Source organism: Chelatococcus sp. YT9 (assembly GCF_018398315.1).
In the GTDB taxonomy this organism is placed as follows: Bacteria; Pseudomonadota; Alphaproteobacteria; order Rhizobiales; family Beijerinckiaceae; genus Chelatococcus.
Genome location: NZ_JAHBRW010000001.1, coordinates 824,498 through 1,055,183 on the forward strand (window position 1 = coordinate 824,498; position 230,686 = coordinate 1,055,183).

General features: G+C 61.8%; 198 protein-coding genes and 1 tRNA gene (1 of these 199 only partly in view). 85 read left to right on the plus strand and 114 right to left on the minus strand.

The features are described 5' to 3' along the window. Positions 1-192: the start of an endonuclease III gene (nth, locus tag KIO76_RS03815; protein ID WP_249729474.1), read on the minus strand. Its footprint begins 672 nt before the window's first position; the window shows 192 of its 864 coding nt (coding positions 1-192); its start codon is at positions 190-192; its stop codon lies off the left edge, out of view. Between the two features lie 155 nt (positions 193-347). Here nth and KIO76_RS03820 point away from each other — a divergent pair, with 155 nt between their 5' ends. After that, positions 348-914 carry a DUF2244 domain-containing protein gene (locus tag KIO76_RS03820; protein WP_213321542.1) on the plus strand — a complete coding sequence of 189 codons (567 nt, stop codon included), beginning with the start codon at positions 348-350 and terminating at the stop codon, positions 912-914. A 6-nt stretch (positions 915-920) separates the two neighbouring features. On the opposite strand, the gene KIO76_RS03825 is transcribed toward KIO76_RS03820, so the two are convergent. Then, entirely contained in the window at positions 921-1,502 is a 582-nt protein-coding gene (locus KIO76_RS03825; protein WP_213321543.1) for a hypothetical protein, read from the minus strand. A 649-nt stretch (positions 1,503-2,151) separates the two neighbouring features. Here KIO76_RS03825 and dnaK point away from each other — a divergent pair. The 12 genes from dnaK (at position 2,152) to grpE (ending at position 15,054) form a co-directional block, all read left to right on the plus strand. Continuing rightward, positions 2,152-4,068 (plus strand): molecular chaperone DnaK, encoded by a 1,917-nt coding sequence (gene dnaK, locus KIO76_RS03830; RefSeq protein ID WP_213321544.1) that lies wholly within the window; start codon positions 2,152-2,154, stop codon positions 4,066-4,068. Between the two features lie 77 nt (positions 4,069-4,145). Beyond that, positions 4,146-4,733, plus strand: coding sequence for a hypothetical protein (locus KIO76_RS03835; protein WP_213321545.1), 588 nt, complete (start codon positions 4,146-4,148; stop codon positions 4,731-4,733). 18 nt (positions 4,734-4,751) lie between these two features. Next, positions 4,752-5,903: a molecular chaperone DnaJ gene (dnaJ, locus tag KIO76_RS03840; RefSeq protein WP_213321546.1), complete on the plus strand. Its 1,152-nt coding sequence runs from the start codon at positions 4,752-4,754 to the stop codon at positions 5,901-5,903. A 98-nt stretch (positions 5,904-6,001) separates the two neighbouring features. Next, positions 6,002-6,610: a class I SAM-dependent methyltransferase gene (locus KIO76_RS03845; RefSeq protein ID WP_291976191.1), complete on the plus strand. Its 609-nt coding sequence runs from the start codon at positions 6,002-6,004 to the stop codon at positions 6,608-6,610. Positions 6,611-7,089: 479 nt separating this feature from the next. Beyond that, a complete protein-coding gene (locus KIO76_RS03850) occupies positions 7,090-7,872 on the plus strand; it encodes a hypothetical protein (protein WP_213321548.1) in 783 nt (260 codons plus the stop codon). Positions 7,873-8,171: 299 nt separating this feature from the next. Next, positions 8,172-8,900, plus strand: coding sequence for an orotidine-5'-phosphate decarboxylase (pyrF, locus tag KIO76_RS03855; RefSeq protein ID WP_213321549.1), 729 nt, complete (start codon positions 8,172-8,174; stop codon positions 8,898-8,900). Between the two features lie 10 nt (positions 8,901-8,910). Then, positions 8,911-9,198: a DUF1330 domain-containing protein gene (locus KIO76_RS03860; RefSeq protein ID WP_213321550.1), complete on the plus strand. Its 288-nt coding sequence runs from the start codon at positions 8,911-8,913 to the stop codon at positions 9,196-9,198. A gap of 57 nt (positions 9,199-9,255) precedes the next feature. Next, complete coding sequence (gene dapB / locus KIO76_RS03865) at positions 9,256-10,071, plus strand: 4-hydroxy-tetrahydrodipicolinate reductase (protein ID WP_213321551.1); 816 nt, start codon at positions 9,256-9,258, stop codon at positions 10,069-10,071. Between the two features lie 126 nt (positions 10,072-10,197). After that, a complete protein-coding gene (locus KIO76_RS03870; RefSeq protein ID WP_213321552.1) occupies positions 10,198-10,818 on the plus strand; it encodes a 2,3-bisphosphoglycerate-dependent phosphoglycerate mutase in 621 nt (206 codons plus the stop codon). 5 nt (positions 10,819-10,823) lie between these two features. Next, positions 10,824-11,471, plus strand: a complete 648-nt coding sequence (locus KIO76_RS03875) for an alpha-ketoglutarate-dependent dioxygenase AlkB family protein (RefSeq protein WP_502761833.1) — start codon at positions 10,824-10,826, stop codon at positions 11,469-11,471. Positions 11,472-11,473: 2 nt separating this feature from the next. Further along, positions 11,474-14,311, plus strand: coding sequence for a [protein-PII] uridylyltransferase (locus KIO76_RS03880; RefSeq protein WP_213321553.1), 2,838 nt, complete (start codon positions 11,474-11,476; stop codon positions 14,309-14,311). 83 nt (positions 14,312-14,394) lie between these two features. Beyond that, positions 14,395-15,054, plus strand: a complete 660-nt coding sequence (gene grpE, locus KIO76_RS03885) for a nucleotide exchange factor GrpE (RefSeq protein WP_502761872.1) — start codon at positions 14,395-14,397, stop codon at positions 15,052-15,054. Positions 15,055-15,194: 140 nt separating this feature from the next. Here grpE and KIO76_RS03890 read toward each other — a convergent pair whose 3' ends face one another. Continuing rightward, positions 15,195-16,163 carry a hypothetical protein gene (locus KIO76_RS03890; protein WP_213321555.1) on the minus strand — a complete coding sequence of 323 codons (969 nt, stop codon included), beginning with the start codon at positions 16,161-16,163 and terminating at the stop codon, positions 15,195-15,197. Between the two features lie 159 nt (positions 16,164-16,322). Beyond that, the gene (locus KIO76_RS03895; RefSeq protein WP_213321556.1) at positions 16,323-17,126 is read right to left on the minus strand and encodes an undecaprenyl-diphosphate phosphatase; all 804 of its coding nucleotides are present in this window, start codon (positions 17,124-17,126) and stop codon (positions 16,323-16,325) included. 464 nt (positions 17,127-17,590) lie between these two features. Between KIO76_RS03895 and KIO76_RS03900 the strand changes: the two genes are divergently transcribed. From KIO76_RS03900 to KIO76_RS03910, 3 genes are read left to right on the plus strand one after another with little or no spacing between them, the layout of a single operon-like run. After that, positions 17,591-18,283 (plus strand): glutathione S-transferase family protein, encoded by a 693-nt coding sequence (locus KIO76_RS03900; protein ID WP_213321557.1) that lies wholly within the window; start codon positions 17,591-17,593, stop codon positions 18,281-18,283. A gap of 56 nt (positions 18,284-18,339) precedes the next feature. Continuing rightward, positions 18,340-19,527: a tRNA epoxyqueuosine(34) reductase QueG gene (queG, locus tag KIO76_RS03905; RefSeq protein WP_249729475.1), complete on the plus strand. Its 1,188-nt coding sequence runs from the start codon at positions 18,340-18,342 to the stop codon at positions 19,525-19,527. After that, entirely contained in the window at positions 19,524-20,453 is a 930-nt protein-coding gene (locus KIO76_RS03910; RefSeq protein ID WP_213321559.1) for a Rossmann-fold NAD(P)-binding domain-containing protein, read from the plus strand. The genes queG and KIO76_RS03910 overlap by 4 nt, the downstream gene beginning before the upstream one ends. On the opposite strand, the gene olsB is transcribed toward KIO76_RS03910, so the two are convergent. From olsB to KIO76_RS03925, 3 genes are all read right to left on the minus strand, one after another. Beyond that, complete coding sequence (gene olsB, locus KIO76_RS03915; RefSeq protein ID WP_502761873.1) at positions 20,445-21,383, minus strand: l-ornithine N(alpha)-acyltransferase; 939 nt, start codon at positions 21,381-21,383, stop codon at positions 20,445-20,447. The genes KIO76_RS03910 and olsB overlap by 9 nt on opposite strands. Before the next feature lie 352 nt (positions 21,384-21,735). Then, positions 21,736-23,832 carry an ATP-binding protein gene (locus KIO76_RS03920; protein ID WP_213321561.1) on the minus strand — a complete coding sequence of 699 codons (2,097 nt, stop codon included), beginning with the start codon at positions 23,830-23,832 and terminating at the stop codon, positions 21,736-21,738. Between the two features lie 106 nt (positions 23,833-23,938). After that, positions 23,939-25,477, minus strand: a complete 1,539-nt coding sequence (locus KIO76_RS03925) for a YifB family Mg chelatase-like AAA ATPase (RefSeq protein ID WP_213321562.1) — start codon at positions 25,475-25,477, stop codon at positions 23,939-23,941. Positions 25,478-25,674: 197 nt separating this feature from the next. Between KIO76_RS03925 and KIO76_RS03930 the strand changes: the two genes are divergently transcribed. Beyond that, complete coding sequence (locus tag KIO76_RS03930; protein ID WP_213321563.1) at positions 25,675-26,244, plus strand: NUDIX hydrolase; 570 nt, start codon at positions 25,675-25,677, stop codon at positions 26,242-26,244. 39 nt (positions 26,245-26,283) lie between these two features. Here KIO76_RS03930 and mutS read toward each other — a convergent pair whose 3' ends face one another. Then, the gene (mutS, locus tag KIO76_RS03935; protein WP_213321564.1) at positions 26,284-29,055 is read right to left on the minus strand and encodes a DNA mismatch repair protein MutS; all 2,772 of its coding nucleotides are present in this window, start codon (positions 29,053-29,055) and stop codon (positions 26,284-26,286) included. 157 nt (positions 29,056-29,212) lie between these two features. On the opposite strand from mutS, the gene KIO76_RS03940 reads away from it, so the two are divergent. After that, positions 29,213-31,495 (plus strand): NADP-dependent malic enzyme, encoded by a 2,283-nt coding sequence (locus KIO76_RS03940; RefSeq protein WP_213321565.1) that lies wholly within the window; start codon positions 29,213-29,215, stop codon positions 31,493-31,495. 81 nt (positions 31,496-31,576) lie between these two features. Here the strand turns inward: KIO76_RS03940 and KIO76_RS03945 are convergent, their stop codons facing one another. Further along, positions 31,577-32,050: a DoxX family protein gene (locus tag KIO76_RS03945; protein WP_249729476.1), complete on the minus strand. Its 474-nt coding sequence runs from the start codon at positions 32,048-32,050 to the stop codon at positions 31,577-31,579. A 238-nt stretch (positions 32,051-32,288) separates the two neighbouring features. Beyond that, a complete protein-coding gene (locus KIO76_RS03950; RefSeq protein ID WP_213321566.1) occupies positions 32,289-33,380 on the minus strand; it encodes an ATP-dependent DNA helicase in 1,092 nt (363 codons plus the stop codon). A 280-nt stretch (positions 33,381-33,660) separates the two neighbouring features. On the opposite strand from KIO76_RS03950, the gene mepA reads away from it, so the two are divergent. Then, on the plus strand, positions 33,661-34,641 hold the full coding sequence (gene mepA, locus KIO76_RS03955) for a penicillin-insensitive murein endopeptidase (protein ID WP_502761874.1): 981 nt from the start codon (positions 33,661-33,663) through the stop codon (positions 34,639-34,641). A gap of 90 nt (positions 34,642-34,731) precedes the next feature. On the opposite strand, the gene KIO76_RS03960 is transcribed toward mepA, so the two are convergent. From KIO76_RS03960 to KIO76_RS03980, 5 genes are all read right to left on the minus strand, one after another. Next, positions 34,732-35,232 carry a TIGR00645 family protein gene (locus KIO76_RS03960; protein ID WP_213321567.1) on the minus strand — a complete coding sequence of 167 codons (501 nt, stop codon included), beginning with the start codon at positions 35,230-35,232 and terminating at the stop codon, positions 34,732-34,734. A gap of 106 nt (positions 35,233-35,338) precedes the next feature. Next, on the minus strand, positions 35,339-35,989 hold the full coding sequence (msrA, locus tag KIO76_RS03965) for a peptide-methionine (S)-S-oxide reductase MsrA (protein ID WP_213321568.1): 651 nt from the start codon (positions 35,987-35,989) through the stop codon (positions 35,339-35,341). Between the two features lie 61 nt (positions 35,990-36,050). Beyond that, positions 36,051-36,371 (minus strand): hypothetical protein, encoded by a 321-nt coding sequence (locus KIO76_RS03970; protein WP_213321569.1) that lies wholly within the window; start codon positions 36,369-36,371, stop codon positions 36,051-36,053. Positions 36,372-36,552: 181 nt separating this feature from the next. After that, on the minus strand, positions 36,553-37,584 hold the full coding sequence (locus tag KIO76_RS03975) for an LLM class flavin-dependent oxidoreductase (protein ID WP_213321570.1): 1,032 nt from the start codon (positions 37,582-37,584) through the stop codon (positions 36,553-36,555). A gap of 141 nt (positions 37,585-37,725) precedes the next feature. Beyond that, positions 37,726-37,953, minus strand: coding sequence for a hypothetical protein (locus tag KIO76_RS03980; protein WP_213321571.1), 228 nt, complete (start codon positions 37,951-37,953; stop codon positions 37,726-37,728). A gap of 407 nt (positions 37,954-38,360) precedes the next feature. Between KIO76_RS03980 and KIO76_RS03985 the strand changes: the two genes are divergently transcribed. Beyond that, complete coding sequence (locus KIO76_RS03985) at positions 38,361-39,740, plus strand: MFS transporter (RefSeq protein ID WP_213321572.1); 1,380 nt, start codon at positions 38,361-38,363, stop codon at positions 39,738-39,740. Between the two features lie 66 nt (positions 39,741-39,806). On the opposite strand, the gene KIO76_RS03990 is transcribed toward KIO76_RS03985, so the two are convergent. The 16 genes from KIO76_RS03990 to KIO76_RS04065 form a co-directional block, all read right to left on the minus strand. Next, the gene (locus tag KIO76_RS03990) at positions 39,807-41,546 is read right to left on the minus strand and encodes an ABC transporter ATP-binding protein/permease (protein ID WP_213321573.1); all 1,740 of its coding nucleotides are present in this window, start codon (positions 41,544-41,546) and stop codon (positions 39,807-39,809) included. After that, on the minus strand, positions 41,543-42,457 hold the full coding sequence (locus tag KIO76_RS03995; protein ID WP_213321574.1) for a ChaN family lipoprotein: 915 nt from the start codon (positions 42,455-42,457) through the stop codon (positions 41,543-41,545). Before KIO76_RS03995 ends, KIO76_RS03990 begins: the two co-directional genes overlap by 4 nt. Positions 42,458-42,474: 17 nt before the next feature. Continuing rightward, entirely contained in the window at positions 42,475-43,194 is a 720-nt protein-coding gene (locus KIO76_RS04000) for a ChuX/HutX family heme-like substrate-binding protein (RefSeq protein ID WP_213321575.1), read from the minus strand. A 19-nt stretch (positions 43,195-43,213) separates the two neighbouring features. After that, a complete protein-coding gene (locus KIO76_RS04005; RefSeq protein WP_213321576.1) occupies positions 43,214-45,544 on the minus strand; it encodes a TonB-dependent hemoglobin/transferrin/lactoferrin family receptor in 2,331 nt (776 codons plus the stop codon). 423 nt (positions 45,545-45,967) lie between these two features. Continuing rightward, the gene (locus KIO76_RS04010; protein ID WP_249729478.1) at positions 45,968-46,759 is read right to left on the minus strand and encodes an SDR family NAD(P)-dependent oxidoreductase; all 792 of its coding nucleotides are present in this window, start codon (positions 46,757-46,759) and stop codon (positions 45,968-45,970) included. Beyond that, positions 46,729-47,511: a hydroxypyruvate isomerase family protein gene (locus tag KIO76_RS04015; protein WP_213321577.1), complete on the minus strand. Its 783-nt coding sequence runs from the start codon at positions 47,509-47,511 to the stop codon at positions 46,729-46,731. Before KIO76_RS04015 ends, KIO76_RS04010 begins: the two co-directional genes overlap by 31 nt. A gap of 2 nt (positions 47,512-47,513) precedes the next feature. Beyond that, positions 47,514-48,161 (minus strand): 3-oxo-tetronate 4-phosphate decarboxylase, encoded by a 648-nt coding sequence (gene otnC / locus KIO76_RS04020; protein WP_213321578.1) that lies wholly within the window; start codon positions 48,159-48,161, stop codon positions 47,514-47,516. Then, the gene (otnK, locus tag KIO76_RS04025) at positions 48,158-49,414 is read right to left on the minus strand and encodes a 3-oxo-tetronate kinase (protein ID WP_213325002.1); all 1,257 of its coding nucleotides are present in this window, start codon (positions 49,412-49,414) and stop codon (positions 48,158-48,160) included. Before otnK ends, otnC begins: the two co-directional genes overlap by 4 nt. Before the next feature lie 2 nt (positions 49,415-49,416). Further along, entirely contained in the window at positions 49,417-50,421 is a 1,005-nt protein-coding gene (gene denD / locus KIO76_RS04030; protein ID WP_213321579.1) for a D-erythronate dehydrogenase, read from the minus strand. Positions 50,422-50,468: 47 nt separating this feature from the next. Further along, positions 50,469-52,418 carry a D-apionate lactonase family protein gene (locus KIO76_RS04035; RefSeq protein ID WP_213321580.1) on the minus strand — a complete coding sequence of 650 codons (1,950 nt, stop codon included), beginning with the start codon at positions 52,416-52,418 and terminating at the stop codon, positions 50,469-50,471. 11 nt (positions 52,419-52,429) lie between these two features. After that, a complete protein-coding gene (locus KIO76_RS04040; protein ID WP_213321581.1) occupies positions 52,430-53,407 on the minus strand; it encodes an ABC transporter permease in 978 nt (325 codons plus the stop codon). Between the two features lie 20 nt (positions 53,408-53,427). Continuing rightward, positions 53,428-55,326 (minus strand): sugar ABC transporter ATP-binding protein, encoded by a 1,899-nt coding sequence (locus KIO76_RS04045; RefSeq protein ID WP_213321582.1) that lies wholly within the window; start codon positions 55,324-55,326, stop codon positions 53,428-53,430. Between the two features lie 159 nt (positions 55,327-55,485). Then, on the minus strand, positions 55,486-56,469 hold the full coding sequence (locus KIO76_RS04050; protein ID WP_213321583.1) for a substrate-binding domain-containing protein: 984 nt from the start codon (positions 56,467-56,469) through the stop codon (positions 55,486-55,488). Between the two features lie 64 nt (positions 56,470-56,533). Continuing rightward, positions 56,534-57,298: a FadR/GntR family transcriptional regulator gene (locus KIO76_RS04055; protein WP_213321584.1), complete on the minus strand. Its 765-nt coding sequence runs from the start codon at positions 57,296-57,298 to the stop codon at positions 56,534-56,536. A gap of 179 nt (positions 57,299-57,477) precedes the next feature. After that, positions 57,478-58,773: a 4-aminobutyrate--2-oxoglutarate transaminase gene (gene gabT / locus KIO76_RS04060; RefSeq protein WP_213321585.1), complete on the minus strand. Its 1,296-nt coding sequence runs from the start codon at positions 58,771-58,773 to the stop codon at positions 57,478-57,480. A 23-nt stretch (positions 58,774-58,796) separates the two neighbouring features. Then, positions 58,797-59,144, minus strand: a complete 348-nt coding sequence (locus tag KIO76_RS04065; RefSeq protein WP_213321586.1) for a tRNA-binding protein — start codon at positions 59,142-59,144, stop codon at positions 58,797-58,799. 175 nt (positions 59,145-59,319) lie between these two features. Between KIO76_RS04065 and KIO76_RS04070 the strand changes: the two genes are divergently transcribed. Continuing rightward, positions 59,320-60,792 carry an NAD-dependent succinate-semialdehyde dehydrogenase gene (locus tag KIO76_RS04070; protein ID WP_213321587.1) on the plus strand — a complete coding sequence of 491 codons (1,473 nt, stop codon included), beginning with the start codon at positions 59,320-59,322 and terminating at the stop codon, positions 60,790-60,792. A 91-nt stretch (positions 60,793-60,883) separates the two neighbouring features. On the opposite strand, the gene KIO76_RS04075 is transcribed toward KIO76_RS04070, so the two are convergent. From KIO76_RS04075 to KIO76_RS04165, 19 genes are all read right to left on the minus strand, one after another. Beyond that, a complete protein-coding gene (locus KIO76_RS04075) occupies positions 60,884-61,378 on the minus strand; it encodes an Lrp/AsnC family transcriptional regulator (protein ID WP_213321588.1) in 495 nt (164 codons plus the stop codon). Between the two features lie 28 nt (positions 61,379-61,406). After that, complete coding sequence (locus tag KIO76_RS04080) at positions 61,407-62,129, minus strand: haloacid dehalogenase type II (protein ID WP_213321589.1); 723 nt, start codon at positions 62,127-62,129, stop codon at positions 61,407-61,409. Between the two features lie 167 nt (positions 62,130-62,296). Continuing rightward, positions 62,297-63,010 carry an ABC transporter ATP-binding protein gene (locus KIO76_RS04085; RefSeq protein ID WP_213321590.1) on the minus strand — a complete coding sequence of 238 codons (714 nt, stop codon included), beginning with the start codon at positions 63,008-63,010 and terminating at the stop codon, positions 62,297-62,299. Beyond that, positions 63,007-63,765: an ABC transporter ATP-binding protein gene (locus tag KIO76_RS04090; protein WP_213321591.1), complete on the minus strand. Its 759-nt coding sequence runs from the start codon at positions 63,763-63,765 to the stop codon at positions 63,007-63,009. The genes KIO76_RS04085 and KIO76_RS04090 overlap by 4 nt, the downstream gene beginning before the upstream one ends. Continuing rightward, the gene (locus KIO76_RS04095; protein ID WP_213321592.1) at positions 63,762-64,649 is read right to left on the minus strand and encodes a branched-chain amino acid ABC transporter permease; all 888 of its coding nucleotides are present in this window, start codon (positions 64,647-64,649) and stop codon (positions 63,762-63,764) included. Before KIO76_RS04095 ends, KIO76_RS04090 begins: the two co-directional genes overlap by 4 nt. Further along, positions 64,649-65,575 carry a branched-chain amino acid ABC transporter permease gene (locus tag KIO76_RS04100; RefSeq protein ID WP_213321593.1) on the minus strand — a complete coding sequence of 309 codons (927 nt, stop codon included), beginning with the start codon at positions 65,573-65,575 and terminating at the stop codon, positions 64,649-64,651. Before KIO76_RS04100 ends, KIO76_RS04095 begins: the two co-directional genes overlap by 1 nt. A 2-nt stretch (positions 65,576-65,577) precedes the next feature. Then, entirely contained in the window at positions 65,578-66,795 is a 1,218-nt protein-coding gene (locus KIO76_RS04105) for an ABC transporter substrate-binding protein (protein ID WP_213321594.1), read from the minus strand. A 32-nt stretch (positions 66,796-66,827) separates the two neighbouring features. After that, positions 66,828-68,066 (minus strand): metal-dependent hydrolase family protein, encoded by a 1,239-nt coding sequence (locus KIO76_RS04110; protein ID WP_213321595.1) that lies wholly within the window; start codon positions 68,064-68,066, stop codon positions 66,828-66,830. 32 nt (positions 68,067-68,098) lie between these two features. Next, entirely contained in the window at positions 68,099-68,593 is a 495-nt protein-coding gene (locus KIO76_RS04115) for a GAF domain-containing protein (RefSeq protein WP_213321596.1), read from the minus strand. Beyond that, positions 68,590-69,489 carry a branched-chain amino acid ABC transporter permease gene (locus KIO76_RS04120; protein ID WP_213321597.1) on the minus strand — a complete coding sequence of 300 codons (900 nt, stop codon included), beginning with the start codon at positions 69,487-69,489 and terminating at the stop codon, positions 68,590-68,592. Before KIO76_RS04120 ends, KIO76_RS04115 begins: the two co-directional genes overlap by 4 nt. Before the next feature lie 4 nt (positions 69,490-69,493). Beyond that, positions 69,494-70,357, minus strand: coding sequence for a branched-chain amino acid ABC transporter permease (locus KIO76_RS04125; RefSeq protein WP_213321598.1), 864 nt, complete (start codon positions 70,355-70,357; stop codon positions 69,494-69,496). A 2-nt stretch (positions 70,358-70,359) separates the two neighbouring features. Then, the gene (locus KIO76_RS04130) at positions 70,360-71,559 is read right to left on the minus strand and encodes an ABC transporter substrate-binding protein (RefSeq protein ID WP_213321599.1); all 1,200 of its coding nucleotides are present in this window, start codon (positions 71,557-71,559) and stop codon (positions 70,360-70,362) included. 19 nt (positions 71,560-71,578) lie between these two features. Next, entirely contained in the window at positions 71,579-72,358 is a 780-nt protein-coding gene (locus KIO76_RS04135) for an ABC transporter ATP-binding protein (protein WP_249729479.1), read from the minus strand. Then, positions 72,355-73,152 carry an ABC transporter ATP-binding protein gene (locus tag KIO76_RS04140; RefSeq protein ID WP_213321600.1) on the minus strand — a complete coding sequence of 266 codons (798 nt, stop codon included), beginning with the start codon at positions 73,150-73,152 and terminating at the stop codon, positions 72,355-72,357. Before KIO76_RS04140 ends, KIO76_RS04135 begins: the two co-directional genes overlap by 4 nt. 84 nt (positions 73,153-73,236) lie before the next feature. After that, positions 73,237-73,908 (minus strand): TetR/AcrR family transcriptional regulator, encoded by a 672-nt coding sequence (locus tag KIO76_RS04145; protein ID WP_213321601.1) that lies wholly within the window; start codon positions 73,906-73,908, stop codon positions 73,237-73,239. A gap of 497 nt (positions 73,909-74,405) precedes the next feature. Further along, positions 74,406-75,578, minus strand: a complete 1,173-nt coding sequence (gene dgoD, locus KIO76_RS04150; RefSeq protein ID WP_213321602.1) for a galactonate dehydratase — start codon at positions 75,576-75,578, stop codon at positions 74,406-74,408. Between the two features lie 62 nt (positions 75,579-75,640). Continuing rightward, a complete protein-coding gene (locus KIO76_RS04155) occupies positions 75,641-76,714 on the minus strand; it encodes a DctP family TRAP transporter solute-binding subunit (RefSeq protein WP_213321603.1) in 1,074 nt (357 codons plus the stop codon). Beyond that, positions 76,696-77,982, minus strand: coding sequence for a TRAP transporter large permease (locus tag KIO76_RS04160; RefSeq protein WP_213321604.1), 1,287 nt, complete (start codon positions 77,980-77,982; stop codon positions 76,696-76,698). The genes KIO76_RS04155 and KIO76_RS04160 overlap by 19 nt, the downstream gene beginning before the upstream one ends. Further along, positions 77,979-78,521, minus strand: coding sequence for a TRAP transporter small permease (locus tag KIO76_RS04165; protein WP_213321605.1), 543 nt, complete (start codon positions 78,519-78,521; stop codon positions 77,979-77,981). Before KIO76_RS04165 ends, KIO76_RS04160 begins: the two co-directional genes overlap by 4 nt. 152 nt (positions 78,522-78,673) lie before the next feature. On the opposite strand from KIO76_RS04165, the gene KIO76_RS04170 reads away from it, so the two are divergent. The 4 genes from KIO76_RS04170 (at position 78,674) to KIO76_RS04185 (ending at position 81,665) form a co-directional block, all read left to right on the plus strand. After that, positions 78,674-79,375 carry a FadR/GntR family transcriptional regulator gene (locus tag KIO76_RS04170; RefSeq protein WP_213321606.1) on the plus strand — a complete coding sequence of 234 codons (702 nt, stop codon included), beginning with the start codon at positions 78,674-78,676 and terminating at the stop codon, positions 79,373-79,375. A gap of 221 nt (positions 79,376-79,596) precedes the next feature. After that, complete coding sequence (locus tag KIO76_RS04175; RefSeq protein ID WP_213321607.1) at positions 79,597-80,745, plus strand: RNA ligase RtcB family protein; 1,149 nt, start codon at positions 79,597-79,599, stop codon at positions 80,743-80,745. Further along, a complete protein-coding gene (gene prfH, locus KIO76_RS04180; RefSeq protein WP_213321608.1) occupies positions 80,745-81,365 on the plus strand; it encodes a peptide chain release factor H in 621 nt (206 codons plus the stop codon). The genes KIO76_RS04175 and prfH overlap by 1 nt, the downstream gene beginning before the upstream one ends. 117 nt (positions 81,366-81,482) lie before the next feature. Next, positions 81,483-81,665: an SEC-C metal-binding domain-containing protein gene (locus KIO76_RS04185; protein ID WP_213321609.1), complete on the plus strand. Its 183-nt coding sequence runs from the start codon at positions 81,483-81,485 to the stop codon at positions 81,663-81,665. Positions 81,666-81,833: 168 nt separating this feature from the next. On the opposite strand, the gene galU is transcribed toward KIO76_RS04185, so the two are convergent. Continuing rightward, complete coding sequence (galU, locus tag KIO76_RS04190) at positions 81,834-82,751, minus strand: UTP--glucose-1-phosphate uridylyltransferase GalU (protein ID WP_213325006.1); 918 nt, start codon at positions 82,749-82,751, stop codon at positions 81,834-81,836. Positions 82,752-83,095: 344 nt separating this feature from the next. Between galU and galE the strand changes: the two genes are divergently transcribed. The 5 genes from galE to KIO76_RS04215 all read left to right on the plus strand — a co-directional run bounded on the left by galE (position 83,096) and on the right by KIO76_RS04215 (position 91,189). Continuing rightward, positions 83,096-84,085 (plus strand): UDP-glucose 4-epimerase GalE, encoded by a 990-nt coding sequence (gene galE, locus KIO76_RS04195; RefSeq protein ID WP_213321610.1) that lies wholly within the window; start codon positions 83,096-83,098, stop codon positions 84,083-84,085. Between the two features lie 601 nt (positions 84,086-84,686). Next, entirely contained in the window at positions 84,687-86,240 is a 1,554-nt protein-coding gene (locus KIO76_RS04200; protein ID WP_213321611.1) for a polysaccharide pyruvyl transferase family protein, read from the plus strand. A 249-nt stretch (positions 86,241-86,489) separates the two neighbouring features. Further along, on the plus strand, positions 86,490-88,952 hold the full coding sequence (locus tag KIO76_RS04205) for a hypothetical protein (protein WP_213321612.1): 2,463 nt from the start codon (positions 86,490-86,492) through the stop codon (positions 88,950-88,952). A gap of 7 nt (positions 88,953-88,959) precedes the next feature. Further along, positions 88,960-90,228 carry a glycosyltransferase family 4 protein gene (locus tag KIO76_RS04210; protein ID WP_213321613.1) on the plus strand — a complete coding sequence of 423 codons (1,269 nt, stop codon included), beginning with the start codon at positions 88,960-88,962 and terminating at the stop codon, positions 90,226-90,228. Positions 90,229-90,313: 85 nt separating this feature from the next. Continuing rightward, the gene (locus tag KIO76_RS04215; RefSeq protein ID WP_213321614.1) at positions 90,314-91,189 is read left to right on the plus strand and encodes a hypothetical protein; all 876 of its coding nucleotides are present in this window, start codon (positions 90,314-90,316) and stop codon (positions 91,187-91,189) included. A 72-nt stretch (positions 91,190-91,261) separates the two neighbouring features. On the opposite strand, the gene rfbA is transcribed toward KIO76_RS04215, so the two are convergent. From rfbA to KIO76_RS04255, 8 genes are all read right to left on the minus strand, one after another. Continuing rightward, positions 91,262-92,134 (minus strand): glucose-1-phosphate thymidylyltransferase RfbA, encoded by an 873-nt coding sequence (gene rfbA, locus KIO76_RS04220; RefSeq protein ID WP_213321615.1) that lies wholly within the window; start codon positions 92,132-92,134, stop codon positions 91,262-91,264. Further along, entirely contained in the window at positions 92,131-93,030 is a 900-nt protein-coding gene (gene rfbD, locus KIO76_RS04225; protein WP_213321616.1) for a dTDP-4-dehydrorhamnose reductase, read from the minus strand. The genes rfbA and rfbD overlap by 4 nt, the downstream gene beginning before the upstream one ends. Beyond that, positions 93,030-94,118, minus strand: a complete 1,089-nt coding sequence (rfbB, locus tag KIO76_RS04230) for a dTDP-glucose 4,6-dehydratase (RefSeq protein WP_213321617.1) — start codon at positions 94,116-94,118, stop codon at positions 93,030-93,032. Before rfbB ends, rfbD begins: the two co-directional genes overlap by 1 nt. 7 nt (positions 94,119-94,125) lie before the next feature. Continuing rightward, complete coding sequence (gene rfbC / locus KIO76_RS04235; RefSeq protein ID WP_291975553.1) at positions 94,126-94,719, minus strand: dTDP-4-dehydrorhamnose 3,5-epimerase; 594 nt, start codon at positions 94,717-94,719, stop codon at positions 94,126-94,128. Between the two features lie 107 nt (positions 94,720-94,826). Next, a complete protein-coding gene (locus KIO76_RS04240) occupies positions 94,827-96,209 on the minus strand; it encodes an HlyD family type I secretion periplasmic adaptor subunit (protein ID WP_213321619.1) in 1,383 nt (460 codons plus the stop codon). Positions 96,210-96,347: 138 nt separating this feature from the next. Further along, positions 96,348-98,108 carry a type I secretion system permease/ATPase gene (locus KIO76_RS04245; RefSeq protein ID WP_213321620.1) on the minus strand — a complete coding sequence of 587 codons (1,761 nt, stop codon included), beginning with the start codon at positions 98,106-98,108 and terminating at the stop codon, positions 96,348-96,350. Between the two features lie 95 nt (positions 98,109-98,203). Next, positions 98,204-99,031, minus strand: a complete 828-nt coding sequence (locus tag KIO76_RS04250) for a SapC family protein (RefSeq protein ID WP_213321621.1) — start codon at positions 99,029-99,031, stop codon at positions 98,204-98,206. A gap of 59 nt (positions 99,032-99,090) precedes the next feature. Further along, on the minus strand, positions 99,091-99,807 hold the full coding sequence (locus KIO76_RS04255; RefSeq protein WP_213321622.1) for a SapC family protein: 717 nt from the start codon (positions 99,805-99,807) through the stop codon (positions 99,091-99,093). A gap of 342 nt (positions 99,808-100,149) precedes the next feature. On the opposite strand from KIO76_RS04255, the gene KIO76_RS04260 reads away from it, so the two are divergent. The 7 genes from KIO76_RS04260 to KIO76_RS04290 all read left to right on the plus strand — a co-directional run bounded on the left by KIO76_RS04260 (position 100,150) and on the right by KIO76_RS04290 (position 110,915). Continuing rightward, positions 100,150-100,950: a hypothetical protein gene (locus KIO76_RS04260; protein WP_213321623.1), complete on the plus strand. Its 801-nt coding sequence runs from the start codon at positions 100,150-100,152 to the stop codon at positions 100,948-100,950. Positions 100,951-100,970: 20 nt separating this feature from the next. Beyond that, positions 100,971-101,960, plus strand: coding sequence for a DUF4214 domain-containing protein (locus KIO76_RS04265; RefSeq protein ID WP_213321624.1), 990 nt, complete (start codon positions 100,971-100,973; stop codon positions 101,958-101,960). A 242-nt stretch (positions 101,961-102,202) separates the two neighbouring features. Next, positions 102,203-104,806, plus strand: a complete 2,604-nt coding sequence (locus KIO76_RS04270) for a glycosyltransferase (protein WP_213321625.1) — start codon at positions 102,203-102,205, stop codon at positions 104,804-104,806. 335 nt (positions 104,807-105,141) lie between these two features. Further along, on the plus strand, positions 105,142-107,478 hold the full coding sequence (locus KIO76_RS04275; RefSeq protein WP_213321626.1) for a glycosyltransferase family 2 protein: 2,337 nt from the start codon (positions 105,142-105,144) through the stop codon (positions 107,476-107,478). A 36-nt stretch (positions 107,479-107,514) separates the two neighbouring features. Continuing rightward, positions 107,515-108,225 carry a class I SAM-dependent methyltransferase gene (locus KIO76_RS04280; protein ID WP_213321627.1) on the plus strand — a complete coding sequence of 237 codons (711 nt, stop codon included), beginning with the start codon at positions 107,515-107,517 and terminating at the stop codon, positions 108,223-108,225. Between the two features lie 2 nt (positions 108,226-108,227). Continuing rightward, entirely contained in the window at positions 108,228-109,427 is a 1,200-nt protein-coding gene (locus KIO76_RS04285; RefSeq protein ID WP_291975778.1) for a glycosyltransferase, read from the plus strand. 129 nt (positions 109,428-109,556) lie between these two features. Then, positions 109,557-110,915 carry a hypothetical protein gene (locus KIO76_RS04290; protein ID WP_213321629.1) on the plus strand — a complete coding sequence of 453 codons (1,359 nt, stop codon included), beginning with the start codon at positions 109,557-109,559 and terminating at the stop codon, positions 110,913-110,915. 76 nt (positions 110,916-110,991) lie between these two features. Here KIO76_RS04290 and KIO76_RS04295 read toward each other — a convergent pair whose 3' ends face one another. The 6 genes from KIO76_RS04295 to KIO76_RS04320 form a co-directional block, all read right to left on the minus strand. After that, complete coding sequence (locus KIO76_RS04295) at positions 110,992-111,312, minus strand: EthD domain-containing protein (protein WP_213321630.1); 321 nt, start codon at positions 111,310-111,312, stop codon at positions 110,992-110,994. A gap of 76 nt (positions 111,313-111,388) precedes the next feature. Continuing rightward, positions 111,389-112,681: a TRAP transporter large permease gene (locus KIO76_RS04300; protein WP_213321631.1), complete on the minus strand. Its 1,293-nt coding sequence runs from the start codon at positions 112,679-112,681 to the stop codon at positions 111,389-111,391. Positions 112,682-112,685: 4 nt separating this feature from the next. Next, the gene (locus tag KIO76_RS04305; protein WP_213321632.1) at positions 112,686-113,216 is read right to left on the minus strand and encodes a TRAP transporter small permease; all 531 of its coding nucleotides are present in this window, start codon (positions 113,214-113,216) and stop codon (positions 112,686-112,688) included. Positions 113,217-113,255: 39 nt separating this feature from the next. Continuing rightward, positions 113,256-114,245 carry a DctP family TRAP transporter solute-binding subunit gene (locus KIO76_RS04310; RefSeq protein ID WP_213321633.1) on the minus strand — a complete coding sequence of 330 codons (990 nt, stop codon included), beginning with the start codon at positions 114,243-114,245 and terminating at the stop codon, positions 113,256-113,258. Positions 114,246-114,309: 64 nt separating this feature from the next. After that, the gene (locus tag KIO76_RS04315; RefSeq protein WP_213321634.1) at positions 114,310-115,029 is read right to left on the minus strand and encodes an SDR family NAD(P)-dependent oxidoreductase; all 720 of its coding nucleotides are present in this window, start codon (positions 115,027-115,029) and stop codon (positions 114,310-114,312) included. A gap of 1 nt (position 115,030) precedes the next feature. Next, positions 115,031-115,927, minus strand: coding sequence for a fumarylacetoacetate hydrolase family protein (locus tag KIO76_RS04320; protein WP_249729480.1), 897 nt, complete (start codon positions 115,925-115,927; stop codon positions 115,031-115,033). Positions 115,928-116,048: 121 nt separating this feature from the next. Between KIO76_RS04320 and KIO76_RS04325 the strand changes: the two genes are divergently transcribed. Then, positions 116,049-116,786 carry a GntR family transcriptional regulator gene (locus KIO76_RS04325; RefSeq protein WP_213321635.1) on the plus strand — a complete coding sequence of 246 codons (738 nt, stop codon included), beginning with the start codon at positions 116,049-116,051 and terminating at the stop codon, positions 116,784-116,786. Here the strand turns inward: KIO76_RS04325 and KIO76_RS04330 are convergent. Further along, positions 116,781-118,388, minus strand: a complete 1,608-nt coding sequence (locus KIO76_RS04330) for an FAD-dependent monooxygenase (protein WP_213321636.1) — start codon at positions 118,386-118,388, stop codon at positions 116,781-116,783. The two genes, KIO76_RS04325 and KIO76_RS04330, sit on opposite strands and share 6 nt — an antisense overlap. 152 nt (positions 118,389-118,540) lie before the next feature. Here KIO76_RS04330 and KIO76_RS04335 point away from each other — a divergent pair, with 152 nt between their 5' ends. Further along, positions 118,541-118,975 carry a YqaA family protein gene (locus tag KIO76_RS04335; RefSeq protein ID WP_213321637.1) on the plus strand — a complete coding sequence of 145 codons (435 nt, stop codon included), beginning with the start codon at positions 118,541-118,543 and terminating at the stop codon, positions 118,973-118,975. Positions 118,976-119,027: 52 nt separating this feature from the next. On the opposite strand, the gene KIO76_RS04340 is transcribed toward KIO76_RS04335, so the two are convergent. From KIO76_RS04340 to KIO76_RS04350, 3 genes are all read right to left on the minus strand, one after another. Beyond that, the gene (locus KIO76_RS04340; protein WP_213321638.1) at positions 119,028-120,083 is read right to left on the minus strand and encodes an NAD(P)-dependent alcohol dehydrogenase; all 1,056 of its coding nucleotides are present in this window, start codon (positions 120,081-120,083) and stop codon (positions 119,028-119,030) included. A 262-nt stretch (positions 120,084-120,345) separates the two neighbouring features. Then, entirely contained in the window at positions 120,346-121,776 is a 1,431-nt protein-coding gene (locus KIO76_RS04345; RefSeq protein WP_213321639.1) for an aldehyde dehydrogenase family protein, read from the minus strand. 148 nt (positions 121,777-121,924) lie between these two features. Continuing rightward, positions 121,925-128,149 carry an autotransporter outer membrane beta-barrel domain-containing protein gene (locus tag KIO76_RS04350; RefSeq protein WP_213321640.1) on the minus strand — a complete coding sequence of 2,075 codons (6,225 nt, stop codon included), beginning with the start codon at positions 128,147-128,149 and terminating at the stop codon, positions 121,925-121,927. Between the two features lie 857 nt (positions 128,150-129,006). Between KIO76_RS04350 and efeU the strand changes: the two genes are divergently transcribed. From efeU to efeO (KIO76_RS04370), 4 genes are read left to right on the plus strand one after another with little or no spacing between them, the layout of a single operon-like run. After that, positions 129,007-129,879 (plus strand): iron uptake transporter permease EfeU, encoded by an 873-nt coding sequence (efeU, locus tag KIO76_RS04355; protein WP_283771409.1) that lies wholly within the window; start codon positions 129,007-129,009, stop codon positions 129,877-129,879. After that, positions 129,876-131,060, plus strand: a complete 1,185-nt coding sequence (gene efeO, locus KIO76_RS04360; RefSeq protein WP_213321642.1) for an iron uptake system protein EfeO — start codon at positions 129,876-129,878, stop codon at positions 131,058-131,060. Before efeU ends, efeO (KIO76_RS04360) begins: the two co-directional genes overlap by 4 nt. A 4-nt stretch (positions 131,061-131,064) precedes the next feature. Next, positions 131,065-132,387 (plus strand): iron uptake transporter deferrochelatase/peroxidase subunit, encoded by a 1,323-nt coding sequence (gene efeB, locus KIO76_RS04365; RefSeq protein WP_213321643.1) that lies wholly within the window; start codon positions 131,065-131,067, stop codon positions 132,385-132,387. Positions 132,388-132,404: 17 nt separating this feature from the next. Then, complete coding sequence (efeO, locus tag KIO76_RS04370; RefSeq protein ID WP_213325010.1) at positions 132,405-133,226, plus strand: iron uptake system protein EfeO; 822 nt, start codon at positions 132,405-132,407, stop codon at positions 133,224-133,226. A gap of 178 nt (positions 133,227-133,404) precedes the next feature. On the opposite strand, the gene KIO76_RS04375 is transcribed toward efeO (KIO76_RS04370), so the two are convergent. After that, on the minus strand, positions 133,405-134,268 hold the full coding sequence (locus tag KIO76_RS04375) for an aldo/keto reductase family oxidoreductase (protein WP_213321644.1): 864 nt from the start codon (positions 134,266-134,268) through the stop codon (positions 133,405-133,407). A 92-nt stretch (positions 134,269-134,360) separates the two neighbouring features. On the opposite strand from KIO76_RS04375, the gene KIO76_RS04380 reads away from it, so the two are divergent. From KIO76_RS04380 to KIO76_RS04400, 5 genes are all read left to right on the plus strand, one after another. Continuing rightward, the gene (locus tag KIO76_RS04380; protein ID WP_213321645.1) at positions 134,361-135,332 is read left to right on the plus strand and encodes a LysR family transcriptional regulator; all 972 of its coding nucleotides are present in this window, start codon (positions 134,361-134,363) and stop codon (positions 135,330-135,332) included. Positions 135,333-136,003: 671 nt separating this feature from the next. Next, entirely contained in the window at positions 136,004-136,330 is a 327-nt protein-coding gene (locus KIO76_RS04385) for a hypothetical protein (RefSeq protein WP_213321646.1), read from the plus strand. Positions 136,331-136,467: 137 nt separating this feature from the next. Further along, entirely contained in the window at positions 136,468-136,647 is a 180-nt protein-coding gene (locus KIO76_RS31720) for a cysteine rich repeat-containing protein (protein WP_363316808.1), read from the plus strand. 144 nt (positions 136,648-136,791) lie between these two features. Continuing rightward, positions 136,792-137,397, plus strand: a complete 606-nt coding sequence (locus KIO76_RS04395) for a hypothetical protein (RefSeq protein ID WP_213321648.1) — start codon at positions 136,792-136,794, stop codon at positions 137,395-137,397. A 377-nt stretch (positions 137,398-137,774) separates the two neighbouring features. After that, complete coding sequence (locus tag KIO76_RS04400) at positions 137,775-138,812, plus strand: AraC family transcriptional regulator (protein ID WP_291975580.1); 1,038 nt, start codon at positions 137,775-137,777, stop codon at positions 138,810-138,812. 63 nt (positions 138,813-138,875) lie between these two features. Here KIO76_RS04400 and KIO76_RS04405 read toward each other — a convergent pair whose 3' ends face one another. Together KIO76_RS04405 and ppk2 are read right to left on the minus strand one after the other, a co-directional pair. Further along, positions 138,876-140,564: a SulP family inorganic anion transporter gene (locus KIO76_RS04405; RefSeq protein ID WP_249729731.1), complete on the minus strand. Its 1,689-nt coding sequence runs from the start codon at positions 140,562-140,564 to the stop codon at positions 138,876-138,878. Positions 140,565-140,795: 231 nt separating this feature from the next. Next, the gene (gene ppk2, locus KIO76_RS04410) at positions 140,796-141,638 is read right to left on the minus strand and encodes a polyphosphate kinase 2 (RefSeq protein ID WP_213321651.1); all 843 of its coding nucleotides are present in this window, start codon (positions 141,636-141,638) and stop codon (positions 140,796-140,798) included. A gap of 565 nt (positions 141,639-142,203) precedes the next feature. On the opposite strand from ppk2, the gene KIO76_RS04415 reads away from it, so the two are divergent. Then, a complete protein-coding gene (locus tag KIO76_RS04415) occupies positions 142,204-142,716 on the plus strand; it encodes a hypothetical protein (RefSeq protein ID WP_213321652.1) in 513 nt (170 codons plus the stop codon). 133 nt (positions 142,717-142,849) lie between these two features. On the opposite strand, the gene cax is transcribed toward KIO76_RS04415, so the two are convergent. The 7 genes from cax to KIO76_RS04450 all read right to left on the minus strand — a co-directional run bounded on the left by cax (position 142,850) and on the right by KIO76_RS04450 (position 151,669). Continuing rightward, positions 142,850-143,980: a calcium/proton exchanger gene (cax, locus tag KIO76_RS04420; RefSeq protein ID WP_213321653.1), complete on the minus strand. Its 1,131-nt coding sequence runs from the start codon at positions 143,978-143,980 to the stop codon at positions 142,850-142,852. A gap of 121 nt (positions 143,981-144,101) precedes the next feature. Next, positions 144,102-145,334 carry an HlyD family secretion protein gene (locus KIO76_RS04425; protein ID WP_213321654.1) on the minus strand — a complete coding sequence of 411 codons (1,233 nt, stop codon included), beginning with the start codon at positions 145,332-145,334 and terminating at the stop codon, positions 144,102-144,104. After that, the gene (locus KIO76_RS04430) at positions 145,327-145,779 is read right to left on the minus strand and encodes a hypothetical protein (protein ID WP_213321655.1); all 453 of its coding nucleotides are present in this window, start codon (positions 145,777-145,779) and stop codon (positions 145,327-145,329) included. The genes KIO76_RS04425 and KIO76_RS04430 overlap by 8 nt, the downstream gene beginning before the upstream one ends. Positions 145,780-146,214: 435 nt before the next feature. Continuing rightward, the gene (locus KIO76_RS04435) at positions 146,215-146,982 is read right to left on the minus strand and encodes an SDR family NAD(P)-dependent oxidoreductase (RefSeq protein ID WP_213321656.1); all 768 of its coding nucleotides are present in this window, start codon (positions 146,980-146,982) and stop codon (positions 146,215-146,217) included. A gap of 2 nt (positions 146,983-146,984) precedes the next feature. Continuing rightward, complete coding sequence (locus KIO76_RS04440; RefSeq protein ID WP_213321657.1) at positions 146,985-148,280, minus strand: ABC transporter substrate-binding protein; 1,296 nt, start codon at positions 148,278-148,280, stop codon at positions 146,985-146,987. A 175-nt stretch (positions 148,281-148,455) separates the two neighbouring features. Continuing rightward, positions 148,456-150,183 carry a ubiquinone-dependent pyruvate dehydrogenase gene (poxB, locus tag KIO76_RS04445; protein WP_213321658.1) on the minus strand — a complete coding sequence of 576 codons (1,728 nt, stop codon included), beginning with the start codon at positions 150,181-150,183 and terminating at the stop codon, positions 148,456-148,458. A gap of 496 nt (positions 150,184-150,679) precedes the next feature. Further along, positions 150,680-151,669, minus strand: coding sequence for a LacI family DNA-binding transcriptional regulator (locus tag KIO76_RS04450; RefSeq protein WP_213321659.1), 990 nt, complete (start codon positions 151,667-151,669; stop codon positions 150,680-150,682). Positions 151,670-151,866: 197 nt separating this feature from the next. Here KIO76_RS04450 and KIO76_RS04455 point away from each other — a divergent pair, with 197 nt between their 5' ends. The 6 genes from KIO76_RS04455 (at position 151,867) to KIO76_RS04480 (ending at position 157,248) form a co-directional block, all read left to right on the plus strand. Further along, on the plus strand, positions 151,867-152,745 hold the full coding sequence (locus tag KIO76_RS04455; protein ID WP_213321660.1) for an ABC transporter substrate-binding protein: 879 nt from the start codon (positions 151,867-151,869) through the stop codon (positions 152,743-152,745). 63 nt (positions 152,746-152,808) lie between these two features. Beyond that, entirely contained in the window at positions 152,809-153,525 is a 717-nt protein-coding gene (locus tag KIO76_RS04460) for an alpha/beta hydrolase (RefSeq protein ID WP_213321661.1), read from the plus strand. Between the two features lie 75 nt (positions 153,526-153,600). Continuing rightward, positions 153,601-154,521: an amino acid ABC transporter permease gene (locus tag KIO76_RS04465; protein ID WP_213321662.1), complete on the plus strand. Its 921-nt coding sequence runs from the start codon at positions 153,601-153,603 to the stop codon at positions 154,519-154,521. 7 nt (positions 154,522-154,528) lie between these two features. After that, positions 154,529-155,314: an amino acid ABC transporter ATP-binding protein gene (locus KIO76_RS04470; protein WP_213321663.1), complete on the plus strand. Its 786-nt coding sequence runs from the start codon at positions 154,529-154,531 to the stop codon at positions 155,312-155,314. A gap of 31 nt (positions 155,315-155,345) precedes the next feature. Next, a complete protein-coding gene (locus KIO76_RS04475) occupies positions 155,346-156,311 on the plus strand; it encodes a dipeptidase (protein WP_213321664.1) in 966 nt (321 codons plus the stop codon). Positions 156,312-156,435: 124 nt separating this feature from the next. Then, positions 156,436-157,248, plus strand: a complete 813-nt coding sequence (locus KIO76_RS04480; protein ID WP_213321665.1) for an LLM class F420-dependent oxidoreductase — start codon at positions 156,436-156,438, stop codon at positions 157,246-157,248. A 230-nt stretch (positions 157,249-157,478) separates the two neighbouring features. On the opposite strand, the gene aroA is transcribed toward KIO76_RS04480, so the two are convergent. From aroA to KIO76_RS04495, 3 genes are all read right to left on the minus strand, one after another. Beyond that, positions 157,479-158,732, minus strand: coding sequence for a 3-phosphoshikimate 1-carboxyvinyltransferase (gene aroA / locus KIO76_RS04485; protein WP_213321666.1), 1,254 nt, complete (start codon positions 158,730-158,732; stop codon positions 157,479-157,481). Positions 158,733-159,006: 274 nt separating this feature from the next. Further along, complete coding sequence (locus tag KIO76_RS04490) at positions 159,007-159,402, minus strand: DUF2934 domain-containing protein (protein WP_213321667.1); 396 nt, start codon at positions 159,400-159,402, stop codon at positions 159,007-159,009. Between the two features lie 679 nt (positions 159,403-160,081). Then, positions 160,082-160,471, minus strand: coding sequence for a hypothetical protein (locus KIO76_RS04495; protein ID WP_213321668.1), 390 nt, complete (start codon positions 160,469-160,471; stop codon positions 160,082-160,084). A gap of 600 nt (positions 160,472-161,071) precedes the next feature. Between KIO76_RS04495 and KIO76_RS04500 the strand changes: the two genes are divergently transcribed. Genes KIO76_RS04500 through treY form a run of 7 tightly spaced genes read left to right on the plus strand, consistent with a single transcriptional unit; the run spans position 161,072 to position 177,175 of the window. After that, on the plus strand, positions 161,072-163,006 hold the full coding sequence (locus KIO76_RS04500) for an alpha-1,4-glucan--maltose-1-phosphate maltosyltransferase (protein ID WP_213321669.1): 1,935 nt from the start codon (positions 161,072-161,074) through the stop codon (positions 163,004-163,006). A gap of 1 nt (position 163,007) precedes the next feature. Beyond that, the gene (gene treS, locus KIO76_RS04505; protein WP_213321670.1) at positions 163,008-166,310 is read left to right on the plus strand and encodes a maltose alpha-D-glucosyltransferase; all 3,303 of its coding nucleotides are present in this window, start codon (positions 163,008-163,010) and stop codon (positions 166,308-166,310) included. Beyond that, positions 166,307-168,541 carry a 1,4-alpha-glucan branching protein GlgB gene (glgB, locus tag KIO76_RS04510; RefSeq protein ID WP_249729484.1) on the plus strand — a complete coding sequence of 745 codons (2,235 nt, stop codon included), beginning with the start codon at positions 166,307-166,309 and terminating at the stop codon, positions 168,539-168,541. Before treS ends, glgB begins: the two co-directional genes overlap by 4 nt. A gap of 3 nt (positions 168,542-168,544) precedes the next feature. Continuing rightward, positions 168,545-170,668 carry a glycogen debranching protein GlgX gene (glgX, locus tag KIO76_RS04515; RefSeq protein ID WP_213321671.1) on the plus strand — a complete coding sequence of 708 codons (2,124 nt, stop codon included), beginning with the start codon at positions 168,545-168,547 and terminating at the stop codon, positions 170,666-170,668. Further along, positions 170,665-172,446, plus strand: a complete 1,782-nt coding sequence (gene treZ, locus KIO76_RS04520) for a malto-oligosyltrehalose trehalohydrolase (protein WP_213321672.1) — start codon at positions 170,665-170,667, stop codon at positions 172,444-172,446. Before glgX ends, treZ begins: the two co-directional genes overlap by 4 nt. Further along, complete coding sequence (malQ, locus tag KIO76_RS04525) at positions 172,443-174,548, plus strand: 4-alpha-glucanotransferase (protein ID WP_213321673.1); 2,106 nt, start codon at positions 172,443-172,445, stop codon at positions 174,546-174,548. Before treZ ends, malQ begins: the two co-directional genes overlap by 4 nt. Then, complete coding sequence (treY, locus tag KIO76_RS04530; RefSeq protein WP_213321674.1) at positions 174,545-177,175, plus strand: malto-oligosyltrehalose synthase; 2,631 nt, start codon at positions 174,545-174,547, stop codon at positions 177,173-177,175. Before malQ ends, treY begins: the two co-directional genes overlap by 4 nt. A 580-nt stretch (positions 177,176-177,755) precedes the next feature. Here treY and KIO76_RS04535 read toward each other — a convergent pair. Next, positions 177,756-178,358, minus strand: coding sequence for a general stress protein (locus tag KIO76_RS04535; RefSeq protein WP_213321675.1), 603 nt, complete (start codon positions 178,356-178,358; stop codon positions 177,756-177,758). A gap of 29 nt (positions 178,359-178,387) precedes the next feature. After that, positions 178,388-178,699: a PepSY domain-containing protein gene (locus tag KIO76_RS04540; RefSeq protein ID WP_213321676.1), complete on the minus strand. Its 312-nt coding sequence runs from the start codon at positions 178,697-178,699 to the stop codon at positions 178,388-178,390. A gap of 361 nt (positions 178,700-179,060) precedes the next feature. Here KIO76_RS04540 and KIO76_RS04545 point away from each other — a divergent pair, with 361 nt between their 5' ends. The 3 genes from KIO76_RS04545 (at position 179,061) to KIO76_RS04555 (ending at position 180,849) form a co-directional block, all read left to right on the plus strand. Then, positions 179,061-179,369, plus strand: a complete 309-nt coding sequence (locus KIO76_RS04545) for a hypothetical protein (protein ID WP_213321677.1) — start codon at positions 179,061-179,063, stop codon at positions 179,367-179,369. Positions 179,370-179,429: 60 nt separating this feature from the next. Next, positions 179,430-179,921, plus strand: coding sequence for a YciE/YciF ferroxidase family protein (locus tag KIO76_RS04550; protein ID WP_213321678.1), 492 nt, complete (start codon positions 179,430-179,432; stop codon positions 179,919-179,921). Positions 179,922-180,213: 292 nt separating this feature from the next. Beyond that, entirely contained in the window at positions 180,214-180,849 is a 636-nt protein-coding gene (locus tag KIO76_RS04555) for a DUF6766 family protein (protein ID WP_213321679.1), read from the plus strand. Positions 180,850-180,948: 99 nt separating this feature from the next. On the opposite strand, the gene nhaA is transcribed toward KIO76_RS04555, so the two are convergent. Continuing rightward, entirely contained in the window at positions 180,949-182,283 is a 1,335-nt protein-coding gene (gene nhaA / locus KIO76_RS04560) for a Na+/H+ antiporter NhaA (protein ID WP_213321680.1), read from the minus strand. Positions 182,284-182,521: 238 nt separating this feature from the next. Between nhaA and KIO76_RS04565 the strand changes: the two genes are divergently transcribed. The 3 genes from KIO76_RS04565 to KIO76_RS04575 all read left to right on the plus strand — a co-directional run bounded on the left by KIO76_RS04565 (position 182,522) and on the right by KIO76_RS04575 (position 186,261). Continuing rightward, a complete protein-coding gene (locus tag KIO76_RS04565) occupies positions 182,522-183,472 on the plus strand; it encodes a TAXI family TRAP transporter solute-binding subunit (protein WP_213321681.1) in 951 nt (316 codons plus the stop codon). Between the two features lie 135 nt (positions 183,473-183,607). After that, complete coding sequence (locus KIO76_RS04570; protein ID WP_249729485.1) at positions 183,608-185,884, plus strand: TRAP transporter permease; 2,277 nt, start codon at positions 183,608-183,610, stop codon at positions 185,882-185,884. Beyond that, entirely contained in the window at positions 185,881-186,261 is a 381-nt protein-coding gene (locus tag KIO76_RS04575) for a DUF1850 domain-containing protein (RefSeq protein WP_213321682.1), read from the plus strand. The genes KIO76_RS04570 and KIO76_RS04575 overlap by 4 nt, the downstream gene beginning before the upstream one ends. 133 nt (positions 186,262-186,394) lie before the next feature. Here the strand turns inward: KIO76_RS04575 and KIO76_RS04580 are convergent, their stop codons facing one another. Further along, positions 186,395-186,607, minus strand: coding sequence for a hypothetical protein (locus tag KIO76_RS04580; RefSeq protein WP_213321683.1), 213 nt, complete (start codon positions 186,605-186,607; stop codon positions 186,395-186,397). Positions 186,608-187,249: 642 nt separating this feature from the next. After that, positions 187,250-187,339, minus strand: a tRNA-Ser gene (locus KIO76_RS04585). A gap of 134 nt (positions 187,340-187,473) precedes the next feature. Here KIO76_RS04585 and KIO76_RS04590 point away from each other — a divergent pair. Both KIO76_RS04590 and KIO76_RS04595 read left to right on the plus strand, forming a co-directional pair. Further along, complete coding sequence (locus KIO76_RS04590; protein WP_213321684.1) at positions 187,474-187,725, plus strand: hypothetical protein; 252 nt, start codon at positions 187,474-187,476, stop codon at positions 187,723-187,725. A gap of 48 nt (positions 187,726-187,773) precedes the next feature. Beyond that, positions 187,774-188,199 carry an OsmC family protein gene (locus tag KIO76_RS04595; protein WP_213321685.1) on the plus strand — a complete coding sequence of 142 codons (426 nt, stop codon included), beginning with the start codon at positions 187,774-187,776 and terminating at the stop codon, positions 188,197-188,199. 84 nt (positions 188,200-188,283) lie between these two features. On the opposite strand, the gene KIO76_RS04600 is transcribed toward KIO76_RS04595, so the two are convergent. The 3 genes from KIO76_RS04600 to KIO76_RS04610 all read right to left on the minus strand — a co-directional run bounded on the left by KIO76_RS04600 (position 188,284) and on the right by KIO76_RS04610 (position 189,925). Beyond that, entirely contained in the window at positions 188,284-188,844 is a 561-nt protein-coding gene (locus KIO76_RS04600; RefSeq protein WP_213321686.1) for an AAA family ATPase, read from the minus strand. Next, complete coding sequence (cueR, locus tag KIO76_RS04605; RefSeq protein WP_213321687.1) at positions 188,837-189,244, minus strand: Cu(I)-responsive transcriptional regulator; 408 nt, start codon at positions 189,242-189,244, stop codon at positions 188,837-188,839. The genes KIO76_RS04600 and cueR overlap by 8 nt, the downstream gene beginning before the upstream one ends. 222 nt (positions 189,245-189,466) lie before the next feature. Next, the gene (locus tag KIO76_RS04610; RefSeq protein ID WP_213321688.1) at positions 189,467-189,925 is read right to left on the minus strand and encodes a MerR family transcriptional regulator; all 459 of its coding nucleotides are present in this window, start codon (positions 189,923-189,925) and stop codon (positions 189,467-189,469) included. 99 nt (positions 189,926-190,024) lie between these two features. Here KIO76_RS04610 and KIO76_RS30865 point away from each other — a divergent pair, with 99 nt between their 5' ends. The 3 genes from KIO76_RS30865 (at position 190,025) to KIO76_RS04620 (ending at position 192,889) form a co-directional block, all read left to right on the plus strand. Next, a complete protein-coding gene (locus KIO76_RS30865; protein WP_249729486.1) occupies positions 190,025-190,273 on the plus strand; it encodes a hypothetical protein in 249 nt (82 codons plus the stop codon). Between the two features lie 41 nt (positions 190,274-190,314). Then, positions 190,315-192,438: a heavy metal translocating P-type ATPase gene (locus KIO76_RS04615; RefSeq protein WP_249729487.1), complete on the plus strand. Its 2,124-nt coding sequence runs from the start codon at positions 190,315-190,317 to the stop codon at positions 192,436-192,438. A gap of 79 nt (positions 192,439-192,517) precedes the next feature. Further along, on the plus strand, positions 192,518-192,889 hold the full coding sequence (locus tag KIO76_RS04620; protein WP_213321689.1) for a DUF805 domain-containing protein: 372 nt from the start codon (positions 192,518-192,520) through the stop codon (positions 192,887-192,889). Positions 192,890-192,957: 68 nt separating this feature from the next. Here KIO76_RS04620 and KIO76_RS04625 read toward each other — a convergent pair whose 3' ends face one another. After that, positions 192,958-194,262: an extracellular solute-binding protein gene (locus KIO76_RS04625; protein WP_249729488.1), complete on the minus strand. Its 1,305-nt coding sequence runs from the start codon at positions 194,260-194,262 to the stop codon at positions 192,958-192,960. A gap of 120 nt (positions 194,263-194,382) precedes the next feature. Here KIO76_RS04625 and KIO76_RS04630 point away from each other — a divergent pair, with 120 nt between their 5' ends. Further along, entirely contained in the window at positions 194,383-195,246 is an 864-nt protein-coding gene (locus KIO76_RS04630; protein WP_213321690.1) for an MBL fold metallo-hydrolase, read from the plus strand. Between the two features lie 35 nt (positions 195,247-195,281). On the opposite strand, the gene KIO76_RS04635 is transcribed toward KIO76_RS04630, so the two are convergent. Further along, a complete protein-coding gene (locus KIO76_RS04635) occupies positions 195,282-196,535 on the minus strand; it encodes an ROK family transcriptional regulator (protein ID WP_213321691.1) in 1,254 nt (417 codons plus the stop codon). Between the two features lie 193 nt (positions 196,536-196,728). Between KIO76_RS04635 and KIO76_RS04640 the strand changes: the two genes are divergently transcribed. Genes KIO76_RS04640 through KIO76_RS04655 form a run of 4 tightly spaced genes read left to right on the plus strand, consistent with a single transcriptional unit; the run spans position 196,729 to position 201,151 of the window. Then, positions 196,729-197,625 (plus strand): carbohydrate ABC transporter permease, encoded by an 897-nt coding sequence (locus KIO76_RS04640; protein ID WP_213325021.1) that lies wholly within the window; start codon positions 196,729-196,731, stop codon positions 197,623-197,625. Continuing rightward, the gene (locus tag KIO76_RS04645) at positions 197,622-198,485 is read left to right on the plus strand and encodes a carbohydrate ABC transporter permease (protein WP_213321692.1); all 864 of its coding nucleotides are present in this window, start codon (positions 197,622-197,624) and stop codon (positions 198,483-198,485) included. Before KIO76_RS04640 ends, KIO76_RS04645 begins: the two co-directional genes overlap by 4 nt. Positions 198,486-198,489: 4 nt before the next feature. Then, on the plus strand, positions 198,490-200,043 hold the full coding sequence (argH, locus tag KIO76_RS04650; protein WP_213321693.1) for an argininosuccinate lyase: 1,554 nt from the start codon (positions 198,490-198,492) through the stop codon (positions 200,041-200,043). Positions 200,044-200,047: 4 nt separating this feature from the next. Continuing rightward, entirely contained in the window at positions 200,048-201,151 is a 1,104-nt protein-coding gene (locus KIO76_RS04655) for an ABC transporter ATP-binding protein (RefSeq protein WP_213321694.1), read from the plus strand. Between the two features lie 42 nt (positions 201,152-201,193). On the opposite strand, the gene KIO76_RS04660 is transcribed toward KIO76_RS04655, so the two are convergent. Both KIO76_RS04660 and mnmA read right to left on the minus strand, forming a co-directional pair. Continuing rightward, a complete protein-coding gene (locus KIO76_RS04660) occupies positions 201,194-201,847 on the minus strand; it encodes a class I SAM-dependent methyltransferase (RefSeq protein ID WP_213321695.1) in 654 nt (217 codons plus the stop codon). A 21-nt stretch (positions 201,848-201,868) separates the two neighbouring features. After that, positions 201,869-203,071 carry a tRNA 2-thiouridine(34) synthase MnmA gene (mnmA, locus tag KIO76_RS04665; RefSeq protein ID WP_213321696.1) on the minus strand — a complete coding sequence of 401 codons (1,203 nt, stop codon included), beginning with the start codon at positions 203,069-203,071 and terminating at the stop codon, positions 201,869-201,871. 468 nt (positions 203,072-203,539) lie between these two features. Between mnmA and sciP the strand changes: the two genes are divergently transcribed. Together sciP and KIO76_RS04675 are read left to right on the plus strand one after the other, a co-directional pair. Next, entirely contained in the window at positions 203,540-203,815 is a 276-nt protein-coding gene (gene sciP / locus KIO76_RS04670; RefSeq protein WP_110374685.1) for a CtrA inhibitor SciP, read from the plus strand. Positions 203,816-204,083: 268 nt separating this feature from the next. After that, the gene (locus KIO76_RS04675) at positions 204,084-204,446 is read left to right on the plus strand and encodes a helix-turn-helix domain-containing protein (RefSeq protein ID WP_213321697.1); all 363 of its coding nucleotides are present in this window, start codon (positions 204,084-204,086) and stop codon (positions 204,444-204,446) included. On the opposite strand, the gene KIO76_RS04680 is transcribed toward KIO76_RS04675, so the two are convergent. The 3 genes from KIO76_RS04680 to KIO76_RS04690 form a co-directional block, all read right to left on the minus strand. Beyond that, positions 204,426-205,256 (minus strand): class I SAM-dependent methyltransferase, encoded by an 831-nt coding sequence (locus tag KIO76_RS04680; protein ID WP_291975641.1) that lies wholly within the window; start codon positions 205,254-205,256, stop codon positions 204,426-204,428. The genes KIO76_RS04675 and KIO76_RS04680 overlap by 21 nt on opposite strands. A gap of 8 nt (positions 205,257-205,264) precedes the next feature. Next, the gene (locus KIO76_RS04685; RefSeq protein WP_213321698.1) at positions 205,265-206,230 is read right to left on the minus strand and encodes a lysylphosphatidylglycerol synthase domain-containing protein; all 966 of its coding nucleotides are present in this window, start codon (positions 206,228-206,230) and stop codon (positions 205,265-205,267) included. A 305-nt stretch (positions 206,231-206,535) separates the two neighbouring features. Further along, complete coding sequence (locus KIO76_RS04690) at positions 206,536-206,952, minus strand: flagellar export protein FliJ (RefSeq protein WP_213321699.1); 417 nt, start codon at positions 206,950-206,952, stop codon at positions 206,536-206,538. Between the two features lie 701 nt (positions 206,953-207,653). On the opposite strand from KIO76_RS04690, the gene ctrA reads away from it, so the two are divergent. After that, positions 207,654-208,355, plus strand: coding sequence for a response regulator transcription factor CtrA (gene ctrA, locus KIO76_RS04695; RefSeq protein ID WP_110374681.1), 702 nt, complete (start codon positions 207,654-207,656; stop codon positions 208,353-208,355). A 191-nt stretch (positions 208,356-208,546) separates the two neighbouring features. Here the strand turns inward: ctrA and KIO76_RS04700 are convergent, their stop codons facing one another. From KIO76_RS04700 to chpT, 6 genes are all read right to left on the minus strand, one after another. Next, positions 208,547-209,371: a CheR family methyltransferase gene (locus KIO76_RS04700; RefSeq protein ID WP_213321700.1), complete on the minus strand. Its 825-nt coding sequence runs from the start codon at positions 209,369-209,371 to the stop codon at positions 208,547-208,549. After that, a complete protein-coding gene (locus tag KIO76_RS04705; RefSeq protein WP_213321701.1) occupies positions 209,364-210,449 on the minus strand; it encodes a chemotaxis protein CheB in 1,086 nt (361 codons plus the stop codon). Before KIO76_RS04705 ends, KIO76_RS04700 begins: the two co-directional genes overlap by 8 nt. A gap of 106 nt (positions 210,450-210,555) precedes the next feature. After that, entirely contained in the window at positions 210,556-210,921 is a 366-nt protein-coding gene (locus tag KIO76_RS04710; protein ID WP_213321702.1) for a response regulator, read from the minus strand. A 30-nt stretch (positions 210,922-210,951) separates the two neighbouring features. Continuing rightward, complete coding sequence (locus tag KIO76_RS04715) at positions 210,952-211,458, minus strand: chemotaxis protein CheW (RefSeq protein WP_213321703.1); 507 nt, start codon at positions 211,456-211,458, stop codon at positions 210,952-210,954. Then, positions 211,458-213,968 carry a hybrid sensor histidine kinase/response regulator gene (locus tag KIO76_RS04720; RefSeq protein ID WP_213321704.1) on the minus strand — a complete coding sequence of 837 codons (2,511 nt, stop codon included), beginning with the start codon at positions 213,966-213,968 and terminating at the stop codon, positions 211,458-211,460. The genes KIO76_RS04715 and KIO76_RS04720 overlap by 1 nt, the downstream gene beginning before the upstream one ends. A gap of 99 nt (positions 213,969-214,067) precedes the next feature. Beyond that, complete coding sequence (gene chpT, locus KIO76_RS04725) at positions 214,068-214,712, minus strand: histidine phosphotransferase ChpT (protein WP_213321705.1); 645 nt, start codon at positions 214,710-214,712, stop codon at positions 214,068-214,070. A 247-nt stretch (positions 214,713-214,959) separates the two neighbouring features. Here chpT and KIO76_RS04730 point away from each other — a divergent pair, with 247 nt between their 5' ends. From KIO76_RS04730 to KIO76_RS04745, 4 genes are all read left to right on the plus strand, one after another. After that, complete coding sequence (locus KIO76_RS04730) at positions 214,960-215,793, plus strand: 3'(2'),5'-bisphosphate nucleotidase CysQ family protein (protein WP_213321706.1); 834 nt, start codon at positions 214,960-214,962, stop codon at positions 215,791-215,793. A 113-nt stretch (positions 215,794-215,906) separates the two neighbouring features. Beyond that, the gene (locus KIO76_RS04735; RefSeq protein ID WP_213321707.1) at positions 215,907-216,512 is read left to right on the plus strand and encodes a DUF1134 domain-containing protein; all 606 of its coding nucleotides are present in this window, start codon (positions 215,907-215,909) and stop codon (positions 216,510-216,512) included. Between the two features lie 349 nt (positions 216,513-216,861). Then, on the plus strand, positions 216,862-218,001 hold the full coding sequence (locus KIO76_RS04740; RefSeq protein WP_213321708.1) for a coiled-coil domain-containing protein: 1,140 nt from the start codon (positions 216,862-216,864) through the stop codon (positions 217,999-218,001). 92 nt (positions 218,002-218,093) lie between these two features. Further along, on the plus strand, positions 218,094-218,582 hold the full coding sequence (locus KIO76_RS04745; RefSeq protein ID WP_213321709.1) for a low affinity iron permease family protein: 489 nt from the start codon (positions 218,094-218,096) through the stop codon (positions 218,580-218,582). Positions 218,583-218,595: 13 nt separating this feature from the next. On the opposite strand, the gene cysN is transcribed toward KIO76_RS04745, so the two are convergent. The 11 genes from cysN to KIO76_RS04800 all read right to left on the minus strand — a co-directional run bounded on the left by cysN (position 218,596) and on the right by KIO76_RS04800 (position 230,486). Then, positions 218,596-220,524, minus strand: coding sequence for a sulfate adenylyltransferase subunit CysN (gene cysN, locus KIO76_RS04750; RefSeq protein ID WP_213321710.1), 1,929 nt, complete (start codon positions 220,522-220,524; stop codon positions 218,596-218,598). Next, entirely contained in the window at positions 220,524-221,498 is a 975-nt protein-coding gene (gene cysD, locus KIO76_RS04755; protein WP_213321711.1) for a sulfate adenylyltransferase subunit CysD, read from the minus strand. Before cysD ends, cysN begins: the two co-directional genes overlap by 1 nt. A gap of 60 nt (positions 221,499-221,558) precedes the next feature. Next, positions 221,559-222,080: a DUF934 domain-containing protein gene (locus KIO76_RS04760; protein ID WP_213321712.1), complete on the minus strand. Its 522-nt coding sequence runs from the start codon at positions 222,078-222,080 to the stop codon at positions 221,559-221,561. Further along, on the minus strand, positions 222,080-222,982 hold the full coding sequence (locus tag KIO76_RS04765) for a phosphoadenylyl-sulfate reductase (RefSeq protein WP_249729489.1): 903 nt from the start codon (positions 222,980-222,982) through the stop codon (positions 222,080-222,082). The genes KIO76_RS04760 and KIO76_RS04765 overlap by 1 nt, the downstream gene beginning before the upstream one ends. Beyond that, entirely contained in the window at positions 222,966-224,630 is a 1,665-nt protein-coding gene (locus KIO76_RS04770; RefSeq protein ID WP_213321713.1) for a nitrite/sulfite reductase, read from the minus strand. The genes KIO76_RS04765 and KIO76_RS04770 overlap by 17 nt, the downstream gene beginning before the upstream one ends. Positions 224,631-224,662: 32 nt before the next feature. Continuing rightward, the gene (locus KIO76_RS04775; RefSeq protein ID WP_213321714.1) at positions 224,663-224,989 is read right to left on the minus strand and encodes a DUF2849 domain-containing protein; all 327 of its coding nucleotides are present in this window, start codon (positions 224,987-224,989) and stop codon (positions 224,663-224,665) included. 4 nt (positions 224,990-224,993) lie between these two features. Further along, a complete protein-coding gene (gene cysG / locus KIO76_RS04780; protein ID WP_213321715.1) occupies positions 224,994-226,451 on the minus strand; it encodes a siroheme synthase CysG in 1,458 nt (485 codons plus the stop codon). 114 nt (positions 226,452-226,565) lie between these two features. Further along, the gene (locus KIO76_RS04785; RefSeq protein WP_213321716.1) at positions 226,566-227,654 is read right to left on the minus strand and encodes a sulfate/molybdate ABC transporter ATP-binding protein; all 1,089 of its coding nucleotides are present in this window, start codon (positions 227,652-227,654) and stop codon (positions 226,566-226,568) included. Then, a complete protein-coding gene (gene cysW / locus KIO76_RS04790; protein WP_213321717.1) occupies positions 227,626-228,510 on the minus strand; it encodes a sulfate ABC transporter permease subunit CysW in 885 nt (294 codons plus the stop codon). The genes KIO76_RS04785 and cysW overlap by 29 nt, the downstream gene beginning before the upstream one ends. 78 nt (positions 228,511-228,588) lie before the next feature. Continuing rightward, positions 228,589-229,452: a sulfate ABC transporter permease subunit CysT gene (gene cysT, locus KIO76_RS04795; protein WP_213321718.1), complete on the minus strand. Its 864-nt coding sequence runs from the start codon at positions 229,450-229,452 to the stop codon at positions 228,589-228,591. Continuing rightward, entirely contained in the window at positions 229,449-230,486 is a 1,038-nt protein-coding gene (locus KIO76_RS04800; protein ID WP_213321719.1) for a sulfate ABC transporter substrate-binding protein, read from the minus strand. Before KIO76_RS04800 ends, cysT begins: the two co-directional genes overlap by 4 nt. Positions 230,487-230,686 lie beyond the last annotated feature (200 nt).

Below are 230,686 nucleotides of genomic sequence, written 5' to 3' on the forward strand. Positions count from 1 at the left end.
AACTGACGCGGTGGGCGTCACGGTTCCTGGGCCGGTCTTCGCCCTGGCCTTCGCGAGACCTTCACCCTTCGCCCGCCCGCGCTCCTCCGGTGAGACGGACTGCGTCGAGCGAGTCGCGCGACCTTTTGAAACAGTGGGTCCAGCGCCCGTCGAAGGCGCCCTCCCCGATTTTTGTTTATCGCCCGCAGCCATCCGACGCTTATACTGTTGTGCAGTAAAAACGGACAAGGCCCTAGAACGAACGTGGCTCCAGCAAGGGACGAGGCCTCAAGTGCGGACACAGTCCGGCCTGAGATCCGAGTCTTTGGGGCATGGGCCAAAACCCACCGGGAGCCCGTATCCCTCCGATGACCACAGATGATCCGCAGTCCGCCTCCGCTGGAGCCGCTCAGACTTCTGTTCCCCTCATTCCGGCCGCCGGACTCCATGATGGCACGAGCGCCGACCGTGAAAGACCAGTCTTCACGGCTGTCATCACGCCCCATCGCTCGCTTGGTCGCCACGGCTTCAGGCTGCTCATCGCACTCCTTTGCATCGCGAGCGTGGTCTCCAGCCTACCCTTCGTGATCATGGGTGCTTGGCCCGTCGCCGGCTTCTTCGGCCTGGACCTGCTTGCACTCTACATTGCCTTTCGTGTCAGCTTCGCCCGGGCCTCCGCTTTCGAGGAGATCATCCTCAGTCCCTTAGAACTGTTGCTGCGCAAGGTCTCCCACCGAGGCCAACGAAAAGAATGGCGCTTCAACCCGCTCTGGACCCGCCTGGAGCGCGATGTTCATGCGGAATTCGGCGTCCAGCAGCTTGCCCTGGTGTCACGGGGGCAAAGGATAACCGTCGCGCACGAACTCGCCCCAGAGGAAAAAGCCAAATTTGGTGATGCCCTCGGCCGTGCCCTTGCCGACATAAAGCGCGGCTGATTCTTTTCAGGGTCGCGCGGTCTTCTTTTTCTCAGGCGTCACGGCAAGTCGGGCGTCGACGGCCGTCACGCGGGCCGAAGTCACGCGCTCGGCGCAGAAGCCATGGCTCACCTCGTCCGCATAGTCGCGGCACAGCATTTCGCGTTCGGAGGAAAAACCGGCCTGTTCCGCCGCGGCCTCGCGCTGCTCGTTACCTGATAGCCGTTTGAGCAGACTACGGAACTTCTCGCGCAGGTTGCGCTCCTCCCGGCTGCGGCGGCGTTCGATGTCCTTGGCCTGAGCGACAAGCCCCTGAGGCTGAGGGCCCCACAGCCCGCCGATGCGCCCTTGACAGTCCGCGGCGGTGAACGTGCAAGTCTCCTCATGGTTGGCGACCAGCACCGCACCTTCCAGCACGTCGAACACCATTGGACAGATCGGCGCTGCCAATTGATAGCGCGGCATACCCAGCGGGGTCCCGAGATAGGTGAGCCCGACCGGCTCGCTCATGCCGAGTTCAACGGCGCAAGCGCTTCCGGGATCGGAAATCTGCGTACCCTCCACCCGCAAGCGGCCGGAGAAGCTGGTCTCGTCGACCCGTTCGATCACGAACCGCCCGCTACGGCCGCTGTGGAAGAGAGGCGCCCCGATAACGGTGCGAGCGACCGCGGAACGCGTGCTCGACTGGGCCGCGGCACGCGCGCCCTGTGGTCGTGCCGTAGGGGATGAGCGCCCATCGCGAAGGGGCTGCTGCCTGACCCCGGCTGGAGTGGGAGGCTGAGCGCCGGGCAATATGAGAGCCTGCCCATGCGCTTGCCGCGGCGCCAATCCGGTTAAGCCGATTAGAAAAACTGTGGATGCCACCCAGAGCATGGGAAAAGAGATATGCGGCCACGCCGTCGGCCGTGCGGCAAGCCTCGCCACTTCTGGCGGACGCCAAAGCTGTCCATCAGCCAACTTGCTGCACAAGGCCACCACCCAAACCCAAGCTTATTGTTAGGCTACCACGCGAATCAGCCCTTGCGAACACGGCAACGAGAGCCCACTTTCCAATCAATTCAAATATCGGGCGCCTGCCACCTCTCCAGCCCGCTTGCGAGCTGTGGAGCTGGTCCTTATATACGCGGCCGATGTGCGATTAGCTAAAACCAGGCTGAAGGCGCATGTGTGTTGTCAGCCGAATGTGAGCTGTGTTGAGCCATGGGCCAGGTCGCTTCGGGATCTGGCGCCGGTCTGCTTGAAAGTGAGGGATCACTCCATGGGTAAAGTCATTGGTATCGACCTTGGTACGACCAATTCCTGCGTCGCGGTCATGGAAGGCTCGACGCCAAAGGTCATCGAAAATGCCGAGGGCGCGCGCACCACGCCTTCGATCGTCGCCTTCACCGATGAAGGCGAGCGGCTTGTAGGCCAGCCGGCTAAGCGCCAGGCGGTCACCAATCCGGAACGTACGTTTTTCGCCATCAAGCGCCTCATCGGGCGCACCTTTGATGATCCGATGACCAAGAAGGACATCGGGCTTGTTCCCTATAAGATCGTCAAGGGATCAAACGGCGACGCCTGGGTCGAGGCTGATGGCAAGACCTATTCGCCCTCGCAGATCTCCGCCTTCACCCTTCAGAAAATGAAGGAGACGGCGGAAGCTTATCTCGGGCAGAAGGTTGAGCAGGCCGTCATCACCGTCCCGGCCTATTTCAACGATGCCCAGCGTCAGGCCACGAAGGACGCCGGCAAGATCGCCGGCCTCGAGGTGCTGCGCATCATCAACGAGCCGACCGCCGCCGCGCTTGCCTACGGCCTTGAGAAGAAGGGCAATGGCACGATTGCGGTCTACGACCTTGGTGGCGGCACGTTCGACGTGTCGATCCTCGAGATCGGTGACGGCGTATTCGAGGTGAAGTCCACCAACGGCGACACCTTCCTCGGCGGTGAAGACTTCGACATGCGTCTCGTTGAGTATCTCGCGGACGAGTTCAAGCGCGAGAACGGCATTGACCTGAAAAAGGACAAGCTGGCGCTGCAGCGGCTCAAGGAGGCGGCTGAGAAGGCCAAGATCGAACTGTCGTCCGCGAGCCAGACCGAGATCAACCTGCCCTACATCACCGCGGACGCGACGGGCCCGAAGCATCTGGCCCTGAAGCTGACGCGCGCCAAGTTCGAGGCGCTGGTGGATGATCTCATCCAGCGCACCGTCGAGCCTTGCAAGAAGGCACTGAAGGATGCCGGGCTGTCGGCCGGCCAGATCGACGAAGTCGTTCTCGTCGGGGGCATGACGCGCATGCCGAAGGTGCAGGAGGTCGTCAAGCAGTTCTTCGGCAAGGAGCCCCACAAGGGCGTCAACCCGGATGAGGTCGTCGCCATCGGCGCCGCCATCCAGGCCGGCGTGCTCCAGGGCGACGTGAAGGACGTGCTGTTGCTCGACGTGACGCCGCTGTCGCTCGGCATCGAGACCCTTGGCGGCGTGTTCACCCGTCTGATCGACCGCAACACGACGATCCCGACCAAGAAGAGCCAGGTGTTCTCCACGGCCGACGACAACCAGACGGCCGTGACCATCCGGGTCTTCCAGGGTGAGCGCGAAATGGCTGCGGACAATAAGATCCTTGGCCAGTTCGATCTCGTCGGCCTGCCGCCGGCGCCCCGCGGTGTGCCCCAGATCGAGGTTACCTTCGACATCGACGCCAACGGCATCGTCAATGTCTCGGCAAAGGACAAGGCGACCGGCAAGGAGCAGCAGATCCGCATCCAGGCCTCCGGTGGTCTCTCCGACGCCGACATCGACAAGATGGTGAAGGACGCCGAGGCGCATGCCGCCGAGGACAAGGTGCGCCGCGAGTTGGTGGAAGCCAGGAATCAGGGTGAAGCCCTCGTCCACTCCACGGAGAAGTCTCTCACCGAACATGGCGACAAGGTCAGCGAAGGCGAGAAGACCGCGATCACCGATGCCATCCAAGCGGTGAAGACCGCGATTGCCGGTGACGACCTCGAAGCCATCAAGGCCAAGACAGCCGAGCTGATCCAGGCCTCCATGAAGCTGGGCGAAGCGGTCTACAAGGCATCCCAGGGCGGCGGCGATGAGGACGGCGGGGAAGCCTCCGCCAGCGCCGAGACGAAGGATGACGTCATCGATGCCGACTTCCAGGAAGTCGACGACGACAAGAAGAAGCGCGCCTGATCAATTGACGGCGGTACAGATGGCCGGTAAAGCCGGCCATCATCTTCAAACTATCGTGGTCTGGAACATCGTGCGCTATGGACAAGCAGGTGGCCGGCGGCGCGCGTTCTGTCGCGCAGAAGGCGCCGTGGGCGACATTCGCCAATCTGGTTGCCCTCGGCGCCTTTTTTTGCGTGCCGCTGATCCTCTTATCGCTTGTCTTTTTTCTGCAGTACACCCGGCGGCAGATCGCCGAGGTGGTGTCCCTTACCGATATTTGCTACGTCGCGTTCCGGTTGCAGAAGCAGCAGGCACTCAGCCACAAGTTCGCGCCATGCGACGAGGTTACGGCGATCCGCGAAGCGATGGGCAATCGCTATGCTTATACGGAAGACGCAGGCGAGGCCGTCATCCGTTTCAATGTCAGAGGCCAGTTGGTGGAGCGCAGAGTCTTTCTGCGGGACAAGGCTTTGGCCAAGGCAAGATCGGATTATGTGATCTGGATCGCCAAGATGGACAGTCCAGCACAGTCCATAACAGTTATCGAAGGGCCGAGCCACGCCTTGCGCCCAGTCGCCTACGCGTGGTGGCTGCTTGTTGGCACATCAAGCACCGCGCTCGGCATCGTTCTTGTTCGCCTGTTAACCACACTTGCATCGTGGCTCAAAAAGAGATTATTCGAGTGAACGGCGAGGATCATAGACGTGGCTAAGCTCGACTACTATGAGGTTCTGGCTGTCGAGCGCGGCTCATCTGATGGGCAGATCAAGGCAGCTTTTCGCAAGCTCGCCATGCAATATCATCCGGATCGCAACCCGGGCGACCACACGGCCGAGGCCAAGTTCAAAGAAATCAACGAAGCCTACGACGTCCTGAAAGACCCGCAGAAGCGGGCCGCCTACGATCGCTTTGGTCATGCGGCCTTCGAGCAGGCGGGGGCTGGAGCCGGACCGGGCTTCGGCAATGATTTTTCCGACTTCATGACCGACATCTTCGATACCTTTTTCGGGGATGCGCGCGGTGGCGGTGGCGGACGAGGCGCACGCTCAGCCAATGGGCGCGAGCGCGGGGCGGATCTCCGCTACAATCTCGAGATCACGCTCGAGGACGCGTTTGCGGGTAAAACCGAAACCATCCGCATACCGACGGCCGCCGCATGCACCACGTGCAGCGGCAGTGGCGCCAAGCCGGGCTCCAAACCGCGGCAATGCTCCACCTGTGGTGGCGCCGGCCGTGTCCGCGCGGCGCAGGGCTTCTTTTCCATCGAGCGCACCTGCCCGGCCTGTCAGGGGCGTGGCGAAGTCATCGACGATCCTTGCCCGGACTGCAACGGCGCCGGCCGAATTACACGGGAGCGCAGCCTCTCGGTCAATATTCCGGCCGGCGTTGAAGACGGCACGCGTATTCGCCTGACTGGCGAGGGCGAGGCCGGCCTGAGGGGCGGACCCGCCGGTGATCTTTATATTTTCTTGTCCATCAAGCCCCATCCGCTATTCCAGCGCGACGGCGCGGACCTCTTTTGCCGGGTGCCGATCTCTATGGTAACCGCGGCCCTCGGCGGGTCGTTCGAGGTGCCGACAGTGGACGGCAAGCAGCACAAAGTAGAGGTGCCCGAGGGCACACAGACGGGCAAGCAGTTCCGCCTGCGGGGTAGGGGCATGCCCATTCTGCGTTCACGCGATACCGGCGACCTGTACATTCAGGTGGTCGTCGAAACGCCACAGAAGCTCACTAAACGTCAGCGTGAGCTCTTGGCGGAGTTCGATCAGGAATCGTCACGTGATACCCATCCCGAAAGCGCGGGATTCTTCTCGCGTGTGAAGGACTTCTTCGAGGGATTGGGCGGGTCCGCGTGAGATCGGGTAAGGCATTCTCTGGACCATCGCACCGAGGTTCCCTAAGAATGTTCAAGTGCTTTAGCGGCATTGGCGCAGCCAGCGAGGATGGTAACCAAGTGTTTCAGCACAGTCTCCGCAACGGCAGCCGCCCGGTCCGCATCGAGGATGAGGCACGCTTCCTGAAATCCTGGGTCGAAAACCCGCTGCGCACCGGGGCCGTGAGCCCATCGGGCCGCCATCTGGCCCGGACCATGGCCTCCTACATCGACTGTGATGTGCCAGGTCCGGTGATCGAGCTGGGTCCCGGGACTGGGCCTGTCACCGAAGCGATCCTCAAGCATGGCCTTCCCGAGGAACGCCTTGTGCTGGTCGAGTTTAATGCCGATTTCTGCAAGCTTCTACGTTTGCGATTTCCGAAGGCGACTGTTGTCCAAGGCGATGCCTATAACCTCGGGCGCACCTTGCAGCCCGTGGTGAAGGAGCCCGCAGCCGCCGTTGTTTCTGGCCTGCCGCTTTTCACCAAGCCCCTATCGATGCGGCGCGCTCTGCTCGACCAAACTTTCGCACTGATGCATAGCGGGGCGCCCTTCATCCAGTTCACCTACGCGACCGTGCCTCCCATTCCCCGCCGCGGCCTCGGCTACACGGCACGGGGGTCGGCGCGTATCTGGTGGAACCTCCCACCGGCGCGTGTGTGGGTTTACCGCTCAGACATCGAGCGGTAGCTAGGCCCCAGCGCATCACGCGCAGCTATCCGGGAATGGTCCTTCACGCGCGAGGGCCGATCTGGCCTGGATGAGCTCAAACTGGCTGCCCAAACCCGTTGATTGATGCGGCTATCTCACGCAATTCAATGCCAAGATGGGGTTTCGTCCAGGCACAGCCGCCACCGTACTATCATGGGTGCTCGATCGCCAACCTTGATGGCGCCTGCCTAGGACAAGCTGATACCATCATTGCGGGCGCCGGCTGAAGATAAAGAGAACTTTCAAAAAAGCACACCCAGCCAAGGACAGATTATCCTCGCTCATAAGTTTTATTCAGCAATACGCGCTTATTGCAGAGACAACATAAATTACACCTCCATAATTGTGAAAGACCTCGCCTTTTACCCCCGTTGAACCATTTTATGCTAGACAGGCGACACGGAGAGGTTAAAATACAACTAATAATTGCTTCATCCAATTTATTGCCGAGCAAAAATATGAAAACTTATATTTGTGCAGCTCATGCGGGTGGGCAGGGAAAGACGACTGTTGCCCAACTCCTTTTCCGGAATATTCTACGTAAGAATTCCAAGTATAATCTGGTCTCGGCTGATTTCGTCGACGATACAGGACGCTCAAAAATCGGAAAGTTCTATCCTGACCAGGTCGATGAGTTGGGGACAGGTGCGCGCCTGATAGCCGCGAAGCTGGAGAACGATCCCAACGCGGCCCTGCGCTATTGGGACAAGTTCGGCACCATTCTGATGCGTGGGAGCGCGGTTATCGACGTTGGCGCCAATGTGGTGTCGCTTCTGAAGCAGTGGGCTCATCACCGCAGCGCTTTCCGCGTGCTGCAAATGTCGAATGCGCCCCCAAGCGAGATCCTTCTCGTCTGTAAGGCGGAGAAACATGCCATAGAAGACGTGGCGGAACTGGTGGGCACGATCGCTGACAACAAGTTCATCCCCTACGAGCATGTCACCGTCGTGCTGAACGAAGTAGGTGGGTCCTTCGGGCGAATCGATGTCAAGAACGTCATCAAGGAGGCCGCGCCCGACGCTTCCGTTCGCTTCGTCTCCCTGCCGCGGTGCACCTCTGAACTTTGGGCGCAGCTGGAACAAACGAATACGCCGATCGATCGCGTGCTCGAGATGTCCGATCGCGAAATCTCGGAAACGTTCAACACAGATATCTGGAGTGCGACAGCCGGGCTCGCTGACCTCAAGTCCTGGGTGGCGAGCGTCGATAAGGAGTGGAAAAACGCCGGCCTCTTTAAATAGGCCAGTTCGCGGAGCGGCTCTGTTTGAAAACAAGGCGATTTCCGTTTGGCCGATGCCGTTGGCGTCGTTCGTTCCGCGGGTCCGATTCGCTTTCCCGGCATGTGCCATTCGCTAGGGGGCGACTCGTGGTCGCTTCCAACGATCTGCCGGATCTCGCCGTGTAGAGCCCAACCCACCCGCCACCAATGAATTCATAAGTCCGCAAACATCCCCGGACGGGTAACTTTATTTTACTTCGACAGACGAACGACCGACGTGTAAACAGCTGGCGCATCCACGCGAACAGGGGAGCGCCAGCCTTGACCACCGCGCCTCAGTCACCGCCCTCTCCGAGGGATCGCCTTATCGTCGCCCTTGATCTGCCGAGCGTCGCGGAAGCGCAGCGTATGGTCGATCAGCTCGGGGACGCGGTTGCCTTCTACAAGGTCGGGCTCGAGCTGGCGTTTGCCGGCGGCCTGGAATTCGCCGCCGCCTTGGCTCGCTCCGGTCGGCAGGTATTTCTGGACCTCAAGCTCCACGATATCCCGACCACGGTCGAACGCGCCACACGCCAGGTCGCCGATCTCGGCGCCACCTTCCTCACCGTCCATGCCTACCCGCAGACACTGGCGGCGGCTGTGCGCGGCCGCGCTGGGCAGTCAGGCGCTGGCGGCCTGAAGATCCTCGGCGTCACGGTGATGACCTCCTATGGCGACGCGGATCTCCTGGAAGCCGGCTATGCGGAAGACGTCGCGGCGACTGTCGAGCGGCGCGCGCGCCAGGCAGAGGCTGCGGGCGCGGATGGTCTGATCATATCGGCCGAGGAGGCCGCGCGCGTCCGGGGGCTCATCGGCCCGCGCCTCCAACTCGTGACCCCAGGCATTCGCCCGGCAGGTTCTCCCGCTCAGGACCAGAAGCGTGTGATGACACCCCGCGACGCGATCCGCGCCGGTGCCGACTATCTGGTCGTCGGGCGCCCGGTGACGGCGGCAGCCGATCCAGCAGCGGCGGCTCGCGCCATCATCGCCGAAATTCAATCAGCCATTTGAGGACAGAACAATGCCCAAGGGTTATGTGATCGCACGCGTTACCGTCACCAATCCCGATGCTTACGCCAATTACGTGGCGCTCGCTTCGGAAGCCATCAAGCTCTATGGCGGTAAGCCCCTGATGCGTGGCGGCCGCTCGGAGGTACTTGAGGGCGAAGGCCGGCCGCGCAACGTCGTCATCGAGTTCGAGTCCTATGATAAGGCTGTCGCCTACTACAACTCACCCGAATACCAGAAGGCCAAGGCGGCCCGCGAGAACGCAGGCATCGCCGACATGATCGCGGTCGAGGGCGTATAAGCCGGCGCGCGACCTCGGGCAGGCCGGCGGCGGTTATCAGGACAAGGAGAACCGGGGATGAGCGAACTTCGCCTCGTCGTTGTTGGGGCAGCCGGCCGCATGGGACGGATGCTTATCAAAACCGTCAGCGAGACCGCAGGCATGCGCCTCTCCGGGGCTATCGAGCGGAGTGGCAGCGAAGCGCTTGGGCAGGATGCGGGTGTGCTTGCCGGTGTCGGCACGCTCGGCATCCCGGTTACCGATGATGCGCTCGCAGCCTTTGCGGCGGCGGACGGCGTGCTGGATTTCACAGTGCCCGCGGCGACCGTGGCCTTCGCCGGGCTCGCGGCACAAGCACGCATCGTTCATGTCGTAGGGACCACCGGTCTCGACGAGGCCGATATCGCCAAGCTCGAGGCGGCGGCGCGCCATGCCGTCATCATTCGTTCGGGGAATATGAGCCTCGGCGTCAATCTCCTGGCGGCCCTGGTCGAGCGCGTTGCCAGGACGCTCGGCGCGGAGTTCGACATCGAAGTGGTGGAAATGCACCACCGCATGAAGGTGGATGCACCGTCAGGCACGGCGCTGATGCTGGGCGAAGCGGCTGCCAAGGGGCGTGGCATCTTGCTGAAGGATCACGCCGACCGTGGCCGCGACGGCATCACCGGCGCCCGGCATGAAGGCGACATCGGCTTCGCCTCGCTGCGCGGCGGCTCCGTGATCGGGGAACACAGCGTGATCTTTGCAGGCGCCGGCGAGCGCATCGAGCTGTCGCACAAGGCTGAGGATCGCAGTCTCTTCGCGCATGGCGCGGTTCGCGCCGCTCTCTGGGGGCATGGCAAGAAGCCCGGCCTCTATTCCATGGCGGACGTTCTCGACATCGCGGCGATCTAGAGAATGCCCGTCGAGGTCCGGTGCACCGGATATTCTCGGCCGCCTCGTTTTATCGCAATTCCGGACGCAAAAGCGCTGCACGCGTCGGCTGGAATTGCTCTCGCGTATCATTGAAGGAGACTTCGCATGGAGCGACTGCTCGTCCTCGTTCGGCATGGCCAGAGCGACTGGAACCTCAAGAACCTGTTCACCGGCTGGAAAGACCCCGACCTGACGGAGCAGGGCGTGCGCGAGGCGGCGGGCGCTGGCCAGCGCCTGAAGGCCCTCGGGCTGAAATTCGATGTCGCCTTCACTTCGGTGCTGACACGCGCGCAACACACCAACAGCCTGATCCTGAAGGAAATTGGCCAGCCCGACCTGCCGACGATCCGCGACCAGGCGCTGAACGAACGCGACTATGGTGACCTCTCCGGTCTCAACAAGGATGACGCCCGCGCCCGTTGGGGTGAGAAGCAAGTTCATATCTGGCGTCGATCCTATGATATCGCACCGCCCGGCGGCGAAAGCCTTAAGGACACGGCCGCCCGCGTTCTGCCTTATTACATCACCGAGATCCTGCCGCGCGTGCTGCGCGGCGAGCGTGTGCTGGTGGCGGCCCACGGCAACAGCCTCCGCGCGCTCGTCATGGTCCTCGATCGGCTGACCCCCGAGACCATCCCGAGTATGGAACTCGCGACGGGCGTGCCCCTGGTCTATCGTCTCAAGGCCGACTCGACCGTCGAGAGCAAAAGGGTGCTGGAGGGGTGACAGGCGTGGGGGGGACAGGCGCTCTTGCCATCCGGGAGGGGGTGACCTACCACCCTGGCTATCTCAACGCGCAGGAACAGGGCGATCTTGTCGCCGCACTACGCGTGATTCTGCAGGAAGCCCCCTTCTTCACCCCCCGTATGCCGCGCACGGGCAAACCCTTTTCCGTACGCATGAGCAATTGCGGCGCGCTTGGCTGGGTCTCCGACGCACGCGGATATCGCTATCAACCCGCCCATCCGGAGACAGCCCGGCCTTGGCCTGCCATGCCGGAGCAGCTGCTTGAAGCGTGGCGGGACCTTGCCCCGGCCTCACCACGACCCGAGGCCTGCCTCATCAACTTCTATGGCACGGGCGCACGGATGGGGCTGCACCAGGATCGGGATGAGGACGATCTTGTGACGCCGGTCGTCTCGCTCTCCCTCGGGGATACCGCCGTGTTTCGCATCGGCGGGACCAACCGGCGCGATCCGACAACCTCCCTGAAACTTGCATCCGGCGACGCGCTCGTCTTCGGCGGTCCCGCGAGGCTCGCCTTCCATGGCATCGATCGGATCCTGGTCGGGTCTTCGACACTGCTCCAGGAACCGCCGTTCGCCGGCGGCCGCATCAATCTCACCCTGCGTCGCGTCCGTGCGACAGCGGAGCCTTAGTCATGGCGCGTGCGCCGGCTGATCCCGTCCAGGCGGCGATTGCCGCTCTCCAGGCCAGTTTTGGCGATGATACCATCGCCTTGCGCAATGGCCTCGTCACTTACCTTAAGGACATTCACGAACGTGGGCTTGTCCATGCCGAAGAGCGTCTCCTTGCCGAGCGGGATGGCTTGGCTTGCGCGCACCGCCTGTCCGCGACCATGGACAGGATCATCGCCATCGCCTTCGGGGTCGTGACGCAGGTTCTGCATCCGCAACCGCAGGCGGCAAACACCTCTAGACCCGCCTCGATACCTTTGTCGACCCTCGCGATCGTCGCGGTGGGGGGATACGGCCGCGGGACGCTGGCGCCCGGGTCTGACGTCGACATCCTCTTCATGATGAGCGCTCCTGCCAAACCGAAGGGCGCGGCGCGATCGCGCGGTGCCCAGACTTCGACTGCGCAGGCAGCCTGGGGAGAGCGGGTGGTCGAAGCCGTGCTCTACGTGCTGTGGGACCTCAAGCTGAAAGTCGGACACGCCACACGTACCGTTGACGAATCCATTCAGGAAGCGACCAACGACCTTACCATCCGCACAGCCATCCTAGAGGCACGCTACCTCGTCGGAGACAAGGGGCTGTTCGACGAGCTGGTTACCCGCTTTGACAAGGAAATCGTCAGCGGCACAGCGCCGGCCTTTGTCGAGGCCAAACTCGCCGAGCGCGACGCTCGGCTGCACCGCGCCGGCACCTCGCGTTACGTGGTGGAGCCCAACGTCAAAGACGGCAAGGGCGGCCTTCGCGACCTCAACACATTGTTCTGGATCGCCAAATACGCCTACCGCGTGCGCGACGCGAAGGAACTCGTCACCGCCGGATTGTTCACCCAGGATGAGTTCGCGCTGTTCCAGCGCTGCGAATCCTTTCTCTGGCGGGTGCGTTGCCACATGCATTTCGTGACTGGGCGCGCGGAAGAGCGCCTGTCGTTCGACCTGCAACCGCCTATTGCGCTTCGCAACGGCTATATCGCCCATGGCGGCCTCTCGGCCGTCGAACGCTTCATGAAGCGCTATTTCCTCACGGCCAAAGATGTCGGCGATCTCACGGCAATCGTCTGCGCAGCCCTGGAGGCTCGCCACGCAAAACCCCGCCCGGTACTCGACCGCTTCGTCAGCCGGCTGCGCAGCCGCCGTAACTACCGCACGCTGGAATCGCGGGACTTCATCCTCGACAATAATCGGATCACCATCGCCAACAACGAGGTGTTCAAGCGCGACCCGATCAACCTCATCAGGCTTTATTGGCTCGCCGACCGACATAGCTATGCCATCCATCCGGATGCCAGCCGCCTGGCGACGCGCTCACTGACGTTGATCGATCGTTCGGTGCGCAATGACCCGGAAGCCAATCGCCTGTTCCTGGACGTGCTAACGTCACACAACGCGCCCGAAGTTGTTCTGCGGCGTATGAACGAATCCGGCGTGCTCGGGCGCTTTATTCCGGAATTCGGACGCATCGTCGCTCTGATGCAGTTCAACATGTACCATCACTACACGGTCGACGAGCATCTCTTGCGGTCCGTCGGCGTGCTCGCCGATATCGATGCCGGGCGGGTCGACGCGGAGCATCCGCTGTCCGGCGAGGTCATCGGCACCATTCAGAACCGGAAGGCGCTTTACGTCGCGGTCTTCCTGCACGACGTGGCCAAGGGCCGCCAGAGCGATCACTCTACCGGTGGCGCCCGCGTCACCCGCAAGCTGGGACCGCGATTCGGCTTGACCCCGGCAGAGACAGAGACGGCAGCCTGGCTCGTCGACAATCACCTCCTCATGTCGATGGTCGCCCAAAGCCGTGACATCAACGATCCGTCGACGATCCGCAGCTTCGCGGGCACCGTTCAAACGATGGAACGGCTCAAGTTGCTCCTGATCCTGACGGTTTGTGACATCAAGGCCGTTGGTCCAGGCGTCTGGAACGGCTGGAAGGGCGAGTTGCTGCGGAGTCTCTACTATGAGACGCAGATCGCCCTGACCGGGGGTCACATCTCGGCAAGTCGCAACGAGCGTGTCAGCGCCGCCCAAGCGGAACTGCGCGAGGCGCTTCCGGACTGGTCCGGCGCGGAATTCGCGGCCTATGCCGCAAGGCATTATGCGCCTTACTGGCTGAAGGTGGATCTTGCCCGCAAGATCCAGCATGCGAAGCTTATCCGACGCGCGGAGGAAACCGGCGAGACGACGGTGACCGCCGTGGAAACCGACGGTTTCCGTGGCGTCACCGAGCTTGTTGCCGCGGCGCCCGATCATCCGCGCCTCCTCGCCATCCTCACCGGCGCCTGCGCGGCGGCCGGTGGCAATATCGTCGACGCCCAGATCTTCACCACGACAGACGGACTCGCGCTCGACACCCTGGTCATCTCGCGCGCCTTCGATCGCGACGATGATGAACTCCGGCGCGGCGAGCGGATCGCGCAGGCCATCAAACGCGCCTTGACAGGGGAAGTCCGCATTGCGGATCTGGTCGCATCGCGCCGCCCGAAGAAGGATCGCAGCCGCACGTTCCACGTTCCGACCGAGGTCATTGTGGACAACAGCCTCTCGGACCGGCACACGGTGCTCGAAATCTCCGGGCTCGACCGCCCGGGGCTGCTCTATGACCTCACGACGGTGCTCAGCCAGCTCAACCTGAACATCGCATCCGCCCATATCGCCACCTACGGCGAGAAGGTGGTGGACGTCTTTTATGTCACCGACCTCACCGGCGCGAAGGTCGACAACACCAATCGGCAGGCTGCCATCCGGCGCGCCATTGAGCGCATCTTTCTGGATGAGGACGCCAACGCCGCTGACAGCAAGGCCGGATAGAGGCCTTGGGCGTTCGACGAACAAAAGCCGGAAGGACGATGCAGACCAGACAAATGCTTGATTTTTGGTCTGTCTGACCTGATATCACGGATGACAAACAATCAACAGCTACGAGAGCCATGACCCAGACGCCGCCCCGCCCCGAGCAGGCTGACGCCGAGAACAACGCCATCGAGAGAGATGACTCGCTCGCGGGCAATGTCCAAGACGAGATCACCGCCGAAGCGGCGGCGATCGCCGAGCTCGAAGCGGAAAAGCACGAGCTGAAGGATAAGCTCCTGCGGACGCTCGCCGAAATGGAAAACCTCCGCCGGCGCACGGAGCGTGAAATTGCTGATGCGCGGGCCTACGGTGTTACAAGCTTCGCGCGCGACATGCTGACGGCCGTCGACAATATCCGTCGCGCGATCGAGATGATTCCCGCGGAAATCCGCGAGCAGAGCGACAACCCAGTCAAACCTTTCCTCGAAGGTATCGAACTGACCGAGCGTGACCTGATCAAGACCCTCGAACGCCACGGCGTGCGTAAGATCGACCCTGTAGACCAGAAATTCGATCCCAATGTGCATCAGGCAATGTTCGAGGTCGAGGATGCGAGCAAGCCCCACGGCACGGTGGTGCAGGTCATCCAGTCGGGCTTCGTAATCGGCGAGCGCGTGCTGCGGCCAGCCATGGTCGGGGTATCGAAAGGTGGCCCGAAGACTGCAGCGGGCAATTCCTCTGAGTCCGGCACCGTCCAATAAGTGGAGGTGCTGCCTGCCCTCTCGCCGGCAGTACTGAGGATCGAACAGATCCTGGTCATCTCCCAGAGAAGGCCGTCGCGGCTGGCCCGCGATGGCCTTTCATTTACGCCGCACCGATTACCCGGCTCCGGTGTCGGCGATCATTCCTTGGCCTTTTCGGGCTTCGGCGCGATGCTATCGCGGATCGTCTCGAAACGCGCCAGCATCTTCTTCTGGTCACGCTCGCGCGCCATGGCGATCAGGCGGATATAGCGCGTCGTGTCGAAACGGATCGCCTGCATCACGAAGACCTTGTCCTTGGTCTCGGAATCCTGGGCCACAGCGGTAATTTCGTGCCACGGCACATTCTTCAGCGTCAGATTGCGCGCGCTCTTGATTTCCGGAGCAACAATGCTCGCCAGACCGTTGAAAGCTTGGCGCGCGAAACGGTCCTGATCGAGCGTACCAGGAATGGCGCCATCCCCAGATGCGACAATGACGATTGGCTGCTCTGCGCCCTTGATGCTGTCCTTGGGCCCCTCGGTCATCAACAAACCAGTGCCGGCCAGGACGCGCGAAACTCGGAAACCAGCCTGTTTACCAAGTGAGAAGGGAAGCGCGGCGATCTGCTCTTCCATCGGCGGCGGCTTGCGGAAGACGAGGCTCTTCAAGGCTGTGCGGACGGTCTCGTCGCTGTAAGCGCTGGAGGTGGCTTCGGGAACCTGAACCGTAACCACTGCCGTGCTGAGCGGCGACGATGCCACGAGAACCCATTTGTTGATGACGTGGGAGCGAGCTTGCTGCCGCGCACTGACGAAGACGGCCTTTGCATCCGCGAGCGTCCAATCCTCCCGCTTGATGCCGGCAAGGCCCTGCTTCTCCATCTCGCCGACCTTCAGACCCTCGACGACACGGGTGAACGCATCCGCCGGAAGCTCGGTCATCAGGATCGCAGACCCGGACGCTTCATCCTCAAATCCCAGGAAATTCTTGGCCTCCCGCATCTCACCGGGCGGCACAAGACCGATATTCAGCCCCGATGGAAATACGGGATCCGCCGCACGGACGGTCGACGCGAAGGCAGCAAGGACAAAGGCAAGAAGCACGGTAACAACCGATTGTCGCATCATTCAGGGTACCCCCTTTTCGTCCTTCCCGCCCGTCGTCTTCCCGCGAAGCGATGGTGTGATGCACGCTCAATATGGCGACAACGCGATTGACGGCGCTCGTCCCGCGCCAACTTTGAGGCGGATCGCGCCGTGGCGCAATGCTCGGCTTTGGTTCACGTTTCAGCCGAAGACGATCAGACCGGCAAGTCCTGCGGCACCGACGATGATGCGCCACCATGCGAACAGCCCGAAGCCGTGGCGGCTGACGTAGTCAAGCAAGGTCCGCACGACGAACAGGCCCGAGAGAAAAGCCATGATGAAGCCGATGGCGACGAGGCCGATGTCATGGGCATCGAGCAGCTTGTAGTTCTTGTAGAGATCGTAGGCGAAGGCCCCCGCCATGGTCGGCATCGCCAGAAAGAAGGAGAATTCCGTCGCCGCGCGCTTGTTGGAGCCCAGCAGCATCGCGCCGACGATCGTGGCGCCGGAGCGCGAGACGCCGGGGATCATCGCAAGGCACTGAAAGAAGCCGATCTTCAACGTCATGCTGAGGGGAAATTCAGAAATGTCGCGATAACGCCCACCGAGCCCGCGCTGGTCCACAACCATCAGGATGAAGCCGCCTACAATAAGGCTGACGCACACGATCCATGGGTTGAAGAGCACCTCCTTGATGAAACTATGGGCGAACGCGCCAATCACCATCGCCGGCAGGAAGGCGACCAGCACGCCGAGCACGAAACGCTGCACGCCCGGATCATAGGGCAGCTTCTTCGCGATGGTGACAAGGCGGTGGAAATACACAGAAACGATGGCGAGGATTGCCCCGAGCTGCACCAGAACCTCGAAGGTTCGCCCCTTCGATTCGAACCCGAGAAAATGGCCGAGAAGCAGAAGATGCCCCGTGGAGGAAACGGGCAGAAACTCTGTCAGACCCTCGACGAGGCCGAGTATGGCCGCCGACACGACATCGTATGTATTCATCGCTGATCCCACGATCCGAGACTGCGCGCTGCCCGCCCCGGAAGCGGGCGAACCGGGCGCTCCAAAGCCTCAAGGACCTGCTGGATCAATTCCCCGCAAGACGTCATTTCACCGCACTGTCAAGGCTAACGCACTCGTGCGATGCCATAATTTCGCTTCATGGGGCGGCTTCATGGCAGGTGGATGACGGAAGCGGTTCGGAATCACGACAGGACCTTGGTCCACGCTCGGATGCGTTGTGGGCCTGCTGTCGTTAGAGAAGCCTTAATGACAACGCTGGAAAGCCCGGCACAGCCGGCAAAACGAGTTGTTTGCCATTTTTCAGGGTTTTATACGGGACATGTTGTGAATGCGAATGCCCTCCACGCCAATTTGCGCAACGGTTTCTCGCGCGATGCGCTATCACGCTGTCGACCTCACTCATCGTTATTGCCGCCCCACCTGCTGATCGCGTGACACACTCAATGGCGACGTTCCACCATTATCCCTTCTGTCCTCAGTCGCGCTTCATCCGTCTCGTTCTCGGCGAGATGGGCATCGCGCCTGCCACGGTTGAGGAAAAGCCCTGGGAGCACAGCCATAGCCTGCTGATGATCAATCCAGCGGGGAACCTTCCCATTTTTGTCGAGGAGCAGGGCCTGGCGGTTCCCGGCGCCGCCGTCATCGCCGAGTATCTCGACGAAACGCGTGGTCTTGGTCTCGATGGCCGGCGCCTCCTGCCGGATCATCCGGCCGACCGCGTCGAGGTACGTCGCCTGATGGACTGGTTCCTCGTGAAGTTTTACGAGGAAGTCTCGGCCTATCTCGTCACCGAGAAGATCTACAAGCGCTTCATGAAGGCGGAACTCGGCGGCGGCCCGCCGGATATGGGTGCGATTCGCGCAGGCCGTAGCAATGTGCGCTACCACCTGCAATATATTGGCTTCCTGATCGGCAAGAGGAATTGGCTCGCCGGACCGGATCTGACCTATGCGGATCTCGCGGCCGCGGCTCACCTGTCCTGTGTCGACTATCTCGGCGATGTGCCGTGGGAAGAGGATGAAACCGCAAAGGCATGGTACGCGCGCGTCAAATCGAGGCCATCGTTCCGCGCTCTATTGACGGACCGGGTGCCGGGCATGGCGCCGGCAGCCCACTACGAGGATCTCGACTTCTAGAGGCTCCCGCTCGCTTCGAGCCGAGCGCCCCACCGCAGCAAGCTGCCACCCGCGCGATGGCAGGCCTGCGACGCGCGCTAATCGACCGTGCCCGCCAGATGGGCTTCGACGACGTGCGTATCACGCATCCCGACGCCATCCCGGATGCGCCTGAACGCCTCGCGGCCTGGCTTGAAGCAGGCTACGCTGGCAGCATGACCTGGATGGGTGAGACGCCAGATCGCCGAGCCGATCCGCGCGCGCTGTGGTCTGAAGTGCGCTCGGTCATAATGCTCGGCATGAACTATGGCCCTTCTGGCGATCCTCTCGCTTCGTTGGCTCTGCAGAACCGGGCGACGATCTCGGTCTATGCCCGCAACCGTGACTATCACGACGTTATCAAGGGCAAGCTCAAGCAAGTGGCCGGCTTCTTGGCGTCCTCCGGGGGCGCGGATGTCAAGGTCTTCGTCGATACCGCCCCGGTCATGGAAAAGCCGCTCGCGGAAGCCGCCGGCTTGGGATGGCAGGGAAAGCACAGTGTGCTCGTTTCGCGGTCGTTCGGCAGCTGGCTCTTCCTCGGGGCAATTTTCACGACCGCGGAACTTCCCGTCGACGAGCCTGGCTCGCCGCTTTGCGGCAGCTGCCGGCGCTGTCTCACGATTTGCCCAACGGAGGCGTTCCCCGCCCCCTATCAGCTGGATGCGCGACGCTGCATCTCGTATCTGACGATCGAGCACAAGGGGCCGATCGATCGAGACCTTCGTCCTCTGATGGGCAACCGCGTGTTCGGCTGTGACGACTGCCTCGCGGTCTGTCCCTGGAACAAATTCGCCGAGGCCGGGCGCGAGGCTAAGATCGTCGCCGGCGCCGAGTATGAGGCCCCCGCCCTGGCCGATCTTGCGGAGCTCGATGATAAAGCCTTCCGCCTGCGCTTTGCCGGCTCGCCCGTGAAACGCACCGGCCGTGATCGCTTCTTGCGCAATGTGCTGATCGCCATCGGCAATTCAGGGGACCCGAACATGGCGCCAGTGGCCCAGGCCAAGCTCGAGGAAGACAACCCGCTGGTTCGCGGCGCCGCGGTATGGGCCTTGTCCCGCCTCCTGCCCGCCGAGGGTTTCGCTGCGCTCCTTCCCCGCTACGCAGCGGGCGAGGCGGACGAAAGTGTCATTGCCGAATGGCATGCTGGCTTGGAGATTGAGAGCTCGCATGGAATTGGATCCGCGTCCTGCGGCCTCTCCACCGCGACGCCCGGGGAAGGACAATGAAGCTCTTCGTATTTGGGCTGGGGTTTTCCGCGCGGGCTTTCATCAGGCTTTTTGGTTCTGAGTTCACGGCGCTCGCTGGTACCTATCGCAGCCAAAACCATGCAGCAGCGCCTGAGCCACTCGCCATCGACCTCTTCAGCTTCACTGGAACGGAAACGGCCGACCCGGCGATTTCAGCCTGGCTTGCCAAAGCCGATGGCGTCCTGGTCAGCGTGCCGCCCGGGGCAGATGGTTGCCCGGCGCTCCGCGCCTTCGGTCCTCAGATCGCATCTTGCCGCAACATCCGCTGGATCGGCTATCTCTCGACGGTCGGTGTCTACGGGGATCACGGCGGCGCTTGGGTGAACGAGACAACGGCGCTCGTTACGCACAATGCCCGCTCGCTCCTCCGCATAGGGGCGGAGAAATCCTGGACGAGTCTCGCGGAATCTGCGAACCGCGCGCTCGACATCCTGCGCCTGCCGGGTATCTATGGCCCTGGACGCAACGCTCTCGCCGATCTCGCCGCCGGCCGTGCGCGGCGCATTGCAAGACAGGGGCAGGTCTTCAACCGGATCCATGCGGATGATATCGCGGCTACGCTCGCAGCGCTCACCGCTCGCGCAGCCGTAGAACGGTATCAATCTCGCGTCAGCATCTACAATGTCAGCGACGACGAGCCCGCTCCTCAGGCTGACGTGATCACCTATGCCGCTGGCCTGCTAGGGGTGCCGCCGCCTCCCGAAACCACGCTGGAGGAAGCCGGCCTCTCCCCGATGGGCCTAAGCTTCTGGACCGAGAACAAGCGCGTCAATAACACCAAGCTCAAGACCGAGCTTGGTGTTCGCCTCGCCTACCCCAATTATCGAACGGGTTTGGACGCACTATTCGCCGCAGGAGAGGGACGACCGGCGGCACATAGAACGACCGCCGTATCCTCAGGCTGATTGGCGATTGGCCGTCGCGCCGAAATGCTCGATGTAGCGCGGATTGATAGTGGGCACCGGCAACATGACCAGGACATCCGTGGTCCCGAACTGGCGGTCGATGACCGCTCCTTCACCGAACGTCGCGCCGAGCCGTAAATAGCCTTTCACCAGGGGCGGCAGGCTGTGCAGCGCCGCCTTGGTATCCAGGCTCGCAGCCGGCATCCTGTCCATGGCGACGAAGCGCTCCGGCAGCGCACGGACGCGCCAGGGCTCCGGCGACAGCGCATGGTGATGCAGGAAACTCAAGGGCGTCGCGAGCCGCTCCGGGTCCGTGCCCTCAAGGCTGGCACATCCGAACATGACGTCGACACGGTGACGGCGGACGTAAGCCCAGATGCCATACCACAACAATTCCACTGTGCGCTTGTTGCGATAGGGCTTCATGACACAGGAACGGCCGAGCTCCAGGAAGCGCAACTGAGGGTTGCTGTCTGTGAGCTTCGTGATCTCGAATTCGCCCGCCGTATAGAAGCCGAAATTGCGGTCCGCGACCTCCTGGCGCAGGAGGCGATACGTGCCGACGACCTGGGGCGTAGCCGCACGGAAGGGGCGGCGCGGTGCGTCATGGTCCAGCACGAGCAGATGGTCGCAGATGGCGTCGTAGTCGTCCACATCACGCCGCGCGATCATAGAGGCAGCATTGGGGACCGCTGACATCTCGTCGTAGAAAACGCGGTAACGCAGACGCTGCGCCTGCTTCAATTCCTTCTTGGTCGTGGCCAGTCTCACCTCGAGTGATCCCATGCGGCCCAGAACAGGCTCGGTGTGGTCAGACAGTGACGCGGATGCCAAGCGTCCTACACTCCAATTACCCGGCGCCCAGTTGGACGGTGTCCAGGTTGACGGCAAGAATTTGCCGGCTATGGCACCCAAAGCGCCCGCGGGCACTTTGTCCACCCATGCCTTCTTCGACTGAAGGGGACCCTGGACCATCCAATAATCCTCGGTTGCATCCGATATCGCCAACGATTCGCGGGCGATCGAAGTCCCACCAAACCGACGCATGCTATGCTTTCTACAGTGTTGTGACAATGACGTGTCGACCGCGGGCACCCCACGGATTAAGGCCTTTAAACAGCTGCCTTTCCGTCTGCTGTACACGGGGTTGCCGATTTTGGGGCCAATGGAGAGTTTCCCATTCCGGAGTAGGCATGCCAGGAAGCCGGCACATCATTCCGTTGGCCGGCTATGGTCACGCACCAGCGGGAAAATCGAGGTCCAGACCTAAAGGCGGGCTAACTCACATTACCTCGCGCTGTTGCTGCACTGGCAGCCAAGCCTTGAGCTTGGCGCGATCCAGAGGTTTGGCGAGAAAGCCATCCGCCCCCGCCCTGAGCGCAGCCTGGCGATCTTCCGCGAATGCGTTCGCAGTGAGCATAACGATGGGCAGACGCTTCTTGTCGTCCCCCTCCAAGGCTCGGATCTGCCTGACCACCTCAAGACCATCGAGTTCCGGCATGCGAACGTCGAGCAGGGCGAGATCATAAGCTGGCATGCGACCTGCGAGCATACCCTTGGCAAACCCTAGCGCACGGCGACCATCGCGCGCCCAGTCGACCTTTGCGCCGAAATGCTCGAGCGCCTTCAGAGTCAGCAGCGCGTTGATCTCATTGTCTTCGGCCAGGAGGACACGTGCAGTCTGTCCTGTCGTCTGCAGCCCCGCCGACATTCGCTCTGCCGCAAGAGCGCTTTGATGCTGGACGAGTTCTCCGCCGACCCATCCGTCAATTTGCTGGAAGAGCGAGCGTGTGCGAACCGGCTTGATCAGGAAAACGTCGAACCCTGCCGCCGACGGCAGCCCGAAATCACGCCTCTCGAACGGTGAGAGCAGAATTATGGTCCGCCAGGCACCAGCCCTCCGCGCCGCGGCAGCCAGCCGGCGAGCCCGCTCGTCGCCAAGCGCACAATCAATGATCGCGATGTCGAGCCCCTCAGCCATCGCCGTTATCGCCTGCTCCTCTGTCGCGACGACCGTCAGCGTTCCGCCAGCAGCTTTGAGCTGGCTGGCGAGGAAGGGTGCCTCAAAGGGGGAGTCCGCAGCTATCAGAATGCGTTGCCCAGTCAGCTCGGGCCGCACGATCACGTCAGCGGGATCACTTGTGCGAGCCACCTCGAGCGGGATGTCGAGAGTGAAGGTCGAGCCCTTGCCAAGCACGCTTTCGACAGTAATGGCGCCGTCCATACCCTCGGCGATCCGGCGGCTGATGGCAAGTCCCAGACCCGTACCACCCTGTCGTCGTCCCGTCGGCTCGTCCACCTGCTCGAACTCGCCAAAAATGTCCTGCAGTCGCGAGGCGGGAATGCCCGTACCGGTATCGAGGATGCTGAGACGAAGCCGGCCCTCCCCGGCCAGTTCCGCGCGAATCCCCACGCCCCCCTTGTCCGTGAACTTGACCGCATTGCCAGCGAGATTCATGAGTACCTGGCGCAGGCGATCAGCATCTCCCATGATGCGGGCGGGCACGTCCTCGGCAATATAGGTCGCGATCTCGACATTCTTGCCCTGGGCTCGCGGCGCGAGCAGCTCGACCACGCTCTCGATCAGCGCGCGCAAATTAAAGGGCGCCCGAGTCAAATCAAGCTTTCCGGCCTCGATCTTCGAGAAGTCCAGGATTTCGTCGATGAGCGACAGCAGGACGTCACCAGACGTTCGGATAGCACGGACATATGTCGCCTGCTCCGGATCGAGATGGGTTTCGCCCAAGAGATCGGCCATGCCGAGAATCCCGTTCAACGGCGTCCTGACTTCGTGACTGACGGTGGCCAGGAAGCGGGATTTGGCCACATTCGCGGCCTCTGCCTTGCGCCTTCCCTCCTCCAGCGCCTGCTCCGAAGTCACCCGGTCGGTGACGTCTCTACCGATGCGTTGCCATTCGGGCCCGCGAGAGGTCTCAATGACCGTCTCTTCCCAGGCGATCCAGCGCATTCCTTGCGCCGTATGGAGCTCTTCATCGATCCGCTGACTGCGAACCGCGCCGTCAGTGGACGGTGTTATATCCTTCACGACCGAAGTGAGAGGCGCGCCCTTCAGATCCTCCCGCTCCTGCCCCATGAGCTTCGCGAAAGCTTCGTTGGCATAGGTGATCCGACGGTCGCTATCATAGCGAAGGATGAACTCGCTCCTCACCTCGGCCAGGCTGCGATAACGCATCTCCGAGGCAAGCAACATCTGGTTTCGACCTACGAGATCCACCAGCTCGGCCTCCACAGCCGCAAGGCGTCGTGCCATGACGCGGCGCGAATGGTAGGCCAACCCGATCAAAGTAGCTGCAACAACGAGAATAGCCCCGACAAGCCACGGGTCCTGCCAGATCGTGTTGAACGCGTCGTTGCTCATGCCGCAGCCGTATTCCGAGGGGAATTCGGCGGAGTATTGCCGCGGGACATTGATAATGCATTGTCATAATTGCTGAATGCGCAATTAAGCTTATCAATCGAATGTGTCATGCTGCGGCCGGAACGCGATCGAGGACTGAGCGGTATGATAGTGCCTCTGCAAGATGAACATGCCTCAAATGAGCAGCGCCGTCGAGATCAGCAAGAGTTAAAGCGAGTTTCAAAACGCGGTGATAACCGCGTGCCGTCAACTTCATGGAATCGGCAGCCTGCCGCAGCAGGGCCAGACCAGCCGCGTCGGGCCGCGCGATGTCATCGAGAACAGCCGCTGGGCAAGCCGCATTCGTCAAAATTCCGTCGAGTTTGAGCGAGCGATAACGTTCCTCTTGGATCCGGCGTGCGGCCGCGACACGGCTGGCCACCTCGGCCGAGCCCTCCGCCGGAGGTGGCTGGATGAGATCGGCCGCCGTCACCGCAGGCATCTCGATGACGAGATCGATACGATCGAGAAATGGGCCGGACAATCGCGCCTGATATTGCGCCATGCAGCGCTCGTTGGGCTGGCGCCGGCACGCGTAGCCCGGCTCGGTCGCCCGGCCACAGCGGCAAGGATTCATCGCCGCGATCAGCTGAAAACGAGCTGGATAGACGACACGATGATTGGCCCGCGCGATCAGGACCTCGCCGGACTCCAGTGGCTGGCGCAAGCTGTCCAGCACCTGCGGCTGGAACTCCGGCAACTCGTCCAGAAAGAGCACGCCCTGATGCGCGAGCGAAACCTCGCCGGGTCGGGCGTGCAATCCACCCCCGACGAGCGCGGCCATGGAAGCCGAGTGGTGCGGAGCTCGAAAAGGACGCCGGTCGGTCAGGCTGCCTCCCGCGAGAAGGCCCGCGACCGAGTGGATCATGGAAACGTCGAGCAATTCGCGCGGACCAAGCGGCGGCAGAATGGATGGCAGGCGCTGCGCCAGCATTGACTTGCCGGCCCCGGGCGGTCCGCTCATCAGCATGTTGTGCCCCCCGGCCGCCGCGATCTCCAGCGCGCGCTTTGCGGTCTCCTGACCCTTGATGTCGCGCAAATCCGGCAGCGCCCCTGAAGGCTTCGCCACGGCGGGCAGCGGGCGCGACAAAACCTGCGTGCCCTTGAAATGATTGGCAAGCTGTATGAGCGAGACCGGGGCGACGATCTCACCGTCGCGGCTGGCCCAGGCTGCCTCCGCCCCACAAGCGGCCGGGCAGATCAGCCCCTGTCCACGGCCGTAGGCGCCGATGGCAGCTGGTAACACTCCAGACACAGCCGCAATGCTTCCGTCCAGGGCAAGCTCCCCCAGAACGGTGAAACCTGACAGCGCATCGTCCGGGATCGCGCCGATCGCCGCCATGATGCCGAGCGCGATCGGCAGGTCATAATGCGAGCCTTCCTTGGGGAGATCGGCTGGAGCCAGATTAACGGTGATGCGCTTGGCCGGCAAAGCCAGGCCTGACGCGATCAGGGCCGAGCGCACGCGCTCACGCGATTCCGCGACAGCCTTGTCCGGCAAACCGACGATCGTGAAGCCCACGGTTCCGGGCGCGATCTGCACCTGCACATCGACCGCGCGCGACTCGATACCCTCGAGCGCGACAGTCGCGACCCGCGTCACCATTCCACGCTCCCCCGTGGCCGTACGGACGTCCCCCGACGTCCTTCAGGCAATCCTAAGCAGGACTGGCGGCGGTATCAAGGATGGTAACAACCCAGCTTAAGAGATCGAATCCGGTTCACCTTTTGCACTTGGGAAAGGGCCGCCAGCCGCCTACAACGGGCCGCAGCCCGTACCCTTGGCGACAGATGGCCGACCTCATGCAAGAGTTGCCGTTCCTTGACCGTCTCGCAACCCTCGTCGCCCGTTATCGGACGGAGATGGCGGAGCCTCGCGAGCATCTGGCGCTGTTGCGTTGGCAGATTGCGGAACGACATGCCCTTGATGACCGCACGACCATGCCCGGACACGTGACGACGAGCGCGATTATCGTGTCGCCTGATCATGCCAATATCCTGCTGATCGACCACAAGACGATCGGCCGCTGGTTGCAACCCGGGGGACATTACGAGCCCGCTGCCTCTTTTAGTCTCTCCGCAGCGCGTGAAGCCGTTGAGGAGACCGCCGTTCGGGGCCTTGTACTGCATCCATGGCATCGCGGAGGGGACATTCCCTTCGCCATCGACAGTCACGACGTGCCCGGAAAGCCAGCGCGCGCAGAACCCGATCACATCCATCACGACCTGCAGTACCTCTTCCTCGCCGACCCGTCCCTGCCCTTGATCGCTCAGGAGGATGAGGTGCATGCGGCGCTTTGGAAGCCCATCGCCGAGCTTGCGGCGATCGCGCCAAGGGCGGCGCGCCGACTTAGCGCCTTGCCGTCCGCCTGAGCACGCATGACCCACCTGATGCCCAGGTGCATGGCCTCGTCATACGCCGGCTGAAAGCCCCTTCAGTCGATAGAGCGCCTCCAGGGCCTCACGCGGCGTCATGTCGTCCGGATCTATCCCCGCAAGCGCCTCGCGCAGGAGATCCGGCCCAGCAACAGCCGGCGGTGGGGCCGCCGGTTTCAGCGTCGCCGCGAACAGGGGCAAATCGTCGATCAGGGCGGAGACAGGCTTTTCCCGCTCAGTCCTCTCCAACTGGTCCAGGACCTCGCGCGCTCTTGCAATCACCGGGGCCGGCAGGCCCGCGAGCTTCGCCACCTGGATGCCATAGCTGCGATCGGCCGCTCCCGGCACCACCTCATGCAGGAAGACCACGTCACCATGCCAGTCCGTGACGCGCATGGTGGCGTTGCTGACATTGTCGAGCCGGTCGGCAAGCGCCGTCAGCTCGTGATAATGGGTCGCGAACAGCGCACGGCTGCGGTTGACCGCCTCCAGATGCTCCACTGCCGCCCAGGCAATTGACAGGCCATCGAACGTGGCGGTGCCGCGGCCGATCTCGTCGAGGATGACCAGCGAGCGCGGCCCGGCTTGGTTGAGGATGGCGGCCGTCTCAATCATCTCCACCATGAAGGTGGAGCGGCCGCGTGCCAGATCGTCCGCGGCGCCAACCCGGGAGAACAGGCGGTCGACGATGCCGATGCGCGCCGCCCGCGCGGGCACAAAAGCGCCCATCTGCGCCAGCACCACGATCAGCGCGTTCTGGCGCAGATAGGTCGATTTACCGGCCATGTTGGGGCCGGTAATCAGGGTGACGGCGCCGCTCTTGCCGCCGGGCGCGGTGAGATCGCAATCGTTGGCGACGAAGGTGCCGCCGCTCGCCTTGAGCGCGGCCTCGACCACCGGATGGCGACCGCCCTCGATGCGGAACGTGAGGCTCTCTTCGATCTCCGGCCGGCTCCAGCCGAGGTCGGCGGCGAGATCCGCGAGCCCGGCCGTCACGTCGACGAGGCCGAGCGCATCCGCTGCCCGTTTGATCGGCTCCGCATTGGCCGCAACTGCTGCGACCAGTTCGTCGAATATCGCCAGTTCCAGCCGTACGGCGCGATCCGCCGCTGAGGCGATCTTGGCCTCGAGCTCGCCGAGTTCGACCGTGGAGAAACGCATCGTGCCGGCCATGGTCTGCCGGTGCACGAACAGGTCATTCAAGGGCGGCTTGAGAAAATCCTCACCCGCCGCCTGCGGCACCTCGACGAAATAGCCGAGCACGTTGTTGTGCTTGACCTTGAGCGTCCGACACCCTGTTTCGCTGACGTAGCGAGCTTGCAGCGCCGCGATGAAACGGCGCGAATCGGCCTGGAGCAGCCGCGCCTCGTCGAGCGCCGCAAGATGGCCTGCCCGCACGAAGCCGCCGTCGCGCTTCAGAAGCGGCAGTTCATCGGCGAGCGCGGCTTGAAGCTGGCTTGCAAGCTCAGGCGCGAGATCAGCAAGCGCGGCGGCAGCGCTGCTGAGCTCCGCCGGGCGGCCGGCCGCGTTCGGCAAATCGCCGGCTTTTTCGCCGTGCCCCTCGGACAAGAGGCCGGCCACAACATCGGCGACGCCCAAGCCGTCACGCAGGGCAGCAAGGTCTCGTGGCCCGCCGCGGCCGAGCGCAAGTCGCGAGAGCGCGCGCGCCATGTCGGGCGCCGCGCGAAGGCGAGCGCGGAGCCCCTCGCGGAGAAAGGCGCGATCAACGAGATAAGCCACGGCATCGTGGCGCGCGCGGATCACCGCGAGGTCCGTCGAAGGGCCTGCCAGGCGCTCCGCGAGCAAGCGCCCGCCAGCCGAAGTCAAAGTGCGGTCGACGGCAGCCAGGAGGCTGCCGCCGCGCTCTCCGGACAAAGTCCGTGTGAGTTCGAGATTGGCGCGGGTCGCGGCGTCGATGAGGAGCGTGCCGCCCGCCGCTTCACGCGCGGGTGGCGAGAGCGGCGGCCGGGAGCCGAGCTGGGTCCGGTCGACGTAGCCGAGGACGAGCGCCGCCGCCGCCACCTCGGTCCGTGTGAAGGCACCGAAGGCATCGAGACTGGCCACGCCAAAATAGTCTTTCAGGCGCCGGTCGGCCGAAGCCGCATCAAGGCCATCGCGAGCCATCGGCGTGATGGAGGTTCGGAGCTCACGCCAAAGCGGCGCGAGTTCAGGATCATCGATCAGGACATCCGGCACCAGAAGTTCGCGCGGGTCGAGACGCGCGAGATCGGAGGCAAGCTGGCCGGCTTCGACCTCGGCCACGGTAAAGCGCCCCGTCGAGATGTCGATTGCTGCGAGGCCGTAGACGAAAGCCTGGTCGCCAGCGCGCCGACGGGTGACCGCGACGAGGAGGTTCGCGCGGGCCGGGTCAAGCAGGCTCTCCTCGGTGATGGTGCCGGGTGTGACAAGGCGGACCACCCCACGCGCGACGACAGACTTGCCGCCGCGCTTCCTGGCCTCCGCGGGATCCTCGGTCTGCTCGCAGACGGCGACCCGGTGCCCCGCGGCGATGAGACGCTGGAGGTAGTCCTCCGCCTTCTCCACTGGGACGCCGCACATCGGGATGTCTTCGCCGAGGTGCTTGCCGCGCTTGGTCAGCACGATGCCGAGCGTTCGCGAGGCTATCTCAGCATCCTCGAAGAACAGTTCGTAGAAATCGCCCATCCTGTAGAACAGAAGGCAATTGGGATGCGCGAGCTTGATCTCGGTATATTGAGCCATCATCGGCGTCACGCGGCCGTCTGCCGCAGCTGAGCCCGGCTTGTTCACTTCACGCGGCGTTGCTTTGTATTCGAATGGCCCGTTCATGGCCGGACCGTAGCAAAGCCGCGGCCGGCTTTCATCGTTCTGGCAGGACACTTTTGAAGGAAACAGTGGAGAACGCGCCTTGAGCGCGCACCCTCACCTGCGTAAGGTCGCGCTCCGGCCGGGATAAAGTAACGCAACGGGAGGTCTGTATAAGCCCATGAATGATAAGAAACGCGTGTCGCGCCCCACATTCACTGATCAGGAAGCATTGCAGTTCCACTCCCAGGGGCGTCCCGGCAAGCTCGAAGTGGTCGCCACGAAGCCAATGGCGACCCAGCGTGACCTTTCGCTCGCCTATTCGCCGGGTGTCGCGGTTCCCGTGCGAGCTATTGCCGAGAACCCCAGCCTTGCCTTCGACTACACGACGCGCGGCAATCTCGTGGCTGTCATCTCCAACGGCACCGCGATCCTCGGCCTTGGCAATCTCGGCGCGCTCGCCTCGAAGCCGGTTATGGAAGGCAAGGCTGTCCTGTTCAAGCGCTTCGCGGATGTCGATTCCATCGACCTCGAGGTCGACACGGAGGATGCAGAGACCTTCATCAACTGCGTCCGCTATCTCGGGCCCTCCTTCGGCGGCATCAATCTTGAAGATATCAAAGCCCCGGAATGCTTCATCATCGAAGAAAAGCTCCGGGAACTCATGGACATCCCCGTTTTCCATGACGACCAACACGGCACCGCGATCATCGCGGCCGCAGGCCTCGTCAATGCGCTGCATCTGACCAATCGCGACGTCAAGAATACCAAGCTCGTGGTAAACGGCGCCGGCTCTGCAGGCATTGCCTGTATCGAGCTTCTGAAAGCCATGGGTTTCGCGCCGAACAACGTCATCCTGTGCGACACCAAGGGCGTCATCTATCGCGGTCGCACCGAGGGGATGAACCAATGGAAATCCGCCCACGCAGCCGAAACCTCCGACCGCACGCTGGCCGATGCCATGCGTGGGGCCGATGCGGTGTTCGGCCTCTCGGCCAAAGGCGCGCTCACCGCCGAAATGGTGGCCAGCATGGCGCCGAACCCGATCATCTTCGCGATGGCCAATCCGGACCCCGAGATCACGCCCGAGGAAGTCGCCGCTATCCGTGACGACGCCATTATGGCCACTGGTCGTTCGGACTACGTCAATCAGGTCAATAACGTCCTCGGCTTCCCCTATATCTTCCGCGGCGCGCTCGATGTGCATGCGACGACCATCAACATGGAGATGAAGATCGCGGCGGCCGAGGCTTTGGCCGCCCTGGCGCGCGAGGACGTGCCGGACGAGGTGGCTGCGGCCTATCAGGGCGCGCGCCCCCGTTTCGGCCGGGACTACATCATACCCGTGCCGTTTGATCCGCGCCTCATCCACGTCATTCCGCCGGCGGTAGCGAAGGCGGCGATGGAGACCGGCGTCGCCCGTCGGCCGATCACCGACATGCGCGTCTACAAGGCGCAATTGTCGGCGCGGCGCGATCCTGTCGCCGGCACGCTCAACCGCGTGTTTGAGCGGGTGCGCCGCGCGCCGAAGCGGGTTGTCTTCGCCGAGGGTGAGGAGGAGCAAGTCATCCGCGCCGCGGCGTCCTTCGTCAACCAGGGCCTCGGCACCGCGATCCTCGTCGGGCGCGAGGACCGTGTGAGGGAGACCGCCTCGCTCGCCGGCATCGACCTCAGCGGCCGCAACGGCATCGAGATCCACAACGCGCGCCTGTCCCATCGCAACGCGGTCTATGCGCAGTTCCTCTACGAGCGGCTGCAGCGCGAGGGTTATCTGTTCCGCGACTGTCAGCGGCTGGTGAACCAGGACCGCAATCACTTCGGCGCCGCCATGGTCGCGATGGGGGATGCCGATGCGATGGTGACGGGTGTCACCCGCAACTACTCGATCGCCTTGGAGGATGTGCGTCGCGTCATTGACGTCAAGCCAGGCCACAGGGTGATCGGCGTTTCGATCGCGCTGGCGCGCGGTCGCACCGTGCTGGTGGCCGATACCGCCATCACCGAGATGCCGAATGCGCAGGAGCTTGCCGATATCGCCGTCGAAGCGGCCGGCGTTGCCAAGCGACTGGGCTATGAACCTCGGGTCGCGCTGCTTGCCTTCTCTACCTTCGGGCATCCGAAGGGAGAGCGCTCCGAGCGCGTGCAGGAGGCCGTACGCATTCTCGACAAGCGGCGCTGCGACTTCGAATATGACGGCGAGATGGCGGCCGATGTCGCGCTCAACCGCGATCTCATGTCCGTCTACCCGTTCTGCCGGCTGACCGGGCCTGCGAATGTGCTGGTCATGCCGGCTTTCCACTCCGCCTCGATCTCGACCAAGATGCTGCAGGAGCTCGGCGGATCAACCGTGCTCGGCCCGCTGATTGTCGGCCTCGACAAGGCAGTCCAGATCGTGCCGCTCGGAGCCAAAGACAGCGATATCGTCAATATGGCGGCCCTCGCGGCGTACAATATCGGCGGATAAGGGCTGCCGTCTCCTCATTCTCGATAAAAAAAATGGCCGGGCAGTGCCCGGCCATCATCTTTTTGAGGAGAGCGAGTGCCCTCACACCTCGCGGCCGATAGCGCGATCGACCGACATCGCACCTCCGCCGCGGGCGATGATGGCGAGCAGCATCGCCGACCACAGGATGGACTTTTCCGAGCCCATGTAGCCCTGCCCCATGACGATCCAGTGGAAGTAGATCGTGACCAGCAGGATGATGAGCGCCACGATGGCGGCCGGACGCGTCAGGAAGCCAAGAATCAGCAGCACGCCCGTTCCGAACTCGCTGAACGACAGCAGAGGCGACCATAGCACTCCTGGGACAAAGCCGATGCGCTCGACCATGTCGACCGCGCCGAACGGATTGATCACCTTGCCCCAGCCGTGGGCCACCAGTGCGATCCCCGTGACGATCCGCAGAATGACGTCCGCTGGCACTGCGAGAGCGGCCCAGAGGCCGCCAAGCGCCGGAATGACAAGCTCGCCACCACCGGCCCGTGATGGATTCGTTCGCGACATGCGGTCAACAGCCATGAAAGCGCCTCCTTGCGCGCTTGCCCTCGAAATATGGACAAGCATCACTGCGGGGAGAGGCTGAATTTGCAAGCCATGATCACATGGCTTTCAACACTATGCCATCACCTTGGTGTGAAGACATCGTCGATTCACACCAATATTGCCGAATAGATTTAAATGAAACCAACTTGAGCTACCATGAAGAGCGAAGGGCTTCTCACCGCTGACGCTTCATCTGGGCTATTGTTGAACAATTCTAGGATACAATAGTAATGCGCTCCGCAGCACGTGTCAGGCCGGTATAAAGCCACCGGCTGGCATGCTCTCTAAAGGCAAAGGCCTCGTCGAAGAGCACCACCTCGTCCCACTGGGAGCCCTGGGCCTTGTGCACGGTGAGTGCATAGCCATAGGTAAATTCGTCGGCATTGCGCCGGATGGCGAAGGGGACGCTCTCCTCTTCGCCTTCGAAGAATTCCCGTGGCACGCTGACCTCCGTCGTCCGCCGCGTGGTTTCATCATCCGGCGTCACATCCATCTTCACCAAGCCTTTCTGCTCGCCCTTGAGCTGCTTGATGAGCCAGGTGCCGCCGTTGAATAGCCCTTTGGTCTTGTTGTTCTTCAGGCAGACAAGCTTCTCGCCGGCAGCGGGCATGGCATCACGGAATCCCAGGAGCGAGCGCATGCGGGCGTTGTACATCCGGCGTGTCTTGTTCATGCCGAGCAAGACCTGATCGGCACGCATCACGGCCGGCGCATCGATGTCGCGGCGTGAGATCACCCGGCTTTCGCCAAATTGGCCGTGGGTGAGGTTCCCTCCCTCGCGCACCACCATCGACATGTGGATGATCGGATTGTCGCGAGCCTGCCGGTGCACCTCCGTCAGCATAAGGTCAGGCTCGGCCTCCGTGAAATAGCCGCCGCCCTTAACGGGCGGCAGCTGCGCGGGATCGCCCAAGACCAGCACCGGAACACCGAACGACAGAAGGTCACGCCCCAGTTCCTCGTCCACCATCGAGCATTCGTCGATGATGATGAGCTCAGCGTCAGCGGCCGCGCTCTGACGGTTGATGACGAAGGAAGGCCCCTCCTCCTTGGACCCCCGTGAGCGGTAGATCAGGCTGTGGATGGTTGTCGCCCCCTCGCAACCCTTCGAGCGCAGCACCGAGGCAGCCTTGCCGGTAAAAGCGCCGAAGGCGACATCCCCGTCGATGCCCTCCGCGATATGCCGCGCAAGCGTCGTCTTGCCCGTCCCCGCATAGCCGAACAGGCGGAAGACCTGGGCGTCACGACGCTTCAACCATGCGGCAACCGCTTTCAGGGCATCATCTTGTTGAGGCGACCAGCTCATAATGTGCTCACAACGAATGGCTCAGGACGAATAATGACTGGTGAAAGCCGGGCAAACACGTACATCGCCCGGGCCGGTTGGAAAGATCGTGGCTGATCGTCATAGAATGCAGGGGGCCAGCAGAAAAGCCCACGGCTGACTAACGAATAAAAGACATATTTATCAACAATTGCCGAGGGACGTCCACCGGTGGCGGCAGCTGATGCAAATGGCTGATTCGGACCGGCCACTATCATTCCGGCCTGGTAACGACTTGCAGAGGGAGTGCTTGCGAATGACGATGACGCCTTTTCGGTCCGTGCAGAGCCCAGGGGCAGGTCGCGTGTTCAGGCGGTTGGCGCTCGCCGGACTTCTCATGGCGCTCACCACGGTCGTCGGCCATCAGGCCGCTCTTGCCCAGGAGAATGCAGCCGAAGAGGCGGCGCGCCGGAAGGCCGCCCTTTCCAAACTGCCAGCGGATGCAGCCCAACGACGCTTCGGCACCACCCCTCTGCCTTCGGCCGGCAAGGCTGCCGTCTTCGGCTTCTATTCCCTCGGCTGCCTCTCCGGCGGGGTCATGCTGCCACCGGACGGGCCGACGTGGCAGGTCATGCGGCTGTCGCGCAATCGCAACTGGGGCCACCCGGCGCTCGTTGAATTTCTGCAGAACTTCGCGGCCAAGGTACCATCGACCACCGGCTGGCCGGGCATCCTTGTCGGCGACATGGGCCAACCGCGCGGCGGTCCGATGCTGACCGGCCACGCCTCCCACCAGATCGGCCTCGACGCCGACATCTGGCTGACAGGCATGCCGGCAAGCCGCCTCAGCGCTGGCGCCCGGGAAGAAGTCTCAGCCATTAATGTCGTGAGAAGCGACTGGAACGATATCGATCCGTCACGCTGGACGCCGAGCCATATGGCGCTCCTGAAAACCGCCGCGTCTTACAGGCAGGTCGAGCGGGTTCTCGTCAACCCCGCTATCAAGCGCGCGCTGTGCCGCGACGCGGGCTCCGACCGCCGCTGGCTCTCGAAGATACGGCCGACGCCTGGGCACAACTACCATTTCCACATTCGCCTCGCCTGCCCGGCCGGCGAGACGGCGTGCCGCAAACAGGCTCCACCGCCAACGAGCGACGGTTGCGGGGCGGAGCTCGACTGGTGGTTCAGCGCGGAAGCGCGCCGGCCGAAGCCCTACAGGCCAGCGCCGCCGCTAATGGTGGCGGACTTACCGGCCCAGTGCCGCGCGGTGATCGATAGCCCAGCGGCGGCGGCTCGGAACTAGGCCGCGCGTCCGGAACGCCCGTTCCCCTGCCCTTGTCGGAGGATAAGAACGAGAACCGCAAACCAGGTCCCATCGGGACCTGAACGCCACTCATTTCGCCTTTTCACCGGCGATGCGATCCGTCAGCGCCAGGAAGACACCGGAGCCGACGAAGACGACGTGGATGCCGACGAGCCACATCAACTCGCGGTCGCTCACGTTGGCGACATTCATGAAGGCCTTGAGAAGCTGTATGGCGGAGATTGCGACGATCGACGACATCAGCTTGAGCTTCAAGCCGGAAAAGTCGATCTTGCCCATCCATTCCGGCCAGTCCTTATGATCATTCGCGTCGATCTTCGACACGAAGTTCTCGTAGCCAGAGAAGATCACGATCACCACGAGCGAGCCGGTGAAGGTCAGGTCGACCAGCGTCAGGATGCCGAGGATGATGTCTGATTCTTTGCCGGAGAACACAATCGGCAGAAAATGCACGAGCTCCAGCATCGTCTTGATGAGGAGCCCCGCCAGCCCAAGGACCAGCGCGACATAAAAAGGCGCAAGCAGCCACCGGCTGGCGAACAGGAAGCGCTCAAGCACTCTCTCGATCATAAAGTCTCCATCACAAAAGGGGCGCCACCTTTGTGTGGTGCCCCTTGCACATCAACCCCCCGGCGCGATCCTCGTCTTGAGCCGGCTCTATGTCATCCGCGTGACCTCAGGCCGCGATACCCGTGCCTATGGCGCAGCTCACGCCGGTGCCACCGAGGCCGCAGTAGCCAGCGGGATTCTTCGCCAGATATTGCTGGTGATAGGCTTCCGCGAAATAGAAAGGTGGGCGTTCCGCGATCTCTGTCGTGATCGGGGGATACCCCGCCACCCTGAGCGCTTCGCCATAGGTTCGCCGTGTCGCCTCGACGAGCGCGAGCTCGGCCTCCCCTGTCACATAGACCGCCGAACGATACTGGGTACCAATGTCGTTGCCCTGCCGCATGCCTTGAGTCGGATCGTGATTCTCCCAGAAAACACGCAGCAGGTCTGCGAGATCGACCCCCTTTTCATAGACGATCTGCACCACCTCCGTGTGCCCGGTGAGGCCGCTGCAGACCTCCTCATAGGTCGGATTGGGCGTCACGCCGCCCGCATAGCCGACGGCCGTGACATAGACGCCGGGCAGGCTCCAGAACTTTCGCTCTGCCCCCCAGAAGCAGCCCATGCCGAACAGCACCCGCTTGCTGCCTTCGGGATAGGGACCCGCCAGAAAATGTCCATTCACGAAATGAGTCTGCGCGGTCGCGATCGGCTCCGCCCGACCTGGAAGAGCCTCGTTGGCACCAGGCAGGACCGATGATTTACGGAACAATCCCATGATGCTTCTCCTCATGCCAGACATGTGGGAGGGCATACGACGCGGCGCGAGATCCTGCCCCTCATCGCAAGGGCTTGAACAGAAACGGATCCGCTGGTCGCCGGCCGAGCCACAACAGCAGAATGCCCAGAATGGCGCCAACAGCCGAGGTCGGCAAGGTCAGCACGCTGTTTGTGATAAGCCGCTGCACCGCCTCCGGCAGATGCGTGCTCATCCATGGCAGGAAATGCGGGAAGAGGGACGGTAGCGCCGCCTCGAGCGTGGTGGCTAGGGAGGTGGAGACAAACTCGCTATTGGCAATGCCCCGCGCTCCGTCGATGACAAAAGCGACGAATCCACCAGTCAGGAGGATAAAGCCGATGAAGCGAAGCAGTGCACGCATTCGCGCGAAATCATCCTCCAGACGGCCCGGCGCAATCTGCCGGCTTCCCGCCACCCATCCAAACAGCTCCATTCGGTCGCACCGGAGCAAGGGCTCATCGGCGCGACCGAATGCTCAGCGACCAGATCTAACGATGCACGGCGGGGGTCGCAAGGGGGTCACATGAGGCTCGCGGCTCCCATCACGCCAGCATGTCACGCACCAGAGGCACGACCTTGCTGCCATAGAGTTCTATGCTCCGCATCATCTTATCGTGCGGCAAGGGACCGGCACTGTATTTCATATCGAAGCGCGTGATGTTGAGAGCCTTTGCGGTCGCCGCGATCTTCCGCGCCACCGTTTCCGGGGAGCCCACATAAAGCGATCCCCGCGCCACCTCCTGCTTGAACTCCCCCTCACCCATGGGAGGCCAGCCGCGCTCCGCGCCGATCTGGTCACGCATACGCTTATAATCCGGAAACAGTTCCTCCTGCGCCTTAGCGTCCGTATCCGCCACATAGCCAGGCGAATGCACGCCGATCGGCGGAAGTGGCCGCTCCAGCTGCTCGCAGGCACGCCCGTAGAGGTCCACATAGGAGCGGAACCGCGAGGGGTCTCCACCAATGATGGCGAGCATTAGCGGCAGCCCATAGCGAGCCGCACGAACGACAGATTCGGGGCTCCCGCCCACGCCGATCCAGGTTTTCAGCGTGCCGTGCTCAACCTGGGGATAAACCCTCTGGTCCTTTAGCGGAGGACGCGTCGTTCCCTGCCACGTCACGGCCTCCTGCTTCAGGAGAGCCGCAAAGAGATCGAGCTTTTCCTCGAACAGCCGCTCATAGTCGCGGAGCTCGTAACCGAACAGTGGGAAGGATTCGGTGAACGAGCCTCGGCCGAGGATCACCTCCGCGCGCCCTTTCGAGAGGGCGTCGACTGTCGCGAAGCGTTGGAAAACGCGGATCGGATCATCCGAACTCAGGACAGTGACCGCAGACCCCAACCGGATCTGGCTGGTGCGCGCGGCAATCGCCGCGAGCACCACCTCCGGCGCGGAGACTGCGAAATCGGCGCGATGGTGCTCGCCCACACCGATGAAGTCGATGCCGAGCTGGTCAGCGAGAACGGCCTCATCGACGAGATTGCGGATAACCTCGGCCTGGGGCAGCAGAGAGCCGTCTTCCCGACGCGTCACGTCGCCGAAAGTGTCAAGTCCGAGTTCAAGATGCTTTGCCATGTCGTGCCTGCCGATCGTTCCGCTTCACCGGATCCTGTCTAGGAAGGGAAGCCATTCGGTTGCCCACCCGTCGAGCAAAGCACGTAATGTCGATCAGCTTGAAGTAAAGCCCCGAACAGCATCAGGACTTTGCAACCATGCTTAAATGAGTTTGCGTCCACGCAATGCAACGAGGGACTTTAGATCATAGTAGTCGCCATACATCGTCGCCTCATCAATACCGAGGCCATGCCGCAGATCGGCGGTGGAATGCAGCAGGAGCCCGCCCTCGTCGCCGCCGTTGCGGCACGCCGCGGAAAGAGCCTGGAGAAGACGCGCCGCGGCCGCGCGGTGCTTCGGCTTTCCCGTGCTGTCACGGAGCTCTGGCAACCGTCGCTCATTAAAAGATGTAAATCGCGGGTATATCATCAAATCTGCCCCCCTGGCGCGTACGCACGTGACGACGGATGCGCTCAAACGACAAGATACAGGGCAATTCCGCAGTTAGGACTTTCTCGGCACCCATCTCTACATCTGCCTTTACATATTTTCTCTGTACATTCGACAATTGCTGCACGGCGAACGGCACAGAATGCAACGCGCCATAGCGGCGCGGCGCGTACTGCATCGCGCCAACAGGGCGCCCGCAGTGGACAAGTATGCGCGCGAACCTCGCAATAATGCAGCGCAATAGACCCGCAGGAGGCGCGCCCGCCGCTCATGACTCGTGTGCGGCTTGAGGACACCTGCCCTCTTGCTTGATCTGGAACGCGCATCAACCGATGAAAGAGGGATATATGGCTGTAGCGCTTGCGCCTCAATCCAGGCCGACCCATGTCGTTCTGGCCAGCCTCGTCGGCACCGCGATCGAGTGGTACGATTTCTACATCTACGGAATAGCGGCGGCCTTGGTCCTAGGCCCGCAATTCTTCCCCGGCATGTCCGATACATCAGCAATGCTTGCCGCTTTCGCCACATTCGGCGTGGGGTTCATTGCACGGCCGATCGGCGCCGCGCTCTTCGGACACTATGGCGACCGGGTGGGTCGAAAGAATGCACTGGTCATTTCATTGATGCTGATGGCCATCGGCACCTTCGCTGTTGGTCTGCTCCCCAACTACGACAGCATTGGCGTTGCCGCGCCGCTCGCCCTCGTGGCGCTACGCTTCATACAGGGCCTCGGCATCGGTGGGGAATGGGGCGGCGCCGCACTCATGACCGCCGAATATGCGCCACACAAGCGGCGCGGCCTTTACGTCAGCTGGGCCCAATTCGGCAGCCCCGCCGGGCTGCTCCTGGCAAACGGCGTATTCCTTGGGGTCCGCGGCATGATGAGCGCGGACCAATTTGCCGACTGGGGCTGGCGCATTCCCTTCCTGCTCAGTCTTGTGCTCGTCGCCGTCGGATGGGTTATCCGCCACACCCTGCACGAGACGCCGGCCTTCGAGAAAGCGCAGAGCGAAGGGCGCATCGAGCAGCTGCCTCTTGTGACCGTCATGCTGCGCTACAAGCGTCCGCTGTTCCTGGTCGCTGGCGCCTATGTCCTGAACAACACTGTCTTCTTCATCGTGACGACCTACACGCTCGCGCACGCGCAAGCACTGCCTTCCCTCGGCGACACGACGCAGATCGCCCTCATCGCGCAGATTGTCGGTGGTCTGACCCTTGCGGTCGGCGTCGTAGCCTTTTCCTGGCTCTCCGACACCATCGGCCGCAAGCGTGTCATCCTGCCTTTCTATTTCGGCTGGATGCTCTGGATCTGGCCGATGTTTTGGCTCATCGACCTGGGCACGCCTGTTGCCTTCATCACGGCGATCGCCATCGGCACATTCATGACCTCTGCCTATGGGCCGCTCGGGGCTTTCATGCTCGAGCAGTTCGACACCCGGGTTCGTTACACGGGCGCCGGAGTGGGCCAGCAACTCGGGTCTATTCTTGGCGGGGGCATGGCGCCCATGATCGCCGTTCAGCTCAACGCGGTCGGCGGCATCACCGCCGTGCAGAGCTATGTCGTCGCCGTCGCGGTTGTCAGCGCCGGCTGCGTCATGCTGCTGCGCGAAAGTGCGTCCCTAACCACAGATCAGCTCGACGATCATATCGCGCCCCTCGGCTCTCAAGTGGGTAAGGGCGAGATGGCGAGCATACCCCTCGCGTTGCAAGCCGAGGGAGCGGGCTGAGCTGCAAGGCTGTTTGCCTCCTCCACATCATTCAGCCTGACGCGAGAGGCTAGGTATCGAAAGGGATCAGGCCGTCTTCAGGGCCATGGCCGGCGAAGGAGCGCCGGCCTCCCGACTGCCAGGCGCGATATTCACACGCCGCAGCGGCCCGAGCCCGGCAGGTTCGCGATGCGCCACAACAACAAAGGTCGTTAGCGGCAACATCTCGCGAAGCAAAGTGAAGAGATCGCGCTCGGCCTGTGCGTCCAGCGCACTGGTGGGCTCGTCCAAGAACGCCCAGTTCGGCCGGATTGCGAGCAGCCGGGCAATCATCAAGCGTTGCATCTCCCCGCCGGACAGGCCCTGCGGCTTGTCCCCTACCCCTCCTTCCGCGGCGTTGCGTAGGGCGGCGAGCCGGTGGGTCAGGCCGACTTTGGCGAGCACGTTCTCGATCCATCCCGGTGGGAAATCACGCGGATCGTGGGGATAGACTGCTGCCGCGGCGAGATCGTCGAGCGGCAGATAGGGCTTCTGCGGCAAGAAAAAGGGCGGGTCGATGGGCGTCGCTATCTGCCCCGCCCCGTGAGGCCAGAGCCCCGCTATGGTCTTGAGAAGCGTGCTTTTGCCAGCGCCCGAGGCGCCGCTCAACCAGATGCATTCTCCCCGCGCAATGCGGATATCCGGCAGCTGGACCAATGCCCGCCCTTCCGGATCGCGCACGATAACCTCGCGCAGGCTTACAGTGTCCCCCGCGTCGCGCACATGCTCGAAGCCGGAGCGTCGCGCGGCGTGCTCCTCTGCGATTTGCAGGAAATTGCTGAGACGTGAGCTCGTCGCGGCGAGCTCCGCTAGATCTTTATAGGAAAAAATGAACCACGACAGTGTCGTCACCACATTGGAGAACGCATTGGCGATTTGCATCAAGCCGCCGAGCGTCAGCTTTCCCGCCAGAAAAGCCGGCAGAGCGAGGAAAAGCGGAATGCGCAGCACCGTCGACATATAGGGACGAACGAAAAAGCCGAGGATCAGCTCTCGCCCGATGAGACGCCGCCAGTTATCGATGATCCGGCCAAAACGGCCGTCGAAATGGCGCCTCTCAGCGGCCTCTCCACCGGCGAGCGCCACTTCATCATAGGCTTCACGCATGCGCGCCAGAGAGAAGCGGAAGTCGGCCTCACGCTTCTGTTGCTCAAAACTCAGCCTCTTGAGCGGGCGGCCCAGAAGATGGGTAATTAAACTACCGACAGCGACGTAGATGGGGGCAGCCCACACCATATAGCGGGGAATTTCGATGGATAGCCCCGCTATTATGAAAGCGAGAGGAAACGTGCTTAGCGCCCAGAGCAAGCTGACATACGAGAACAGCGCAATGATATTGCCGGCGACATCAAGACCTTCCTGGGTAAACCTCTCAACAAAGATCCGGCAGTCATCAGCGATACGCTGGTCGGGGTTGTCGATTCTTCGATCCCCGGCAAGGTGCCAGTAGCTCTTATGCGACAGCCAGCGGTCTAGTGACGCTGAGGTCAAAGCACGACGCCAGCGTATCTGAACGATCTTGCGGAGGTAGCTTGCAGCCAAAAATACGGTTGCGCTCGAGCCGATGATCAAGAAGAAGACGCCAACTTGACGAACCGCTTCGCCGCTATCGAGCTTCTGTAAGGCGTCATAAAAGACCGCATTCCAAGCGATCAACTTCAGATTGATCTGAATCGAAACGATGTTCAGCAAGAAAACGCAGACAAAAAAGAAAAGGCCGACCTTGCCGCCAGGGCCCTTGACGGCAAGGCCGACCAGCCATGCCATCTGGCGGAAAAGGCGGATCACGATCGAGCGCCCTCTGCGGGAGACTGCGGGCCCGCCGGGCGCTTGGCGCGCCATGAACTAGGCGGCTCGGGCCGATCCAAGCGGAAGATGGCGTCCGCTATCCCGACAATGGTGCCGGCATCCTGGGTGTCCGCTTCACTCGGCAATAGCACTGACACGTCGGTGATGCCGAGGTCACGCAGTTGATAGGGCGTGCCATGTCCATATTCGAGATGGCCTCGCCCGATGATTCCAACCACGAGCGAAATCGGCCGCTCGTCAAGAGCTCGCGCAATGTTGCAAGCAAAGGCGCGGTCCCATGTCTGCTGAGCGCGGACGAAACGGTCGAAAGCGGGATCGTCGGCGCTCTGCGCCAAGCCACCCGGACCGCTCGCGCGCCCGCGTCCCACGAGATTGAAGAGATACTGCCGATAAGCGGAGGTCGCGGGGGCCGAAGGCGTCAACCCGTCGCGCTCACTCTCGGAGATAGCGTCCCAGCCTTCCTTGCCGACCCGCGTCACGAGCGGGCGATAACAGTTCAAGGCGAGCATGGGGACTTTCTGCTGGCGGCAGAAATGGAAGATCGGCAGGTACAACGCGGCATCGAAACCCCAGACATCGTTCCATTCCGACCGGACCAGAAAGGTCTCTGTGTCCATTTCACCATCCACCCAGGCGTCAAGCACCGGCTGGAGACGACGTGGAAACATCTCGAACCCGACCGCCATGGCCGGATTGAGTACATGCAGAAAGGCGATGACGTGGAGCTGCCAGCGATGAATCTCTGCGACATCATGTGTCTCGCCGAGCAGCACCGCACGCCGGAAGGCGGCCTTCTGCAGAACCGGCCGCTGATCCACTAGGCTCCCCGTCGCCGGATCGAGCCATGTCCCCCGCGGGTGGGAAACAACCTTTGCCTCGGAGGTCGTCATCGCCGTCAACCCCATGCTCAGAACTTGGAAAAGACGGCTGCCGGACCACGCACGCTGAGACCGATCAGCTCGCCCCCGGCATTCTCCGCCTCCAACACGATCGCGTCGCTTTCGTTACGACGGCGCCATCCTGCGACCGAACCGCCGCGCAGATGCAGATGGAAATCAGGCTGCATCACATTGATGAAGCCCATGCCGGGCTTCACCGCTGCCACAACGCCTTGCCAACTCTGCACGATGCCGGGACGCGCGAGCGTGATGGAGATCGGCTCCCCACCCTCACGAGCAGCCTCGAAGGCGAGCATGCCGGGATCGCCCTCCTCGAAGGTTGCCGGCTCGCGGGCTGGCTTCTCCACTTCCGGAAGGGGCGTACCGCCGCCGAGCGGCGCAAGACCCGTGTCGAAGGGATCAAGGCCCGCCATGCCGATGATGCTGAAAAGCACCTCGCCATCAGCATTCTGGAAGTCGAGCCGTGGCAGGACCATGTCCTTCATGCGTCCCGTCCGGTCGACCACCACGGACGCGACCGCGGCGACATCGATGCGAGAGTCATGCGCCGCACCGCGGCAACGGACAATGCCATCCTCTGCCCCGACCGATTCGACAGGGCCAATACGTTCGTGCGTTGCCCCGCCGTGGCGTGCGGTCAGCATCACGCTGCCCATCTGCGGGAGGCAATGGAGCACGGCCGCCGCATCTCGGCTGAGTTCGGCGCGGACGGGAGTTTCAGTCGTCATGTCAAAAAGCCTATCTCTCTTAGAAATCGACCTGGGCGCTGAGCTTGAAGGTGCGGCCCGGCGCGGTTTGCAGCTCCAGGGGGTTGGTGACCTTCACGCTGTCCGCTGGATTGCGCGAGAAAGTATAACCAAACGGTCCCTTGAAATAACGCTGGTCGAAGATATTGAGGACGCCAGCGCGCAGCGTGACCATTTCCGTCGGCTTCCAGTTTACATAGCTGTCAAACACCATATAGCTGGACGGACGATAGAGATCATTGGAGCTCGCACGGTTCACGCCCTGGCCGAACGTGCTGATGACTTCAGCCTGCAACCCCCAGTCAGGTCGCATCCACTTCAGGCCCACTGTTCCATTGAACGGCGTGGCCCCATCATAGGGCACCATCGGATCGCCCGCCTGGTAGCGCTGGTCGCCGTATTGATAGGACGCGGAGGCGTTCACCGCCCAGTTGTCATGGAACTGCCACTCGCCAAAAGCCTCGATACCCCAGATCTTGACCGCAGACAGATTGCGATAGGTGTAGTCGTTCGTGCCCGGGGGATTGTAGAAATTCTGGATGAAGTCCTTGTAGTCAGCATAGAAGCCACCGATCGAGAACCACGCGCGATCGAATTGGCCACGGAAGCCGGCCTCATAGGACTTGACGCTTTCCGGTTGCAGGTTGGGGTTCGGAATAAGGTTGAAGGAGACGCCTGGCGAGGACGTATAAAGCTGCTGCGCCGTAGGCATCTTGAAGCCTTCCGCGTACCGCGCGTAGACGGAGTAGACATCCGTGAGCTTGAAGATGGCCCCGATCTGCGGAATGAGCTTGCTGGAGTCCGCCTTCTTCGGCGTTATTCCATCCGCCGGGACATAAAAGGCATTCGCCTGCGGGTCGATTGAATAGTTGGCCCAGCGGACACCGGGCGTGATCATCAGCCGGTCGCCGAAGAGCCTGATTTCATCCTGCATATAGAAGTCAGCGCGTGTCGTATCAGCATTCGTGAAGGCGGCGCTTCGCGTATACGTCGTCCGCCCCGTCGTGAGATTTCTGACGAGGCTATCGCGATAGTAATCAGCGCGGGTGTAATCCCCCTGGAAACCATACGTCAGCGTATGGCTGCTCGCGCCGATGTTGAACTTCGATGTGAGCTGAAGATCAGCCTGCCAGAATTCCTCTGAATACCCAAGGTTATCAACAGAGATCTGATTCTGCCTTGTTGCCAGCGTCTGGAGGCGCTCGCTGTGAACATCGCGGCTCTGCGGCGAATAGGACAACTGCCAATGCAGGTTGTCTAGGAAGTTTACCCCAACGTTCCAGTCATGCGATAACGAAACGCGCTTGCGGGTTTGGTCCTGTAGGCGGGGATAAAGCCCGTTGAAGGCTCCGTTAGACTGCAGCCCGTAGTCGTACATCTGACGGATATTATTCGAGCTCTCGTAGAGCTCACCAGTCAATTTGAACTCATGGTCGGACGAGGGACGAAACACCAGTTTCGTCAACATGTTCCATGTGGTTCCGTCAAGCGGGTTGAGAGTGTCGCAGCGGATGGCCATGGGGACGCGCGGGCAGCCCCAGATGCCGCCATCCGCGCGGGCCTTGCTCAGCTTACCCTCGTTAAAGGTGTTCTGGTTGACGAGGATGAGACCCTGCAGTGTGGGAGTCAGCTGGAAGGCCGCCATCGCGGTCTTCGAGAAGGACTTGTTGAAGCTGTCGTAAGTGGCCTGAATACGACCGGCGTAAGGCTTGTCCTTGCCCTTGAGAAGATCATCCGGGTCGAGCGTGCGATAGGCGACGATACCGCCCAGGGCGTCCGCGCCCCAGAGCACGGAGCCCGGGCCGCGCACGATCTCGACGGCCTTCAGGCCCGGGAAATCGACGAAGTTGCGGTTGCCATCAGTGATACGCTCCTGAATACGGGTGCCGTCGACTTGCATCTGCACGCGGTTTCCACCAACGCCGCGGATCGTGAAGCCGCCGAGATTACCGAACGGATCCGTTCCTGAAGTCTGGCGATCGACAGTAATACCGGGTTGGTAACGTGCCAGATCCATGTTGTCGCGCGTCATGGTCTGGTCCAGCTGCTGCCTGGTCGTCACGGTCACCGTGCCTGGCACGTCGAGGACATTGGTTGGCTGGCGCGTGGCTGTGATGGAAATGGCGTCGAGTTCGATCGTGCCGGGCGCGGCGATGAAATCACCATTTGCGCTCACCTCATCAGCGGCCTCCTGCACCGGCGCCGCCGCGCCGGCCTGCGCACTGCGCGCATCCCTCGACGTAGGTTGTGCCTGCTGCGCATTCGCGCTCGTTGCCGCAAGAACAATCACCAGCGCGCTAACGCTGGTGAGAAGACGAGACGTTGTGCCCATGATGCCCAGCCAATTCGAATCTTATCTGGCGAGCATTAATCAAGCATTCATCGATTCTTCAAGAAAAATATCCGTTATATGCCAACTATTTACTTTTGAATCGTTCTTCTTTTTAATTATTTTACTTTTCCTCTTAATTTAGAAAATTCAAAAATTTTACCTTGAACGCTCGATATCAAATGGTTTCCAGCGGAGGCCCGCGGGAAAAACAGCCTCGGCTTTAAGGTTACGAACGACAAACTCCTGAACTTGGCGTCTGGTGGCGAATGCGATGTACGATCGCCCGCACCCAGCGGCGGCAAAGCAGAATTCCAGATGACCAACAAAATGTGGGATCTATACCTGTATCGCGGAACTACGTTCTAAATATTCTAATGCAATTGTACAGAAACGTTGTCCGCTCAGGACAATGCGGGCTGCGCCTTACTGGGCGAGGAAGCCGCCATCGACGGGAAGCGTATGGCCGGTGATCATCGCCGCGCCCGGTCCCGCAAGGAAAACGATTGCTGCGGCGACGTCCTCAGGCTCCGCCAGACGTTTGAGCGGGGTCATGGCCTCGATACGCGCCACGAGCTCGGGCTGCGCGACGAGCGGCGCGATGAAGGGTGTGTTCACATAGGTGGGTGCGACCGCGTTCACGCGGATACCGTGAGGCGCCCATTCCACCGCCAGCGCACGCGTCATGTTGACGATGGCACCCTTGGTGGTCTGGTAGGAGATATTGGGATAGAGCCCGCCGCCGGAAAATCCCATGATCGACGAGACATTGATGACGGCGCCGGCGATGCCCGCCCCGATCATGTGACGCGCCGCCGCCCGCGCGCACAGGAAGGTGCCCGTCATGTTGACGGCCACCACCTTGTCCCAATCGGCAACCGTGTGCTCGACGGCGGGCTGGCGGATCGCAAGACCGGCGCTGTTGACCAGGATGTCGATGCGTCCGGCCTGTGCGACTACCTCCGCGAAGGCCCGGTCGACCTGCCCTTCATCAGCGATGTCAGCCTCGACCGCGCAATGCGCACCGGTGCCGAGGCTCGCGAGCAGGTCGGCACTGACAGTGGCGCGATCAAGCACAGCGACTCTCGCACCGGCTTCCGCCAATGCTTTGGCCGTCGCGAAACCGATGCCGCTTGCGCCGCCGGTCACAACGGCGACGCGGCCAACCAGCGGTTTCATGACATCGGTCACAGGCTTACACCCAGTGCTTTCACCCATCCCATGCCCTCGTCCGTGTCGGCGCGGGGCTTGTATTCCAGCCCCACCCAGCCGTCATAGCCGATGCTGGCGAGGTGATCGAGAACCGCGCGATAGTTGATCTCGCCCTCGTCGGGCTCGGCGCGGCTCGGCACGGCGGCGATCTGCACATGGCCGATCACGGGCAGGTAGCGGGTGAGCTTGCGCAGCACGTCTCCCTCGGCCGCGCCGACGTGGTAGACGTCGAACATCAGCTTGATGTTCGGCCGGCCGGCCTCTTCCCGGATACACGCGGCCTCGGCCTGCGTCGCATAGAAATAGCCAGGCGCGTCATAGGGGTTCAGCGCCTCGAGAAGCAGCGTCAGGCCATGCGGAGCGGCCTTGTCGGAGGCCTCGCGCAGGTTCTTCACGAAGACGGCGGCCGCCGCCGCCCGCATTTCCGGCGCGACGAAGCCCGCCATGCAATGGATGGCCGTGCCACCCGCCTCCAGGCAATAGGCAATGGACTGGTCGACGGCGGCCTGGAACTCGGCCTCGCGGCCCGCGAGGGCGCCGAGGCCGTTTTCTCCGATTGCCAGGTTACCACGCACAGTGTTGATGCCGAGCAGCTTTAATCCATGACGTTCGCAGCGCGCCCTCACCTCCGCAGCGGGCGTGTCATACGGCCAGTGCAGCTCGATCGCCTTGAAGCCGGCCCGCGCCGCGGCGTCAATGCGCTCCAGGAGCGGACGGTCGGGCCAGAGAAAGCCGAGGTTGGCGGAATAACGCAGCATCGTCATTTCAGGGCGAACCTCGCGTTCAACTGATCGATCTGGCTCTGATCAAGGCTCCGCACCGCGAGCCCGCGGGTGACGATGAGGAGCCTCGCCGTCTCCTCCAGCTCCTCCGCGGCGAAGACGGCGCTGTCCAGCGACGCGCCCGCCACCACCGGCCCGTGGTTGGCGAGAAGCACCGCTGCGTGCTCCGCGGCGCGCGCGGCGACCAGCGGCGCCACATCGGGCGAGCCCGGCGGGGTATAGGGCAGCACCGGCACGCGCCCCACGCGCATCACCACATAGGGCGTGATCGGCGTGACCGCGTCCTCTGGGTCGATATCAGCGAGGCAGGAGAGTGCCGTGGCATAGGTCGAATGCAGATGCACCACCGCGCCTGCCGCCGGCCGCGCCTCGTAGAAGGCCCGATGCAGCGGCAGTTCCTTGGTCGGTGCGTCGCCCCCAACGTGCCGCCAGCCGGTATCGAGCCTGGAAATGCGCTCCGCATCGAGAAAGCCGAAGCAGGAATTGGTCGGCGTAACAAGGAAGCCGTCTTCGAGCTTGACCGAGATATTGCCGGAGGACCCCACGGTGAAGCCGCGCTCGAACAGCGAGCGCCCCCACAGGACGATCCGCTTCCGGAGATCAGCTTCCGCCTCAAGCCCGCTCATCGCGACACTCCCATGACAGCGAGTGCCTTGGCATAGAAATCGATGGCGCCGAAGTTGCCGCTCTTCAAGGCAAGGCGGATGGGCTTCTCCCCTGCCTCGCCGGCGAGCGCCGGCACGCCGGGGTCGATCTCCGGCCCGATGGCGAGTTGCTGGAGGCCGAGCGCCGCGACGACGGCGCCCGAGGTCTCTCCGCCGCCGACGGCAATCCGCGTGACGCCGGCCGCGACGAGCTCCGCGGCGAGGCTTCCGAAGAAATTCTCGATCGCCCCCGCCACCGCCTCGCGCCCGAACCGCTCCTGCGCAGCCTGCACGGCCTCCGGCTCGGCGCTGGAATAGACGATCGGCGCTGCATCGGCATGAGTCAGCACGAAATCCCGCGCGGCTGCCACGGTGACCTCCCCCGCCATAACAGCGTCCGGCGGGAGCGCGAAGCCGGGATGGCCTTCCAGATGCCGCGCAAGCTGCGCCAGCGAGGCTCTCGAGCAAGAGCCTGAAAGCGCCACACCCGGGCTCGCGATGCCGCTGAACGCCGTGCCGGCTGTCCCAAGCTTGCCGGCCTTGCGGAAGTTGTCAGGCAGGCCGATGGCGATGCCGGAGCCGCCCGTGATCAGTCTGGCATCGGCGATCGCGGCGCCGATCGCTTTGAGGTCATCGTCCGTGACGGCATCGACGACGGCGAGCTTGGCTGTCTTGTCGATCTCCGCCAGCGCCGCGCGAATGGCTCCCGCGCCTTGCCGCACGATCGCATAGGGCACGAGCCCGACCTCGCCCCGGGTCTGGCGCCTGAGCCAGCGCCGGATATCCGGATCGGTCATCGGCGTGAGCGGGTGCTTCTCCATGCCGGATTCGCTGAGCAGGCGGTCGCCAACGAAGAGATGTCCCTGGTAGAGCGTGCGCCCCGTTGCGGGAAAGACGGGGCAGACCACGGCGACGCCAGCGCCGAGCGCCGCGCTCAGGGCCTCCGCCACCGGCCCGATGTTGCCCTCCGGCGTCGAATCGAAGGTCGAGCAATATTTAAAGAGGATCTGCCCGGCGCCCTGGGACTGGAGCCAAGTCAACGCACCAAGCGACTGGCGGACAGCTTCCGGGGGCGCGATGGAGCGTGTCTTCAGGGCGACGACACCGGCTTCCGCGGCTGCGACATCACCATCCGGCACGCCGACGAACAGCGTCGTCGCCATGCCGTTGCGGGCCAGCGTATTGGCAAGGTCGCTCGCGCCGGTGAAATCGTCCGCGATTGCGCCGAGCAGCATCATCAACCCCCGATCCGTCCGCCGAGTTCGTCCTCGACATGGGTGCGGATGATATCATCGAAAGTGGCATCCGCCTTGAAGCCGAGCTCGAGCGCGCGCCTCGCCTCGAAATCCTGCGCCCAGCCGTCGACGATGCGGATGATCGTCTCATCGGGCTCGCTGCGGATCAGCTTCACCGCCTTCTCGCCGGCAACGCGGCGCAGGGCCTCGATCTCCTCGCCGACGGTCGCCGAGAGCCCGGGCATATTGAGGTTGCGACGCCAGCCGAGGCGGGCGAGATCGAGCGTTGCGGCATGGGTGAGGAAGCCCACCGCCGCTCGGGGGCTGGCGAACCAGTGGCGGACATCCGGCGACACCGGCAGCACGGCATCCTGCCCCACCAGGGGCTCGCGCAGGATGTTGGAGAAGAAGCCGGAGGCCGCCTTGTTCGGCTTGCCGGGGCGGATGCAGATGGTCGGCAGCCGGATGCCGATGCCGTCGAAGAACCCACGCCGCGAATAATCCGACAGCAGCAGTTCGCCGATGGCTTTCTGCGTGCCGTAGCTCGTCAGCGGCGCCGTGAAGAACTCGTCGCCGATCTTGTCCGGGAAGGGCGCGCCGAAGACGGCGATCGAGGAGGTGAAGACGACACGCGGCTTGTAGGGCTGGCTTAGGCCTTCCTTGCGCAGGCCTTCCTGGCGGATCGCCTCGAACAAGTGGCGTGTGCCGTCGAGATTGATGCGGTAGCCCTTGTCGAAATCCGCCTCGGCCTCGCCGGAGACGATCGCCGCGAGATGGTAGATCACGTCGGGGCGGGCTGCGGCAAGCCGGACGGCCGTTTCCGGCGCGGAGAGGTCGACCGTCAGCGTCTCGGCCTTACCCTGAAAGCCTTCCGGGGCGGCAGGCGCGACGACATCGGCCAGCGTAAGCTGTGTAACTGCTTTCCCACCCAACTGCCCCTCGGCGACGAGCTTGTCCGTGAGCTTGCGGCCAACCATGCCGGCGGCACCGATAATCAGAATATGCATGAGACAATCCTTGCGAATACGCCTGAGATTTGACGTGGAAGGGCGGATCAGTTCAATCGCAAGCGTGCGACCGCATAGGGGGCAAGCGTACAGGTGGAACCGCCGTCGGCCGCCATCATGACGAGGGCGTCGGGATTCCGCGCTGCCGCGACGAAAGACCCGGCGTCGAGCACCGCCTTCTCAGCGATGGTTCCCGCCAGTTGCACGGCCTGATCGGCACCGGTGAGATTGGCGAGCCACAGCTCAATGCCGCCTTGACGCTCCACCGCGATTCCCTGCACGGCCGAGGGATCGGACAGGACAACGCGGCGCATCGCGGCACCGCCAAGGCCGGCGAGCCCCTTGAGAACGTGGAAGACGGGAAAAAGCCCGCCATGCTCGTCGAACCACGGCTGCGGCCAGGGATGACGCCGGTGGAGCACACCGAAGGCTCCCGTGGTGTCACCCAACGTGATCGCGGAGGCTCCGCCGGCCGCGAAGCGGGCGAAGAAGCCGAGCGTCCAGGCGGCGCCGAGAAGGCCGCGCTGGCGGGGATCGTTGAAATTCATGGCCTGCCGGATATTGCCGGGATTGACCATCGGCGCCTCGCCATAGGGGTTCATGCGCATGCCGATGGCGCTCGGCCCCACGGCCCAGGGTTTGCCTGCGGCGATGGCTTCAGCCGACAGCGCCATGGCAGGCAGGGATTCCAGCCCTTCGGTGATGGAGTGATCATCGCCGGCATGAAGCATCGCCGTCGTCGTGAAGCTCACGAGATCCAACAGGTCGCTCGGCGGGCGCTTGCGGTTCAACTCGGTGAAATAACTGAACATGCCACCGCCGAGCCTGACGCCGGGAAAGGCCTTGCGGGCCGCGGCGAAGAAATCTCGCGGCGGCGGCGCTGGCGGCCAGGGGCTGCCGGGCAAGGTGCATTTGAGATCCGGCGCGGGCGAAACGAGCACCACGGGGAAAGGCGAGCCGAGCGCCGCCACCTCGCGGCCCAGCACGGCGATCTCTTCTTCATAGTCGTCAACGCTGGCGATGACCGCCTCAAGCCAGGGCTCGGCGCCAATCGCCTTGGCCGCTGCCGCCAGACCCTGCAATGTCTCGCGATCATGGCCCCGCCGGGAATCGTGGAAGCCGACGAGATGCCGGACGCCGATCCGCCCCAGGGTTTCTGCCTCTTCCCGTGTCGCCTCGAGCTCGTCGGGATCAAGCCCCAGCCCGAGCGGCGGAACGACGCCTGCAGCCTCGCCGATAGCAATGGTGATGCCAGTATCGGCCGGCGCAGCCTGCGCCGGCTGTCCGGAGACCTTCAGCCGGACCGCCTGTTCCAGCACCTCGCCTGCCGCGAGCGTATAGGGCCATGGCAAGGCCAATGGACGCACATAGGTCTTGTAGGAGGCATCCGTCCAGTTGCGTTGGTCCTCCATTTCATAGACGTCGCCCTCCATGCGGCAGCTGACGCGGAGGCCCGGCACGGCCTCGTGGGTCAGCGCACGCAGGTTCATCATCGGCTGGACGGGGTCGATGATCTCGGGAAAGCGCCCTTCCTCGACGACACCATCGGCATGCTCGATGGTGACGGGCAGGCCGGAAGCCGCGCTCGGATGCAGCACCACGAAGCCCGTACGATTGGTGAGGAAGGCAGTATCGGCCTCCCCCCTCGCCGCAAAGGCAAGCGTGCCGTCCTCATCGAGCGTTATCTTGGCGGCATAGCTGAAGCTCTGGCGTTCATCCCGGGTCACGGCCTTGTAGGTGACCGTGAGGCCCGCGTCGGTGCCGTTTATGGCGAGATCGGTGATGACCGGGTTGTAGGTGCCCCAGTTGTGATCCCGCACGATGAAAGAGATGGCGCGGACGATCTCGACATCGCCGAAACGGATGTGGCGGAGATTGCCGGCGTCGAGTTCCGCTGTGAGCTTGCCTGCCCTGAGGATGCGCTTCGGAGGCACCGGCTCCTCGGTTCCGAAGAGAATGACGGCAGACGAAGGTGCGGATGTCACCTCGGATGTCATGGCTTGCCCTCTTACCGGCTGGCGCGGCTGCTGACGAGGCGCTCCACGAGGAGCGCCACGATGATGATGGTGCCGATGGCCGAGCCCTGCCAGAAGGGCGATACGCCCATGAGGTTGAGGCCGTTGCGGATCATCACCATGATGAACACGCCGATGAGCGTGCCGATCATCGAGCCGCGTCCGCCGTAGAGGCTGGCGCCGCCGATGACGACGGCGGCGATGGCATCGAGCTCCATGGAATTGCCCATCAGCGGGTCGGCGGACAGGAGTTGGCTGATGGAGAATGTCACCGCTACCGCCGAGAGCGCGCCCGACAGCACGTAGGGCAGCACGGAATAGAACAGCGTGTTGAGGCCCGCCGCCCGCGCCGCCTCCTTGTTCGACCCCACCGCATAGATCGTACGGCCACCCTTGGTATAGGTGAGATAGGCCCAGGCGACGAGATAAAGAACGATCAGAAAAAGGACGTTCGAGGGAATTCCGAGAATATTCGTGTAAACGATATTCTGCATTGCATCGGGAATATTGGAGATCGCCGTCTGGCCCGAGAGGATATAGGCAAGACTTCGGCCGATCGCCATGACGCCGAGCGTTACTACGAAGGCCGCGAGGCCGAAGACGTTGATGAGCAGCCCGGAGACGAGCCCAATGCCGCCCCCGGCGAGAACGGCCACCGCGATCGCCGGCACGATCGGCATCTGCTGGAGCGACAGCCCCAGGATGATGCCCGTAAGTCCCGCGACCGACCCGACCGAGAGATCGATGCCGCCGGTCAGGATCACGAAGGTCATGCCGACCGCGACGATGCCGATCACCACCGACTGGTCGAGCATGTTGAAGATGTTCGATTGTGTAAGGAAGTAAGGCGACAGCAGCGACAGGCAGAGGCCGATGACGAGCGCCAGCCCCAGCATGCGCACTTCAAGCCGCTGCGCCAGGCTTTTGAGGCGGAAACCGCGCGCCGGCCCCGAAGCGGTGATCGATGCCATGGAAGAGGGCTCCTTGCTGGTCACAGTGTGGCCGCCATCGTGTCGATGCGGGCCTTGATCGCCTCGGGCGACGGCAGCGCTATGCGGGGCGACAGCGAGAGACCGACCCAGCCGAGATCATGGCCACGGGAACTTTGCATGGGAACGAGCAGAGTAGTGCGGCTCTTGTCAGCCTCGGCCACGAAGATGGGTTCGCGCTGGCTCAATGCCCGGGGGATCAGCGTATCGGCGAGGCCGCGGGCTTCGCCCGCCCTGAAGCCGGGGTCGAGCGCGGCATCGGTGACGACCATATTCAGGCAGATAAGGTTGTCTTTCTCGATAAGCGCCCAGAAGCCAGCCCCGCCGTGCTCTTGGGCGAGCTGGTTGAGAAGGGCCGTGTTGCGCGCCATCGAGGTGCGCGGCGCGGCGAGCAGCGTCAGCTTCTCCTCGTCGAGCATCGCGCTCGGCAGATCCGCGATGCTGCGGCCGTCGCTCATCACGACGATGCGGTCGCTGATGCCAAGCAGTTCCTCGAAGTCCGACGAGACCACGACCACCGCGACGCCCTCGGTGACGATGTCGCGCAGCATCGCGTAGATGTTGGCGCGCGTGCCGATGTCGACGCCCTTGGTTGGCTCGTCGAGAATCAGCACCTTCGGTTCCAGCAGGAGCCAACGCGCCATGATGATCTTTTGCTGCATGCCGCCGGAGAAATTCAGCATGGAGGCGTCCATCAGCCGGTCTTCCGGCAGGCCGAGGCGCTGCAGCAGCTCCTTGACCTTGCGCTCACGCCCCTGGTAGCCGCAGAGAAAACCGCGGTGCGCGCCGAGATGGGCGAGCAGGAGGTTCTCCTTCACGCTGAGATCGGGCACGATGTTCTGCGTCCGCCTGTCTTCGGCGACGAAGCCGAGCCCCGCGCGGATGGCCCCTTGCGGATCGTCGCCCTTGAGCGGCTTGCCCGCGAGCCGCACGTCACCGCCGGTGCGGGGCCGCAGGCCGAAGATCGCCTCGACCGCCTCCGAGCGGCCGGCGCCGACGAGCCCGCCGAGGCCGAGGATCTCCCCCGCCCGCACCGAGAAGGACACGTCCTTCACGACGGGCGCGGCCGCGAGATGGCTGACCTCGAGCAGAACCGGCCCGCCCTGCCCCTCGCCCAAGGCATGCGGCTCGGTGTAAATGGCGCCGAGTTCGGCCCCGACCATGGCGCGGATGAGTTCCGCCTGGGTCAGGTCGGCGGTCGGACGGGCATTCATGACTGTCCGGCCTTCGCGCATCACGGAGACGCGGTCGGTGATGGAAAACACCTCCTCGAGCCGATGCGAGACGAACACGAGGCCATGGCGGGTATCGCGCAGGCGGGACATGACATCGAACAGCCTGTCCACCTCGCCCGGGCTGAGCGATGCCGTCGGTTCGTCGAAAATGATGAGCTTGGCACCGACGCCGAGCGCTTTGGCGATCTCGACGAGTTGCTTCTGCGCCGACGAGAGCCGCCTGACTTCCCAATCGAAGGGCAGGCCGTCAGCCTGGCCAAGACTTTCGAGAATGGCCCTCCCCCGCTCCTTCAGGGCACCATAGTCAAGCCATCCGGGGCGCCCGAGCTCCGGCAGGAAGATGTTCTCGAGCACGGTGAGATCGGGAACGAGGCTGGTCTCCTGCATCACGATGGCGATGCCGACACGCAGGGCGTCACGGGTGTTGCGAAGCTGAATGTCGTGCCCGCGATATCGGATGGAACCGGAGTCCGCGATGTAGTGGCCGGAGATGACTTTGGACAGTGTCGACTTTCCCGCGCCGTTCGCACCCAAGAGCCCGTGGATCTCGCCCTCGCGCAGCTCGAAATCCGCGCCGGCGAGGGCCCGTGTCTTGTCGAAGGTCTTCGTGATCTTGCTGGCCGCCAGCAAAACCGGCAGCGGATCAGCGGATGGCCCTGGTTTCATCCTGTATTCTCATGGTTTTCAGCCGCGATAGACGCGCCACGCCTGAAAACTTCCCCGTTTGACTGCGGAACGTTTTCGCACGGCGCGAACATTGAATAATGCCGCGCCACGCGTTCAGCTATAAAGTCCTAGACGACAGGACACCTCACAACGGAGACATCAGACTTCGTCGGCGAAGACCGTCTTGCGCACCGTGGGCAGTTCCTTCTCGATGTTTTCACTGGTGATAACCAGGATCGGCACGGTGATTTCCTTCTCGGGCGTCTTGCCATCGAGGGTCGCGAGCAGGGCCTCGCCGGAGCGGACGCCCATCAGGTAAGGCTGCTGCATGCCGGACACGACGATTTGGCCGGATTTCAGGAGGTCGACGAATTCCGGAATGCCATCGAAGGCCGCCACCAGGACCTGGCCATCCCGGCGGGCAGCCTTGATGGCCCGGAGCGCACCGAGCGCGGGCTGGTCCGTTTGGATGAACAACCCACGCATGCCCGGATTGGCGGTAAGCATGTCCTGCGTGAACTTGAAGGTTTCATCGGCCGTATAGGACTGCATCTGCTGGAGACCAGCCTCCTTCCCGGTGAAACCGCCTTCCTTGAGACCGTCCAGGAAGCCCTTGGTGCGCGCCTGGCCGTTCTTGCGCGCCTGGGAAATGGCGATGATGCCGACAGACCCGTCCTGCCAGCCCTTCTTCTTCAACGCCGCCGCCAGCGCCATGCCGACGCCATGCGCGCCCTTGTAGTTGTCGGAGATGATGAAGGAAGAATAGTCGCCGCTGTTCGTCCCGATATCCCCGATTACGACGGGAATATTGGCGCGCTTGGCGAGATCAAGCACGCTTGGCGCTGTGGATGAATCCGTCGGCGAGATCACGATGCCAGCGACGCCGCGCGCGATGACATCCTGCGCGTTTTGCAGCTGGGTCTGCGCGCTGTTTCGCGAGTCGAGCGCCTGGTAGCCGAAGCCCTTCTGCTTCACCGTCGCCTCGACGCCTTTCGACAGATAGCGCCAGAAAGGCAGATCAAGGCCCGGCGTAAGATATGCGATGTCCTTGCCGGCAGCCATCGCGGCGCGCAATCCGCCCAGGCCGGTGCTCGCCGCAAGGGTGCCACCAAGAGCGAGCTTCAACACTGTCCTGCGTTCCATAGCATTGTCCTCCGAATATTATGTTGGTTCTGTTTGTTTATTTATAACAACGAGAACTATTTATCTATTTCTGTTTATTTTCCATACCCATCACTGTTTGCGTTGTCTGATAGATGCGGTCCGTATGGACGGCAAAAGCCGCGACCGCGGCATCGGGATCATGGGCGCGCAACGCCGCGACAACCGCGGCATGGTCCGCATAGCTCGTCGCAATGGCCTCCGGGCGCGCCACCGCGATGCGACGATATTCCATCATGTAGCTGTAGAGATCCGCCGCGAAATCCGCGAGCAGGGCATTGCCCGACGCCCGGTAGATCGTGACGTGGAATTCCCTGTCGCAGATCAGGAAGCCGACAGGATCGTCAAAGGCCTCCTTCTGCACCGCGAGCAGCCCGTCCAGCGTCGCCAGCGTCGCATCGTCGATGCGCCGCGCGGCGTCCGCCACCACCTCGCGCTCAACAAGAAGGCGGGCGGCATGGACGGAATCGATGTCATAGGCATTGATGGCTCGCGCCGGACCCACACCGATGGTCACGGGCCCCACGTCGACGCGCACGACCCGCGTGCGGGCGCCGTGCGAAATCTCGAGGATGCCGCGGGCCGCCAGGATCTGGATGGCACCGCGCGTCGTCTCGCGGCTGACATTGAGGGACGATGCAAGCTCCCGCTCGCTCGGCAGCGCGTCTCCCACCTGGACGATGCCGGACGCGATCAGCCCGGCGATCTTGTCGGCGATCACGTCCTTCAGCGAGCGTTTCACGATCGCGTCACGGAACGACGGCACCTCAGCCAGGACAATGGCCTCCGAACTCTTCGCTGAAACCGCCATGGCCTCCCCGTGAGCCTCCTCCCGCGTGATTTTTCTCTGTGGCCTTCTTTCTGATCTACTGGTCCAACCAGAAGACCAGATGAGAAAGCCGCCTTTTCGCGTCGCTGTCAAGCGCGACAAAAAAGGCGGAGCGCTTGGCGCTCCGCCTTTCCTTCGTCAGTAACGTACGATTGCGACGTTTAGCCGGCTGCCGACGCGAAAGCCTTCCCGAAAGCCGCCACCGCTTCATCGATCTGCGCGTCCGTGGTGACGAGCGGGGCGAGGAAGCGGATGACGTTGCGGTGGACGCCGCATTTGATGACCAGCAGCCCTTCCTCGCGCGCCTTGTCGATGACGACCTGCGCGAAGTCCGCGTCGTGGCGCTTGCTCGCGGCATCGGCGACGATCTCGACGGCCAGCATGCTGCCCCGCCCGCGCACTTCGCCGATGCGGTCGCTGTGCTGCCGCTGCAAGGCCTCCAGCCCCGCCCGGAGGCGGGCGCCGCCTGCCGCGCCGCGTTCCAGAAGGTCTTCCCGGTCGAAGGCATCGAGCACGCCGAGCGCCGCCGCACAGGCCAGCGCGTTGCCGCCATAGGTGCCGCCAAGGCCGCCGGGCGTCGGTGCATCCATGATCTCGGCGCGGCCGACGACGCCGGAAAGCGGCAGGCCGCCCGCGAGGCTTTTCGCCACGGTCACGAGATCGGGCTTGATGCCCGAACGCTGGAAGCCGAACAGGTCACCCGTGCGGCCAAAGCCGGTCTGGATCTCATCGCAGATGAGCACGATGCCATGGCGCTTGGTGATCTCGCGCAGCGCGACGAGGAAATCGTCCGGGGCCGGCAGGAAGCCGCCGTCGCCCTGCACCGGCTCGATGATGATGGCGGCCACGCGGTCCGGTGCGATCTCTGTCGCGAACACCTCTTCCAGGGAATGAAGCGCCTTGTCCGTGGTGATGCCGCGATAGAGATCCGGATAGGCGGCGTGGTAGATGTCGGTCGGGAAGGGACCGAAATTCTGCTTGTAGGGCTGGCTGAAGCCGGTCAGCGTCACGCCCAGCAAGGTGCGGCCGTGGAAAGCGCCGCGGAAGGCGATGACGCCGGGGCGGTTGGTGTAGCCGCGCGCGATCTTGATGGCATTCTCGACCGCTTCCGCTCCGGTGGTCAGGAAGATGCTCTTGTAGGCCTCGTCCGTGCCGATCAGCGTGTTCAGGCGCGCGGCCAGATCGATATAGGGCTCGTAGGCCGCGACCTGGAAGGCGGCATGCGAGATGTTCTGCAATTGCCGCGAAACGGCCTCGACGACGCGCGGATGGTTGTGGCCAACATTGAGCACGCCGATGCCGCCCACGAAATCGAGGTAGCGTCGGCCTTCCACATCCCAGATCTCGGCGCCGAGCGCACGTTCAATGACGACAGGATGGGCGGTGGCGACGCCGCGTGGCACGTGCCGCGCCCGCTCCGCCAGCAAAAGCTCGGTCTTACGCGCAGAGGCGTTCATGGCAGTCTCCAGAAAGAAGGGGATTAGAACACGGTCTCGCCACGTGCCACCTCGGAGCGCGGCGTCAGCAGGATGACGTGGCCGAGGGCGTTGCGCGCGCCGAGGATCAGGATTTCAGATTGAAAGCCGGCTATGTTACGTGGTGCGAAATTGACGACGCAGGCGACATCCGTCCCCGTCAGTTGGTCGGGCGTGTAGCTCGTGATCTGCGCGCTGGACCAGCGGATGCCGAGCTCGCCGAGATCAACCGCGACCTTGTAGGAGGGGTTTCTGGCGCGCGGGAACGGCTCGACATGCACGATGCGGCCGATGCGAATATCAAGTTTCGCGAAATCATCGTAGGCGGCTTCAGGCTTTACGGGGGTGGACACGCTTCTCTCCGTCTGGCTAGGCCCGTATTCAAGCCCTTCAGGGACAACAAGCGATGCTGTTCCGCGCGCCAGGGACGGCAGGCTGATCTGTTCTGGCGCGATTTACGGCAGCAAATCCTTGAGCCGGAGGGCACGCTGCGGAAACGCAACTCCGCACCTTTCGCAAAGGCATTCCATGTCTCTCAAGCAGCGTCTTCGCGACCCTTCCCTCCTCGCCGACAAGGCCTTCATCGGCGGTAACTGGGCGGGCGCGCGCAATGGCGAAACACTCCCCGTCCGCAACCCCGCCACCGGCGAGATCATCACCACGGTGCCCGCGCTCGGGGCCGATGAAACACGCGCCGCCATCGCAGCCGCCAACGAGGCTTGGCCGCGCTGGCGGGCGCTTCCCTCCGCCGAGCGGGGCCGGCTCCTGGAAGTCTGGCATCGCCTCATGCTGGAGAATGCCGAAGATCTCGCGGCCATCATGACCGCCGAACAGGGCAAGCCGCTCGCGGAAGCTCGCGGCGAGGTGACCTACGGTGCCGGCTTCGTGAAATGGTTCGCCGAGGAAGCGCGCCGCATCTATGGCGACACCATCCCGGCGCCCTCCACGGACCGGCGCATCATCACGCTGCGCGAGCCTGTCGGCGTTTCCGCCGCAATCACACCGTGGAACTTCCCCAATGCCATGATCACCCGCAAATGCGCTCCCGCCCTTGCGGCGGGGTGCCCGGTAATCGTGAAACCATCCGATCTAACCCCCCTTTCGGCGCTCGCTCTCGCCGTTCTGGCAGAGCGGGCGGGTTTCCCGAAGGGCATCTTCAGCGTGCTCACCGGCATGCCGGACGGCATCGGCGGAGAACTCACAAGCAACGAGACCGTGCGGAAGCTCTCCTTTACCGGCTCCACTCGCGTCGGGCGCCTTCTCATGCGCCAGAGCGCCGACAGCGTGAAGCGCCTGAGTTTCGAACTCGGCGGCAACGCGCCTTTCATCGTGTTCGATGATGCCGATCTCGATCTCGCCATTGCGGGAGTCATGGCGAGCAAATTCCGCAATGCCGGCCAGACCTGCGTCTGCGCGAACCGCATCCTCGTGCAGGACGGCATCTATGATCGCTTCGCGGAACGTCTGGCAGGGGAAGTGGCGAAGCTCAAGGTGGGCAATGGCTTCGATGAGGGCGTCACCATCGGGCCGCTGATCAACCAGGCGGCGGTCGAAAAAGTGGCGCATCATGTCGACGACGCCCGCGCCAAAGGGGCCAGCATTCTCATCGGCGGCGAGGCACGGCCCGGCACGCTGTTTTCAACACCCACCGTGCTCACCGGCGCGACTACCGAGATGGTGCTCGCCAGCGAGGAGACCTTCGGGCCGCTCGCGCCGCTCTTCCGCTTCCGGGAAGAGAGCGAGGCCATCACCATCGCCAATGCGACGCCCTTCGGCCTCGCGTCCTACTTCTTCACTCAGGACATCCGCCGTTCGTGGCGCGTGACCGAGCGGCTGGAATTCGGCATGGTCGGCCTCAACACGGGCTCGGTCTCGCTGGAAGTCGCGCCCTTCGGCGGCATCAAGCAGTCAGGCCTTGGCCGCGAGGGCTCGAAATATGGCCTCGACGAATATCTCGAAACCAAGACGCTGCATGTCGGCGGCCTCGATCCGGCGGCTTGAGCCCATCACGGAGCGACGCATTTTCTTCACGCGAATCCGGCGGCCACTTCGCGCGAAAATGCCCTGGAAAGGCCGGACAATGTTCGGCCTTTTACTTCGTTTCGCTGAGCAGCGCCTGTATAGGCAACTCGGTCTTCACCAGCGGCGTCTTGAGAACGATGTAACTAAAGTATTTCTCGATCCCGATGTTGCGGTCGACAAGCGCTTCGATGACTTCCTGGTAATGCGCGATGCTGCGCACCATGAAGCGCAGGAGATAATCGTAGCCGCCGCTGAGCAGATGGCATTCCAGCAGCTCTTCAACACTGCGGATGCTCGCCTCGAACTTCACGAAATCCTCGCGGCGATGGTCAGCGAGCGTCACTTCCGTGAAGACGGTCACGCATTCGGCGAGCTTGCGCATGTTGATATGCGCGCTGTAGCCCGTGATGTAGCCGGCGGCCTCCAGCCGCTTGACGCGCTGGAGGCAGGGCGATGGCGACAAGCCGACGAGTTCCGAGAGGCTGACGTTGGTGAGTTGCCCATCCCTTTGCAGGTGAGTCAGGATCTTGATGTCGATCCGATCCAGCTTGGGCAACCCCGCCATCGCACCACCCTGTTATTCCGCCCCGCGGTCAGGCGCGCAGTTGATCCTGATGCGCGGCTGCCAATTCACCCATGCTCGTAAAGCGGAAATCGTATTTGGGCAAATCGCCGGGGTTCATAGTTGCGCCGAAGCCTTCGTCCTGGTGGCGGCGATGAATCCAGCATGAGGCAAGCCCAATGGCATTTGCCGGCTTGTGATCATGGAACAGGCTCTCGGCTGTATGCAGGATGTCGCCCTTGCCAAGGCCCATATTGCCGAGCGTCTCGATCATATACTCGAAGTTCTTGAGATCGGGCTTGTAGGATCCAATATCTTCCGCCGTGATGATGGCGTCGAAATCCACCTGCAGCTTCTTGTTGCTGTAGGTGAAGGTCTCGTTGTCCACGTTCGACAGGATGACGAGCTTGTAGAACTTCTTGAGATACTGGAGCGCGCCGGGCGAATCCTGGAAAGCCGGCCAGTTGCGGACGGACAGGCCATAGGTCACGCAGTCCTCGTGGCTCACGGTCACGCCCCACTCCTCGGCCAAGCGCTTGTAGACGATGGCGAGCAGATCACGGTAGCGCATGGCAGGGGTGTGACGCTGCTGCGTCGATTCATGTCGGGCGTGAGCTTGCAGGATCTCGTTGCGCGTCAGCGGGCGCTGAACCTTGCTCGTCAGAGGCTTCAACCCCTCGACCATGCCGCTTTCCCAGTCGATCAGCGTGCCGTAGCAGTCGAAGGTCAGAACCTTGAAGTCGGTCAGGCGCATCGTGAACTCCTTGAACGTCGTTGATTGAGCGCAAAAGACGGCGCGAGGCAGTCGTCGCAGGATCGTTTTTGTCTAAACCAAGCCGGCGCCATCGTCTGCTGTTTCAACCTGCCCGGGCCGAAGCGGATGCCTTGCAGCCGGCCGCGGACAGCAGAATGCTGCGCCGTTTATCCCTGGCCGAGATAGAGCTCCGCCGCGCGCGGATCCGCCAGAAGCGCGTCGGCCGCCCCCTCCAGCGCCACCTTGCCGCCATCGAGGATGCAGCCCCGGTCGGAGATGGCGAGCGACTGGCGCGCGCGCTGCTCGACAATCAGCGTGGACACGCCGAGCGAGGGCAAGCGGGCAATCAGGGCGAAGGCCTCGGCGACCTTGGCAGGGGCGAGCGCCGCCGTCGGCTCGTCCAGAACCATGAGGGAGGGTCGGGACATCAGGGCGCGGGCGAAGGCAAGCTGCTGACGCTCGCCGCCGGAGAGGCTTCCCGCGCGGGCCCGCCTGCGCTCGCCGAGCAACGGGAACAGCGTGAACATCTCCTCGATGCGCTGCTTGCGATCCGCCACGCCGGCGACAACCTGCAGGTTCTCGGTGATCGACAAGGCCGCGAACACGTTGGAAACCTGAGGCACGTAGCCGATGCCATGGGCCATGCGCCGATAGGCGGGAACGGCGAGGATGTCCTGCCCGTCGACGCTGATCTCGCCGTTGACCCTAGGCAGAAGTCCGACGACGGCCTTGGCGAGGGTGGACTTGCCGGCACCATTCGTGCCGGCGACGGTGAGGATTTCCTTCTCGCGCAGCACGAGATCGATGCCGTTGAGGATATCAACCTCGCCGTAGCCGCCACGCAGGTTGCGGATTTCGAGAACTGCCTTTGCGTCGGTCACGCCGCGCCTCCGAGATAGGCTTCACGGACCTTGCCATCCTCGAGCACCTCTCCCGGCGTGCCGGAGGCGAGGATCCGGCCGCGATCCATGACGTGGAGAGTCGGCACGAGCCGCGTGAGGGCCTGCAGGTCATGTTCGATAATGAGGAAGCCGATGCCCCTGGCGTTGAGTTCGCGGATACGCTCCACCAATTCCTCGATCAACACCGGGTTGACACCGGCAAACGGCTCGTCGAGCAGGATCAGCGATGGTTCCACCATCAGCACACGTCCAAGCTCGAGCAATTTCTTCTGTCCGCCGGACAGCCGCCCTGACGGGAGATCAGCGACATGGCCGAGCCGCAGGAAGGCGATGACCTCATCGACCTTCGCCGCGATGGCGGCCTCCTCGCGGGCCACCTCGCCCGGCCGCAGAAACAGGCCGATCAGCCCCTCCCCGGTCTGCCCGGGCGCGGCCGCCTTGAGATTGTCGCGGACGGTCAGGTGGCTGAACTCGCGCGGCACCTGGAAGGTGCGCAGGAGGCCTTTGCGGGCGCGGGCGGCCGGCGATTGCCGCCCGAGGTCGGCCCCCTTGAAACGAACCTCGCCGCCATCGGCCTCGATAAAGCCGGACACGACCGAAAAGAGGGTGGATTTGCCGGCTCCGTTCGGGCCAATGAGCCCGACCAGTTGCCCCTCGCCCACCGAGAGAGTGACGCCATCGAGGGCCTGGAAGCCGCCGAACGCCTTGCGGATATCCGTGATTTGCAAGCTCATCGCCGGGTAAAATCTCCCATGAGACCTTGCGGGCGGTAGATGGTGAAGAGGATCAGCAGGAGGCCGATGACACCAAGGCGCACCGAGGCCATCTCCACGTCCGAGATGAAGGGCATGACATCGCGGATGAAGCGCGATCCCTCGAGCAGGACCATCAGCAGCACAGTGCCGACAACCGCTCCAGAAACACGCCCGATCCCCCCGATGATGATCGCCATCCACACGTAGAAGGTGACGAGGGGAATGAACTGGTCCGGCACGATATAGGTGATGTAATGGGCGTAGAAGGCCCCGGCGAGACCGGCAAGGCCCGATCCCAGGATCAGCACCTGCACCTTGAAGCGGGCCGGATCCTTGCCGAGCGCCTTCACCGCATCCTCATTGTCGCGGATGGCCTCGATGATGCGGCCGAAGGGACTCTTTACGATACGGCCCATCCCCAAGACCGCGATGATGGTGACCACCAGCAGCACCGCCAGCACCGCGAAGGAGGCGAGCGAGCCGACCGAGATGCTCGCAAACATGCGCGGAATGGCTGGGATGCCCTGCACGCCGTTGGTCAGCCACTTCTCGCTGGTGATGACGAGACGTACGGTTTCGGAAAAGCCGAGTGTCACGATGGCGAAATAGTCATCGCGAAGCCTGAGCGCGATCAGGCCGATCGGCCAGGCGGCAAGGCCAGCGACGATCGTTCCCGCGGCGAAGCTGAGGATGAGCGGCACGCCGTTCATCGCCAGGATGGCCGAGGTATAGGCCCCGATCGCGAAAAAGCCGACATGGCCGAAATTGATCAGGCCCGTGAAGCCGTATTGCAGCGTCAGCCCCAGTGCGAGCAGCACGTAAATAAGGGCCACGATGGCGATTGCAACGAGATAGGCCTCCATCAGCGCACTCCCTCAAGCCGGCCGAACAAGCCACGCGGACGCACCAGAAGCACCAGGAGCAGGACGACGAAGGAAATCGAGAGCTTGTAGGTGAAGCCGACGAAAGGTGTCGAAAGCTCCTGCGCCACACCCAAGAGGAGGCCGGCAAGGACGGCTCCCGCCGGACTGCCGATGCCGCCGAGGATGGCAGCCGCGAAGGCCGGCAGCAGCATCTCCCAGCCAAGTTCCGGTGAGACGACCGTCTTCATGCCGAGCATCATGCCGGCGACGCCGGTGACCGCGCCCACGAGCAGCCAAAGGGCGATCATGACACGCTCGGGCCGGATGCCGGAGACAAGCGCCAGCTCCCGGTTGTCGGCCACCGCGCGCATGCGCCGGCCGATCGGGGTGGCATAGAGGATGAGAAACACGCCGACGAGCGCCACCGCCGCCACCGCAGCGAGTTGCAGGTCGAAGGGATTGATGACGAGCCCGTTGAAGCGGATGGGGCGAACCAGCGGCACGGTGAAAAGCTGCTGATTGTGGCCGAAGACGATGCCGAGCACGGCGCGCATAAGGAAGCCGACGCCGATCGACGTGACGAGCAACGCTACAACCGAGCGCCCTGCCAGCTTACGGAACACCAGCGCGTAGGCCGTAAGCGACAGGAGCGCGGTGGCTCCCACCGCAGCCCCGCCGGCAACGACGAGCGAGCCCGTCGCCTTGTGGCCGATGAGGGCCGCGTAGGCCCCGAAAGTCATGGTGTCGCCCGTTGCCGCATTGGCAAAGCGCGCCACGCCGAAGACGAGCGTCACCGCGAGCGCGGCAAGCCCGACGATCAGCCCTTGGACGAGCCCGTTGACGATAAGCTGAGCGTAGAACAACGCTGATGCCTCACGGAAATAAAAGCATATCCGGCGCCGGAACCACAGCGCCGGATAGGGCATGATCAGATCTTGACGACGTAGCGGCGTTCCAGCTTGCCAGCCGTGATGAAGTAGGCGCCGAAGTCCGGCGTAACGTCGCCATACTGGTCGAAATCGAGGACCGACGAGGCGCCGTCATAGTTGATCTTGCCGTTCTTCAAGGCAGCCTTGCCCTCAGCAAAGGACGACACAACCGTCCCCGGAGGGTTGCCGACTTCGCGCAACTTGGGCACGACCGCGGACATGTCGGACGATCCGGCGGCCTCGATGGCGAGCGCCAGCACATTGAGCATGTCCCAGGTCATGGCGGCGTAGACGTTCGCCGTCCCCGGCTGCTTCATCGCCTTCTGGTAGGCTGCATCATACTGGGCAAATGCCTGGGATCCCTCGTTCGAGACGGAGTCGACGGAGATCACACCTTCCGTCACGTCAGGTCCGAGAGCCTGGATGAGCTCCGGATTGGCCGCCCAGCCCGGAATGATCCAGCGAACGGGCTGGCCGCTCTGGAACCACTCGCGCAGGATGATGGTGGTATCGGCGAGGTAGGACCCGGTGACGATGACGTCCGGTTGGGCCGCGAGAACCTTCATCAACTCCGAACGATAGGATGCCTGGTTCGGCTCGTAGACGACGCTCTCGACGACCTTGCCACCCTTGGCTTCCCACGCTTGGCGGAAGCCCTCAGTGTTGCCGATGCCCGATGCGTTGTTGAAGGCCATCGTGGCCGGCCGCTTGAAGCCTTCCTTCTCGCAGATGGCGGCGAAAGCCTGGCCGAAGCGGCCGTTCGTCGCCTGGAACCGGAAGCCGAGGCCCTTGGCATTGGCGGGCGGAACCGACAAAGCCGGCGCGCCCGAGCAGTGGAAAAGCGGGATGCCTGCATCGTTGCAGAGCGGTAGCACCGCCAGCGACACGCCCGAGGAGAAGGTGCCGAGAATGGCCTGCACCTTGTTGGCCTCGATGAGCTTCTTGGCGGCCAGCACGCCGGCCTGCGGATTCGTCTGGCTGTCTTCCGCGAACACCTCGATGGGACGGCCCGCGGCGCCACCGGCCGCATTCACGGCCTCTGCAACAGCCAGGATCATTTTCTGCATGCCCGAGCCATAAGGGCTGCCGGATCCGGTGATCGGATTAAGGGCGCCGATGCGGATCGGACCCGTCCCTTGCGCGCGCAGGATGGAAGGGGCCGCGACTAAGGCCCCCGCGCCGGCAACGCCAGCCAATAGTGTACGACGATTGATCATGACACCCCTCCTCTTGAACCGGCAGTTCGCAATCAAACGCCGAGTTCGTTCTTCACAAAATGTCCGGCCTTCATGATGGCCGGCATATGCTTGCCCTGGCCCGTTAGAAGAGCCATGTCCTTCAGCGGATTGCCGTCGACCACGATGAGGTCGGCGTGGGCTCCGGCGGCAACGACGCCAAGCTTGCCTTCCTGGCGCACGACCTTTGCCGCATTGACCGTGGCCGAGCGGATGACCTCGATCGCCGGCAACACGTCGCGGCGCAGCAGGAATTCATCCGACTGGTGGTGGTGCATCTCGCCGAGCAGGTCGGAACCATAGGCCATCATGACATCGGCATTGTGCAGGATCTCGAGCGCCGCAAGGCCTTGGGCACGCACGTCTTCGATCTTGGCGACCGAGGCAGGCGGCAAGCCGAAGGAAGCACCTTCCTTGGCAAGATAGTCGAAGGTGACGTTGGTGGGCACGACATAGGCGCCCTTCTCCTTCACCAGCCGCGCCGTCTCCGCAGTGATGAGGTTGCCGTGCTCCACGGATTCGACACCGAGCTCGACAGCGCGGCGGATGCCTTCGTCTGTGTAGAGATGCGCGGCCACATAGGTCTGGGCATGACGGGCCTCTTCGACCGCCGCGCGCAGCTCGTCATCCGAGAAGCCGAGGAAGGCGATTGGATCGGTCGGCGACGACACGCCGCCATTCGCCATGATCTTGATGAACTGGGCGCCGCCCTTGATCTCCTCGCGCGCGGCACGGCGCAGCGCGTCGACGCCATCAACGACGCGGCCGAGCGTGCCCGCCCGGTCGGCGTAATAGTCCACATTGCGTGCATGATAGCGGCCGCGATAATCGGTGTGGCCGCCAGTCTGCGACAGCGCCTTGCCGCAGATCACGAGGCGCGGCGCCTCGATCAGCCCTTCGTCGATCGCCTGCACGAGGCCGTATTCCGCGCCGCCGAGGTCGCGCACGGTGGTGAAGCCGCGCATCAGCATGTCGCGCATGATCTTGGCCGAACGCAGCGCGACCAGCGTGTTCGGGAGCTCGGCATTGAGGCCGAGGTTGGTCGTGGTGGCGATGACATGCACGTGGCAGTCGATGAGCCCCGGCATCAGCGTCTTGCCGGCGAGGTCGATGACCACGGCCGACGACGATTGGATCGGCTTGTCCGACACTTCACGAATCTCGCCGTTCTCGACCAGCACATGATGCCCGGCGAGGGCCTCGTCAGAACGCCCATCGAGAATATCAGCGTTCTGGAACAGGATCGTGCTCATAACAAACTCCGAACGTCGTTAAGGATGCGGCGTCAGACGCGCGCCTTGGTCAATGCGGGAATGAGGAAGGCGGTGAAGGAGCGAACCAGCGCGACCTGATCTTCGCTGGTATAGGCGCCCTCACGGTCGAGGACATTGAGCGTCCCAAGAATCTCGCCGCCTTGCTGGACGGAAACGTTGATGACCGAGCCGAGACCAAGGCTCTCGATCAGTTCGTGATCCGGGAAAGCCCAGCGGATAGCGGCGACATCGGGCCCGAGGAAAGTCTGCTTGCGCTTCAAGACGAGGTCGCCCCACGGGGTTGGTCCCATGCGCTTGCGGCCCTGGACTGGATAGGCGACGGGCTGCGAGGAATAGACGCGTTCAACCTCCTCGCCATTCTCGCACCGGACGAGAATGGTGAAGAGCTGGTGGCCGAGAAGATCCGCCACGGCCTTGTCGACGGCGCGGTAAGCGGCCTCGGGGCTCGCATCGGCGGCGATGGCATCTGTGACGGATAGATAGGCCTTGATGAGGGTATCGGTCATTGCACGGGTGCTTTCTGTGAACGTTCGGGAAGGAGGCCGTCCGGTCGGAAGCTGAGGATGAGCACCAGGCCGAGCCCGACCACGATTTCCCGGAGGGAGGCCGCCTGAACGGCCGACACGCCGGGCGCCAGTTCTGCGATGAAGCGTGTGGCCTCGAGGAAGGCGACCAGCAGATAGGCGCCAATGACGGCGCCCGCTGGGCGTGCATTGCCGCCGGCTGTCACGGCCAGGAAGATGTAAATCGTGATGAGCGGCTGGAAGAGATCCGGCGCGACGTAGCTCGTGTAGTGCCCATAGAAGGCGCCCGCTAGGCCGGCAATGGCCGCGGCCAGCGAGAAGGCCTGCGCCTTGAACCGCACGATGCTCTTGCCGGCGACGGAAGCCACCGTCTGGTCCTCGCGAATAGCCCTGAGGCTGCGCCCCCAAGGCGAGCGCAAGAGACGGCGCAGGAGAAGATAGACCACGGCCACCGCTGCCGCGATGATGGCCAGCGAGCCAGCATGGAACCAGATGCCTGCATCGCGCGGTACCAGAACGGGAATGCCGGAGATGCCATCTGTGCCGCCGGTCAGCCACACCTCGTTGGATGCAACGAGCCGCACGATCTCGGCAAAGCCGAGCGTGACGATCGCAAGGTAGTCATCACGCAGCCTGAGCGTCGAGAAGCAGACGATGAGCCCGACAAAACCTCCGGCCAGCATGGCAACCGCCACCCCCACCGGGATCGGCGCGTGGCCCCAGGTCGTGAGCATGGCCGAGGCATAGGCGCCGACCGCGAAGAAACCAGCGAGACCCAGGTTGACCAGCCCCGCAAGCCCCCATGACAGCATCAGGCTCTGCGCGAGCAGCGCATAGACCGAGCCGATGACGAGCGCAAAAAGGATGTAGGTGAGCATGTCGTCAGTTCGCCTTGCTGCCGAGAAGCCCGGACGGCCGCACGGTGAGAACGACCAGGATCACGATGAAGCCGACCGCCAGTCGGTAGGCGGGCGAAAGGGCGAGAACCGTGAACTCCTCAACGATGCCGATGAGGAAAGCGCCGGCCACCGCGCCGGGAATGCTGCCGAGGCCACCGAGGACCGCAGCTGCAAAGACGGACAGGAGCACACGCCCGCCGACCAGCGGATCGATCGCGGTATCAAGGCCGATGAGCGTTCCGCCGATGCCGCAAAGGCCGCTGCCGATGGCAACCGTCACCAGCGCGATGAAGCGAGGATTGACACCCTTGAGACGCGCGAGATCAGGATTGTCGGCAACCGCTCGCATCGACCGACCGAGGCTGGTGAGCGAGAGAAAGGCCCAGACCGCAGCCATGATCACAAGCGCGAGGACGAGATTATTGAGCTGCTGCGGGCCCACGCGAATTGGCCCGAAAACGATGTCGCGCGCGAGCGGGAGGTCGAAAGCCTGAAGATCATTGCCGAAGATGAAGCGCACAATGTTCTCGATGACCATGCCCATCGCCAGCGAGCCGATGGCCTTCATCAGCGCGCCGCCGCGGCCGAGCCGCTCCAGCGCGCCATATTCCAGCAAGGCGCCGGCGAGCCCGGCCCCCACAAAGGCGGCAAAAATCGCCACCGGAATCGGGAGGCCGAGGCTGACGTTTACCACCCAGGCACAATAGGCACCCGCCGTCGCCAATGCGCCAATGGCGAAATTGGGGAAGCGGAGCACAGCGAAGATCGCGCTGAAGCCTAGCGCCGGGACGGCAAGAAGCGTCCCGGAGATGATGCCGTTGATCAGCGCCTGGAGGACCGCATCCATGGTTACGCGATCTTCAGGAGGACGATCTTGCCGCCCTTGATCTGCTCGTAACGGAACTGGGCATCCTGGATGTCACCGATATCGGTGAAATCGCACGGCCCAGAGGCGCCATCATAGTCGATCTTAGTGCCGGCAGCGACGAGCTTCAGGCCATCGACCGCGTTATCGACCTTCTCGCCGCCGCCTTGCGCGATCTTGCGAACGTTGTCCTTGATGACCGCGCCGGTTGTGCCCTTGCCCGCGGCCATGGCCAGCGAGACAAGATTGACGTGATCATAGATCTGGCAGCTATAGGTGTCCGGCGAATCGATCCCCAGCAACTTGACCACATGCTTGTAGCCATTGGTGCCCTCAGCGGCCGACGGCGACAGGGTGACGATGCCCTCGCTCACATCCGGCGGTAGAGCATCGACCAGCTGCTTGTTCACCGCATAGCCGAACCCAAGCAGCTTGCCCTTGTAGTTCGCTCTGTACAGATCGCGCACCAAGACCGCGGTGTCGGTGGTGTAACCGCCCATCACGATCGCGTCGGGCTTGCCCCGCAGCGCCTGGTCCACTTCGGTGCGCAGTGTTGTCTTCTTGTCGTCGTAGATGAGGATCGACGTCTTGCCACCCGCGGCTTCGACCGCCCTCTTCAGTTCCGCATACTGGGAATCGGTGAAGGGGGTCTGCGGCGACACGAATGCGACGTTCTTCGCACCGAGTTCGAGCGCGAACTCGCCGAACTTGCGACCTTGCAAGGTCGTATTCGGCTGAGTCCGGATGATGAACCCCTGGTGCGGCAGCTTGGTGATGGAGTCGGCGCCCGACGCCGTCGTGAGGAACACGCCGCTCTGCCAGCAGACCGGCGCTACCGCCGTCGTCACCGACGAAGCCCAGGTGCCCATGATCGCCGAGACCTTGTCGACGTCGATGAGCTTGCGCGCAGCGCGCAGCCCGGCTTCCGGATTGGTCTGGTCGTCCTCGGAGATGATGACGAGTTCGCGGCCGAGCACGCCGCCCGCCTTGTTGATCTCGGCCGCGGCCTTCTTCACGGTCTCGGCCATCACCGGCCCATAGGCGCCGCCCGAGCCGGTCAGCGGCGTCAACGTGCCAAGCTTGATCGGGCCCTCCTGCGCACGCAGGATTCCCGGCATCGCCACCGTGCCGGTGGCGAGCATGCTCGTTCCAAGGAAACTACGACGCGTGAAATCAATCTTCATGGTTCACCCTCCACCACAATTACGTCTGCGGATCCGTACCCGCCGGCTTGTCGTTACCGGATTGCGTTCCGTTCGTGCTGCGTCCGCCAAGGAAGAGCCGGCGAATATCTGGATCGTTCGCGACGGCATCCGCCGTGCCTTCCAGATGGTTGCGGCCATCCACGAGCACATAGGCCCGATCGGACACCGACAACGATTCCAGCGCGTTCTGCTCCACCATCAGAATGGCGATGCCCTCGGCCGCGATACGCCTGATATAGTCGAATAGTTCGTGGGCAGCCTTCGGGCTCAGGCCGGCAGTCGGCTCATCGAGCAGCAACCCCCTGGGCTTCGCCATCAGCGCCATGGCCATCGCGAGGATCTGCCGCTGCCCGCCGGACATGCTCTTCGCCGCCGTGCGGCGCTTGTCTGCCAGCATCGGGAAGCGCGCATAGGCCTCGGCCGCCCGTTCCTTGAACGCGCTCCGTTCGAAGCGGCAGCCCATCTCCAAATTCTCGGCAACCGAAAGCGAGCCGAAAATATTGCGCTCCTGGGGCACGAAGCCGAGACCGGCGCGCGCGATCGCCTGCGGAGACTGGCCGGCCACGTCTTGGCCATTGATATAGACATGGCCTTCGGCAGGACGCAGCAGACCCGAGATCAGCTTCAGCGCAGTTGATTTCCCCGCGCCGTTGGGACCGATAATAGTGACGAGCTCGCCCGCATCCGCGCCCATCGCAACGCCCTTGACGATCTGCTCGGCGGACGCGTAGCCGCCAACAAGGCCGGTGACCTCGATCAGCCTCTTGTGGGCGTTCATCGCCGGCCTCCGAGATAGGCGTCCTGCACCTCCGCATTGCTGCGGACGTCCTCGAAACTGCCCTCCGCCAAAGTGCGACCTTGCGCCATGACGATGACGCGGCGACAGATGCGCTCGATCAGGGCCATGTCGTGCTCGATGAGCAGCACGGTCAGGCCCTCTTCAGCCAGCAGCAGAAGCTGGTCGCCGATCTCCTCCGCCAATGTCGGATTGACGCCTGCGGCCGGCTCGTCGAACAGGATCATTCGCGGTTCGGCCATCAGCGCCCGGCCGATTTCAAGCAGCTTTTTCTGCCCGCCCGAGAGATCGGTAACCTTATTGTCGATGACATGGGACAGACGCAGGCGCGCGGCGACCGCAAGCGCTTTTTCGGACAACTCGGCCTCGCGCCGGCGCGCCTCCGCCGAGCCTAACACGGCCGTCAACAGCCGCTCACCGGGCTGGCGGGCCCCATAGACCATGAGATGCTCGAACACCGTGAGCTTCGGAAAGCCGCGCGCGATCTGAAACGTGCGGACAAGGCCAAGGCGGGATATCTGATGCGGGCTCTTAGTCTCGATAGCCTCGCCCATGAACGAGATCGACCCGGCGTCGGCGCGGTAAAGCCCGGATATGACATTGAACATCGTTGTCTTGCCGGCACCGTTGGGCCCGATAAGCCCGGTCACGATGCCCGGGGCGACGTGGAAGGACGCGCCATCCAATGCCTTCAGGCCGGCGAAGGACAACCGGACATTCTCCACGGCAAGTGGATATGCCGGCGTGCACGGCCCGCGTAGCTCCTGTGTTTGCATGGTCCCCCAACGTGTTCTTACCGCGTGCGACACGCGCTATGACTTCGACACTTGTGAAGTGCGCAGCTTGGCTATGCGCGGCTTCTAGTTTCGGGCGGCTCGCCGCATGGCCGGCGACGAGGCCACGACTGCATTGAATTCCCGCCTGACCTGCCCCTTCCAGAATTGAAGCAACTCCTGGAAATAGGCGGGATCATCCTTGACCGTCGTCTGCGAGATCATGCCGCGGAACATGCACATGGTGGCGTTCATCAAGACAAGGACCTGATCAACGCTGACGCCAGCCTGCGCTGCGAGTTCTGCCCAGACAGCGTTGAGCCCCTCGTGGAACTCCTTGACGACCGGGACGATCTTCTCGCGAAATTCCGGGTTGTGCCGCGCCTCGGGAAGATACTCCATCGTAACGTAAAAAAGGCGATCATTCATCATTCGCCAGAGATATTCGACAATTTCATCCGTAGAACTACCAGAAAACCGAATCCCTTCGGCCATTTCATGCAATCCGGCGGTGACCTTTCGAAGCATATAGCCAACAGCTTCGACAATTATCTCCTCTTTTGAACTAAAATGATGCGTCAACGCACCCCGGGATAGACCTGCGATCTCGGCAATTTCAGACGTAGACATGCGATAAAGACCACGATCATGCAATAGATCGATGGTCGCATTCAGCAGCCGCTCCGATGTATCGGCGCTACGCTCCTGCTGGGTCCGACGCTGCCTGCGAACTGCCATTGGTGCTCCCTTTGGCACCATCAGGCATCGCAATTTACAAACAGTCAAGTATGTTTGTACATACACGCCTGTTTATTTTTGCGGCGCTTCCGAGGATTCTGCGCAATTAATATGCAATTTGGACGCTGACCCATAAAATTCGAACCCCCTCTTCTTCTCGCCGGGCGTTGTTGGATGGTGCATTTGCCGGCCCCCGAGCATCGACGGGGTTGAGCAATTTTTAGTTCCAATTTCGCCCGCAAATTTCGTATTTTCTGCTTCGTGAAGGCACTGAAAACAGCATTGATAGCCACGGCCTGCACATCCCTGCGCCAAAGCATTCAGGGTTGCCGCGAGCGCGATCGCAGGGAGAGTGCACCGATCCGCCTTCTTTTAAGGCAGCACGCGCAGCCGATGCTGTTAACAACTTTCGGTTGGCCCCTTTTGAAACGCAAGGAGCCGGCCTCATGGCCGGCTCCCGCTAAAACGTATCACGCAAACCAGTGCAGTTTCCTCAGCCCCTTCATAGGGGCCGTGCACTACCAATCCGCGATCGTGCCATCCGCAAGGACGGCATTCTGCGCGTGGTACACCTCCTTCTTGAAGGGGTACTTCGCCGCCACCGTTTCATTGACTTCCAGGCCCAGCCCAGGTTGCTCGGGGACCATCCAGGCGCTGTCCACACGCTGGATCGGGCTTTCCACGACCTCGCCATACCAAGGCACCGAACCCGTCATTTCCTCCTGGATAACGAAGTTCGGCGTTGCGATATCGAAGTGCAGCGCCGTGACGCCCGCGATTGGGCCAAGCGGATTGTGCGGCGCGATGCCCACACCGGCCGTTTCAGCTGCTGCCGCGATCTTCCGCGCCTCCCACAGCCCACCTGTGTGGGCAATGTCTGGCTGCGCGATATGTAGGGCGCGCATGTGAAACAGCGGCTCGAACTCGGCGCGCCCGATCAGCCGCTCACCGGTTGCAACCGGCACTGTAGACTGCCGTGCAATTTCTCGCATGAGCTGCGGATCAAACGGGGGAACCGGCTCCTCCACGAAAAGTGGACGCCCCGGCGCCAGCACCCTAATATAATCCAATGCCGCCGCGACGCTCGCGGGACGACCGTGGAAATCGATCATGATCTCCACCTCGTCACCGACGGCCTCGCGCAGGCCCATCATCAGCTTCTCAACATGATCCACGTTGCGGATCGTCGTGGTGTAGTGCGTGTAGGGAATAAAGACGACCTTCAGGGCGCGATAGCCTTTCTCCATGACAGCAAGCGCGCTCTCCACGAGGCTCGCCACCTCCATCGTCTCATAGACAGACTTCATGTCCCCGAGGCCGAGATGCGTGTACACCGGCACCTTGTCGCGTGTCTTGCCACCCAATAGGCGCCAGACCGGAACACCAAGATCCTTGCCAAGGATATCCCAGAGGGCGACCTCGATGCCGGAAATGGCCGACGCGCCGATCGACCCCATTTTCCAGAAGCCATGCTTGTGCATGATGCGCACGGCTTGCTCGATGTCGCGCGGATCCTTGCCCACCAAGAGCGGCTCGATATCCTCCACCGCACCGACCACAGCGCGGGTCTTCCATTCGAGCGTCGCCTCGCCCCAACCATAGAGGCCGGGGGTATCCGTCTCGACCTTCACGAAGACCCAGTTGCGCATCTCGGCATTGACGACCGTAGTCTTGATGGCGGTAATCTTCACGTGACTTTCCTCTGCATTGAGGAAATGCCCCGCCGGGCATTTCCCCGTGGCCCCTGGGCCGATTACTTCTTACGGATTTCTGCGACTTGCGCATTCAAGGCATCGATCATGTCCTTGCCGATCGAAGCCGCATATTTCTCATAGAGTGGCGCGAGGCGCTTACGCATATCCTCCAAGGCAGCCGGATCGACATCGTTGATCGCCATGCCGTCCTTCTGCAATTTCGCGTAAGCCTGATCAGCGCGCTTGCCCATTTCCTCGCGCTGTACCGCCTTCGCCTCATTCGCACAGGCCTGGATTATTTTTTGCTCATCCGCCGACAGCTTGTCCCACAGAGACTTGGAATAGATGACCATCAGGGCGCTATAAACATGGTTCGTGCGCGACAGATACTTCTGAACATCGGAGAGCTGCGCATCACTGATCGTGAGCACGGGGTTCTCCTGGCCGTCGATCGCGCCCGTTTCCAGCGCCGGGAAAACCTCACCCCAGCTCATCGGGATAGGGTTGGCGCCGAGCGTTGAGAAGGCATCGATAAAGATGTTGTTCTGGATCACGCGCAGCCTTATACCACGCAGATCATCAACCGACTTGATAGGCCGCTTGGAATTGGTGATTTGCCGGAAGCCATAGTCCCAGAACGACAGGTTGATGAGCCCCCGCGCCGGCATCAGATCTGATACAGTCTTGCCAAACGGTCCATCCAATACAGCCAGAGCCTCGTCCCGGTTATTGAAGAGGAACGGCAGATCGAAGACCCCGAGTTTTGGCTCCAGCCCGACCAACGGTGATGTTGTCGTGGTGAACATGTCGAGGGTGCCGGCGCGCGCCGCCTGGCTCATCTCTTGATCGCCGCCAAGCGCGGCATTGTAGATACCCTGGATCTTGATCTTACCATCGCTCTGCTTGGCAGCACAGGCCGCCATGGCCTTGATCGCAATTCCATTGGGATGCTCGGGGGACAATGTGCTGCCCACCCGGATAGAGCGATCTTGCACCTCCGCCGACGCGCCGCCTCCTAGCGGAATCGCAACGGCAAGAACACCTGCCAGTAGCGCGAACATATTTTTCTTGGGCATTACAGTATTCCTCCACTCTTTCGTGTTCTGAGCAATATTCAACGCCCACGCAGCCATCTGAGCGGCTCCAGGACGAGTTCGGGGAACAACACCAGCAGCACCACGACGAGGCACTGCGCAAGCAGGAACGGCCATATTCCAACCATCACCCGCTTCATCGATACGTTTCCGACCCCGCATACCACGTTCAGCACAATGCCCACGGGCGGCGTGATCAGGCCGATCGCGTTGACCATGATGAACAGCACGCCGAAGTAGACGGGATTGATCCCCACCTCCTTGACGAGCGGCATAAGGATAGGCGTCAGAATGAGAACAGTTGGATTGAAATCGAGCGCCGTCCCGATCAGGAAGACGAGCAACATCACGACCAGCAGGAACAGTGTCTGGTTGTCCTTAAATGGTCCCAGGAACTCGCTGAATTGCCCTGGAATATCCGCCTGCGCTATCAGCCACGCAGAAATTGTCGCCGACGCAACGAGGAACATGACAATTGCCGTCATCTTCGCCGCGGCGAGGAATATGGGATAGAGCTGAGGTATCGTGATCTCCCGATACACGAACAATCCGACGAGCATCGCGTAGACTGCGGCCGTCACCGCCGCCTCCGTGGGCGTTACGATGCCGAAGCGGATGACGCCAAGCACGATGACCGGCATCATGAGGGCAAAAATGCCGTCGATGCCCGCCCGCGCACGTTCCCTCCAGCTCGCCTTTGGCAGCAGCTTGAGATTGGTCTCGCCCCGCACGACGAATGCCCATGCGACGACCAGCGAAAGCGCCATTAGGAGGCCCGGCACAACGCCGCCGAGGAAGAGCTGTGTGATCGACACATTGGCCGCGACGCCAAAAACGATGAAGCCGACCGACGGCGGAATGACCGGCGCGATGATCCCCCCAGCCGCGATGAGACCCGCAGACCGGCCCGCATCATAGCCTGACGAACGCATCATAGGCAGCAGGAACGCGGCGAGCGCCGCCGTATCGGCCGCCGCGGACCCTGATAGCGACGCCAGGATGATCGCCGCGAAAATTACGACATAGCCCAGGCCGCCATGGTAGTGGCCCACGAACGACATCGCGAAATGCACGATGCGGCGGGACAAGCCGCCAGCATTCATAAGCTCTCCCGCGAGCAGGAAGAATGGAATGGCCAAAAGCTGAAAATTATCAGCACCCGTCACGAGATTTTGCGCGATGATCTGCGCGTTGAACAAGCCAAGCTGAAGCATCAGGGCGACGCTGCAAATGATGAGCGCGAAGGAAACCGGCACGCCAACCGCCAGGGCGGCGCAGAGCGCAACGATGAAGACTGTGACTGTCAATCGAGCCGCCCCTTTGTTTCCGCAATAACCTGGTCTTCTTCCGTCTCCGCGAAAAGCGCGAGTTCATGCTCCGTCATTTCGCCCCGCGCGAGACGCACGAGCCGCCAGGTCGAGGACATCGCCATCAGCACGGCCGCGAAGACTGCGACGCCGTGCACATAGACGAGCGACACGCCCAGTATCGGCGAGGTCACCGATGCATTGACCTGCCACGTCAACACCCCGCCCCAGACGAGGAGCAGACAGCAGCCGAGGATCAGCACTTCGGAGAGCGCCATCAGCACCGGCCACGCCGTCTTCGGAAAGGACGTGATGACAAACTTCATGCCGAGGTGCAGGGATTGCCGGTGCGCCGCCGCAGCTCCGATGAACGTGAGCCATACGAACAGGAAGCGCGGCAACTCGTCCGCAACGTGAATGCTGTAGTCGAAGACATAACGGGCGACGGCATTCGCAAAAACAAGCGCGACCATCCCCGCCAGAAGGACCACCAGCAGGACGTCGAGCGCCCGGTAGAGAACATCGAGGAATTTCTGCATAGCTCCGGCCTGGCGTCAGACGTCGGCTGGCGCCGTAGCCAATCCTCCCTTGTTGGTGATGCGCGGTCTGGCTTTTTTTGTTCGCTCACACTTGTCATACACCTTACGACATGGCAACTAGGCAACATGAAGTTTTTTTCGGGATGCACGGTGTGAAACTCGAAGCTGTCGCGCCCCGGATGGGGTTGGTCGGCGATGCGGTCCAAAGGCTGGAGGCCTCTATCCGCAAAGGCATGCCGGCCGGCTCGCGCCTCCCATCAGAAGCGGAGATCGCGCGACAATTGCAGGTGAGCAGACCTGTGGTGCGGGAGGCACTGGCCTTTCTGCGCGCGGACGGGCTCGTGGAAAGCCGACAGGGTCAGGGGCTATTCGTCGCCGACCAAAAGGTGCTGCGCATCCGCATCGGAGATCTCAACGCATCGCAGGAAGGATTGCTGGACCTGCTCGAGGTTCGCCGCGGGGTCGAGAGCGAAACCGCGAGACTGGCCGCGGAGCGCAGAACGCCTGAGGATATCGAGGTTCTGCGCACCGCGCTCGGCGCGATGGCCAAAGCCGAGGCCGAGGGACGTGACGGCGTGGATGAAGATCTCGCCTTTCACCTCGCCATCGCGCGCATCAGCCGCAACCAGATCCTCATAAAGATCATTCATTTCTGGTCGGAGACGCTGCGCGACGCCATCGCCTTCCTCCGCGACGACGATGCGAAGACAGAGGCCATTGTGATGACACGCCAAGAGCGGCACGCCGAAATTTTTCGCCTCATCGCCGCTGGCGACGCTGAGGGCGCGCATCGCGCCATGATGGACCACATGAAAGAGACGCTGCATCGGTTTCGTTCGCACAATGCGGACTAGAAGCGCTGGCGTTGCAGAATTGCACTAGCCGGCAACAACGAGACGTCGTAAGAGACGCGCCGAATTTTCGGACACTCACGTCCATTGCGAGAGAGGGCAAGGCCATGTCTGCGACCTTCCGCCCGGTCAGGGCTTCTCACTGATCATCATCCGGTCCTCGCTGACCGTTGCCTGACCACGCGTGCCTCTCGAGGCTGCGCGGCTTTTCGCTTGAGCCAATCATGGGCACTTCATTCTACGCGGCCGCCGACGCGCGCGTCCGCATCTTTGCCTCGTCCACATCGTGGATCGAGGGAGCTGCCGTGCGGCAGCTCGAACAAACGGCAGAACGCAACGGCGTGATAGCCGTGGCCGGCATGCCGGACCTGCATCCCGGCCATCACGGCCCGGTCGGCTGCGCGGTTCTCGCAGAAGGCATCGTCTATCCGGATATCATCGGCACTGATATCGGTTGCGGCATGCAGCTCTGGAGCCTCGATCTCACCGAGCGCCGGCTCAAGATCGACAAAGCGGCGGAACGATTCGCCGCTATCGAGGGCCCCTGGCCCGGCGACGCGCGGGACCTTGTCGCCAAAGAAGGCATTGACGATGGCGGCTTTGCGGACAGCCTCGGCACTGTCGGCGGTGGCAACCACTTCTGCGAGCTCCAAGCGGTCGCCGAGATCGTTGACCCAGAACGCGCCCGCGGCGCCGGTATAGAGGCGGGCGCGCTCGCCCTGCTCATCCATTCGGGCTCGCGCGGGCTCGGAGCAGCCGTCCTGGCGGACCACCATGCCGGCGGCACCGAAGGCTTACCCCTGTCCGCAGGCGGCGAGGCTTATCTTGCCGCCCACGACAATGCGGTCGCTTTCGCCAGGCTGAACCGGCGCGTCATCGCCACGCGCGCGATGGCCGCGCTGCGCTGTGATGGAGCACTGACGGTCGACAGCCCCCATAATCTGGCTGAGCAGGTGGACCACAAGGTGCTTCATCGCAAAGGGGCCGCTCCGGCTGACCGGGGGCTCGTGCCGGTGCCGGGGTCGCGGGGTGCTCTCACCTATCTCGTCGCGCCCTTGCCGCCTCCCGCCGGAGCCATAACGTCGATTGCCCACGGCGCTGGCCGCCGCCATGATCGCGCCTCGATGGAGGGGCGTGTGAGAAAGCAGCAGGGGGATCTCGCTCGTCTCACCCGCAATGCGTTCGGCGGGCGCATTCTCTGTTCCGATCGGCGCCTGCTGGTGGAGGAGGCTCCCGAGGCCTACAAGAATATTGAGCACGTGATCGACGATATGGTTCGCCACGCAATGGTTAGCGTGGTGGCTGTCCTACGTCCGGTCATCACCTTCAAGACCTTGCGCGAGGCTCGCCCCCGAAACGGGAGGGCTTCGTGATGAGCGGGCTTGTCCTGTGTGTCTCGGCGGGACGGGGACCGTCGGAATGCCGGCAGGGCGTGGTGGCCGTCGCTGCTTGCATGCGCGAGGAAGCGCTAAGCCACGGGCTCGCCTTCAGTTGCGAGAGCGATGAAGCCTTGCCCGCTTCCCTTCTCCTATCCGTGGACGGCATCGGCGCGGAAACCTTCGCAAGGTCGTGGGAGGGTAGCGTGCGATGGATAGCAAAGAGTACCCTTAGACCGGGGCATCGGCGCAAGAACTGGTTCATTGCCGTTCGACGAGTATCAGCTCCCGTGGAACTGCCGCTCGTAGCGGACGCGGATCTGCGGTTCGAGGCGCTGCGAGCCGGTGGACCGGGCGGGCAACACCAGAACCGGACAGAGAGCGCGGTCCGTGCTGTGCACCTGCCGACCGGCATCGCGGTAGTTGCGCGCGACGAACGCTCGCAGCACCGCAACAAGTCGTTGGCCGTCGCAAGGCTTCGCGCACTCCTCGCCGCCATGCATGAGCGTGATCGCGACACGGCCCGGTTCAGCGACTGGCTCGCCCGCGTATCGGTTGAGCGCGGCAATGCCGTTCGCACCCTTCGCGACACTCCGGAAGGGCCACGATCCGAGTAAGCCGAGGCCATAGCCCTACGGCGACCGACCAATCGAGATGAAGGAGAAGACAAATGAAGACTAACCGCCCCAGCGACGATCTTAACGCCCTCGAGGACCTGAGCTCCTTTTGAGATCATGAGCAAGCGTCGTCGCTCCTATCCCTCGGAGACCCACGTGAAGCGAGGCGATCGGATCGTCCACGGCCATGTTGAACTCGTCGAGAAACTCGGCCGCAATGATCTCTGCGTCTGCGGTTCCGGTCGCAGATTTCAAGCGGTGCTGCATGTCGAGCGGACATTTGGATGGATCGGAGCGTGATTACTATACGCGAACCTGAATCATCTGATGCATTCGGCTGAATGTCTGACTAAGACATGTCCCGGCCAGGAACTCCCTGGCCGGGATAACTTCAATGTGCCCGATACTTCACGAGCCATATGCTCCATATCGAGGCGCGAAGCCGGCAGCCTCTTTGTCGAGAGCTCGCTAACCCTTCAAGATCGCGTTGATATCCTGCCTGAGGATGGGAGCGATGTCGGGTCTGTCCATGGCATAGGCGACATTGGCGGCGAGGAAGCCTGTCTTGGAGCCGCAGTCATAGATGGCGCCGTCGAAGCGGGTGGCGTAGAAGGGCCGGGTCTTGGCGAGCGTGAGCATGGCATCGGTGAGCTGGATCTCGCCGCCGGCGCCGCGCTCCTGGGTGGCGATCAGGTCGAAGATCGCCGGCTCCAGGATATAGCGGCCGGTGATGTGCAGGTTCGAAGGCGCGGTGCCCTTCGGCGGCTTCTCGACCATGCTGGTGATCTTCGACACCTTGGCCTTGGCATCCTCGACGCCTACGATGCCATACTGGTGGGTCTGGTCCTCGGGCACCGGCGCCACCGCGATATGGTTGCCGCCATGGGCCTCGTAGGCGGCGATCATGTCGGCGAGGCACGGCGTCGCGCCGTGGTGGAGCATGTCCGGCAGAAGCAGCGCGAAGGGCTCGTCACCGACGATCTCGCGGGCGCACCACACCGCGTGGCCGAGACCGAGGGGCGCCTGCTGGCGGGTGAAGCTGGTCTGGCCGGGGCCGGGCAGGTCCTCGAGCAGCGCCTTCAATTCCTTGGTCTTGCCGCGGGCCTCGAGGGTGCGCTCCAGTTCGAACTGGCTGTCGAAATGGTCCTCGATGACGCTCTTGTTGCGGCCGGTGACGAAGACGAAATGCTCGATGCCGGCGGCGCGCGCCTCATCCACCACATGCTGGATCACCGGCCGGTCGACCACGGTGAGCATCTCCTTCGGCATCGCCTTCGTGGCCGGCAGAAACCGCGTGCCAAGTCCCGCGACCGGAAACACGGCCTTCCGGATGCGGCGGGGGGGCGATTCTGATGAACGTTTTGTAATCACATTGTTTTCTGTCATATGCGCTTCGTTAAACTCCATAGGAAACGGCCGATCAACACTGAAGCCGAAGCGCGCCCCCCACATGGCGCAATCTTCCACGCCCTGCCACGCCTTATGATCTGCCATTGAGCTCACCAGAACTTAACGATCCCTCCGCGAACGGCGGCCGGTATGATCGATAAGCGCTCGTGAAACGATCGAACGATCGATATACAAAAATATATTTCGCAATTGCACAAGAGCATGACAGACGTGTTAGCTATGATGCGCAACTTGGGGAGGGCGGGATGGCCATTCCGCCTTCTTTCCCGGACCATTTATTGCTAGAGAACGGCCCCGGGCTGTTCAAGAGGAACATCGGCATGAGCGTTCTCGTCACCGGCGGGGCAGGCTACATCGGAAGCCATATGGTCTTGGCTCTTCGCGATCAGGGGGACGAGGTCGTCGTCCTGGACAACTTGTCGACGGGGTTTCGTTGGGCGCTCCCTGAAGATGTGCCCCTCGTGGTTGGCGACGTCGCGGACGATGCTCTTCTCGACAAAACGATCAAGGACTATGGCGTCACAGCCATCGCCCATTTCGCGGCCAGGATCGTTGTGCCCGAATCGGTTGCAGATCCTCTGGGCTATTATTTGGGCAACACCGCCAAGACCCGCAGCCTTCTCGCCTCGGCCGTGCGCAACGGCGTGGAAAGCTTCATTTTTTCATCCACGGCGGCGGTCTACGGCAACCCTCCGGTCATGCCAGTCCCAGAGGACGTGCCCCTCGAGCCGGTCTCGCCCTACGGACGGTCCAAGCTGATGAGCGAGTGGATGCTGCAGGACACAGCGTTCGCCCATGGGCTCAAATATGTCGTGCTGCGCTATTTCAACGTGGCAGGTGCTGATCCAGGAGGCCGTACCGGCCAATCGACGCCCGCAGCGACTCACCTGATCAAGGTCGCGTGCCAGGCGGCGCTTGGGCTGCGTCCGCAGCTTGAGGTCTTTGGAACAGACTATGACACGCCGGACGGCTCGTGCCTGCGCGACTATATCCAAGTGAGCGATCTGGCGCAGGCGCATGTCGCCGCATTGGATCATCTGCGTGCCGGCGGGGATAATCTCACGTTGAACTGCGGATACGGGCGCGGATATTCCGTCCTGGAGGTCGTGGAAGCGGTCAAACGCGTGAGCGGCGTGGATATCCCGGTGGTTCTCAGCCCGCGCCGCGCCGGCGATCCTGCCGCGATCGTCGCTGAGGTCGCGAAGATAAAGTCGACGCTCGACTGGAACCCTCAATTCCAGAACCTCGACATGATTGTCTCGCAGGCACTCGCATGGGAAAAAGGCTTGGCAGACCGCGCGGAAAACTGACCTGCGCGTGCCGCGGAAGCCGGGACCTTTCCGCTGGCTCCGCCCGCAGGCCCGCCAACGGTCGGTGAAGACCGCCTGATCAGCGGCCGCTGGAGGCGGTGCTTGACATGAATGGCGCAAATTGTTGCTGCAGCGCAACAATGGCGCATTCCCCAACCCGGGAAATGGTAGCTAAATACTACCTCGCCGTTGGGTTTTATCAAAATAATCAACGGGTTGGACTTCCCGACGCTGCAGAATGCGGCTATGACTCAAACGAATCTATAATCGGTTCGTATTGTCTGAGCATGAGCCGGATTTCCGGGATATGGTCCGGCGAAGTTTCGCACGCTGTCATACGCATGTTTCATCTTTAGGCCCCAATGACCAGTCAATGATCGCTGATCGCAAGACGTGAGATTGGAGCGAAGCTTGGCTTTTGTTTCTGCTGGCACGCTTTTTGTGCAGGGACAGGCTCCACTTGTGGTCAATAGCCTCGGCGGAGGCTGTGCCCGCGGCGTGTGTGCTTGGGGAATGTATCGTGCGGCCGTGATGAGGGCTGGTAGGGTTCCATGACGGATATCAGGGCCGCGCAATGGTGTTTGGCGACGAAGGAATCCGAATGAGCAGTCTGATGGAAGGTCAATCGCAAGCCGTGTCAACCGCCGAAGCGGGCGATACGACAACATCACCGAACCGTTCGGACACTGTTTCCAGTAATCAGCACCCGTCCCTCTCGGGCCTCGCCCACGTCGAAAGCGTAACCGATGAGCGTTTGCGCGGCTGGGTGCACAACGATGCAGCAGATCTCCTGAACGAGGGTCTGCGCGTTTCCATCGACGGCACGCCATTCGCCAATATCGCCCCGCAGGGACTGAAGACAGCACCCGGCGTTGCTCGCTACGCCAACAAGAAAATTTTTGAGCTCAGGCTGCCACGCGTGCCGGAATCAGCGCCACGCCGCCTGATCGATGTCGCGTTTGCCAAGAATGGCCAGGCGCTTCCCAATAGCTCACGCCATCCGCTGCCGTTGCGCCGCCCGGCCAAGGCGCTGGTCATGATTCCCGCCGGTGCGCGCTACGAACATGACAAGATCAAGCTGCATCGCTGGCCGATCGAACGGGTGATCGACACCTATTCGAACATCGGCGATCTGATGGTCTATGATTCCACTCTTAAACTCCTCGCCTTCGAGGACGTGGAAGTCGCCAATATCATCGACTTCTCCGACAAGGACGTCGATCGCTACAATGCCGAGTTCGATTTCGTGTTCCTGCGCGGCTCGAATTTCATCCACGAGTTCATGCAATGGGAACGTGCCGGCGAACTGATCTCGCGCTTGCGTATTCCTGTCTATGCGATCGGCGTTGGGGCCCAGGCGGAATCAAATCGCCGCATCGACTTGCCGCCTGAGGCTCTGCGCGTCTGGTCCGGGATCGCCGACCACTGTGCCCAGATCGGGGTTCGCGGCGCCTTCTCGGCTCAGGTGCTCGCCGACAACGGCATTAAGAATGTCGAGGTGGTTGGCTGCCCGTCCATGTTCCGCGCGCGCGACGAGAAGCTGAAGCTCCGGGTCAAGGAGGCCTATGATATCCGCAAGATCGCGTTCAGTCTGCGCCGCGAGACGGGCAAGGGCTATGCGCGCAACATCGAGGAATATCTGCGCATCCAGCGGGACTTCATGCTGCGGCTCGACAAGGAGAGCAACCTCACGGTGACTCTGCATGGTGAGCGGGAGGAAAAAGCCTTCTTCTTCCGTCATCCCGAACGCATCGAGACCGCGGTGAACACCCTGCGCGGCAACGGATGGCTGACCGGCCCGAACGAGGCACAGATTCTCAAGATCTACGAGAACCAGCTGTTCTTCAACCGCTCAGTAGAGCAATACGATGAGTTCATTCGGACGATGGACCTTGCGATCGGCTATCGCGTTCACGGTATCCTGCCTGCGATGGCAAGCGGTGTGCCCGGCGTGCTGGTCGACTATGACGAACGCAGCAAGGAACTCGCCGAGACGCATTGTATCCCGCTGATCTCGGAGGAAGAGGTCGCAACGGCTTCATGGCGCGACATCTACAAGCCGGAACTGTTCGACAAGTTCCAGAAGGCATTCCCGCAGAGATACCGGACAATGCGTGAATTCCTCAACCGCAACAGCGTGCCACATCGTCTTTAGACATGCGACACGAGAGGGGCAGTCGGTCCGAACGAGGTTGCAGCCACGATGTCGCACCGCCTTCTCCGCGTAAAAGCGTGCAGCCGAGCTGGTTGGCAGCTCAATTGCTTGGTTGCCGCATGGCATTTCCTGTGAGTGGACACCGAAAGCCGTGAATGGCTTGAAATGTCCGAGCTGTGTTCCGAAAATCCGGCCCTTCATCGGGCCTGATGGCCGGTACGCCAAGTCTAGAAGAGTAAGGCAGGCTTCATGACGCGCGCCACCACCGATGAGAAGCTGTCCAAGCGATCGCTTCCCGAGAATGGAGACGATGCGGCGACGACTACAGTTCCACCGGCCAACGCTGTCATATCCATGAAGGAGCGGCGGCCCACGGCCAGCCGCTCGTCACGGCGCAAGACATCCGCTCCCGCACAAGCGGCCTCTGATGGCGACGCGCTTGCCGGAAATTCTTCAGCGCCCGATGAGGAGAGGGTGGCCGCGTCCGCAGCGACGCCGCCGCAGCTGGAGGCGGCAAGCGGGGAGGAGGCCGCTTCGGTGGAGGCCCTGCCGGCGACGGCTGCTGCTTCACCGGACGTAGAGGTCCGGGATCCCGAGCCGCCGGACGGGCAGCTGGTTACAGAATCGCCCAGCGGTCCGAGTGGCGGCCGGGCAGCGGAAGCACCAGGGGACGCCGTACAGCGAGCGCCGGGCTCTTCCATCCGTGGGCGCATTGACCTTGTCAGTGCTGATCAGGGTATCATCGGATGGGTTTTCAACCTTGAGCAGCCAGCGCTCCGCCTGAAGGTCCAGCTGATTGCCGGCAACACGGTTCTCGCGGAGACGGAGGTGAACCAGTTTCGCTCCGATCTCGGCTATTCGCATGATCCCGAGTTCATGCCTGGCTTCCGATTTGGCCCGGAGACCTTCTACAACTGTTTCCGTGTCCCTCCGAGCAATCGTGGGCAGCGGCTGATGATCCGCGTGACCGGCACGGCGTTCGGCCTCGGCGGCGCCGAGATGCCGACGGTGACCGAAGCGCTCGAGCTCGCCGAGGAGGTCGCGCGGCACGCCGAAGCCACCACGCAGACCGGCCAGTTTTCTGATCTCGCGTCCGATCTGATGCGATTGCGCGGCGAAGCCGAGCCGTTATGCCGCATTCCTTTCCGGCCCCTCCCTGGCGCTGAGCGCGGTTTCGTCGAGGCGATTTGCCCCCTGTCCGATGATCTCGTCATCGTCAGCGGCTGGGCCATGGAAGGCGAACCGCTCAACTTCTGCGGCGTGATCGTGGACGGCCAAAAATATCCCGCCGGCCTTTTCGTCGCGACCTATCCGCGGGATGACCTGCCGGACGGGGCTCTGGCCTTCTTCGGCATTGCATCCACGCGCTGGCGTCCAAGCGCGCCGATGGCGGACTTCTTTCTCTACCGCGGCTTCGAGAACCCGGTCTTCCTGCGCAGCGTGAAGCCGCTTCACGCGCTCTCCGAAAAGGATGCGCTCGCACGGCTCCATGAGCTCAGAGCGCATTCAGACGATCGCCGCCTGCGGCAGATCGAGCGCCTCATCGAGCTGTCCGGCAACTGGGTTCCATCCGGCAAATCCGTCGCCCAGGGCGGAGTAGCCCTGTCCATCGACCGCGCTATCGTTCTCGAGGACTTCGGCGTCTTTGTCGAGGGCTGGCTCCTCAGCCCTTACAAGCGCATCGAGGATGTCATCATGAAGCTGGGAGACAATCTCCTGCATCTCGATGGCTCCTCACGCTACAGCAAGCCGCGACCTGACCTGCAGGCAGCCTTTCCCCGGATGGACGACCTCTTCGACCAAGCCGGCTTCGTCGGCATCTTTCGAGGTCAGGTCAGCGACGGAGACCTCTTCAACCCAATGTTGAAAATCGTCTTCGCGGACGGAAGTTCTGTGGTTCAGGTTCTTGATGCGAGCATTTTCCGCTCCTGTCTCGACAGCCGCCCGCTGGCACAGGTAGCGATGCTCTATCCGAGCCTGCCGGTTGAACCCTTCTTCGACCAGTTCGTCGCAGCCTTTCGCCGCCAAGTGCTCACGCTCTCGCGGCGGACCGACAATCTCATCGTCCAGAAGGCTCGGCGCCTGGTAGTCGTCGTCTTGCCGAAAGAAGCGAGCGACGTCCTGCTGGTGCTGGAGGAGCTTGCCGACGAAATGAGCAACGTGGCGAGCGATGTTGGCGTCGCTTTGATCACGGGACCGGCACATGACCGGCCACGCGTGCTGGGGCTCGCCAATGACCTTCGCCTCAAGCTGCGCAGGCCGGTGTCTCTGTTCCGCGTGGCCAATACCAATTTTGCGCTCTATTCACTCACAGGGATCCTGCAGCAGCTGGAATGCGACTGGTTCACCTTTGTGGGTCCAGACATGCTGCCGACCTCCTGGGGTTGGAGCTGCGTCGAATCCGCCCATGCCGAGGACGATCGGACGCTGCAGTTTTTCGCAAGCGAGGATGCGCTCGAAGGTCACCCGCTCGAGGGCGCGAGCGTGGATTGTTTCGCCTGGTCGACCCAGGCGTTCCGGGAATGGATGCTGGGAGCGCCCGCCTTCCTCAACGGGACGTACGAGGACAATGGACTCGCCGAATTGGAAGATCACGTCCTGCACAAGGGGGCTGTGCGACGCCTGAGAAGCCAGCCTTCATCCATGGTCATCGAGACCTTCAACGAAGCCGTGCGGCGCCGCTATGTCGTCAGCCGGCCAAGATATGCGTGAGACGGCGATGGGCCCTCAAAAGAATCGCATCGCGATCATCTCCCATACCCACCCTTCCGTCAGCAAGGGCGGTGCAGAGATCAGCGCCTATACCCTATTTCTGGGATTGCAGAAGCTTGGTCTCGACCCCTATTTCATCGCGGCCTGCCCGCGCGACCAGAAGTCGAGGCTCGAGTTCAACTCGCCCATGGAGCGGGTCATCTTCTATGACCCTGCCTATTACGATCATTTCTACCACATCGCGCCAAAGCACGTTGCCGACGAGCTGGCCTTCACGTTGGACGAGTTGGGTGTCGGCATAGCCAATTTCCACCATTTCATGAACTTCGGCTTGAACGGGATCCGCACGGTTTCGGGGAAAACCCCTCGCACCGTGGTGACGCTCCACGAATTTCTCGCGATCTGTCACCACCATGGCCAGATGGTCACGCGGCCGCACCGGCGGCTGTGCGACAGCTCAAGCGCTTCCAAATGTGTTCGCTGCTTTCCAGAGCACGAGCGCGGACAGTTCCAGTACCGGCAGGACTTCTTCATGAAGGCCTTCTCACGCGTCTCGAGCTTCATCTCGCCGAGCAACTTCCTTGCCGACCGGTTCGTGGCCTGGGGATTGCCCGCGGAGAGGATACGCGTCATCGAGAACGGGCTGGCCGACAAGCCGCACCGCATTCCCAGCCGGCCGAAGGATCCGTCGGAGCCTTGGGTTTTTGGCTATTTCGGGCAGATCAATCCCTTCAAGGGCGTCGACGTCATTCTGGACGCCGCGGAGTTTATCCGCGCTAAGCCGCAGCTTGCGCGCCGCGTTATCATCCGCATCCATGGCAATATCATCGGCCAGGCGCAGGAATTCATCGACAAGTTCGAGGCGGACGTTAAGCGCAATATAGCGCTTGAATATGCCGGGCCCTATGACAATACCCAAGTCATATCCTTGATGCGTGCGTGTGATTACGTCGTGATGGCGAGTCGGTGGTGGGAGAACTCTCCGGTTGTCATTCAGGAGGCCTATGCAGCCGGCCGGCCGGTGATTGCCTGCAACATCGGCGGCATGGCGGAGAAGGTAAAGCCTGGCGTTTCCGGCCTTCACTTCCAGGTCGGCAATCCGGCCAGTCTTGCGGAAGCCATCGAAACGGCCTGTGACCCACGTATCGCAGAACGTCTCCAGGTATCGGTGCCAGATCCATTCGACGCCCGACAGATGGCTGAGCACTATTTGCGCGTGTTCCGGGAGGTGCCGGTAAAGACCGCTCCGGCACTCGCAGCCATCGGAGCGTCATGACGGCATGAAATATGCTTTTTGCCTGGCCGGGGGCCAAGGTGAAATGGGGGATCGAAAACCTTAACTCAAGCTAAGGACGCCTTTTATGATCCGCGGATCGATCGAGTTTGTTACCATAGATAAGGTGGGTGGGTGGCTTTACACCGAACCGCTGAGTGCCAGGGACCGTACGGTATTGGCCTTTCTTGACGACCGATGCATTGGCGCTGGCAAGGTTGAAATTTTTCGGCAGGATCTCGCTGACGCGGGCCTCGGTGACGGCCATCTCGGCTTTCATTTCCCCATCACCGTCGACGACCCCGAGAGGCTTGCTGGCGTGGTTGTGCGCCTTGAAGGCAGCGATGCGTCTCTGATTCAGGCCAAGTCTCGCATTCAGGCCGTTGATCAAAAACCGGCCGTGGATGCAGAGGATATCGCGACCCGGCTTTCGTCGCTCAAATGGATGCTGACACGTGGCTGGCTGACGCAAGCTGAATATGATTTTCTCAAGGCCACACTACAGTTCGGCGTCTACGAGCGCACCCTGGCCGTGCGCAAGAGCGAAGGCATAGCCAAGGAAGATCCCGCCGCCGTCGCCGCCGACCTGCTGTCCGTCTGGCATTTCAATGATACCGGCATGGAGAAGCAGCACGTCACCAGCGCCCAAGCTTTCGAGAGGCTTCTCCGCGCCCATCGCGCCCAGGGCAACAAGAGTGCAATGGTCGGGCTTTGGACAGAGCAGAAAGCCAACGTGCTCGTTGTTGAGGGATCCCACATTGGCGCGGTCCCGACCGAGCCGGGCCAGCCGGATGACGTCACCGGTGCGGTTAGCTATAGCATCCGTCCTGAACAGTTGCTGATGCTCGACGTTCGCTGCCAGTTCGCGTTTTCCGGGATGTTTCCGAAGAAGGGCGTGACTGTCCTCGGTGCGCCGAGCGCAGCGTGGAGCGAATGGGGTGACGAGGAGGAAGAGGCAGCCTGAGGCCACTTACTCCATTGATCTGGCTTGAGTTTGAAATTGTCGGGCACAGTCTTCAGACTGGCCCGACTTTTTTTATGGTTCAGCCCCCGTTAGGCCGTCGAGATAGGCGCCATAGCCGCTCTTTCGCAGTGGTCCCGCAAGCGCGCGCAGCTGCGCGGCATCAATGAAGCCTTGCTCATAGGCGATTTCCTCAGGCGCCGCGATCTTCTGCCCGGTGCGCTTTTCGATCGCCCGCACGAACTCACCCGCCTCCAGCATGCTGTCGTGGGTGCCGGTATCGAGCCAGGCATAGCCGCGGCCGAGGCGCTGTACATGCAGCAGCCCCTCTCGCAAGTAGAACTGGTTCAGATCGGTAATTTCCAGTTCTCCACGGTTGGACGGCTTCAGTCCACGTGCAATGGAGGGAGCCCGGCCATCATAGAAATACAAGCCCGTGACAGCCCATTCCGACTTTGGCTTGGCAGGCTTTTCTTCAATCGATAGCGCCCGCCCCTCTGAGTCGAACTCCACAACACCATAACGTTCGGGATCAGCGACGTGGTAGGCAAAGACCGAAGCTCCAGTGCTCTTCTTGCGTGCATCGGCCATTTGTTGTGGGAGGTCATGACCATAGAAGATATTGTCGCCGAGGATCAGCGCCACATCTCCACCGCCGATGAAGCTCTCGGCAAGGATCAGGGCATGGGCGATACCGCGTGGTTCATCCTGCTCGACAAAGCTGAGCGAAATCCCCCATTGCGAGCCGTCTCCCAGCAGGCGCTGGAAGAGTGGCAGGTCCTGCGGCGTCGAAATCAGGAGGATATCACGGATTCCGGCGAGCATCAGGACCGACAGCGGATAGTACACCATCGGCTTGTCGTAGATGGGCATGAGCTGCTTCGAGACGGCGAGTGTCGCCGGATAGAGCCGCGTGCCGCTTCCCCCAGCCAGAACAATTCCCTTCATCGCCCATCGTCTCCGTCAGCCAGCAGTTCGTCGAGGCAACGCTCGAGAGACAGGCGCCAATCAGCGGCTTCGATGCCATGAACAGCCAAAATCCGTGCGCAATCGAGGCGTGAATCTGCCGGACGAACTGCGCGGGTGGGATAGTTGGCTGTCCCGATCGGCCTGAGGGCCGGCGTCTTCCGGCCACGCCGGGCTGTCTCGGCAAAGATGGCCTCGGCAAAGCCATGCCACGTCGTGTGAGGAGCGCCCGTCAGGTGGAAGGTGCCGAAAAGAGGGTCGCCGCTTTGGGCTGCAACAAGGCGCGGCGCCATGCGAATGATGGCGTCCGTGAGGTCATCGGCGAAGGTCGGAGCCCCGCGCTGATCGTCGACGACGCTGACGCTCTCGCGTTCCGTCCCCAACCGCAGCATGGTCTTGAGAAAATTATGCCCGCTGGCCGACACGACCCAGGCGGTCCGTAGGACAAGGGCTCGCGAATGGCATGCCCGCACCGCCTCTTCGCCCGCAAGTTTGGAGGCTCCGTAGACCCCGGCGGGGCTCGGCGCGTCCTCTTCCGTATAGGGCTCTCCTTTTCGACCATCGAAAACATAGTCAGTCGAGACATGCACGAGCGCGGCATCGCAGGCCGCAGCCTCGCGCGCCAGAGCGCCCGCTCCTTCGGCATTCACCGCCCAGGCCGCGTCCGCGTCGTCCTCCGCGTTGTCAACACGTGTATAGGCAGCCGCGTTGACAACGAGCTCAGGCCGTGAGGCCGCGATACGATTGCCCCAGGTGGAGGGTGAGGATAGGTCAAGATCGGCGCGGGTCATCGCGATGACATCCGCACCGACCGCGCAAAAGCCTGCAACGAGCGCGGTGCCGAGCTGCCCGCCGGCCCCGGTCACAAGCACCCGCATCACCCCTCTCCTTCTATGGTGTGAGACGATGCGTGTTGGGAAAGCAGGCCAAGCCTCTCCCCGCCATAAACGCCTTGCCGCAGGGGACGCCACCACCACTCATTATCGAGATACCACCGCACGGTTTGCGCAATGCCATCCTCGAAGCTCTCGCGAGGACGCCAGCCGAGCTCTCGCTCTATTTTCGAGGCGTCGATGGCATAGCGGCGGTCATGGCCCGGCCGGTCCGTCACGAACTTGATCAGCCGGCGGCGCGAGCCCGCCGCATCCGGGGCCAGCCGGTCAAGAATGTCACAGACGGCCTCCACAACCGCGAGGTTGCGCCGCTCACTGCGGCCGCCAATCGCATAGGTCTCACCCGGCCGCCCATGCTCGAGCACCGCGACAAGGGCGCGTACGTGATCTTCCACATAAAGCCAGTCGCGGACATGCCCCCCGTCGCCATAGACGGGCAGCGGTCTGCTTTCCAAGGCATTCAGAATGATCAGCGGGATGAGCTTCTCAGGGAAATGATAAGGTCCATAGTTGTTGGAGCAATTGGTGACGATTGTCGGCAGACCGTAGGTTTCATGCCAGGCGCGCGCCAGATGATCCGAGGCCGCCTTGCTCGCCGAATACGGCGAGCGCGGATCGTAAGGCGTCGTTTCGGAAAAGGCGCCGCTATCCCCCAGTGAACCGAAAACCTCGTCGGTTGAGACATGGAGGAAGCGGAAGGTCTCCCGCGCCTCACCCGACAACGTTTCGCGATAGACGCGTGCGGCCTCGAGCAATGTGAAGGTGCCAACAATATTGGTCTCGATGAACGGCGCCGCTCCCGCGATCGAGCGGTCGACATGGCTCTCCGCGGCAAGATGCATGACCGCGTCGGGCGAGAATTCTTCGAAAGCCACGCGCATGCGAGGAGCATCGGCCACGTCGGCCTGAAGGAAAGCGAAACCCGCCTTGCCTTCGCACAGCTTCAGGGACGCGCGATTGCCGGCATAGGTCAGCTTGTCGATGACGAGGACGTTCGCTCCACGTTCCAGAACGAGATGGCGCACCAAGGCCGATCCGATGAAGCCGGCGCCGCCGGTCACGATAATGCGCATGAGACCCTCAGAAGACGAGCTCGGCCTCGGACAGGAGCGGCTGATGCCGATCCTTGTCGGAGAGGCTCGCGTCGGCAGCGTCAACGGGCCAATCTATACCGAGAGCCGGATCATTCCACGCTATCCCCCGATCGCATTGAGGGGCGTATACGTCCGTGACCTTGTAAAACACCTCCGTATCGGGAGTGAGCGTGCAGAATCCATGCGCGAAGCCCTCCGGCACGAAGAGCTGCTGGCCTTCCGCATGATCCAGCTCGACGGCGAGGTGCTGCCCAAACGTGGGCGACTGCCGCCGGATATCAAGGACGACATCAAGGATCGCTCCACGCAGCACGCGCACGAGCTTGGCCTGCGCGTGAGGTGGTGTCTGGAAATGAAGGCCGCGAATGGTCCCACGCGGCGCCGAGAAGGATTGGTTGTCCTGGACGAACACGCTGTCGATGCCGACGGCGGCAAAGTCCGTGCGGCTGTACGCCTCGGTGAAGAAGCCGCGAGTATCACCGAAGCGCCGGGTCTTGACGAGCAATACACCGTCTAGCGCAAGCGGCACCGCCTCGACGTTGCCGTGACTGCGGATTGCCCCGCCTTCGATACGTGCCACAGATGCCTCTTTGCGATCAGCGATAGGTGCTGCTTTCGTAGCAGCTTCCGACGCCCAGCGCATCGGCCCCGCCGCCTGGCCAACCACCAAATCCCGATTGCTCGCAATCAGTGGCCATCGACCATCGTCTTGCGCAGGCGATTGAACAGGGGCGCGGTGAGATATTCGAATGGCGTGCGCTCGCCCGTCGCTATCATCACCTGCGCCGGCATGCCCGGCCGCAACTTGTCCTTGATCAGATCGGGGATCGTTTTCGGGTCAACGACGATTTCAGCAGCGAAATAGGAGTTCTGGTTCTTCTGGTCGATGAGCCGATCGTAAGACAGCGTCTTCACCGTCCCCATGATGAACGGCACCTGGCCAAGGTGGAACGAAGGGAAACGTACCTCCGCCTCGAGTCCAGTCTGCACCACGTCCATGTCCGTCGGTTGAATCTGGGCCAGGATGACAAGCGCCTCGTTGAGCGGCGCTATATCAAGCAGCGCGTCGCCAGGGCGGATCACCGCACCGCGGGTGAAGAACTTAAGCCCTTGTACCACGCCCGTCTGCGGTGCAAGCACGGTCAACCGATTCATGACGTCTTCGGCGACCTTCAATTTTTCCTCGAGATCTGAGAGTTGCTTGCGCACATCGATGATTCGCTGCGCAACCTCCTGCTGCATGCCCTTGCCGACCTGGGCCATGTCGAACTTCGCCTGATCGATGGCCTGCCGGCTCTCCGCCATGGCTGCGGCGGTTTGACCGATCGTGCCCTCCATCTGCGCGCGCTGGCGCTCCAGGGCCGTGATACGCGGCCACTGAACGAGGCCTTTGTCATAGAGTGTGCGAAGCGCAGGAAGCTCCTTGTCGATCCACTCGAGCTGTTTGATGGCCGACTTGTTGGCCTCTTCCGAGCCGGCGAGCTTCTCCTGGGCCTGGCCCACCTTGGCCTGCAGCGAATCGACTTGATTCTTGATATAGGCGCGCCTGTCCTGAAACGCACGCTGCTGATCCTCGATCGTGCGGCGGACGGCGGTATCGTTCTGGCGGTCCAGCGACTCCTGCGGGAACGTGATGCTATCCTTGCCGTCACGCTCCGCGACGAGGCGTGCTTCCTCGGCAAGCGCCGCGGCCCGCTGGTTCCGCACTGCATCGAGATTGGCGCGCGCCTGGGTGTCATCCAGCACGAAGAGCACCTGCCCTTCTTCAACATGGTCGCCGTCGCGAACCCGGATCTCGCGGATGATGCCGCCCTCATAGTGCTGCACGGTCTTCCTGTTGGACTCGGCGCTCACCACGCCATCGGCGATGGCAGCGCTGTCGAGCCCTGCCACAAACCCCCAGGCCGCGCTCCCCCCAAAGGCGATGCCGATGACCGCAAGGCCAAGCCGCGCCGAACGACGCCAGTCCATGTTCAGCGGCGGCAGTCCACGGTCAGTCTGCGGCAAAGCCCGGTTCGGCCTGTCCAGCACCGTGGTGTCGAAGCTTTGATCCATGTCGTCGTCAGACATACCGTGCCTTTCACCAACTTGATCGCGAACGACTTAAGCATTCTCACGACGCAGGGTGAAGATAGCCATGCTATCAGCCCTCAGCCGCTTCTGAACGCGATTGACCGTCACCAGCCCGCTGTCAAAATCCCGCCCATGCTAGCGCTTGGCCAGCAGCTCCGGCTGCCCCTTGATGGGCACGATCTTGGGCGTGGACAGCCTCTTCAATACATCATCGCGCAGGCCGAAGTGCATCAAGGTGCCGTTACCCAGCACAGCGATTTTGTCGACGCAACTCAGGATCTGCGCTTTGTGCGTCACAAGGACGACGGTGGTGCCGGCCTCCTTCAGCGCCAGGATAGCGCGTGTCAGAGCCGCCTCGCCTGCCGCATCGAGATTGGAATTCGGCTCGTCGAGAACGACGTAGGACGGACGGCCGTAGGCCGCGCGGGCAAGCGCAATACGCTGCCGCTGGCCGCCGGACAGGCCAACGCCATCTTCTCCGAGCTTCGTATTGTAGCCCGCCGGAAGCGACTGAATGAGGTCATGGACCCCAACCAGCTTCGCGGCCTCGATGACGCCCTCGTCATCGCGCGGCCGGAAGCGCCGGATGTTCTCCGCGACCGTGCCGGCGAGCAATTCGACATTCTGGGGCAGATAGCCGATATACTGGCCGAGTTCATCCGGGGCCCAGTGTTCAAGGTCTGCCCCGTCGATGCGAATGGTGCCAAGTGTCGGCCTGATGAGCCCGACCAGCGCGCGCGACAGCGTGGATTTGCCGGCGCCGCTGGGGCCGATGATGCCCAACACGTCACCCGGGTCGACCGCAAAATCGACATTGCGCAGCACGATCTGCTTGCTATCGAAAATCGAAAGCGTGGCATTCTCGACGGACAACGCGCCCTCGGGACGGGGCAGAACAACCCGATCGCCCTGCATGCCTGCCTCGCGGAACAGCGTTTGCAGGCGCCCATACGCCAGACGCGAGCCCAGGAACCCTTTCCATTGCGCGATCAGCGAGCGAAGGGGACCAGTCGCCTGACGGAAAATGAGATTCGCCGCGAAAATGGCACCTGCCGAAATCTGTCCTTCCAGGGCCAGGAAAGCCGCCAATCCGAGCACAGCGATCATCATCCCGGCGCTGATGAAATTGGAAGCTGTCGTATAAGGCGCTGCGCGCTCGGCCGCATGAGCATTCCAGGCCAATGCCGCCCGGTGATCCTCATGCCATGCGTCCGCCATGGCGTTGCGCATGCCCATGGCGTGGACGGACTCGACGTTTCTCATCGCCATTCGCGCATTTGCGGCGGCGCGTATATTGGCCTCGGACGCCTTCTTCAGGCTTGGCCACATCGCCTTTTCGATCATCACAGCTAGGAACGCTATGATCGCCACCGCAACGAGCGCGAGGAGGCCGAGATAGGGGCTGAGAATGAACAACGCGACGAGGAAGATCGGCGTGTACATCGCCGAGAAGACGGTCACCAGCCCATGGTTGACCCAGAAATCACGAAAGGTGTCGAGGTCCCGTAGGGCCTGAACCTCGCCACGGTTGGGAGAGGTTAGCGCTGCGGTCTGGACGGCCGAGAACAGCTGTGGGGCTACTTCCTCATCACACCAGGCACCGAGCCGCTTCAGCATCGCCGTTCGAATGAAGCGAATCACCGCGGCAATCATGAGAAGAAAAGCCGCGATAAGACTGAGCGCGAGTAGTGTATCGACGCTTCGGCTCGACAATACGCGGTCGTACACGTTCATCATATATATAGGCGTGACGAAGCCTAGGATGCTCGTGACGCTCGTGAACAACGCGACATAGCCTATCGCTGGACGAGCCTTGCGAATGGCCCCCTCCAGCGGGGTCGGCGTGGAAGCCGTCGTACCCAACAGGTGATGCGGTAGCCAGGACGAAAGAAGCAATGTGCAAATCTCTCTCGGGCCGCGGAAAATGAAACATTTTCCGATACTTCACGGAAACGCCGTGTCGTAATCTTCGATATCTGAATGCCAGATTGCTATTCTATATCAAAGGTGAGGTTGTCCCCATAGTCGAGAAAGTCAACTTCTTTGCGACGGAACGACAAAACAGGAGCTGCCTCATCCTCCTCCTCGACCAGCGCGGGCGCCACCTCAGCTGTTTTACTCGACTGTACACGCCGCATTTTTGTGACAGTGCGGTGGGAAAACACGATAATCTCTGCGAGCTCCATGGCTGCGGCCGATGCCGAGAAGAGCCCGGCAAGGGCATCTCGGGGGGCGGCCTGCAACGCTCGGAGCTTAGCGGCTTGAACGCCGAAGCATCGCTGCCTGCGGAGCCACTGCCCCATCTTGTCCGCCGGCACCTCCGCGAGCACATCGAGCGCTTCGAGCTGAACAAGTGCGGTGGCGAGCTGCCTTGTGCTCGCCTCTGCCTCGGATAAGGCCTTATGGACAGCGCGCGTCGCCTCCGACACGGACTTATCACGCTCAAAGAATGCGAACTCACCGTTGGTATTCACGGTTGCCCCATCACGAGCGACCGCCAGCACCAGCGAGGAACCTGTCCCCGAGGCGACGAGCCGGAAAGGGTGAGTGCGGAATACAAAGGGTATATAGGGCGATATCCAGCGCCCCTCATCGTCGATATGCTGATTTCTCCCGTCCTGGTCCGCCAGCACGGCAACGAGGCTTAAGCCAGCGGTCGTCCGGCGCACGCAGAGCGGAAAATGATGCGCCGCCCTGTGGACTTCGCGGAATGTGAGCGGCGCAAGTTTGATATCGCTTGTGAAGCCGAACTGGACAGGCCGTGACCACCGCTGGTCCCGATGCCTACTGATATTGAGTGGCTCGAACAGGAACTGCATCAGGCGTTACTCAACGAAAACACACCGAGTGTGTCTGAAATGCCGCACATATGAGCAACTCAGGCGGCCTGCGCCGCGGTACGCGCTTCAAGAAGGTTCTGCATACGGAACAACGACAGCTCATGCATTGTGGCGAGATGGATAGCATCCCATCCCACTTGCTCGATTACTCCGGCAAGTTTAAGGCGCCGGATATCCACATCTCTATCAAGCACTTCAAGCCCGCGAAGGCCGACAAAGCGCTCACCGATTTTGAGCGAGACGTCCCAGGGCTTCAGCAATCCGGCCTCGTCGAGCAGCTGGGACAGAGCCTGAGTGCGGCCATAGCTTTCCGCAAAGACACGCAGTGCCGACAACCGATGGTCCGCCTCCTCACTGAGCTCCCCCGCCGCATTCCTTAATGCCGCAGGCTCGTCCTCGCCTTGCCCCATGACCTCATCGACAAGGATCTGCCAATGCCCCTCCTTGTCAGTCCTCCCCAACGCGAAGGGATATGCCTCCAAAATAAGCAGGTTGCACCGCACAAAGTTAGGGTGCTGAGATAATGCGTAATTATGATCCGGCTCCAACCCGACAAGCGCGACGAGCTCGACACCATCCTTATTTCGCTGCCACACGACAGGATAAGAATGAGCTACATTATTTACCTCAACAAGTGATAATGGAAATGTGATAGTTTTATTAAGGTGTTTATACTGTACAGTACTAAATAATTCCAATCTCTTTCGCTCATATGAGAACGGCGCCAAATTTTTATACATGCTGAGCCCTGCCATTTTGCCTCGATAGACGCGACCAAGGTCGCATTCTCCGCAAAAGTTCTATTGACTTATGCATGCTACGGGAATAAAAAATACCCACGAAATTAACTTCATTTTTCTGTGTTATTGCGCTGGAGCGGTCGGATGGCGCCTGAGGGCTATATGGTTGGCGTGAAGGGCAACGAGGATCTGAACAGGGTCTTTGCCCGAGCCATGCCGGTGCCCCGGGGCCTGTTCGCTCTTCGCTATCTCGGTGCCGACGACGAACGAAATCCGCCGCGCATCAGCGTCCATGTGGGCCCGGATGTTACGGGTGACGTCCAGCTGTTGTTTGCGCCGGGATCGGAAGATGGCGTTATGCGCCGTCCAGGCGACGCTGTCGTCGTTTCGTCGTCAGGCGATGCAATAATCGTGGTTACGATTTTCGTTGGCGAGTTTGCGCTCTCCGATGGTGTCAAGCTGAAGATCGATCAGCTTGATAAGGTTTCCGGTCGTGATGGCGAGCTTGTTCGCGCGTCTTCGGGCCAAAAGAAGAAGTCTCAGGAAAGCAGCGAGGAAATGCCGATCTACCTTTCGGGGCATATACAGCGCCGAGGGGATGTATCTTTGCCTGCTGGTGAATGGCTTGGGGGCCGTTCGTCCCGGCAGCATATCGAGGGCTTCGCCGTTCATTGGCCGAGACGGCCTATGGGCGTCGACATCGAGTATGACTGTTCAGTGTCCGGGCAAGGTCGTATGCCCGAGGCATTGACGGGTGGTTTTGTCGGCACGCGCGCACGCGCGCTGTCGATCGATGGAGTGTCTCTTCGTTTGATCGGAGAGAATGCGGCTTCCTACAAGCTGCAGGCAGAAGCGATTTTTTCCGACGGGTCCGCTGTTCGGTCTTCGGCTTCGGAGCTGGTTGCGGCTCCCCGGGATCCCGGCGCATCGCTCGTTGGCCTCACGGTGCATGTCCAAAAGGCTGCAATTGAGGGCGTTAAGGCTTCTGCAACTCAAGTAAGTGAGACGTCCGTTGGGGGAAGTGTCGATCATCAGCTGGCCGATTCGGTGCCCGAGATGAAGGATGCTGGGGCGAGGAATGGTGTGGGACTGCGCTCTGAAAGGGTCCGTGTTTTCCGCGGCGCCCGCAGTTTCGCCAATCGACACGCAGCTGAATGAATCTGGGACTGGAGGTCTAGATGGCAACCCCGTACGATACGTCCGTAGGCGATGCTGAAGCCGCCATTGGCGGCTCAGATCTGCCGCAGGGCGTAAAGGATGCAATCCTTAATGTACTGAACGATATCCCCGATGGGGAATTGGTGAATTTCGTCGATAACTGGCAACCTGGCGACAACATCCCTGACGGCGTGGACGTGTTGTTCGTCAAGGGCGAAGCGACTGAGATCGCGATCCCCGATGGTGTGCCGGTCGTGATCTTCGAAACCGACCAGAACACGCAAGTCACGTTGGAAGGCACCGTTCCGACGGTTGTCCAGCTTGGCGCGGGTGATGACACGCTCATCGTCGATCCTTCGTCGGAGAGCGATCTTACGATCCACGGCGGCGCCGGAAACGATTCCATCGTGTCCGCGGCCGGCGACGACACGATCTACTTCGGTGATGGTTCCGACACCGTCGATGGTGGCGCCGGCTTCGATCTCGGCGTTGTCGAGACCTCGTTCGAAACCGCTGGTATTTCCTGGGAAGGCAACCAGCTCTCGATCACGAATCTCGCCGGCGAGACTTCGGTCGTCTCGAACGTCGAATACGTGCAGTTCGACGATGGCGCGATCATTGCCGCGGAAACGGCTGATCTCGGCGTCGTTGCCCGCATGTATGAGACGCTTCTGGACCGTTACGGCGACTTCGAAGGCGTCAAGTTCTGGTTCGACGTCTACGAGTCCGGCGACGCCTCGCTGCACGACATCGCTCAGGCGTTCCTCGACAGCGAAGAGTTCTCCAGCGCCCATGGCTCGACCACGAATGCCGAGTTCGTGGATACGCTCTATGAGCAGCTCTTCGGTCGTGAGCCCGACGCTGCTGGTGCGGCTTACTGGACCAACCTGCTTGACGAAGGCACTGCCGATCGCGCCGATATCACGGTCGCCTTCGCTCAGTCGGCTGAAGGCGAGCAGTCCACGGAGCGCACCATCCACGTGCTCGACGAGGACGACAACCTGGCTTGATGCCTATGGTTGGTTACCTGAATTGACAACGTATGGGCCGTCTTTGACGGCTCATACTCTTTTTGATGCCCTTATCGTTTGAGCCTTTTGCTGTATGCCCGGCGCCCTTTTGCCAGCAGGTTGCGGTGGAGTGTCATCGCGGTAAGCGTCCAGTGGGAATGCGTGAGAAGGTCTCATTAGATCAAATGGTGATACCGAAGCGCTCGTCCGCCCATTGGGCCGCTCATTGAGTTTCGGCACACGTGCGATCCCCCCTGCTGTCCTCCCGCAACTCCCTGCTTCTCGGTTCTGGCAGCCGCAGTGATTTCGCGCTCCATGCGCTTGATGCCTATCAACGCGGTGACCACATCCGGGCGCTTGCCCTGATCGATCGCTGTTGCCGTGCCTTCGTTCCCGATGCTGAACATTACAGGTTGCGCGCGGCCATCAATGAGGCGCTCGGCGCCACCGGTGCGGCTGAGCGGGATCTCGCGAGCGCCATCAAGCTCACTCCGGATGATCTTGCGCTGCGTGCCCACTTGCTTCGGGTGCTGATCGACAAGGGAGGTGACCGAGAATTAGCCGCGCTCACGAATGGCATCTTCCGCGAAGACCGCACCGATGCCCATGCGGATGTCACGGCACGCGCCTTCGCCCTCCAGGATATTCCTCACGCAGGTCGGTATTGGCTCGACAATGATTCGGTCGTTCTTCACTGCCTGTGGCGGGGAATGAAAGCGATCGCATTAACCGTTCGCTACCACGTCGGCGGGGACGCCGGCGGTCCCCCCCTCGATCACAGTCTGGTCGATGACAGCCGGGCGGATGGCCCACGCGACGTCAAGGACCACATGATCAATGTCACGGGGCGTTCCGCTGCGCGCTATGCGGCAGCCTTCGACTACAGCATACGTGTGAGTCTGCCTTGGCCAGACGAGGCTGACCGCTGCCAGCTCTTCTGGCCTTCCGGTGAGGCCGTAGTACCGCCCATTCTGCGACCGGTTGCGGAGAATAGGCGTGAAAGCGCAACAGAACTCGCGCCCGCGACATCGGCGACGACAAAGCGCCCCCCGACACGCCGTAATAAGCGCGAGGCGCCCGTTACGGTCCTCATTCCCGCCTATCGCAATCTGCCAGCGACGCGGGATTGCATCGAGGCCGTTCTGCGGGAACCGGGACAGGGCAAGCGCTACGATCTCATCGTCATCGATGATGCCAGCCCAGAGCCCGAATTGTCTGCCTATCTCCGTGATCAGGCGGTTGCAGGCAGGATCAAGCTTCTCGTGCATTCCCGGAACAGAGGGTTCATCCATGCCGTCGAGACGGGGCTTGCAGAGACGGCCACGAGCGACGTCATCCTCCTCAACGCGGATACCGTCGTGCCAACGGGATGGCTGGAGCGGCTGCGTGCAGCCGCCTATGCCGCTGACAACATCGGCACGGTCACGCCTCTGTCCAATAATGGCGATCTGACGAGCTATCCCGTGCCGTTTGGCGAGGCACCGATGCCGGAGCCCGCCCATCTTGCGCTGATCGATGCCACGGCGGCACGTGTGAACGCGGGCGAGATTATCGATCTGCCGAGCGGCATCGGCTTCTGTTTCTATATTCGACGGACCTGCCTCAGCGCGCTCGGCTTCTTCGGCAGTGATTTCCTTACCCATGGCTATTTCGAGGACGTGGATTTCTGCCTGCGTGCCGAGGAGAAGGGCTTTCGTAACGTCTGTGCCACCGACGTGGTGGTGGGACATCTCGGATCAGCATCCTATCTCGATGCAAAGCGAGGCCTGGTCTTGCGCAACCAGGCCGAAACACTGCGCCGCTTCCCGGACCTCCGGCGCCACACCTCCTGGTTCATGGAGACGGACCCGCTCGCACCGGCCCGCTATCGCATCACTGAAGGCCTATGGCCCGCGGTCGTGCGAGCGCATACGGCCGTTGTGTCGACATGCGCTGATGCGTCAGAGGGTGAGGCATTGCTTCGCGGTGTCGCGGGGCTGGAAGAGCCTTGGGTCCATATCGCCCCTGAAACACTTGGTGCCGTGAGGACGCTCGCGGTCAAGGTGATGGGTCTGGTGGGTGGCCTCCCGATGGAACTGCCGCTTCCAGCAGACGACAGCGCCCGCCTCGAGTCCCTGCTGCGTGCCGCCGCCATCGAGCGCATCATATTTCTGGCCGGTGAGCCGCCATCCCCGGCGCTGTTGGACCTCGCAGAACGATTGAAGGTGGCCGTCGATGTATTCCTCGTCGAGGCGCCACGGGCGTCGGAGGACATGGAGGCTGCTTTCACGGCCTGGTCCAGCCTTTTGGCGCGCGCCACGCATGTCGTGCCGGGCTGTGCCGCCTTGGCAAAGCCTCTCGCCGCCTCAGGACAATACGCCCTTCGCCAGCCTTTGCTGACGCTGGCGCGGGCTTCCGCGCCAAAGCTCCAAACGCCACATAGCAATGATCCCTTGGCGATTGTACCGCTGGATGACGGCCCAGCCACCTTTTCCCTTGTCCGCGCAGTGGCACTGAGGCTGAACCAGGCAGATTCCAATACGCCGTTGCTCGTCGTGGGCGAGACGATGGACGACGAGGGGTTGATGCGCCTCGGCAATGTCTTCGTGCTCGGCAAGGTCGATCCGCAAGAATGGCCTGCTGTTGTCGCCACCTACCGGTGCCCCGGCGTTGTCGTGCCGTGCAGAAGGCTTCTTTTCGCGGATACGCGCTTTCCGATCCTGGCGGGGATTGCGGTGCCGGTTGCGACGTTCCGGCAGGGCCTTTGTGCCGAGCTGACCACGGGCCCACACGATTTATCGCTCCTCCCCGAGGCCGACGATCGCGACGTCGCCGCGATGATCGAAACCTGGCTGGCGCGGTTATGAGCGCACCGTCTTCAATGCGCCGCAATGGCTCGGCGTCTTACCCGATCGACTTCCTATTTCTGGATCTGCAAAAGCGTACGATCTCGTTTTCACTCAAGTCCGAACAGAAAACTGCTATCCCTTTCTCGGAAGCTGCTCCAAGACGAGTTGCCGGTGTTGAGAGGTATGTGTAACAGCGCATGGAACAGTCCAGTCGCGACGAGACTCGTGAACCGGTGAGTGAACCTGAAACTGCCAATGGGCGACCCTTGCGCCGCGTCAAACGGGTTACCCAGGGGCCCCCAGCACTTCAGGCAGAGGTGCCCGAGGCTGTTACCCCTCCCACCAGAGATCCGATGTACCAGGGTGACTTCTGGCAGCTCGGAGATGGCTTGTTCGGTGGGTGGGTTTTCGATCCGCAACACCCGGACCGCAAACTGGCCGTGGAGTTATGGCTTGATGGCGCCGTGACGTCGCTCGTGAGGGCTGATCTGTTCGTGCCCGAGTTGCGCGAGGCAGAAGGAACTGATGGCTGTCATGGATTTGCGACGAGCCTGAAGCTCTCGTCGCTCGCCCACACGCGTCAAGTTTCGGCTTACGTGGCCAACACCGATCATCACCTCGGCACCGTACATCTCAACAGTACGGGCTCTTCCAGGCCCGCAAAGCCGGAGGATATCGCCGGGGCGGTCCGTTGGGCCGGCGGCATCCGGGTCATTGGCTGGGCCCGTGATCGAGTCCACATCGAACGGAAGCTGACCGTCTCCCTGTTTGAAGGCTCGCGCCTCCTGGCGGAGGTACCGGCGGACATGTGGTATGAGCCTGGGCCCGACGAACCGCTCGCTCCAGGCCGTCACGGTTTTGATGTTACCTTGCCGATGGAATTGGCCGACGGGCGCGTGCACGAAATCCGGGTTCTCACCGAGCGCGGAACGGAACTCGCGGGCAGCCCGATCGCGCTCTTGACCCTCGGCAGCGGAATTGAACAGTTCGGCCTTGCGGACATCACGCCGTCCTCCAAGGACGAGAAGGCCCGCCTCGCGTATCTCGAACGGTTGATGCCAAGCTCGTTGCCGCTCACGAGCTATGCAGATTGGCGCATAGCCTATGCGCCGCAAGCGCCTCAATTGGCCGAGACGCCGCGCATCGCGGCCGTGATTTTTGGCCCTTCCGATCAAACCGAGGCAACCCTGCAAAGCCTCGACAGCGAAGGAGCGCCGTTATGGACAGCCGTCGCTCTGGAAAGCCTCGTCCCTGGCAGCGCGGCTGTGTGGGGTGAAGCGCGGGCCCATCTTGTCGAGGAAGGGAGCGAGATCATCGTTGTGCTCAAGGCCGGCAGCCGCGTGCATCCGGCGGCACTCGCCTCCCTCGCCACCGCGATGGCCGGAGCGGACAAGCCGGCCGTTGTCTACAGCGACAGTGAGATTCTCCTGGACGACGGCACTCTCCTGCCACGGTTCAAGCCGGCTTTCGACAAGGAACGGTTTCTCTCGCAGGGCTACCTTTGTGATCTTGTCGCCTTCGACGCAAGCCTGCTGCCGGAGCTGCACGAGGATGAATGCGTCAGCGACTACGGTCTAGTGGCTCATGTCCTCGCCGATGCGCTGACCGCCGGACGGCCGATTGCCCATCTGCCGGAAGTGCTCGCTACTGTGCCCGCCGCTTCGGCCGAAGTCGAGGCCGAGGCCCTTGTCGCGGCCTTACCGCCTTTGCTTGATCCCGAACGCGAGACCCATGTCGTGGTGAGCGAAGGCCGGCTGTTCCCGGCAATCCGCGTCCGGCCAGAGGTCGATCAACAAGCGCTCGTCAGCATCATTATTCCGACGCGTGACCGCCTCGATCTTCTCCGTCCCTGTGTGGAGAGCCTCTTCGCCAAAACGGCTCATCCCTCTTTCGAAATCCTCATCGCAGACAACGATTCGCGGGAGGAGGAAACCCTCGCCTATTTCCGGGAGCTCGCCTATCGCGGCGTCCGCATCCTGCCGGCGCCGGGGCCATTCAACTACGCGCGGATCAACAATGCCGTCGCCCGGGAAGCACATGGCGATTACCTGCTTCTGCTCAACAACGACACAGAGGTTGAGGATCGCGACTGGCTGACCGCTCTGCTCGAGGCCGGCGTCGCCCCCGATGTCGGCGCTGTCGGGGCCAAGCTTCTCTGGCCGAGCGGACTTGTTCAGCACGGCGGCGTGGTCCTTGGTTCGCATTTCGGTGCCGCCCACGCCTTCAACGAGCGCCAGGGCGACGAGGAGGGCTATGACGGGCTCCTGGAAGTGATGCATGAGACAAGCGCGGTCACAGCCGCCTGTCTTCTGGTCAAGCGTGACGACTATTTCGCGGTCGGCGGACTCGACGAGCGCCTGTTTCCCGTGAATTTCAACGACGTGGACTTTTGCCTCAAATTGCGCGCAATCGGCCGGCGCAATATCTGGACGCCGCATGCCGCCCTGCGACACAAGGAATCCGCCAGCCGCGGGCAGGATGCCAATGCCGAGCGGCAATCCCGCACACGGCGCGAGTTGAATGCGCTTCGGCTCAAATGGGGGGAGACGCTGGTTTCAGATCCGCTCTACTCACCCTGTCTCAATCGCGATGCCTATCCCTATACCGGCATCGCCTGGCCACCGCGCGACAGGGCTCTGCGCCTGAACAAGCCCCCACAACCCAATACGATGTTCAAATGGCTCAGTTGACGATAACTCGCGGCAATCAAGCGGTGGGGGCGAGCCATGAGTGACGACAAGGTCATGCTCCTGACGGGTGGGCCGACACCGCGCACGAAGACGGTGCTGCACGTAGGGTGCGGCGTGTTCAACCCACGCAAGCTTCATTCGCATTTCCGGCGCCCCGGATGGCGCGAGATCCGGGTCGATATCGACCCCAACGTCGCTCCGGACGTCGAGGCGGATATCTGCGATCTCTCGGCCTTCTCAGATGCTAGCGTCGATGCCGTTTGGAGTTCGCACAATCTCGAACATCTCTACGATCATGACGTGCCTGTGGCACTGCGGGAGTTTCGCCGTGTGCTGCGCCAGACCGGCTTTGCGCTGATGACGATGCCCGACATCGAGGCCATCGCCCAGCTCGTGGTGGACGGCAAGCTTGATCAAGTCGCTTACCAGTCGCCTGCCGGTCCCATTACCGCCCTCGACATGATGTTCGGCCACCGCCGCTCGGTGGCTGCCGGCAATCATTTCATGAGCCACAAGACCGCCTTCAGCCGGGACCGTCTTGGCAATCTGCTCGTCGATGCAGGCTTCGCACGCGTCGTGGTTGCCTATGGCAACAGCTTCGACCTTTGGGCGATCGCTATGCAGAAGGACGCCCCATCATACCTCGACCATGTTTTCGAGGAGCCAGCGAAAAGGGCCCCTGCTGCAGCCGCGGGTGCTCAGCAAAAGGCGACCGAAACCGAGGGTCAAGAAGGTTCTCTCTCTTGAAAGTGCTGTTCGTCCACCAGAACTTCCCAGGTCAGTTCGCCGGACTGGTCGATCGGCTTCTCACCGAGAATGTGGAAGTCGCAGGCATCGGCGCGCGCGAGTTCCAGCACAGCCGGATCCGTTACCATCGCTACGGCGCACCGATGGTGCAGCAATCAAACGACCTGTCGATCGATGAGGCCAGCGGCCGACTGCGCCGCGCATCGGCTGTCGCTGCTCAGGCAAGGCTGTTGCAGCACGCGGGCTTCCAGCCGGACGTCATGGTTGTCCACAGTGGCTGGGGAGAAGCGCTTTATCTGAGGGACATCTTTCCACGCGCCAGGCTGGTCTGCTACTGCGAGTTCTTCTATCACCGTGCTGGCGCCGACATCGGCTTCGACCCGGAATTTCCCATCGAATCCCTCGACATCCTGCACCGGCTTCGTGTTCGGAATGCCTTCGAGCTTGCCTCGATGGACGACGCGGTCGCCTGTATCTCGCCGACGATCTGGCAACGCTCGACCTATCCGGCGGAGATGCATTCCAAGATCGCCGTCCTGCATGAGGGAATCGACGTCCGCGGCCTCGTCGCCGACGAGGTTGGGGAGGCGCAATGGCGCCGAAAACTCGGCATACGCCGCTCAGCCCCGATCATCACCTACGTGGCCCGTTATCTGGAGCCGCATCGCGGTTTCCATACGTTCATGCGCGCAGTGCCCATCCTCCAGTCTCTGGCTCCCGATGCCCATATTCTCGTCGTTGGATCGGAGAAGGGCGGTTATGGCGCCACGCCTGCAAACGGCCAGACCTGGAAAGAGTTGCTGCTGCAGCAGAAGGGCTGGGAAATAGACCACACGCGCCTGCATTTCCTGGGCAACCTCCCCTTTCGCGACTATGTCGCGGTCACACGGATGGCCAAGGTCCATCTCTACCTCACCTATCCCTTCGTGCTGTCCTGGTCAGCGTTGGAGGCCATGGCGATGGGCCACGCCATCGTTGCCTCGGACACCCCGCCGGTAGCCGAGTTCATGAGCGATGGGAAAACGGCGCGGCTTGTGAATTTCTTCGATAGCGAATCACTGGCCAAAACGACCGCCGATCTCCTCCGGGACAGCGAGCAGCGTGAGAAGCTGGGCCAAGCGGCCCAAGACCTTGTTAGGCAACGCGGACTTGATCGGGCGGAGGCGAGCCAAAAGCTCGCCAATTTCATCCGCCAGCTCTGAGCGACCATTTGCGCCTAGGTTCATCGTTAACCAATTGCTACGATGCCGTACTCTTCCGAGCGATTCGCATAACTGCTGGATGTCTGGCACCGATCACGCTACACCGGCCCCATGTCCATAGACGCCGAGATGATGTCAGAAAGCTTCAACGGTTGGGAGCGCTGGTGCAAGCGCCTAACGGCCGATACGCCGCCCACGATTGATGAGGCGATGGAGTTTTGCCTTTTCGCGAGGCAATGGCTGCCGACGCTTCTCATGCGCGCGGCCATTCGTCCGAGCCTTGTGCCGACATCACCGCAGCGGCACGGCTCGAGCGAACCGATGAAAGCCGCTCCCGGGCTCCAGGACATCGCCGAATTGTTGCGCGACCGTGCCGAGGCGCTTTCAGCGGAGCGCCCGGATATGGCGCGCCTGATGTGGCAGGGAGCCAAGACACTCGACGCTCTCATCCATGCCATCGTGCAGAAAGCCCCGGCGGGAGAAGATCAGCCTCTGCTCCACACGCTGGCGCGCTCGCTGCCCGTCGTGGCAGAGAGCTTCGCGCGCGACGACGGGCGGGCTTCCCTGCGCGTGCAGGAGGGACCCGACGAGGAAAAGGTCTACCTCCGCCAGAAGGTCGATAGCCTCGTCAGCACGCTTACGGAACAAGCCGCACTCCATGGCGGGCTGGCCGAGAAGGCAAAGCTTGCGGAAACACGTGCCAAGGCTGCCGAAGCCGAGGTTAAGCGATTGCACAAGACGCTGGCCTCGCTACAGCTCAGCCCTACCGCGGAGCCGTCCGGGGAGATCGTCGCCTCGCTGCGCGATGCCTTGGGCCTGCTTAAGGACGAGCGCAAGAAGCGCGATAAAGGCGAAGAGCGCGAGCGGGCGTTGCGCGACGCGCTCGAAGAAGCACGGATCGCGCAGGCGGCCCGTGCGACGCCGGCTCTGCACCTCGAGGCCCTGGCCCAGCTGCCACGAAGCGCGGTCGCGCACTTGCCCGCCCCGGCACCAGCGCAGCCTGCACCCACACTCCGCTCATCCGCGCCGATTTCCTACCCCGAAACGGAAACGCGCCCGGTCGTGTTTTCTGCACCCCGGCAGCCCACCCCTGCTGAACCGCGGCCCGCGAGCCCCCCTCTCCCGGCAATAACCCCGCGCTCAGCCGCCTCGATCGAACCCTCGAACGAGCCGTCCGCGCCGGCCCGCCGCATCGTGCGGGAAGCTCCAGAACCCGCAGCGCCCGGCCAACGCGCCATGCGTAGCTCGGACCAGTTGGTCGCCGCCTATCGCGCCCAGCGGGCCGCCAACCGTCCTGCGCCTCCCTCCGCCACTAGCGTAGACGCGCCGAACGGCAAGAAGGTCCCAGCGGCACCCACGCCACACGCATCCGCAGCACCATTGCAGCGCTCGCCTATGCCGGCACCGGCGCCTGCCCCGTCCGAGGCTCGGCCGCCGATCAATGACAATGGAACCCGGATCCAGTTCATCACCTCGGACGACTTCTGAGAGAGAGCTTCAGCTCAAGGTCTCGCTGGCCCACGGCGTCAGCTGGCCTTGACGAGGGATGCAGGCGCTCAGGCATCTATACGTCCTCATCGAAAACAAGATGATAAACACGGCCCCTGAACGACGCCATGTTATCGGAAATCGTCTTGCGAACAACTTGCCTTGTCTCGCTCGCCAGTGCGGCATCCATATCCGCCAGACTGTCGAAATAAAGATCGAAGGTCATGTAAACATCAGGCGCTCCGGCTTCAGGCACGGCAAGTTTCCGTAACTTGACCTCTCGCAACCGCGGATAGCTGCGGATCGCCGGCAGCACATGCTGCCGCATGCTGCGGTCGAAGGTCTCTTGATCTTCGAGAGCTACGTGCCCCTCGAGTACAGCAGATCGTATAATCATGGAATGTCTCCGTTGGAGAGCGGTCGTGCAGCGGTGGCGGAGCTACGCATCTCACCGCTGCTGGCAGATTCAAGCCTTACTGAAAGCCGAACATGCGCGGAAGAAATAAAACGAGCTGAGGAAATAGGACGAGGATAAACATAACCGCCGTCAGTGGGACGCAGAACGTCCAGATTTCGCGATTGATTTCGCGCATCGGTACTTTCGTCAACGTCGACAAAACGAACAGGATAAGTCCATAGGGTGGCGTAATAATTGCGATCATGAAATTGATGATCGAAATCACGCCGAAATGTACGGGGTCAATGCCGAGCGCATGGACGGATGGAAGAAGGACCGGCACGAAGACCATCAGCATCACCGCACCGTCGAGCACTGTACCCAGGACGAGGAACAGCACATTGACCAGCAGCATGAACTGGAGAGGCGACAGATCCATGGCCTTGATCCAAGCCGCCATGTTGTCCGCAAGACCTTCGTTGGTTATGGCGTAATTGATAATGAACGAGCTGATGATCAACATCATCACGACGGCAGATTGCCTGGACGATTCCAGGAAGACGGCGAGCAAGGACTTTATATTGAGATTGCGATAGACGATGAAGCCAAGAAGCATGGCCCATAGCGCGGCGACCGAGGCAGCCTCCGTCGGCGTGAAGACGCCACTCCAGATGCCGCCCAACAACACGGCGGGTAGCGTCAGTGGCACCAGAGCCCCGGCGATAACCTTGAGCCTATCTCCTCGTGCAACCTCGCCGGCGCGCGGCAGGTGGCGACGGTGCGCCATGATGGAGATCAGGATGCTAAGCGACAGCGCCATCAAGAAGGCCGGAATGATGCCAGCGAGAAATAGCGCGCCCACCGAAGCGCCGGAAATGACTGCGTATAGCACGAGCGGGATGGAGGGGGGCATGATGGGGCCGAGCAACGACGCTCCCGATGCCACCGCCACGGCAAGGCCACCGGGATAATGACCCTGGTTCCGCATCATGCGGATGGCCACCATGCCGGCACCTGACGCCTCCGATACCGCGCTGCCGGTCATCGACGACATCGCCACATTCATCAGAACGGTGACATGGCCGTGGCCACCCCGCAGCCGTCCCACCAGAAGATTTGCTGCCGACCAGAGTCGCTCCGATATGGTCGCGGCATTCATGATATTGGCGGCAAGGATGAACATGGGCACAGCGAGCATCGCATTCATGCCCATCATATTGTTCAATGTCTGATCAACGAGCAGACCGACGTCCTGGCCGCTCGCCCAGAGATAGACAATGCCGCTCCCGAACATCGTCAGAACGACCGGGATGCGAAGAACCGCTCCCACGACGAAGGCTACGCATAGCACGATCAGGCTGGTGCTCATCGCTTCAACCAATCACATTGGACGTACTGGATGCGTCGGACGCAGCGACATGTTGTCGCCAGTGAGGCCCGCAAAACTCAATGAGTTGCGCGATGAGCCGCACAACAACCATGACCATGTATATCACGAAGCAGGAAAAGACGATGTCCAGCCGGATCTCCAGCACATCGGTGCGCTCGCGCCAGAGAAACAAAACATAGTCGATTACGGTTGGCAGCGCCGCTGCGAATACCAATGCAAACAGAAGTCGTCCAATAATTCCGATCGCCCGGCGGGTTCTTGAGGACACGACATCCCAGACGACATCGAAGGCAACATGGTCGCTGGAGCGAACAACAAACGCATCCGTCAAAAATGTGCACCATAGTAGAAGTAATATCGTCACTTCATCGGTCCACATGAGCGGCTTGTGGAAGAGATAGCGCATCGCGATGCCAACGATGAAGACAACGAATATGCCGGCGAACATTAGACTGGATACGATCTCGGCGAAGCGGCCGAATTTTGCGGCCACCTGCGCGACACGACCCCTCATGGCCCGCTCCTGTTACGAGGACTCAGAACGCGAACTGTGTCACTGTATGGCGTCGATCTTGCTCTTCAGGCCGGGCTGCCACTTCGTTTCATAGCCCTCTTCCTTATAGAGTTTCGCCGCATTGGCACGAAAGAGTTCCAGATCTGGCTCGGAGACGACGATCCCCGCTTTCTTGAAGCCCTCGACTGCTGACTTCTCGTCCTCGATGGTCTTTTGGACTTCAATCGCCGTAGCTTCCTTGGCAGCCGCACGCAACGCCTTCTGCTGGTCAGGCGTCAGCTTGTCGTAGGCGGTCTTCGAGATCGCAATGAACACAGGCTGCACGATATGCTGCGTCAGCACCACTTCCTTCGAAACTTCGTTGAATTTCCAATCACGCGTCATGTTGGCAGGATTATCCTGGCCGTCGATCGAGCCTGTTTGCAGCGCAAGGTAAACCTCCGTTATCGGCATGGCGAGCGGGGTCACGCCCATCGCGCGTGCCAGGGTCTGGAAACCCGCTCCCGGCGGCATCCTCAGCTTCACACCGGAGAAGTCCTTCGGCGTCTTGATGTTTTTGACGTCACGCAGGCCAACTTGCCGCGTGCCGAGATAGGCCGTGTCGAGAATGACGAGCCCCATCTTGTCGGCAACCTTGGCGTAGAATTCCTCGCCGATCGGACCGTTGAACACCTTCAGCATATGGGCCGGATCGCGGAATACGTAGCCTGACGAGAACACGCCATACTCCGGAAGCTGCGCTTCGATCTCAAAGGTAACCGGGGAAGCCATTTCGAGGTTACCGCGCTGCATCGCCGGTAACTCCGTGCCTTGGCGGAAGAGACTCGAGGCCGGATGAACGGATACTGTCACCTCGCCCGGAAACGCTTCTTCCATTTTTTTCTTGATGTGGCGGAATGCATCAGTCAACGGGGATTGATCGGGAGCCGCTGTGGAGATCCGCAGCTGTGTTGCTGCCTCGGCACCGGCGGTCAATCCGCCGAAGGTGACTGCGCAGGCAAGCGCGATCGCTTTGCTGTACTTGAACATCAAAGATCCCCTCTTCTTGTAATTGCTGTTGATCACCAATTGGCAGATTCGTTACGTGCTGTGACTACATGCTAAGGCCACCCAGCGATTTCCCACCATCCACAAACAACGTCTGGCCGGTGATGAAGCGTGTGGCTGGATTAGCAAGAAAGGCGATCGCGCCGGCGATATCGTCAGGATCGGCGGCTGCCCCGCTCGGCTCCAGCGACTGGGCCGCAGCATATTGGTCCGCGGGCATGCTGCGTGTCATCGGTGTGTCCGTGAAGCCGGGAGCGACCGAGTTCACCGCAATCTGACGAGACCGCAATTCCATCGCGATCGCGCGGGTCAGCCCGACCACCGCGGCCTTTGAAGCCACATAGTGCGCGAAGTTGGTGCCACCGATCGCCGCGCGTGAAGAAACCGTGACGATACGCCCACCCTCTGACATACACTGCAAAACTTCCTGCGCTGCAATGAAAACGCCGAGAAGGTTGACGTCCAGCATCAGTCGGAAGTCATCGATCGTGATGTCTTCGAAGCGTCGCGGCTGATACATGCCCGCGACGCAGACGAGCGCGTGAATTTTTGGATAGACGGCCATCGCTGCGGAGATTTGCGACCGCTCCCGCACGTCGACCAAATGGGTCGTTACGTGCTCCTCGCTTTCGCCCAGCTCGTCCAACAGCGCTCCATTGAGATCGGCCGCCGCCACATGGAAGCCGTCCGCCACAAGGCGAAGCACCGTGGCTCGGCCTATTCCCGACGCTCCTCCGGTGACGAAGGCGACAGGGCGCGATCCCATCTCAGGCCTCACCCGCGATAGTGACCGAAAGCTTCCCGATGCCGTCAATCTCCGCATCCACCCTGTCCCCGACCTTGAGGAAGGTTTGCTTGGGCACGCCGACCCCCGCGGGAGTACCAGTCAGCAGGAGATCACCAGGGTCCAGCGTCATGATTTCCGACGCACGCGCAACCTGCTCTGCTATCGAGAAGATCATCTGCTCAGCGCTACCGTTCTGCTTGAGCTCGCCATTGACCGAAAGGCGAAGCCTGGCTGCTTGCGGATTCGGAAAGAGCGACGCGGGCGTTATGCACGGGCCAATCGGGCAGCAGGTATCGTTGGCCTTCCCCGCAACCCAGTCAAGCTTGTAGAATTGTTCCGGCGCCTTGTTGAAGTCGCGCGCTGAAAAATCGATCGCCACAGTATATCCGGCAATATAGGAAAGCGCCTCGTCTACGGACACATGCCGTGCCGTCCTGCCGACGACGGCGGCGAGCTCGATTTCCCAGTCGAAGGCCTGCGTTCCGCGCGGCATCAGAACCGTCGCGCCCGGGCCGACAATCGCATTGCGCGGCGGCTTCATGAAGAAGAAGAGCCGCTGGCTGTCCTTGGTGACGCCGGGAAAACCCATCTCGGCCATGTGATCATAGTAATTCGCGCCGGCGCACAAGATTTTCCCGGGATATTGCAGCGGCGCGAGAAGCTGGATCTCCGCCACCCTCCGGCCTCCGGTTGCGTCATGGGCGAGATCCGCCAGCAGAGGCTCGCAACGGGCCCAGTCGGCGAAGACACCCGCAACCGTTTCCGGAAGAGCGACATCATGGGCCGCAGCAAGCTCATTGAGCGGATAGAGCGTGTCGCCCACCATGAGACATGCAGTCGGCTCGTTCCCAAACTCGGCCGTTGTCAACGCCCACATCAAAATCTCCCTGGTCGACTTTCAAGGATCATGACACCATTTCCATAATCGTCAATAGTTTGGAAAATTCTTTTCATGATGGAATCTGGCGTCCGATTTCCGACTCTGGTAGAAGGGGGGCATGAGTGATGCGCTCTCTGCCCAGCCATCGGCACAAACCGTCGCCGAGAACGTCTATCGATCCATCAAGTCGGACCTTCTCTCCGGAGAGCTTCCGCCTGGCTCGGCGCTGCTGACGCGCGATTTGCTTGCGCGGTATGAATGCGGCATCAGTCCGTTGCGAGAGGCCCTGGCGCGCCTGGTCGGCGAGCAGTTCCTGGAAGCGGCCAGCCACCGCGGCGTTCGCGTGCCACGTCCGTCGATCAGTGATGTCGAGGATGTCTACCGCATTCGGATCGCGTTGGAGCGCGAGGCTCTAGGGCTGGCGCTGCAGTTCGGGGACGATGACTGGGAGGCGGATATCATCGCGACCTGCCACCGCATGGAAAAGGCACCACTCCCCTACCATGTCGCTGATCAGCCAAGCGCGGTGATGGAATGGGAGGCACGTCACCGTGCATTCCACTTCAGCCTCATCAAGGCCGCGCCGTCGCCCCGCCTGTTGCGGCTTATCGACCAGATGGTCGACCAAACGGAGCGCTACCGTGCGCTCCGTTTGTCGGGCATGGATCGCGCCAAGATAGGGCAGGATCTCGTCGCGGAACATCGCAGTCTGATGGAGCTGGTTCTCGCACGCGATCCCGCCAGCCTCGACTTCCTCGCGACACATCTGGACCGCACCCGGTTGGCGGTCTCGGCTATTCTCGGTGAAGCCGGCTCTCCCGGTAAAGCCAATGCCCCAAGGAAAGCCAAATCATAGTGCAACCGGGGGGGCGACCGCCACCAGGTCGAGCGCGGAGGAAAACTCCGCAACATCCCCCGCGTGCCCGACCCAGGCCAGGTGACCATCTGGCCGCACAAGCCAGGTCATGCCCGGAACTGCGTTGTAGGACGTGCGGAAGCTGTCGGCCGCGTCATATAGAAGCGGGATTGTCTCTTCATCGTTCGGGGAAGCCCCCTTGGCAACGATACCCAGACTACCGGAGTAACCGGGCAACCGGGCGGCGAGCTGCTCGACGAGCGCCGAGAAAGGTGTAACGCCTTCTCCCCCCGCATAGCACAGGAGAAGATGCTTCCCCTTTGCGAACCGCTCATGGAGTCGAGCCGGATGGGCGACGAATGGCCGGCTGAGCCCATAAGCATCCGGCGCCCGGTCTCCCGCCTGCAGTCCGGTCTCCTCACCGGCTTTGGTTCTGACCGTAATCGGGCTATCAGGATAACTGACGAGCAGCTGGGTTTCCTTAACGCCCGGCATGGTGGCCTGCTGGGCTAGAACCGCGTTCAGAGCCCGGCTCGTTCCCTCGACCACATCGAGGCCAACCGGACGCCGCTCGGCGTCGTAGCTTTGCAGAAGTCCCTCGGCAGCCAGACCGCGCGCTGCAAGCACCAGCTTCCAGGCCAGATTGTTAGCGTCCTGCAGCCCGGTGTTCATGCCCTGCCCGCCCACTGGCGGGTGGATATGCGCCGCGTCGCCCGCAAGAAACACGCGCCCCTTGCTATAGCTCGACACGATGCGGTGGCTCACGCGATAGAGCGATGACCATCGCAAATTCGACAAACGCGTGCCTTGCGGCAGGCAGCCTTGCACGATGACCGTCAGGCGCTCCAGGTCCGGCGGCGTTGCTTCGCTGCCCTCTGGCAAGTCGAGCTCCGGCCCATCATGCAGCATGGTTGAAAGGCGGTAGCGCCGGACGGAGCCATGGACGGGCACCGCCGCCAGCGAGTTGGCGGGCTGTCCCTCCCGATGCGTGTTGAAGCGATAGAAGTAGCCGCGCGGCAGCGCCCAGTCGACATCGAGGTCCCCGAGTACAAAGGTCTGGGGGAACTTGCCTCCATCGAAACTCAAGCCCAGCGCCGCGCGAACATGGCTGTGAGCGCCATCGCAACCGACAAGCCATTGGCATCTCAGCATGCGTGTCACCGAGTCGTCGCCCTCGCGCACCAGTTCGGCTTCAATACCGCCCGCTTCTTCTACGAACCTGCCCAGCCGCCACCCGCGCTCGACATCGCCGCCATGGCGGCGGAGGCTCGCCTCCAGCAATTCCTCTGTCTCATACTGCGCCAGTGACAGGGCGCCGAACGGAAGATCTCTCTCAGGAAGATCAAAGGCAGCGACTTGCTCGCCGTTGTCGAAGGTCCTCAGGCCACGCAGCCAGACGCCCCGGTCGATCGCCTCGTCAGCTATGCCGAGATCATCGAATATCTCGAGCGTGCGGGCCGTGACGCCCAGCGCCTTACAAAAAAAGCTGTGCTCCAACTGCCGGTCGATGAGGACATACGCGACGCCCTGACGCTGTAGCTGATTGGCCAGCAAGAGACCCACCGGCCCGGCACCGACAATAAGAACCGCGGTCGTCTCCATACATCCCCTCCCGCCCATGGCAATTCGGAGGCGAGCCGTGCATTGGCGCCGCCAGAGCGACCTTAAGCCGCGAACCAAAGCGGCGCTACACGTTCCCAGTCGATAAATTGCGGTGTACCGCAATGAAGTCCCAACTCACGTGATCGTCGTCCATGAGCCTTGTCGCCGTCTATCTCGGGCTATTCACAACGGCATTAGCCGCTGCGACCATTCTTCCCATGCAGTCCGAAGCAGTACTCGTCACCATGCTGCTGGCCGACTACACGCCTTGGCTGGTGATCGGCATTGCCGGCCTTGGAAACGTCCTGGGGTCCGTCGTCAATTGGATGCTCGGACGGGGGATCGAGCGCTTCAAGGACCGCCGCTGGTTTCCCGTTAAAGCGAGCGCGCTCCACCGCGCGCAAAGTTGGTATCAGCGCTATGGCAGATGGTCTCTGCTTCTTAGCTGGATGCCAATTGTAGGTGATCCGTTGACGGTGATGGCAGGGGTCCTGCGCGAGCCGCTGCCGGTCTTTCTGGCCTTGGTGACCGTTGCCAAGGTCGGGCGTTATGCAGTGCTGGCCGCGGCGACCCTGCATTGGGTATGAAAAGCCGCCGGGCCCAGCGTGAATGGGCGCAGACCGTCGCCCCCGCCCGTATTCAGGCAGCCTTCGGCAGAGTCGCCATGTCGATGACGAAGCGGTATTTCACGTCGCTCTTCAGCATCCGGGCGTAAGCATCCTCGATCTTGTCGATCGAGATCATTTCGATATCGGCGGTAATGCCATGCTCGCCGCAGAAGTCGAGCATCTCCTGCGTCTCCGCGATCCCGCCGATCAGTGAGCCGGCAAAATTCCGGCGGCGCCAGATCACGCTGAAGACCGAAACGGGCAACGGCTTCTCAGGCGCACCGACTTGTACAAGCGTGCCGTCGCGCTTGATGAGCCCAAGATAGGCGTTGATGTCATGCGGCGCTGCCACGGCATCGACAATCAGGTCGAAGCTTTCCGCCTGCGCGGCCATGGCGGCAGGGTCCGTGGACAAAACGACTGCATCAGCGCCAAGCCGGAGCCCATCCCCGACTTTGTTCGCAGAAGTGGTGAACAGCACGACTTCCGCCCCCATCGCATGGGCCAGCTTCACGCCCATGTGTCCCAAGCCGCCCAGGCCGACAATGCCCACCTTCTTGCCAGGGCCGGCCTTCCAATGTCGGAGCGGCGAATAGGTCGTGATACCCGCGCACAGCAATGGCGCCGCAGCGGCCAAATCGAGATTCGCGGGCACCTTCAACACGAACGCGTCGTCCACCACGATGTGGCTGGAATAGCCCCCGAAGGTGGGGCCTCCCAATACCTTGTCCGGGCTGTTGTATGTCTGCGTGAAGCCCGGCACGCAATATTGCTCCAATCCCTCGCGACAGCTTGGGCAGGTTCGACAGGAATCTACCATGCACCCGACTGCCGCGATATCACCCGCCTTGAAGCGGGTGACATCCGTGCCGACCGCTTGAACGCGGCCCACGATCTCGTGGCCGGGCAGGCTTGGGAAAAGGGTATTCTGCCATTCGTTGCGAACCGTATGAAGATCGGAGTGGCAGACACCGCAGTAGAGAATCTCGATGACAACGTCGTTCGGGCCTGGATCCCGACGCTGGAACGTGAAAGGCGCAAGTTTTTGATCGGCAGCCTCGGCGGCATAGCCAGTACATGTGAACATCGCTCGGCCTCGCATTGATCTGTCGGGTCGCGCGTCCGGGCAAATCCTGTCTTTCCAGGCTGGCTCCCGACGTGCGTCCACGCTCATCAATGCATTGGGCGGTCGACATTCAAGAGCGTGCCTAAATTCTCCGCATCCCACGACCGAGGCACCGTTGTCGCACACCGGACCAATCGGCGGCCGCATCCAGCGCAAACAAAAAAGCCGGGACAAGCCAGGCTTTAAGAAAGTTCGAGGCCCGAGCAGGCCTGCTCGCGGAAGCTCAGGCTGCGCCGTAGCCAACGGTACCCTTGATCTCCAGGAACTCGTGGATGCCGAAATCGGCATACTCGCGCCCGTTGCCAGATTGCTTGTAGCCGCCAAACGGCGCGCCGGCGTCCCATGCCGGATAGTTGATATAGACATTGCCTGCCCGCATCTGCGCGGCGATCCGGCGTGCCCGCTCAAGCGAGCCGGACTGCACATAGGCGGCCAGCCCGTAGGGCGTGTCATTGGCCCGCGCCACGGCCTCAGCTTCCGTCTCATACGGCAGGATCGAGATCACCGGCCCGAAGATCTCCTCGCGCGCGATCGTCATGTCGTCGGTCACGTTGGCAAAAACAGTCGGGCGCACGTAATAGCCACGGTTCAATCCCTCAGGCCGTCCGAGCCCGCCGGCAACGAGATCGGCCCCCTCCTTGATGCCAGCCTCGATGAGGCGTTGAATCTTGTTGAACTGCACCTCGCTGACGACAGGCCCGAGGCGCGTGCCTTCCGCAGAAGCGGGTCCGACCCGCAGGGGCTCCACGGCAGCCTTCGCCACGGCCACCGCACGATCATGCATCGCGGCCGGCACGAAAAGGCGGGTGGGTGCGTTGCAGGACTGGCCGGAATTGCCCATGCAATCCTCAACGCCAGTCCTCACGGCGTGGTCGAGGTCGGCATCATCCAGGATGATGTTCGCCGACTTGCCGCCGAGTTCCTGATGCACGCGCTTCACAGTGTCGGCCGCGGCCTTCGCCACGAGAATGCCCGCGCGTGTCGAGCCCGTGAACGACACCATGTCGACACCAGGGTGGCGAGCGATGGCCTCGCCCACCGTGGGGCCGTCACCGTTCACGAGGTTGAAGACGCCTTTTGGCACGCCTGCGTCGTGCATGGCCTCGGCGAAGATGATCGCGTTCAGCGGCGCGATCTCGCTCGGCTTCAGCACCATAGTGCAACCTGTGGCGAGCGCCGGCGCGACCTTGCACATGATTTGGTTGATCGGCCAGTTCCAAGGCGTGATCATGCCCACGACACCAATCGGCTCTCGTGCGATCAGCGTCGTGCCGCGAAGCTCCTCGAAGGTGAAATTCTCCAGGGCTTCGATCGTCTTGGACAAGTGGGCTGTGCCCATCGCTGCCTGCGAGCGGTGGGCGAAGGCCAGCGGCGCACCCATCTCCTGCGACAGGACCTTCGCAACATCATCATAGCGCGCCTTGTAAGCCTCCAGCAGCCGCCGCATGAGCGCCAGCCGCTCTTCCCGTGAGGTTGCCGCAAATGCGGGAAAAGCGGCGCGCGCCGCGGCAACAGCCGCGTCAACGTCTGCTTCCGTGCCCAGAGCGATCGTCGCGAAGGCTTCTTCGGTCGACGGATCGATCACGTCGAGCGTAGCTTTGCCGCTGGGCGCGACCCATTCACCATTGATGTAGAATTGTAGCGCGTGCGCCATCGTTTGCCTCCAGGAGAACCGCCTGTTCAGGCCGGCTGATCGCCGGCCATCGTCGCAGATGCGCCTGAACTAGCTGGTTCTCTTGCCAGAGGAAAGCGCGTTCGCGCACATGTCACCGGGTCAGTTGCACCGATCCGCAAACGGCTGCTCAGAAGGGTATCGACAAGCGGGCGCTGACCTCCTGGGAAAGATACTTGTCGCCGATACCCGCCTTATATTCAGCGCGCAGGTCGTACCCCTCACCACTGAAGAGCTGGGCGCCGGCCGTGAGATTCACGAGACGCCCTGGCATTGCCACTTCCGTCACGAAGTCCTGCACCGGAACCAGAGAATCCGTAAAGCCGACGCCAACGCGCATGCTGTCCTTGGCCAGGAAGCTGACCCCAACCGACGCATAGGGGCGCAACCACATGGTCGGGCTCAAATCAACGCGACCTCCGATTTCGACAGCCGGTGTGAAAGCGACGTTCCACTGTTCAGCTGAGGCGAAACGCAAGTGCGTCAGCCCGGTACCGGTCTCGCTGTAGCCCGGCATCGATGTGTACATGAGGTCCAGATCTGCATAGGGCTTGAGATACCAGTTCCCCCCGGTAATCTCGTAGCTGGCCCGCAACCGCCCCGCCGCCGTCCAAACGGTTGATGTACCACCTGATGCCGCGAGCGAAGGACCGATATTCAGGACGCGGTCCGTGTCATAGCGCCCCCATCCGAGATGCCCGGATGCCGCAAGAAGCCATGGGCCAATCTGATGCTTGAGAGCAAGCGAGACATCAAGCGCATCGCCCGATGTGCGTGAGAAGCCGTGGCTGTCAGAAAGGTTGGAATGGGTATAGCCGATCGTGCCACCGAGGAACCAATCTTTCAGGAACTCGTGCTGCGCGCCGAGCCTGTAGGTCGCCGCGCGCTGGTTGAAGCCGGTGACATCGTGGGATGAGGATTGCCGCGTCCACGTCCCCGTCACCCGCGCCCAGGCACAGCTCGTTTCCTGGAGAAGGGTGCCCGTGCCGGCAAACACGGGACAGCTCATCGCCATGTTCATGGATACGCCGGCGCCCAGCGTCTGCGTCGCGGCGACGCTCGCGGACTCGTCCGGGGAGACACTGTCGATTGCTTCATGATAATCGGCTACGGAGGTGACATTGGCGAGATTGCCAAACGTGATGGCGTTGCCATCCGAAATCGCGCCGCCATCCCAGATCCGCTGGAGATAGGACAGAGCCGAATTCTCGGTTGGCGTCAACTCAACCCCATCTGGTGCCTTGAAGACGCCCTCCGGCGTTATATCGACCGCCTTGCCCGCAGAATTCGGCTCCCACCGAATAGGGCTGGCCGGATTTGCCTCAACTTTGAGGTCCGGCAAAACTGCCAGCGAGCCGGTCGATGTCGCGACCCGGAAAGTCTCCGGCTGCAGCCCGCCGACAACATACGGCTCGATCGTCCCGCCGAGCGTGACGGCGCCATCGACGCGCAGAATATCACTGCGCGATTGCCCGGCGGGCCGATTGCTGCTCACATCGACTTGCAAGCGGCCGGTGTTCGTTTGCGAGAAGTCGCCTTTGAATGTGGCGACACCTATAGAATTGCGGCCACCAACGTCGAAACTGCCGTAGTTGTTGAAGGTGCCTGACGCGCCGAGGTCGATAATCCCACGTCCGGCGCTGCGATAAATGCCGTCAGCATAGTTGTTGAAGGTATTGATCTCGCGCGTACCCTGCGTCAGCACCACGTCGCCAATGACGGTACCGCTGTTTTCTATGATTTCCTGGCCGTGCGTCGAGACGATCGCCTGGTCAGAACGGGCAGTGATTACTGCGCCCTTTGTGAAGGTAAGTGTATTGGCCTGCCCGCCGTCCAATTTGATGGCTGCACCGGAGCCCGAACCGCCGTTGATCGTGCCGTCGAACGTGATGGCGATCTGTCCCGTTGAGCTGCCGTCGTACACAGCCCCGGAGGGCGACTGCATTCCGCTTTGGGCAAAAATGCCGACCGAGCCAACGCCTGCCGTGTCGATGCTGCCACGCAGATCAATCGTAACCGCGCCGCCCGTCTGCTCACCCTTGGCCCTCACATCGCCGCTCGGAGCCAACGACGGCAAGACAATGCCTTGCGTACTCGCGAGCAATCCCCCGCCGCCGCCAAGGCTCTGGGTGACAATTCCGTGCGCGTTAGCGCCCGTTGTGGTAATCTGCGTTCTGCTGGCAGCCCCTGCCATTTCGACGCGAACTGTTCCACCACGGCCCAAAGCGCCACTCTGGCTGTTGATAAAGTTCGTGTAGCTGACTGTGCCTGTGGAGAGGGCACCGCTATAGCCGCCACCCCCACCGATAGATTGCGCCACGATCGCGGTAGCACCCGTCCCGGTTGTCGCAATCCGGCTCGCCGCACCGAGTTCAACCGAAACCTGATCGCCGCTGCCCTGCGCGCCGGCGACGCCGCCAAGCCTGCCCGTCGTGCTGACCGTGCTTGTGGTGGCATAACCTCCACTGACGAGGCCGCCCCCGCCGCCGATCGACTGGGCGAGGATGCCAAACGCATTCTCGCCAGATGTGACAATTGCTCCAGAGGACTTGACCGTTACGGCTCCGCCATTGCCTTTGACGTCGCTGCCTCCAAGCTCGAGCTTGTAGGCCTGCGCCTGAGTGGGGGTCTGGCGCCGTGCGGCCTCGGCATCGGCAATGGCCGCGTCGACGTCGATATTGTACCGCTTGAGGAACGCTTTCTCGCCGCTGTTGAAAACGCCTTTCAGATCGGCCGCGGCGTTGACGTCGCGACGATTGAGAAGGATCAGCCCGCCGCCGCCGCCGATCGATTGGGCGACGACACCATGGGCCTCGGCTTTTGCGGTCGTGATCGAGCCGGTGTTGTCGACGATCACACGCTGGCCGGCGCCATGGGCGCCACCCGTCCCTCCGGCCGTCAGCGTGATGGGATCGAAAGGCGAACCACCCTCGTCGATACCCGCCACGCCCAGACCACCACCGCCACCGACACTTTGCGCAAGAACCCCGAAACCAGAGACGCCGCCAGTCTGGATTTCTCCGGAATTGGTGACGGTTGTGGAGCCGCCATCCCCGCCAGCCCCGCCACTCCCGCCGAGGCTGACCTTTACGTTGACCAGTTTGGCGCCGGGCGTCGTTGAGGCGCCGCCATTGCCGCCGCCCCCGCCGATCGATTGGGCAAACAGTCCCGCCGCTCCGGTTCCCGTGGTTGTTATGTTTCCGGCGTTGTTCAGCGTGACTGTGGAGCCATTGCCGCCCGCGCCGCCCTTGCCACCGACGCTTTGCCCATAGGAAACGCTGATTGGCACGCTGTGTGAGATTTTCCAGCGTTTGGCAAAATTGGGGAGCAACGTCAGCAATGTGGTTCTGAAGCCTGCTGCCTTTGCCTCCTTGATCAGAGTCGCGGTGAAATCATCTTCCGGTCCGGCCGAACCTGTCCCCCCGCTGCCACCACCACCACCGATCGACTGTGCCTGGACACCGAACGCGCCATCACCATGCGTCTTGATCTCCGCGCCGGACCTGTTGGTGATGGTGACGAGTCCGCCGTTGTTGCCGCTTCCCCCATTCCCCCCAATGGCGAATGATCCTTGAATCTTGGTGTGCGTACTGGCATGGCCGGAGGCTGCCAAACCACCGCCTCCACCGATGGATTGGGCCAGGATCCCGCGCGCATCGGCTCCGAAGGTCTCGATCGTACCGCTATTCGTCAAGTCGACCGCACCGCCAACACCGCCGGTTCCGCCCTTGCCGCCGACGGCGACGGTTGCCGCGAGGCTCGTGCCGTAGGAAGCTGGAATACTGCCGGCATTCCCAGGCAGACGCGTCGATGATTTCGAGACGCCCGCACCACCGACGCCGCCACCACCCCCGATGCTGAAAGCATGCATGCCATTGGCCGCAAAGCCCCCAGTCTCGATGGTTCGGCTGTTGGTGAGATTAACTGTGCCGCCGGTGTTGCCGGTGCCGCCGCTCCCACCGAGCGCCACATCGACCGCGGCAGCCTTGCCGGTACCAAGGGGATAGCCGGCGATGTCGGCCCCGCCGCCAGCGCCGCCGCCACCGCCGATGCTTCCGGCCAGTATCGCTGTCGCCTGATCGCCCGTCGTCTTCAACGTCGCATTGTTGGTCACCCTGACGGTTCCCCCAGAACCGCCCGCTCCACCGCTGCCGCCTATTCCGACGGCTATATTCACACTCGCGATGCTGGGTCCGCCCAGCGTCGATGCCGCGGCGTCAGCGAAGCCGCCCTGGCCCCCGCCGCCTCCGATGCTCAGAGCAGAGATGGCAAAGGAATCACTGCCGCTGGTAAGGATCTGCCCAGCATTGTTGACAGTGACATCGCGGCCGTTCCCGCCTTTGCCCCCGGTCGCACCGAGAGCAACGGCGACGGCAACGCTGGGCAGTTGCTTGATGACGCCCAGCGAGACCGCTTCCGCCAGGGAGGCGCCGGCAATACCGCCGCCACCACCGATACTCATCGCCTGGATGCCATGCGCGTTGTTGCGTTTCGTTTCGATGGAGGTCCCGTTCGTGATTTGGACCGTGTCCCCCGAGCCACCGGCGCCGCCGCTCGCGCCCAGGGCAATAGCAACAGCCGCTTGTGCGCCGATTGAACGCGCTTCCGCCGAACCGCCTTTGCCGCCGCCCCCGCCGATCGATTGAGCGACGATGCCTGAAGACCCCTCACCGTGAGTGAGAATGCCCCGTCCCAACTCGGAACCCGCGTTCGAGGCACTTGCGATGTTATTGACGGTGACAGCTCGCCCGTCTCCGCCGCCCCCGGCCGAGCCGCCCAATGCCTTGGTGAAAAGCAGGCCGAAGGCTGAGGCGTCGCCACCGCCGCCCCCGCCGCCACCCACGCTCTGGGCGAATATACCGAGCGCGTCCTTGCCTTGGGTTTCGATGCGATTGGAGTTCGTGACCGTAACGGTATCGCCGTTGCCACCGGTGCCGCCGGTTCCCCCCGAAGAGAAGACCAGGAACATCGAGCCGCCACCCGCACCGCCGCCGCCTCCAGGAGGCTTGACGAGGTTGGACTGAAAGGCCTGGACCGCGTTGCCACCGCCCACACTCTGAGCGACCATGCCGGCGCTGCCCTCACCTTTGGTGAGAATGGTGCCAGAATTTGTGAGCGTCACGCGACCCGCGTTGCCCGCGTTGCCACCGGTGCCGCCATAGACGACCCCGCTCCCACCGGCTCCGCCCGTTCCACCGACGGACTGCGCGACAAGACCATACGCGTACTTGCCGGCCGTCTCGATGGACCCCGAGGTCGTGGCCTCGATGTCGCCGCCGGCGCCACCTGCGCCACCTTCAGTGCCGCGCCCGCCGACAGCAGTGATGCCCCCCTTGCCGCCTTCCCCACCGACACTCTGCAAGAGGAAAGCCGGTGCGTAGTCGCCGAACGTCTTGACGCTACCCGCGCTCGACAAAACGATGGACGGTTTTTTGTCGACACGTGTCACATTGCCGGCATGGCCTCCGGCCGTATCGCTTCCCCGGTCGGCACTGGACCCGTTACCCGCGATCGATTCAACCACAACAGCAGCGGCGCCGGTGCCATGCGTCGTCACCGAGGCAGCCTTGTCGATCGTCAGCTGCGCGCGACCACTTGCGCCACCCTGGCCGGCATCGGGGGACTGTGCGCCGCCTTCAGCCACAATGCCGTTTTCGCCCCCCGCGCCGCCTTTCGATGAAACGGTGATCCCGCCGAGATAGCGCGAGAACGTCTCGATGCTCGAGAGATGCGTGACGGTCACATCACCACCAGCGCCCCCGGCGCCCGCGGAGGCGAACAATTCGTAGTGACCTTCAAAGATGGCAAGATTGCCCGCGCCCCCGCGTCCACCTTGCGAATAAACCCCAAGGAGAGACGACAAGCTTAACGGCGTAGGATCCTTGTCGAGATCACCGGTCTGTTTTGCCGAGGCAGCCTGGACGAAGGTCACCGAACCACCTGCGCCGCCCGCCGCGGCCTCCATGTCCCGTTTCAGGCCCGCACCGCCTTGTCCTCCGACAGAGCCGATCTCGATGCTGCGCTGCTTCTCCGTGGTGTTGACGATGACGTTATTCCGATAGTCCAGGGTAAGCCCAACCGCTCCCGCAGTCGCCGGATGGGTTTCTTCCCACCACCACATTCCTGTTGTGTGGGCGTCACTGCCCTTCTTGCCAGTCTCTACACGCTTGATGGGCACAGACGAACTATCGATCGTAACAGTTTGCGACAGAGCCGGGCCGGCAGCGAGTATGATTGCCGATGCGCTGATGCCCGCCAGGTAGTTCAGGCGACGACCACCCCTTCCGGCTATCGAATATTTGGTTGTTTGACCCGCGCACACGTGCACGCCGCCGACCCGCATGGTCACGCTCATCTCAATCCCCCCCAAAGCGCACCTTCGCGAGACCTTACGCGAATCGCAACTGCCCAGAATTTGGTACCAACAGGAGTGTTATATGTAAATATAGCAGTAGCTTCCGGCGCATCGAACAACTACGATTCAACTGATGGCATTCCATTTCACAGCGGCTTGACGCACTAAACGCGGCGATCAGGCGCATCATCGCCGCAAATCGGCCACAGGGACGAGTTCATCCCGCGAGTGCGTGAGATCGGCTTGAGCCGCGTCGATTAAAGGCGCGCTCGGAAAGCGTCGCGCATCCACCACCGGAACGAGCGCGGTCACAACCAAGGGCACCTTGAAGTCGTCCGACTCACCCATGCCGCGTGGCTAGACCCGCCAAGCGCAGCTACACGACGCATCGGCAGGCCTAAGATACTCGAATAGCGCGAATTCCATGAAATAATTAGAAGTATTTAACCACCATAATTATATAAATTATATCACGCGCACACGAGAAAAATTGTCAGATGTCTTATTGTATTAATCTAACGAACAACGGCGCGCATCGCTTCATTATAATACAAGCACGGCTATATGATGAGCCGCACGTCATGGCCGCATGTCCGCCCCGATGATCTAACCCGGATGTAGCATGCCCGGATGTCCGTTATGGATCACCGGCACCTCAGCAATATCGTTTCTCGCTCGGTTGCGTTGCAGCGCCAAGCACGGCCGCGTGCGTGTAGTCAAACACCGCAATCGGCTCGCTATACTTTTCGATCTATGTTTTTATTAGACGAATTAAAAAATTAGGACTTCCGTAAGCGTTTGCCTTTATGTGCGCGACAGCGCTATACGTAGATCGTTTTCAAAGATCTGCGCCCGTCTTGCGGGTAAGGGGGTCCAAAACGCTTGCTCCGTTTCTCGTCATGCTGCGCGAGGGCATCGAGGCAGCTCTGATCGTAGGCATCATCGCGAGTTATCTCCGGCAAACCGGCCGTTCCGCGTGGATGCCGGCTGTCTGGATCGGCATTTTGCTGGCCATCGCAGCTTCATTTCTCGCTGGCGCAGTGCTCCAGTTCGCCAGTGCGGAGTTTCCGCAGAAAGCTCAAGAGCTCTTCGAAGCCCTTGTCGGGCTCCTTGCCGTGGGCGTGCTCGTTTCGATGGTCTTCTGGATGCGCAAGGCGGCGCGTTCCATGAAGTCCGAACTCCAGCGTGCGGTCGACGGCGCTCTCCAGTCGGGCCCGGGCACCGGATGGCCTCTGGTCGGCATGGTCTTCTTTGCTGTGATGCGCGAGGGCCTCGAATCCGTATTCTTCCTGCTCGCGATCTTCCAGCAGAGCCCGACACCCCTTGCTCCGCTCGGCGCCCTCGCCGGCCTCCTATGCGCGGCCGCCATCGGCTATCTGGTTTATATCGGTGGCATGCAGATCAATATGCGTCGGTTCTTTACCTGGACGGGGATTTTCATCCTCGTCGTCGCGGCCGGCATCCTGTCGAGCGCTTTGCGCAATCTGCATGAAGCTGGGCTGTGGAATCTCTTGCAAGCCCGCGCCTATGACCTTAGCGAGATCCTGCCCGTCTCCAGCGTGACCGGGACCGTGCTATCCGGGTTGTTCAGCTATCAGGAAGCGCCCGCCGTGGGTGAAGTCTTCGTCTATGTCGCCTTTCTCGTCGTGAGCCTTTTCTTCTTCCTGCGGGAGAGCCGTGCGTCGCTGCCAAGCACCCTTGCGCGGCCGGCTGAGGAGCCTGGGCCATGAGCGTGGAACCCAAACCAAGCCTCGTTTCGTCGCGCCTTACGTCTCTGGCGATTGCCGGGGCGGCCTTGCTCGCTCTCGGGAGCGGCGGCATCTTTTTCTACGCAACTGGAAAACGGCAAGGCGGCAGCGCCTCCGACCTCGTCAAGGTGGAGGTTGGAGCGAGAGCCTGCAGTCCGAATGAGCTTACACTCCCCGCCGGCCGCCACACCTTCGAAATCCACAATGCCTCGGACCGTCCGGTCGAATGGGAGATCCTGGAAGGCATCATGGTTCTCGAGGAGCGGGAAAACATCGTCCCCGGCTTGAGGCAGACTTTGGCTGCCAATCTGAAGCCAGGCCAATACGAGATCACGTGCGGACTTCTCTCAAACCCACGTGGCAAACTCACCGTCACACCCAACGCCGCGTCGCAGGCAGCGGCCAAGATAGGGCCGGAGCTGAAGGCCTTCATCGGCCCGTTGTCCGAGTACAAGGTGTTTCTCGCCTTGCAGGGGGCAAGTCTCGTAAAGGCTACGGAAAAGCTCGTTACGGCCATTAAGGCGGGCGATCTTGACGGGGCCCGCGCGCTTTACGCATCAGCGCGGGCGCCATACCGCCAAGCGGAGGCGACCGCGATGCGGTGGGCTGACCTGCAGGCCGCTATCGACCCCGTTGCCGATTACTTGGCAGACCGCGAAGGGGACAGCAATTTCACCGGATATCACCGGCTCGAGTACGGATTGTTCGTCGAAAACGAGACGGCCCCGCTCATTCCCGTCGCCGAGAAGCTGCTGACCGATGTGAACGAGCTGAAAGCCCGGCTGCGCTCCGTGAAACTGCTGCCGGACGATGTGCCGGGCGGTGCCGCTCGCCTCTCACGACGCCTTGCCGATGGAAAGATCGAGAGCGGCGAGAACGCCTATGCGCATAACGACCTCGCCGACCTCGACGCAAGCCTGACCGGCATCACAAAGATGGCGGGGTTGGTGCGCCCGCTCATTCCTGATAGCTCCGTCGAGCTCGCGCACGAACTCGACGCGCAACTCGAGGCGGCGCGCCTGAGCCTCGATGCCCACAGAATAGACAACCACTATCTCGCCTACGACAAGGTGAATGGGCCGAGCCGCAAGACAATCGCCGATGCCTTCCGCGCCCTTGCCGACACACTCGACAAGGTCTCCAACCGCCTGACACCAGGATAGCGTCATGGCCGGACAAGACGACAGCTTTTCCCCGCAGAACGGTGAACGCCGGCGCTTCCTACTTGGCATGGGAGCCACGGCAGGCGGCGCGCTGACGACGCAGACTGTCTATGCCGATAACAAGACTACCCCGGCCCAGCGTCACGTCACGGACGCGCCCGTGGGCGATACGTCAACGGATGGCCGCTGGCCGTTCTATGGGGAGGTTCAGCAAGGCATCGTCACGCCGCGGCCGGCGGCCGGTATGATCGCCTCCTTCGACGTGATCGCGAAGACTGTGGACGACTTGGAAAGTCTCTTCCGGACATTGACCGAGCGCCTCGCTTTCCTCACCCAGGGCGGCCGGCCGCCGGATGTCGACCCAAAGTTTCCGCCCCCGGACTCGGGTATTCTGGGACCGATCGTTCGACCGGACAACCTGACGGCGACAGTCTCAGTCGGCGCGTCGTTTTTCGCCATTCTTGAGGGGCTGAAAGTCCTGAAACCGCGGCATCTCCAGCGCATGACAAAGTTCCCCAATGACGCGCTGGACGCTTCGATCTGCCACGGCGATCTTGCCCTGCAATTCTGCGCTAACCGGCCGGACACCACTATTCATGCGCTGCGCGACATCATGAAAACCATGTCGGACAAGCTCGTGTTGCGCTGGAAGCAGGAAGGGAGCGTCCCCGTCATCCCGCCCCGCGCCGATGGCCGTGTCGAGAGCGCACGCAATTTCCTCGGCTTTCGCGATGGTTCTGCCAACCCCGACGCCAATGATGACGCATTGATGCGACGCATCCTGTGGGTGGATGGATATAGGGGCGAGCCCGCGTGGGCGGAGGGCGGCACCTACCAGGCCATCCGCATCATCCGCAACTTTGTCGAGCGATGGGACCGGACCCCTCTCGGTGAGCAAGAGCGTATCATGGGCCGCCGCAAGGCCAGCGGAGCACCATTCAACGGGGCCACGGAATTCGACGTGCCGGACTACGAGGGTGATGCGGACGGTACGGTGACAGCACTCGACGCTCACATCCGCCTCGCCAATCCGCGAACCCCTGGGTCGGAAGACAATCTGATCTTGCGGCGCCCTTTCAACTATTCGAACGGCGTGACGAAATCGGGGCAGCTGGAACAGGGTCTTCTGTTCATCTGCTATCAGGCCGACCTCGAGGCAGGCTTCATCGCTGTGCAGCGCCGCCTGAACGGCGAGCCCCTCGAGGAGTATCTCAAGCCTATCGGTGGTGGCTATTTCTATGTCCTACCCGGCGCGAGAGCGCCGGGAGACTACCTGGGCCGGACGCTTATCGAAGCCGCGCGTGCAGGCCAATCATCCCCGACGTGAAGACAAGGGAAAGCAAGATGAGATTGAATACTCTCCTCGCTGCCGCAGTATTGACGGCATCGCTCGGCGGAACTGCCTTTGCACAGCAAAATGTGTCGCTCGAGCTTGTGGAGCCGATTGCCGAATACAAGATCTACATATCCGAGAAGCTACAAAAGCTTGTTGCGGATACAAGGATATTCACCGACGCGATCAAGGCGGGCAACGTCGACAAGGCCAAAAGCCTATTCGCGCCGACCCGGATGAGCTATGAGGCGATAGAGCCCATCGCGGAACTGTTTAGCGACCTTGATGCCGCCATCGATTCGCGCGCCGACGACTATGAGAACGGTGAGAAAAACCCGGAATTTCCGGGCTTTCACCGCCTCGAATACGGCCTTTGGGAACAAAATTCCGCGGAAGGCCTTGCCCCCATCGCCGACAAGCTGATGGCGGACGTTACGGCGCTGAGCCAGCGGATCACGGACATGACACTCCCCCCCGAGAAGGTGGTAGGAGGAGCCGCCGCCCTCATGGAAGAGGTGGCGGCCACCAAGATTTCCGGTGAGGAAGATCGTTACAGTCATACCGATCTCTGGGACTTCAAAGGGAACTTTGATGGATCTGAAAAGATCTTCGTCCTTGTGCGTCCGCTGATCGAAAAGAACGATCCGGATTTTGTCAGGAAAGTCGCTGATAACTTCGGTGTCGTTGGCACGACACTCGCCAACTACAAAAGTGGCGAGGGCTATCAGTCTTATGACAAGCTCACCGAGGATGATCGCAAGGTGTTAGCCGGCGCCGTCAACACACTCGCTGAGGACCTTTCCACCTTGCGCGGGAAACTTGGGCTGAACTGAACGCGCCAAACGGAGGGTAGACCTGCGAAACCTTCCGTATCATTTCGGCCCAATTTTCAATCGTACCGAGCGCTGGCTTAGAGCATTCTCGTGACCACGGGTCCCGCAAATGCTCTCGACATGGATGCTCGGAATTTACTTCCACGACCGCCTTCCCTGGCAACCCACGGCGGCTCCTTCAAGCAACGCGATCGAGATCCGCAAGCGCGTCATGAGGCAGATCAAGCGCGGCTGCGGCAAGGTTGTCCCGCAGATGTGCAATGGAGGACGTTCCCGGGATCAGAAGAACATTGGGCGCGCGTTGGAGCAGCCAGGCGAGCGCGGCCTGCATGGGCGTGATACCGAGACGCTGCGCGACATCGGACAACTTGGACGACTGCAGTGGTGTGAAGCCGCCGAGCGGAAAGAACGGCACATAGGCGATGCCATCCTGGGCCAGAGCATCGATCAGCATGTCGTCGGCCCGATGGACCAGGTTGTAATGGTTTTGAACACAGACGATCTCGCAGATCTTGCGGCCCTCAGCAATCTGCGTGGCTGTGACATTGCTCAACCCGATGTGGCGAACCAGACCCTGCCGTTGAAGCTCGGCCAGAGCGGCAAGCGGCGCCTCAATCGACCCTTCGGCTGGGCCATGCGTGTCGAACATGATCCGAAGATTGACGACCTCCAGCACGTCGAGCCCAAGATTGCGCAGGTTGTCATGGACAGCGTTCGTCAGCTCCTGGGGAGAGAATGCAGGCAGCCAGGATGCGTCCTCACCCCGCCTCGCCCCGATCTTTGTGACGATCACGAGATCATCAGGATAAGGATGAAGCGCTTCGCGGATAAGCTGGTTGGTAACATGCGGACCGTAGAAGTCGCTCGTGTCGATATGATTGACGCCGCTCGCTATAGCTTCGCGCAACACGGCCAATGCGGCGTCACGATCCTTCGGCGGACCGAATACGCCGGGCCCGGCGAGTTGCATGGCCCCGTAACCGAGTCGTTTCACCCGGCGATGACCAAGGGTAAAGGTATCGGATTGAGTGCTGATCGTCATGGTCTTCTCCCTATCTCCATGCGGCAAATAGGACCTGCTCGCGGGGCCGATAACCCGGTACAATCCGCACAGGCTGTGCGGATTGGCGGACAATGATTGATCTCGGAGACCTGAATGCTTTCGTCGTCGTGGCACGCACGAAGGGCTTTCGCGATGGCGCGCGCCAGAGTGGTGCCAGCGCCTCAGCCTTGAGCGAAGCTGTCAGACGCCTCGAAGCCCAGCTCGGCGTACGGCTGTTTCACCGCACCACGCGCAGCGTTGTGCCCACCGAGGCTGGCAGGCGCCTTTTGGAACGGCTCGGCCCTGCGCTGCAAGAGGTGGATATCGCGCTTGGCGTGGTGAATGATTTCCGCGACAGACCGGCAGGAACGCTCAAGCTCAATGTGCCGGTCAGTGCAGCGCGGCTGGTATTGCCGCGCATCGTACCTGCCTTCATCGCCGCTTATCCCGAGATCCGGCTGGAGGTGATCACCGAAGAGAGCTTCATCGATACGTTGGCGGCGGGCTGCGACGCCGGGATACGGTATGAGGAGCGGCTGGAGCAGGATATGGTCGCGGTCCCGATCGGGCCACGCATCCAGCGCTACGCCACGGCGGCATCCCCCGCCTATCTTGATCGTCACGGTCGGCCTGAGCATCCACGCGACCTGCTCGCCCATGCCTGCCTGCGCCATCGCTTCCCCAGTGGGGCAATGCCCGCTTGGGAGTTCGAGCGCGACGGCGAAATCGTCCGTGTCGATCCCTCCGGGCCGCTAATCGTGCAGGCCGGCGGCGGATCGGATCTCGCTGTCCATTCAGCATTGGCCGGGGCCGGTATTGTCGGGCTGTTCGAGGACTGGCTGCGCCCCCACCTCGAAAGCGGTGCCCTTGAGCCTGTCCTCGAACCTTGGTGGCAAAGTTTCCCCGGGCCATTTCTCTACTACCCAGGCCGACGTCTCGTACCCGCGCCGCTGCGGGCCTTTGTGGATTTCGTCAAGACGGCCGCCGCGCGAGCGGAGCGCCCGACACCGCATGGTGGCGAAGCAACAAGCCGTAGCCAGCCGCACGGCTGGACGTCGGACTGAAAATGGTTGAGCGCCCTCATGCCAATGCGCGAATTCATCCTTTATCGTGCGGGTGCGCAGACGTGCTCTCGTCCGCGTTGGCAGATCCGACATCACGCCAAGCATGTCGCCGAGATCGGCCCCGCCAGATCATTCAGGTGCCGCGCCGATACACACGATCCCCATCGACGGCTTCCCGATCACCAAATCAATGCTCGTCGGCGAGCCGCTGATGCGCGAGAATGTCGAGCAGCATGCCTGCGCGATCGGAGCCTCAGCGCCATGATCATCTCAGCGGGCACCCGCGCTGGCTGACAAACTAGGCCGGCAATGATCGGCTCAGTTGCGACACAGATCCTGTCTTAAAATGTCAAGAAATTGGCCAGACTGATCAAGCAGGTAAATGGGACAAACCATACTCTTCGCCTCGAAGAGAAGTGCGTGGAAAGGGCTGCTGGCATCACGATGCGCCCTCGTGCGAATACACCCGATTACGCCGGGCAAGCACCGAAAGGCCGTGGTATGTGCCGGGAATCTCGAAGAGCTGTCGGAGAGACGCAGCTTACCCAGGAGCTGGGCCTGAACAGGAGCTGGTTTTGAAAATTGGTCACTTCTTCGGGCTGGCTGGGCTTGCGCTGATCGCGGCAATCTGGACCTCAGCGGGGGACGCAGCGGCACAGGAGTTCAAGTCCTTGCAAGGAGCGTGGCTGGCGAAGGGCGCGGACTGCGCGGATGTGTACCAAAAATCGGGAAAGGGAACTTCATTCAGAAAGCCCGTCGATCTTTTTGCTCCCGCCTTCATGATCGTCGGCAATCGTCTCACCACCCCAGGCGCCACTTGCCGCATCAAATCCGCCAAGCCGTCCGGCAACCTTCAGCAGCTCGTTCTTGATTGCGTTAACGCCATCGGCAGCAATGACGTGCGTGTGCTGGTGTCGAGCCAATCGGATGGCTCGCTTAACAGGTACCTCAATTCGCAGGATACCACCGGCACTCCCCATCAGAATTGCGCACGGTGACCGTCCTAACTAACACCGCGGTGCCATCCACAGCTTCGACACGGAACAGCGATCACATGATCAGAGCGGAATTGATCTCATTGCTGGGGTGAAAGGGCATGGCGAAAGTATTTCTGACGCTCGCGATCTTTTCCTACATGACTTTATTGAGCCACGCCCAAAATCAAAGTGATCTGACTAAGGCCTGCAAGACTGATTTGCAGAAATTCTGCAAGGGGGTGCGCGCCGGCGACAGCCGACTGCTCCAATGCTTGAGAACAAACGTCAAGCTGATCTCGACGGAATGCTCCCAGATGCTTGGAAGAATGAAACAGTAACCAAAGTCCGGCGAACGCCCCGATGATCGCCGCGGGCCACGCTAGTTGCCATTCTCGTCATCGCATTTTTCTCGACAATCCTCCTGCCTGCGTGGTCTATCTCACAAGCCGACTATCGCGTTCGTCAGCAAAGGATGGCTAGCAATGTCTGTAACGCGTCGCCACTTGACCGCCACACTCATCTCGGGTGCAATATTCATCTCGACGGCGGGAGTGATTACTTCACCTGCCATCGCGCAACAATCAGTCAACGTCCGCGGACTTGGGGCCGTGGCTATCGACACCATTGATGTGCGCGTTGTCTCGGTCGATCTTCCATCTCGCAACGTGGTTGTGGAACGACGTGGACGCCAGTGGCGCATCACCGTTCCCGAGGATTTCGGCAGTTTGGCAGCCTTGAGGCGCCGTGATCGTCTATCCATCGCGCGGGTCGAGAGTGCCTTGATCGCCGTCACGCCGGCGCGTCGAGGGACGAGGCCTGATGTTGTTTTCACAACGGGGCGCGACGAAGGGCTCTTTGGCAATCTTCCCGCTCGCTGGGTTGTGCGCAACGTAACGGTCACTGCCCAATTCACCAGCTTCGATGCGGCGAGCGGAACTGTTCGCTACGTTGGTCCAGAAGGACCGAGAACGCTGCGGGTGATTGATCCCGCCGTCATCAGCATGGTGCAGTCGCTGCGCCGGGGTGACATGGTCAATCTCGTCTTCACTGAAGCGACGCAGATTGTTCTCACACCGCGCAGGCTTTGAGGGCGAGCGGATGTCGGGGGATGCGCCGGATCATGGCGGCAATCCCCGGCTGCGCCTCGCTCAACACCTTGAGGCATGGAGGCAAAAGTGTTCCGCGGCTCATCTGCAAACCTCGTGCCAGCGTTAAAAGCACGTAAGTAATGTTCTTGCTATCGCTCTTAACTATTCAGGCGCTTCCCGGCGCCTGAATTCATACGCTCATACCCCCACTAAGAATACCATTGCCAACGCCATGGGCCATGATACGGTCCAGATGCACATATCGAGCGATATGCGGCCTGACGACTTTGATGCCGGTCCGGTAAGTAGTCGGGGCTCCGATGCGGGACATTGGGTATCGTGTAGACAGTAAAGGCGGGCTTCGAAAGCCAAGCCCGGTGCTCGCGCAGACCAAACTTGGCCGCTCCCTTGCCCCTGGCTATATCCACCTTGGCGTCGCTAAGGAGATTGTTCCCGTATTGCAAGATTTCGGCTTGGATTCCGGTCCTCTCATCCGGGAAGCTGGGCTCGATCCGTCTTCGTTCGATGACGTGACCAGCGTTATCCCACACGCATCCCTGGGACGCCTGCTAACCATCTGCGTAGCAAGGACAAACTGCCCTCACTTCGGACTCCTCGTCGGCCAGCGAGCGACGATTTTGTCGCTCGGCCTGGTAGGCCGGCTCATGCAACACTCCGAGACCGTGGGGGATGCATTACGAAGCTTGGTTTCCAATCTCAGCATTCAGAACCGTGGCGCGGTGCCCTCGCTGTTGATTAGCGGGGACACGGTCCTCTTCAGCTTCTCGGTCTATCAGCTTGAGGCCGAGAGTGCAGATCAGATATCGGACGGGGCTCTCGCGGTGACTGTGAATGCCCTCCGCAGCCTGTGCGGCGCCGACTGGAACCCGAGCGACGTACTCCTGCCTCGCAAGTCTCCGAAGGACACCACTCCCTACAGGCGCCACTTCCGGGCACCTGTCCGGTTTGATCAGGAAAGCGCGACCTTGTCGTTGCCGGTTCGCGATCTAGACCATCGTATTCTTGGCGCGGATCCCATGCTTCGCGCGGTCCTCGACGAGCGCGTTCAGCAGTTAAAAGGGTGGCCCGGAACGGAGTTTTCGGACGATATCCGGCGTCTGCTGCGAACACGGTTGACGAGCCATCGGTGCTCTGCCGAGGATACAGCTCTCATGATGGCTATGCACCGCCGCACCTTGAGCCGCCGGCTGAAAGATTGCGGAATTGGCTATCGGACAATCACAAACGAGATACGCTTTGAAATTGCGCGGCAGTTGCTTGAGGACACGCAAATGCCGCTGGCACAGATCGCGGCAACACTTGGCTATTCGGAAGCAAGCGCATTCACCCGGGCGTTCCGCCGCTGGTCGGGGTCAACACCGACGACGTGGCGGGAGGAAGAGCGGTTGACCTGAGCTGTGACTGAGCATTGGGCCGCTGCGATTCCGGCGTGCAATTCGCCCGATAAGCGGCGCAATTCAGCGCTGTGCATTGTCGAGGCTCTCCCCTCTGGCCTTGAGGTAGCTGTCCACAGCGCTGTCGATCGTTGGAAAGAAATGGGTCTCATCAAAATGCGTCGAGAGGCCGAACCTTTTCAGCTTATCCTTGACCGGGTCTTTCAACTCGGCGAAGCAGAAATCGATGCCACCTGCACGCAACGTTTCGTCCAGCTCGATCAAGGCATCGGCCGCGGTCACGTCGACGCTTGTCACCGGAGCGGCCGTGACGACAACCCAATGAACCTGGGTCGGCGATTCGCCCACGGCGGCGAGCACCCGCTCCCGAAATAGCTCCGCATTCGCGAAGAAGAGTGGGGCATCCCATCGAAACAGGACAAGCCCGGGAATACGGCGGGCGTCTGGATAGCGTGTCACATCATGATAGCCCGCGATGCCCTCTGGTCGTCCAAGAACGGCGTAATAAGGCCGCCATCCATCCCACAGGAACTCGATAATTGCGATGGCGATCGCTAGGCCTATTCCCGGGATGGGGCCGAGCACCGCGACGCCAACGAAGCAAGCGATAGACAACCAAAATTCCCAGCGCTGGATTCGGTAGATTCGCTTCAGATCGGCGATTTCGAACAAGCCAATCGCCGAGGCAACAACAACCGCTGCCAAGGCAGCATTCGGAAGGTTTCTGAGGAGGTCGGGCGCAAATAAGAGCAGCACCGCGATGGTAGCAGCGCCAACTAGACCAGTGACCTGGGTACGCGCTCCAGCTGCCTCCGCAACCGGGGTGCGAGAACTGCTGCTGCTGATTGGAAATCCCTGGAAAAAGCCGCTCGCCAAGTTTGCGGCCCCCAGCCCGATCATCTCCTGGTTAGGATCGACCTTGGCACCCATGCGTGCTGCATAGGAGCGGGATAGCACGCTGGTGTCGGCAAAGGAAACCAGGGCGACAGCGAAGCCACCCAGAAGCACGGGCACGATGTCGTTGAACCCGACGAGTGGAAAGGTGAAGGCAGGCAGACCTTGTGGAACCGAACCCAGAATAGCGACCCCAAAGCGATCAGCGAGGTCGAACAGTCCAACCAAAGCCGCGGCGCCAATGACTGCGACCAGAATGCCTGGCACGCGTTTGCTACCCCTAAGCAGAAGTATCACTGCGAGGGTGCCGATCCCGATAGCGAGGGATACCCAATTGACCTTGCCCTCGAATAGGGACTGCCCGATGGCCCACAGGTCACGAAGGGGTCCTGTGGCATCGGTCGAAATCCCCAACAGCTTGGGCAGCTGGCTGATCAGAACGGTTAGGGCTATGCCGTTCATATAGCCATAACGTATGGGCTTCGAGAGGAGTTCGGTCACGAATCCCAAACGGCCCAGCCCCGCGAGGACAAGCACCGTTCCGGACACGAGCGCCATTGCGCCCGCCAGGATGATCGCCCGTTGAGGATCACCGAGGGATAACGGCAGCACCACACCAAGAATGACAGCCGCCAGTGCGGAATCCGGTCCAAGAACAAGAATGCGGCTCGGGCCGACGATTGCGTAGACGAGAAGCGGCACGATCGTGGCATAGAGGCCGGTGATGCCCGGCAACCCGGACGCCACCGCATAGGCGATGCCGACGGGCACCAGCATGGTCGCAAGCACGAGGCCGGCCACGACATCCTGCCCGAGCCAGCCGATCCTATAGTCAAGCAGGGTCCGGAGGCCGGGCATCCAATGCAGCCATCCCCGCACCGTCTCGCGCTCACGTGCCTCGGGCGTGTGACCTGACCAGATCGGTTCAGAATCTCGGGGCTTATGCGCGGTCATTTCTGCGGACATTCTCCCGAGCCCGGTGCTCACTGCCCTCCAGAAAGCACACTTTGGCCAATGGCCTCAACAGGCGCAAACGGATGCTGCCTCGGCATTACCACCTATACTGCTGCTGATAATGGCCAGCCATGATCAATATAGCGACGGGACGGTCTCCCGAGCGTGCAGCGAATCGTCGAACCCCTTGGGCCGCGCTTGCACCTTCGGCATCTTTGGAAGGTCCACCTTGACCTTCTCGTAGGGAATCTTGCTCAGGAGGTGGGAAATGAGATTGAGCCGCGCCCGACGCTTGTCATCAGAGGGCACCACATACCATGGGCTCACCGCCGTATCGGTTTCTCCCAGCATGTCCTGGTAAGCAGCAGTGTAGTCCCACCAGCGCCGCACCGACTCGGTGTCCATGGGGCTCAGCTTCCAGTGCTTGATGGGCTCGTCTATGCGGGCTGCAAAACGTCGGCGCTGCTCATCCTGGCTGACATCAAGGAAATACTTGAGAAGAATGATTCCATTCTCGATCATTTCCTTCTCGAAGGAGGGCACCAGCCGCATGAAGCGCTCATACTCATCCTTGCTGCAGAAGCCCATGACGCGCTCCACGCCAGCCCGATTGTACCACGAGCGGTCAAACAGGATGATCTCACCGGCGGCTGGAAAATGGGCAATATATCGCTGGATGTAAAGCTGGCTCTTCTCACGTTCAGTCGGCGCCGGCAGGGCGACATGACGGAACACACGTGGGCTGACACGTTGCATGATCCTGCTGATTACGCCGCCCTTCCCAGCCGTATCCCGCCCTTCGAATACCACGACGATCTTGGCGCCGGTCACCTTGACCCAAGTTTGAAGCCGTACGAGCTCGACCTGAAGCTTAAGAAGCTCTGTCTCGAACTCCTTACGCTTCATGGGTGCAGGAGAAGTCACCGTGTCGTCAACCGCGGCTTGCTTCGCCTTTACATCGTGCTTCTTGCGGCCCATCCCCATCCTCCTCCCAGCGGACCTCGCACCTTGCGTCGAACCGCTCATGCGGACCAACCGCGGAGCAGCAGAAGGCCCATCTTACAGCTGACCGCGAACCTTGATGCCACTCGCTTACATGTCGCCGAGTGCCTGCGTGTGTTTTAAACAGATCATGATCGCGCCATTCATGGCGAAAGGCTTGATCTTTTGGGTCAAGCGCTTGTCTATATGGGACATTGGCCAAGCCTCCGCTCTTCCCGCTTTTCTATGACGGGAGGCACCGTTTGGTGCGCGATATATCCCCTGCCGCCGTTTCCCGCCGGAGCGCGCAGGACGAGAGAGAACATCAGGAACCCTTTTCGAAGCTCCACGCGTGGGCGTCAAAAATGTCAAGCCGATGGCGCAAACGGTCAAGCAGCCGTGCAGGAAGAAACGATACTTCTTCGGCCGAGAACTCGACCTAAGACAAGTCTTTTCAAATATGCCCCGCGTATCCGGCTAGGAAGAGCTCGTCATCGTGCGACAGGCCCGAGATGTGATCCGCGCGGCCACGCACGCGTTCTAGGACAAGGGGAACAAGACCATGGAAGCTCAGAAGACGGGCGCCGCAGACCCGAGGGCATGGCAAGAGCTCGGCGACGAGACATTCATGTCGGCTGCCGATCTGCGCCGCTATATGGGCGAGATGCAGCTGGCAAAAGCGTCGCAATCCTTAGAAGGCATGGATCGCGCCGAAAAAGCGCGGCAAGAACTCGTCAAGCAACTCGCCGAGCGCATTGATCTCACCCCCGAGCGGCTCAAGCAGATCCTTCAGCCCTTGCGCTCGAAGCTGCGTGCCGCGGCAGAGCGCGGCGATACCGAGTTGCTGGTGATGCGTTTTCCCAATGCCCTGTGTTCCGACAAGGGCCGCGCCATCAACAACAGCGATCCATCCTGGCCCGACACCCTGACAGGCCGGCCGCGCCAAGCCTATGAACTGTGGCAGAGCCACCTCAGGGACGCTGGCTTCAGGCTGACCGCCATGATCATCGAATGGCCCGGCGGGTTGCCCGGCGATGTCGGCTTCTTCCTGAAATGGGGCGACAGCAAGCTCTGATCGGTGGTTTTCGGAACGCGAGACGGCGAATGTTTTGTACACTGCGTTTTTCGCGCAGGAGCACGGATGCCAGGTGGATCCAGTCCCATAGAGCGAAACACTCGACCGCCCGCTATGCCGCAGCCAAGTCCTTCTATGGCATCTCCCCGGGTATGAGGTAAAGAACAACAGCGACAATCATGTAGAGCGCCAGAAGTTGCGCCCCTTTGAACCAGTCCGCATGGCCGGATGTGGTTACCGCAAAGCCGAGAAGGACCGCGCCAAACAACATCCACATCTCAGCTTGAGAGAAGACAAGCTGGAACTGCGCCGGGCCGATGATCGGCGCGAGCAGGACCAACAAGGGAGCGACAAAAAGCGCGATCTGTACGCAGCTTCCGAGCGCAATGCCGAGGCTGAGATCAATGCGATTGGCGCGCGCCATCGCCACAGCCGAGCCGGTTTCGGCCGCGCCGCCGATAACCGCTAGCACAATCACGCCGATGAACATCTGTGACATACCAAGAGAACGACCGGCTTGCTCGGCCGCTCCAACCAGAAGTTCGCTCATCCAGGCCGCACCAAAGGACGCCACCAGCAACATGACGATACCGCGCATCATCCCGGCACGATCTCCCACGTCCTCCGAGGAAGCTGCCCCAAGTTCGGCGAATGTCTCAGGGTGTGTGCGCAGCGAATAGAGCAGGAATAACCCGTAAAGAGACAACAGCAGGATCGCCACGATGACGTCCAGGATGACATATTGTGCCTGGGTCGCCGGCTCTCCCAAGGCTCGGTGAAAGGCGCTCGGCAACGCCAGACTAAGCCACGCCAGCACCATGGTCGAAGAAAAGGCTGAGACGGCGCGGGGATTATACTCCTGCCTGCGGTAGCGCACTCCACCAAGCAGGAACGAAAGCCCCATTGCAAAGAGCAGGTTGGCTAGAAGCGCGCCGATGATGGAAGCGCGCACAATCTCGACAAGACCGGCCCGCAAAGCTGCTATAGCGATGATGAGTTCCGGAAGGTTGCCAAAAGTCGCATTCAGCAGGCCTCCCGCAGTCGCACCGGCATAGGCTGCAACACGCTCTGTTGCCCGCACGATAAGTCTCGCAAGGGGCACAATGGCGATAGCAGCACAAAAAAACACGAAGGTGGCGGGCACATCGCCCGACCGATCAAGAACGATTGCGACAGGCGCGAAGATCAACAACCAATTGAGAGACAAAATAGTCCGAAATTTTGGAGGATTACGCGGCACCCCAGAAGTTGGGTTGGTCCCCATGATCTCATCTACCTGAAATCAAGCAGCGAGCGGCTGAACTGCGCATGCAATCAAGCCCCTCCGCTCGTTTCGCTACCTTCACGTTCATCCGCGCTGCCGCGCCAGAGACGTCGGCTACCCCTCAGTGCCCCCCGAAGACGAGCGTCTGGATTGGCATGATGAGTGCCTGGATTCGCAATAGCATGGCATGCACAAGCGCCACGGCGTCAACGGCATGCAGGGCTAATCCGCGTAGAGCGCCGACGTCCTTTGAGGCAAGTTTGTCATGGTTGCTGCTATAAGCATTGGCGATGCAGCTGCTGCCGGGCATGACGCCGTCAAGACCCCCTGCATAGAGTGGTTCCAACGTCACCAGAATCGTCCCAGGCTGAGCGGCAAGCTGCGGATCGAGCAGTTGCTCGCCGCCCCTGAACTGCCCAGCAGCGATGAAATCCTGAACACTGGTTACAACGAGGGGAACAATGGTCCAGGGCTTTGAGATACAGGCAGCCTCGGCCACCATCCCGACGCGCATCACCTGCGCTTCGATCTGGCCAAAGCCGGCTTGCAGGCGGCCCCGGCCCGCTCCCTCAGGAATCAGTACGCCGGCGGGCCGCATGAGCGGATTGACGACATCGCCGACCCGCAGCGTGAATTGCTCGAGGCGCCCTGTCACACCCGCTCTTATCATGGTTTTGTCGAGATCCACCTGCGCCTGAGCCAACGCCGCCTCCGCGCTCGCTCTCTCAGCCGGCAGGAGCGTGGAAATCCTAGCCTCCGCCTCCTGCTTGGCGGCCGCCGCTGCATCGATGGCACCTTGGCGGCCTTCAACGGTGACTTCCAGTCTCTCGATGTCGCGCAGCGCGACCGCGCCAGGATTGCGCCGATAGATCTCGCGCTTGGTCTCCAGTTCGTCGACAGCTTGCTGGTAGGAGCCCCTGGCTTCCCTTAGCCTTCCATCAGACGCCAGAATATCGGCACGCGCCACCACAAGGGCTGCGTCTGCCTCAGCTATCCGTCGCCGGGCTGTCTCGGTGGCGGCCTCCTGGCGCGTGCTGTCCAGCCGGAAGATGGGTTCACCCTCTTTGACATCATCGCTAAACCCAACAAATACCTCCGCAACACGGCCATTGGATTCCGGCAAGACCGGAATCGTACGGAAAAATACGGTTGCATTGCTTGTCGATGGGTGATTGTAAAATATTACAGTTATCAAGCCGATTGTCAGCATCAGGCACGAAATTATGCCCCACCGCAATTCGAACCAGACCGAATACAGGGTGATTTCCTTACCGATGCGCTTGCCTTGGACATAACGACGATAGAGATAATCCGGGAGAATCGTGAGAATTGAACAGAACAGAAGCTCAAGCATGGGGCCGAACTCCCCGGATGCCCCGCGAAACCGAGCTTACGGATGAATCAGCCTCCTGAGCCGGAATGTCTCGCACCTCTGCTTCAACGATGTTCGCGCCGGGTGCGTTCCCGGCAATTTTCTCCAGCGACTGCGCCATACTCCCAAGCGGTCGTCCGAAATCAGGAATGTCGATCAGGGCCAGCAACAGGCCCGCAACCCAGAAAACGTGCATATGGGTAAAGAGAGCGAGCAAGCCGAGTACCGCAACGATCTCGAACTGAAGTTTGTGAGACCTGTGCGCAATGCGCTCGGGCAACGTGTGAAGACGCAGAAAAAGCAGCCCGACACCGAGCACGACTAGGACCAGAAAGATCGCCACGACGACCATGAGAGTATCGGTCGCACCAGGCGCGGGAATGAAGAACGGCACGTGGTCCGGTGCGGCCGGATGGGTCGGGTTCATGCCATTCCTCCGGGCGTCCCAGCAGACACCGGCTGAATTATGGTCCGGTGCACGCCCTCTGCGCATTGTTGGCAGCCAGCGCGGCTTCGTCCGTACCCTGTCATTGCCGATACCCCGCGCGCGCTACGCACCCGTCCGATTTGGACACCGGCAATTATCTGCGCGCCCGGGCTGGCCGCTTGACCTGTTGCGCCACCGGCTTGACACTTTGGGACACGTGTCGGCGCGCGTAGGGCATGATCTACTCTTTCTGACAGCGGCCGGCCCCAGGCTCGATACTCTTTCGGGCAAGCTCGGATATTGCTCCGGCCGGCACTCCGGAACACGCAATCGACACGCGGCTGAAGCGGGCCGCGCAGCGGCCAATAGGGGCGCCGCTCTTGTAAGCATCGTTTTCGCTACAAATGATGATCCCGGAGGCTCATCCGGCGGGGCTCAGCCCATATAGAGACCGCCGTTGACGTCCAGCGTGACGCCGGTGATGTAGCTGGCAAAACCCGACGCCAGGAATACGGTAGCGCCCGCTACGTCTTCGGGCGTGCCCGTGCGGCCGAGAGCGATTTCCTTCAAGGCCTGCGCGCGAACCTCGGCTGGGGCTCCGGAATGCTTCTCACCCCAATCGATCCAGCCGGGGCAGACACAGTTCACGGTGATGCCATAGGGGGCACATTCGCGCGCAAGCCCCTTGCTATAGCCGATCAGCGCGGCCTTCGCGCCAGCATAGGTTGGGGATGGCGATCGAAACGCCTTCCCGCTGCGGCCGGTGACCGAGCTGATGGCGATGATACGTCCGGTCCGCCGTTCCTTCATACCGGGCAACACGGCACGTGCGGTCGCCACGAACCCACGCACATTGAGATCGAAGACCCGTGCGTATTCCGCGTCGGTGGTTTCGGTCATGGGCTTCGCCGTGCCAACCCCAGCATTGCTGACGAGGATGTCTACCTTGCCCCAGCGGGCGTTGGCGGCCCCGATCGCCTCATCGACCGACGCGCTGTCGGTGACGTCGCAGCGCACTGCAAAGGAATCGGCTCCACGCGAGCGCGCGTCCGCGGCCACGGCCTCCGCCTCCTCACGCGCCGCCGCCCACGTGACAGCCACGCTGGCGCCCGCGTCCGCCAGCATGAGCGCGATACCGCGACCAATGCCGCGGGAAGATGCTGTAACGAAGGCCACCTGGCCGGTAAGATCGATAGGCAGCATGCTCAAGCCTTCAACAGGGGGGAGATCTTGGACCGCAGTTCCTTGACGGCGGCCGCCGGGGGCATCACGCCGACGACAACGCCCTGGCTGGTCTGCATCATGATGTCGGCAGCGCGTTGCGCCTCGGCGAAGATCGGCAGCGGCGGGCGCGCGTAGGGCAGCACGGCGGCCTCGACCCGGGCCTGAGGAACGGCCGCCACCAGACGCTGGTCTGAATAGACCGAGCTACGCACCGGGCCATTGCCGTTCAGCGCCTGGCGCAATGTGCCGTCCTTGCTGGCGAGATCCCGGATAAGGGACCAGGTCAGGTCCTTGTTGCCTGCATTTTTCGGAATGGCGATCGACCAGAAATCGGATGTCGCGACCAGCGGAACCTTTTCTTTGACGTCCGCCGAGGCGACAACCGGCACGAGCTTGATCTTGCCGGGATACTGAGACTTCTTTGGATCGTTGAAATCCGCATAACGCCCCATGATCGCCAGCGCCATGGCAACGCGCCCATTCTGGACCATGGTGAAAACGTCATCCTGCGACATCGCCGAGAAATTACGTGGTAGGATTTTCTTCTCGAACATCGTCTTCAGCGCCTGGAACATGGCCACCATCCCAGCTTCATTGGGAAGCAGGGTACGATCCGGCGAGATCAACGGCGCGTCATAGGCAAAAGCCATCGTAAGGAAATTGAAATGTGAATTGCCCTGAAAGGCGAAGCCGTTGACGGGCGTACCGTCCGGCCGGCGGTAGGTGAGCCGGCCCGCCATCTCGATCAATTCCTCGATGGTTTTTGGCGGAGCGGCAATACCTTGTTCCTCAAAGAGCGCTTCGTTGTAGAACAGCCCGACCGTGGCGTGGCGGATAGGGATCGCTCGAAGGCTCCCGTCGATGGTCACAGCCTCGACCATGCCGGCCGCAATATCCGGAAAATCCTCCACAGGCGCGGTTGCGACATGGGTCTCCAACGGCTCGAGGAGGTTGAGCAGCCGCGGCGATATGGCCGTATTCAGCACGTAAGCGGCGTCAATGGAGGTCTCCCCCAGCACAAGTTCACGCTGGAGGCGATCATGCAGCGGAGCGTTGTCCAAGGTGATCCAGGACAAGGGACGGCCATTACGCTTCACCCAGTCGGCGGTGATATCGCCGCCCGGCCGGTCGGCACTTGTTGCAACCTGCTGGTGCACGCGATGGGACAGAATGTTCAACGCTGGCGCCTGCGCGCGGGCGACGTTCAACCCAAGGCTCGACAGACTCGTTCCGGCAACTGCGCCGATGAAAGCGCGGCGGGATAAAACTCCGTCCACGGCTACCTCCCGATATCGCTCTTGTTTCCGGCTCTTGCGGGCCGCTTTGGCAACTTTAACAGGCTTCGTCGGGCTGTCACCGGGCGTTGCACCTATATCGACCGCCGATCGTCGGGAACCGCGAGGTACGAGCAGTCTTGCAGCGCGTCGCGGAGATATGGCTTATGGATGCCATTCAGCGACGCAGGTTCGTTCGCGCCAGCTCGATGACTTCGTCACCTCGGCCGTTGATGATCGCCTTCAGAAGAAACAGGCTGAATCCCTTTGCTTGCTCAAGCTTGATCTTGGGGGGGAGCGCCAGTTCCTGCTTGGCGGTGACGACGTCGAGGAGGACCGGCCCCTCATGGGCCAGCGCTGCCTTGACGCCGCCCTCAAGATCAGCCGGATCCTCCACGCGGATGCCGCGGATGCCGATCGCTTCCGCCATCGCCGCGAAGTTTGGGTTTTGGAGATCGGTGCCGGTATCGAGATAGCCCGCGGCCTTCATCTCCATGGCGACAAAGCCGAGCGAGCCGTTGTTGAACACAACGAGCTTCACCGGCAAGTCGAGTTGCTTGAGCGAGAGTACATCGCCCATGAGCATGGAAAAGCCGCCGTCGCCCGAAAGCGAGATCACTTGACGCCGGGGGAAAGCAGCCTTCGCGCCTATGGCCTGCGGCATGGCGTTGGCCATGGAGCCATGATTGAACGAACCAACGAGACGACGCTTGCCATTCATGGTGAGATAACGGGCGGCCCAGACAGTCGGTGTGCCGACGTCGGCCGTGAAGATGGCGTCGTCATCCGCGAATTCGCTGACGAGCCGGGTAAGATGCTGCGCGTGGATGCGCGTATCGCCGGACCTGGGTCGCGCGAGATCATCTAGCCCGGCGCGTGCGTCCGCGTAATGCGCTTTGGCTCTGTCAAGGAAGGTCCGATCCGTCCGCCTCTTGAGCAGGGGCCTGAGGGCGGAAAGCGTCGACTTGATATCGCCGATAAGCCCGAGGTCAACCGGAGTACGTCGGCCGATGGCTTCCGGGCGGATGTCGATCTGGACGATCTTCGCCTGGTCAGGATAGAAGTTGCGATACGGAAAGTCGGTGCCCAGCATCACCAGCGTCTCGCAGTTCAACATGGCATGATAGCCAGACGAGAAGCCGATCAATCCCGTCATGCCCACGTCGAACGGGTTGTCCCACTCCACATGCTCCTTGCCGCGCAGCGCATGGACTATGGGCGCGCAGAGCGCATCGGCCAGCGCCACCACTTCGTCATGGGCGCCCGCGCAGCCGCTGCCGCACAGAAGCGTCACGGCCTTCGAGGAATCGAGCAGTTCGACCAGCCTGTCGATATCCGCAGTCGCGGGGCTGATGACGGGAGGCGCGACCCGCGAAATATCAATCCGCGCGCCGTCAGGTACGGGCTTCAGCGCAACGTCGCCGGGGAGAACGATGACAGAGACGCCCTGTTTGCCAACAGCGGTACGGATCGCTGTCTCCAGAACGCGCGGGAACTGTTCCGGACTCGACACGAGCTCCACGTAGTGGCTGCATTCGCGGAACAATTCCTGCGGATGCGTTTCCTGAAAATAGTGGAGGCCGATCTCGGACGACGGGATATGCGCCGCAATGGCGAGCACGGGAACGTGGTTGCGATGGCAATCGTAGAGCCCATTGATGAGATGGAGATTGCCCGGTCCGCAGCTTCCCGCGCACACGGCGAGTTTTCCGCTGACCGCGGCCTCACCGCCGGCAGCGAATGCGGCTACCTCCTCGTGGCGTGTATGCATCCAGCGGATGCTGCCGAGGCGTCGCAGGCTGTCGTTGAGACCATTCAGGCTGTCCCCGGTCACACCCCAGATGCGCTCCACACCGATTTCAGCGAGGGTCGCGGCGAGGAAGTCTGCGATCGTTTTTGTTGCCATATCCCGTCGTCCTTATCCTCACCTTCCCGAAACGAACACAGCGGCGCCTCAAAGCAGTGACGTGGGCGTCACTGAGAACGTAGTTGCGTTCTCGAAGAATAATAGAACACGGCTCGGGGCCAATATCGACCTTGCACGCAAATTTATTGCCGCCACCGTTTCGCTGACCTCGGGTGACCACGAACGTCGATGGCGAAAGACCACCGTCAGCGTATCCGAACAATCCGTCACGTCCCGGGGAGATTACATTCCTATAATCACATCAGGTCGCGCTTCTTATTTATTATTCTGTATGCTTTCACGCCACGCCTTGCGCCAGTAAATCAGGATAACCGAAGATAGACATCCAGTCGGGACGCGAAGCCACCTGCACTTTCAGCGATGCCGTTCTGGAAACTGCTATATCGAAGGAGAGCCAGCCCGAGGTTTCGTCAACCCTCTCTCGCAACGAGGCCCGCGGCGCGACCATCGGCAGCCAAAACCTTGATGACCGCTGTCAAGCCGACTGCCGTAGAATGAGATCGCGTGAGATGGCCAGCATCTCGACGTTCGAGTGACTTAGGCACGCCACGATTCTCCGGCACATTTCTTCAGCGTGGCCACTCAACGTCGATAAAGCCGGCCGTGTGTAGCGGCTGAAGCTGAGATCGCCGAAACCGATAAGGGCCACGTCATCGGGAACTCGATACCCCGCATCGGTGATGGCGGCCAGCGCGCCGGCTGCCAACTCGTCGGTGCCGGCGAGAATTGCATCGAACGCGATGTTCCTCGCAATCGCATCTGAGGCGCTTCGAAACCCGCCCTCGAAGCGAAACGCCGGCTCCGACCAAACCAGCGTTTCGTCGAACTCCAACCCAAAGAGACCCAACGCTCTCCGATAGCCCTGGAAGCGCTTCTGTCCCGCTATGGAATGACTAACCCTGTTCAGATAGGCGATACGACGGCAACCGCGTCCGACGAGATGTGCGATAGCCCGCTCACCGGCTTCCTGCTCATCGTGGATGATGGACATGAATCCGGCCACCGTCAGATCTTGGCCTGCCGAGACAAGCCTCATCTTTCCGCGTCGCAGATTTGCGATTTCGGAACGCAGTTCGACAAAATCCAGCGGGTCGGAAGATGCCAGTACAAGCGCCCGAACATGGAGGGACCGGCAGTGACGTAGGGCTTGCGTGAGTCTCTGCTGGCTATGGCCCAGATCGAACAGGAGAAGGTCCAGATCAGCAGCCCGCAGAGCAAGCTGCAATTGCTTCGCCAATGCGGAATACCAGCCCTGTTCGATGTCGCTGACAAGAAATGCGACGGAATCGCTCTGACCCGACCGAAGTGCCTTGCCAATCGAACTGGGCTGATAGCCAAGCACCTCGATAGACCGCAGGACACGCCCGCGCGTGTCCTCGGCAACAAAGACCTTGCCGCTCAGGACACGCGACACAGTAGCTTGAGACACACCCGCATGCCGCGCCACATCCACAACGCTGACCATCTTGCCTCCCTTCACACGCCCGCACCGACGGGAGCAACCACACCCTCAAGCCACAAAGCTTTCGGCGATTCTCAACGAGTCGCCGCAGCCGCTCATATCGTTTAGTGACAACGTTTTCATTAAATCACCCCCTGTCGGTTGACAGTCGGAATGACTAATGTAAACGTTATCATGCGTATAGCGGAGGGTGGAAACGAATGAAAAAATTTTTCGCGGCGAGCCTGCTCGGATTCATGCTGATCAGCCCTGCCTGGTCTCAGGGACTCTCGCAGCCAGATCCATCGGCACCGCTTTACAACCAATTGCCGGCACAGATCCGTGACAAGGGCTACATCGTTTCGGCCACCACAGGGCGCTATCCGCCGTTCAATTTTATGAAGGAGGACGGCAAAACTCTTCAGGGCTTGTCTATCGAGCTCGGAGAGGAGATGGAGAAGGTCCTGGGCGTCCCAGTCAAGAACGAGATTGCAGAGTCCATCGCCTCGCTGATCACCGGCCTCACCAGCAATCGCTTTGACTTCATTCTCGGGGTCGTTGCCGATACACCCGAAAGGCAGAATGTCGTCGACATGATCGACTGGAAGCGGCAGGGCACGGCCTTCCTGATCAACCCGGAAGACGGCATCACGATGAGCAGCATCGATGATGCCTGCGGCCTCATCGTCGGCATCCAGAAGGCGAGCTTCGTCGAGCCGATCATCCAGAAGCAAAGCGAACTGTGCGTCGCGGCCGGCAAAAAGCCGGTGACAGTCCAGATCCTGAACGATCAGGCCACCCTGCTTCTCGGCCTCAAGTCCAAGAGGATCCAGGCGGTTTTCTCCGAAACCGTCGCGCTGGCCTATCAGAATTCGGTCAACAACAACGCCTTTAAGGTTGTTCCCTCCGGCAAGAACCTCTTGGCCGAACTCTACCAAGCTTCAGCGACCCCCAAAGGCTCCGATCTGACGAAGGTCATAACAGCAGCCTGGCAGAAACTCGTCGACAATGGCGCTTACGCTCGCCTCATGACCAAGTGGGGCATCGAGGATGATATGCTTCCGGCTCCGGGTCTCAATCTGGCGAAGCCGAACAAGTAGCGCTCGCGCGGATACCTCGGTTGAAGGGGTAGCTGCACGTCTTTGTAGCGGTGGGAGCCGGATTTGGAAAAGCCCACTTTTGTCTTGATCCATGGCTCATGGCATGGCGGATGGTGCTGGTCACGGGTAGCTCCCATTCTGCGCCAACATGGGGCCAGTGTCTTCACGCCGACCCTGACCGGCCAGGGGGAGCGCTCCCATCTGCTGAACCCTGACGTCGGACTGAGGACCCATATCGACGACGTCGTGCAGACGCTGCGCTTCAACGGTCTGCGCAATGTCATCCTCGTAGGGCATAGCTATGGCGGCATGGTAATACGCGGCGTTCAGGACGCAGCGCCGGATTGCATACACGCTCTTGTCTATCTCGATGCCCATGTGCCGGCGGATGGCGACAGTATGTGCGCCCTCGCCGGTCCGGAGGTGACGGAGCGCCTTCGGAAACGTGTGGAGGAAGAGGGCAGTGGCTGGATACTTCCCCCCTCGCCCGCGTCCGTGTTCGGGACAGAAGACCCGAAGGATGCGGCATGGATCAATTGCTTGTCCACGCCCATGGCCTGGAAGGCCTATACAGATGTGCTGCAATTGGCAAAGCCATCAGCAGATGCGGAGCGAAAGGGCTACATTCGCTGCGTAGCGCACAAGCGGACTTATTTCGATCTGGCGGCAGACCGTCATCGGGGCCGCGCAGGATGGACCGTTCGGGACCTTGCCGCCGCCCACAATGTCATGGTCACCCACCCACGACTGCTCGCCGAAACTCTGCTCACGCTCACCTGATTGCAAGAGGCATCGCCCTTATCGCCCGACGCTGCGGGCGATGAGCGAACCTCCAAGACAGACGAGGCCAACACCATGTCACAGCAATCCATTCCGCTGCCGCTCGCCAGTGCGCATGGCGCCGCGGCGCTGCCCGACGTGGCCAGAGCCGAGAAACAATGGCACCCGTGGAGGTGGGCGCTCAGCATTTTCGTGACCCTGCTGGTGCTCCGCTTCTTCATGCTGGTGGCTACCAACCAGAACCTGCAATGGCCGGTCGTTGCCAACTACATGTTCAATCCGGTCGTGTTGCGCGGATTGGGTATGACCTTGTGGCTGACCGTTCTTGCCATGGTGGTTGGGTTTGTATTGGGAACAGCGTTGGCCTTGTTCCGGATGAGCACGATTGCCCCGCTCAGCTACTTTGCATTGGGCTTCACTTGGCTCTTTCGCTCGGTCCCGACACTCGTTCTGCTTATCTTCCTCTACAACATCTCGATCCTGATCCCGACCGTGGAGATAGGAATACCTTTCGGCCCTGTGTTTTGGTCGGAACGCACCAATGATCTCGTCACGCCCTTTGTCGCCGCGACAATCGGGCTCGGCTTTCACAAGGCCGCCTATATGTCCGAAATCATCAGGGCCGGCTTATTATCCGTAGACGATGGGCAAAAGCAGGCGGCAACCTCGCTCGGCATGTCGCCAGCGACAATGCTGCGCCGGGTCATCCTGCCACAGGCGATGCGGGTCATCATCCCGCCCACGGGCAGCGAGATCATCTCCACCTTGAAGCTCACCTCGCTCGTCAGCGTGATCTCCATGGCCGATCTTCTCTATACCGTGGAAACGATCTACGCGAGAACGTTCCAGACCATCCCACTGCTGGTTGTTGCCTGCCTTTGGTATCTTATCCTCACCTCGATATTGCAGATCGGCCAGAGATACGTTGAGAAGTACTTCGGGCGAGGTTATCGCAGCCGCACCGGCACGAGCGACCATAGCGCAGCGCAGGAATGACCGAGCGATGACAATGACCGAACCCAGCAAAAATCCTGTAGTCGTGGCGCGCGACATACGCAAAAGCTTTGGCCAGAATCAGGTTCTCAAAGGAGTCAATCTCTCGGTCCGTGCATCCGAGGTTGTTGTTATTCTTGGTTCTTCCGGGTCGGGCAAATCGACATTCCTGCGCTGCCTCAACCAGCTCGAGGACATTGACGGTGGGTGGATCGAAATCGATGGCGAAAGTATAGGCTACGAGTATTCGAACGGCCGCGTCCGTAGACTGCCGGCCCATCGCCGTGTGCAGCAGCGACGCGCGCTTGGAATGGTCTTTCAACAGTTCAATCTCTTCCAGCACCTGACCGCCATCGGCAATGTCATGGAAGCGCCCGTATCTGTGCGCGGTATCACGAAATCGGCGGCGCGCGCGCAGGCCATGTCGTTCCTGGAAAAAGTGGGCCTCGCGGACAAAGCCCATCTCTATCCTTATCAGCTTTCAGGCGGTCAGCAGCAGCGAGTTGCGATTGCACGCGCTCTCGCCATGGAACCCAAGGTGATGCTGTTCGACGAACCGACCAGCGCTCTCGATCCTGAACTCGTCGGCGAGGTGCTCGCGGTCATGAAGGATGTCGCCAAAAGCGGAACAACGATGATCGTCGTGACCCATGAAATGGGCTTCGCAAGCGAGGTCTCGGACCGGGTCGTCTTCATGGATGGCGGCGTTGTCATCCAGGACGCCCCTTTCGCCGAGATGGCCGCCAACCCGGCCAGCCCGAAGGTCGCGAGTTTCGTCCGCAACGCGAAACACTGATTTGACGCAGCATATTCCAAAAGGACAGGCCATGCTTATAGATGCCCTACAGTGCGGTGAATTCGACCGCGATGTTCTCCAGATGCTGCAGGCTGGCGGATATACTTGCGTAACCCCGACCCTCGGCTTTTGGGAAGGCACGCTCGAATCCATGGACGCCATCGGCACATGGAAGGATATGGAGCGGGATAACAGCGATCTGATCCGGATCGTCCGCAAGACCGATGATATCCGCCAATGCGCGGCAGACGGCAAGCTTGGTGTGCTGCTTGGCTTCCAGAACACCAATTGTTTGGAAGATCGTATCCGCTTCGTGGAGCTATTCGCGAATATGGATACACGCGTCATGCAGCTGACCTACAACAACCAGAACGAGCTTGGCGGCTCATGCTACGAGGATGAAGACAGCGGCCTCTCCCGCTTTGGCCGGGAGGTCGTGGTTGAGATGGCCCGTTGCGGCATCGTCGTCGATTGCTCGCATGTCGGTGACCGCACGACCCTCCATGCGATCGAGCATAGCCCCAAGCCGATTGCCGTGACGCACGCGAACGCCGCGTCAATTTTTCCGCACAAGCGCAACCGCAGTGATGACGTGCTGAAGGCGTTATCCGAGACCGGGGGTGTTATCGGTTGCGCGGCCTACCGCAACATAACGCCGGACTCCGCATGCGCCAGCACGCGTGGTTTCGCCGAAATGATAGCACGGACGGTCGAGATCGCTGGCATTGATCACGTCGGCCTCGGAACCGACTTCAGCTATAAATCCAATGACGCGTTCCGGGAATGGATGCGCAAGGGCCGCTGGACACGCTCTGTGCAGTATGGCGCGGGTTCGGCTGCTCGGCCTGGAGCGGTTTCCAAGCCGGACTGGCTGCCGACGGCCGACCGCCTGAAGGATCTCGAACCCTCATTGGCCGAAGTTGGATTCTCGCCTGAGGAGATCGGCAAGATCATGGGCGGTAATTGGCTCCGCCTTTATGGTGCAGTGTTCGGCTGAGCCATTCTCCTTCTCGATCAAGCCTCGATCGCATAGAAAAAGTACGCGGCGCGGAACATTCGCGCCGCGTCCTACACAGCCTATGCTTTTTTCTACTCTTCAAGAGCCCGCGATCGGAGCAATAATGTCAATCGCCGCCAGAATCCGCATCGCCGTTCAACTACAGCCCGTTCACTGCACATATGACGCGCTGCGCGCTGCCGTTTCGCGTGTCGATGCTTCCGGCGCCGACATTCTCTTCAATTCGGACCACTTCTTTCCGTCGATTGGTGAAGACAACGGGAGTTGTTTTGAAGCATGGACAATGCTCGGCGCGTGGGCGGAACAGACACACCATGTTCAACTCGGCGTCTCCGTGAGCGGCAATACATACCGCAACGCCCATCTGCTCGCAGACATGGCGCGAACGGTCGATCATATCTCGCGCGGCCGGGCGATTCTGGGTATTGGCTCCGGCTGGTTCAGGAAAGATCATGACGAATATGGCTATGACCTGTCTGATTCAAAGAGCCGTCTCGAGGGCCTCGATCAATCTTTAGAAGCTATTCGATACAGGCTTCCGCGGCTTAATCCACCGCCGGCGGGCAAACTGCCCATCATGATTGGCAATGGTGGCGACCGAAAACCACCCGAAATGGTTGCACGCTACGCGGACATCTGGATGGACTTCAAGGCACCCGAGATCGTGCGGGCCTACAATCGCGAATTGGATTCTGTCTGCGAGGCTATCGGCCGCGATCCCCGTTCCATCGAACGTGGTGTCGCTGTTTCGCCGGAGGATCTCTCACGCGTTCAATTATTTCTAGATGCGGGATGTACGCTTTTTATGGTGCGTACTGCGGGCCCTGAGCTCGATCTTGCCTTTTTGCCGAGCTGGATTGCCTGGCGGGACGCGCTCAACGATCACTACACGGTTCAGGAGAGCCGGCAGACTTAGCAGCCTCCACGGCCGACATACATGTCTTGGGCCACCAGCCTCTGCGGTTTCGGGGCTCGGCTGGTGCAGGAACCGCCGCGCATCCGCCAGCGAAGCTCGGCTGTGAATTGAGCGAGCTCACCGCCGTAAGCGTCCACGTGGCGTTCCCCTGGGGCGTTAGGCCACATCTCAGCCAAGCTCTGCAAGCGGATGGCAGGGCAGAGCTTGCAAACAGCGCGCCGATTAAGGGCCTATTCCCCGTTTATCGACATCGCGACCCCGAGTGAACGGAGATCCCGCCAATAGGCCGGATACGTCTTATTCACGCAGTCCGGGTCCTTGATGGTCACGCCCGGCACCATCAAGCCTGCGAGAGCGAGGCTCATCGCGATCCGATGATCGGCGTAAGTTTCTATCTCCGCCGCCCGAAACCGCTCTGCTGGCATGGGCGTGACGAGCAAGTCATCGCCTTCCTCAACGGCTGATCCAGGGGCCAGTCGCGCAAGCTCGTTAGCGAGAGCTGCCACGCGGTCGCACTCCTTGACCCTGAGGTTTGCGATGCCCGTGAAGCGAACGGGTTCTCTGCAGAACGCAGCCAGTACCGCGAGGGTCGGAACCGCATCCTGCATCTGCGATCCCTCAATCACACGCGGCAGGTTCGGGAATTGATTGATCAAGGCATGGGCGCGTGCGTCAGGCTGGGTAAAGGCGCTCGCTGCCGTCCCGATATCGATGTCCCCGCCTGTCAGAACTTCTGCCGCCCACAGATACGTAGCGGCTGATGCGTCGGGTTCAATATGCATGTCAACGGCGCGATAGCCACCCGGCTGGACGACCCATGTGGTAGCACTGCGTTCCTCAACGCGGGCGCCGAAATGACGCATCGCTGCACAAGTGAGGTCGATATAGCCGCGCGCGCCGATGGCCTCGCCTTTGAGATTGACCTGGACCGGGCGCGATCCTCCTGCAGCCAACATCAACAGGGCGGAGATGTATTGGCTTGAAAGCCCCGCATCGACAGTGACGCTGTCTCCCTCAAACCCGCCGCGTCCGTCGATCGTGACCGGCGGGCAACCTGAAGGCGCTGTGGCAACGATCCCAAGCTGGCCAAGCGCCGCAACGAGAGGCGCAATGGGCCGCTTCTGCATATGTTCGTCGCCAGTGACAACGACAACGCCGTTCGCCAGGGCGGCGGCCGCAGTCAAGAATCGCGTGGCTGTGCCAGCGTTGCCCAAAAAGACCGGCTCAGACGGCGCTTTGAGTCCGCCCGCACCATGGACAACAAAACTTGTCGCGTCCGGCTCCTCGATCGCGACACCCATGCCCCTCAGAGCATTTGCCATATGCCGTGTGTCGTCGCTCTTCAACGCGCCGGTCAGATGGCTCGTTCCGTTGGATAGCGCGGCCAGAAGAAGCGCGCGATTGGTGATCGACTTTGACCCGGGCGGCGCAACGGCCCCGCGCAACGGGCGTTGAGGAGGGACCAAGGTCAGTGTCTTCGTCATCTGTTCTTCGCCTGCATACCAAATCGCGGCGCCAACCTGCCACGTCCGGGCTGACTAGAACACATGATTTTTGTCGCCGTCGCTTTAAGGAATCAATCGTTTCCTGACGCCCTGTGCCGACGGACCTTACCGGGAGCACGCTGCAGCTCACCACTGCAGCGCAATCCCAGAACGCGCGAAGCGAGCCAACCCTCCTCGCTCGCGTGTGAAGGCAAGAGGTACGCTCCGTCGGTGGTTTCATGCACGAAAGAAGAACGGGAAGGGCGGAGTCAGCTCAAAGCTCCGAAGGCGCGGCACGCGGGCGTTTCTTTCCACGTCTAGGCTCTTCCGCGCTGCGGACGTTCTGACCGCCTCCACCAGCTGGCTCTTCTGGATTCACGCCGTTCGTCGCCAAACCACCATCAGAGACAGGCTCTGGGCGGTGTGGGATTTGCATCTCGCCCTGGTCCGTCAAGGTGGGGAACTCGCCGGCGTTCGCAAGCGCTTCTATTGGCTCGGCTGCCTCCCTCTCAGCCGCCTCGACCGGCTTGAGCATTTCGGGGTGCCCTTCCTCGATCGCCACGATCTCCTTGGCCTGGAACCAGTGGCTCTCAGCACGCCCTTCCGGCCGGCCTTCCTCCTCCCAGAGTCGGTGGGCGCGCTCGCGGATGCGACGTTCTCGTTCGTCCATAATTTCCTCCGAACTTGGGTGCTGGAGGAACGCCTGTGAGAGGAGGATCGTTCCGAGCGGAAACGTACCGGCATCGCGGTCGGGGCGCTCTGCCGCGGCCGCACTTTTCATGCCTCACAACCCCGGACTGGCGTTTCACGGCCGCTTTACGCCCGAGATCTTCTCATTCCGCAAGGGCAATTCTCCGCGCCCTTGGCGCGCCTCAGGCCGCTTCGCTGCGGTCAGGCGGAACTTGTTCTGACGCTCGCGGTTCTCATGGCAGACGCGCATCGGGATCGATCACATCAGCAGACCTGGCACCATAAAATACACCTACCCTTCGCAGCCTTAAACCGGGGCAAACAGATATAATATGGCAGAGATCCCGATTGTTCCGTGCATTTATTATGTTCCGCCTGTATTTTTTTGCGACGAAAACATATCTGATAAGCTTTCTAAGCTCACATCAATGGGCTTTACGCACATATGTACGGCGCCGGTGTTCAAGACCGGACGTCGGGGCGATCCTTTTGTCGCCTCGAGTTTCGGCGTCGTCGCCGAGGAGATTGCCGAGCCAGGGTTGGAAAATACACCTGCAGCGTGGATCGAGAGAAAGGCCAAGACCTGCCGCGCTCACAAGCTTCAACTTCTCGTTGACGTAGTTGTTGGTCGTCTGGCGGACGACGCGCACATACCGGAGCTACATGAAAGTTTCACGCCCCATCGTGCCGACGTTATCGACCCGCGCCATCTGAGTAACTGCGGCGTCCGCGTTGCTCGGTGGGATGACGCTACGATCGAGGATCTCGTTGTCGCCTATTACGCCAAGATGCTGGCGCTCCTTCATGCAAGTGGCGCGGCGGGCTTCCGGTGCGTAAACGCCCCTGAAGTTCCCGCCCACGTCTGGACCCGGCTCATCGTGAGCACCAAGCAAGAGGCAGCAGACTGCATTTTCATCGCCGACGTTGCGGGCGCGCGGCCGGCTGCCATCGCCGAGCTTAAGGGGTGCGGCTTCGACATTGTCCAATCCTCGCTGGCGCGATGGGACTATCGCTCCGCCGATCTCGTCGCTTGGCAGCAAGCAAGCCATCAGGTTGCGCCGTTCTTATTGGCGGTGGAAACGCCATTCAGCCGTCGCCTTGCCGCGTCGGCCGGTGATGATTGGCTTTGCGCGGCGAAGCGAGCCCTCAGTGTCGCTGCGTTTGCCGGCGCGGGAATTATGGTGCCCCACGGCTTCCAACGAGGAACCACAATACCAATGGGTGGTCACAGCGAAGAGAATGCGGCGGTCCCGGAGGATCTAACCGGGGCGCTCTCTAAGATTTTGAGGAGCCTGAGAGAAGAGAATTATAACAGGCACGATGACTCGCTCCACGCAATGAGTGGCCCTGACGCGCCCGTGACGGTCCTCTTACGGGCGGATCAAGCTGCTCCGCGCGCAGCAAAGGAAGCGACGCTAATCCTTATTAACCCGGCCCTCGACCGCCCCGCCATTATCACAGCTGATAGCTTAGGACCTCTACCATCTACATCTCTCCAATACGTGGCTGACGACATCCACATCCCCGGGGCCGAGAGAATTAGCCTCGGGGCTGGGGCGGTGATGCGCCTGCGCTCGCAGCCCGCCCCGGCTGTCTTGTGTTCTCCAGCATCGGGCGCTGTGCAGCACGCGGGCCGGGCGCCCCGTATCGTGATCGAAAATGTGGCTCCGGCGGTGGACGGGGGTCGGTTTGCTGTCAAGCATATCCTCGGCTGTCCTATCAATGTGACGGCTGATCTTTTCCTAGACGGGCATGACAAGATTGCGGCTCGGATCCTTTGGCGCGCCCTCGACGATCCGGAGTGGCAAACTGCTCCGATGGCGCTCGTCGAGAACGACCGCTGGGAGGGCAGCTTCATTCCCACACGCCTAGGCCGCCACGTCTACACCATCGAGGCTTGGCGCGACGCCTATGCGTCCTGGCGCGACGAGGTGGAGAAGAAGCGCGCCGCGCGTCAGACACTCGACCTGGCACTCGCGGAGGGACTTCTCCATCTACGCGACGCATCTGCGAACGCTCGATCCACAGAAGGAGAGAAGCTTGCGGCGGCACTTGCGGCGGCTGAAGCCGAAGTCACGGCCGACGCAGCTGTCGATCGGCTTTTTGATCCCCATGTAGCCCGGCTAGCGGCCGCCTGTGACCCGCAGGAGCACCGGACGCGCTACCCTGTTGAAATACCGCTATTGATCGAGCGCCTAGGAGCCGCGTTTGCCAGCTGGTATGAGCTGTTTCCCCGCTCCGAGACCAGCGATGCACGGCAGCATGGGACGTTGCTCGGCGTCATCGGGCGCCTGCCCGCAATTCGGGATATGGGCTTCGACGTCCTATATTTTCCGCCGATTCACCCAATCGGTCGCAAAAACCGGAAAGGCCGCAATAACGCGCTGACAGCGGGCCCAGACGAGCCCGGCAGCCCCTATGCCATCGGCAGCGAAGACGGAGGGCACGACGCCATCCACCCCGAACTCGGCACACTTGAGGATTTCCGTCGATTGCGCGATGCAGCCGCCGCTCATGGCATCGAGCTGGCCCTTGATTTTGCAATCCAATGCTCGCCCGACCATCCGTGGCTGACGGAACATCCCGAATGGTTCGCCTGGCGGCCGGACGGAAGCATTCGTTATGCAGAGAACCCTCCGAAGCGCTATGAGGACATTGTCAATGTCGATTTCTACGCCGAGGGCTCCGTTCCAGCACTCTGGCTTGCGTTGCGTGATGTTGTGCTGACGTGGGCAGCAGAAGGCGTGCGCCTCTTCCGCGTCGACAATCCGCACACCAAGCCACTTCCGTTTTGGGAGTGGATGATCGCGGATGTGACGTCCCGCTACCCTGACGTGGTTTTCCTATCGGAAGCCTTTACAAAGCCAAAAATGATGTACCGACTGGCGAAGGTCGGATTCTCCCAGTCCTACACATACTTCACGTGGCGAAATGACAAAGGAGGCCTCACGGAATATTTGTCTGAACTCACTCAATCTCCTGTACGAGACTATTTCCGGCCGCATTTCTTCGTGAACACACCGGATATCAATCCGATATTTCTGCAGACATCCGGTCGGCCGGGCTTTCTCATCCGCGCAGCCCTGGCCACCACGTTGTCGGGCCTATGGGGCATGTATTCCGGATTTGAGCTGTGCGAAGCAGATCCATTACCGGGCAAGGAAGAATACCAGGACTCTGAGAAATACGAGATCAAGCCGCGGGATTGGCAAAAGCCAGGCAACATCATCGATGCAATCACACAGCTGAACCGCATTCGCAAAGCCAATCCGGCGCTGCGAACACATCTCGGGCTCAAGTTCTACAATGCCTTCGATGATCGCGTCATCTACTACGGCAAGGCAACGCCGGCCCGCGACAATGCCATCCTTGTCCTAGTAAACCTCGACCCATTTAACGCGAGGACGTTTTCATTCGAGCTTCCGCTGTGGGAATGGGGTCTCGGTGACAACGCCGCGCTGGCTATCGACGATTTGCTGAATGAGCGGACCTTTCTCCTGGAAGGCAAGTCGCAATGGATGACTCTCGACCCGCATCGTCAGCCCTACGCCATCTGGCGCGTTCGCCCGGCTGGAGGGCATTGACATGGCGAAACGCCGGAAAATTTCACCGCTTCCCTCCGATCCGCAGTGGTACAAGGACGCGATCATCTATCAACTTCATATCAAATCGTTTTTTGACGCCAATAACGACGGTGTCGGTGACTTTGCCGGGCTTATAAATAAGCTTGACTATATTGCAGGACTGGGGGTTACGGCGATATGGCTGCTCCCCTTCTATCCCTCGCCAAGACGTGATGACGGCTATGACATCGCTGCCTATCGCGACGTGCATACCGATTACGGCGTGATGGCAGATGTCAAACGGTTCATCGACGAAGCCCACGCACGTGGACTGCGCGTCATCACGGAACTCGTGATTAATCACACCTCGGATCAGCATCCGTGGTTCCAGAAAGCGCGCCACGCGAAGCCGGGCTCGGCTGCACGCAACTTCTATGTCTGGTCAGATAATGATCAAGCTTATGCCGGCACACGCATTATCTTTCTCGACACGGAGAAGTCGAACTGGACGTGGGATCCAATCGCTGGCGCTTATTACTGGCACCGTTTCTATTCTCATCAGCCTGACCTGAACTTCGACAACCCGCAGGTTGTGCGGGCCGTCCTCAGCGTGATGCGGTTTTGGCTTGATCTCGGCGTCGATGGCTTGCGCCTGGACGCGGTTCCTTATCTTGTGGAGCGTGAAGGCACCATCAACGAAAATCTGCCGGAGACGCATGCCATCCTGAAACGCATCCGCGCCGAACTCGACGCGAACTATCCCGACCGGATGCTTCTGGCGGAAGCGAACCAGTGGCCTGAAGATACACAGCAGTATTTCGGCGAGGGAGACGAATGCCATATGGCTTTCCACTTCCCGCTGATGCCGCGGATGTATATGTCTATTGCGCGCGAAGATCGATTCCCTATTACCGATATTCTGCGGCAAACTCCCGATATACCCGAAAATTGCCAATGGGCCATATTCCTGCGTAACCATGACGAGCTCACGCTTGAGATGGTGACCGATAGCGAACGCGACTACCTTTGGCAGGTCTACGCATCAGATAGACGGGCGCGCATCAACCTCGGCATCCGTCGGCGCCTTGCCCCCCTGCTCGAACGCGATCGCCGCCGCATCGAGCTGATGAATGCCCTTCTCCAATCCATGCCCGGTACTCCCGTGATCTACTATGGAGATGAGATTGGAATGGGCGACAACATCCATCTCGGGGATCGCGATGGAGTGCGCACGCCGATGCAGTGGTCTGCCGATCGCAATGGAGGTTTCTCGCGCGCAGACCCTGAGCAGCTCGTTCTGCCGCCGATCATGGATACGCTCTATGGTTTCGAGGCGATAAATGTCGAAGCGCAGAATAGGGATCCGCATTCTCTGCTGAATTGGATGCGACGAATGCTCGCGACTCGCCGCAAGCATGCTGCTTTCGGCCGTGGAACTCTCCGGTTTCTCTATCCGCGCAATCGCAAGATCCTGGCCTATTTGCGCGAATATCAAGATGAGACTATCCTGTGCGTAGCCAACCTATCCCGGTCGCCCCAAGCGGTCGAGCTCGATCTGTCTGCCTTTGCCGGTCGCATTCCGGTGGAGATGACCGCCGACTCGGTCTTCCCACCCATTGGGCAACTAACTTACCTACTGACCCTCCCGCCGTTTGGCTTCTATTGGTTCTTGCTCGCAACGGAGACTAACTTGCCCTCCTGGCATGTGCCCGCACCCGAGCCGCTCCCCGAATTCGCGACGATCGTCCTGCGCCGAGGGCTGGATGAGCTTCTCGACAAGCAGAACCGCCGCGTTCTCGAGACGGAATCGCTGCCCGCCTATCTTCAGAAGCGTCGTTGGTTTGCAGGCAAGGACGAGGCAATCGTCAAGGTCGAAATCGCATCGCTCGCAGCCTTGCCGAAGATTCCTGATGCGGTCGTGACCGAGATTGATGTGACGACCGCAAAGGGAACGGCGCGTTATCTACTGCCAATAGGTATCGTCTGGGAGGAGGAAACTTCGGCACCACTGCCTCAGCAACTCGCTCTAGCACGTTTGAGGCGAGGCAGACGCGTCGGTTATCTCACGGATGCCTTCGTCCTTGAGCCGTTCATCCGGAGTATGGTGACGGCGCTGATTGAAGGAAGGCAAGCTGTTCTCGGTGATGGAGAAATTCGCTTTATTCCAGCGCCACGACTCGCGGAGATTGATATTCCGGCTGATGCACCGTTGAACTGGCTTTCCGCAGAACAATCGAACAGTTCAGTCATTGTCGGCGACACACTTGTAGCCAAGCTTATCCGTCGACAGCAGCCAGGAATTCATCCTGAAGCCGAGATGAATCGCCACCTGACCGAGCTCGGCTTCAGGAACTCTGCACCGTTGCTCGGTGAAGTTGTCAAGAAGTGGGGCGATAACGAAGAGCAGTCCGCAACCACCGCGATCGTGCAGGGCTTCATTCGGAACCAAGGTGATGGCTGGCATTGGACGCTTGATTTCATCAAGCGCAATTGCGATGAAGCCGTTCGAGACGAGAGCATGACCGACGAGGAATTGCTCAAGCCGTACCGCGTCATGGCCGCAGCACTGGGCCGGGCACTCGCAGAAATGCACGATTTGCTGGAGCGTCCCAGCGAGGACCCCGCCTTTGCGCCCACATCGGTCGACGAGGATGCAGCGGCAACTTGGGCGGCCGCCGTGAGCGCTCAGATCGAGAAAGCCTGCGCCATCATCGCATCCAAGAAGGATTGGGTAAACGAGGAGGACCGGCTTCGCGGGGAGCGGGTTGTGGCACTTCGCGCGCGGCTCTTGGAGAAAGCGGAGACACTGGCAAAGGCGGGTATCGGCACCCAACAAACCCGCATCCATGGTGATTTCCACCTGGGCCAAGTTCTGATCGCGCAAAACGACGTCTTTATCGTGGATTTCGAAGGCGAACCCAGTCGCAGCCTGGTCGAACGGCGCGCGAAGGCAAGCCGGTTCCGCGACGTCGCGGGGCTCCTGCGCTCATTCGACTACGTGGCGGCGGTGGCGGCACGGACAGAACTTCGCGGTGAGTCAACGGATGCGCGTAAACGCGCATTCATCGAAAAGTTCCGGGACATATCGCATACAACCTTCTTAAGGGCCTATCACCGCGTCGAGATAGACGTGGATGTGGATCAGGCTCAGCCGATCGGCACCACCTCGGAAGCAGACCTCATCGATCTCTTTACACTGGAGAAGGCTGCTTATGAGGTTTGCTATGAGGCGGCCAACCGTCCGGCCTGGATCGACATCCCGCTTCACGCACTCGCGGCACTCGCCGCCCGGCTCGCCGAAAACCGGGTGCAGGAGCACGCATGATGTTTGAGGAGGTTCCCTTGTCTCCCGAGCGCGCCGGCCACCCTCTTCTTCACGTCGATGAGGCCACCATCCATGCGCTCGCGCAAGGCCGCCTTGCCGATCCGTTTTCCGTACTCGGCCCGCATGGGTCAGGCGAGGAGCGGATTGTCCGTGCCTTCATGCCGGGCGCGCGCGCGGTCACTGTCGTCGCTCGTGACGGCCAGCCCCTTGCCTCGCTCGCAGCCCCCGATCACCCTGCACTCTTCGTCGGCTTCGTCGGCGACACGACCCCTTACAATCTGCGCGTCACATGGCCCGGGGCCGCAGGCGATGTCGTGGACGAGCGCGCCGACCCCTATTCCTTTGGCCCGGTGCTGGGCGACCTAGATCTGCACCTGATTGCGGAGGGCCGTCATCGTTCCCTCTGGGAAGCCCTGGGATCGCATCCGCGCGTGATGGATGGGGTTGATGGTGTTTCCTTTGCAGTGTGGGCCCCTAACGCCATGCGCGTTTCTGTCGTCGGGGATTTCAACGCCTGGGACGGGCGCCGCCACCCGATGCGCCTGCGCCACGCCGCTGGAGTGTGGGAGATCTTCATTCCGGCGCTGCGCTCAGGCGAACGCTACAAGTATGAGATTGTTGCAAGCAACGGCAATGTCCTGCCCCTGAAAGCCGATCCGATCGCCTTGGCGACGGAACCGCCGCCCGCTACGGCTTCGGTCGTGCCGGCCAAGGCTGTTAATGCCTGGACTGATGCCGAATGGATGGCGGCCCGCGCTGCTCGGCACCGGCCCGATGCGCCCATCGCGATCTATGAAGTGCATTCGGCTTCTTGGCTGCGTGATGAAGACGGAGGCGTGCCGGACTGGGACGACCTGGCGGAGCGGCTCGTGCCCTATGTTGTCGAGATGGGTTTTACCCATGTCGAGCTCATGCCAGTTATGGAACACCCCTTCGGCGGCTCATGGGGGTACCAGCCACTCGGCCTCTTCGCGCCAACCGCGCGGCATGGTGCAACCGAGGGCTTCGCACGTTTCGTGGATGCCTGCCACCGTGCCGGGATCGGCGTCATCCTGGACTGGGTACCCGCCCATTTTCCCTCGGACGTCTATGGTCTCGCGCAATTTGACGGGACCGCACTCTATGAACATTCCGATCCGCGAGAGGGATTCCACCAGGATTGGAATACGTTGATCTACAATCTCGGCCGGCGGGAGGTGGCGGGTTTCCTCGTAGCCAGCGCCCTCTTCTGGCTGCAGCGCTTTCATGTGGATGGTCTGCGTGTCGATGCGGTGGCATCCATGCTTTACCGCGACTACAGCCGGGGGCCGGGGCAGTGGGTGCCAAATATCTACGGTGGGCGGGAGAACCTGGAAGCCGTCGCCTTTCTCAAGCACCTCAACGAGGTGATCGCGGAGGTCTGTCCCGGGACGATGACGATCGCCGAGGAATCCACGGCCTGGCCGGGTGTCTCGAAGCCGGTGGCCGAGGGTGGGCTGGGCTTCTCCTACAAATGGAACATGGGGTGGATGCACGATACACTTCAGTATATCGAGCGCGACCCCGTTTACCGCAGCTACCATCATGACGAGATCGGTTTCGGCCTCGTCTATGCCTTCTCAGAAAAATTCGTTCTCCCCCTGTCCCATGACGAGGTGGTGCACGGCAAACGCTCCCTCCTCGGCAAGATGCCCGGCGATCGGTGGCAGCGTTTCGCCAATCTCCGGGCCTACTTCGGCTTCATGTGGAGCCATCCCGGCAAGAAGCTCCTGTTCATGGGCGGCGAGATCGCCCAGGAACGCGAGTGGAACCATGATCGCGCTATCGACTGGGATTTGCTCGCTGAGCCGGAGCACGGCGGCATACAGCGTCTGGTGCGGGATCTGAACCGCGTCTATCGCGCCGAACGTGCCTTGCACGAACGCGACAGTGAGGGCGCGGGCTTCCGGTGGATCGTGGGCGACGACCGCAAGAACAGCGTTTTCGCTTTCCTACGGACTGGTCGTGAGGGGCGTCCGGTTCTGGTCGTCATCAATATGACTCCTGTGCCCCACGCGGACTATCATGTCGGTGTGCCGCAAGGAGGCCGCTGGGCCGAGATCCTCAATAGCGACGCTGCGATCTATGGCGGCAGCAACATGGGTAATGCCGGTGGCGTCGAGGCCAACCGACAGCCAAGCCACGGCGAGCCCTTCTCGCTGTCGCTCACAATTCCGCCCCTCGCCACGATCCTTCTCACACCGGATACTTAGCCCATGCCGACACCGCCCCATCGCCTGCAGCCCGGATCGCCTTACCCGCTTGGAGCCACTTGCGATGGTCTCGGCGTGAACTTCGCGGTGTTCTCGGCCAATGCCGAGCGGATTGATCTCTGCCTCTTCGATCCGTCCGGCCGGCGCGAAATCGCGCGGATGACGCTGCCGGAATGCACCGACCAGGTATTCCATGGCTACCTGCCGCTGGCCCGCGCGGGCCTTCTCTACGGTTACCGCGCCTATGGACCCTACGAGCCTCGACGAGGACACCGCTTCAATCATCACAAACTACTGCTTGACCCCTATGCACGTGCCATTGCCGGTCAGGTGCGCTGGTCAGATGCGCTTTTTGGCTACCGGTTGAATTCAAATCGCGCGGATCTGTCGTTCGACCGTCGCGACAGCGCAGCCGCGATGCCGAAGGCCATCGTCACCGACGAAGCAGGTATGCTGTCTGTGCCGAACGCCCGTTCTGGGCGCGCGTCTCCAGCAGTGCCTTGGCCGGAAACGGTGATCTACGAGGCCCATGTGAGGGGTCTTACAATCCAACGGGAGGATATCCGTCCTCACGAGCGCGGCACCTTCGCCGCCTTGGCAGAGCCTGCCATCATCGAACATCTCGTCAAACTCGGCGTCACGACGATTGAACTCCTGCCGGTCCATGCGTTTCTGCAGGATCGACACCTTCTCGAAAAGGGGCTCAGGAACTACTGGGGCTACAATACGCTGTCGTTCTTCGCGCCCGAGCCTCGCTATCTCTCTGACGGGTCGCGTGAGGAACTGCGCATGGCAGTCAACCAACTCCACGCTGCCGGTATCGAGGTGATCCTGGACGTCGTCTACAATCACACCTGCGAAGGCAGCGAGCTCGGTCCGACGTTATCGTTCCGCGGCCTCGACAACGCCAGCTATTACAGGCTCGTCAGCGGAGATGAGCGCCATTGCATCAACGATACGGGAACCGGTAATACTTTGAACCTGTCCCATCCGCGCGTGCTGCAGATGGTGATGGATTCTTTGCGTTACTGGGCAACCTTTTATGGCATTGACGGTTTCCGGTTCGATCTCGGCTCGACGCTCGGGCGGGAGCCGAGTGGCTTCGATCCTGGCTCGGGGTTCTTTGACGCGCTCCGTCAAGATCCGATACTCTCGACAAAGAAACTGATCTCGGAGCCGTGGGACATAGGTCCCGGAGGGTATCAACTCGGAAACCACCCTCCCGGCTTTGCCGAGTGGAATGACCGCTATCGTGATGGCGTGCGTCGCTTCTGGCGAGGCGACCCGGGTTGGCGCGGAGATCTCGCCGCACGTCTTTCAGGATCCGGCGAGATCTTTGACCGCAACGGCAGAGCACCCTGGGCCTCAGTCAACTTCCTTACCGCACATGACGGCTTCACACTTGAAGATACGGTGAGCTTCAACGAACGTCACAATGAGGCCAATGGGGAAGATAACAATGATGGCCACTCGGAGAACTATAGCAACAACTGGGGAGCAGAGGGCGAGACTGACAAAGACGACATCGTGAAGGTCCGGCAGAAGGTCAAACGCGCGATGCTCACCACGCTGTTTGCTTCACATGGCACACCCATGCTGCTTGGGGGAGATGAATACGGACGTACACAGGGTGGCAACAACAACGCCTATTGTCAGGACAACGCTACGTCCTGGCTCGACTGGTCTCTCGCCATGACACCACAAGGACAGAGCCTGCAGACTTTTGTCTCACGGCTGATCGCCCTACGGCGCGATTACCCTGTGATGCGCTGCAAGAGCTTCTTACATGGCCGCTCTGAACCGGTAACCGGCTTGGCTGATATCTCCTGGTTCGATGAACGTGGCGACGGGATGACGCCGGAGGCCTGGAACGATCCCGAAGGCCGGCGTCTGCACCTGCGCCGCGCCAACCGGGATGCAAGCGGCCTGATCGAGGTCGTGTCTCTGTTGATCAACGGCTCCGCTGAGGATGCCCTCTTCACACTCCCACCCCCGACTTTGCATTGGCACTGCCTGATCGATAGCGCCGAACCCGAGCGCAACGCGACCGACGATATCGGAGAGGGTCTCACCGTAGCAGCTTACAGTGCCGTTATCCTGGGAACGCGGTTTGGAGATCACCCATGAGCAGAGGTGAAGGTTTCACAGGCGCTCCGTCATTTGGCCCGACCGTGGCCGGTAGGGAGACCCGCTTTAGCCTCTGGGCGCCGGGCGCTGAGAAAGTGGATCTGGTGATCGATGGTCAGCCGCCTATCGCGATGGCCTCATCGGACGGCTGGTGGTGCTGCACCGCCGATGTGGGACGTGATACGGCCTATATGTACCGCTTGGCCGATGGTACATCCGTTCCCGACCCTGCTTCGCGAGCTCAGCGCGACGACGTGCACGGTCCAAGCGTCGTGGTCGACCCGGGCGCTTATCACTGGCAGTATCCGGACTGGTCGGGACGCCCGTGGGAAGACGTCGTGCTCTACGAGCTCCATCCCGGCCTCATGGGCGGTTACGCCGGGGTGGCCGAGCATCTGCCGAAGCTCAAGGAACTCGGCATAACGGCGGTCGAGCTGATGCCGATCGCGGATTTTCCGGGAAGGCGCAACTGGGGCTACGACGGCGTTCTCCCGTTTGCGCCGGACGCCGCCTATGGCACACCGGCCGATCTCAAGCGGCTCATCGATCGGGCGCACGAGCTTGAGATGATGATGTTTCTCGACGTCGTCTACAATCATTTCGGTCCGGATGGGAATTACCTTGCCGCCTATGCGCCGCAATTCTTTCGGAATGACATTGCTACGCCGTGGGGCGCCGCGATTGACTTCCGGCGACCGGAAGTGCGTAAGTATTTCACAGATAACGCTCTGTATTGGCTAACGGAATATCGTTTTGATGGCCTGCGCTTCGATGCCGTGCATGCCATCACGGAACCGGACTGGCTGGACGAGATGGCCGCCACTGTAAGGCGAACCATCGAGCCCGGCCGTCATGTGCATCTTGTGCTCGAGCATGACGGCAATATTGCTTCACATCTTACGGGCGATTTCGACGCGCAGTGGAACGACGACGCGCACCATGTCATGCATGTACTTCTGACTGGGGAAACCAGCGGATACTATTCTGACTATAGTGAAGCGCCCGCCGCCAAGTTGGCACGCGCCCTGTCCGACGGCTTCATCTATCAGGGCGAGCCCTCTCCGCATCGCGGCGGCGAGAGGCGCGGCACACCAAGTGGCATGCTGCCGCCGTCAGCCTTCGTGTTCTTCCTGCAAAATCACGATCAGATCGGCAACCGCGCCTTCGGCGAGCGCCTGACAACCTTGGCCGATCCCCAAAGCCTGAAGGCCGCAATCGCTCTCCAGCTTCTGTCACCGCAGATCCCTCTGATCTTCTTGGGGGAAGAATACGGCAGTGAAGCGCCCTTCCTATTCTTCACGGATCATAATCCGGAATTGGCTGGCGCCGTCCGCGAGGGCCGTCGCCGCGAGTTCGCGGCTTTCGCTGCTTTCGCGAACGCCGACGTGGAGGCTTTGCCTGATCCCAATGCCATCGGCACATTTGAGCAATCGCGCCCCGTCGCACCCGATGAGACGCGTGGTACGGAGACCTTCGCGTTCTACCAAAACCTGCTCGATCTGCGGCGCCGCCACGTGGTTCCTGGCATCCGCGGCGCCCACTCCACAGGAGCACAGGCGCTGGGCGATGCAGCCGTCATCGCCTCTTGGCGTCTTGGAACCGGACATGACCTGACGATCGCCTGTAATCTCGGCGTCGATCCCATACCTCTCGTGCCGATATCGGGAGACGTCATTTTCGCCAGCGATCCGGGCATGACGACGGAAGTCGCAGCCGGACGTCTTCCCCCTCGCGCCACGATCGCCGCACTTGGCCCTGCGGGAGCCATGGAGAGATGAGCCCGGCGGCGACCTCCGATCTCCGCTCGCTGGCGAAGGCGGCCGGTATCGCGGTTGAGTGGACAGATGCGTTCGGAAAGCGCCAGACCGTCAAGCCGGATACCCTGCGTCATCTCTTGTCGGCTCTCGGCCTTGCCGCGCGGACACCTGCCGAGATCGCGGCCAGCAACAGCCACCTGCGGCGGGCCGCGCGCGCAGCGCCGACCTTGGTAACGGGAGACGTCGGCAAGCCGCTCCCCTTGCCGCCAGGCTTGAAACACGCCGATGCAGAGACAGTGCCATTCGAGATCGTTCTCGAGAACGGTCACGTGCTGCGGGGACGAGGATCCGTCATCCCGCCGATAGACCTGCCGGGCTATCACAAACTTCGTTGCGCCGATCACGAGGTGACGCTTGCCATCGCGCCGAGCCGGTGCACCACGGTTGAGGATCTCGCCGGCTCGGGCCCCCGGTGGGGAATGGCGGCGCAGCTCTACGGCTTACGGCGCGACACCTCCGTGAAAATCCCCGTCGGCAATGGTGGCATCGGCGATTTCGGGGATTTGGCCGATCTCGCCGGAGTAGTGGCTGACGCGGGCGGAGAGGCCGTTTCAATCGGGCCCGTGCACGCGCTTTTCACCGCCGATCCAAGCCGAACCAGCCCCTATGCCCCTTCCAGCCGGCTGTTCCTCAATGCCCTTCATGCCGATCCGGTAGCAATCGCAGACCTTGCTCGCGTGGAGGCCGCGCTCGATCATGCCGACGTGCGGTTGGTCATGGCGCGAAACAACGAAGGCCGCCTGATCGACTGGCCTTCGGCTGCCAGGGCCAAGCTGGCGTTCCTTCGCGCTCTCAAATCAGTCATGGCGGCTGATCTCGCGCCCGGCGGTGCACTCGCCGATGACTTCGCGGCATTTCTTGCTCGCGGCGGCCAGCCGCTGCGCGATCATGCCGTCTTCGAGACCCTGCACGCCGCTTGCCTGAAGAACGATCCGCAAGCCCACCATTGGCGACAATGGCCAGCGGACTTTCATGATCCGGGGAGCAAGGCCGTTGCCGCCTTTGCGGAGGCACAGGCCGAGGACGTCTCCTTCCATCTGTTCTTGCAGTGGCTCGCGGACAAGAGCCTCGCCCGGGCCCAGGCCGCGGCACGGGATGCAGGCCTCGGGATCGGCGTCATATGCGATCTCGCCATCGGCACCGATGGCGGGGGCAGCTATGCCTGGGCCCATCGCGATGATGTCATGGCGGGGGTCAGCGTTGGCGCGCCGCCTGATCTGTTCAATCAACTTGGGCAGGACTGGGGATTGACGGCCTTGTCGCCGCGAACGCTGGCGGCCCGCGATTTCGCGCCTTTCCTGGACACCCTGCGCGCCAGCATGCGGCATGCTGGTGGCCTGCGCATCGACCATATCCTCGGCCTCGCTCGCTTGTGGCTCGTTCCTGACGGCGCAACGCCGGATGAAGGCGCCTATCTCACCTATCCTCTCGCCACCATGCTGCGGCTCGTCGCGCTCGAATCATGGCGTCATCAAGCCATTGTCATTGGCGAGGATCTCGGCACCGTCCCCCCCGGCCTGCGCGAGTCCCTACATGACATCAGCCTTCTGGGAATGCGCGTGCTGTGGTTCGAAAGGGGCGAAAAGGCCTTCAAGCCTGCTCGCTCCTGGCCGCGGACGGCCGCAGGGATGACCACGACGCATGATCTCCCCACGGTCGCGGGCTGGTGGGCGAGTCGTGACATCGACTGGCGTGAGAAGCTGTCGCTCTTCGGACACCATACTTCGGCCGCCACGGAGCGGACGGCGCGGGACGCGGACCGGGAAGCGCTGTGGTCTGCTTTCGCAAAGCAGGGGCTCGTCACGGGCGAAAAGCCTCCGCCCGAGATGCCGGAGCCAGTTGTCGATGCGGCCATCGACTTCGTCGCGGACACCCCGGCGGACTTGGTTCTGATCCCGCTCGAGGACATCCTCGGGGAGACCGAGCAACCCAACCTCCCCGGCACCGTGGCCGAACATCCCAATTGGTGCCGACGCTTGCCTGTCGCCACGCGAAAGCTCGCTAAACAGCCGGCCGCAGCGCGACGCCTGCGCAGCCTGTCAAGGAAAAGGGGCAAGCCATGAAGGGAAACAGCAAAACCTATCCCCGCGCCACGATGCGCCTGCAACTTCACGGAGGCTTTACCTTCGATGACGCCGTCAGGATTGTGCCCTACATGGCCGAACTCGGTATCAGCCACCTCTATACATCGCCGTTACTAACCGCGCGTCCGGGCTCCATGCATGGCTACGACGTGGTCGATCCGACCACGATCAATCCCGAGCTCGGGGGAGAGCCCGGCCTCCTACGCCTGGTCGGGACGCTGCGCAGTCACCATATGGGTCTCATCGTCGATAGCGTGCCCAACCATATGGGTGTGGGGCGGGATAATGTCTGGTGGATGGACGTCCTGACCTTGGGGCTTGAGAGCGAGTACGCGCGCTTCTTCGACATTGACTGGGACGCAAGCGCTCGCGTCATCCTGCCAATCCTGGGGGATACGCTCGACAACTGCATTGACCGCGGCGAAATCGAACTTGTCCTCGACGCCGAAAGTAACGCGATAGCTGTGGCCTATGGCGAGCATCATTTTCCGCTGTCGCCGAGCAGCACCTCCGGCTCCTCCAAGTCGCCCCCTCCTGTGGGGCCGACGACCCCGACAGCCTCCGGTCTGCGCGCGCTGCTCGCCCGGCAACATTATGAGCTGGTGTTCTGGCGCGAAGCGGCGACGCGGCTGAACTGGCGCCGGTTCTTCGACATCAACGAGCTCGTCGCCGTGCGGGTCGAGGATCCGGTCGTCTTCGAAGCCACCCACGCGACCTTGTTCAGGCTCTATGCCGAGGGAGTGATCGATGGGCTGCGCATCGACCATATCGACGGCCTGACCGATCCATTGGGGTATTGCCGCGCCCTGCGCCAGCGCCTCGAGGCTTTGGAAGCGCGGCGTCCGCCAGATGCGCCGCATGGCAACTACGTCATCGTCGAGAAGATCCTGGCCGAGCGTGAAGACCTCCCCCAGAGTTGGGGCGTCGACGGCTCGACAGGCTATGACTTCATGGATGAAGTCGGGTCGTTCTTGCACGATACGACTGGAGAACTGGCGCTCACACGCCTCTGGCAGGAGGCGAGCGGACGCACGCCCGACTTCCACGCGGAGGAACGCGGGGCCCGGGCTGAATTGTTGGAAGGAAGCCTGCGGCCGGAGTTCGAACGCGCGGTTGCCGCCCTCATGGATGTGGCGCAAGGCAGCCACGCCGTCTCCGGAAGCGAGGGGATCAACAACGAGGCGATAGCGGCTGCATTGAGAGCGCTCGTCACGAATTTCCCGGTTTATCGCACCTATGCCGGCGCGGCAGGCCGTCCGGAGCACGATGCCTGGGCCATGGAAGAGGCGCTTGCTGCTGCGCGGACCTCCTGTTCGGGAGATGCCGCGGCTCGCTTGATGGAGATTGACCATTGGCTTGGCGGCGAGGCCCCGAATGCAGTTGGATCGGCGGACGAGCGTGACAAGCGGACCAAGGCTATCCAGCGGTTCCAGCAATTGACTGCGCCGTTAGCCGCGAAGTCCGTGGAGGACACGGCGTTCTACCGATACGGCAGGCTCCTCTCGCGCAACGAGGTGGGATCGAACCCGGGTCTGTTCGCCCGGGATGCCGAAGCGTTCCTCGCAAGTGCCCAGCGCCGCGGGCGGAATTATCCCGGTGCCATGCTGGCGACCGCGACCCATGACCACAAGCGCGGCGAGGATGTACGCGCGAGGCTTGCGGTGCTCTCCGAATGCGCTGAGGAATGGGCGGCGCAGGTCCGTGCATGGCGGGATGGCCACAGCGCGTTACGTGCGCGGGTAGGGGCAACCTGCGACGCGGGCGAAGACCTGATGCTATATCAGATGGTCATCGGCGCATGGCCCTATGACCTACGCGCGGATGACCACGATGGCCTGCGGCTGTTTGCCGAACGGCTGGCTGGGTGGCAGGAGAAAGCGCTGCGTGAAGCCAAGCTGCGCACGAGCTGGACATCGCCCGACGCGGCCTATGAAGGCGCGCAACGGCAGTTCCTGTTCATGCTGCTCGATCCGGCGCAATGCGACTTCGCGGAAGAAGCCGAAGCCTTCGCCGCGCACATCGCACCGGCCGGTGCCGTCAACGGGCTTGCTCAAACCCTGCTGCGCCTGACGCTACCGGGTGTCCCTGACACCTATCAAGGCACGGAGTTCTGGGACTTTAGCCTTGTCGATCCGGACAATCGCCGTCCCGTCGACTTCGCCGCGCGCCAAGCTGCGCTCATGACCTTGTCGACGGCGTCCGACCGCGCTGCCCACTGGAAAGATGGCCGTGTCAAACAGGCTATCGTGGCGCTCGCGCTGCGCGCAAGGGCGGCCCAACCCCAGCTCTTCGCGCGGGGCACCCTGGAGCCGCTCCGCGCAACCGGACCATGCTCCACCCAGATCTTTGCGTTTAGTCGTCAAGGCGACCACGACTCTGCCATCACCATAGTGACCAGAGCTGCGTTTCCGCTGCTCAGCAGTTCACCCCACATTCCCGTTGAGAGATTGGCAGGAACACGCCTATCGTTCCCGCCAGCGCTCAGAGGCCGTTACCATGAGGTACTATCCGGTCGGCACGTGGAGATCTCGGCCCAGGTCGATCTCTCCGACGTCCTGATCGAATTGCCCATCGCCCTGCTCGTGAAAGACCCGCCGCCGCCGTAGAGTCGCGGGGAAGGCCTAAAGACGGCTTATCGTCACTGGTCAATCGCCCGCAGGGCGCAAGCTACGAGCCCTACCGCACGAAGGAAGTTTCCGAGGGTCTATACTGAACGGAACAAGCTGGCGGCCCCGGGGTTTACCTTGGTTGCAGGTTGTTCAGACAACTGACTATTACTGCCTCCAGAGACGAGGGAGGACCAGATGCCAATGATACAAAAAGATCCCGCCGAAGGTTCACGCGCCACTATCGAGCGCGAGCTTAAGCGGAAGCAGCGAGAGCAGGAGAACTCGCAAAAAATTCAAGAACCCCCAAGATCCGAAAAGGACGATCGAGGGACAGAGGCCGCTCGGCGTCGCATCTTCGATTCGACGAAGGGGCTTCCTTAGTTTAGATCCTGCTCAAGAACGTCGCGAACATCGCTGAAATCCTAAACGGGACAATTAAATTTGTCTGCGGTGCTGTTCGCGTATTCTCCCGCAGCGCCTTTATTGCAGGCGCACCGTTTCCAGTGATCGAAATTCTAACATGAAAAATGAACGCAGCCGGGGCTGCGTTCACGAGTGTTGGGATAGCGGCACCGTCCTACGGGAGCCGGTACAGATCACGTTCGCGCCTAATCTCCTCGGGCGTAAACGGGGGCGCCGCTTCGTCGAAACGGCTCCAGCCGGCTTCACGATAAACTCGCTCTCGCTTAGTCAAATCGACGGCGTTTCGCCGCTCGAGAATGGTGCGAGCTTCCGCAGCCATGCTCTCTTCCACGCGGGCGGTAACGAGAGACCCGCCACGCCGTACGCCCTCGGCATAGAGATTGGCGTCCCGCTCAGGGATGCCGGCGCTCGTCATCGAACCGATCAAGCCCCCGGCCGCGCCACCTACCGCAGCTCCCGCGAGAGCGCCAACGCCCGTCGCGGCAAGCCAGCCGGCGGCGACAACAGGCCCGACACCGGGTATCGCCATGATCCCAAGCCCCGTCAGGAGACCACCTACACCACCAACCGCGGCGCCAACCCCCGCGCCGATTCCCGCGTCTTCCGCAGCATCAGAATCATCGGCATCGTCCAGACGATCAGATTTATTGGCAATGATGCTGATGTCGTCTGTCGGAATTCCGGAACGCTCCAAGTCGCGAACAGCCTCAGTCGCTGTCGAGTAGTCATCGAAAAGTGCTGATACGGTCGTCTTCATGGGAAAATCCTCGTTCTCAAAACGCATGCTTATTTCGGCAGTATGTTGCCTTGATAGTCGAGGCTTACATCATGACTTGTACCGCCCTTCGTTGCTTTGCCACGCCAAACCCCATCCTTGTCTTTAGCCAATCCCGTGATATTAGTGAAACCAGCGTCGCTTAGGCGCGAGCGCGCTTGCGATTCGGTAAAACTATTAGCGCCGGCGGCCGGCGCTCCGGGATTATTCGCACCAGGTGATGTCACTGCCGGCGTGCTGGGGTTGGTATTGGCGGGCGGGGTCTGAGCGTTCGCCGCAACAAACGAGGCGGCAACAATGATCGCGCTGAGCACCGTTCTCATGATAAATATCCTGCTGATTTAAATTTCGTATATAAAATTGCATCATAGAAGTATTGTTCCGCCTCAATCGTGACTTAACGGGCGATTGCCACGGCTCAGTTGGACAGAGCTTTGGCTTGGCCGAAGGAAAGCGAAAAACGGATTACTTGCGCCCACGCTTGCCTTCTCACCTATTGTATCTCCTCGACAGAACAGAACTCACGCGTCACCTCGGGCGTCCGTTTGCGTACGAACCGTCAGCTAGGCTCAATGTATCAGAGGCTTGGTAAGGCGCTGATCCGCGCGGTTGCGGTTTAGCGGATGGCACAGGGATCCGAAAAGCACCTCGCACGTTCCTATTTTTGGAGAAGGGAGGCCGACCATGCATACAGCGAACCTGCAGATCCAGGGATTGGTGATGGCCGTCGCCGCTATCAATAATCTGCTGGTGAGCCGGCAACTGGTGTCTGTTGATGACATCCACCAAGCTCTCAGGAAGGTTGAGGCTGACTTCAGGTCCGATGAACGGCTTTACGAGGATCTGTCGCCCGCCCACCGGGATGCTGTGTGTTTTCCGATCCGCCTTCTCCAACTCGCCAATCTGGGGCAGTCGGAGCATGCAATACAAACCTACGCGGAACTCGCACGCGCGGTCGCAAAGACCAAGCACCCGTACAACGACCAGATTTAACCGCGGGAACGACGGCTCGTCCTAGCGATTTAATAGGCATCCCAATCTGAGGAGACGTTGATGGCTAAAGAGCAAAATCTCGAGACGCTTTTTCACGAGACGCTTAAAGATATTCTCTATGCGGAGAAGCAGATCTTGCGGGCCCTGCCCAAGATGGCTCGCGAATCGCAGTCGCAGGAGTTGAAGAAAGCCTTCCTTACGCACCGCGACGAGACAGAAACCCACGTCGCTCGGCTGATGGAAGTGTTCGAGATGCTGGACAAGCCCGCGCGCGGCAAGACATGCGACGCCATTCTCGGCATTGTCGAGGAAGCCAAGGAAGTAATGGAGGAATTCGGAGGCTCTCCAGCCCTCGATGCGGGCCTGGCTGCGTCGGCGCAAGCGGTTGAACACTATGAAATCGCCCGCTACGGCACTTTGAAGACCTGGGCAAAGCAGTTGGGCATGACGGATGCGGCGAAGCTCCTCGATCAGACCCTCGAGGAAGAGATCAAAACCGACAAGCTCCTCACTCAGCTGGCTGAGAAGGCAGTGAACGCCAAGGCTGCCTAACCCCAGCACGCGAGCCATGGTCTGTCCACGGTTTGCTAGGTAACACAGCGTCCTACGTGCATGGTCGGCAAAGCACTGACGGACCAAGTTCCGAGCTCACCCGCGGATGGACCATGCTTCCCCTCGCCGCCTGTGTAGACTATGCAAAACGCACCATCCTCATGCGTCGCGAGCCCCACGGACGCGGCCATCGGCGGCGCGTGGTGGCAGCTATGGAACTAGACCTCTGCTATGTTCATTGGAAGTAGCAGGCCTGCCGCCATGAGCGGAAGGCACCGTAACTGGATGAACTATGCTGCGCAGCTTCTTTCGTGATAACGGGCTTACGCTCGTGTTGACTGCCATGTTCGTGCTGTCCGTCGGTGGTATGATCTTCACGGGGCAAGCTGCCTACAATAAGGAGCTGATAGATCATGGCGCGACGACTATCGGCCTCTTAAGCTATCTCCGTTCTGGAAATTTCCTTTCGGCGCTTTTCGAAAACTGGGAGAGCGAATTTCTGCAAATGGCCGTCTATGTGGTTCTGACGGCGATGCTGTTTCAGCGCGGTTCGGCCGAGTCCCGAGATCCGGACGACCCTCACCGACCCGCGGACCAATGGCATCCGCAGGGGTGGCGGCCTATTGCTGTCTGGATCTATGAGCGCTCCCTCGGGCTTGCGCTAGCATTGCTTTTCATCGCCTCGTTCGTCTTGCATTGGTGGTTCAGCCTGGTAGCCGCGAACGAGGAGGCTGCGCTTCATGGCGGGCAGCCCAGCTCGCTGTTGGAGCATCTCGGCGACCCGCAGCTATGGTTCGAATCATTCCAGAACTGGCAATCCGAATTCCTGTCCACGGCGCTTCTCGTCTTGCTTTCGATTTTCCTGCGCCATCGCGGCTCACCGGAGTCCAAGCCGGTAAGTGCCGCCAATTCGGAAACCGGCGCCTAGATGCGCGGGCTTGGAGCCTGCCATCACGCCGAGGTCAGCTTACCATCGAGCGGTGGTATCGAACCGGGCTTGTTTCGCCGGAGCGGGCTGATCCGTGGATCAGGCGCGCATCGCAAGCCTACCATAGAGGAGCCCCGCTGCAGCGGCCGTCGCAGATGCAAGTAGCACGCCAAGCTTGGCAGCATTGAGCAGATTGGGGTCGCGGAACGCCAGTGTCGCAATGAAGATCGACATGGTGAAGCCGATGCCCGCCAAGAGACCGACTAGTGTCAGGCCCCCGAGCGTCACGCCCGGCGGCAATCGGCAGAGCCTGAGCTGCACGAGTAACCACGACACCGCAACCACTCCGACCGGCTTACCGACGACAAGCGCGGCCACGATGCCGAGCATGACGGGCGACGCACCCGGCGCCGACAAGTCGACGCCGTCGAGCGAGACACCTGCGTTGGCCAGAGCAAAGAGCGGCATCACGCCAAATGCCACCCACGGATGCAGCGCCATCTGAACGCGCGTCACCGGTGGCTGCATGTCACGCTGGGCGATCCGCAGAGCTCTCAGCGATGAGGTCATACCGCTATGGCTGGTCTCATGCTCCATCGACTTGATGGCACCGATAGCGCGGCTTGCAACGTCCAAGGGGCGTTGGAGGCTTCGCGTGGGATAGACCGGTGTCATCAGTCCCAGAACGACCCCGGCCAGGGTCGGATGAGCCCCCGTGTAAAGCAGTCCGAACCACAATACGCCTGCGGGGATGATGTAGGCGAATGCATTCGCGATGCCGATCCACTGCATGGAGAAAACGAGGGCTACACCGGCCAATGCGATAAGCAGGCCTTCGGGCGCCAGGCTTCCAGAGTAAAAGAAGGCAATGATCAACACCGCTAAGATGTCGTCGATGATCGCGAGGGCAAGCAGGAAGATGCGCACGTTACCTGGGATGGAACGGCCGAGAAGCGCCAGTACGCCAACCGCGAAGGCGATGTCCGTCGCAGTCGGGACGGCCCATCCCCTCAAGGCTTCGCCTCCCCCTACCGCCGCTACATATACCAGGGCGGGCACGGCTACGCCGCCGCCTGCCGCAGCAATGGGAAGTGCGGCTTCCCGCCAACTGGACAGCGCGCCCTCGTGTATCTCGCGGCGGATCTCCATACCCACGACGAGAAAGAAGACAGTCATCAGCGCATCGTTTATCCAGAAATGCAGCGAGCGCTCAAACGTGTACTCCCCTATGCCGAGCGTCACAGGCAGGTGCCACAGATGATGATAACTGTCGGCGAAAGGTGAATTCGCCCAGATCAAGGCCACCGCCGCTGCCAGCATGAGGACCACGCCGCTCGTAGCCTCGATATGAAGGAAGCGTTCCAATGACGCGGCGGCGCGAGCGGCCAGAAGTTGCGCACGGGTCGGTGCCCGCGGTGCGGTGCGATAGCTCATGAAAGCAGTGCTCCAGAGCTGGCGGCCCGACCAGCTCACGCACCTGCCAGCTGCACAGTGCGGCTGACACCCGAGGCCCTCTATAGGGCCGGCCGGGCTGGGAGGCAAGTCGGTAGGAGTGTGCGATCGTCCGGCACGTATCGGGAGCTTCTCTCGCCTTTTGGCTAGTTGTGTCCTGTCCGCCAATCGCTAACATCGCGGGTAGAATATTGCGATAAATTGCGGGAGGTTTTCCGGGATGTTCATTCGCCGAGCGATCATTGCAGCCACTGCGGCTTTGGCCTTCGCAGTGCCTGTGAAGGCACAGGAATTCATCAACATTCTTACGGGTGGCACCTCGGGCGTCTACTATCCGCTCGGCGTCGCCTTATCCAAAATCTACACGGAGAAGATTCCCGGCAGCCGCCCCTCTGTCCAGGCAACCAAGGCGTCCGTTGAAAATCTCAATCTCCTCCAGCAACGCAAGGGCGAGATCGCCTTCACGCTGGGCGACAGCCTCGCGGATGCCTGGAATGGCGTGGAGGATGCTGGCTTCAAGTCGAAGCTGGATAAGCTGCGCGCGATCAGTGCGATCTATCCTAACTATATCCAGATTGTGGCGTCCAAGGACTCGGGCATCAAGACGCTCGCTGACCTGAAGGGCAAACGCTTGTCCGTTGGTGCGCCGAAGTCGGGCACCGAACTCAATGCCAGGGCGATCCTCAAAGGAGCCGGCCTCACCTATGGCGACCTCGGGAAGGTGGAATATCTACCCTTCGCGGAATCCGTAGAGCTGATGAAAAATCGCCAGCTCGATGCGACATTGCAGTCGGCCGGCCTGGGGGTCGCCTCGCTGCGCGACCTGGCGTCGTCCGTTGATGTCGTCGTCGTTGCCGTGCCGGAAGACACGGTCAAGAAAGTTGGTGCTCCTTATATCGCCGCGACTATTCCCGCGGGCACTTATACGGGGCAGAGCGAAGCTGTACCCACGGCCGCTGTGGTCAACTATTTCGTCACCCACGAGGGCGTCAAGGATGACCTCGTCTACGCTATGACGAAGGCGATCTTCGACAATCTGGACACCATGGCTGCTGCCCACAGTGCTGCGAAGTCGATCAAGCTCGAGAACGCGTTGCAAGGCGTTCCTGTGCCGCTCCATCCCGGCGCCGCGCGCTATTTCAAGGAAAAAGGCCTGAGCGTTCCTCAGTAGGCGAAGACGTTAAGGGGAGAGCGATGCGATCTCCCCTTTCTTGGCGAGCGATCGAACCTGGCGTGTTGCGCACAGTTCGAGGCGAACGGTCTGCTTGCAGTGATCTGCCCCAATCAAGAATTGCCGGGAGCATTTATGGTTCACGCGCGCGAGATGGATGTGCCGGATGCGGAGACCATCGCCAATCCCGAACATGGGTTGCCGGAGGGATTTGGCCCGGGCCACGCGGGACGGCTGCTGTTCTGGATAGCAGTGGCCTTCTCCACATTCCAGATCATCACGGCCTTCGGACTTCCGCTGAATCAGCCCGTAGTTCTCGGCGCAACTCTCATCCATCTGATGGGCGCCGGCTTGGCCTTTTGGTTGGCAAAGCTTCTGTGGGACAAGAGCAAGGGCCGCGGCGTGTCAGAGGGAGCTTTTGGGCTTCTATCACTCGGTGTCGTCTATGTGATTGTCGCGCAATTCAGCGGCGGCCTTCCAAGCCAGGTCGTTCGCGCGATGCACGTTGGCTTCCTCTGCCTCGTGGCTGGTGCGATGCTGGCCAACCATCGCGCCACAACGATCAGCGGACGGGTCGTAGGGTGGGGCATCGGCGTCGCCGGTTTTCTCGTCGGCCTCTATCATTGGGCCTTCTATTTCGACCTCGTCAATCGCGCCGGCGAGCTGACGGGGCGGGATTTTGTGATCGGCATTGCCGTTCTCGTCATTCTGTTCGTGCTGGTCTGGCGGGTGATGGGGCCGGCTTTGCCCATCGTCGCGGGGCTGTTCCTGGCCTATTGCATATTCGGCCAATTCCTTCCGGCGCCTTTCGACCATCGCGGCTATGATCTTGAGCAGGTCGTGGAACATATGTCGTTTGGAACTGAAGGCATCTATGCCGTACCGACGGCGGTGTCAGCGACCTATATCTTCCTGTTCATCCTGTTCGGCTCGTTTCTTGAGCGCGCGGGCATGATTCAGCTGTTCACCGACATTGCCATGGGCATGTTTGGCGGGGCCAGAGGCGGACCGGCGAAGGTCGCCGTCTTCGCGTCCGCGCTCATGGGCACCATATCGGGATCTGGCGTCGCCAACGTCGTATCGACCGGGCAGTTCACCATCCCCTTGATGAAGCGCTTCGGCTACAAGGCGGCGTTCGCAGGCGGGGTCGAGGCCACGGCCTCCATGGGCGGGCAGATCATGCCGCCGGTCATGGGAGCCGTCGCCTTCATCATGGCCGAGACGATTGGCGTTCCCTACGCCGATATCGTCCAAGCAGCGGTCATCCCAGCAATTCTTTACTTCGGATCAGCTTTCTGGGCGGTCCATCTTGAAGCCGGCAAGCGCGGCCTCATTGGAATGCCAAGGAACGAGTTGCCTAGCGCGCTGGCCGCCTTCCGTTCAAAATGGTTCTTGCTGCTGCCTCTGGCGGTCCTCGTCTATCTCCTGTTCGCAGGCTATACGCCGCTCTATTCAGGATCGGTGGGCCTAGCCCTGACGGTGGTCCTTATCCTTGGTGGCGCCATTGCTGCAGGCCTCACTCACGAAGTGATCCGGCTCGTCTTCTGGGTTGGCCTCGGCCTGCTGGCGGCGAGCTTCCTTGTGCTTGGCGTGTTGATGGTGGTCGGCCTCGTTGCCCTCCTCGTCGTGGTGAGTCTCTTCGTGCGAGGCGGTCCGGATACCTTGATAGCCTGCCGCGCAGCTCTTGCCGACGGAGCGCGTCAGGCGCTCCCCGTCGGGCTCGCCTGCGCGGTTGTCGGCATTGTGATTGGCACGATGACGCTCACGGGGGTCGGCACGATCTTCGGAAATTGGGTCGTTTCCATCGGCAAGGGATCTCTCGTCCTGTCGCTGATCCTGACGATGTTCGTGAGCCTGTTCCTGGGCATGGGAATCCCGACCATCCCGAACTACATCATCACGTCCTCTTTGGCCGCCCCTGCGCTGCTCGACCTCGGCGTGCCGCTCATCGTCAGCCATATGTTCGTCTTCTATTTCGGCATCATGGCGGATCTCACGCCGCCCGTGGCACTCGCTGCCTTTGCCGCGGCACCCATCGCGAAAGAAAGCGGCTTTCGAATCGGCTTTCAGGCCATCCGCATTGCCCTGCCCGGCTTCGTCATTCCCTATATGGCGGTCTACGACCCCGCCCTGATGTTGCAGCCGCAGCCCGGACTGGAGGGGATCGCCTATGCGTGGGCGGTCGCCTATATGGTCATCAAGACGTCGCTTGCGATCGGCCTCTGGGGCATGGCCTCGATCGGCTATCTCAATGCGCCGCTCGCGATCTGGGAACGACTCCTGGCGACCGCCGCCGCGGGCTTTCTCTTCCTCGCGCTTCCGATTACCGATGAGGTCGGGTTTGCCTTGGGCATCTTGGTCATTGCCGTACATGTCTGGCGAAACAGACAGACAAGTCCCGCGCGAGCATGAGCCTATGCTTGGCCGCAGCCGGCTTGGTGGTCCAGCTGGGTGTTTCTCAACTCACCTTGAGCTGGACGCATTCTGTCCAGAAGACCGTCTGGGAAGAGGATTGGCGTCTGACGCCACGAGGACTGCTCCTCGTGCAGGCGCGCGTTATGGGATCCGGAGCCGGAATGGACCCGCCGCCAGAAGCACGACGAGAGGGTGATTTCTGGGTGTGGAAGCCGCAACGCGAGCCGGTGCCCATCATGACGTTGCGGCGCTCCGGAGCGACGGACGATTGGCGACTGTGCTATGAGGGGAGGTGCAGATCCATGTCGGAGTTTGTTCCGGCAGACGCGGATCCGGTCGTCCTGAAATCCTGTGCACCACCTTCGGTCAGGTGACAAGGCGACGGAACTCTGTTCACTAGGCGAGCTTCCCCTTTGCCCGCGAATGCTCCGACTGGAGGGCGAAGTTCGGCACGCTTTGCGAAGATCCTGGGCCCGGTACCGCCCCCTCGGCCGGGGCTTTTCCGCCTCACGCGGTCTTCTGAACCGCTTGGCTCGCAACAGTCGCGCGAACGCGGGCGAGACAGCTTTGCATACTGTCCAGAATGGCTTCAGCCGTGGCAGTCGGCTGACCGTTCGCGCGCAATTCCCTGATAAACTCGCGCTGCCGGGCGCAACGCGCCTCCGCTTCTTTCACATGCTCTGGGGACACCGCGATCGGAGCGACCTTCGGTGTGAACATATCTTCCTCCATAGTCGAAACGAAGAACCAACAAACGCCGGTCTGAGTTCCGAAGGTCGACATTATGGCGCACTTAACATCCGGACTGTGTGTTCTCCCACACGTCCTAATCTATCAATGTTCTTCGCCTACGAGAGGGTATCGGGATCTCAGCCGTGACTTGCACCGCACGACAGGGGCCGGAGAATTCGACTATTGCATCTGGGTTCTTGCTGGCGGGGGATGCACGGGTCGCCCCTGACCACACCAAGACATGCGGCCCGCCTGGCCGGCTTGCCCGTCCTGCCTAACGCACCGTGATGACAATCGCTCGCTGCCAAGGCTCACTTGGCCGCGCAACAGGCTCAAAGGAGAGGCCTTATCTGCAGGATGAAATGAAGAACCGGGCCCCCGACCTGGGTCTCCCCATCAACAGAATGCACCCTGACGAATGTGTGAGACCGTTGAGGTTTTCCACCGTGGTCGGTCAGGACGAAGGTCGTTGGTGCCAAGTCGCGACCAACCCAAGCCAGATGTTCGCCGATTTGGATCGAACCACATCGCTCGAAAAGCCCCACCCAGTGGCTTGCCCGGCCGCTGTGCGTAACTCCAGTTGATGGTCTTAATCGCGCCCGGTGGAAATCGCGGCCTCGGGCGTCCGGGTGGCGGAGAGAGAGGGATTCGAACCCTCGATACGGTTGCCCGTATACACGCGTTCCAGGCGTGCGCCTTCAACCACTCGGCCACCTCTCCTCGGCGCGGGCTTGGGGTGAGAGCTGGAGGCTGGACGCTCCATTTGTCACCCTGCAGAGCTACGGAATAGCACCGCTTCGCTGACGCGCTGCGCTTCTATAGCGGGCCAATGGCAGAATGCAAGCCCAGCGTCCATGTCAACGGGGCTAAAGGCGAGCGAGGGCAGCGATATCCGCATTTTTCGACCGACCGACCACCGCGGCAGCATCAGAAGCCTTGTCGCAACGCGCTGCGAGGCACTGGCAAAGGCACCTGCATCTGCCTATCTCCATGTGGTCAGCATGATCACGCTGATATGGAGTGATGAGCCTTTCACACCGGAGCGCCTTTCCCAAGCGAAGCCGCTTCTATCCCTCAAACAGGAGACACGCTGGCCGGTTGGGTGAGCCAGCCGAACGCCTCCGGGTCTTTCATCCAATGTCGGGAGATAGTTCATGAAGACGAGTGGATCAGCTGTCTGGCAAGGTGGCATCAAGGATGGCAAGGGAGCAATTTCGACGAAAAGCGGGGCATTGAGCGGCTATCCCTATGGCTTCAGCAGCCGCTTCGAAGGCAAGCCCGGCACCAACCCGGAAGAGCTCATCGGCGCAGCCCATGCCGGCTGTTTCACCATGGCGCTTTCGCTCATCCTCGGCGAGGCCAAGCTGACGGCCGAGAATATGGAAACGACCGCGGAGGTCACCCTGGACAAGGTCGAGGACGGATTTGCCATCACGGCCGTGCATCTGACGTTGCGCGCCAAGGTCCCTGGAGCGACACCTGAAACATTCAAGGAGCTCGCGAACAAGGCCAAGGCCGGCTGCCCTGTTTCCAAGCTCCTGAAAGCTGAGATCACTCTGGACGCAGCACTCGTCGACTGAGCCCCGGCATCGTCGCTTGGCCGGCGACGAGCGTCGCCGGCCGTGCCCAGGAACGACACACCGCGTAGCTTACAGCCGTACGACCTATGTGGCGTGGACCGCCGCCGCCAGGAAGGCCACGCGCTCCGCAACGCTGAGGCGTGGCACTTCCTTCAGCGCATAGCCGTAGCGAGAATATGTCGCGCGCATGGCCTCATAGGTGCGTACGGCCTCTTCAAGGGATTGCTTGCGCTCCGTATCCGCGGAGTAGATCTCTGGCCATGGCGGACAAATGAAGACAGTGCCGCTATAAGGACATAGCGCGATCGCGCGCTCTACGTGATCCGGTACGGGCAGGCCGGAGAGATTGAGATATCCCGCAATGTCGGGAATGCCGCGATCGAAGAAAACCGGCCCTTCCGCCCCATCTGCCCCAATCCGAAGCATCTGCATGCGATAGGTCGCGAGATCGGCCGCGAGCATCATCTCCGCAAAGAGCCCCTTGTCGCGCCAGGGCAGTGCCTGGCCGTCGATAGTCACCTGATCCTGAATGATGCCTCGGCCTGCCTCTGGTGCCGTGGCGTATCCTTCTGTCGCAAGCGCCTCAATCAGCGTTGTCTTGCCGGCACCCGGGCCACCCGTGATCACAAAGAAGCGCTCAGTCATCGGTTTTCTGCGTCAGGCCGGCTATGTCGTCGAGAATGGGGCAGTCCGGGCGCGTGTCACCATGGCAGTGCCCCGCCAGATGCTGCAGCGTCCGCCGCATGGTCTCAAGTTCGGTAATCTTGTCCTCAAGCTCGCGCATATGGCGCAGTGCCAGCACCTTCACATCCGCACTCGCCCGCGTCTTGTCGCGCCACAAGGCCAGAAGTCCCGCTGTCTCTTCAATGGAAAAGCCAAGCCCCCGGGCGCGCCGCACGAAGCGCAGGGTATGGACATCATCCTCCCCATAGACGCGATATCCGCTCTCGGTGCGCTGCGCGGGGCGTATCAATCCAACGCGCTCGTAATAGCGCAGCATCTTGGCGGAAATGCCCGATGCGGTCGCCGCCTCACCGATATTCATGTGTAATCTCCACTGTTGCGAGCGAGGGATTGGTTCCTGTCCGCGAGGGCAGTCCTCCGGTGGCGGGGCCGCGCGCGGCAAGTGGGTAGCGGAGGACAGCCTGCAGAAGGGGCTGCGCCGGCGGCCGAGCCTTGCACCCCGTGTTGGCTGGCGCCCATCCAGACATACGACCGCCGCGTCATGCAACTCGCATAAACCTTTCCCTTATGGGAAGGTCAAGGCCTATCGCCCGTCGTCATAGCGGGCGCCGCCGTGACTGCAGGCGCCATGTTCCGCCAGCACTTCGATGACGCGACAATCGGCAATGCGCCCGCCGTGGCAGCCTTCGGCTACGCATTCGAGTTCCTTGGCGAGATCCATTAAACGGGCGATCTTGGCCCTCACCGCCGCCAGCTGCGCGCGGGCGATCTCATCGGCTTGCTCACAGGGCGCCGAAGGGTCGGCTGCCAGCTTCAGGAGCTCGCGGACAGCTTCGACGGAAAAACCAAGGTCTCGCGCGTGAAGAATGAATCGCAGCCGATCGATGTGGCTCGCGAGGTAGCGGCGCTGCTTGCCTTCGGTGCGCTCCGGCTCGGGCAACAGCCCAATCTGCTCGTAGAAACGGATGGTCTCCACCTTGCAGCCGGTGGCCTCGGACACCTTACCGATGGAATATGCACGTTCAAGGGTCGTTTCGGCCATGGCGAAAACTCCCATCACACACTTTCGACTTGAACCTGTAGTTACTATAGGAATTATGGTGGGCACCGGATCGAAATTCAATGACCGGTGTCGCGATGAATGCGCAAACGAAATCCCAATCCTATCAGGACCATAGCCACGGCGCAGGCTGCGGCTGCGGGCATGGACAATCCGACCGCGCACATTCAGACCATCATGACCATGACGGGCATAGCCATAATGCCAGCAGGCGGCATGACCACAACCATGGTCGTGATCTCAGCCATGACCATGACCATGGCCACCAACACTCGCATGCTGCACACCATCACCATCCTTCCCTGGATGAGGACGCCGGCCTTGCCTTAGCGACAGCGCCGGCCGGCGCTGTCGTGTGGAAAGTCTACGGCATGGACTGCGCGAGTTGCGCCAACACCATCAAGACTGCGCTCGGACGCCTGCCTGGCACTGACGACATCCGCATTTCCGTCACCAACGAGACGCTGGCGCTCAAGCTGGACCGCGGGTTGACCCAGGAGGTCGACATCGAACGCCAGATCAGCCAACTCGGCTATCGGCCCGAGCGGGTGGACCGGAGCAATCCAGCCGCTCGCCCCGCAAAGGAGGAGCCGAGCGCTCGCTGGTGGAGCCAGCCGAAGGGGCGCATTGCGCTCACCGCCGGCCTTCTGGTGGCGCTCGCCTATGGCTCGAGCCTCGTGCTCCCGCAGGCCGCTTATGGCATTTTCATTGCTGCGACGCTTATTGCCGCCGCGCCGATCTCCCGTCGCGCAATCATGGCGGCGATTGCCGGAGCACCATTCACCATTGAGATGCTGATGACGATCGCCGTCATCGGTGCGCTCATCATTGGCGCAGCGGAAGAGGCCGCGATCGTTGTCTTCCTGTTCAGTGTCGGGGAGGTACTGGAGGGGGTGGCGGCAGGCCGCGCCCGTGCCGGCATCCGCGCTCTTGCCAATCTCATCCCGCAGACGGCCATGCTCGAATCCGGCGGCGCCCTTCGCGAGGTGCCGGCCGCGAGCCTTGCTGTCGGGCAGGTCGTCGTGGTCCGGCCAGGCGATCGGGTGCCCGCTGACGGCAAGGTTGAAGAAGGGTTCTCAAGCGTCGACGAGGCACCCATCACCGGTGAGTCCGTGCCCAAGGCCAAGGAGCCGGGCGCGGATGTCTTCGCCGGATCCATCAACCAGGATGCGGCGCTCAGGGTGCGGGTGGAGAAAGCAGCCAGCGACAACATGATCGCGCGCATCGTCACCCTCGTCGAGGAAGCACAGGATGCGCAGGCGCCCACGGAGCGCTTTATTGATCGCTTCTCGCGGGTCTACATGCCCTTCATCGTCGTGCTATCTGCGCTTGTCGCCGTTGTGCCACCGCTCGCTTTCGGCAGCGCATGGGATGAATGGGTTTACAAGGGGCTGACGCTCCTCCTCATCGGCTGCCCCTGCGCGCTTGTCATCTCGGTCCCGGCGGCGATTGCCTCGAGCCTGTCCGCTGGTGCGCGCCACGGCCTGCTGATCAAGGGCGGTGTCATCGTCGAAAAGCTCGCCGGTATCAAGACAGTCGCGTTCGATAAGACGGGCACCCTCACCGAGGGGCGACCGGAGGTAACGGACGTGATGGCGCTCGCCGGCAGCGACGATGCCGTTCTCGCCACGGCAGCCGCCGTGGAGGCGCATTCCAACCATCCGCTCGCCAAGGCGATCGTCAGCCGTGCTGCCGTCGTCTCGGCCAAGACTGGCAAACGCGAGGCAACCAGCGTGCGCGCGGTGCCCGGCAAGGGTATGGAAGGCCGCGTGGGACCGAGTGCCGTCTTCATCGGCGCACCGCGCTTCGCCGCTGAACGCGCGGAGCTTTCCGCCGTGGAAGAGACGATCGCCCGGCTGGAAAGCGAAGGCAAGACCGTCGTGGTGGTGACGACGGATGGCGCGGCGCAAGGGCTGATCGCGCTGCGCGACCAGCCACGCGCGGGGGCCGGCGCCGGTATCGCCGCGCTCAAGGATCTCGGCGTCGGAGCGGTCATGCTGACCGGTGACAACGCCCGCACGGGCGCGGCCATCGGCCAAATGCTCGGCCTCGATGTGCGCGCCGAAATGTTGCCCGCCGACAAGGCGGAGGTGATCAAGGCGATGGCGGCGGAAAAGCCGGTCGCCATGGTCGGCGACGGGATCAACGACGCGCCAGCGCTCGCTTCCGCGCAGGTGGGGATCGCCATGGGTTCGGGCGCCGACGTCGCCTTGGAAGCTGCGGACGCGGCGCTGCTCAAGAACGACGTCTCGGGCGTTTCGCAACTCATCGGCCTCGCTCGCGCCACGATGGCCAATATCCGTCAGAACATCGCGATCGCGCTGGGGCTGAAGGCGCTGTTTCTCGTCACCACGATCACCGGAACAACCGGTCTCTGGATGGCCGTCATCGCGGATACCGGCGGCACTGTGCTCGTGACGCTCAACGCGCTCAGACTGCTCGGCCATTTCAGGGAGAATAACGGGGGGACGCAGCCCCGTAAGCAGGTATCTTAACACTAACGGCGGGATTTCATTGCCACCGCCGGGCGATCGGGTAGAGAGAATCTCCCGATATAGACGCATGGGCAGGACCATGACATTCAGCCAAGCGGTCGCATCCGGTATCCAGAACTATGTCAATTTCAATGGCCGTGCGTCACGCTCGGCGTATTGGTATTGGATCCTGTTCTCACTTGTTGTCTATCTCATCGCAGGCGCGCTTGATCGCATCCTGTTCGAGACGGGTGAGATGATCGTCACGCCATTCAACGGCCTGGCCTATCTTGCGCTGTTTCTGCCAACGCTTGCCTTGGCCGTCCGGCGCTTCCACGACATGGACCGGACGGGATGGTGGGTGCTCCTGGGCTTCACCGGCATCGGCGGCATCATCATGATCATCTGGTTCTGCCAGCCGGGTACGCGGGGGGCCAACAGATTTGGGCCGGATCCGCTGGGCAGCGCCTGAGCCGCGCCTGACCTGTGATCATTCCTGAAGAGGCACGCCAGCGGAAAACTGGCGTGCCTTTTTCGTGATCAGGACTTGTAATAGTCGTCGATCAGCTTCTGCTCGGCGGCAGCCGCGATCTTGACGGACTCCAACGGATCCTGATTCTGGATCAGCACCCGGTCGATCATATTTGCGAAGTTCTGGAGGTTTGCGTCCTCGTTCACGAAATCGGTCGTATGCGCATATTCCAGGCCCTTGAGCATCGGCCCGGTCAGAGGATCGGCCAGGTTCTTGGGGCTGAGGGCCACGCTCGGCTTGGCCGGCAACTCGCCCGTCTTGTCGAGCCACAGCTGCATCGCGTCATCGGTGGTGATGAAGGCGAGGAACTTGGTCGCAGCGTCCTTTTTCGCGCCGGTGACACCCGCGGTAAGACCGTTGACCCAGTAGGATGCGTAGTTGGACTTGATGCCGTTGTGAGTCGGCACTTCCGCCACGCCCCATTCGAAGCCACGCGCCGTCTTGAAGCTGCCGAGGCGGAAGGAGCCGTCGACGGTCAGGCCTGCCTTGCCCGACTTGAAGGCCGCCTGCGTCTCCCCGACGAAGCCCGCCGTCGCCACCTTGTGCTTGCGCTGCAGGTCGGTGTACCAGGCAAGCGCAGCAGCGCCGTGTTCGTTTCCATAGGTGACGGTGCGGAAATCGTCGCTGTAGGGCTTGCCGCCGAACTGCCGGATGAGGATGTCGCGCCACCAGTGGTTATCCTGCGAAGGCAGGCCGATCGTGGCACCAGCGGTGATCAGGTTGCCAGATGAGTCGTGCTTCGCGACGGCCAGGGCAGTCTTCACATAGTCATCGAGCGTCTTCGGCGGCGCCGCGATACCGGCGCCCTCGAGAAGCTTCTTGTTGTAGAACATCCCAAGGCTGCGGACGGCGGTCGGGATGGCCCAATAGGCGTCATCGCGCTTCATGAGCTGTACGAACGGGAAGAAATTCTTGTCGATATCGGCTGCCTTGAATACGTCCGTCGGCAGCGGCTGGATCAGCTTTGCCCTGGAATATTCGCGCATCCAGCCGAAATAGAGCTGGAGGACGGCAGGGCCCTCGCCCGCCGGCACGGCGGCGGCGACCTTCGTGCGATACTGGGCATACGGGAAGTGCGAATGCTTGACCTTGATGCCGGGATTCGCCGCCTCGAACTGCGCGATGAGAGCATCGATCGCCTCGACGCGTTCCTTGAAGAAATACTGCCAATATTCGATTTCAACTGTCTGGGCGCGCAGGACGGCAGGAGCAGCCACCGCAAAGCCCGTCGCCATCGCACCCGTCGTGAACACACGGCGATTGATCGACAACCCGCCACTCTTACCGCTTTTTCCCGCTCTATCATCGGTCATTATAGTCTCTCCCTTGTTATCGCTTTCAAACGATGGCACTTAATTCATGAAGAATGGATGGCCTGCAGATGAACAAAAATTTCATTTCTGCATAGCCAAAATCGAAGTTCGGAGATTACCATGCGACAGCTCGATCTTGGCGGCGCTACTCTTTTCGCCTTGACCGATGCAGCACCCTCCCCGGCGGAATGGTCTTACTCGTTTCCAAAAGCTGATGTGAGCGAGAGGCCCGATCTCATGAGCCGCTGGTTTCCCGATCACCGCTTCCACACCCGTTTCAATGCTTTCGCCCTCCGGGTCGGGGACAAGGTTGTCCTGATCGATTGCGGCATCGGACCCGGACCAGTCTCCTATTTTCCCGGCCTGTCCGGGAGACTGATGGACGAACTCGCCGCGGCTGGAATAAAGCCGGATGACGTCGACCTCGTCCTCTTCACCCATTTTCACCTCGACCACGTCGGCTGGGCAAGTGACGACCACGGCATCCCCACCTTTCGCAAGGCACGCTACCTCGCTCCAATCGCGGAAATGGTGCACTGGCAGGAAGCCGGCAATGATGCGGCGCTGCCGCACCATGTGGCCGCCTATCGAACTCACATTGCTCCGCTCATCGCAACGGGAATGCTGACGGGACATTCCACCGATACGCCCGTCATGCGCGCAGGCGCTGTCGAGCTCAACTTCGTGCCCGCGCCGGGCCATACAGAGGGGCACAGCGTGGTGACCCTTTCGGGAACGGCGCGGCCGCTCATGACCGCTGGCGATCTCTGGCATAGCCCGGCTCAAATCGGCGAGCCACACTGGTGTCACCGGGCCGATCGCGATCCTGCGCAGGCCATCCTCACGCGCACAGGCTTTGCGGCCTTCGCGGCCGCCGAGCGCGCGCTCGTCGCGGCAGGCCATTTCCCGGAGGACCGCTGCTTCGGGACGATCACCGGCAATGCCGACGATGGCTTCGCCTTTGAGCCGCTGCCCGCCGGCTGATCCGCCGCTGCCTGGGTGAAGGAACGCATGCCCCGTCATCGTGGCGCTCCACCATTGGCGGAGCGGCCCTCGGCATTCGGCGAGCCCGCGCTCTGCCTGGCATTCCGCAGTCCTTTCGGTACGCGCGCGGCACGCGGCTGCGGGGTCAGCCCCCGAAAAAGCGGCAGCGTTGCACCACCGAGCGCGGGCGAAGCACGGCCGGCACTGCCCATCATCACGCGTGGCTGCACCCTGTCCTTGCGCAGGCTCACCGTCGGCAGCAGCGGATCGAGCGCCGCGATCAGGGCCTTGAGCTCCAACGGTGGCAAAGGTCCGCCGACCACGACCGTTTCCGGATCGAACAGGCTCTCGACGGTCGCGATCGCCATACGCAGGTAGCGAGCCGCGCTCTGCCGCCAGTCGGCAACGATGTCAGGCGGGGCGGCGAACAGCCGCGCGTCATCTTCAGCCGCTGCCTCCGACAGCCCGGCTTCACTCAGCCGCCGTCGCAGCGCGTCGAGCGAAGCGTGATCCTCGAGGGTGATTGGTGTCTGGCCATCTTGCGCGAGGCCCACAACCATCCGGCCGATCTCGCCCGCGTTGCCGAAGGCGCCCGTTGCAGGCTGGCCGTCGATGAAGACACCGCCGCCTATACCCTCAGCAATATAGAAATAGACGAAACTCCGCAGGTCTCGCGCCACTCCGTGGAGATGCTCGCCAATGGCTGCGGCCGAGGCGTCATTGCCGACCAGAACCGGCAGCTTCAGCTCTGCCGCATAGGCTCCGCTGAAATCGGCCCGTGACCAGGCGGCCATCGACAATGGATCAGGCCCCAGATCAATGGGGCCAAAGGGACCGGGCAGCACCACACCCACGCCCCACAGACGCGCCCTGTCGATGTCGGCCGCCAAAACGAGTCGCTCGACGAGCCGGCCGGCCGCGCTGAGAGCCGTTTCCGGCGTCGTCGTATCGCAGGCCAGAACCGTCTCGCCCCGGATTTCGGCTCCGAGATCGGCCAACACGCCTGTGAGCCGGCCATGCTCGACATGGATTCCAACGGCAAATCCGCCGTCGCGGTTGATGGCGAGGTCGATTGGGGGCTGTCCCCTGGCGGACGCGCGACGGCCGACGATCTTGAGCAGCCCCTCGCGGCATAGGTCGTCCGCAATGGAGGACAGCGTCTGCGCGGAAAGCCCTGTGGTGGCCGCGAGCTCCGCTCGCGACGCCGATCCCTGCCGGCGCAGGGCATCCAGGATGACACGGCGGTTGTGACCACGCCTGTCGAACGGAGCAAGGCCGGAAACGCTCATGCCCGTCTTCTCTCCCGCCAGCTCATGGACCCCTATTCGCAGCGCGTCGCGGCTGACACTTGCATAATGACGCGGCTCACGTATTAAATCAACAATCCTGATTTAATCAGGCTAGACCATGATCGGCGCATCAGTCGTCGGGGCGACGCGTCAAGCGGAACGTCATGGCACGAGCGTGGGAACAGGCGGAGCGATGCGGATCTATACCAATCTCACGGTCGAGAAGAAGCAGGCCGTCTGGGCCTGGGTCTTCCTCGCCATTCCCATCGTCTTCTTCGGACTCATACGCTTCTATCCGGCCTTTGAGTCCTTTGGCATCGCCTTCACGCGCTGGAACCTGCTGTCGCCGCCGGAATTCGTCGGGTTGGACAACTTCCGGCAGATGGTTCAAGACCCGGTCTTCTGGCAGACGCTTAAGAACACGTTCCTCTACCTCATCCTCGGCACGCCGATCAGCCTCCTCCTCGCCTTCGTCATCGCTTACTATCTCGACCAGGTGCGCTTCGGCCACGGCCTGATCCGTGCGCTTTATTTCATGCCCCATCTCACCACGACCGTCGCGATGGCCTGGGTGTGGCGGTGGTTCTATCAGCCGATGCCGGTCGGGCTCTTCAACAACATGCTGGCCTCAGTCGGGTTCGATGTGCAGCCGTTCCTGCGCTCAACATCGCAGGCCCTGCCGGCGGTGCTTGCGCCCGCCATCTGGGCCGGGCTCGGCTTCCAGGTGGTGCTGTTCCTCGCCGGCCTGCGCGCCATCCCGTCAAGCTACTACGAGGCGGCGCGCATCGACGGCGCCGGCCGCTGGATGATCCTGCGCGAGATCACCCTTCCCCTGCTGCGCCCGACCATCGTCTTTCTCCTGGTGATCTCGTCGATCGGCTTTCTGCGCATCTTCGACCATGTCTATAACATGACGGACAACGGCGCCGGCGGGCCCCTGAACTCCACGCGCCCATTGGTGCTGAACATCTACGACACCGCGTTCCGGTCGTTCCAGATGGGCTATGCCGCCGCCCAGACGCTCGTGCTGTTCATCATTCTTCTGGTGATCAGCCTCTTGCAGCTACGCCTGATGAGGGGCCGCCCATGACCCACGCCTCGGACATCACCGCCGCGCGGGGCTGGTCCCTCGGGACGGTCATCCATCCCGGCCGCATCGTCGCCTGGACGTTGCTAGCGCTGGGCGCCATCGTGATGATGGTGCCGCTCGTGTACATGGTGGCGACCTCGTTTAAATATCCAAACGAGGTCTATGAGCTCAACATCATCCCCCACGAGCCGACGCTCGATAACTACACCTATATCTTCCAGAACACGCGCTTCGGCATCTGGTTCGTGAACTCCCTCGTCACCAGCACGCTGGTAACGATCTCGGTCCTCTTCTTTGACAGCCTCGTTGGCTATACCCTGGCGAAGTTCAAGTTTCGCGGTCGCGAGTTCATTTTCATCGCCATCCTCACCACGCTGATGATCCCGACCGAGATGCTCATCGTGCCGTGGTATATCATGGCCAAGAACTTCGGCTGGCTGAACAGCTACTGGGGCATCATGTTTCCGGGCCTCATCACGGGGTTCGGTGTCTTCCTGATGCGGCAGTTCTTCTCCGGCATTCCGGACGACTACATCCATGCCGCGCGCATCGACGGGCTCAACGAGTTCCAGATCTGGTGGAAAGTGGCGATGCCGCTCGTCACGCCCGCGCTTTCGGCGCTCGCCATCTTCACCTTTCTCGGCAACTGGACGGCCTTCCTCTGGCCACTGATCGCCACCAACGACCGCGCGCTCTATACGGTCCCGGTCGGCCTCGCCTCTTTCTCTGGCGAATTCCTGTCGGATTGGGAACTGATCATGACGGGCGCCACGCTCGCGACGCTGCCGACCCTGGTCGTCTTCATCATCTTCCAACGCTACATCATCCGCGGCGTCGTGCTGGCCGGGCTGAAGGGATAATCGTATGAGCGCTTCGACAAGCCCCCCTGCCACGATTGGCAGCGATGACCGCTTTCCCGCTCCCGTCTACGCCGAGACCGTGCTGGCGCCCGGCTTCGCGCATAGCCAGAAGTATCTCGTCGGCCATCTCCTGCGCCTGCATCGCGCCCATGCGACAATGCTGGCCGAACAAGGTCTTCTCGAAGCGCAGCAGGCCGCCGCCCTTTTCAAGGCGCTCGATAAGGTGGAGGCCACATTTGCCGGGTTGACCGCACCAGTGGCTTATACCGGCGAACATGAAGATCTCTTCTTCTATATCGAGAAACTGATCGCTGAGGATATCGCGGCTCAGAAGGTCGATCCCGACGTGGCCGGGCGCCTCCACACCGGGCGCTCGCGCAACGACATCGACCATACCCTGTTCAAGATGGCGCTGCGCGAACGGCTCGATACGCTCGGCACGTCGGTGCTCGATCTCGTCGACACGCTCATCGCGCGGGCCCGCGCCGATGCCGGCACGATCATCCTGGCCTATACCCACGGCCAGCCGGCGCAACCATCCACCTACGGCCATTATCTCGGCGCCGTCATCGAGACCCTGCTGCGCGACTTCAACCGGCTGATGGAAGCGCGGGCGGTGGTGGACCGCTCTCCCCTCGGCGCGGCCGCCATCACGACGACAGGCTTCCCGCTCGATCGCCAGCGCGTGGCAGAGCTGCTCGGCTTTCCCGTCATCCTGCGCAATTCCTACGGTTGCATCGCCGGCGCGGACTATACGGCCGCGACCTATGGCGCGATCAAGCTGATGGCGCTCAGCCTAGGCCGCTTCGCCCAGGACATGGCCTATTGGACTGCCTACGAGGTCGGCCAGCTGCGCTTCTCCGATGGTTTCGTGCAGATCTCCTCGATCATGCCGCAGAAGCGCAATCCCGTGCCGGTGGAGCACATGCGCCTCCTTGCCTCGCTCACCGCAGGCCATGCCGATGCGGTGCTGCTGGCGCTGCACAACACGCCGTTCATCGACATGAACGACAATGAGCACGAGGTCCACGGCGCGGGCTACGAGGCCTTTGCGACCGCCCATCGCGTGCTCGCGCTGATGGCCGGCGTCGTGCGCTCGGCCGAAATCAACGGCCGGCGCGTGCGCGCCAATATCGAGGCGTCCTACGCCACCATCACCGAGCTCGCGGATTCCCTCGTGCGCGAGGAGAACCTGCCCTTCTCCAAGGCCCACCACATCGCCGCGACCCTTGCCCGCCACATGCAGGCCTCCGGAGAGACATTGTCGAACGTGCCGTATCAGACCTTCGCCCGGATTTTCGAGGAGACGGCGGGGCGTGAACCGACCTTCGACGAGGTGACCTTCCGCCGTGTGACAACCCCGGAGCATTTCGTCGCCGTGCGCAAGCTGCCGGGGGGCCCGGCGCCGGAGGCGATCGCGGAGAGCCTTGCCGTTTACACGGGGGAAGCCGCCGACGCGCGAGCTGTCATCGCCGCTCACCGGGCGCGGGACGCCGCTTCCAAGGAACTTCTGGCGGACGCGATGGCGACGCTCATGACCACCGCGACCGGGGCCTGAAACCATGGCTGAACTGTCCCTGAAGAACGTCGTCAAGCGCTACGGCAATATCGAGATCGTCCACGGCATCAACCTCGACATCAAGGACGGTGAGTTCGTCGTCCTGGTCGGGCCGTCCGGTTGCGGAAAATCCACCACGCTCAGGATGATTGCCGGGCTGGAGAGCCTGAGCGCGGGCACGATCTCCATCGGCGGCCGAGTGGTCAATACGCTGGAGCCAAAGGACCGGAACATCGCCATGGTGTTCCAGAATTACGCGCTTTATCCGCATATGAGCGTGTTCCGCAACATCGCCTTCGGCCTCCACGCGGCCAAGCTGCCCAAGGACGCCATCGACAGGAAGGTGCGCGAGGCGGCCAGGCTCCTAGGCCTTTCTGAGTTGCTGGAGCGGCGACCGAATGAGCTCTCCGGCGGCCAGCGCCAGCGCGTCGCCATGGGGCGCGCGATCGTGCGCGATCCGACCGTGTTCCTGTTCGACGAGCCCTTGTCCAACCTCGACGCGCAGTTGCGCGGCCAGATGCGCACCGAGATCAAGCGACTGCACCAGTCGATCGGCACGACGATCGTCTATGTCACCCATGATCAGGTGGAGGCCATGACGCTCGCCGACCGTATCGTCATCATGCGCGATGGCCGCATTGAGCAGGTCGGCACGCCGCTGGACGTCTTCCATGCGCCGGTCAGCACCTTCGTCGCCGGCTTCATCGGCACGCCGACCATGAATCTCATCGCGCTCCCGGTTCAACGCGCCGGGGGGAGGCCCGCCATCGACTTCGGTCAGCGCGCCGTTCTGCCGCTCTCCTCCGAAGCCATCCAGCGCCTTGGTGAGCGGGAGCGGGTAATCGTAGGCATCCGCCCCGACGATCTCGAAATTACCCCCGCGACAGGTGGGCCTGGCGATCCTACCGGGCGGCTGAATGGCACTGTTGTGATTGCGGAGCCGCTGGGCGTCACAACACAGGTGATAGCGAAAGTTGGCGACCACGAACTGGTCGGCATGGCGGACGGGCGCTTCGTGCCTCAGGCGGGCGAGCTCGTAGCCCTGAGCTGCGACGTCGCACGGCTACACCTCTTCGATCCTGAAACTGAAAGATCGCTCGCCGGGTGACGGCGGACGGCTGCAGCTGGCTGGACCGCCCGGCCCTTCTGCTCAGGCCTTTTTGCGCAGCCGTAGCACCTTGAAGAATCCAAGGGGAAAGGCCGGTGTCAGCGAAAGCAACTCGACATCGCCCCGGGCCTTTGCCCAATCCTCGATGCGCCGGGCTTTGAACGCCGAACTCCAGCCGAGACGGCTCGCCAAGGGCGCGACGGCCTCCTCGACCCTCGCGACCGGCCCGTCGGGCACCCCGAAATGGTTGGCGAGGACGATCTCGCCACCGGGCCTCAGCACGCGCAGCATCTCATCCAGCGCCGCCTCCGGATGCGGCACGAGCGTGATCAGGAATTGCGCGACCACCGCGTCGAAGGTCGCGTCGGCGAAGCCCAGACGGCACGCGTCCATGACAGCCAATAGCTTCACATGGCTCCAGTGGTTCTTGCGCGCCTTTTCCACCGCCCGCTTGAGCATGTGGGCCGACAGGTCAACGCCCGTTATGCGCGCATTGACAGGATAGTCCCCCAGCGAAAGGCCCGTGCCCACGCCAACTTCGAGGATATCACGCCCGCAGGACAGCGCGGCATCGACCGCATCACGCCGCGCGGGGGCGGTGATGCCGTCATAGACAAGGTCATAGACCGGAGCCCAGCGCGCGTAGGCCTTGCGCATGAGGGTCATGTCGGGCTGAGCGTATCGTACCTCTGCCATGCTGGCGTCTTCCTATCCTCGTTATGGCAAGGAACGCGCCGGAGCGGCGTCGGTTCGCAACACCGCCTCGGCCGGGCGGCTGAGACGCTGGGATAGCGGCCTTGCAGCCGCTCGAATTGTACCCCCGCCGAGGACGCGGGCATCCGCGCCCGCGTTGTCATAAAGCACGCAGGCCTGGCCGGGCGCGACGCCCTCCTCGGGATCGAGCAGCGTGACCTCCGCACCGTCGCGCGTCGCGCGCAGCAGGGCCGGCCGCGGCTTGCGCGTCGAGCGCACGCGCGCGGCGACCTCATGAACGGTGTCTTCATCGAGAGGCAGATCGCCCAACCAGTTCATCGCGCTCAGACTAATCGTCCGTGTTGCCAGCAGTTCCCGGGGGCCGACCACGACCTCACCCCGCTCAGCATCCAACTTGACCACGTAAAGCGGCTCCCCGACCGAAAGGCCGAGCCCACGTCTCTGGCCTACCGTGTAATGGATGATGCCATTATGACGCCCGAGAACGCGGCCGTTGTGGTCCACGATCTCACCAGGCGTCACCGCGCCCGGCTTCAGGCGTTCGATCACCTCCGTATAGCGGCCGCTCGGCACGAAGCAGATATCCTGGCTATCCGGCTTTTCAGCTATGGCCAGCCCAAACTGATGCGCCAGCTTGCGCACATCGGGCTTCAGCATACCGCCGAGGGGGAAACGCAGGAAGTCGAGCTGCGCCTGCGTGGTGGCATAAAGGAAATAGCTCTGGTCACGATCAGGATCGGCGGCGCGATAGAGCCCGCGACCACCCTGCGGCATAGGCCGGGTCACGACATAATGGCCCGTTGCCAGCACGTCGGCGCCGAGATCACGGGCGGTCTCAAGGAGTTCGGCAAACTTGATCGAGCGATTGCACTCGACACAGGGAATGGGCGTCTCGCCCGCGAGATAGCTCTCCGCGAAACGCGCCATGACCTCGTCGCGGAAGCGGCTTTCATAGTCCAGCACATAATGGGGAATATCGAGCCGCTCGGCGACGCGCCGCGCATCATGGATATCCTGTCCGGCACAGCACGCGCCACGACGGTGAGTTGCCTCTCCATGATCATAGAGCTGCAGCGTGATGCCAATGACCTCGTAGCCCTGGCTCTTCAAGAGTGCAGCGACTACCGATGAATCTACACCACCCGACATCGCGACCACGACGCGCGTGTCGGCAGGGCTCTTCGGCAGATCGAGACTATTCACCATATCTTGCCTTCAGCGGCGGCTAGCGGTTGTCGGCTGGCCGCCTCGCCTCTGCTTATCACATCTGAACCGATCTTCCACAACGGCCTACTGTCTGCTGCCGTCGTCAGGTGTGCGCTGCCCCAGATGCGAACATGTTATCGCTCCCTGCCGACGGCCACGCACCCTGCTTCCGGTGTTCTATAAGCGCCAACGATCCGGGTTTCCAGAGCTGGGGCGCCGCCTCAGTCCAATTCGCCCCGCAGTGCGGGTTGGGGATAACGGGTCGTTCCAACGCCGGCGAGCGGGCAGGCCGGACAGCGATCGCGGGATTCTCGCACCGGGAAAAATCGACGCAATGATTTGAACCAACCGGCCTCCCGCCGAAATCCCGCCGCAAGTTCCGGAAATAGTTGCGCCTTTAGTCAAATCTTAAGCGCAGCACTCTAGTGTTGGGGATAACAAGGGTTAGTCGATTAGTGTGAGCGTATCATGACCGAACCCCACCGCCCGAGGGTGAAGTACGTCATCGGGCCTGATGGCAGTCCTCTGACGATTGCGGATCTGCCGCCCTCGAATACGAAGCGATGGGTTATCCGTCGCAAAGCAGAAGTCGTAGCCGCTGTGCGAGGTGGCCTCCTCAGTCTCGACGAGGCATGCCAACGCTATACACTGACTGTCGAGGAATTCCTCGGCTGGCAGGAATCTATCGATCGCCATGGCTTGGCCGGATTGCGCACCACGCGCATTCAGCACTACCGTCAATAGCGCCCCCTCTCTTGAGAAGCGGGGGCTGCGAACCATCCGAGCGATTCGCATAACCATAAGTACCGGATGGCTCGCTGCGTCGCAAGGAACTTGCCGGGCAGAACTCATGAAAATCCCTGACCACGCGGCATTTTCGTGCCGTGCGGTTGGCTCGACGCCTGCGTCAATGGTCAACGGTCTGTCGCGAGACAGCTGTTAACCAAACCATAACCATGCCCCACCGATTGTTGTCGCTCGATGTGAAGCCGAGCGTGACGGGGGTTTGTAGGTGCCATTGGCGTCAGTAGGGTCATCATGGGGCACGGGCGCAGGCCGCGGCCCATTCAGCGGAACGGCTTCCAAACTGGCGCGAGGCGACCGGCAGGAAGACCACCCCTTCGTCGGCGCAACAGTCGCCGAGGTCGAGCAGGGGCTTATCCTTGCCACGCTCGATTATTGCGACGGCAACCGCACGTCGGCCGCCAAGATCCTCGGCATTTCGCTGCGAAGTCTGCACAACAAGCTGACGAGCTATAACGCCGCCGGCATGAGCGTTCCCGCGCCGCGACCGCGCGCGCTGAACACCCTCCTACCAAAATCAGTCAACGCGGTTGCCGATAACGACCCGGGATCACCGCTTGCGCAGCCATAAGCTGGTTTCATGTGCGCCGGACGGCAGAGGCAGCCGCGCAAGCGCGGTATCGCTGACGGAGGCTGCCATCCGCGTTGCCACATAATGGCTTGCGAACACGATCTCATAACTCCCGCCCTGGATCAGGGCTCCAACGACGAGTTGCTCATTGTAGCCGCGCCAATCCCATTCCGCCGGATAAGCATCGGGCAGGAACACGTCGTGGATGTGTACGACGACACCCGGGGCAAGGCGCGGTAGGATGTCCAAAAAGAGGCGATCGACATCGCCCCCCGGCATCGCCACGTGGCTCGAGTCGATGAAGAGGATGTCGCCTGCCTCCAGACCAGTGATCAACTCGAGACCAATGTCCTCGACGACCTTGGCGTGATGGGTGATCGGCAAGGCCTTGATACTCGCGCGCGGTGCGGGATCGATGGCCGTTATGCGCGCCGGTAAGCCACCGTCACCGACGGCGCGCGCCAGAAAACGCGTTGAATGGCCGGAGCCGATCTCGATAATCCGGTTCGGTCGGAGGGTGCGGACAAGGGCGTAGGCCGCGGCTGCGTCAAGGCGGGGAAACCACATCTGCCCCCAGCGCAAGCCTTCACCTTCGGCAGGGATGGCAGCGAGTGACGCGGCGTGATGCTCAATATCCCTGAGCACCGCCTCAAATTGTGCTTCGGCCGCGACGAAGAGAGGCTCGAGCGCCGCATAAGTCTCCCGCCGCGCTGGCCGCGCATAGCGATACGGAATGAAATAACCGCTGCGGGCCAACCCCGTGAGGGTCAGCAATCCAAGCCAGGAACGCCTGAGTCGTCGCCCGCGCACGTGGTCGATCAGGCTCTGTCGATGGGACTGCGCGCCAAGCGATCCTGCATGGTCTTGGCCAGTCGCGAGCGCTCGAAGAGTATGACGACAACCGTCGAGAAGGCGAGCGGGATCAGGAGGTAGAGCAGGCGGAACACGAGAAGGGCGGCCAGCACATCTGTCTGGTTCATCTCGGGCATCGCGCTGATGAAAACGAACTCGAGCACGCCAAGTCCGCCGGGCGCGTGGGAGATGAGAGCGGCCGAGAACGAGGCGAGGAAAACGCCAAGCACAATGAAGAAGCCGGGATTGCCGGCCTCCGGCAGGGCGAAATAGATGATGCCCGCCGCGCCGATCAGCTCAAGCGGAGCGGCAAACAGCTGGCGCACCGTGATCCTCAGACGCGGATAATAGATGGAGAACTGACCGATCTTGACCGGCTTGAACTCCTTCCACGATCCGAGAACATAAAGCGCGACCAACACAAGCATGCCGACGCCGATCAGGCGTGCTGTCCAGACCGGGACATCGAACAGCCGCAGCACCACATCCGGCTCTCCAACCAGCACGAGGCCGCCGAGCAGCACGGTTCCAAGCGCAAAGGTGAAGGAACAAAGCGCGACCAGGACGCCAATCTCGGCCACCGACAGTCCCATCGTGCCATAGGCGCGGAACCGTACCATGGCCCCTGAGAGCACCGAGGCGCCGATATTGTGCGAGAGCGCGTAGGTGGTGAAGGAAACCAGGGAGATCACAAGCCACGAGAGCTTGCGGCCAAGATGCAAAAGAGCAATTCGGTCGTACCAGGCAAGCGCGCCATAGGCCACGATCGTCGCCCCGACCGCGAGAACCCAGCGGTGGATCGGAATGGCCGCCACGCTCGCCACGACCTCGCTCGCCGAGATGTCTTTCAGCTCCCGATAGAGAAGCCAAAACGAAAACACAACCGCGAGTAGGCCGATAACGGGCCAGACATACTCAAGCGTCTTCTTCATGGACTCACGATGCCAGCTCTCTGTCCCCTGCCCGGTGCTGACATGTCATCTCATGCTCAACGCCGTATGTTTCCTGGCATCTGTGCCCGAGCCGATCCTCCCCCGCAAGCTGTTCTTACGTCGCGGCTGTCAAAAAAAGCGACAGACCAGACATGGCGCCCCGCACATGCCCCTAAATGATGCGGCGCTGAGGATGAACCACCCCTCGCCACCGCAGCATGGGCTCCATGCGACGTGGAACGCAGCGATCGGGCTGCAGCTGGGATAGCCGCAGCCGGCGGCAACCGGCATCGGAATTTCAAAGGTCAGAAGCTGGCGGTCGAGCCCGCCGGGAACGTTTTCGCTTCAAAGACCGCTTGATCGCGCGGTGCTTCTGAAGTGCGAAACCGAACCTGCTCGCGGTCCTCCAGCTGCTCCGCCTTCGTAAGATCCGCCGTTGCCGCATCCATGTCAGACTTCGCTTCGCTGAGCTGCTCCTGCAACTCGTCCGCAGAACGGCGAAGATTGTCGCGACGTTGGGCCGCCGCTTTCGCGTAAGTCGGATAGGCGAAGTGATTCTGGTCAGTGATACCCGCGCGGCTTTCCTCGCTCGCGATTTCTCGCTCGAGATCCGACGCGACGCGCGTGAATTCGGCGATCATCATCTCGATCTGCATGACGCGCCGACGCTTTTCATCGACTTGGAAGCGCTTGAGGCGCACCAGGCTTTCCCGCGGTTTCATTGCCGAAAGACTCCTTGAAAACGCATACTGCGCACCCGCGGCGCGCCCAAGCGCACCACAGAATGGCCACCATCAGCATTACTCAAGGAAGTTGATTGAATGTTACCTTTCCGGGCGCGCGAAGGCCTTTACTGGCCTTCAAGAGCCTGCCGCCTGGCCATAGCCGCAGCATCTCCGCGCAAAAGCCGCTCTCCGCTTAGGGTGCCGCTAAGGCGTTGTAGGAGAAGCACACCTCCGCGCAAGCTTGTCAGCTCATCTTCCATCGGCATGGGGCAAGAGGCTATGGTCCCCCAGTCGGTCCCTTAATTTTTTCAGCTTCAATTAGCTCGTGTTCATATTTGTTGCGCCGTCGTCAACCTTTCATTTACCTGCATCGTTAAGAGTATTCTCAGCGTTCGAGATGCTGCGAAGCGGTGCGATGAACGAACCGCTTGAGTCACTTAATCCAATTTCTTCAACCATGGCGCGAACAGGATGCAAGCCCAAAACGAGCTCAACATCAACGTTCTGCGTTGGTTAATGGAAGTTTCGGCTGATGGTGCTTGCGCGATGGAATTAGGTTTTGTTATCCATTTACGAGTAGCGTCGCGAGTCGGATTAAAGTGGGAGATTGGGCGTGCACTCCGCCCTGTTCCGGGAGCTGCGTTAACGCATCGGGACTTGGCCGGTGAGGCCGGTGGAGCGAGGTTGGGGATCTGACAATGCGCGTACTGCTTATCGAAGATGACAGCGCTACGGCGCAGAGCATCGAACTGATGCTCAAGTCTGAGAACTTTAACGTCTACACGACCGATCTCGGCGAAGAAGGCGTCGATCTCGGCAAGCTGTATGATTACGATATCATCCTTCTGGATCTCAACTTGCCCGACATGTCAGGCTATGAGGTCCTGCGCAGCCTGCGTGTGGCGAAGGTCAAGACGCCTATCCTCATCCTCTCCGGCCTCGCCGGCATCGAGGACAAGGTGAAGGGTCTCGGGTTCGGCGCTGATGACTATCTGACCAAGCCCTTTCACAAGGACGAACTCGTCGCGCGTATTCACGCGATTGTCCGGCGTTCGAAGGGTCATGCACAGTCGGTCATTAACACGGGCGACCTGGTGGTCAATCTGGACACCAAGACGGTCGAGGTCGGACAGAACCGTGTTCACCTGACGGGCAAAGAGTACCAGATGCTTGAGCTGCTCAGTCTCCGCAAGGGGACTACGCTCACCAAGGAGATGTTCCTCAATCATCTCTACGGAGGGATGGACGAGCCCGAACTCAAGATCATCGACGTGTTCATTTGTAAGCTCCGCAAGAAGCTGGCAAATGCGTCGAGCGGTAAAAACTATATCGAGACCGTCTGGGGACGCGGCTATGTGCTGCGCGAACCCAATGAGGTCGAGGAGCGTCTCGCGGTCTGATCGAGGCAGCCTCTCTACGCCCTCGACCAAGCTCCAGCTTCCTCAGTAGACGCGGGTGCGAGAGAGCCCCAGCGATCCGGAGGCTGGTTCTCTTCGCTCCTGCGTAATCGTACGCAATCAAAAAATGTATGCGTTCGGTCTTCAGCCCCGCCTCTGGCGGGGCTTTTTGTTGGGCCGGCCTGATTGCGCGATCACGCGTGACGGCAGTCTGCGCGGCAGTAGATTCCTTTCAAACCTGCATCGGCGACCACGTCCTCCGACAGGCCTAATGGGGTCTCCACACCGCCCAGAATGAGATTGCCGTCCTTGGCGAGCCGCGCAACGACCCGCTCGAGCACATCGCGCTTGGCTCGGTCGTCGAGATACATCAGTACGTTACGACAGAGAATGAGGTCGAATGTACCGAGCGCGCTGAAGTCATCCAGCAGATTCATGCAAGAAAAATTCACCGTTGACGTCAAGTCAGCATTGATCTGCCACAGATCGCCGACTTGAGTGAAATGCTTGAGGAGCATCTGGATAGGAAGTCCACGCTGCACCTCGAAATGCGTGTACAACCCCTTACGGCCGCGCTCCAGAGCGACTTCCGACAGATCCGTGGCCATGATGTCAACCGTCCAGCCGTCAAGCCGCTGTGCCAAGCCAGCGAGCATCATGGCGATTGAATAGGCCTCCTGGCCCGTCGATGCGGCGGCGGACCAAATGCGCAGGCGTCGAGTAGAAGCCCGCGCATCCATGAGTCGGGGAAGCACGGTGTCATGGATTTGGGCGAAGAGCGCCTTGTCCCGGAAAAAGAAGGTCTCCTGGATCACCATGGCCTCGACGACAGCTGATTCGATCTCAGGATGAGCACCGGTGCGCAGGATGGCGATGACCTCGACAGGATCGCTCAGGCCGAAGCGCCTGCACACCGCAGGTAGGCGGCTCTTGGCGAGATAATGGCCGTCGCTGTTCAGCACCATGCCTGACCGCGCGCGCAGGAAGGCACTGAGAAACTGATAATCCGCTTCAGTCATGGCGCAACACGTCCGGCCAGTACCGCCGCGCGGCTGCCGCGATCTCATCGAGCGGCACGACCGCGGAGGCAAGGCCCGCCCGGGCCACGCTACCCGGCATTCCCCAGACGGTGCTTGTCGCCTCATCCTGGACCAGGATCGGCGCACCGGCGGCGGACAAGGCGGTAGCTCCACGCAGCCCATCCTGGCCCATTCCCGTGAGAATGATCGAGAGAACGGCCGAACCGTAGACTTCAGCCGCGTCGGTAAGCAGAAGATCTGCCGATGGCTTGCAGGAGTTGACCGGAGGACCGTCGTCGAGCCAAGCGACGATATTCCTTCCCGCCTTCCTCAAGCGCAGATGCCGGTGTCCAGGCGCCACATAGACGGCGCCGGAGCGGATATGTTCGCCGCTGGCAACCTCCGACGCCCTGCTGTCGCAAAGGGCTCCAATCTGGCTCGCGAGCCCGGCGATCAGGATTGTCGGCATGTGCTGGAGAATAATGATCGGAACGCTCCGCACGAGCGCAGGGCCGAGTTCGCGCATGACGACCGCAAGCGCCTGCGGGCCCCCGGTCGAGGCGCTGATGATGATGCATCGTGGAGGGGCGTTGATGGCTTCGGGGCGGCGCAGGTTTGGAATCACCATTCGCGTCCGTTCTCGCGGGCTCGCAGCAACCGTCTTGATCTTTTCAAGAAGCGCTTGGACAAAATAATCGCGGGTCTCCCGCGCGGCCTTTCCGCGGGCGCGCGCTGGCAAGGTGATGCTAGCGGCCGCACCACGTGACAGGCAGCGCAGGCTGAGATCGGCGCTCTGCGGCGTGTCGACAACCATGACAATCACCGCAACGGCAGGCTTCACCGCGAGTATCAGTTGAAGCCCCGCCATTCCGTCGAAGGTGCCGGATGTCACATCCAGCAGCACGACATGTGGATCGAGCAGATCGAGCTCATCGAGTACGCCGCTGGTGGTCGGAAAATGGGCGACGACATTGACGGTCGGGCGCAGGTGCTCGATCGACGCTTCGTCGAATACCGTCATCGCACCAATGACGACGACCCTTGTTGCGCCTTCGGACTTTCGCTGACTGCTCGGCATCCCCCCTCCGCATATGCCGCGGGCTGCCAGGTTGAAGCGCATGGCGCTGACAGGAGCCCTCCCCACGGGCGACATTGAACGGTACGGCTAGCCCCGTCGCCTTTGGTTAGACAAGCCCTACCTCATGAAACTTTGCCGCGACAATTTCTTTGTCGAAGGGCTTCATGATGTACTCGTCCGCTCCGGCCTCCATGGCCCTGGCGATGTGCTCGACGTTGCTCTCAGTGGTGCAGAACACGACCTTTGGGAGACTGCCTCCTGGCATCTGGCGCAGATGTCCCAGAAATTCGTAGCCATCCATGACAGGCATGTTCCAGTCCAAAAGCACCGCCTCGGGCATGTCGCGTTCGCACACGGCAAGCGCCTTCGCGCCGTCCTCCGCCTCTGAGATACGGAACTCAAGTGCCTCCAGGATCCGGCGCGCCACTTTTCTTATAACCGCCGAGTCATCGACGATGAGACAGTGCTTCATGATGTGGCGCCCTTGAAGCGGCGATTCGCATTAGAGACCAGTGTTATCATTGGAGAAGGCCAGCACGGAACTCACATTCAGAATGACGAGCAGGCAATCGTCGAGGCTATGCACGCCGGTCGACAGGCTGGCCCAGCGCGTATCCAGATGAAATGGCGTCGGAGCAGCGGTATCAGGCATGAGATTCAGCACCTCTCCGATGCGGTCGACAATCACTCCGTAGGATTCACCGTCCGCCTCGATCCCAATCGCGATCATTCGCTCGCGGTCGGCAGGCTCAGGCAACCCGAGCTGCCAGCGCAGACTGACCGCCGTCACAACACGCCCGCGCAGGTTCACCAGCCCCAAAATCTGCGGCGGCGCCAAGGGCACCGGTGTCATCGACTGAATTATGAACACGTCTCGGACATCGGCGATGGGGATGCCGAAAAGCTGATCGGCAACCCATGCCGTGACATACTGGACGTGCTTGTCCTGCTGTTCGATCGCAGGGGCCTGTGCCGTGCCCCGATCAGGCGAATGCTTGGCGATCGCCATTATGCCGCCACTCCGCGGCTGCGGGCATTGAGGATGGCACTTAGCGCCTCCACAAGCCCGCTGCGATCGAACTTGGCTACGAAATTCACAACACCCAACTTGCGCGCCCGCTCAACTATCGGCGGGCTGACATAAGATGACAAGGCGATGACGGGAAGCCCTGCGAAGCGCGGCTCGGCCCGGAGGCTCTCGATAAGATCGAAGCCGCTCCTGTCCGGCATCTCGAGATCCGTGACCACGACGTCCACAAGGCGCGGGAGTGCGAGGGTGGCAAGGGCTCCCTCGACCCCGTCAGCGACGAGCACGCGATAACCGGAAGCGCGCAGCAGGGGCGCGAGCATGCTGCGGAAAAATTCGGAATCATCCACCAGGAGAACCGTTCGCGTCACGGCCTCGGGAGTGACCTCGCGCTGCAGCCAGTCTCCATGGCCGAGCGGCAGGAAATGCGCAACGTTCAGAATCTCGGTCGCGCGGCCGCGGACGATCGCGGAGCCAACCAGCTCCGGCCGGTCCGCGACGAGTTCAACGGTGAGTTCATCCTCAACGATATCGAGAATCTCGTCGACGATGAGCCCCATCCAACGATCCCCGTCGGAGAAGACCACCATCGCCTGCCGCCCCTCCTTTTGCAGGCTCATGGCGGGATCGGCGAAAACGAGAGGCATGAGATGGCCGCGATACTGAAGCAGCATCCGCCCGCCGGCCTGCTCGATACGCGCCGCATCGATCTCCTCAAGGCGGGTGACAAGGGACAGGGGGACTGCCTTCGGCATGTCGCTCCCAGCCCGGAAGACGAGCAGGGAGACCGGGCCGTCGACCTCATCCTCGATCTTCTGCGGCTCGGGATCGGGCCGCGCCTCGATCGTCGGAACGGCGCTTTCAGCGAAATCCTCGAACATTCGTACAAGGCCACCCGGCTCGACGATGAGAATGATGCTCCCGTCGCCCAGAATGGTGCTGCCGGAGAAGCAGCGCAGGTTGCGCAGCCGTTTGTTCAGCGGCTTCACAACGATTTCTTCGGTGTGCAGCACCGTATCGACGAGCAGGCCGAAACGTTGCCGGCCGATCTGGATCACGACGATGAAGCCGTCGTGCGTGATCGCCTGATCCTTGGCGGTGAGGCCAAGAAGGGTCGCAAAAGGAATGACCGGGATGAGCTCGTTGCGCTGCCGGAACACCAACGCATCGTTCAGCTTTTCGACGGAGGCATCGCCTTGGCCGGGCCGTACACGCACCAGCTCCATGATCGACATCTGGGGTATGGCGAAGCGCTGACCGGCCGCGCCAACGATGAGCGTCGCGACAATGGCGAGCGTCAGCGGAAGCTTGACCACGAAGGTGGTCCCCCGCCCTGCTTCCGAACGCACCTCAACAGACCCGCCGATCAGATCGATATTGGTCTTGACGATATCCATGCCGACCCCACGACCGGAGACCGACGTGACGGCCTGCGCCGTCGAAAAGCCCGGATGAAAAATGAAGCGGGCAACCGCGGCATCCCCGAGCCGCTCAGCCTCAGCCTCGGTGATCAGCCCGCGCTCGATGGCGATGCGCCGAATGCGCTGGTAGTCCAGACCCCGGCCGTCGTCCGAAACCTCGACGGTAATCGAACCGCCATCATGAAAGGCCGACAACGTGATCGTTCCACGCTCGGGCTTGCCGGCCTTAAGCCGCGCTGCGGGCGTTTCGATGCCGTGGTCAGCCGCATTGCGCACCAACTGCGTCAGCGGATCCTTGACGAATTCCAGCACCTGCCGGTCAAGCTCCGTCTCAGGACCACGCAGCTTGAGATCGATGCTCTTGCCGAGGTCGACCGCGAGATCGCGGAGGATGCGGGGCATCTTCTGCCACACCGTGCCTATGGGCTGCATGCGCGCCTTCATCACGCCTTCCTGCAGTTCCACGGTCACATGCGACAACCGCTGCAGGGGAACCATCAAGGCCGGGTCATCCTGGCGCCGGGCAAGATCGAGCAGCTGGTTGCGGGTCAGCACGAGTTCCGAAACCATCGTCATCAGATGCTCGAGCACGTCCACCGTTACGCGGATGGTCGGCTGGCGCAGCGATCCGCGATCGCCTTCCGGCGAGGCCTCTGCCACGGATGCGAGGCGAGCGACCCGTTCGTCCTGCTGGGGCCTACTCAGGCTGCCTTCGAGCTGATCGATGATATCCCGATCTGTGCCGGGAGGCTCGGCGGCGGTGCGGTCGAGCTCTGCGACGATGTGCTTGATACGATCAATGCTGGCGAGGATGAGCGAGACGTCTTCAGGCTGCACTTCAACCTTGCCGTCACGGAAACGACCGAGCAGGGATTCCGCCGCGTGGGCGATCGCCTCCAGACGGGGCAGTCCAAGAAAACCGCACGTGCCCTTGATGGTATGAACGAGACGAAAAACGTTGCGAAGAACATCGATGTCGTTCGGATCGCGCTCGAAGCGAACAAGCTCGACGTCGACAATGTCGAGATGCTCGTTCGTCTCAGTCAGAAACTCACGCAGGAGTTCGTCCATCACGCCAACCCGGACCTTCACGCCTCAACAGGGCGTGCACGCATACTAGCATGCACAGTTTGACGGCCAACGGTTGACGATCGGTTGCGAAAGGCTGGCTCAGGCGGCCGGCGCAGCCTTCAACGTCACGGTTTCGTCGTCGATGGAGAAGGCAATTTCCATGTTGGCCGCCTTGGCCACGAGCCCCGTGTAAAACGCCTGAATACCATGGGCGTCGACGGTACCATCCGCCGAATGTCCGCCGATGAGCTCCTCCGCATGGGTCGGGATGCGGGCGCTGCGTCCCGTCGCCGTGAGGAGGAAAGTCGTGGTCTCATCCGCGCCCTCGACCTTCACGTCGATGCGCCCGCCGCGTGGGATGGCGTTCGTGGCCACCAAGATAAGGTTGAGCAGGAGCTTCACCTTGTTCTTAGGCATCAGTACGCGGACGGCCTCCCAGGTAAGCGACAGCTTGTCATCCTGGATGAAGCCCTTGGCTACCTGCTCTGCATCGCCGAGATCAATGGAAGCCCCCGCCGAGCCGGCTGCGCCAAATGCGAGCCGCGCAAACTGGAGGCGCGCGGACGCCTGCCGCGCGCTCTTGCGGATGAGATCAAGCGCGAATTCCTTCATGGACGCATCGTCTTCGTCCTCCAGCACCTCGAGGCCGTTGACGATCGCGCCGACCGGACTGATCACATCATGGCAAACACGACTGCACAGCAGAGCAGCAAGATCGAGGGCATCCAACGAGATAGAATTCATCCACAGCTCCGCCCCAGGTCAGAATCACTCGGCTCATCCGCCTAGACCCGGTTGGGTTTTGATACACCGCCTTGCCGCTCCTTGGAAGCTGGCGGCCTGGATCCGTGACCCAAGATCTCACGCAGAAAGTCAGCCTTTGGTATTTTGGGGTATGTTTGGATTGCTCTTGCGCGTAGGAGAGCATGGTGCCGGCTAAGATGATGCCCTGGCAGCGTTTCGTTCAGTGCGATGTTCAAAGGCGAAGACCGTGTTGCATATCGACCATAGCGAGCCGGACGCGCTCGCCGCCTTCCTCGGCCGCATAGCGCTTTCGGGGGGTGCCGCCATAGCCGAGGCGTCCAAGGCAAGTCTCAATGTCAACACGAAGGATGACGGAAGCCCCTGCACCGCGGCTGACGAAGCGGCCGAGGCCGTCATCGTGGCCGCTCTCCGGCGGGATGCGCCTGCTTGCAGCATCGTCTCTGAGGAAAGCGCCCAGGCGGGCACGCCGCTGGAAACATCCTTCTTCGTCGTTGATCCCCTCGATGGAACCCGCGACTTCATCGCTGGCGAGACAGATTTCTCCGTGAACATCGCGGCGGTTCGCGGCGGCCGCCCGATCGCCGGTGCGGTCTTTGCCCCGCGCCTTGGACAGCTCTATATCGGCGGCACGCGCGCCTATGCGATGACCGTAGCGGCCGGCGGGCCCATGCCAACCGAGGCGCATTGGCGGCCAATCAGGACGCGACCTGCGCCGACCTCTGGGCTCGTCGCCCTCGCGAGCCGCCGTCATGGGGATGCCGAAAGCGAGGCGTTGCTCTCACGCCTGCCGGTGCGGGCGGTGGAACGGCGCGCCTCGGCGCTGAAATTCTGTCTCGTGGCCAGCGGGCAGGCCGATATCTATCCCCGCTTTGGTCCAACGAAGGAATGGGACACCGCTGCCGGAGAAGCCATTCTGCTCGCGGCCGGCGGCTGTATGCTGGCGCCCGACGGCAGCCACCTTACCTATGGTCACGCGGAGCGCGCCTTCCTCAACGGCGCCTTCATCGCGTTTGGCGATCCTGCGCTCACTCCGCATGTGCTGCAGCCCACAGCGCGATGATCCGGCCCTATGACAGACATTGTTAAGCATAACTGTCCATGGTTGTGATTCTGTCGGGTGCGGTGCTGATGCCGTGCCGACGCGTTGATGTGTGCACGAGTGAGGAGAAGCCCATGTCGCGATTCTACAGCCTGGTGATGGCCGGCTTCGTTGCCATCGTCCTGGCCGTCGCGGGCCACATCCCTAGCGCCGCGGCCCAGGGCGGCGGCTACAGCGGGCCCAGCCAGCAGGCGCCGGAGACCTTCAGTCCGGATGAGCTCGTCACCTCCGGCCATAAGTTTTTCGGAAATGTCTCCCGGGGTATCGCGCTTACGATTCAGGAGGCTACACGTCGTTGGGGCCAGCCCAACGGCTATATCCTGGGACAGGAAGGGTCTGGCGCGTTCTTTGGCGGCCTGCGCTACGGCGAAGGCATTCTCTACACGCGCAACGCGGGAGATCGCCGCGTTTTCTGGCAAGGGCCCTCGCTGGGCTTTGACATCGGAGGCGACGGCGCGCGCACGATGATGCTCGTCTACAACCTTCCCGCGGTGGACGCGATCTTCGAACGGTTCGCCGGCATCAATGGCTCGGCTTATCTCGTTGCCGGCTTCGGCATGACCGCTCTGACGAACAACGGTATCATCATCGTGCCGATTAAATCGGGCGTGGGCGCGCGTCTCGGCGTCAATCTCGGCTATGTGAAATTCACCCCTAACGCCACCTGGAATCCATTCTGACCCGTAGTCTCAAACGTTAGCCGCCATTATCGTGAAGCCCCGGGAATAAAGCTGATGCCCTGCATCACGCAGGGTTTTGGCCAAGTGCGCTCGCGTTGCGAGTTCGTTGGCCTGGTATTGAGGCGCCCAAAAACCTATAGATGCAATACCATTATTGTGCAACCATGGCGCTTGTTGCCGCGTTCCCCGGGTGACGATCGCTGCTGGTATTGTACGGTTCGCATCGCAATTGATCGTGAGTGCGCCCCTGGGACAATGCCTGTCGTCAAGAATGTTTTATCCATTTGTTTTTAGCAGATATTCTCATTGAGATATTCGCCTCCGGAACCAGGGATCTACGATGATCGAAATGGCGAAGGTCGAAGCAGCCATGCTCTTCGCCTTGGGCTTCCTGGCCGCTGCCCTGCTGGTGGCGATGCTCTTGCCGGCTTTCAACCGCCGGGCGCAGCGGCTGATACGACGCCGGCTGGAATCCCAGCTTCCCTTGACGCGTCAGGAAATCTTTGCAGAGCGGGACCATTTGCGCGCTGAGTTCGCGGTGGCCGTGCGCCGGCTGGAACGCGAAACGGACAAGCAACGCGCGCTTTATGCCGCGAGCCAAGCAGCGCTCACCGAGCGCAACAAGGTGGTCATCAATCTGGAAGATGCGCTCGCAAAAAGTGAGCAAGAGCTGGAGGCTACCAAGAACCTTCTGCAGGAAGCGCGCAACACTGACGCCAGCGCCGAGATCTACCAGAAGCAGACGATCATTTCGGAGCTCGAGCGCGTCCTGCGCGACACCCGCTTTACCGTGACCGAACGCGAGGCCGCGATTGCCGCGCTCGATGCGAAGATCCAGGACCTGATGCTCGAACTCGATCGTCGACGCATCACCGTCGTGGAGCTTGAGACGCGCAATGAAGCTTCAGCCCTGCGCAAGCAGGAAGCGGAAAAACTGGCCGCAAGCGCCCGCGATGAGCTTGCTGCCATGCAGAAGCGCGCCGAGACTGCTGAAAAGAAGCTCGCCGCGGAAAAGGAAAAATCGCAGAACCTCTCACGCAAAGTGTCGGAAATCACGTTGCGGCAGGACAACCAGAACTCTCTTGTCGAGATGTTCGAGGCCAACGAGATCGAATTTGCGGCCAAGCTAACAGAGGCGACCGTTGCCTCCGCGCGGCTCCGCACCACGATCGAGGAACGCGAGGCGACGATCGCCCAAGCCGAAGCCCGCATCGCGGAACTTGAAGCGCAGGTCGCCAGTCAAGCTGCGATCGACGCGCCTGTGGCGCCCAAGGGGCGGAAGGCGAAAACGGCCGCCAATGCCACCACCGTCAACGGAAGCATCGACACTGGGCTTGTTACGGAAACCGCGAAGCTGCGCGAACGGATTGAGGAGATCGGCGAGACGTTCTTGGCGCTCGATTCACCGAAGCCGAAAGCCGCTCCTCGCCCGAAGCGATCAACAGCGGCACGCTCCGGTGCTCAACAGACACGAGATAGCGGAACCTGAAGCGCAGCATAGCGGTTATTTCGTGAGAACGGAGCGCCTTGTCACCATAAATCATGGTGCGGAGCCCGGATGCTTGACACGAGAACACCTCCATGCCGCAAAACGGTCCGCAGGCCCGGGCTCATTCCAACTGGTTCGGTCATTTCGCTTCGAAGACGGCACGCCTCGCGGGCAGCCCCGCCGCCTTCGCCTCCGCCTGCATCATCGTGGTGATCTGGGCTGTATCAGGCCCATTCCTCGGCTTTTCCGAGGTCTGGCAGCTGACCATCAACACGGGCACGACCATCATCACCTTTCTCATGGTGTTCATCATCCAGAACACCCAGAACCGTGATGCTCAGGCCATGCACATCAAACTGGACGAGTTGATCCGCGCTACAACCCGGGCCCAGAATTCCCTGCTCGATCTCGAGGAACTGTCGGAGAAGGAGCTGGACGACTTCCGCGATCACTACGAAAAGCTGGCCGAGAAGGCACGCCGCAGCGGCGTCTCCGTAACGGAAGCGTTAGAACGAGCCGAGAAGGAAGCGCAAGCTGCCGAATCGGAGCTGAAACGACCCGGCAGGCACGCATCAGGATAGATGGGAGCTTCCCTCAAAGGGCAGCGGAATCCTCGGCGCTGTCCGATACACCGGTGATGTGGCGCTCCACCGCCGCGAGGAGTTGCTCCGCGAGGGTGTTGGCGTCCATCGCAGCCGCGTTGAGGTGGACGTCCGGCGTCGCAGGCGCCTCATAGGCCTGACCAATGCCGGTGAAAGTCGCGATGCGCCCCTCGCGTGCGCCGGCGTACAGGCCCTTTGGATCGCGCCCGGCACACACCTCGAGCGGCGCGTCGACGAACACTTCCACGAAATCGCCATCAGCGAAGCGGGCTCGCGCATTGGCGCGGTCTTCCCGAAAGGGCGAGACGAAAGCACAGATGACAATCAGGCCCGCATCGACCATCAGGCGCGCCACCTCGGCCGCGCGCCGCACGTTCTCCGCGCGCGCAGCGGCATCGAAGCCGAGATCAGCGTTGAGGCCCTGGCGCAGGCTATCGCCGTCGAGCACTGCGGTATGGCGGCCAAGCGCGTGGAGTTTGCGTTCGAGCAGGTTGGCGATGGTCGATTTGCCTGACCCCGGAAGCCCGGTCAGCCAGATCGCCAAGGGACGCTGCCGCTTCAACGCCGCGCGGGCATCGCGATCGACGTCGAAGCCGTGGCGATGGACATTGGTCGCGCCGCGCGCCTCGCGGGCGAGCCCGGCCGCGACCGTGGCGTGGGTGAAGCGATCGATGAGGATGAAGGCGCCCGTCGCGCGATTATCACCATAGGCATCGAAAGCGACCGGCATCAGGGTTTCGATTTCGACCTGGCCGATGGCGTTGAGACCGAGCGACACTGCGGGCGCCACAGAAAGGGTCTCGACGTCCAGGGTGTGGTCGACGCCGCTGATCTTGGCCGGCACGGTCCGCGTGCCGATCTTCATGAGATAGCTGCGGCCGGCAACTGCCAGGTCCTCGCCCATCCAGACGATGTCGGCGCTGAGGCGGCTCGCGACCGAGGGGCGCTCCCTGGGCGTGACCAGCACGTCACCACGCGGCACATCGATTTCGTCGGCAAGTACCAGCGTCACCGCCTCACCGGCGGATGCCCGCTCAAGATCACCGTCGAAAGTCACGATCCGTGAGACCGTACTCTGGTGTCCCGACACTGCCGTGACCACCGCATCGCCCACGGCAATCGTGCCGCCGGCGACCGTGCCGGAAAAACCGCGGAAAGTCTGGTTCGGCCGGTTCACCCATTGCACGGGGAAGCGGAAACCGGTACGGCCCCCTGCCTCCTGGACATCGATGGTTTCGAGATGGCCGAGAAGGGTCGGCCCCTCATACCAGGGCGTCGCGACGCTCAGCGTGGAGATATTGTCGCCGAAGCGCGCAGAGAGCGGGATCGGCGTGATCGAGACGAAGCCGAGCCCCTGCGCGAGTGCCCCGTAGTCTGCCACGAGAGCCCGGAAGCGCGCCTCGTCATAGCCGACAAGGTCGATCTTGTTGATCGCGACGACGATGTGGCGGATGCCCATCAGCGACGCAATGATGCTGTGCCGCCGGGTCTGCGTCAGCAGGCCCTTACGCGCATCGACGAGGATGATGGCGAGCTCAGCATTCGACGCTCCGGTCGCCATGTTGCGGGTATACTGCTCGTGCCCAGGCGTGTCGGCCACGATGAAGGAGCGGCGCGGCGTCGAGAAATAGCGATGCGCGACGTCGATGGTGATGCCCTGCTCGCGCTCCTGTTCCAGCCCATCCACCAGCAGCGCGAAATCGATGTCGCCGCCCGTCGTACCGACCCGCCGTGAATCGGCCTCGAGGGTGACGAGCTGGTCGTCGAACACCGCATGGGTCTCGAACAGGAGACGCCCGATCAGCGTTGATTTGCCGTCGTCGACCGAGCCGCAGGTGATGAAGCGCAGAAGCCCACGATGAGCCGGCAACGGATCAGCGCCGCGAACCTCGGTTTCGCGTGCAAGGGACAGCACGGTCATTAGAAATACCCCTCGCGCTTCTTGCGCTCCATCGACGCTTGACCGTCCTGATCGATCACCCGGCCCTGCCGTTCAGAGACCTTGGAGGCGAGCAATTCGGCGACGATATCGTCCAGTGTCGTCGCGTCCGAGGGGATGGCTCCCGTCAGTGGATAGCAGCCGAGGGTGCGGAAGCGGACACGCCTCAGCTCAGGCTGCTCACCGGGATCGAGCGGCATGCGATGATCATCCACCATGATGAGCGCGCCGTTGCGCTTCACGACAGGCCGCTCGGCCGCGAAATAGAGCGGCACCACGGGAATGCCTTCAGCAAGGATATAGTGCCAGACGTCGAGCTCGGTCCAATTGGAGAGCGGGAAGACACGCATCGATTCCCCGGGGCCGATCCGCGTGTTGAACACGCGCCAGAGCTCCGGCCGCTGGCTGCGCGGGTCCCAGGCGTGGCTTGCGGTGCGGTGCGAGAAGATGCGCTCCTTCGCCCGGCTCTTCTCCTCGTCCCGACGTGCGCCGCCGAAGGCCGCGTCGAAGCCCCATTTATCCAGCGCCTGTTTCAGGCTTTCCGTCTTCATCACCTGCGTGTGCACGGCCGACCCGGATCGAAAAGGGTCAACGCCGCGCGCGATGCCCTCCTCATTCACATGAACGATCAGCTCCCAGTCGAGCGCTTTGGCGGTCTCGTCACGGAACGTAATCATTTCCCGAAACTTCCAGGTCGTATCGACATGCATGAGCGGGAAAGGCGGCTTGGACGGAAAGAAGGCCTTGCGCGCCAGATGCAGCATCACCGAGGAATCTTTGCCGATTGAATAGAGCATGACCGGCTTGGCGAATTCGGCGGCGACCTCGCGCATGATGTGGATGGCCTCGGCTTCGAGGCGCTTCAGATGAGGCGACAGCGCGGACCCGGTCCCGCGATGAGCGGAAGGCGACAGGACAGCATCGCCGGCGGGATTAGCCCGCAAGGGATAGGTCATTGCATGGATCCTGAATGGGCGTGCCCGGCCGGCCGGGCCGCCTGCTAAGATTGCGCCAGATCAAGCCTGGCCGGGCGTTACCCGAAGCCTCGGCCGGTCAGCGGGGGGCGCTACCTCCGCGGCATCGACAGCCGCAGGCTGGTAGTGCCTGTGTACGAATTTGATCGCCCCCTTCTCCAAAGCGGCGATGGTTCCGGGATGGGTCACGTCCAGCGCATCGAAACCGCAGCGATGCAAGAAATTCACCTGATCCCGCAGGATGTTGCCGGTCGCCCGCAGCTCGCCCGCGAAGCCATGCCGCTCGCGGAGAAGGCGGGCGATGGAGTAGGAGCGCCCATCGTTGAACTTGGGAAAGGCAAGCGCGATAACGGCAAAGCGACTGAGGTCAGGCTCGATCTCCTCCAGCCCCTCGCCCGGTTGCAGCAGAAGCCCAAGCGGCGCGTTGCGGCCGATGAGAGCGTCACGCTCCGCGAGATATCGCGCTTTGCCGACGATGACCGCACGATCCGCCGGCACCGCCTCATCATCGGCCAGAGCCTTCCAGGGATCGTCGACGAAGGTTCCGTTCTTGTACAGGGGCATCAGGCGCTCCTTCTCGCGACGCCAGCTGCGCTGACATGAATGCCGCATTCGACCTTGCCTTGGCCGCGCCAGCGCCCGGCCCGCGGGTCCTCGCCCGGCTCGACCCGGCTAGTACAGGGCGCGCAGCCGATGGAGGGATAGCCCTGCGCCACGAGGGGGTGGATGGGCAGGTCATGGGCGCGCATATAGGCAGTAATCTCAGACGCCCCCCAGGAGGCGAGCGGCGAGATCTTGATATGCGTGGTGTCAGCCTCCACCACCGCCAGCGTTGTCCGCGTCGTCGCCTGATAGCGCTTGCGACCGGTAATCCAGGCAGAGAATGGCACGAGCGCCTCCGCCAGTGGCTCGACCTTGCGCAGGTGGCAGCAGCGGTCGGGATCGACATTGAACAAGGCATGCCACGGATCGGCCTGCTCCATCACCGCGCGCTGCGGCCCGACTGTGCGCACATCCGCAAGCCCCAGCCGTGCGACAAGCGCGTCGCGATAGGCGAGTGTCTCCGGGAAGAGACGGAGCGTATCGACGAAAACGACGGGCAAGTACCGGTCGATCGCAGCCGCCATGTGGAGCAGCACCGCTGATTCCGCCCCGAAGCTCGACACCAGCGCTAGCTCGCTTGGGAACTGCGCGATCGCCGCGCGCAAGATCGCCTCCGGCGCAAGCCCGCCGATCTCCGCATCGAGCGCAGCAGCGCGGGCGGCGAGATCAGGCTCGACGACAGGACGATCGCTTGTGGCAGTCTGGTCCCCTCTCCCCGTCGGGGAGAGCGACATGGTAAGAGGGGCCAAACTTTCCTGATCGGGCTGGCTCGCCCTCACCCCAACCCTCTCCCCGCCGGGGAGAGGGAGCGCCAGATCGGCCTGCCCCGCGCTGGACAAGGCCTCGTCACTTTGCCTCGGCATAGAGCGCCTCCTGGAAAGGCGCCTCACCGATCCGCCGGAAGCAGGCGAGGAATGTCTCTTCGGGATCCTCGCGGCGAGCGAGATAGGTCTCGACGATCGTCTCGATGGCATCGACCACTTCAGCCGAGGAGAAGCCCTTGCCGACGATCTCGCCGAGGCTCGCATGCTGGTCACCGGAACCGCCGAGGGTGATCTGGTAGAATTCCTCGCCTTTGCGGTCGACGCCAAGAATGCCGATGTGGCCGACGTGATGGTGGCCGCAGGCGTTGATGCAGCCGGAAATCTTTACCTTGAGATCGCCGATCAGCGTCTGGCGCTCATGGTCGCCGAAGCGCTCGGCGATCCGCTGTGCGAGCGGGATAGACCGTGCATTGGCGAGCGAGCAATAGTCGAGCCCCGGGCAGGCAATGATGTCCGAGATCAGGCCGGCATTCGGGGCCGCGAGGCCGACTTTCTGCAGAAGCGCGAAGACCTCCGGCAGATCGTCCAGCTTCACATGCGGCAAAACGAGGTTCTGCTCGTGGCTGACGCGCAGCTCATTGGCCGAATAGCGCTCGGCGATGTCGGCGATTGCCTCCATCTGGTCGGAGGTGACATCGCCGGGCACCGCGCCGATCGCCTTCAGCGAGATCGTCACGATGCCATAACCCGGCACCTTGTGCGGGACGAGATTGCGCTCCAGGAAGTGCCGCAGCCCCTGGTCGGAAGCCGCGGCCTCATCCAGGCGCGTGGATCGCGCCGGCAGATCATCGAGCTTCGGCGGCGCGAAATAGGCGCGGATACGGTCGATCTCCGTCTGCGGCAGCGTCAGCCGCCCCTGCGCGCGGATGGCCTCATATTCCGCCTCGACCTGGCGGGAGATTTCCTCCGTGCCTGCCTCGTGCAGAAGGATCTTGACCCGCGCCTTGTACTTGTTGTCACGGCGGCCGAACAGGTTGTAGACACGCAGGATCGCCTCGCAATAGCTGAGCAGCTCCGCCTCCGGGAGGAAATCGCGCAGCTTCTTCGCGATGAAGGGCGAGCGGCCCAGCCCGCCGCCGACGTATACGCCAAAGCCGGTCTCACCGGCCTCGTTGCGCGTCACCTGAAGGCCGATATCGTGGATCTGGATCGCTGCGCGATCATCCGGCGCGGCGGAAACAGCGATCTTGAACTTGCGCGGCAGATAGGTGAATTCCGGGTGCAGTGAGGACCACTGGCGCAGGATCTCGGCATAGACACGCGGATCCGCCACCTCATCGGCCGCAGCCCCGGCGAAATGATCCGCCGAGACATTGCGGATGCAGTTCCCCGACGTCTGAATGGCGTGCATCTCCACCTCAGCCAGCGCGCTCAGCACGTCCGGCACGTCCTTCAGGCTGATCCAATGGAACTGCAAGTTCTGCCGGGTCGTGAAATGGCCATAGCCACGGTCATAGCGCCGGCCGATCTCGGCCAGCCGCCGCAATTGCCGCGGCGTCAGGGTGCCGTAGGGGATGGCGATCCGCAGCATATAGGCATGGAGCTGCAGATAGAGCCCGTTCATCAGCCTGAGCGGCTTGAACTCATCTTCCGTTAGCTCACCGCTCAGGCGCCTGGCGACTTGGTCGCGGAACTCCTCGACGCGCTCGCTTACGAACTGCCGGTCAAATTCGTCGTAACGATACATTGTTCAGTTCCTCGCTCGACTGGCGCGCAGCCTCAGACGACCGCGCCTTCGGCGATACGATGCAAGGTGCTAGCGGTCGGCCCGCCCGCGGCGCGGATGGCCTCGCGCAGGAGCACCGGCACCCTGTCACCGTCCACGTCCTTCACTTCGACCAGATAGGGTTCGACCACGATATTGCGCTGGGCAGCTTCCAGCCCCTGCGCATTGAGAGCTGCCGCTGCCTCGGCATCATCCGCGACGGCCGCCTCGCCGATATCGCGCGACCAGCCGCCGTCGGCCTTCAGAAAAACGACCCATCCGGTGTCGAGGGAATTAGCCGTAACCACCTTGGGTCCGGCCTTCTTGGCATCACGCTTCATGGCCTTACACGTCTTGAGGCACAGGGGACTGGTGGGTAATGCGGGACTTCTCGCGGGCCGTACAACGGACCTCGGCGGCAAACGGCTCTCCGGCGCCCGCCCCGTGGTCCACGGCATTGCCAACGAGGATCATCACCGGACCTGCAATGTCGTCGCGGGTCGAAAGTGCGCCGAGCTCACCCAGCGTGCCGGAAAAGATGCGACGATCAGTACGTCCGGCATTCTCGACGGCCACCACAGGCGTTGCAGAAGCGATCCCCTCCCTCTCCAGCCGCCGGCGCACGTCACCGGCGACGCTGACGCCCATGTAGACGGCGATGGTGCCGCCTGTTCTGGCGACCTCGGCCCAACCGGCGGGCTCCGTTCCATCGGCGCCATGGCCTGTCGCGAAGGCGAGTGAGGACGAGACGCCGCGAAGGGTCAGAGGCACGCCCGCGTCGGCTGCGGCCGCCAGCGCCGAGGTCACCCCCGGCACGATTTCGTGGCGGATACCGGCGGCGCGGAGCGCGGCCAGTTCCTCGCCCGCGCGGCCGAACACCAAGGGATCTCCGGCCTTGAGACGGGCGACCTGCTTGCCCTCGCGGGCGAGCCGCACGAGCAGCGCATCAATCTCACGCTGGGGAACGGAGTGATGTCCCTTCGCTTTGCCGACGGAAATGCGTTCCGCATCGCGACGGCCCATCTCGACGACCTCGGCGGGGACGAGACGGTCATGGACGATCACATCAGCCTGCTGCAGCAGGCGCTGCGCTCTCAAGGTGAGGAGATCCGTCGCGCCGGGCCCCGCGCCAATCAACCAGACCACGCCTTCATTGGCCTCAAAGCTTTCGCCCAGCACGGACAGCGCGGCGCGGCGGGCGCCAGCCAAGTCGCCCGACAAGGCGAGGTCGGCGCTTCGACCTTCGAACAGACGTGCCCAGAAGCGGCGACGGTGGCGCGCGGTGCCAAGCGAGGCCATGACGGCACCCCGCAGGGAGGCGGCAAGCTCACCGAGCCTGCCGAATTCCGGGGGGAGGATCATTTCGATGGCGGCGCGTACGCGCTGGGCGAGCACCGGCGCATAGCCATCGGTCGAGATCGCCACCGCCACCGGGGCGCGGTCAACGATCGCCGGCACCGCAAAGTTGGACAGATGCGGCCGGTCTACCACATTCACCGGCACGCCGGCTTGCCGCCCGACAGCCGCAAGCGCTGCGTCCTGCGCCTCGTCCTCGGTCGCAACAAAGAGAAGCGCGGCGCCGGTTAGATCCGCAAGCGTCAGGTCGCGGGCGAGATGCGGAATGCGATGCGCATTGACGAAGGCCGCCAGCTCGCCGTCGATATATCGAGATACGAGCATCAGCCGCGCCTCGCTTCGCACAAGGAGGCGCAGCTTCGCGAGCGCGGGCTCTCCGCCGCCAGCCACGACCACGGCCTTGCCGGCAACGTCATAGGATACGGGAAAGAAGCGCAAGCGAGGCAAAATAACACCAACTTGTCGTAGATTATATAATCTACGATAACACGCGTTAATTAAGCGTCAAATACAAAATTTACATGTATTAAAAGACGGACGCGTGGCGCCGGCGGAGGTGCCCTAGGAGCTCGGGAACAGGCGCGCCTTCAGGATATGCAGGCCAACGCGTTCACCAGGTGCGAGCGCCTTACCGCTGGGGAGCTCGACCTCGACCGATGCCGCGCCGACATCCGTGAGAACCTCGGCTCGGCGGCCATTCGCCGTGCGGCGAACGGCCACGACGGTGCCGCCGAGGACACCGCCCTCATCGCAACGGGTCAAGGCTAGGTTCGACGGGCGCAGATACAGCGCGGCCGGCCCATCCGGCGCGTCAGCCACATCTGCGTCCAACGGTGAGTCGCCAAAGAAGATGCGGCCGGCCCGCACCGCCACGGGGAGGCTCACGGTGTCGCCGACGAACGACATCACGAAGGCAGAGGCAGGGTCTTCATAGACCTTGTCGGCGGTGCCGACCTGCTCAAGCCGTCCCTTGTTGAGGATCGCGACCCGATCGGCAAGCTCCATTGCCTCGTCCTGATCGTGGGTCACAAAGACGGTTGTGTGGCCGGTTCGATCGTGGATCTCACGCAACCAGCGGCGCAGATCCTTGCGGACCTTGGCGTCGAGCGCGCCAAAAGGCTCGTCGAGCAGGAGCACGCGCGGCTCGACCGCCAGCGCCCGCGCGAGCGCGACACGCTGCCGTTGCCCACCCGAGAGCTGGGAGGGATAACGCCGCTCCAGACCGCCGAGCTGCACGAGGTCGATGAGCGAGAGCACCCGCTCGCGGATTTCCGCCTTGGAGGGCCGCTCCGCGCGCGGTCGCACCTTCAAGCCGTAGGCGACGTTGTCGAACACTGTCATGTGCCGAAATAGCGCATAATGCTGGAAGACAAAGCCGACCCGCCGCTCCTGCACGGAGAGGCGCGTGGCATCGTCATGCCCGAAGAACACCTGTCCGGCGCTGGCATCCTCCAGGCCAGCAATGATTCGCAGCAGCGTCGTCTTGCCCGAACCGGAAGGTCCGAGCAGGGCGACGAGTTCGCCTGGCGCGATGTCGAGATCGACGCCCCGAAGCGCCGCGTCCCCTCCGAAATCCTTGGCAATCCCGACCAGGCGGATCCCCGCGGGCGGATGCCCAACTCTAGTCCCGTGCGTCGAGGCTGTTACCATATCGCCATTCGAGAATTGATTTCCCTGCGAGAGTGACAAGGGCGAGGAGAGCGAGGAGCGAAGCAACGGCGAAGGCCGCGACGATGTTATATTCATTGTAGAGAATCTCCACCTGCAGCGGCATGGTGTTGGTCAGCCCCCGGATTCGGCCCGAGACCACCGAAACGGCGCCGAATTCCCCCATCGCACGCGCGTTGCAGAGCAGGACGCCGTAGAGCAGCGCCCAGCGGATGTTGGGCAGCGTAACGGTGCGGAAAGCCGTGAAGCCGGAAGCCCCCAGCGTCAGCGCCGCCTCTTCATCGCTCGTGCCCTGCTGCTGCATCAGGGGAATGAGTTCGCGCGCCACGAAGGGGAAAGTCACGAAGACGGTGGCGAGGACGATGCCGGGAACCGCAAAGATGATCTGCAGGCCATGTGATTTGAGATAGGGTCCGAGAAAGCCCTGCGCGCCAAACAGGAGCACATAGATCAGGCCGGCCACCACGGGCGAAACCGAAAACGGCAGATCGATGAGCGTGATCAGAAAGCTCTTGCCACGAAATTCGAATTTGGTGATGGCCCAGGATGCGGCGACGCCGAAGACAAGATTGAGCGGCACCGCAATGGCCGCAACAAGCAGCGTGAGACGGATGGCTGCCAGCGCATCGGGCTCGCGCAATGCCGCCCAATAGGTGCCGACGCCGGCGGAAAATGCCTGGGAGAAGACCGCAAACAGAGGCAGCAGCAGGAACAGGGCGAGAAAGCACAGCGTGCCCGCGATAAGCAGCCAGCGCGCTATCGGCGCTTCCGTGGTCGCGATGCGCGTGGCGGCGCTCGATCTCGCCACGCTGCCGGTGGACAGCGTCACGCTCGCCATGGATGCCTCCCCACCGCCCGCGCGAGGATGAAAGCGGAGACGGCCGAACCGGCGATTGTTTGATTGCTGAAGGCCTGGCTAGACATGACCGAACCTCCGCCGACTCCAGGCCTGAATAAGGTTGATGAGAAGCAGGCTCGAAAACGAGATCACGAGCATGATCAGCGCGATCGCCGTCGCGCCGGCGTAATCGAATTCCTCGAGCTTGATGACGATGAGAAGCGGGGCGATCTCGGATACATAAGGCAGGTTGCCCGCGATGAAGATGACCGAGCCATATTCGCCGACGGCCCGTGCAAAGCCGAGGGCGAATCCCGTGAGGGCTGCCGGCACGAGGGGCGGCAGCATCACCCGCCATACGGTTTGCAGACGGCTTGCGCCGAGCGTCGCGGAAGCTTCCTCGAGTTCCCTGTCGATCTCTTCGATCAGCGGCTGAACGGTACGCACCGCGAACGGAAGGCTTACAAAGACGAGCGCGACGAAGATGCCGAGCGGCGTGAAAGCGACCTTTATACCGAAGGGCGCGAGCTGTGCCCCCACCCAGCCGTTCGGCGCATAGATCGCGCCAAGCGCGATGCCGGCGACGGCGGTCGGCAAGGCGAAGGGCAGGTCAACCATCGCATCGATCAGGCGACGGCCTGGAAAATGATAGCGGGTCAAGACCCAGGCGATGGCGAGACCGAAGATGCTGGCGAAGCCCGCGGCTGCTAGCGACACGCCGAAGCTTGTCCGGAGTGCCGCGAGGGTCCGCTCCTCAGTGATGATGTCGATGAGCCCCGCAAGACCGAGCGATGCCGCCTTGAGCGCCAGTCCGGCCATCGGTATCAACACAATCAAGACCAAATAGACGAGCGTGTAGCCGAAAGCGATGCCAAAGCCCGGAAGCGCGCTCGGCGCCCGCCAGCGGCGAGACCATGAACTGAGGGCACTGGCCGACGTCATCGCTTGACCTTTACGATCTGATCGAAGATGCCGCCGTTGTCGAAGTGTTCCTTCTGCACCTTCGTCCAACCCCCAAAGACATCGTCGATGGTGAAGAGCTTGATCTCAGGCAAAGCGGCGAGATCTTCCTTGCGAGCGAATTCCGGCTTGGACGGTCGATACTTGTGCTTGGCGATGATAGCCTGGGCCTCGGGCGTATAAAGGAAACTGAGATAGGCTTCTGCCTGCTTGCGGGTGCCCTTCTTGTCGACATTTCCATCGACCAGCGTGACAGGGGGCTCGGCGAGGATAGAGACCGACGGCACGATGATGTCGAATTTGTCGGCCCCGAACTCTGCGGAAGCCAGGAACGCCTCGTTTTCCCAGGCAAGCAGCACGTCGCCGAGCTCACGCTGGGCAAAGGTGATCGTTGAGCCCCGCGCACCCGTATCGAGCACCGGCACATTCTTGAAGAGAGCCGCGACGAATTCCCTGGCCTTCTCCTCGCTCTTGGTCCGGCCAAGCTCGTAGCCCCAGGCCGCGAGATAGTTCCAGCGCGCCCCGCCTGAAGTTTTCGGGTTCGGGGTGATCACCTGTACGCCGGGCTTGATCAGATCATTCCAATCCTTGATGCCCTTGGGGTTTCCCTTGCGCACCAGGAAGACGATGGTCGAGGTATAGGGCGAGGAATTGTTGCCAAGCCGCTTTTGCCAATCCTTGGGAATAAGATCTGTGCGATTGGCAATCGCGTCGATATCCGCAGCCAGCGCGAGCGTGACCACATCGGCATCCAGGCCGTCGATGACCGTGCGTGCCTGGGATCCGGAGCCGCCGTGCGAGGCCCGAACAGCCACCTTCTCACCCGTCTTCTTCTCGTAATCTGCGGCAAAGGCGGCGTTGATATCGCGATAGAGTTCGCGCGTCGGATCATAGGATACATTGAGCAGCACGGTCTCCGCGCGCGCTTCCCCCACGGGCAGAACCGCGGATGCGGCACCGAGGGCCGCGAGCGCCACGACAAACCGGCGCGAGAGCTTGAATGTATTCGTCACCATGGCGGCCTCCTCAATGATCCAGCTCGACGCGAACCAGTCTGACCGCATTGTTTACGCATATTTCTACATAATCAATATAGAATTTGTAGAATAACAAATTTTACACGACACGGCAGTTAATTCTCGAGTCCGATGCCTCTTTCCACGCCAGCTGGCCATCAGAGCGCATTATCGAACGCATGAGTGGCAAACTTGTGCCA

Coding starts and splice junctions, on each gene's coding strand:
- KIO76_RS03820 (WP_213321542.1), top strand. CDS start 348: ATGACCACAGATGATCCGCAGTCCGCCTCCGCTGGAGCCGCTCAGACT.
- dnaK (WP_213321544.1), top strand. CDS start 2,152: ATGGGTAAAGTCATTGGTATCGACCTTGGTACGACCAATTCCTGCGTC.
- KIO76_RS03835 (WP_213321545.1), top strand. CDS start 4,146: ATGGACAAGCAGGTGGCCGGCGGCGCGCGTTCTGTCGCGCAGAAGGCG.
- KIO76_RS03850 (WP_213321548.1), top strand. CDS start 7,090: ATGAAAACTTATATTTGTGCAGCTCATGCGGGTGGGCAGGGAAAGACG.
- KIO76_RS03860 (WP_213321550.1), top strand. CDS start 8,911: ATGCCCAAGGGTTATGTGATCGCACGCGTTACCGTCACCAATCCCGAT.
- dapB (WP_213321551.1), top strand. CDS start 9,256: ATGAGCGAACTTCGCCTCGTCGTTGTTGGGGCAGCCGGCCGCATGGGA.
- KIO76_RS03870 (WP_213321552.1), top strand. CDS start 10,198: ATGGAGCGACTGCTCGTCCTCGTTCGGCATGGCCAGAGCGACTGGAAC.
- KIO76_RS03880 (WP_213321553.1), top strand. CDS start 11,474: ATGGCGCGTGCGCCGGCTGATCCCGTCCAGGCGGCGATTGCCGCTCTC.
- KIO76_RS03890 (WP_213321555.1), bottom strand. CDS start 16,163: ATGATGCGACAATCGGTTGTTACCGTGCTTCTTGCCTTTGTCCTTGCT.
- KIO76_RS03895 (WP_213321556.1), bottom strand. CDS start 17,126: ATGAATACATACGATGTCGTGTCGGCGGCCATACTCGGCCTCGTCGAG.
- KIO76_RS03900 (WP_213321557.1), top strand. CDS start 17,591: ATGGCGACGTTCCACCATTATCCCTTCTGTCCTCAGTCGCGCTTCATC.
- queG (WP_249729475.1), top strand. CDS start 18,340: ATGGCAGGCCTGCGACGCGCGCTAATCGACCGTGCCCGCCAGATGGGC.
- KIO76_RS03910 (WP_213321559.1), top strand. CDS start 19,524: ATGAAGCTCTTCGTATTTGGGCTGGGGTTTTCCGCGCGGGCTTTCATC.
- KIO76_RS03920 (WP_213321561.1), bottom strand. CDS start 23,832: ATGAGCAACGACGCGTTCAACACGATCTGGCAGGACCCGTGGCTTGTC.
- KIO76_RS03925 (WP_213321562.1), bottom strand. CDS start 25,477: ATGGTGACGCGGGTCGCGACTGTCGCGCTCGAGGGTATCGAGTCGCGC.
- KIO76_RS03930 (WP_213321563.1), top strand. CDS start 25,675: ATGCAAGAGTTGCCGTTCCTTGACCGTCTCGCAACCCTCGTCGCCCGT.
- mutS (WP_213321564.1), bottom strand. CDS start 29,055: ATGAACGGGCCATTCGAATACAAAGCAACGCCGCGTGAAGTGAACAAG.
- KIO76_RS03940 (WP_213321565.1), top strand. CDS start 29,213: ATGAATGATAAGAAACGCGTGTCGCGCCCCACATTCACTGATCAGGAA.
- KIO76_RS03945 (WP_249729476.1), bottom strand. CDS start 32,050: ATGGCTGTTGACCGCATGTCGCGAACGAATCCATCACGGGCCGGTGGT.
- KIO76_RS03950 (WP_213321566.1), bottom strand. CDS start 33,380: ATGAGCTGGTCGCCTCAACAAGATGATGCCCTGAAAGCGGTTGCCGCA.
- mepA (WP_502761874.1), top strand. CDS start 33,661: ATGACGCCTTTTCGGTCCGTGCAGAGCCCAGGGGCAGGTCGCGTGTTC.
- KIO76_RS03960 (WP_213321567.1), bottom strand. CDS start 35,232: ATGATCGAGAGAGTGCTTGAGCGCTTCCTGTTCGCCAGCCGGTGGCTG.
- msrA (WP_213321568.1), bottom strand. CDS start 35,989: ATGGGATTGTTCCGTAAATCATCGGTCCTGCCTGGTGCCAACGAGGCT.
- KIO76_RS03970 (WP_213321569.1), bottom strand. CDS start 36,371: ATGCGTGCACTGCTTCGCTTCATCGGCTTTATCCTCCTGACTGGTGGA.
- KIO76_RS03975 (WP_213321570.1), bottom strand. CDS start 37,584: ATGGCAAAGCATCTTGAACTCGGACTTGACACTTTCGGCGACGTGACG.
- KIO76_RS03985 (WP_213321572.1), top strand. CDS start 38,361: ATGGCTGTAGCGCTTGCGCCTCAATCCAGGCCGACCCATGTCGTTCTG.
- KIO76_RS03995 (WP_213321574.1), bottom strand. CDS start 42,457: ATGACGACCTCCGAGGCAAAGGTTGTTTCCCACCCGCGGGGGACATGG.
- KIO76_RS04000 (WP_213321575.1), bottom strand. CDS start 43,194: ATGACGACTGAAACTCCCGTCCGCGCCGAACTCAGCCGAGATGCGGCG.
- KIO76_RS04005 (WP_213321576.1), bottom strand. CDS start 45,544: ATGGGCACAACGTCTCGTCTTCTCACCAGCGTTAGCGCGCTGGTGATT.
- KIO76_RS04010 (WP_249729478.1), bottom strand. CDS start 46,759: ATGGGTGAAAGCACTGGGTGTAAGCCTGTGACCGATGTCATGAAACCG.
- KIO76_RS04015 (WP_213321577.1), bottom strand. CDS start 47,511: ATGCTGCGTTATTCCGCCAACCTCGGCTTTCTCTGGCCCGACCGTCCG.
- otnC (WP_213321578.1), bottom strand. CDS start 48,161: ATGAGCGGGCTTGAGGCGGAAGCTGATCTCCGGAAGCGGATCGTCCTG.
- otnK (WP_213325002.1), bottom strand. CDS start 49,414: ATGCTGCTCGGCGCAATCGCGGACGATTTCACCGGCGCGAGCGACCTT.
- denD (WP_213321579.1), bottom strand. CDS start 50,421: ATGCATATTCTGATTATCGGTGCCGCCGGCATGGTTGGCCGCAAGCTC.
- KIO76_RS04035 (WP_213321580.1), bottom strand. CDS start 52,418: ATGACATCCGAGGTGACATCCGCACCTTCGTCTGCCGTCATTCTCTTC.
- KIO76_RS04040 (WP_213321581.1), bottom strand. CDS start 53,407: ATGGCATCGATCACCGCTTCGGGGCCGGCGCGCGGTTTCCGCCTCAAA.
- KIO76_RS04045 (WP_213321582.1), bottom strand. CDS start 55,326: ATGAAACCAGGGCCATCCGCTGATCCGCTGCCGGTTTTGCTGGCGGCC.
- KIO76_RS04050 (WP_213321583.1), bottom strand. CDS start 56,469: ATGGAACGCAGGACAGTGTTGAAGCTCGCTCTTGGTGGCACCCTTGCG.
- KIO76_RS04055 (WP_213321584.1), bottom strand. CDS start 57,298: ATGGCGGTTTCAGCGAAGAGTTCGGAGGCCATTGTCCTGGCTGAGGTG.
- gabT (WP_213321585.1), bottom strand. CDS start 58,773: ATGAACGCCTCTGCGCGTAAGACCGAGCTTTTGCTGGCGGAGCGGGCG.
- KIO76_RS04070 (WP_213321587.1), top strand. CDS start 59,320: ATGTCTCTCAAGCAGCGTCTTCGCGACCCTTCCCTCCTCGCCGACAAG.
- KIO76_RS04075 (WP_213321588.1), bottom strand. CDS start 61,378: ATGGCGGGGTTGCCCAAGCTGGATCGGATCGACATCAAGATCCTGACT.
- KIO76_RS04080 (WP_213321589.1), bottom strand. CDS start 62,129: ATGCGCCTGACCGACTTCAAGGTTCTGACCTTCGACTGCTACGGCACG.
- KIO76_RS04090 (WP_213321591.1), bottom strand. CDS start 63,765: ATGAGCTTGCAAATCACGGATATCCGCAAGGCGTTCGGCGGCTTCCAG.
- KIO76_RS04095 (WP_213321592.1), bottom strand. CDS start 64,649: ATGGAGGCCTATCTCGTTGCAATCGCCATCGTGGCCCTTATTTACGTG.
- KIO76_RS04100 (WP_213321593.1), bottom strand. CDS start 65,575: ATGCCCTATCCGGCGCTGTGGTTCCGGCGCCGGATATGCTTTTATTTC.
- KIO76_RS04105 (WP_213321594.1), bottom strand. CDS start 66,795: ATGATCAATCGTCGTACACTATTGGCTGGCGTTGCCGGCGCGGGGGCC.
- KIO76_RS04110 (WP_213321595.1), bottom strand. CDS start 68,066: ATGAGCACGATCCTGTTCCAGAACGCTGATATTCTCGATGGGCGTTCT.
- KIO76_RS04115 (WP_213321596.1), bottom strand. CDS start 68,593: ATGACCGATACCCTCATCAAGGCCTATCTATCCGTCACAGATGCCATC.
- KIO76_RS04120 (WP_213321597.1), bottom strand. CDS start 69,489: ATGCTCACCTACATCCTTTTTGCGCTCGTCATCGGCTCGGTCTATGCG.
- KIO76_RS04125 (WP_213321598.1), bottom strand. CDS start 70,357: ATGGATGCGGTCCTCCAGGCGCTGATCAACGGCATCATCTCCGGGACG.
- KIO76_RS04130 (WP_213321599.1), bottom strand. CDS start 71,559: ATGAAGATTGATTTCACGCGTCGTAGTTTCCTTGGAACGAGCATGCTC.
- KIO76_RS04135 (WP_249729479.1), bottom strand. CDS start 72,358: ATGAACGCCCACAAGAGGCTGATCGAGGTCACCGGCCTTGTTGGCGGC.
- KIO76_RS04140 (WP_213321600.1), bottom strand. CDS start 73,152: ATGCAAACACAGGAGCTACGCGGGCCGTGCACGCCGGCATATCCACTT.
- KIO76_RS04145 (WP_213321601.1), bottom strand. CDS start 73,908: ATGGTGCCAAAGGGAGCACCAATGGCAGTTCGCAGGCAGCGTCGGACC.
- KIO76_RS04155 (WP_213321603.1), bottom strand. CDS start 76,714: ATGGCTGCGTGGGCGTTGAATATTGCTCAGAACACGAAAGAGTGGAGG.
- KIO76_RS04165 (WP_213321605.1), bottom strand. CDS start 78,521: ATGCAGAAATTCCTCGATGTTCTCTACCGGGCGCTCGACGTCCTGCTG.
- KIO76_RS04175 (WP_213321607.1), top strand. CDS start 79,597: ATGGGCACTTCATTCTACGCGGCCGCCGACGCGCGCGTCCGCATCTTT.
- prfH (WP_213321608.1), top strand. CDS start 80,745: ATGAGCGGGCTTGTCCTGTGTGTCTCGGCGGGACGGGGACCGTCGGAA.
- KIO76_RS04185 (WP_213321609.1), top strand. CDS start 81,483: ATGAGCAAGCGTCGTCGCTCCTATCCCTCGGAGACCCACGTGAAGCGA.
- galU (WP_213325006.1), bottom strand. CDS start 82,751: ATGACAGAAAACAATGTGATTACAAAACGTTCATCAGAATCGCCCCCC.
- galE (WP_213321610.1), top strand. CDS start 83,096: ATGAGCGTTCTCGTCACCGGCGGGGCAGGCTACATCGGAAGCCATATG.
- KIO76_RS04200 (WP_213321611.1), top strand. CDS start 84,687: ATGAGCAGTCTGATGGAAGGTCAATCGCAAGCCGTGTCAACCGCCGAA.
- KIO76_RS04205 (WP_213321612.1), top strand. CDS start 86,490: ATGACGCGCGCCACCACCGATGAGAAGCTGTCCAAGCGATCGCTTCCC.
- KIO76_RS04210 (WP_213321613.1), top strand. CDS start 88,960: ATGGGCCCTCAAAAGAATCGCATCGCGATCATCTCCCATACCCACCCT.
- KIO76_RS04215 (WP_213321614.1), top strand. CDS start 90,314: ATGATCCGCGGATCGATCGAGTTTGTTACCATAGATAAGGTGGGTGGG.
- rfbA (WP_213321615.1), bottom strand. CDS start 92,134: ATGAAGGGAATTGTTCTGGCTGGGGGAAGCGGCACGCGGCTCTATCCG.
- rfbD (WP_213321616.1), bottom strand. CDS start 93,030: ATGCGGGTGCTTGTGACCGGGGCCGGCGGGCAGCTCGGCACCGCGCTC.
- rfbB (WP_213321617.1), bottom strand. CDS start 94,118: ATGCGCATTATCGTGACCGGCGGCGCCGGCTTCATCGGATCGGCCTTG.
- KIO76_RS04240 (WP_213321619.1), bottom strand. CDS start 96,209: ATGTCTGACGACGACATGGATCAAAGCTTCGACACCACGGTGCTGGAC.
- KIO76_RS04250 (WP_213321621.1), bottom strand. CDS start 99,031: ATGCAGTTCCTGTTCGAGCCACTCAATATCAGTAGGCATCGGGACCAG.
- KIO76_RS04255 (WP_213321622.1), bottom strand. CDS start 99,807: ATGGCAGGGCTCAGCATGTATAAAAATTTGGCGCCGTTCTCATATGAG.
- KIO76_RS04260 (WP_213321623.1), top strand. CDS start 100,150: ATGCGCCGTCCAGGCGACGCTGTCGTCGTTTCGTCGTCAGGCGATGCA.
- KIO76_RS04265 (WP_213321624.1), top strand. CDS start 100,971: ATGGCAACCCCGTACGATACGTCCGTAGGCGATGCTGAAGCCGCCATT.
- KIO76_RS04275 (WP_213321626.1), top strand. CDS start 105,142: ATGTACCAGGGTGACTTCTGGCAGCTCGGAGATGGCTTGTTCGGTGGG.
- KIO76_RS04280 (WP_213321627.1), top strand. CDS start 107,515: ATGAGTGACGACAAGGTCATGCTCCTGACGGGTGGGCCGACACCGCGC.
- KIO76_RS04290 (WP_213321629.1), top strand. CDS start 109,557: ATGATGTCAGAAAGCTTCAACGGTTGGGAGCGCTGGTGCAAGCGCCTA.
- KIO76_RS04295 (WP_213321630.1), bottom strand. CDS start 111,312: ATGATTATACGATCTGCTGTACTCGAGGGGCACGTAGCTCTCGAAGAT.
- KIO76_RS04300 (WP_213321631.1), bottom strand. CDS start 112,681: ATGAGCACCAGCCTGATCGTGCTATGCGTAGCCTTCGTCGTGGGAGCG.
- KIO76_RS04305 (WP_213321632.1), bottom strand. CDS start 113,216: ATGAGGGGTCGTGTCGCGCAGGTGGCCGCAAAATTCGGCCGCTTCGCC.
- KIO76_RS04310 (WP_213321633.1), bottom strand. CDS start 114,245: ATGTTCAAGTACAGCAAAGCGATCGCGCTTGCCTGCGCAGTCACCTTC.
- KIO76_RS04315 (WP_213321634.1), bottom strand. CDS start 115,029: ATGGGATCGCGCCCTGTCGCCTTCGTCACCGGAGGAGCGTCGGGAATA.
- KIO76_RS04320 (WP_249729480.1), bottom strand. CDS start 115,927: ATGTGGGCGTTGACAACGGCCGAGTTTGGGAACGAGCCGACTGCATGT.
- KIO76_RS04325 (WP_213321635.1), top strand. CDS start 116,049: ATGAGTGATGCGCTCTCTGCCCAGCCATCGGCACAAACCGTCGCCGAG.
- KIO76_RS04330 (WP_213321636.1), bottom strand. CDS start 118,388: ATGGAGACGACCGCGGTTCTTATTGTCGGTGCCGGGCCGGTGGGTCTC.
- KIO76_RS04335 (WP_213321637.1), top strand. CDS start 118,541: ATGAGCCTTGTCGCCGTCTATCTCGGGCTATTCACAACGGCATTAGCC.
- KIO76_RS04340 (WP_213321638.1), bottom strand. CDS start 120,083: ATGTTCACATGTACTGGCTATGCCGCCGAGGCTGCCGATCAAAAACTT.
- KIO76_RS04345 (WP_213321639.1), bottom strand. CDS start 121,776: ATGGCGCACGCGCTACAATTCTACATCAATGGTGAATGGGTCGCGCCC.
- KIO76_RS04350 (WP_213321640.1), bottom strand. CDS start 128,149: ATGAGCGTGACCATGCGGGTCGGCGGCGTGCACGTGTGCGCGGGTCAA.
- efeO (WP_213321642.1), top strand. CDS start 129,876: ATGAGCGTGGAACCCAAACCAAGCCTCGTTTCGTCGCGCCTTACGTCT.
- efeB (WP_213321643.1), top strand. CDS start 131,065: ATGGCCGGACAAGACGACAGCTTTTCCCCGCAGAACGGTGAACGCCGG.
- efeO (WP_213325010.1), top strand. CDS start 132,405: ATGAGATTGAATACTCTCCTCGCTGCCGCAGTATTGACGGCATCGCTC.
- KIO76_RS04375 (WP_213321644.1), bottom strand. CDS start 134,268: ATGACGATCAGCACTCAATCCGATACCTTTACCCTTGGTCATCGCCGG.
- KIO76_RS04380 (WP_213321645.1), top strand. CDS start 134,361: ATGATTGATCTCGGAGACCTGAATGCTTTCGTCGTCGTGGCACGCACG.
- KIO76_RS31720 (WP_363316808.1), top strand. CDS start 136,468: ATGACTTTATTGAGCCACGCCCAAAATCAAAGTGATCTGACTAAGGCC.
- KIO76_RS04395 (WP_213321648.1), top strand. CDS start 136,792: ATGTCTGTAACGCGTCGCCACTTGACCGCCACACTCATCTCGGGTGCA.
- KIO76_RS04405 (WP_249729731.1), bottom strand. CDS start 140,564: ATGCCCGGCCTCCGGACCCTGCTTGACTATAGGATCGGCTGGCTCGGG.
- ppk2 (WP_213321651.1), bottom strand. CDS start 141,638: ATGGGCCGCAAGAAGCACGATGTAAAGGCGAAGCAAGCCGCGGTTGAC.
- KIO76_RS04415 (WP_213321652.1), top strand. CDS start 142,204: ATGGAAGCTCAGAAGACGGGCGCCGCAGACCCGAGGGCATGGCAAGAG.
- cax (WP_213321653.1), bottom strand. CDS start 143,980: ATGGGGACCAACCCAACTTCTGGGGTGCCGCGTAATCCTCCAAAATTT.
- KIO76_RS04425 (WP_213321654.1), bottom strand. CDS start 145,334: ATGCTTGAGCTTCTGTTCTGTTCAATTCTCACGATTCTCCCGGATTAT.
- KIO76_RS04430 (WP_213321655.1), bottom strand. CDS start 145,779: ATGAACCCGACCCATCCGGCCGCACCGGACCACGTGCCGTTCTTCATT.
- KIO76_RS04435 (WP_213321656.1), bottom strand. CDS start 146,982: ATGCTGCCTATCGATCTTACCGGCCAGGTGGCCTTCGTTACAGCATCT.
- poxB (WP_213321658.1), bottom strand. CDS start 150,183: ATGGCAACAAAAACGATCGCAGACTTCCTCGCCGCGACCCTCGCTGAA.
- KIO76_RS04450 (WP_213321659.1), bottom strand. CDS start 151,669: ATGGTCAGCGTTGTGGATGTGGCGCGGCATGCGGGTGTGTCTCAAGCT.
- KIO76_RS04455 (WP_213321660.1), top strand. CDS start 151,867: ATGAAAAAATTTTTCGCGGCGAGCCTGCTCGGATTCATGCTGATCAGC.
- KIO76_RS04465 (WP_213321662.1), top strand. CDS start 153,601: ATGTCACAGCAATCCATTCCGCTGCCGCTCGCCAGTGCGCATGGCGCC.
- KIO76_RS04470 (WP_213321663.1), top strand. CDS start 154,529: ATGACAATGACCGAACCCAGCAAAAATCCTGTAGTCGTGGCGCGCGAC.
- KIO76_RS04475 (WP_213321664.1), top strand. CDS start 155,346: ATGCTTATAGATGCCCTACAGTGCGGTGAATTCGACCGCGATGTTCTC.
- KIO76_RS04480 (WP_213321665.1), top strand. CDS start 156,436: ATGTCAATCGCCGCCAGAATCCGCATCGCCGTTCAACTACAGCCCGTT.
- aroA (WP_213321666.1), bottom strand. CDS start 158,732: ATGACGAAGACACTGACCTTGGTCCCTCCTCAACGCCCGTTGCGCGGG.
- KIO76_RS04490 (WP_213321667.1), bottom strand. CDS start 159,402: ATGGACGAACGAGAACGTCGCATCCGCGAGCGCGCCCACCGACTCTGG.
- KIO76_RS04495 (WP_213321668.1), bottom strand. CDS start 160,471: ATGGCTTGCTTGCTGCCAAGCGACGAGATCGGCGGAGCGATAGTCCCA.
- treS (WP_213321670.1), top strand. CDS start 163,008: ATGGCGAAACGCCGGAAAATTTCACCGCTTCCCTCCGATCCGCAGTGG.
- glgB (WP_249729484.1), top strand. CDS start 166,307: ATGATGTTTGAGGAGGTTCCCTTGTCTCCCGAGCGCGCCGGCCACCCT.
- glgX (WP_213321671.1), top strand. CDS start 168,545: ATGCCGACACCGCCCCATCGCCTGCAGCCCGGATCGCCTTACCCGCTT.
- treZ (WP_213321672.1), top strand. CDS start 170,665: ATGAGCAGAGGTGAAGGTTTCACAGGCGCTCCGTCATTTGGCCCGACC.
- malQ (WP_213321673.1), top strand. CDS start 172,443: ATGAGCCCGGCGGCGACCTCCGATCTCCGCTCGCTGGCGAAGGCGGCC.
- treY (WP_213321674.1), top strand. CDS start 174,545: ATGAAGGGAAACAGCAAAACCTATCCCCGCGCCACGATGCGCCTGCAA.
- KIO76_RS04535 (WP_213321675.1), bottom strand. CDS start 178,358: ATGAAGACGACCGTATCAGCACTTTTCGATGACTACTCGACAGCGACT.
- KIO76_RS04540 (WP_213321676.1), bottom strand. CDS start 178,699: ATGAGAACGGTGCTCAGCGCGATCATTGTTGCCGCCTCGTTTGTTGCG.
- KIO76_RS04545 (WP_213321677.1), top strand. CDS start 179,061: ATGCATACAGCGAACCTGCAGATCCAGGGATTGGTGATGGCCGTCGCC.
- KIO76_RS04550 (WP_213321678.1), top strand. CDS start 179,430: ATGGCTAAAGAGCAAAATCTCGAGACGCTTTTTCACGAGACGCTTAAA.
- KIO76_RS04555 (WP_213321679.1), top strand. CDS start 180,214: ATGCTGCGCAGCTTCTTTCGTGATAACGGGCTTACGCTCGTGTTGACT.
- nhaA (WP_213321680.1), bottom strand. CDS start 182,283: ATGAGCTATCGCACCGCACCGCGGGCACCGACCCGTGCGCAACTTCTG.
- KIO76_RS04565 (WP_213321681.1), top strand. CDS start 182,522: ATGTTCATTCGCCGAGCGATCATTGCAGCCACTGCGGCTTTGGCCTTC.
- KIO76_RS04570 (WP_249729485.1), top strand. CDS start 183,608: ATGGTTCACGCGCGCGAGATGGATGTGCCGGATGCGGAGACCATCGCC.
- KIO76_RS04575 (WP_213321682.1), top strand. CDS start 185,881: ATGAGCCTATGCTTGGCCGCAGCCGGCTTGGTGGTCCAGCTGGGTGTT.
- KIO76_RS04580 (WP_213321683.1), bottom strand. CDS start 186,607: ATGTTCACACCGAAGGTCGCTCCGATCGCGGTGTCCCCAGAGCATGTG.
- KIO76_RS04590 (WP_213321684.1), top strand. CDS start 187,474: ATGTCAACGGGGCTAAAGGCGAGCGAGGGCAGCGATATCCGCATTTTT.
- KIO76_RS04595 (WP_213321685.1), top strand. CDS start 187,774: ATGAAGACGAGTGGATCAGCTGTCTGGCAAGGTGGCATCAAGGATGGC.
- KIO76_RS04600 (WP_213321686.1), bottom strand. CDS start 188,844: ATGACTGAGCGCTTCTTTGTGATCACGGGTGGCCCGGGTGCCGGCAAG.
- cueR (WP_213321687.1), bottom strand. CDS start 189,244: ATGAATATCGGTGAGGCGGCGACCGCATCGGGCATTTCCGCCAAGATG.
- KIO76_RS04610 (WP_213321688.1), bottom strand. CDS start 189,925: ATGGCCGAAACGACCCTTGAACGTGCATATTCCATCGGTAAGGTGTCC.
- KIO76_RS30865 (WP_249729486.1), top strand. CDS start 190,025: ATGCGCAAACGAAATCCCAATCCTATCAGGACCATAGCCACGGCGCAG.
- KIO76_RS04615 (WP_249729487.1), top strand. CDS start 190,315: ATGGACTGCGCGAGTTGCGCCAACACCATCAAGACTGCGCTCGGACGC.
- KIO76_RS04620 (WP_213321689.1), top strand. CDS start 192,518: ATGACATTCAGCCAAGCGGTCGCATCCGGTATCCAGAACTATGTCAAT.
- KIO76_RS04625 (WP_249729488.1), bottom strand. CDS start 194,262: ATGACCGATGATAGAGCGGGAAAAAGCGGTAAGAGTGGCGGGTTGTCG.
- KIO76_RS04630 (WP_213321690.1), top strand. CDS start 194,383: ATGCGACAGCTCGATCTTGGCGGCGCTACTCTTTTCGCCTTGACCGAT.
- KIO76_RS04635 (WP_213321691.1), bottom strand. CDS start 196,535: ATGAGCGTTTCCGGCCTTGCTCCGTTCGACAGGCGTGGTCACAACCGC.
- KIO76_RS04640 (WP_213325021.1), top strand. CDS start 196,729: ATGCGGATCTATACCAATCTCACGGTCGAGAAGAAGCAGGCCGTCTGG.
- KIO76_RS04645 (WP_213321692.1), top strand. CDS start 197,622: ATGACCCACGCCTCGGACATCACCGCCGCGCGGGGCTGGTCCCTCGGG.
- argH (WP_213321693.1), top strand. CDS start 198,490: ATGAGCGCTTCGACAAGCCCCCCTGCCACGATTGGCAGCGATGACCGC.
- KIO76_RS04655 (WP_213321694.1), top strand. CDS start 200,048: ATGGCTGAACTGTCCCTGAAGAACGTCGTCAAGCGCTACGGCAATATC.
- KIO76_RS04660 (WP_213321695.1), bottom strand. CDS start 201,847: ATGGCAGAGGTACGATACGCTCAGCCCGACATGACCCTCATGCGCAAG.
- mnmA (WP_213321696.1), bottom strand. CDS start 203,071: ATGGTGAATAGTCTCGATCTGCCGAAGAGCCCTGCCGACACGCGCGTC.
- sciP (WP_110374685.1), top strand. CDS start 203,540: ATGACCGAACCCCACCGCCCGAGGGTGAAGTACGTCATCGGGCCTGAT.
- KIO76_RS04685 (WP_213321698.1), bottom strand. CDS start 206,230: ATGAAGAAGACGCTTGAGTATGTCTGGCCCGTTATCGGCCTACTCGCG.
- KIO76_RS04690 (WP_213321699.1), bottom strand. CDS start 206,952: ATGAAACCGCGGGAAAGCCTGGTGCGCCTCAAGCGCTTCCAAGTCGAT.
- ctrA (WP_110374681.1), top strand. CDS start 207,654: ATGCGCGTACTGCTTATCGAAGATGACAGCGCTACGGCGCAGAGCATC.
- KIO76_RS04700 (WP_213321700.1), bottom strand. CDS start 209,371: ATGACTGAAGCGGATTATCAGTTTCTCAGTGCCTTCCTGCGCGCGCGG.
- KIO76_RS04705 (WP_213321701.1), bottom strand. CDS start 210,449: ATGCCGAGCAGTCAGCGAAAGTCCGAAGGCGCAACAAGGGTCGTCGTC.
- KIO76_RS04710 (WP_213321702.1), bottom strand. CDS start 210,921: ATGAAGCACTGTCTCATCGTCGATGACTCGGCGGTTATAAGAAAAGTG.
- KIO76_RS04715 (WP_213321703.1), bottom strand. CDS start 211,458: ATGGCGATCGCCAAGCATTCGCCTGATCGGGGCACGGCACAGGCCCCT.
- KIO76_RS04720 (WP_213321704.1), bottom strand. CDS start 213,968: ATGGACGAACTCCTGCGTGAGTTTCTGACTGAGACGAACGAGCATCTC.
- chpT (WP_213321705.1), bottom strand. CDS start 214,712: ATGAATTCTATCTCGTTGGATGCCCTCGATCTTGCTGCTCTGCTGTGC.
- KIO76_RS04735 (WP_213321707.1), top strand. CDS start 215,907: ATGTCGCGATTCTACAGCCTGGTGATGGCCGGCTTCGTTGCCATCGTC.
- KIO76_RS04740 (WP_213321708.1), top strand. CDS start 216,862: ATGGCGAAGGTCGAAGCAGCCATGCTCTTCGCCTTGGGCTTCCTGGCC.
- KIO76_RS04745 (WP_213321709.1), top strand. CDS start 218,094: ATGCCGCAAAACGGTCCGCAGGCCCGGGCTCATTCCAACTGGTTCGGT.
- cysN (WP_213321710.1), bottom strand. CDS start 220,524: ATGACCGTGCTGTCCCTTGCACGCGAAACCGAGGTTCGCGGCGCTGAT.
- cysD (WP_213321711.1), bottom strand. CDS start 221,498: ATGACCTATCCCTTGCGGGCTAATCCCGCCGGCGATGCTGTCCTGTCG.
- KIO76_RS04760 (WP_213321712.1), bottom strand. CDS start 222,080: ATGCCCCTGTACAAGAACGGAACCTTCGTCGACGATCCCTGGAAGGCT.
- KIO76_RS04765 (WP_249729489.1), bottom strand. CDS start 222,982: ATGCCGAGGCAAAGTGACGAGGCCTTGTCCAGCGCGGGGCAGGCCGAT.
- KIO76_RS04770 (WP_213321713.1), bottom strand. CDS start 224,630: ATGTATCGTTACGACGAATTTGACCGGCAGTTCGTAAGCGAGCGCGTC.
- KIO76_RS04775 (WP_213321714.1), bottom strand. CDS start 224,989: ATGAAGCGTGATGCCAAGAAGGCCGGACCCAAGGTGGTTACGGCTAAT.
- KIO76_RS04785 (WP_213321716.1), bottom strand. CDS start 227,654: ATGGTAACAGCCTCGACGCACGGGACTAGAGTTGGGCATCCGCCCGCG.
- cysW (WP_213321717.1), bottom strand. CDS start 228,510: ATGGCGAGCGTGACGCTGTCCACCGGCAGCGTGGCGAGATCGAGCGCC.
- cysT (WP_213321718.1), bottom strand. CDS start 229,452: ATGACGTCGGCCAGTGCCCTCAGTTCATGGTCTCGCCGCTGGCGGGCG.
- KIO76_RS04800 (WP_213321719.1), bottom strand. CDS start 230,486: ATGGTGACGAATACATTCAAGCTCTCGCGCCGGTTTGTCGTGGCGCTC.